Here is a 230,686-nt window from a genome sequence, read left to right as displayed (position 1 = left end):
ATCTGAATTATCAGCGCACCTGCCAGGTGTCGTTTGGGAGGTTATGTGCAGTTTTATATCATTTTAGTGGCACCAGCCAGGCCCGAGAACGTGGGGGCGTCGGCGCGAGCCATGAAAACGATGGGGTTTGGTCGTTTGCGGATTGTGGATAGTCGCGCGCATCTTGAACCCGCGGCGCGCTGGGTGGCGCATGGCTCCGGCGATATTCTGGATGGTGTTGATGTTTTTCCGACGCTTGCCGATGCGCTGGCGGATATTGATTTTACGGTGGCGACAACCGCCCGCAGTCGTGCTCGTTTTCATTACTACTGTGAACCGGCCCAACTACTGGGGGTGTTGCAGGAAAAGCAGCAATGGGTGGGCTCTGCCGCGCTGGTATTTGGCCGGGAAGACTCCGGGCTGACGAATGAAGAGCTGGCGCTGGCAGACATCCTGACCGGTGTACCGATGGCGGCAGATTATCCATCACTGAATTTGGGGCAGGCAGTAATGGTGTATTGCTATCAGTTAGCGTCGTTGATGCAGGTGGCAGTAGCGGAGCCGATGCCTGCGGAGTCAGGGCAGTTGGGAGCGCTGCGTGAGCGATTTTCGCGCTTGTTGGTTCGGGTTGGTGCGCAGCAGGATGAAAAGTTGCGTGACTGGCTCCAGCAGCGTCTTGGGTTATTGGAGCAGCGGGATAATGCCATGCTGCACAGACTGTTGCATGATGTAGAAAAAGCCTTGTCGGCAGAAGATAAGGGGAAATGAAGGTAATGCGGCGAAACATATCGGCAGGCTGTGTTTGTTGAATAATTGTCTGGTTTTTTTGTTCTTCTGCAGAGGCTTTCCCCATTGCGGTCATCGTGGGGCAAACAGCGAAATGAAGAAATCCGTTGACTTAGCAAGGCGATTGCCCTAACTAATAGGGCAGATAATTTTTTTTGAATCACGAGAACGCTACGCGATGCATTACACCAGCCAGGTTACCACCACCATTATTATTACCACCGGTACTACCAGTAACGGTGCGGGCTGACGCGTACAGATGAATCCAGAAAAAGCCCGCACTTCAGAGTGCGGGCTTTTTTTTTACAGTTATTGCGGGCTTGTTTCTGCCCGTCAAGGATACAAGGCTGTTGCAAGCGGTTTTCAAAGGCGCTTTGGCGTTTTTGGCCAGAAAAAATTCAGGAGAATAGACAAGATGCGAGTGTTGAAATTTGGCGGGACCTCGGTAGCCAACGCGGAGCGGTTTGCGCGTGTTGCCGATATCATCGAAAGTAATGCACGACAGGGACAGGTCGCGACGGTGCTGTCAGCACCGGCGAAAATCACCAACCATTTGGTCGCCATGATTGAAAAAACCGTGGCGAAACAGGACATCCAGCCAAATATCATCGAAGCAGAAGTCATTTTTGCCGATTTATTGCAGGGACTGGCCCAATCCCAGCCCGGTTTTGCTTATGACCGACTGAAAGCGCGGGTAGATGAAGAGTTCGCCCAGCTCAAACAAGTATTACACGGCATCGCGTTGCTGGGGCAGTGCCCGGATAGCGTCAACGCAGGTATTATCTGTCGGGGTGAAAAACTCTCCATCGCGATTATGGAAGCGGTATTTCAGGCGCGTGGCTATCAGGTGTCAGTCATCGATCCAGTTCGTAGTCTGTTGGCGCAGGGTCACTATCTGGAGTCTACGGTTGATATCGCTGAATCGACCCGCCGTATTAGTGACCTGGTGATCCCGGCGAACCATGTGATCCTGATGGCAGGCTTTACCGCCGGTAATGATAAAGGCGAGCTGGTGGTGCTGGGCCGCAATGGTTCTGACTACTCGGCGGCGGTGCTGGCAGCATGTCTGCGTGCCGATTGCTGTGAGATCTGGACGGATGTTGACGGCGTGTACACCTGTGACCCGCGTCAGGTGCCTGACGCGCGATTGTTGAAGTCGATGTCCTATCAGGAAGCGATGGAATTATCCTACTTCGGCGCCAAAGTTCTCCACCCCCGTACTATCGCTCCTATCGCCCAGTTCCAAATCCCCTGCCTTATCAAGAATACCGAAAACCCTCAGGCCCCGGGTACACTCATCGGGCTGGAAAGCGACGATATCCGCTATCCGGTCAAGGGCATCACCAACCTCAATAACATGGCGATGATCAACGTTTCCGGCCCCGGCATGAAAGGGATGGTCGGGATGGCTGCACGTGTGTTTGCCGTGATGTCGCGTGCCGGTATTTCGGTGGTACTGATTACCCAGTCCTCTTCTGAGTACAGCATCAGCTTCTGTGTATCTCAAAATGAGCTGTCGCGAGCGCGCAAAACGCTGGAAGACGAATTCTATCTGGAACTGAAAGAGGGTGTGCTGGAGCCGCTGGATGTGGTGCAGCGACTGGCGATTATTTCCGTGGTGGGTGACGGTATGCGTACGCTGCGCGGCTTGTCGGCGCGTTTGTTTACCGCGCTGGCGAGCGCCAATATCAACATCGTGGCAATCGCGCAGGGGTCGTCCGAACGCTCAATCTCGGTTGTCGTGAATAACGACGTGGCGACCACAGGTGTGCGGGTAGCGCACCAGATGCTGTTTAACACCAATCAGACGCTGGATGTCTTTGTGATTGGTGTGGGCGGTGTAGGCGGTGCGCTGCTGGAGCAAATCCAGCGCCAGCAGTCATGGCTCAAACAAAAACACATTGATGTGCGGGTGTGCGGCATCGCCAATTCCAAAGCAATGCTCACCAACGTGCACGGTATTCCGATGGACCGCTGGCGTGACGAACTGGCGCGTGCGCGTGAGCCATTCAGTCCGGCCGCGCTCAGCCGTCTGGTGAAAGAGTATCACCTGCTCAACCCGGTGATCATCGATTGTACGTCCAGTCAGGTTGTGGCCGATCAATATGCCGATTTTCTGGCAGACGGTTTCCATGTCGTTACGCCGAATAAGAAAGCCAACACCGGCTCACTGCGTTACTACCACCAGTTGCGGCAGGTTGCGGCGAAATCACGTCGCAAATTCCTGTATGACACCAACGTTGGCGCAGGTCTGCCGGTTATCGAAAACCTGCAAAATCTGCTGAATGCTGGTGATGAGCTCATCCGCTTCAACGGTATTTTGTCGGGTTCTTTATCCTTTATTTTCGGCAAGCTGGATGAAGGCATGCCGTTGTCCGCCGCAACGCTGCTGGCGAAAGAAAAAGGCTTTACCGAACCGGACCCGCGTGACGATCTGTCTGGTATGGATGTGGCGCGTAAGCTGTTGATCCTGGCGCGTGAGGCGGGGTATGAGCTGGAACTGGAAGATATCCAGGTTGATTCTGTGCTGCCCGCGGAATACACACAGGGCGATGTAGCCAGTTTTCTGGAACGTTTACCGCAGTTGGATGCCGAATTTGCCCACCGGGTTGAAGCCGCGCGTGCAGAAGGTAAAGTGTTACGCTACGTCGGTAAGATCGAAGACGGCAAATGTCAGGTGACGATCAGTGCCGTAGGCGGTAACGATCCGTTGTTCAAAGTGAAGGACGGTGAGAATGCGCTGGCGTTTTACAGCCGCTACTATCAGCCGCTGCCGCTGGTGTTGCGAGGATACGGGGCAGGTAATGATGTGACGGCGGCCGGGGTATTTGCAGACCTGCTGCGTACGCTGTCGTGGAAGGTGGGAGTGTGAGAATGGTGAAGATTTATGCCCCGGCATCCATTGGGAATGTGAGCGTGGGGTTTGATGTGCTGGGCGCGGCGGTATCACCGGTGGATGGTACCCTGTTGGGCGATTGCGTTAGCGTGCGCGAAGCGGATCTGTTCAGCCTGCACAATGAAGGGCGTTTTGTCAGTAAGCTGCCGGATAACCCGAAAGATAACATCGTTTATCAGTGCTGGGAGCGCTTCTGTCAGGAGATTGGCAAGACCGTGCCGGTTGCCATGACGCTGGAAAAAAACATGCCGATTGGATCGGGGTTAGGCTCCAGCGCCTGTTCGGTGGTCGCCGGATTGATGGCGATGAACGAGTTCTGTGGTAAGCCGTTGGATGATACCCGACTGCTGGCACTGATGGGTGAGCTGGAAGGCCGTATTTCCGGCAGCGTACATTACGACAATGTTGCGCCGTGCTTTCTGGGCGGCGTGCAACTGATGATAGAAGAGCAGGGCATCATCAGTCAGCCGGTACCGGGATTCGACGACTGGTTATGGGTGATGGCGTATCCGGGCATCAAGGTGTCCACGGCTGAAGCGCGGGCAATCTTACCCGCGCAGTATCGCCGTCAGGATTGTATTAGCCACGGTCGCTATCTGGCGGGCTTCATTCACGCCTGCCATACCGGTCAGGCGGAGCTTGCCGCCACACTGATGAAAGACGTGATCGCCGAGCCGTATCGCACGCGCCTGCTGCCGGGTTTCGCCGAGGCGCGTCAGGCTGCCAACGAATTAGGGGCGCTGGCCTGTGGCATTTCCGGTTCCGGGCCGACGCTGTTTTCCGTGTGCAACGATATGGACGTTGCACAGCGCCTGGCAAACTGGCTGCGGGAAAACTATCTGCAGAACGACGAAGGTTTTGTTCATATTTGCCGTCTGGATACCGCAGGCGCGCGACAACTGGGATAACGCATGAAACTGTACAATCTGAAAGATCACAATGAACAGGTGAATTTCGCCGAGGCGATCCGTAAAGGACTGGGAAGCAATCAGGGCCTGTTTTTCCCGTTGGAGCTGCCTGAATTCGACCGCACTACCGTTGATGAACTGCTGGAGCAGGATTTTGTCACCCGCAGTAGCCGTATCCTGTCGGCGTTCATTGGTGATGAAATGTCTGATGAAACCGTCTACCAGCGTGTGAAAGCGGCGTTCCGTTTCCCTGCGCCGGTCGTGCCGGTGAGTGAGGATATTGCCGCGCTGGAGCTGTTCCACGGCCCGACGCTGGCGTTCAAAGACTTCGGTGGCCGTCTGATGGCGCAGATGCTGGCGGAAGTGGCGGGCGATCAACCAATCACGATTCTGACCGCGACGTCTGGTGATACTGGGGCGGCGGTTGCTCACGCGTTCTACGGCCTGAAAAATGTGCGGGTGGTGATTCTGTACCCGAACGGCAAGATCAGTCCGTTGCAGGAAAAACTGTTCTGTACCCTGGGTGGCAACATCCACACCATCGCTGTCGACAGCGATTTCGACGCCTGTCAGGCGCTGGTGAAGCAGGCGTTTGATGATGAAGAACTCAAGCGTGCTATCGGGCTGAACTCTGCCAACTCTATCAACATCAGTCGTCTGCTGGCGCAGATCAGTTACTATTTTGAAGCCGTGGCGCAGTTGCCACAGGAAGCACGCAACCAACTGGTGGTATCAGTGCCAAGTGGTAACTTCGGTGACCTGACTGCCGGTTTGCTGGCGAAATCGCTGGGCCTGCCGGTGAAACGTTTTATCGCCGCGACCAATGCTAACGATACCGTGCCACGCTTTTTGCAAAGTGGTGCCTGGCAGCCAAACCCGACAGTGGCGACGCTTTCCAATGCGATGGATGTGAGCCAGCCGAACAACTGGCCGCGCGTGGAGGAGTTGTTCCGCCGTAAAAACTGGCAACTGAAGGATCTGGCATTCGGTGCGGTGAGTGACGAAACCACCAAAGCCACCATGCTGGAACTGGAAGCGCTGGGTTATACCTCGGAGCCGCACGCGGCGATCGCTTACCGCTTGTTGCGTGACCAACTGCAACCGGGTGAATACGGCCTGTTCCTGGGTACTGCCCATCCGGCGAAGTTTAAAGAGAGTGTGGAAGCGATTCTGGGTAAAACCTTGCCGTTACCGCAGGCGCTGGCCGATCGTGCCGATCTGGCATTGCTGTCGCACCACTTTGCCCCGGATTTTGCGCTGCTGCGTAAATTCCTGATGGAGCTGCCGTACTAATCTGCTCCGGATCGTGAGTCAGACTGGCCTCACGACGACCCTGCCAAACGACCGGAAAATAGGGAACCATCTTCCGGTCGTTTTTGTTGTCAGCGTTAAACCACCTCCTCGGGAGGTGGTGATTGTTTTAAGGCACGCTAAACGTTGTGCTCATGTTTTCAGGCATCGCGCTCGCGGCGTCGGAAGACGAGTTCGTCCGCCGAGGAGTCGGCAGGGTCGAAGTAATAGCCATCGCTGTTAAAATCTTTTAGCTGTTCCGGTTGTGTCAGACGGTTTTGAATGATGAAGCGACTCATCAGGCCGCGAGCCTTTTTGGCATAAAAACTGATCACCTTGAACTTGCCGTTCTTTTCATCCAAAAAGACGGGTTTGATAATCCGTGCCTTGAGTCTGGCGGGTTTAACGGATTTGAAGTACTCGTCTGAGGCCAGATTGATCAGGATATCGTCGTTTTGTTCGGCCAGTGCCTGATTAAGCGTTTCGGTAATGGTATCGCCCCAAAACTGATACAGGTCGTTGCCTGTGTCGTTTTTCAGCCGAATGCCCATTTCCAGACGATAAGGTCGCATCAGGTCCAACGGACGCAATACGCCATACAAGCCGGACAGTATGCGCAAATGCTGCTGCGCAAAATCAAAATCTGCCTCGTTGAAATCTTCCGCGGCCAGACCGGTATAGACATCACCTTTGAAGGCCAGCAGTGCCTGACGTGCGTTATCCAGTGAAAATTCCGGGCTCCATTCCTGAAAACGAGCGGCATTCAGGTCTGCCAGCTTGTCGCTGATGCCCATCAGCGAGGCGATATCCGCCGGGGTCAATTGCTTGCAATGCTGTATCAGTTGCTGGGAGTACGCCAGCAGCGCAGGCTGCGTATAGCGTTGAGTCGGCAGCGGGCTGGTGTAATCCAGCGTTTTAGCAGGTGAAAGGGTGATGAGCATAAGCATATCCCGTTGGTGTATTGGCTGGCCTTACTGTAGCAAAAGTCAGTAAAAAGGGGCGATAGCTGCGACAGGCATGATAAATCGGTGTTATGTGGCGTAGCGCGCGATTTTTGGTTAAAAACAGGAATAAATAAAAATGGATGTTGGTTATTTCTTTGATTTTTAATCTTAATTTTCCAATTTTTCTTTTGGTTGGTTTTTTGCTGGTCCGCTTGCGCGGTCTTTGGCGCGTGTTATTATCAGGCTCTGGCGACAGTTCCTGCCACCAGTTCATGCACAAACAATGAGAAAGGCCAACATGACGGATAAACTGACTTCCCTACGCCAATTCACCACCGTAGTGGCAGATACCGGCGATATCGCGGCAATGAAGCTTTACCAGCCGCAGGACGCCACTACCAACCCTTCCCTGATTTTAAATGCCGCACAGATTCCAGAATACCGTGCGCTGATTGATGACGCCGTGGTCTGGGCCCGCGCGCAGAGCAGCAAACGCGAGCAACAGCTTGTTGATGCGACGGATAAACTGGCCGTCAATATCGGTCTGGAAATTCTTAAGCTGATTCCGGGCCGCATCTCTACCGAAGTTGACGCCCGTCTTTCTTACGATACCGAAGCCAGCGTTGCCAAGGCAAAACGTCTGATCAAACTGTATAACGACGCTGGTATCAGCAACGACCGTATTCTGATCAAACTGGCTTCCACCTGGCAGGGTATCCGCGCTGCTGAGCAGTTGGAAAAAGAAGGCATCAATTGCAACCTGACCCTGCTGTTCTCGTTTGCCCAGGCTCGTGCCTGCGCAGAAGCCGGCGTATTCCTGATTTCTCCGTTCGTAGGCCGCATTCTGGACTGGTACAAAGCCAACAGCGACAAGAAAGAGTTTGCTGCGCACGAAGACCCAGGTGTTATCTCCGTGACCGATATCTATGAGTACTATAAGTCGCATGGTTATGAAACCGTGGTCATGGGTGCCAGCTTCCGTAATGCGGGTGAGATTCTGGAACTGGCGGGTTGTGATCGTCTGACGATTGCCCCGGCTCTGCTCAAAGAACTGTCGGAAAGCCAGGGTGAGGTGGTGCGTAAGCTGTCTTATCAGGGCGAAGTGAAAGCACGTCCGGCTAAGCTGACTGAGTCTGATTTTTACTGGCAGCACAATCAGGATCCGATGGCGGTGGATAAACTGGCCGACGGTATCCGTAAATTTGCGGTAGACCAGGAAAAACTGGAAAAAATGATCGCCGACCTGCTGTAAGACGTTATCTGTTATAACGGCTGTATCTGTTATAACGACTTGCTTGCAGTTAAGGTTTACACCGGTAGGGTTGAATACCGCGTGTCTGTCGAAAACGGTCAGCTGGCGCTGGCCGTTGTTGTTTCTGTCATGTCCTGTTGGGCCGATGCGGGCTGCGTGGCGATAGTACAGTTCCGTGAACGTTTGGCCTGATAGAGATTAACGTCGGCACGGCGGATAATTTCATCCAGCCTCTCATCAGGCAGTTCAGCGGCCACCAACCCAATGCTGACGGTAATCCACGGTGTTACCGAGGCGGCGTTGTACCCGAATTCATGGATCCCTTCTCTGACCCGTTCTGCCACACGCATGGCGTTTTCCAGTGTGATGCCGGGGAGTACGACGGCAAATTCATCCCCCCCCAGACGACAAATGATGTCACGGTTACGAAACGAGTGCCGAATAATGTCGGCAATGGTTTTGAGCGTTTTATCGCCAGCGGCATGCCCCCATGTGTCGTTCACCTGCTTGAAATGGTCGATATCAATCAGCATCGCGCAGAGCGGCTTATCCTCCTGATAGGCAACTTTTAATGCACGGTTGGCCAACTGGTAAAAGGCGTCCCGGCGCAAAACACCGGTCAGATCGTCGTAACGAGCGGTGGCAGGCAGTTCTATCAGGTACTTCTTCGCAAACAGCGACAGCAGGCTGCCCATAATGGCAATCAGCAGGCTGATACAAACCAGAGTGACGATTTCTGCAGAAGAGGTAAGAATGTTGATAAAGCCGGGCACATTATTCAAGGAGGTGATGCGCACGCGCACGCCGATAAGCTTGTCGGTGGGCGAGAGGATGGGCATCACGGTAATAAACTGATCTTTTTCCTGCGAATTACCCGATGAGGCCAGCATATTCTGGCAAACCCGGATAATCGCCATATCATTAAGCGGCAGGTTGAGTTCCGACAGGCGGTTGATACATTCGTGGCGGGTGTCGTGGGTGTTGAACGCCATAATGCGCACCCGGGAGAACATGGAATTGCCGACTTTGTAGAACTGATCACTTTCAGTGACGTCGCCACCTATGTTATTCGCGTCGTACAGGCGAATGATATTATCAAAACTGCGTTTTTCTTCCTGCCAGTCTTTTTGACGGGAATTCAGCAACAACAGGCTGGTCAGCGCAACGGAGAACAAGCCGAACAAGACAAAAGCGGAAAATGGATTGGCAAACAACCTTACCAGGTGACTTTTAATAACATTCATTCACTTTTCCTGAACTGCACGGTGGTACGCTATTGTCCGGCCCTGATGTTACTTGCAAAATCAGCCTCGTTGAGGCGCTACGTGGGTTCCCGGAGCCCGGAATTAGTGTAGCAGTTATTCACGTGATGATTTACGCGTACTCTCCCTGTGCAATCTGACTGCGATAATCATGAAAGCTGGGGTAGACTCTTAATTATTATTATGGTCAAAAATATTAATCGATAGTTGAGCATTAACACGTTGAATCGTTAGATATTTTGTATGGTCATGGCGCGGTTGTTGACGACATCGCGCGGATCTTAGGCATTGTCTCATTAGTGAGCTGATTTTTGAATGGGTTTAATGCATTGGATGATTAATCTGGCTGATAGAACTAATTTTTGGATAAACAAGAGGTGCTTATGAACAGTCTATGTGTTGGTTTGGTATCCATTTCTGATCGCGCGTCCAGCGGGGTTTATCAGGATGAAGGCATTCCGGCTCTGCAGGCATGGCTGAGCGAAGCACTGAGCACCCCTTTTGATGTGCAAACCCGTCTGGTGCCGGATGAACAACCACTAATCGAGCAAGCGCTGTGTGAGCTGGTGGACGAATGTGGTTGTCATCTGGTACTGACGACGGGCGGTACCGGGCCAGCACGTCGTGATGTCACGCCTGATGCCACGCTGGCGGTTGCCGATCGGGAAATGCCGGGGTTCGGCGAACAGATGCGCCAGATTAGCCTGCGTTTTGTGCCTACCGCGATTTTGTCACGTCAGGTTGGTGTCATTCGCAAGCAGGCATTGATTCTCAATTTACCGGGGCAACCGAAATCTATTCGTGAAACCTTGTCTGGCCTGAAGGATGCAACGGGGCAGGTTATCGTGCCGGGTATTTTTGCCAGTGTCCCCTACTGCATCCAACTGCTGGAGGGGCCTTATATCGAAACCAATCCTGACGTGGTAGTCGCTTTTCGTCCTAAGAGTGCGATACGCGATATAAAAAGCTGAAGTTGAGGTATTGAATCAATAATTACCGCCCGATGCTGGTGTGTCAAAATTTTGCCGCTATAGTAATTTTTTATTTACACGATAATATAAAATTATTTTCTTATCGTACTGGCATTGCGCGGTTATTTATGACTAGTGAGCAGCATCGTCGATTGAATCGACACGATTATCAAACCCTCTCGTTGGCGGCATTGGGCGGCGCGCTGGAGTTTTACGACTTCATCATCTTCGTCTTTTTCGCTGCGGTTATTGGTGATCTGTTTTTCCCGTCTGATATTCCCGAATGGTTACGGCAGGTACAGACCTTCGGTATCTTTGCTGCTGGCTATCTGGCGCGTCCGCTAGGCGGTATCGTGATGGCGCATTTTGGCGATCGTGTCGGTCGCAAGAAAATGTTCAGCCTGAGTATCCTGCTGATGGCATTGCCTACGCTGGGTATGGGGATGCTGCCAACATACGCCTCCATCGGTATCGTGGCCCCGCTACTGTTATTGTTGATGCGGGTGCTGCAAGGGGCGGCGATTGGCGGTGAAGTGCCGGGTGCGTGGGTGTTTGTGGCGGAGCATGTTCCCCGTTCCCGCATCGGTATTGCCTGCGGTACACTGACTGCTGGACTGACGCTCGGCATTCTGTTTGGTTCGATGGTCGCCACTGTGCTCAATACCTTACTACAGCCTGGGCAGATTGTTGCCGGTGGCTGGCGTATCCCGTTCTTTATCGGTGGTATTTTTGGGTTGATTGCCTTGTACCTGCGCCGCTGGTTACAGGAAACGCCGATTTTCCGCGAGATGCAGGCGCATAAGGCGCTGGCGGATGAACTGCCGCTCAAAACCGTCGTCTTTCGCCATAAGAAGGCGATAGTGGTCAGTATGTTGCTAACCTGGCTGTTATCAGCGGGCATTGTGGTGGTGATACTGATGGCACCGGTGTATTTGCAGAAATTGCACGGCATTCCGGCAGCGTTAACATTGCTGGCCAATAGTCTGGCTACCATCATGCTGATGGTGGGGTGCATTATTGCCGGGCTGGCATCGGACAGGATTGGCGTTGGCCGCACCTTTATTATCGGTAGCCTGCTGTTTGCGGTATGCAGTTGGTTCTTTTATTCCCACGCGGCCATGAGCCATGGTGTGTTGTTCATCAGCTATGCGCTGGCGGGATTGAGCGTGGGCGTCGTGGGCGCAGTGCCATACGTCATGGTGCGTGCATTCCCGGCTGCGGTACGCTTTTCCGGCATTTCTTTTTCCTACAACGTGGCGTACGCCATTTTTGGTGGCATGACACCTATTTTTGTCACGTTGTTGATGAAATGGACGCCGCTGGCACCGGCTTTTTATGTGCTGGCGTTGTGTGCTCTGGGGTTGATACTGGGGGTTTATCTCCAGAGCCAAACCCATCGTGAAGTGGAATCGAAAGCCGAGCAGATGACGTCGCCTGCTAGCGTATAATCGCAGTGGGTAAAAAAGTGAACGAAAAAAGAGAGGCGCAATATGCGCCTCTCTTTTTTACCTGATAGCGAGTGTTACACGGCTCTATCAGTGTGCGCCACGAGCACCAATCGGCAGTACGGTACGACCATACTGCTCGTTGAGCACTTCGGCCATTGCCAGGTAGATGGCGCTGGCACCACAGATAATGCCTTCGTAACCGGCGAAGGTCAGCAGTGCGTGGTTGCCGGTGATGTTACCCATCGCCAGCAAGGCGAACAGTACGGTCAGGCTGGCGAACACGAATTGCAGCGCGCGGTTGGCACCCAGTGTGCCGAAGAACATAAACAGGGTGAAGATGCCCCACAGTGCCAGGAATACGCCCAGGAACTGTGCATCGGCGGCTTCCGCCAGGCCCATTTTGGGCAGCATGATGATAGCAACCAGCGTCAACCAGAATGCGCCGTAGGAGGTAAAGGCAGTGACGCCAAAGGTGTTGCCTTTTTTATATTCCAGCAGGCCAGCCAGGATCTGGGCGATACCGCCGTAGAAGATGCCCATGCTCAGAATAATAGAAGTCAGTGGGAAAAAGCCTGCGTTGTGCAGGTTTAACAAAATGGTGGTCATCCCGAAGCCCATCAGTCCCAGTGGGCCCGGATTCGCCAACGTTTTCTCGTGCATACATCCTCAGCAATAACAAAATGGTCAATGTGGTGTTGTGTCTCAAAGTTTGCCCGGCGAGCACGCCTTCGAGATGAACGGCGTGCCGCCGTTACCCGCTGTCAGGCCGGGTTAATCCCTTTTCTGCGGCGAGCGCGGCATCATAGCGGGCGGCAATAGGCGATACAACCAGATAGGTTGCGAATAATTTGATCAAAAACGGGGAAGATGCAGTTTTTTTTGGTGACTCCCCCTTGATGCCGGAATTGTCGTCCCCATCTTAGAGTCATCGAAGCGGTTTGACTGAAAAGATAATGACGATTTTGGGGTGTTGAAAAGTAGTATTTCGCCCGCATAGTAGGTTAAACCACCACACCGAATATGACTTTTAAGTGGAGATGTTTAGATGGGTAAGATTATTGGTATCGACTTGGGTACAACCAACTCTTGTGTAGCGATTATGGACGGTACGCAGGTCAAAGTACTGGAAAACAGCGAAGGTGATCGCACCACGCCTTCCATTATTGCTTATACGCAAGATGGTGAAACTCTGGTTGGCCAACCGGCTAAACGTCAGGCGGTGACTAACCCGAAAAATACGCTGTTTGCTATCAAACGTTTGATTGGTCGTCGTTTCCAGGATGAAGAAGTTCAGCGCGACACCAACATCATGCCGTACAGAATTATTCCGGCTGACAACGGCGATGCGTGGGTAGAAGTTAAAGATCAGAAACTGGCTCCGCCGCAGATTTCCGCTGAAGTGCTGAAAAAAATGAAAAAGACGGCGGAAGATTATCTGGGTGAAACCATCACCGAAGCCGTCATTACCGTTCCGGCTTATTTTAACGATGCTCAGCGTCAGGCGACCAAAGACGCCGGCCGTATCGCGGGCCTCGAAGTAAAACGTATCATCAACGAACCGACCGCCGCTGCGCTGGCATACGGTCTGGACAAAGGTGTTGGCAACCGCACTATCGCCGTGTATGACCTGGGTGGTGGTACGTTTGATATCTCCATCATCGAAATCGATGACGTGGACGGCGAAAAAACCTTTGAAGTACTGGCGACCAACGGTGATACCCACCTGGGTGGCGAAGACTTCGATAGCCGTATGATCAACTATCTGGTTGACGAGTTCAAAAAAGAGCAGGGCTTTGACCTGCGTAACGACCCGCTGGCGATGCAGCGTCTGAAAGAAGCGGCAGAAAAAGCGAAGATTGAGCTGTCTTCTGCTCAGCAGACAGACGTTAACCTGCCGTACATCACGGCGGACGCAACCGGTCCGAAACACCTGAACATCAAGGTGACTCGCGCCAAACTGGAATCGCTGGTTGAAGACCTGGTAACCCGTTCACTGGAACCGCTGAAAGTGGCGCTGCAGGATGCTGGCCTGTCCGTATCCGAAATCCACGACGTGATCCTGGTCGGTGGTCAGACACGTATGCCGCTGGTACAGAAGAAAGTGGCCGATTTCTTCGGAAAAGAGCCGCGTAAAGACGTTAACCCGGATGAAGCTGTGGCGATCGGTGCTGCGGTGCAGGGTGGCGTGCTGGCCGGTGATGTAAAAGACGTACTGCTGCTGGACGTGACTCCGCTGTCTCTGGGTATCGAAACCATGGGCGGCGTGATGACCCCGCTGATTACCAAGAACACCACGATCCCGACCAAACACAGTCAGGTGTTCTCAACGGCGGAAGACAACCAGTCTGCGGTGACCATCCATGTACTGCAGGGTGAGCGTAAGCGCGCTCACGATAACAAGTCGCTGGGCCAGTTCAACCTGGACGGTATCCAGCCGGCACCGCGCGGTATGCCGCAGATTGAAGTGACGTTCGACATCGACGCCGACGGTATCCTGCATGTATCGGCTAAAGACAAGAACAGTGGCCGTGAGCAGAACATCACCATCAAAGCCTCTTCGGGCCTGAATGAAGATGAAATTCAGAAGATGGTACGTGACGCTGAAGCTAACGCCGAAGCGGACCGTAAGTTTGAAGAGCTGGTACAGGCGCGTAACCAGGGTGACCACCTGCTGCACAGCACCCGTAAGCAACTGGAAGAAACCGGTGACAAACTGGCTGCCGCTGACAAGACCGCTATTGAAGAAGCATTGAAAGCGCTGGAAACTGCGCTGAAAGGTGAAGATAAAGCGGATATCGACGCGAAAATCCAGAAACTGGCCGAAGCATCGACCAAACTGCTGGAAGCCGCTCAGCAGCAACAGGCTCAGGCCGGTGCGGCGGGCGCTGACAATGCCGCACGTCAGGATGACGATGTGGTTGACGCCGAGTTCGAAGAAGTCAAAGACAAGAAATAATCGCCCTTAAGCGGGCGCAGTAGCGGTAGCTCATACTGTTGCTGGCAACCAGCACGGGCGTCGGGGAAACTCTGCGCCCGTGCACGCATGTTGAGGGCAGGAAAAAAGAATGGCGAAGCAAGACTACTACGAAATTCTGGGTGTTGCGAAAGGCGCGGACGAACGCGACATCAAAAAGGCTTATAAACGGCTGGCGATGAAATATCATCCAGACCGCAATCCGGGCGATAAAGAAGCTGAAGCCAAGTTCAAGGAAGTCAAAGAAGCCTATGAGATTTTGACCGATGCTCAGAAACGCGCCGCCTACGATCAGTATGGACATGCCGCGTTTGAGCAAGGTGGCATGGGTGGTGGCGGTGCCGGTGGTTTCGGCGGCGCTGATTTCGGCGACATTTTTGGTGATGTCTTCGGCGATATCTTTGGCGGCGGACGTCGTCAGCGTGCAAGTCGCGGTTCTGACTTACGTTACACCATGGAGCTGACGCTGGAAGAAGCGGTACGCGGCGTCACAAAAGAGATCCGTATCCCGACGCTGCAAGAGTGTGACGTGTGCCATGGCAGCGGTGCTAAACCAGGCAGCAATGCAGTCACGTGCCCGACGTGCCACGGTAACGGACAGGTGCAAATGCGTCAGGGTTTCTTTACGGTGCAGCAGACGTGTCCGCACTGTCATGGGCGCGGGAAAATCATCAAAGACCCTTGCACGAAGTGCCACGGTCATGGCCGCGTTGAGAAGAGCAAAACGCTCTCGGTCAAGATCCCGGCAGGGGTCGATACTGGCGACCGCATCCGCCTGGCAGGTGAAGGGGAAGCGGGAGAGTTTGGCGCACCAGCAGGCGATTTGTATGTGCAGGTGCAAGTACGTGAACACCCGATCTTCCAGCGTGAAGACAATAACCTCTATTGCGAAGTCCCGATTAACTTTGCGATGGCGGCGCTGGGCGGGGAAATTGAAGTGCCGACACTTGATGGCCGGGTGATGCTGAAAGTCCCCGCGGAAACGCAAACCGGTAAACTGTTCCGTATGCGCGGTAAAGGCGTGAAATCGGTTCGTGGTGGCGTTCAGGGTGACCTGTTGTGCCGGGTGGTGGTAGAAACCCCGGTCAACTTGAGTGATCGTCAAAAACAACTGTTGCAGGAATTGCAGGAAAGTTTCGGTGGGCCGACTGGCGAAAGCAACAGCCCTCGTTCCAAAAGTTTCTTCGACGGTGTGAAAAAATTCTTTGATGATTTGACGCGTTAAGTCGATTCTCCGCCCGTCTTAATAAAAGCCAGCCAGGGTAACCCGGCTGGCTTTTTTACCGACATTGTCTGATTGCTCGATTTATTCGAGTAATAATCCAGTTTAAAACTGCTTTTAACGATGATTACTGTGGCTTAACCTTGCATCTCATTATCGGGCCGTGATGCCCGTCGATGGGGTAAGGGAGACAAAAATGATAAAGCTATTTCGCTATTTGACCGGCCTGGAAGCGGCTGCCGGTATGATTTTGATTATCGCCACGCTGCTGGCGTTACTGGTTGCCAATATCCCCGCCACATTATCGTGGTATCACGCCTTTCTGGAGATACCGGTTGTACTGGGGATTGGCGCACTGAATATCAACAAACCACTGCTGTTGTGGATCAATGACGGCTTGATGGCGCTGTTTTTCCTGCAGGTAGGGCTGGAGGTTAAGCGTGAATTGGTCGTCGGTGCGCTGGCGAGTCGGCATCAGGCCATACTGCCGGTGGTGGCGGCGTTTGGTGGGATGCTGGTGCCCGCGCTGTTTTTCCTGCTGTTCAACGCTACCGAAGTAGAAACCCGTTCCGGCTGGGCGATTCCGACGGCGACGGATATCGCTTTCGCGGTCGGTATCCTGGTGCTGTTGGGTAAACGAGTGCCAACCGGGTTAAAGGTGTTTCTGCTGGCGCTGGCGATCATTGATGACCTGGGGGCTATCGTCATCATTGCCTTGTTCTATACACAGCAGTTGCATTGGCTGGCGCTGTCAGGCGCACTGGCCGCGATCATGGTACTGGCGTACATGAATCACCAGCAGGTGATGAAAACCTCAGCGTATCTGTTGGTTGGTATCGTGCTGTGGGTGTGTATTCTGAAATCTGGCGTGCATGCTACGCTTGCTGGGGTGATTGTGGGGTTCTTTATTCCTCTGCGCGTTCCGACGGGTCATACTTCGCCTGCCAGTACGCTGGAGCACGGGCTGGCGAGTTGGATAGCCTTTTTGGTAATCCCGCTGTTTGCTTTCGCTAATGCTGGTATTTCGTTGCAGGGTGTTGAGTTCCGGCACTTGCTGTCGCCATTAACGTTAGGTATCGCCAGCGGATTACTGGTGGGCAAGCCGATTGGTGTGTCGTTGTTTAGCTGGCTGGTGATCCGCCTTGGGCTTGGCCGGTTACCGGCAGGCGTGGATTTTCGTCAGGTGATGGCGGTATCGGTGTTGTGCGGTATTGGGTTTACCATGTCTATCTTCATTACGCTGCTGGCGTTTGGCGATGTGTCGGCACAGGATATCCTGTATGCCAAGCTGGCCATTTTGCTGACATCACTGGCCACGGCGGTGTTGGGCTACCTGACGTTGCGTGCGGTATTGCCTGCGGCACGCTGAACGATGCATGAATGCGCTATGCATACACTCGCATAAACCATGCGGAACATGAATGAAGGGACGCGGGCCTATGTCGCATATTAACTTCAATCATCTCTACTATTTCTGGCAAGTGTGTAAGACCGGTTCGGTGGCTGCAGCCGCCGAACGGCTATTTTTGACGCCACAAACGATTACCGGGCAAATAAAACTGCTGGAAGAGCGGCTACAGGGAAAGTTGTTCAAACGTAAAGGTCGTGGGCTGGAGCCAACAGAGCTGGGGCAACTGGTGTTTCGCTATGCGGACAAGATGTTTGCCTTGAGTCAGGAGATGCTGGATATCGTGAATTACCGCAAGGAATCCAGCCTGCTGTTTGATGTCGGTGTGGCGGATGCCTTGTCTAAACGACTGGTAAGCCGGGTGTTGGAAACGGTGGTGAATGAACAAATGCCGATTCACCTGCGCTGCTTCGAATCCACCCATGAGCTGCTGATTGAACAATTAAGCCAGCACAAGCTGGATATGATTTTGTCTGATTGCCCGGTGGATTCCGGCCAGCAGGCCGGTCTATTTTCCCGCAAACTGGGTGAGTGCGGGGTGAGCTTTTACAGCCGCCGTCCGGGGCCGGAGGTGCCTTTCCCCGCCTGCCTGTCGCAAAGTAAGCTATTAATTCCTGCTCGTCGCACCATGCTGGGGCGCAAGCTGCTCAATTGGTTTAGTGAGCAGAATCTGTTAGTGGATATCATGGGTGAGTTCGATGATGCGGCATTGATGACCGCCTTCGGAATGAGTCACGATGCGATCTTTGTCGCACCATCGCTGCATGCCGATGAAATGGTGGCACAGGGTGAAATTGTAGAGGTTGGCCGCATCGATAATATTCAGGATGAGTATTACGTTATTTTTGCCGAGCGTATGATTCAACATCCGGCGGTGCAACGTGTCTGCAACGAAGACTTCTCTTCCTTGTTTTGTGAATAACGGTGTTTTTAGTGTTTAGCAGGCACAAAAAAACCGGCCTGAGCCGGTTTCTTTAGCGATTCATCACGTAAACGTGATTACTGCATCGCGTTGATCTGCGCAGTCAGATTGGATTTATGACGAGCAGCTTTGTTTTTGTGGATCAGACCTTTGCTGGCCTGACGGTCCACGATCGGTTGCATGTCATTAAATGCTTTCTGCGCAGCTTCTTTATCGCCAGTGGCGATGGCCGCATACACTTTCTTGATGAAAGTACGCATCATGGAGCGACGGCTTGCATTGTGCTTGCGGCGCTTCTCAGACTGTACGGCGCGTTTCTTAGCTGATTTGATATTAGCCAAGGTCCAACTCCCAAATATATTCTATCGAGGACAATTCAAAGGCCGAGGAATATGCCCTTTTAGCCTTCTTTTGTCAATGGATTTGTGCAAATAAGCGCCGTTTGTACGCCAGCGCTTGTTACGTTGTGATGGCGCGGGATTTTAGCAGCTTAAGCGTCGGGAATACAGCCTTTCGCGTCATAAATTCGCCCTTTACCGCCGTTGTCGCGTCAAGCGTTTGATTACGGGTTAAAAGCCGTGCGCCTGTCGATGCGCCAGCTAGCGGCCAGGTGAAAAATTCTCATTGAGGTGGGAAGGCGAAATACGCTGACATGGCAACAAAAGGCATGAATCGCGGGTTAACCTTGTTCGCTGTACAAGGTATAATCCGCCGATTTCCACTGTTTTGAGCCAGTTATGCAGCTAATACGCGGTATACACAATCTCCAGGCCTGCCACTACGGCTGTGTGCTAACTATTGGTAACTTTGACGGTGTCCACCGCGGGCATCAGGCATTGCTTGAGCGCCTGAAGCAGGAAGGTCAGGCCCGTGGGTTACCGGTCATGGTGATGATTTTTGAGCCTCAGCCGCTGGAACTGTTTGCCGCAGAGAAAGCACCAGCACGGTTGACCCGGCTGCGCGATAAGGTGAAGTATCTGGCGCAGGCCGGTGTGGATTATCTCTTGTGCGTGACCTTTGACGCCCACTTTGCCGCGAACCATGCCAGTACCTTTATTTCCAGCCTGTTGGTGGAAAAACTGGGGGTGAGATTTCTGGTGGTGGGGGATGACTTCCGCTTCGGGGCTGGCCGCGAAGGGGATTTCCTGTTATTACAGAAAGCGGGCGTCGAACAGAATTTCGACGTGATCAGCACGCAGACCTTTTGCAGCAGTGGCAAACGGGTGAGCAGCACAGCCGTACGCGAAGCGTTGGCGCAGGACAACCTGACGCTGGCGCAGGAACTGTTAGGGCACCCGTTCAGTATCTCTGGTCGGGTGGTGCACGGCAACGAGCTGGGGCGCACCATCGGCTTTCCAACGGCCAACCTGCCTTTGAAACGTCAGGTTTCTCCGGTAAGCGGTGTCTATGCCGTCCAGGTGTACGGACTGGGTGATGCGCCGTTGCCCGGTGTTGCCAATATCGGTACCCGTCCGACCATAACGGGCGATAAACGCCAGCAACTGGAAGTGCATTTGTTGGATGTCACACTGGATCTGTATGGGCGACATATAGATGTGGTGATGTGTAAAAAATTACGTAGTGAGCAGCGGTTTGCTTCGCTGGATGCGCTGAAGCAGCAAATCGCCAACGATGTGGTGGCCGCCCGTGAGTTCTTCGGGTTGAAGGCACCGGTTTAATTTTTCTCTAGCCGAAAACGAAATCGAGAAGCGAATGAGTGACTATAAAACTACCCTGAATTTGCCGGAAACAGGGTTCCCGATGCGTGGCGATTTAGCCAGGCGCGAACCTGACATGCTGAAACGTTGGTATGAGCAGGATTTGTACGGGATTATTCGTGGCACCAAGAAGGGTAAAAAAACCTTTATCCTTCATGATGGCCCGCCGTATGCGAACGGCAATATTCATATTGGTCACTCGGTTAACAAGATTCTCAAAGACATTATTATCAAGGCCAAAGGTTTATCCGGTTATGACTCGCCGTATGTGCCGGGCTGGGACTGCCACGGTCTGCCAATCGAACTGAAAGTAGAACAATTGGTGGGCAAACCGGGTGAGAAAGTCAGCGCCGCACAGTTCCGTGAAGAGTGCCGGAAATACGCAGCCGAGCAGGTAGCCGGGCAGAAAAAAGATTTCATCCGTCTGGGTGTGTTGGGTGACTGGGATCGCCCCTACCTGACCATGGATTTTAAAACCGAAGCCAATATTATTCGCGCACTGGGTCGTATCATCGAAAACGGCCATCTGCACAAAGGCGCCAAGCCGGTGCACTGGTGTGCCGACTGTGGTTCCGCGTTGGCGGAGGCGGAAGTGGAGTATTACGACAAAACTTCCCCGGCGATTGATGTCGCGTTCAACGCGGTTGACCGTGCTGCCGTACTGGCGAAGTTCGGGCTGGCGGCCGATGCGGTAAACGGTGAAGTCGCGCTGGTTATCTGGACCACGACACCCTGGACGTTGCCGGCTAACCGTGCGATTGCCCTGAATGCTGACTTTGACTATGTACTGGTTCAGGTTGCCGACAAGGCTATCATCGTGGCGCAAGGGCTGGCCGACGCGGTGACTAAACGCGTTGCTGGCAGTGATACCAGCAGCTGTTTGGGCCATGCGGTCAAGGGTAGCGAGCTGGAACTGCTGCGTTTCCGTCATCCCTTCCTGGATTTCGATGTCCCGGCTATTTTGGGCGATCACGTCACGCTGGATGCCGGTACCGGTGCGGTACACACCGCCGGTGGCCACGGCCCGGACGACTATGTCATCAGCCAGAAATACCAGTTGGAAATCGCTAACCCTGTCGGACCCAACGGCTGCTACCTGCCGGGTACCTTCCCGGGGCTGGATGGTCTGTTTGTGTTCAAAGCCAACGACAAGATCGTTGAATTGCTGCGTGAGCGCGGTGCGTTGTTGCACCATGAAAAGCTGCAACACAGCTACCCGTGCTGCTGGCGTCACAAGTCGCCGATTATATTCCGCGCCACGCCGCAGTGGTTTGTGAGTATGGATCAGAAAGGGCTGCGCGCTCAGTCGCTGTCCGAAATCAAAGGCGTGCAGTGGATCCCGGATTGGGGTCAGGCGCGCATTGAGTCGATGGTTGCAAACCGTCCTGACTGGTGTATTTCCCGCCAGCGTACCTGGGGCGTGCCGATGTCGTTGTTCGTGCATAAAGAAACGCAGGAACTGCATCCTCGTACCGCAGAGCTGATTGAAGCGGTAGCCAAACGTGTTGAACAGGATGGCATTCAGGCATGGTGGGATCTTAACCCGGCAGACCTGATGGGCGCGGAAGCGGCCGATTATGAAAAAGTACCGGATACGCTGGATGTGTGGTTCGACTCCGGGTCGACGCATGCTTCTGTGGTGGATGTTCGCCCGGAATTTGGCGGCCACGCAGCGGATATGTACCTGGAAGGTTCTGACCAGCATCGTGGCTGGTTCATGTCTTCACTGATGATTTCTACCGCGATTAAAGGCAAAGCGCCGTACCGTCAGGTGTTGACCCACGGTTTTACTGTGGACGGTCAGGGCCGCAAGATGTCGAAATCCATCGGCAACACCGTCAGCCCGCAGGATGTGATGGATAAATTGGGGGCGGATATTCTGCGTTTGTGGATCGGCTCTACCGACTACTCTGGCGAGATTGCGGTATCTGATGAAATCCTCAAACGTTCTGCCGATGCATACCGTCGTATCCGTAACACCGCACGTTTCCTGCTGGCTAACCTGAATGGTTTCGATCCGGCGCTGCACAGTGTGAAGCCGGAAGACATGGTGGTGCTGGATCGTTGGGCGGTAGGCTGTGCCAAAGTGGCGCAGGATGAGATTGTCGAGGCCTACGAGAGTTACGATTTCCACCGTGTGGTGCAGCGTCTGATGCAGTTCTGTTCTATTGAGATGGGGTCGTTCTATCTCGATATCATCAAGGACCGTCAGTACACCGCGAAACACGACAGCGTGGCGCGTCGTAGCTGCCAGACGGCACTGTTCCATATCGCTGAAGCGTTGGTTCGTTGGATGGCCCCGATTATGTCGTTTACCGCCGATGAAATCTGGGGGTATCTGCCGGGTAAACGTGCGCAGTTTGTCTTTACCGAAGAGTGGTATGACGGTTTATTCGGGCTGGCCGACAGCGAACCGATGAACGATGCGTTCTGGACTGACATGCTGAATGTGCGCAGTGAAGTCAACAAGGTGATCGAGCAGGCACGTAACGACAAACGCATTGGTGGCTCACTGGAAGCAGCCGTGACGTTGTATGCGGATGAGCGGTTGTTTGCACAGCTCAACAGCTTGCAAGGTGAGTTGCACTTTGCCTTGTTAACCTCCAAAGCGCGGTTGGAACGTGGTGAGAATGCACCGGCTGACGCACAACAAAGTGAATTACCGGGACTGAAAGTTGTCCTTACTAAAGCCGACGGGGAGAAATGCCCGCGTTGTTGGCACTATGAAACGGATATCGGCAGTGATGCCGCGCATCCTGATGTCTGCGGTCGCTGTGCGACCAATGTTGGCGGTAATGGCGAAGAGCGTAAGTTTGTCTGATGAGTAAATCTACTGGAGCAACGGGTCTGCGCTGGCTGTGGCTAGCTGCACTGGTACTGGTGGTCGATCTCGGCAGCAAGCAGTGGGTGATGACCCACTTCCAACTGGGTGAGTCGGTACCGCTGGTGCCGTTCTTCAATTTTACCTACGCCCATAACTATGGTGCGGCGTTTAGCTTTCTGGCAGACAAAGGCGGCTGGCAACGCTGGCTGTTTGCGGTGATAGCGCTGGTCATTATTGTGGCGTTGCTGGGGATGATGCATCGCTCCAGTGCCAGCCAGAAGCTGAACAACATCGCTTATTCGATGATCATTGGTGGCGCTATTGGCAATCTGGCCGATCGATTAGTGCATGGTTACGTGATCGATTTTCTGGATTTTTACGTCAATAACTGGCATTACCCGACGTTTAATCTGGCGGATAGCGCCATTGTCGTGGGAGCGTTGCTGATTGTGCTGGAGGGGTTTTTAGCTTCTCCGCAAAAAAAGCAGGTGGAAGGTAAATAACGCATGACGGAATTCGTGACAAACGGCAGCGAAGTGCTGGTGCATTTTACGCTGATGCTGGAAGACGGTTCCGTGGCGGAAGCCACCCGCGACGGCGGTAAACCGGCGATGTTTCGGCTGGGAGATGGTAGCCTGTCGGCGGCGCTGGAGGCTCAATTGCTGGGTTTGCAGGTCGGCGATAAGCGTACATTCAGCCTGCCGCCGGAGTCTGCTTTTGGTCCGTCGAATCCCGACTTGATCCAATTCTTCCTGCGCCGTGATTTTGTGCAGACCGGGGTGCCCGAAGTGGGCACCATCATGCTGTTTAGCGGTATGGCGGGCAATGACATGCCAGGCATCATCCGTGAGGTGGCAGAAGAGTCGGTGACGGTGGATTTCAACCACCCGTTGGCCGGGCATACCATCACGTTTGACGTAGAAGTACTGGAGATTCATCCCCCTTCTGACGGAGGCAATGCATGAAAATCCTGCTGGCTAATCCCCGTGGATTCTGTGCTGGTGTTGATCGCGCTATCAGTATTGTCGAGCGGGCGCTGGAAGTGTACGGCGCACCGATTTACGTCCGTCATGAAGTGGTACATAACCGCTATGTGGTGGAAGGATTACGCGATCGCGGCGCTGTCTTTATCGAACAAATCGAAGATGTACCGGATGGTGCGATTCTGATCTTCTCCGCGCACGGTGTATCGCAGGCGGTGAGAGCGGAAGCCAAAAGCCGTGAATTGACCGTTTTTGATGCGACCTGTCCGCTGGTAACAAAAGTGCATATGGAAGTGGCGCGTGCCAGCCGTAAGGGGACGGAAGCTATCCTGATAGGCCACGCCGGACACCCGGAAGTGGAAGGCACGATGGGCCAGTACAGCAACCCGGCTGGGGGCATGTACCTGGTAGAAGGGCCGGAGGACGTCTGGTCACTGCAGGTAAAGGATGAAACCAATCTCTGTTTCATGACCCAGACGACCTTGTCGGTGGATGATACCTCGGCGGTCATCGATGCGCTGCGGGCACGTTTCCCGCAGATTATCGGGCCGCGCAAAGATGATATCTGTTACGCCACCACCAACCGTCAGGAAGCGGTACGTAACCTGGCGGCGCAGGCCAATGTGGTGCTGGTGGTCGGTTCAAAAAACTCCTCTAATTCCAATCGTCTGGCCGAGTTGTCACAGCGTGTGGGCAAACCGTCTTACCTGATTGATTCTGCGGATGATATTCGGGAAGAGTGGCTAAAGGGTGTCGCTTGTGTGGGGGTGACCGCCGGGGCTTCTGCGCCGGACGTGCTGGTTCAGCAAGTCATTAAACGTCTGCAAAGCATGGGGGGGGAGGTGGCCATGGAGATGGAAGGTCGCGCAGAGAACATCGTGTTTGAAGTGCCGAAAGAATTGCGTATGGACGTTCGTGAAGTGGAGTAAGTCCTTCGCCTCATTGTTAAAAATGATGCCAGACGATGAAAATCGCCTGGCATTTTTTTGGGAGAACGCGCATGAACCGAATCCCCATTATTCTGGATACTGACCCAGGCATCGACGATGCTGTTGCCATCGCGGCGGCGTTGTTTGCCCCTGAACTGGATCTGAAGCTCATTACGACAGTGGCAGGCAATGTGGACGTGGAAAAAACCACGCGCAATGCGCTACAGCTCCTGCATTTTTGGGACGCAGTCGTGCCGGTGGCGCAAGGGGCGGCGACACCGTTGGTACGTCCGCTGCGTGACGCTGCCTATGTTCATGGTGAGTCTGGCATGGAAGGCTATGACTTTGTGGCGCATGAACGCACAGCGCTGGAAACGTCTGCCGTCCAGGCCATGTATGACTGCCTTAACCGTAGCACTGAGCCTGTCACGCTGGTGACCATCGGGCCGCTGACCAATGTCGCCTTACTGCTGACGCTTTACCCGCAGTGTAAAAAACAGATTAAACGTCTGGTGATGATGGGGGGATCGTCAGGGCGTGGTAATTTCACGCCGAATGCGGAATTTAATATGGCGATCGACCCGGAGGCGGCGGCGCGTGTCTTCGACAGCGGTATCGATATCGTGATGTGTGGGCTGGATGTGACCAATGAGGCGGTGCTGACGCCGGATTATCTGGCGACACTGCCAGGCCTTAACCGTACCGGCGCCATGTTGCATGCGCTGTTCAGCCATTATCGCAGCGGTAGTATGGCGACTGGTTTGCGTATGCACGATCTGTGCGCTATTGCTTATCTGGTGAAACCCAGCCTGTTTACCCTGCAACACTGTTTTGTCGCGGTGGAAACGCAGGGAGAATATACCGCGGGTACCACGGTGGTGGATCTCCAGCATCGGTTGCATCGCCCGGCTAATGCACAGGTGGCGCTAGCGTTGGATGTTACGAGGTTTCGCGCCTTGGTGGCGCAGGTGTTGGCTTTAGCGCCTTAATGTTTTGGTTAAGCCATGCCCGCCTGCTCAGGGGGTTATGGCCATAACCTGGCTCATAACGCGCGCTTGCTAAACAATAGCTTTTACTGATATCCCCGCGGGTTTGTCATAAATTTCTAATTACGGGGGTTTTCGGCTGGCAGCGCCCGGCTGGGCTGGTTAACCTGAGAGCCTTTTCTCACTTATCAACAAATAAAGAGTACGAATATGCGTGATGCACAAATCCGCGTCGCCATCGCAGGAGCGGGTGGCCGCATGGGGCGGCAGTTGATTCAGGCTGCGTTACAGATGGAAGGCGTTGTACTGGGTGCGGCGCTGGAACGTGAAGGTTCATCTTTGCTGGGGAGTGACGCGGGAGAGTTGGCCGGGGCAGGGAAAACGGATGTCACCGTACAGAGCAGTCTTGAGGCGGTGGTGAACGATTTCGACGTGTTTATCGATTTTACCCGTCCGGAAGGTACGCTCAGTCACCTCGCGTTTTGTCGCCAGCACGGCAAAGGGATGGTGATCGGTACCACCGGTTTTGACGACGCCGGTAAAGCGGCGATTCAGCAGGCTGCCGCCGACATTGGGATTGTGTTTGCCGCTAACTTTAGCGTTGGCGTGAATGTGTTGCTCAAGCTGCTGGAAAAAGCGGCCAAAGTCATGGGTGACTACACGGACATTGAGATCATTGAGGCGCACCACCGTCATAAAGTGGACGCGCCATCAGGCACGGCATTAGCGATGGGCGAAGCGATCGCCGGGGCATTGGGTCGTGACCTGAAAGCGTGTGCGGTTTATGCACGTGAAGGGTATACCGGTGAACGTGAGCCAAAAAGCATCGGTTTTGCCACCATTCGGGCTGGAGATATCGTGGGAGAGCACACGGCGATGTTTGCAGACATCGGCGAACGCATCGAGATAACACACAAGGCTTCCAGTCGTATGACATTCGCAAATGGCGCTGTCAGGTCTGCATTGTGGGTAAGCTCTCATAATCATGGTCTTTTTGATATGAAAGATGTGTTGGGGCTTGATGATTTGTAAGGTGTGGCTCTCTGGTTTTTTATTAATGTATTGATTTTAATGGCGCTAAAAATAGCGCCATTGTTTTATGTGATAAATGATGGTTTGGTTTGTATTTTGGTCTATGTTCGATATTTTTAATGGTTATCTATCTTTTCTTCCATTGTCTGTTGGCCGTTTATGATTCAGGTGGCCTATTTTGACGTGATTTTAATCATTCTTTCATTCATTGCTGCTGGCAACCGTTTACTTTTACCAGTTGATGTATGTTTTTACCGATATGGCGATGTATTACTTCCTGAAGCCATAAAATAGTGAAAAAAAATCCGGTTTGGCTAGACAACAGTCAGGGGCATCATTAAAATGCGCGCAATTTGCCAAAAATTTGCCTTACAGGTGGTTTTTGCATTGATTTAGTCCATTAAATCTGAATTAATATGCAAATAACATGATTTTTTATTCCTTGGAGGGTGTTTTGATTAAGTCAGCGCTATTGGTTCTGGAAGACGGAACCCAATTCCACGGTCGGGCCATTGGGGCAGAGGGAACGGCAGTGGGGGAAGTCGTTTTCAATACGTCAATGACCGGTTATCAAGAAATCCTCACTGATCCTTCCTATTCCCGCCAGATTGTCACTCTTACTTATCCCCATATCGGAAATGTCGGCACCAACAAAGCCGATGAAGAATCTCCCGCCGTTCATGCTCAGGGTTTGGTTATCCGTGATTTACCCCTGATTGCCAGCAACTACCGCAACGAAGAAAGCCTGTCTGATTACCTCAAACGCAACAATATTGTGGCGATCGCGGATATCGACACTCGCAAACTGACGCGGTTGCTGCGTGAAAAAGGCGCGCAGAATGGCTGTATCATCGCCGGTGACGCGCCGGATGCGGCGCTGGCGCTGGAAAAGGCTAAAGCGTTCCCCGGCCTGAAAGGGATGGATCTGGCGAAAGAAGTGACCACCCACTCCAGTTATAGCTGGTTGCAGGGTAGCTGGACGCTGGAAGGCGACTTGCCAGCAGCAAAAACCGAGAACGAACTGCCGTATCATGTGGTGGCGTATGACTACGGTGTGAAGCGTAATATCCTGCGTATGCTGGTGGATCGCGGCTGCCGCCTGACGGTCGTACCCGCGCAAACCCCGGCCGAGGATGTGCTGAAACTCAATCCGGACGGTATTTTCCTCTCCAACGGTCCTGGCGATCCGGAGCCGTGCGATTACGCCATCAAGGCGATTAAAGCCTTTCTGGAAACCGATATTCCAGTGTTCGGCATTTGTCTGGGCCACCAGTTGCTGGCGCTGGCCAGTGGCGCGAAAACCGTCAAGATGAAGTTTGGCCACCACGGCGGCAACCACCCGGTGAAAGATCTGGACGGTAATCGTGTGATGATCACCGCGCAAAACCACGGCTTTGCGGTAGACGAAACGTCGCTGCCCGCCACACTGCGTGCAACGCACAAATCGCTGTTTGATGGTTCGCTGCAGGGCATTCATCGTACTGATAAAGCGGCATTCAGTTTTCAGGGGCACCCTGAAGCCAGCCCCGGCCCACATGATGCCGCGCCGCTGTTTGATCACTTCATCGAGCTGATTGAGTCTTATCGTAACACCAAATAATCAGAATCCGTTTAGTCACGCTGCGATAAAAGAACAGGGCGAAAGTGCCAGCGCGGCGGTGAGTAAACGGGTTCGCAGGAGCGAAAAATGCCAAAACGTACAGACATAAAAAGTATCCTGATTCTCGGTGCCGGTCCGATCGTGATCGGTCAGGCGTGCGAGTTTGACTACTCCGGCGCTCAGGCGTGTAAGGCGCTGCGTGAAGAAGGCTACCGCGTGATTCTGGTGAACTCCAACCCGGCCACGATTATGACCGACCCGGAGATGGCCGACGCCACCTACATTGAACCGATTCACTGGGAAGTGGTGCGCAAAATCATCGAAAAAGAACGTCCGGATGCCGTATTGCCGACGATGGGCGGTCAGACGGCGCTGAACTGCGCGCTGGAACTGGAACGTCAGGGGGTGCTGGCAGAGTTCGGCGTTACCATGATTGGTGCGACCGCTGATGCCATCGATAAGGCGGAAGATCGTCGCCGTTTCGATATCGCGATGAAAAAAATCGGCCTTGAAACCGCACGTTCCGGCATTGCCCACAATATGGACGAAGCGCTGGCAGTCGCGGCGGATGTGGGGTATCCCTGCATCATTCGCCCGTCTTTCACCATGGGTGGCACGGGCGGTGGTATTGCTTATAACCGTGAAGAGTTCGAAGAAATTTGTACCCGTGGTCTGGATTTGTCACCGACCAAGGAACTGTTGATCGACGAATCGTTGATCGGCTGGAAAGAGTATGAAATGGAAGTGGTGCGGGATAAAAACGATAACTGCATCATCGTCTGCTCTATCGAAAACCTCGATGCGATGGGGATCCACACCGGTGACTCCATCACTGTCGCACCGGCACAAACCCTGACCGACAAGGAATACCAAATCATGCGTAACGCCTCGATGGCGGTACTGCGTGAAATCGGGGTAGAAACCGGCGGCTCCAACGTGCAGTTTGCGGTCAACCCGAAAACCGGGCGTCTGATCGTTATTGAAATGAACCCGCGTGTATCCCGCTCCTCGGCGCTGGCTTCTAAAGCGACCGGTTTCCCGATCGCCAAGATCGCCGCCAAACTGGCTGTGGGTTATACGCTCGATGAACTGATGAACGACATTACCGGCGGGCGTACCCCGGCATCGTTCGAACCGTCCATCGATTATGTGGTTACCAAGATCCCGCGCTTTAACTTCGAAAAGTTCGCTGGTGCTAACGATCGTCTGACGACGCAGATGAAATCGGTGGGTGAAGTGATGGCGATCGGCCGTACCCAGCAGGAGTCGCTGCAGAAAGCGCTGCGTGGTCTGGAAGTCGGGGCGACCGGTTTCGATCCTAAAGTGAGTCTGGACGATCCGGAGGCACTGACTAAAATCCGCCGCGAATTGAAAGACGCCGGTGCCGATCGTATCTGGTATCTGGCGGACGCATTCCGTGCAGGTATGTCGGTTGACGGCGTATTCAACCTGACCAACATTGACCGCTGGTTCCTGGTGCAAATCGAAGAACTGGTGCGTCTGGAAGAGCAGGTGGCAGAACAAGGCGCTAACGGCCTGACGAAAGAATTCCTGCGCTTGCTCAAACGCAAAGGCTTTGCCGATGCCCGTCTGGCAAAACTGGCCGGTGTATCAGAAGGTGAAATCCGCAAGCTGCGTTACAAATATGATCTGCACCCGGTCTACAAGCGTGTAGATACCTGTGCCGCTGAGTTCGCCACCGATACCGCCTACATGTACTCCACGTATGACGAGGAGTGCGAGGCCAACCCGAATCAGGATCGTGACAAGGTAATGGTACTGGGCGGTGGCCCGAACCGTATCGGTCAGGGGATTGAGTTCGACTATTGCTGTGTACATGCGGCGCTGGCGCTGCGTGAAGACGGCTATGAAACCATTATGGTCAACTGTAACCCGGAAACCGTCTCTACTGACTACGATACGTCCGATCGCCTCTACTTCGAGCCGGTAACGCTGGAAGACGTGCTGGAGATCGTGCGTATTGAGCAGCCTAAGGGCGTTATCGTGCAGTACGGCGGACAGACACCGTTGAAACTGGCGCGTCAGCTTGAGGCCGCGGGTGTGCCGGTGATCGGCACCAGCCCGGATGCCATCGACCGTGCGGAAGACCGTGAGCGCTTCCAACAGGCGGTCAACCGCCTTGGTCTGAAGCAACCGGCCAACGCCACGGTCAGCACCATCGACCAGGCGGTGGAAAAAGCCGTTAACATCGGCTATCCGCTGGTGGTTCGCCCGTCTTACGTGCTGGGCGGCCGGGCGATGGAAATCGTGTATGACGAAATCGACTTGCGTCGTTACTTCCAGACGGCGGTCAGTGTTTCCAACGATGCGCCGGTGCTGCTGGACCGTTTCCTGGATGACGCGGTGGAAGTGGATGTGGACGCTATCTGCGACGGTGAGCGCGTCTTGATTGGCGGCATCATGGAACATATCGAACAGGCGGGTGTGCACTCCGGTGACTCGGCCTGTTCGCTGCCAGCTTATACCCTGAGCAAAGAGATTCAGGATGTGATGCGCCAGCAGGTGGAAAAACTGGCGTTCGAGCTTGCGGTGCGTGGCCTGATGAATGTGCAGTTCGCGGTGAAAAACAACGAAGTGTACCTGATTGAGGTGAACCCGCGTGCGGCGCGTACCGTGCCGTTTGTTTCCAAAGCCACAGGGGTTCCGCTGGCGAAAGTGGCAGCGCGTGTGATGGTTGGGCAAACGCTGGCGCAGCAGGGCGTCACCAAAGAGGTGATCCCGCCGTACTATTCCGTTAAGGAAGTGGTGCTGCCGTTTAATAAATTCCCCGGTGTGGACCCGATCCTCGGGCCGGAAATGCGTTCTACCGGTGAAGTGATGGGGGTAGGGCGTACCTTTGCTGAAGCCTTTGCCAAGGCGATGCTGGGCAGTAACTCATCGATGAAGAAAACTGGCCGCGCGTTGCTGTCGGTACGTGAGGGTGACAAGGCCCGCGTGGTGGATTTGGCGGCCAAGCTGCTCAAGCACGGTTTTGAACTGGATGCGACTCACGGCACTGCGGTGGTGTTGGGTGAGGCCGGTATCAATCCGCGTCTGGTGAACAAGGTGCATGAAGGCCGTCCACATATTCAGGACCGCATCAAGAATGGCGAGTATACCTATATCGTCAATACCACGGCAGGTCGTCAGGCAATCGAAGATTCCAAACTGATTCGCCGCAGTGCGCTGCAGTATAAAGTGCATTACGACACCACCATGAATGGCGGTTTTGCTACAGCGATGTCGCTGAATGCTGACCCAACCGAGCAGGTCATTTCCGTTCAGGAAATGCATGCCCGTATTCAGGGATAATGGCTAAAAACGCGCCTGGGTTCAGGTGCGTTGTCGTGAAATCGTGAAAGGTCAATCATGAAAGGCCTATCATGAAAAATAAAACCGGCCTGGTGCGTGGCATCAGGCCGGTTTTTTTCGTCTGTTATCAGGGTGGCGGTTTAGCTTAACGCCACCTTGATTCCCAGTGTAATCAACACGCCGCCAAGCAGTTTGTCGATCAGTTTTTGCGCTTTGGTCAGGCCGCGACGTACCGGTTCGCTCTGAATCAGAATGACCAGCAGCGGCCACCAGATAAGCGTCAGTCCCAGGATTATCCCGGCGTACCACAACTTTTCCCCCAAGCTGGAGTTCAGCCCCAACACCTGGGTGAAGACCGCCAGAAAAAACAGTGTCGCTTTCGGGTTCAGCAGGTTGCAGAGATAGCCCTGGAGGAAGGCTTTCCACAATCCGACGCGCTGCGGCGTCAGGCCGGACAAATCCAGTTTACTGCCGCCGCGTGAGCACAGCGCCTGAATGCCCAGCCAGATCAGGTAAGCAGCACCGACGTATTTCAGCAAGCTGAATAGCCAGGGCGTGGTGGTGATGACGACCGCCAGACCCGCGACACAATACGTCATATGAGTGGCAACACCGGCAATCACACCGACAGTGGTCATCATGGCGGCCAGCCGTGGGTAACGTACCGCATTTTTGATCACCAGAAAAAAGTCCGGGCCGGGAGATATCATCCCCAGTGCAGCGATGGTCGCCACGAATAAAGAGGTTTCAAGCATGATGGATCACGTATGACAATCAAGGATTCGACGAAAAAAGATGGGCATAATACCGTCAGTGGCATTTTTTCGCACTATCAATCATCGATTTGAAATGTTAATAAACTTATAAAAACCACGCTTATAGTGGTTGTACTCAGGACAGGGGACGAAGCGCAAGATGGTAAATGAAACCACACAGCAGAGGGATATTACCCGATTGTGTATTCAGTGTGCACTGCTGCTATTGCAGCATGGTGCGGAAAGTATGTTGGTCGAGCAACTTTCGTCACGACTTGGCGTGGCATTAGGAATGGACGCGGTAGAAAGCTCGATTTCGGCTAACGCGATAGTGCTGACCACCATTATGCAAGGACATTGCCTGACATCCACCCGTAAAAATGTGGACAGAGGCATCAACATGCATGTGGTGACGGAAGTGCAGCGTGTGGTGATCATGGCAGAACATAAACTGCTGGATGTGGCGGGTGTGGCAAAGCGCTTTAGCCATATCAAACCGTTGCGTTACCCGCGTTGGCTGATGGTGACGATTGTAGCGTTGTCGTGCGGCTGTTTTAGCCGTTTAAACGGCGGCGGTTGGGACGCGTTTCTGGTGACGCTGATTGCCAGTGGTATGGCGATGTATGTTCGTCAGGTTCTGACCGTCCGGCACCTTAACCCATTGATCAATTTCTGTATTACCGCCTTTGTGGCGACATCGGCATCCGGGTTGTTGATGCGGGTGCCTGTTCTTGAGCACAGCTCCTCCGTGGCAATGGCGGCCAGCGTATTGTTGCTGGTACCCGGCTTTCCGCTGATTAATGCGGTCGCCGATATGTTTAAAGGCCATGTGAACACCGGGCTGGCACGCTGGACGATGGCCAGCCTGCTGACGCTGGCGACCTGTATTGGTGTGGTAACGGCAATGGTAGTATGGGGGCTGCAAGGATGGTGATTGAACTGGTTTGGGCGTTGCTTCAGGACATGGTGCTGGCCGCGGTGCCAGCGGTCGGTTTTGCCATGGTATTTAACGTACCAATGCGGGCGTTGCCGTATTGCGCATTACTTGGCGCATTGGGGCATAGTATGCGCTTTTTGATGATTCGCTTCGGTATCCCTATCGAGCTGGCGACTTTTGTGGCATCGATCATGGTGGGGATCATCGGTATTCGCTGGTCCCGCTGGTTCCTGGCTCACCCTAAAGTCTTTACCGTTGCAGCGGTGATCCCGATGTTCCCCGGTATTTCAGCTTATACGGCGATGATTTCGGTGGTGCAGCTTTCCCAGCATGGATATAGCGAAGCGTTGATACAAACGCTGATCACCAACTTCCTGAAAGCCAGTTTTATCGTTGGGGCACTGTCTATTGGGCTGTCGCTGCCGGGGGTCTGGATTTATCGTAAACGCCCAGGGGTGTAGCACTTCGTCTTTCTCTTGAAAGATTCGGTGCTCTTTTAAGGCATTCAGTGTTCTCTTAAATAGTGGGGGGCGACCCGGTAAGCATATCGACGCATGGGCAGGCTTTCCGTATAGTGGCACCAATTTTGTAGCCTGTAGGGTTTTACCATGGTGATTAGTTTGATTGCCGCACTGGCAGTGGATCGTGTGATCGGAATGGAGAACGCCATGCCGTGGCACCTGCCAGCTGATTTGGCGTGGTTTAAGCGCAATACACTCAACAAACCCGTGATTATGGGGCGTAATACGTTCCGCTCTATCGGGCGGCCGCTGCCGGGACGACTGAACATTGTGGTGAGCAGTCAACCAGGCGACGATGAACGGGTAACCTGGGTGACGTCACTGGATGCGGCGCTGGCGGCGGCTGGCGATGTGGAAGAAGTGATGGTGATCGGTGGAGGCAGCATTTATCAGCAGATGCTGCCGCAAGCCGGTCGCCTTTATCTGACCCATATTGACGCTGAGGTGGAAGGCGATACCCATTTCCCGGATTATGAACCGGATGAGTGGGTATCGACGTTCAGTGAATTCCATGATGCTGATGAGCAAAACTCTCACAGTTATTGCTTCGAAATCCTCGACCGTCGCTAAGTGCGCTTGTCTGCGATAACGCTCTGTCGGTCATACGATAGCCAGCCAGCTAAACCCGTCTTATGACGGGTTTTTTCGTTTTCTGTGCTTACAGCGAAAGGCTTTTCATGCCTCTCAACCCATAAGACACATTTTCGTCATCTGCCATCGTTAGTATAAAGATGAGTAACAGCTTTCGTTGTTAAATCAACGATGTCAGTGATCCGCTGTGTTTGATAAGCAGGAGACCGTACGCATGACGAATAGAAACAGCAATCTGAATACTGACCGTTTGAGCGATCCACGTCGCCGTGAATTGCCCTCAGGTGATCTGGAAGTCGTTGGTCTGGCCGGATTTCTTGGCGGCGGTATCTGGTCGATTCCCGCCAGGGCGTCAGCCGAGCCGTCGTCCCAAAAGGTTCCGTCTGGGACGACGTTTTCGTTGCTATGACATGATGAGCACGGCTTTGGATAATAGGGGCGCTGTTACTTATCCGTTCAGCGCGATATCGCCAGAAAACTCGGTATTGGATGAGAGTGACGGTTGCGTGAAATAGCGCTTATCATCCCAACGCAGACAAGTGAGTGAGCCACCCCAGCAGCAGCCGGTATCCAGCGCGTAGATACCTTCCGGCGTGCCTTTTCCTTCCAACGATGCCCAGTGACCAAACGCAATAGCGTATTCGGTTGGAACCGGGCCCGGTAGAGCAAACCAGGGCTTAAGCAGCGACGGTGCCTGTGAGGGCGCCTCTTTACACAGCATATCGAGCTGACCGCCTGAAAAGCAGTAGCGCATGCGGGTAAATACGTTGGTACTAAAGCGCAAACGCGCCAGCCCACTCAATTCCGGGCTCCAATGATTCGGCATATCGCCGTACATCGCATCCAGAAACAGCGGGTAGCTGTCGCTGCTGAGGATCGCTTCGACTTCCCGAGCGCACATTTTGGCGGTGTCCAGATCCCATTGCGGCGTGATACCGGCGTGGGTCATCACCAGCTTACGTTCTTCGTCTACCTGCAATAGTGGCTGGCGTCGCAGCCAGTTGATCAGATCGTCCGCGTCCGGTGCTGACAACAGTGGATCCAGGCGATCTTTGGGCTTATTGCGGCTGATACCCGCGTATACCGCCAGGAGATGGAGATCGTGGTTGCCGAGCACCATACGCACTGAATCGCCCAGTGAGCGCACATAGCGCAACACATCCAGCGAATCGGGGCCACGCGCGACCAGATCGCCGGTCAGCCATAGCGTGTCACTTTCGGGGTTAAACGCAACGTGCGCCAGCAACGATTTGAGCTCGACGGCACAGCCGTGAACATCGCCAATAAGATAGGTAGCCATAATCTTTCAATGTATCAATGAGGGAATGGCCAGGCGGAATACCGTAATGGGAACCTGAAATGTTTCACCCTGATGATCAATCATCTGGTAATGACCTTCCATGGTGCCCATCGGCGTTTCCAGAATGGCGCCGCTGGTATACTGGAATTCGCTGCCTGGCTGAATGACAGGCTGCAGGCCGACCACGCCCTCACCCTGTACTTCAGTTTGTTTGCCGTTGCCGTTGGTAATCATCCAGTAACGGTTAAGCAGTTTGACGTCATGACGACCGAGATTGCGGATAGTGATGGTATACGCGAAGACGAAACGACCTTCTTCTGGCTGAGATTGCGCTTCTACATAGAAGCTCTGAACCTGTATACACACTCGGGGCGCATTCATCATGACGACAACTCCAGCTTATTCCTGCGATGTGGGGTGCGCGGTCAGCCACTCGGCCAGACGGCAATATTGCGCAATAGTGACGTTTTCAGCCCGGGTGTTAGGGTCCACTTCCAGTGCAGTCAATTGCTCTGGCGTGAACAGGTTACCCAGACTGTTACGCAACGTTTTACGCCGCTGATTAAAGGCTTCCGTGGTAATCCGGCTCAGGATACGGGTATCCACAGCCGGATAAGGCGACGTCGTGTGCGGTACCAGCCGCACTACCGCAGAATCCACTTTAGGGGCCGGTTTGAAGGCGGTCGGCGGCACTTCAAGCACCGGAATTACCTGACAATAATACTGCGCCATCACACTCAGACGACCATAGGCCTTGCTGTTTGGCCCTGCCACCAGCCGGTTGACCACTTCTTTTTGCAACATGAAGTGCATGTCGTGAATAGCCTGAGTATAGCTGAACAGGTGGAACATCAGCGGTGTCGAAATATTATACGGCAGGTTACCAAAAACCCGCAGTGGTTGTCCCGCCTGTTGTGACAGGGCGGCAAAGTCCACGGTCATCGCGTCCTGCTGGATGATGGTCAGCTTATCCTTGAGCGTCGGATGCACCTCCAGCCGTGCGGCCAGATCGCGGTCCAGTTCGACGACGGTAAAGCGGTCGATACGTTCGCCGACAGGAATAGTTAACGCCCCCAGACCGGGGCCGATTTCTACCATGGCCTGACCCGGCTGCGGGTGGATGGCAGAAACAATACTGTCGATCACAAACTGATCGTTGAGAAAATTCTGGCCAAAACGCTTACGCGCGAAGTGACCTTGATGGACGCGATTATTCATTACGGTTAGCAATCATATGTAGAGCGAGATTCAATGCGGTGCCAAAGCTGCCCGGATCGGCCTGACCGCGACCGGCAAGTTCCAGCGCGGTGCCGTGATCGACGGACGTGCGGATAAACGGCAGCCCCAGCGTGATGTTGACGGCTCGACCAAAGCCCTGATATTTCAGTACCGGCAAACCCTGGTCGTGATACATCGCCAACACTGCGTCGGCGTGTTCGAGGTACTTGGGTTGGAATAAGGTGTCGGCAGGCAGCGGGCCAACCAGTTTAATACCAGACTGGCGCAGTTCATCCAGCGCGGGAATAATGACATCCAGTTCTTCACGCCCCATATGGCCGCCTTCGCCAGCATGTGGGTTTAAACCGCAGACGTAGATGACCGGTTGGGCGAGGCCAAATTTGCGCTGCAAATCCTGATGCAGAATAGTAATCACTTCGTGCAGGCTATCGCGGGTGATGGCATCCGATACGGCCTTTAATGGCAGATGCGTGGTCGCCAGCGCAACCCGTAACTCCTCAGTCGCCAGCATCATCACCACACGTGAACAGTGACTGCGTTCGGCAAAGAATTCTGTATGGCCGGAAAATGCAATGCCTGACTCGTTGATAATGCCTTTGTGTACCGGACCGGTGATCAGCGCGGCAAAATCGCCTTTCAGACAACCATCACAGGCGCGGGCCAGCGTATCGAGCACATAGCGGCTGTTCAACACGTTCAACTGCCCTGGCACCACCGTAGCATTGGTGGCAACCGGCAGCAGCGTCAGCGTACCTGCCGCTTGCGGTTGCGCCGCCAGGTGCGGTTGGTATTCACGCAAGGTTAGCGGGAGTTTCAGCGCCAGCGCACGGCTTAACAGCAGCTCGGCATCGGCACATACCACCAGTTCCACCGGCCAGCTTTGCTGGGCCAGTGCAACAACCACATCGGGACCAATCCCGGCGGGTTCGCCGGGGGTAATCACGACTCGCTGTACCTGCGTTTCAATGGACATCAGTTCTGACCATTCAGGATTTTCACGTATGCCGACGCGCGTTTTTCCTGCATCCAGGTTTGGGCTTCTTCGGCAAATTTACGGTTAAACAGCATGCGATAGGCACGATCCTTCTGGGCTACGTCGGTCTTGTCCACCTGACGGGTATCCAGCAGTTGGATCAGGTGCCAGCCAAAGGAGGAGTGCACAGGTGCGCTGATTTCGCCTTTTTTCAGGTCCATCAACGCATCGCGGAATGCCGGGTCATACATCTCGGGTGATGCCCATCCCAGGTCGCCACCCTGATTGGCCGAGCCCGGATCCTGAGATAACTGTTTGGCGGCGGTGGCAAAGCTCAGCTTGCCACTTCTGATTTGGCTTGCCACCTCTTCGAGTTTAGCTTTGGCTTGCGCGTCGTTCATGACGACCGAGGTTGTCAGCAGAATGTGACGGGCATGCACTTCGGTGACCGATACGGCCTGAGAGCCGCCACGGGTATCGTTAATACGTAGAATATGGAAGCCGACACCAGAACGGATTGGCCCAATGATCTGGCCTTTCTGCGGGTTAGCCAGACGCTCGGCAAACAACGATGGCAGTTCTTGCGGACGACCCCAACCCATCTGCCCGCCTTTCAGTGCTTGTGGGTCGGCAGAGTAGGTAATCGCCAGTTTGCCGAAGTCAGCACCCTGAGAGGCTTCTTTCACCAGACGATTGGCCAGATTTTCTGCTTTATCAACCTGATCTTGCGTCGGGTTTTCCGGCAGCGGGATCAAAATTTGGCTCAGGTTAACTTCGGGACCGTTTGCTCCCTGGCTGGCAAGCTGCTGAGCCAGCGAGTCCACTTCCTGCGGGAGCACGGTGACACGGCGGCGCACTTCGCTGTTACGCACATCCGCGATCATCATATCTTTGCGGATCTGGTTACGGTAAGTATCGAAACTTATGCCTTCGGCGGCCAGACGGCTGCGCAACTGGTCGAGGCTCATGTGGTTTTGCGCCGCAATATTGGCGATAGAGCGATCCAGTTGGTCATCAGTGACCTGAACCCCCATTTTTTGCGCCATCTGCAGGATGATGTTATCCATGATTAAACGCTCCAGAATCTGGTGACGGAGCGTGGCATCATCCGGCAACTGCTGACCGGCTTCTTGCGCGTTCAGTTTGACGGACTGTAGCAGGCTATTGATATCACTTTCCAGAACCACACTGTTGTCGACGACGGCGGCTATCTTGTTGACCTCTTGTGGGGCCGCAAACGCCATGTTGGCACTCAGTGCCAGTCCCAGGACAAGCGCTCTCCAGTTCTTCATACCTTTCCCGTTAATTTTATCCGCCAGAGCGGGTTACATGTTTAATCGCTACCGGTTATTAGACGTTTATTGTCGCCAGAGTTCCCGGCGTTACCTCATCAGAACGCGCGCTGGTAAGGCAATATACCGTTTCTCAGCATTTTGTCCGTACCCAAATTGTAATTGCTGCTCAGGCCACGCAATTCGAAGCTGAAGCCAATCTTGCTGTCGTAGACGCTTTGATTGGTCGGGCTATTCCATTTGGTTATCTTACGTTCATAGCCCACGTTGACCGCCCAACAGCAGGTATTGTACTGCAGACCGACTAACTGGTCGGCGGGTTGATTGGCCTTGGTGTCATAGTAATAAGCACCCACGATAGCCCAGCGATCGGACAACGGCCAACTGGCAGTGGCGCCGACTTGAGAAATACCCTGCTGGAAGCCGGGGTTGGTGATGTTTGGCAGCATTGCCTGAATATATTCCGAGCTGGCGAAACGGTAATTCAACTGGAACATACGTTCACCGCCGCCACGGTATTCGAGAATAGCGTCGCCAAGGGTGACGCTTTTAAGACGTTCATCGTACTGTGCGCCGCCACGCAGACCCCAGTTGTCGGCAAATTTCCAGTAGGCGTCACCCGCCCAGCTCAGGCTGCCACGGTCATCATTCTTGTCAATACTGGAACTGGTGCCGGTGCGAGGGTGACTAAAATAATAAATCTGCCCCAGTGATACGTTGAAACGCTCTTCCAGCGCACTGTCATACAACCGCGTTGTCACCCCACTCGATACCTGATTCGCGGAAGCGATGCGATCCAGACCACTGAAGGTACGGTCACGGAATAATCCGGCGTAGTCTGCCTGCAGCAGGGTGGAGTCATAGGCGCGGATATTAGACTGATTACGGTACGGTACATATAAATACTGTACTCGTGGTTCGAGCGTCTGGGTATAGCCTTTCGCCCAGTCCATATCACGCTCAAACACCATCTTGCCGTCGGTTTTGAACTGCGGCATTACACGGTTTACGCTACTTTTTAATGGCGAGTTTGGATTACTGGCGTTATAAGCATCCAGATTTTCCTGCTGATAGTGGGTAGCCATCAGCTTGGCTTCAGTATTCAGGCTGGCCCACTGATTGGAAATCGGCATGGAAATCGTCGGCTCGAAATGCAGACGAGTTGCATCAGGCAGGCTGGGGTTAACATTGGTAAATTTTACTGCCTGACCGTAAAGGTGCAGATCGAAGGGACCGATATCATTCTGATAGTAATTCATATCGAGCTGCGGCAGCGCTCGGTAGATATCACGGGAAGCCAGATTACTGAATATCTGGTATTGACGTGTTGAGACGGTAGCATCCCAGTTTTGGTTGGCGTAGCCCAGGCTGAATTTCTGGGTGGCGTAACCGTCGGTGGTATTACCGTAAACCGAATCCAGATCGGTAAAATAATTCGGATCGCTGACCTTGGTATAGTCAGCGCTAAAGCGCCATACCTGGTCCATCACGCCGAAATGCTGCCAGTGGAACAGCCAACGGGTGTAATTATCATCAGGCGCATAACCCGATTTACCAGACAGAACATCGTTTTTGTATTGTTTATCGTCCGGCAACCAGTCAAATTCGACCAGACCGAAACCTGCTCGCGACAGATAACGGAATTCGTTCTGCCACTGCATACCACGATTGGTCTGCACATGTGGCGTGATGGTGGCGTCGTAGTTGGGCGCGATATTCCAGTAATAAGGCGTCACCAGCTCAAACCCATTATTCCTGCCGTATTTCGCGTTAGGGATCAGGAAGCCGGAACGACGCTTATTGCCAATCGGGAGTTGCATGTAAGGGCTATAGAATACCGGGACACCCGCGATGCGAAAACGGGCGTTCCAGATTTCAGCAACTTCCTCCTGCCGGTCCTGAATCACTTCCGAACCGACGACGCTCCAGCTATCATCACCTGGCAGGCAGGATGTAAATGAACCATGATCTAAGATGGTATAGCGGTTGTTTTCGCGCTGCTTCATCTTGTCGGCATCGCCGCGACCCTGACGTCCGACCATCTGGTAGTCGCCGTCTTCGACATCGGTATCCTTGGTGTTAAGGTTGGACCAGGCGCGCGGGCCTTTCAGGATGACCTGATTATCATCGTAATGCACATTACCGATAGCCGTGACAGTGCGAACCGGGTCAGCCTGGCCCGCCTGTAGTTTCTGATGTAGCTGCACCTGGTCTGCGGTCAGTACGCGGTTACCCTGCTCGACGTTAACATTGCCGGTAAATAAGGCGCTGTCGGGGTAGTTGGCCTGTGACTGATCCGCTTTGATGTGAACCGGCAACTGACTGGTGTCCCCGGTTACCAGCGGGCGATTGTATACAGGAACGCCCGACATACACTGAGAGGCGAGATCGGCCAGCGCATGCTGGCTGTACAGCGCCGACCCAATTAACGAGGCCAGCAGGGTTGGAAAACTTTTTTTCATACGCGGTATCTGGTGTTCCGTCATCAAGGGCGTCATGCCGGCAAACGGTCAGAGACTATATTAGCCACCGGCGTAGCGCCAGTGCAAAATCCCCGCCATTTTCTATGCGTTGCCGTTAGGAGCAAAGATAAATGACGGGTATGATAAAGCAATTTTTGGCCGACGGCATGGGGATTTGAGGAGTATATGCGGTATTGGGGAAAGTTGCTGGGACTGGCGTTGGGGATTGTATCCAGCGCTGGTGTCGGCGGGTTGATAATTGGGCTGCTGTTGGGTCATTTGCTTGACAGAGCTCGGGCATCCCGTCGTCGCGACTTTTTTTCCGCGCAAGCCACCCGGCAGGCGCTGTTTTGTCTGACGACCTTTCAGGCAATGGGGCATCTGGCCAAATCAAAAGGGCGGGTGACGGAGTCTGATATCCGTATCGCTACCACCATGATGGACCGGCTGGAACTGCATGGCGAGGCGCGTAATGCCGCGCAACAGGCGTTCCGTGAAGGGAAAGCCAGTCAGTTTCCGGTGCGTAATAAGCTGCGTAAGTTACGCGACGCCTGCATTGGCCGTTTTGATTTAATCAGAATGTTTCTGGAGATTCAGTTACAGGCCGCGTTTGTAGACGGCGCATTACACCCGAATGAACGGCGGCTGCTGTACGTGTTTGCTGATGAGCTGGGTGTAACCCGTGAACAGTTTGAGCTGTTCATGCGCAATATGGAGCGTGGTGCCCATCAGTCGTCAAAACAGAGCAGCAGTGGTTACCAGTCACGACAAGGCAATACCTACCAGTCGCGGCAGGGGAGCACCCATCAGTCACGGCAGAATAGTCAGCAACAATCATCAAGACAGGGCAATAAGTCTTATCAGCGGCGTAATCAGTCTTATGGTGGGCAGTCCTATGGTCAGCGGCCACCGGTATACTCGCGCGGACCGACTATCGAAAGCGCCTGTCGGACATTAGGGGTGCGTAGCACGGATGATGCTGCGACGGTGAAACGCGCTTATCGCAAGCTGATGAGCGAACACCATCCGGATAAAATGATGGGCAAAGGCCTGTCGCCGCGCATGATTGAGATAGCCAAGCGTAAAGCGCAGGATATCCAGGCTGCCTATGAGTTTTTGAAAATCAACAAGTTTTCCCGCTAACTCTTCTTCTCTTTTTGCTTTTCCCATCGTCGCGCGCCTTTCCATGATTGCCTGCTTTCATACATACATAACGATCGTTTCTAAAGCAGCACGGTTTTCAGCACCAGGACTGGGGGCCTGAACACCACGACTTGAACACCACGACTAGAAGTCAGCTTCGCAACGAAAGTGCATTGGTGTCGTAAAAACCGGATGGGTAATGGCCAGTTCCTGTGCATGCAGTAGCAGGCGGGGTGCCAGTGCTTTCGCCTCTGGGTGGGCGTAAAACCCGTCGCCCAGAATGGGGTGACCCAATGCCAGCATGTGGACACGCAACTGATGTGAGCGACCGGTGATTGGCATCAGTTTTACGCGGGTGGTGCCATCGCTATCACGAGATAAGACGATGTAGTCGGTCTGGGCGGGCTTACCTTGCTCAAAGCAGACTTTTTGTTTCGGACGGTTAGGCCAGTCGCAAATGAGCGGCAGGTCGACCAGCCCTTCATCCTGCGCCAGATGGCCCCAGACGCGGGCAACGTAAGACTTCTTCGGTTCCCGCTCGCGGAACTGGCGTTTTAGCTCCCGCTCCGCCGCTTTGGTCAGGGCAACCACCATCACGCCGCTGGTGGCCATGTCCAGACGATGGACAGACTCGGCGGTGGGAAAATCAGCCTGAATACGGGTCATGATGCTGTCTTTATGTTCTTCGGCGCGACCGGGAACGGAGAGCAGTCCACCAGGCTTGTTCACCACCATGATGTGCTGATCCTGATACAGGATGTGTAGCCAGGGCTCGCGAGGGGGGTTATAGGGTTCCATGAAGACTCCGGCATCGCGGCAAGGCAGGCCTTGCCGCGAAGTAGGTAGATAACGGATGAGGTTTACTGGTGCGCCACCATCACCAGACGGATGGCATCCAGACGCCAGTTGGCCTGTTGCAGATTCAGCAACACCTGTTCACGCTGTTCTTCCAACGCCTCAAGCTCATCGTCACGGATGTTCGGGTTGACGGCTTTGAGCGCTTCCAGTCGCTCCTGCTCGCGGCGTAACTGCGTTTCGGCGTTACGCTGCGCCTCGGCGATCAGCGCCTGTGCCTGTGCTTCTACCAATGGCTGAGCCTTCTGTAACATATCGTGCACCTCGTCTTGCACCGCATTGACCAGCTTGCTGGAAGTGTGGCGATTGACGGCGCTCAGTTGACGGTTGAAGCTCTCGAACTCCACTTGTGCTGCCAGATTGGTGCCTTTGCGGTCGAGCAGGACGCGAATCGGCGTCGGTGGCAGGAAGCGGGTCAGTTGCAGTTTCTTCGGTGCCTGTGCTTCCACGACATAGACCAGCTCTGCCAGCAGGGTGCCGACCGGCAAGGCTTTGTTTTTCAGCAGAGAGACGGCGCAACTGCCGGTGTCGCCAGACAGGATCAGATCCAGACCATTGCGGATCAGCGGATGCTCCCAACTCACGAATTGCGCATCTTCGCGCGACAGCGCCTGATCGCGATCGAACGTGATGGTACAACCATCCTGCGGCAAGCCGGGGAAGTCCGGCACCAGCATGTGGTCAGACGGTGTCAGCACGATCAGGTTATCGCTACGGTCATCCTGATGAATACCGATGATGTCGAACAGGTTGAGCGCGAAATTGACCAGATTGACGTCGTTATCCTGCTCGGCAATGGCCTGGGCCAGTGACTGTGCCCGCTCGCCGCCGTTGGAATGCATCTCCAGCAGGCGGTCACGTCCTTGCTCCAGTTGCGCTTTCAATGTGTCATGTTGCTGACGGCAGGTATGGATAAATTCATCCAGTCCGGTTTGTTCAGACGGTTTCGCCAGCAGGTTGATCAGTTGCTCGTAGTGGCTGTCATAAATTGCGCGACCCGTCGGGCAGGTATGTTCGAACGCATCCAGCCCTTCGTGATACCAGCGTACCAGCAATGCCTGAGCGGTATTTTCCAGATAAGGCACCAGAATCTGAATATCGCGGCTCTGGCCGATACGATCCAGACGACCGATACGCTGTTCCAGCAGATCTGGATTAAACGGCAGATCAAACATGATCAGATGGCTGGCAAACTGGAAGTTGCGGCCTTCGGATCCGATCTCCGAACAGATCAATACCTGAGCGCCTTCTTCTTCCGAGGCGAAATACGCGGCAGCACGGTCACGTTCGAGTATAGAGAGCCCTTCGTGGAAGACGGCGGCGCGGATAGCTTCACGGGTACGCAGCACTTGTTCGAGTTGCAACGCGGTGGCGGCCTTGGCGCAGATCACCAGTACTTTTTCATCGCGATGGCTGGTCAGAAACTCCAGCATCCATTCGACGCGCGGATCGAAGCTCCACCAGGTGGCGTTATCGTCTTCGAACTGCTGATAAATTTGCTCCGGGTAGAGCATGTCACGTGCGCAGTCTTCGGCGGATTTACGGGCATTCATAATGCCGGATACGCGAATCGCCGTCTGATACTGCGCGGGTAACGGCAGCCTGATTTGGTGCAGCTCGCGTTTCGGGAACCCTTTCACGCCCTGGCGGGTATTGCGGAACAGCACACGGCTGGTGCCGTGGCGGTCCATCAACATAGTGATCAGTTCCTGACGTGCGGCGGCGCTGTCTTCACTGTCGCTGGCGATGGATTTCAGCAGCGGTTCGATATCCTGTTCACCCAGCATCTCGCTCAGGGCGTTGCGTTCGCTATCGCTGATATTGTTGCCGCTCAGCAGCAGGGTGACCGCATCGGCGACCGGACGGTATTGTTGCTGTTCGGCGATAAATTCGTGGTAGTCGTGGAAGCGGTTCGGGTCGAGCAGGCGCAGGCGGGCGAAGTGGCTTTCCTGACCTAATTGCTCTGGCGTTGCTGTCAGCAGCAGGACGGCCGGGATAGCGCGTGCCAGTCGCTCAATCGCTTTATAGCCAGCGCTCGGCGCAGCTTCGCTCCAGGCCAGATGATGGGCTTCGTCCACCACCAGCAGATCCCAGTCGGCATCCAGCAACTGTTCGAAACGGGAAGGGTTACGACGTACAAAATCCAGCGAACAGATGATCAGTTGTTCGGTTTCAAACGGGTTGTCGCTGTCAAGACGCGCTTCGGCGTAGCGCTCGTCGTCAAACAACGAAAACAGCAGGTTGAAGCGACGCAACATTTCCACCAGCCATTGATGCTGCAGGGTTTCCGGCACCACGATCAGTACGCGCTCGGCACGGCCTGCCAGCAATTGCTGGTGGATAATCATGCCCGCTTCGATGGTTTTACCCAAACCGACTTCATCGGCCAGCAACACGCGTGGCGCATGGCGTTGGCCTACTTCGCGGGCGATGTGCAACTGGTGTGGGATCAGGCTGGCGCGCATACCGCGCAATCCACCCCAGGGTTGCAGTGCCTGCTCATGCTGGTGCAGACGGGCACGGTAACGCAGGGCGAAGCGATCCATCCGGTCAATCTGCCCGGCGAACAACCGGTCTTGCGGTTTATTGAAGGTCAGTTTGCTGTCGAGGAAGACTTCCCGCAGTTCGGCGGGCTCGTCGGTATCCAGACGCTGACCTATGTAGGTGCGCAGGCCGTTCTCATCGCGAACGTCTTCCACCTCTAGCTGCCAGCCTTCGTGACTGGTGACGGTATCGCCAGGATTGAACATGACACGGGTGATGGGCGCGTCATTTCTGGAATAGAGGCGATTTTCGCCGCTAGCCGGAAATAGCACAGTAATCATGCGGGCATCCATCGCCACTACCGTACCCAATCCTAAATCGCTTTCTGTATCGCTGATCCAGCGTTGACCAAGTGTAAAAGGCATAAATTCTAAGCTCGATACTCGTCGTTGTCGGAGAATGTCTGAACAGGAGGCTGCCGACCCCTGCGTACGGCAATACCTTACCCGCCCTGCGCGACAGTGATGCTATCGCGCACAGCCTGTGATGCGGGTATGGGGGATGCGCCCCGGATGTTATTGACCGTTGTCTAAACTGACAGACGTGGACCCACGCCTGATATTTTTGAAAGGGCGCTATGGTACTGGATGGCGGCCTGTTCGTCACCTGTCAGGCACCATCGGATTGTTAAAATAACCCCATCTGTCCGGTAATCAGTGTAGCAAAATCATCGTGAATGAAAGGCAGAATGGCATCGGCCACCGGTTGCAGTTGCTTTTCCACATAGTGATTGTAATCCAGCAGCGAGCGGCGATTCTCCAGCGGTTCCGGGCCATTGACCGTGATAACGTAGCTTATCCAGCCGCCGCTTTGGTACTGCAAAGGACGGTCATGCTGACGGTTGTACTCGTCGGCCATTCTGGCAGCGCGCACTTGCGGCGGCACATTGCGTTGATAGTCGCTCAGTTTATGGCGCAGTCGTTTGCGGTAGACCAGCAGGTCGTCATGTTCGCCTTCCAGCGTTTTAGCCACGTATTCTCGCACCCATTCCTGATACGGCTCACGGTGGAAAATACGCTGGTAAAGCTGTTGCTGGAATTGCTGTGCCAGGGGTGTCCAGTCCGAACGTACTGTTTCCAGGCCTTTGAACACCATCTGCTCACCCTGTGGCGTCATGGTCATACCGGCGTAGCGTTTTTTGCTGCCCAGTTCGGCACCACGGATAGTGGGCATCAAAAAACGGTGAAAGTGGGTCTCGTATTCCATCTCCAGCGCGCTGTTCAGCCCATGTTGCTGATGCAGGTGTTGTTGCCACCAGTCGTTGATATAAGCGACCAGCTCACGGCCGATGGCGTCTGCTTCGTCTGCGCGATGGGCGCGCTTAAGCCACACGAAGGTCGAATCCGTATCGCCATAAATCACCTGATAACCTTTGGCTTCAATCAGCGAACGGGTCTGGCGCATGATCTCATGGCCGCGCAGGGTGATCGACGACGCCAGCCGCGGATCGAAAAAGCGGCAACCGCTCGACCCCAGTACGCCATAAAATGCATTCATGATGATCTTCAGCGCCTGCGATAGCGGTTTATTGTTCTCCTGCTTGGCAAGATCACGCCCGTGCCACACCTCTTCCACGATAGCGGGCAGGCAGTGCTGGTGGCGGGAAAACCAGGCACCGCGAAAACCTTCGACGGCGTGCTGTTCATCAGGCTGCTGCAAGCCGGTGATAAGCCCGACCGGGTCAATCAGGAAGGTGCGAATGATGGAGGGATAAAGGCTTTTATAGTCCAGTACCAGCACTGAATCGTACAGACCGGGGCGGGAGTCCATCACGTAGCCGCCGGGGCTGGCTTCCGGCGGGATCTCACCCAAATTGGGGGCGACAAACCCGGCCCGATGCATACGTGGCAGGTAGAGGTGAGTAAATGCCGCCACCGAGCCGCCGCTGCGGTCTGCCGCCAGCCCGGTGACGCTCGCCCGCTCCAGTAAAAAGGCGATTAAATGGGTTTTCTCGAAGATGCGCGTCACCAGCTCGCAGTCTTTCAGGTTGTAGCGCGCCAGTGCCGGTTTGTCTTGCTGAAAACGCTGCTCGATCTCTTCCAGCCGCTGATAAGGATTGTCGCTGGCTTTCCCTTCGCCAAGCAGCGACTGGGCGACAAATTCCAGGCTGAACGAGGCAAAATTCCAGGTGGCGGATTTCAGTGCTTCGATACCATCGACGATCAATCGGCCCGGCGCGCTGGCGAAAAAATGCCCCTGTCGATAGCCATGCTCGCGCCACTCCAGCTCCTGACCGTCGCGTCCGAATCGTAGTGGAATGCGGTAACGCTCGGCGTGCTGTTGCAGCACCCGCAGGTCAAACTGCACCAGATTCCAGCCGATAATCACATCCGGATCGTAGGTGTGCAGCCACTGATTGAGTTTTTCCAGCAGCTGTGGACGGCTGGTGACGTATTCCAGCGTCAGGTCGCCAGCATCCTCTCTGTTGCCATTTTCTGGCCCCAGCATAAATACCTGACGCTGGCCGCACCCTTCCAGACCGATGCAGTAAAGCTCGCCGTGGCGGCTGGTTTCGATATCCAGCGACACGGTTTTGAGTGACGGGCGGTAGTCAGGGGCCGGTTTGAGTTTGACGTTATCAATCAGCCCGTCAGCGTTTTCTTCGCCGCTAAACCAGACTGGCGCGGTGATAAAACGCTCCATCAGAAACCGCTCCGGCGGGCGGATATCCGCTTCGTACACCGGAATTCCCGCTTCCTGTAGCTTCTTTTCCAGTCGCAACAGCTGACGATATTGCAGGCAGTAGAGCCCTAGTTGTGGCTCGTGGTGGAAGTTTTTCAGCGCCAGTGGCCGCAGTTGCCAGTGTTTTTCCCCGCTTAATAACTGGCTGATACGTGCCTGATGACGCATCGGGACAAACGCTACCGCCTGTTGCGGTGACAACCTGACCCGACAGGGGCCAGTGTCCGTCGCCAGCCAGCATTCAACCCTGATCCCGGCCGGGGTGTCTTGCCAGTGGCGGGTCAGTACAAATCCCTGACGTGGTGGGGAAAGGGTCATGGCGTATTGTCAGAGGGTCAGTGGAGTAATGGCATAAATTATGTATATGCATACAGGTTTTGTCCAGTTGCCGTACCCACACGTTGGAGCGGTCTACTTGTCGGTTAAGCATTAAATTATTATAGTGACCTCGCTACTTTTTCATATCATTCATAATATGGAATTAAAGGGAATTTAATGGCCAATATCATTTATCTGAAAATAGAAGGTAAGAATCAGGGGCTGATTTCTTCTGGGTGTGGATCGTATGATTCAATGGGAAATAAATGGCAACAAGGTCATGAAAATGAAATTTTTGTTTATGAGTTGAATAATTCAGCTGAACGTATTGATAATGTGGCATATCAGCCGGTTGAAATTAGAAAGCCCATTGATAAATCAACGCCATTATTACTCAGCGCATTAAATGAGAATGAATATTTGACCTGCACTTTCATTTTCTATCGAACCTCTGAGAATGGTGGGATGGAGCAATATTTCTCAATCAAACTGTCTGATGCAAAAGTAAAAAATATCAGAATGCACTACCCGAGTTCGATAACACATAACGAGTATCAGCCGGAAGAATTTATCTCTTTCACTTACAAGAATATGTTATGTGAGCATGTTAAGGCGGGAACCAGTGCATACTGCATTTGGGAAAGCCAGCTGTTTTAACTGGCAGTCATGTTGTTAGCCTGTCAGGCACCTAATTTTAATTCAGGTGCCTGATAATTGAATGACGTTAATCGGGTATGGAACTCTGGTTTTCTTTGAGGTATTTTCTGATTGCAGTAATGCTCTTTATTTCATCGGTGTTTTGCAGAGTCTCTACGATATTGCTTTTATCCGTAATGGTTCTTTTATCCTTGTCCAGTTCTAATAGAAAATAATTTTTTTCTGTTCTGTCATCAGGTAAACCGACAGAGTAAACAAAACCAATGAATGTTTTTCCTGCAGACTCTATCTTTCCTACTGCATCAAGGTTTTCGCATTGTGAAAATTCAAAGTCGCCATTTCCCATTGACAATACAATGTTGGAAATGGTCTTCTTGTCTGTAGACCAACTAATAAAACAAACTGGATAGTAATTTTTATAAAATCCTTTCCCAGGTATTATTGTTCCTATGTTGTTATTTTTTTCATTAACATCAAACGCTTGCTCTTCTTGTATTTTTATATCAACAATTCCTCTTTTGTTTGCATCTTCAATGGTTGTTTTCATTAATGACGCATCGTTGTTTTTCACCAGGCTAATTGCGGCGTGAGATTGCCACGAGATTGTGATGATAAATACGATTGGAATCACTCTCATTCTTTCTTCTCCTTGGCATTTTCAAGGTGTTTTCTTAATGAGGCGATGCTCTTTTTTTCACCGTTATTCTGTAGTTCGTCAACAATCGCACTCTTATCTGTTATCGTTTTTTTATCTTTATCAACCTCAATTAAAAAATAATTTTTTGCTCGTCTATCTCTTAACCCAACAGTATAAACAAAACCTATAAATGTTTTATCTCTAACATCAATTTTCCCTACTGCATCGAGGCTTAGGCAAGTTGAGTTTTCAAAGTCTCCCTGACCAATAGATGGTACAATGTTACTAATTTCTTTTTTGTCTGTTGACCAGCCAATAAAGCATAGTGGGTTGTATTTTTTGTAATATCCTTCAGCAGGGATTAGTGAACCTATATATTTACCATTTTCAATAATATCAAAAGATTGACTTTCATGTATTTTAATCTGTTCTACATCCAGTGATTGAGTTTTTACCGATAGTGATAGCAGTAGATGGCGGCTATCAGTCGGTATTAACGTAATCGATGCATGTACTTGCAGTGACATCGACAATGCTATTATCGCCAGTGTTTTCTTCATTGCGATTTCTCATCGATTTTCTTTATGTCTTTTTTTAGATCAGCTATGCTCTTTTTTTCTGAGTCATTTTGAAATTTTTCAATGAGTTGACTTTTATCTTCTATTGTTTTTTTCTCTTTGTCTAACTCAATGAGAAAGTAATTTTGAGAGTATCTGTCCCTCAATCCTACCGTGTATACAAAACCAATAAATGTTCTTCCTGCTTCATCTATTTTACCTACAGCGTCAAGTTTTGAACAAAGAGAGAGTTCAAAATATCCTTGACCTATTGATGAGACAATGTTAGATACTGTTTTTTTATCAGTGGACCAACCAATAAAGCACAGTGGGTAATAGTTTTTATAAAATCCTCTGGCGGGTATGATTGTTCCTATATATTCACCATTATCAATCAAGTCAAATTTTTGTTCATTTTGAACGCTTATATCAATAATTCCTTTTTTATTTCCTACCTTCACTATTTCATTTGATAAGTTTTTATCATTATTCTTGATTAAGTTGACTGATGCATAAAGTGGCATTGAGGCTAATAATGTTATTAGTAATAATGATATTGTTTTTTTCATTTTATATTACCTGTTAGTTAGTCTTCGATAATTATTGGCTATTTTAATATCGTAGTGCCTTTCAGTATAGGACTCACCATTATAAAGTCGTGCAAATTTTGCCCACTCTTTATGCCTTAAGGCAGAGAGTAAAGGTGGCGTGTTTTTCACATGATTAATGAAAGCGAATACCTGACCATCGATACTTTTCATTGCAGAAACGAAACTTTCAATATCATCAAATCCTGCGGTTCTGTAGTTTTCTCCCATGATCTGAAACGCTCCCCATGAGGCTGACATTAATGCCGCTCTCCGATCCAGAGTTATTGCCGTTTCAAGACGTTCATACTGCTGGCTTTCTAAACCGTAGGATGGATAACGAGAACCCGATATATGCGGATGCGATCGGTCATACCTACCTTGAGTGAGCCGTCGGAAGTAGTGCCGCTCATAGAGTATCTTGGGTTTTCCTGGGCTAAGGAACGCGCTATTTAGCGCCGTTTCCGTCATCACCACCGCTTTGATTGCCGCCACTTCGCAGTTTAATTCTCTGGCGGCATTCAGATAGAGTTCTTCGGAAACGCTGTCACCAGAATCGCTGGAAAACGAGGGTTGAGAGGTTGCCGGGCGTCGGATATGAAGATGATTTAATTTCCTCAGTGTGGGGCCATTCGGGGAAACGATGCCGTCAGGCGAATGCATTCCGACTATCTGGCGTTGAAAGTGGGTGATGGCGGTTTGTGTTCTGATACCGACAATACCATCAACGCTCAGCGTTCCATTTGAGCGGCTATTCAGTAACTGTTGAACGGTTTTGACATCTTCAACCCTGTTGACTTGCCCTTTGCCAACAGGAAAAGCAATCCTGGCTTCTTCCATCGGTAAATCCATTCACGACTTTAAAGTGTTGCTTTTATAACAACAAAATAGTGCCGCTTCAAGGAAGCGAGGTGTCGGTGGTGGTGAGTACCGTGCCAGAGGCACTTTTACTCCTTCCTGCCATACGCCAGCGGTTTCCTGCTATCATCCCGTTATCTTTGTTTATAAAAAAGCAGAAATGTAGAGAATTATGGAAGCCTGGCTGGAGCATCTGATCACTCAATCGTTGGCGTATTCGCTGACGGCGGTACTGCTGGTGGCGTTTCTGGAGTCACTGGCGTTGGTGGGGCTGCTGTTACCCGGCACAATCATGATGGCGTCACTGGGCACCTTGATTGGCAGCGGTAATATGGGGCTGTATCCCGCCTGGGGGATGGGGATCATTGGCTGTCTGCTGGGGGACTGGATTTCCTATTTCATCGGCTGGCACTTTAAAGAGAAGTTACATAACTGGTCATTCCTGCAAAAGCACCGGGCATACCTGTATCGCACCGAAAAAATGCTGCACCAGCACAGTATGGCGACCATTCTGATTGGCCGGTTTTTTGGCCCGACCCGGCCGCTGATCCCGATGGTAGCGGGGATGTTGCAGCTATCGCCCCGGCGTTTTGCACTGCCGAATATCATCGGTTGTCTTACCTGGCCTCCGGTGTATCTCCTGCCCGGTATTCTGGCCGGTGTGGCGATTGATATTCCCAAACAGGCGGACAGCGGTAGCTTTAAGTGGCTGCTGCTGGTGACGGCTGTCCTGCTGTGGTGCGCGGGCTGGTTGGTATGGCGGTGGTGGCGTGCTCCCCGTGGGAATACGGCGGAACCAACCGGTTGGCTGACACTGGCGCGCCTGCGCTGGCTGGCACCATTGACGGCAGTTATCGCGGTCATCAGTCTGTGGCAGTTGTGGCAGCACCCGTTGATGCCGGTTTACCGACACCTGTTGTGGCAAATTCTCAATGGGTAAGTTTTTAAACCGCTAAATGAGTGGAGGCGATACCCGACAGAGCGGTATCGCCTTCTGAGGGCTAGCGGTAAAACTCCGCTACCTGATCAAAGATTTTCATCTCTTCGCCGTGGCGGGTCACCTGTAATACGTCTTCGAGTTTTTCTACCTGGCTTATCATCTGCGCTAAGCGGTGATCATCTTTCACCAATAGCCAGATACGGCTTTGTTCATTGCCGGGTAGCGGCATACACATGATGCCTTCCACGTTGAACGCGCGGCGGGCGAACAGCCCGCACACATGGGACATCACGCCAGGGTGGTTGCGTACTGAGAGTTCCAGTGTGACCTGTGCAGTCGTCGATGAAGTCTGCATAATTTAATCTCCAATCATCTCAATATTGGCGGCACCCGGCGGTACCATCGGGAACACTTTTTCGTTGATATCAATCGCGGCGTGAATCAATGTCGGGCCGGGGCGTTGCAGTGCGTCGCGCAAGGCGGCTTGCGGGTCTTCCGCCGCGTTCAGATCGCAGGTGGCGAAACCGAATCCAGCGGCGATCGCCAGAAAGTTGGTTTGGTAACGGTAGTCTGATGCGACGAAGTTCTGCTTATAGAACAGCTCCTGCTGTTGGTGCACCAACCCCAGTGACTGGTTGTTCATCAGGACGATTTTGACGTTCAGGTTCTCTTCCGCCGCAGTAGCCATTTCCTGAATGTTCATCATCAGGCTGCCATCACCGGAAAAGCACACCACCGTACGTTGTGGTTCTGCCAGCGCCGCACCGATAGCCGCCGGTACGCCAAAGCCCATGGTGCCGAAACCGCCGGAGGTGAGCCATTGGCGTGAACGTCGCAGTGGATACGCCTGCGCGACCCACATCTGATGCTGGCCTACGTCCGTGGTGATGATGGCCTGGTCGTCCAGTTGCGCCGCCACCGCGCGGATCAACCCATAATGGCTGAGCGGGTCGTCGGCATTTGGCATATTGAACGGAAAATCACGTTGCAGGGCACGCACCTGTTCGAGCCACTCGGTACGAGGCTGGTGTTCGACCAATGGCAGTAACTGCTCCAGTGCTTGCGCGACATCGGCGTGAAGTGCAACGTGCGGCTGGCGGATCTTACCGAGTTCAGCGGGATCGATATCGATATGGATAACACGGGCATCCGGGCAGAATTCTTCCGCTTTACCGATAGCGCGATCGTCAAAACGGGCACCCAGTACGATCAGCAGGTCAGACTGTTGCAGGATCATGTTGGTATAGCGGGCGGCATGCATCCCGAGCATCCCGAGCGACAGCGGGTGATCCACCGGCATCGCGCCCAGCGCCATCAGCGTCATGGTGGTGGGTAACCCGGCACGCTCAGCCAGTTCGATGGCGTGTTGATGCGCATCTGCACTAATGATCCCACCACCCAGATACAGGATCGGTCGTTTGGCCTGATTGATCATTGCGGCAGCCGCGTTTAGGGCATGGGTATCGACAGCCGGAGCCGGGGACAGCCTGGCCGGTGCAGGCAGTTCCGTCAGTTCGATGGTCGCGGTTTGCACGTCTTTAGGGATGTCCACCCAGACCGGGCCGGGACGGCCGGATTGTGCCAGCCGAAAGGCGTCGTTAATCACCTGCGGCAGTTCGCTGATATCGCGCACCAGATAGTTGTGCTTGGTCACCGGGATCGAGATGCCATAGGTGTCGACTTCCTGAAACGCGTCGGTACCGATCATGCTGGAAGGCACCTGACCGGTGATGCACACCAGTGGAATAGAATCGAGCTTGGCATCGGCGATGGCCGTCAGCAGGTTGGTGGCACCGGGCCCGCTGGAGGCTATACACACCGCCGCTTTACCACTGGCGCGAGCCATCCCCTGAGCGATGAATCCGGCACCCTGTTCATGGCGGGCGAGTACATGGCGAATAGTGCGGCTTTTTCCCAACGCATCGTACAACGGCAGCGCCGCGCCGCCCGGAATACCGCTTACTGTGGTGATGCCTTGCTGCTCCAGCAGACGGATAATCAGCTCAGCTCCTGTATAACGCATAGTCATATCCTTTATCAGAGCCGGTCAGGAGGAGCGGGGAGGGTGGACATAAAGAAACCCCGCTCGGCTTGCGCCGGCGGGGTTTGGGAATCTAGGTTTGATTCGGAACCCGTTACGGCGCGCTGCCGACCACGACCACCACGCGCACGACGACGACCGCGTCAAGCAGCGCGGCGTTGTTTAGTAGTGCGAAAGTAGAGGTGGTGTGTTTCACGGGTAACCTTAATGTTCGTTTTGGTTAATTTGCGCTCCCATATAACCATGAGCGCGGAAAAATAGACAAGGCTTCAACACAGCAAAACCACAAAAATGTGCTTAATGTCACATTTTAAATGGGGTGTTTGTCATCCCAGCCCCAGTATTTTCGCGGCCTGTGCATGCTGCGCCAGCTCGCGGGTTGGGCCATCGTGATAGATTCGGCCGTCTACCACCAGCACGCTGCGTGGCGCAATGCGTATGGCGTCTTCCAACTGGTGTGACACCATTAAGAGTGTCAGGTGCCGTTCGCGGCAAATCTCATCCACCAGTGACAGCATTTCCTGACGTAGCGCCGGATCGAGTGCGGAAAACGGCTCATCCAGCAGCAGGATCGGTTGCTGGCGAATCAGGCAGCGCGCCAGTGCCGCCCGCTGGCGTTGCCCGCCAGACACCTGCGACGGCAGGCGTTCCAGCAGTGGCGAAAGCCCCATGCGGCCCGCGATATCACGTAGTGTTTGCTGCTGATCCGCACTTAATTTCAGGCCGGGATGCAGACCAAGGGCGATATTTTGCGCCAGCGTCAGATGGGGGAACAGGTTGTTTTCCTGAAACAGGATCGACACCGGGCGTTTTGCCGGTGGCGTGGCAGCATGATCCTGCCCGTTAAGCTGTAACTGGCCGCTATCGGCTGACAGAAAGCCCGCTATCAGGCTCAGCAGGGTACTTTTCCCCGCGCCACTCGGGCCCAGAATGGCAAGGCGCTCACCGGGTTGCACCTGTAAATCGAAGCGCATCGGCAGGTGTTGGTAGAGGTAGGTCAACTTATGGAGCGCTATCATGTAAGCCTGCCAGTTTCTCAATCAGGGTAAACAGCGTGAAGCACAATACCAACAGTAGCAGCGCTGTGACCGCGCCATCGGCACTGCGATACGCGCCGATTTGTTGATAAAGGTAAAACGGCAGGGTGCGAAACTGCTCGTTGCCAAATAGCGCGATGATGCCGAAATCACCCACCGATAATACGCAAGCAAAGGCCAGTGCCTGTGCAATAGGCGCACGTAGCGCCTTCATTTCCACCACCCTGAGTCGATTCCAGCCACGAATATCCAGTGACTGACACAACAAGCTGTAACGTGCGGCGGCGTCCGTCATCGGGTTTTCCAGCACTTTCATCGCATAGGGAATAGCCAACAGCGCATTGGTCAACACCACCAGTCCGTAAGGGGAGGAGGGTAGCCCGATGGTTCGATTGAATAGCAGGAAAAACCCTGACGCCAGCACAATGCCCGGCATCGCCAGAATCAGCATACCACTCAGGTCCAGCCACTGGGCGGCTAACCGTTGCTGACGCAGTCTCAGTTCACGGCTACTCCACAATAACATCAGGGTTAACGCGACGCTGAGCACACCGGCCGCCAGCGCGATACGCAACGAGGTCCAGAGCGTTTGCCACAATGCTGGCTGGCGCAATACGTCTGGCAACGAGCGATTTAGCCCATCGGCGAAGACGGCCAGGAGCGGTGGCAACAACAATAACAGCGCTGCTGTAATCAGTAGCGTATCGGTGACCCGGCTAAACAGGCTGTCCTGTGGGTCGCGCCAGCGCTGGCGGTTGCTGACACCGACCGCCAGTAACCGACTCAGCCGTTGGCTGAGTAACACCAGCCCCAGACAACAGACCATCTGCAACAGCGCCAGCAGCGCGGCCCGCGCAGGGTCATAATCAAAGTTTAGCGCCTGATAGATAGCCAGTTCGATGGTCGTCGCCTGCGGGCCACCACCCAGCGCCAGCACGGTAGCAAAGCTGGCAAAGCACAGCATGAAAATCAGTGCCCCGGCAGGTAAGAGCTGGCGGCGTAGCCACGGCCACTCCACCAGACGGAAGAAGTACCAGCCGCGCAGGCCGAGCTGGGCTGCCAACTGGCGTTGTTCGGTCGCAATGCCTTCCAGCGCCTGCAAGAACAGTCGCGTTGCCAGCGGCAGATTAAAAAAGACATGAGCCAGCAGGATGCCCTGCAAGCCATAAGGCGAAAACCGGTATTCGATGCCCACCTGCATCAGCAAACGTGCCAGCCAGCCTTCCCGACCATAGACGCTGAGTATACCGAACACGGCCACCAGCACCGGCAGTACCAGCGTCATCGCGCACAACCGCAGCAGCAGGCGATGGCCGGGAAAACGGCGTCGATACAACGCCCGAGCCAGAAATAGCGCGGGCAAAGTGGAAAGCAGTGCCGATAACAACGCCTGCCAAAAGCTAAAGCGAATGACATGCCACAGGTAACTGTCATTCCATAGTGACAACCAGGGGGTAGGGGGGGCGTCCAGCCACAGTGCGCCGAACGCCAGTGCCGCAGTAGCAATCAACAGAACCGCGGCCAGCAGCCCTGGCCACAGCCAGCCTGGGATCAGCGGCTGACGGCGCGCTGCCATGCCTGAACCCAATTAGCCCGCTGTTCTGCGACTTGCTGTGGGGAGAACTCCAGTGCGCTGGCTGGCAGCGTCAGGGTGTTGTAGCCCGCAGGCAGCTCGGTTTTGACAACCGGGTACATCCAGTTGGTGGTCGGAATGAGCTGTTGAACGGTAGGGCTTATCATAAATTGCAGGAAGCGTGCCGCCAGTTGCGGGTTTTTACTGCCAGCCAGTGAGGCGGCGACTTCGACCTGCATATAGTGGCCTTCGCTGAAGTTGGCGGCGGCATAGCTGTCTTTTTTTTCAGCGATGAGATGGTAGGCCGGTGAGGTGGTGTAGCTCAGTACCAAATCGGCTTCACCTTTCAGGAACAGGCCGTAGGCTTCACTCCAGCCTTTGGTGACGGTGACGGTTTTCGCCGCCAGTTTCTGCCAGGCAAGTGGTGCTTTATCGCCATACACTTTTTGCATCCACAACAGTAACCCCAGCCCCGGAGTGCTGGTGCGCGGATCTTCGTAGATCACCTTCCACGGCTGGCCGCTTTCCACCAGTTCATGCAGGCTTTTGGGCGGGTTTTTCAGTTTATCTTTGTTATAGACGAAGGCGAAATAACCGTAGTCGAACGGCAGGAAGGTCTCGTTGTGCCAGCCACCGGGCACTGTCAGCGTGCTGGTGTTCACGCCATGCGGGGCGAACAGGCCGGTCTGTGCTGCGGCCTGTACCAGATTGTTATCCAGCCCCAGCACCACATCCGCCGACGTATTTTTACCTTCCATTCGCAGGCGGTTGAGCAGGGCGACGCCATCTTCCAGCGCCACGAATTTCAGCTCACAGTCGCACTCTTTTTCAAACGCGGTTTTGACCGCCGGGCCGGGGCCCCACTCGGAGGCGAACGAGTCGTAGGTGTAGACCGTCAGAATGGGTTTGGCAAACACGGGGGCGGACAGCAATAACAGGCAGGACAATAATTTCTTTAACACTTTGCGCTCCAAATTGTTGAAGGCGGCAAAGGTCTTTGAGCAAGCAGAATGCAGTCTCAAATCCCTTCGCCGGTATTAACCGGATCAGGTTCGACGGGTATTTTCTCAGCGGCGCAAACGTACATGGTTGTTCGTGCATGACTCTTCGTACATGACAACGGGTACATGAATGTTGGGGCCGCACCCCGTTGAGAACGGCAACATTGTAAAGTGTTTGTCACATCAGGAAAAGCGCCATGACGGGGAGCAAAGGGTCAGGTGGTGGGGGCAGGCGGTGCGAACCAGGCCGACTTGAAATCGAACCAACCCAGCGTGTTCATGTGTAGCCCTCGCATGTTGGCCTGCCCTTGCAAGCGCAACCAGTGATGGAATAGCGGGTGAAGTTGCTGGTTACTGACCAGCGACTGGCTCCACTCTGCCAGCGACAGGTCACCCTGACGCCACCGACGCGCGGTGTTATCCAGCTCGTCTTCCCCTAAACAGTGGCGCAGCAACGGCAGTTCATACAGCATAGCGAACAGAGAGAACTCCAGCGGCAGATAAACATTGGCACTACCGAGCCAGATATCGCCGACATCGGTGCCCTGGCACCAGGCGTCGAATTCCAGGCTGCGTAGTGTCAGTGTGACGCCGTGTGATGCCAGCAAGCGGCTCATGATGTCGCTTATCACCGCGTACTCAGGGTGGTCACGGTAGTAAGTGAGCGTGAGGTGGGTCAGCCCGGCCGGTTTTTCCCGTACCGCGCGCGGTGGGCTGTGATGCCAACGCGGGAGCAAGCCATAGGCAGGGGACCAGTCACTCTGGTATGGGCTGTCCGCCAGAGCAAGCATGGCTACCGGGCTTAATACCTGACATAGCCAGTGGCGGATCTCCGGGTCTGTCATTGACGCAGAACGGCGGTCAAACAGCAGGAAATAACAGCCTTCTTCGAGCCGATTCTCCAATTCATTGTCGATGGTGTCATCGCCTTGCAACGTGACGGTACAGGCGGGGATAGTCGGTGCGTCTGGTAGTACCCAGATACTGACCTCATCAATCAGTGCCCGGTAGCCGAAGTAATCGTCAAACGCGGCGATTTTTAACTGATTGGGGGAATTGCGCACCACCTTATAGGGCCCGGTGCCTACGGGTTGACGCATAAAGTCCGGCAGCGTTGGCCATTCTTGCGGCAGGATCATCGCCGGTACGCTGCCGAGCAACCACGGTAGCCAGTCGTCCGGCATGCTGAGTCGGATATCCAGCACGAACGGCGTCGGTGACGAGATGTCAGCTAAATGGGAAAACAGCGGCAGCGACGTTAACCGGGATAACGAGGCGATCACGTCTTCCATAGTCAGTTCCCGGCCGTGGTGGAAGCGAATCGCCGGGCGCAAGTAGAAACGCCAGTGCAAGGGTGACAACGCCTGCCAGTGGTGGGCGATATCCGGCAACAGTTCCCCATTTTCCTCATTTAGGCTGGTTAGCCCGCTGAAAATCTGGCGGGCGATGTGGGTTTCCGAGCGGCGTAACGCACTGCCGGGCAGCAGATTATGCATCGGTCGATAGTAGAGGATTCTCAGCAGGTGGCGACCCTGGCGCACGCTGCGGCCAAGGTGTGACATCAGCATCTGGCGTACGGTTTCCTTGTCACCCACCAGTTGTACCAACTGGTCGATGCGGTCCTGCTCCAGCAAGTCTTCGGCCCGCTGCTGTTGTAAGGTTAATCCCGTGTAGAGAAAGCTGAGACGCGAGCGTTTACCACGCCCGGCTTCTGCCTGCCAGGTGAGCCAGCCTTGTTGTTGCATGGCGTTGAGTAGCGATCGGACATGGCGACGGGAGCAACTGAGCAACCCGGCCAGTTCCTGCAGCGTAGTGTCAGTGTCCTGACCTTGCAGGCATTGCCATAACCGAACGAATTGTTGTTGCAGGCGTGGGGAGGACATAAAAGGGGAACTCCACGACTCAAGGTCATCAATATATTTTTCCCTATATTACGCAGATACTGAATAGCAGTGAATGGTTCTGTACGCGAACCGTCGTGAAGGAGAGGCTCTATGTGCCGGTTATTCTGCTTTTATCGTCGCTGGCTTTGCCGAGGCTGTCGTCGGGGATGGGGTGTACTCACCGCTCCACAGCGAATGGCATTGCTGTTACAGGTTACGCAGTGGCAGATCCAGGATATGGACGAGGAAGACTATCGCCGCTGGCTGTAATGCTGGTGGTCATCGAATGAGAGTGAGAACGACGGCGGGAAACCGCCTCAGTGTTCTGAGTAATGGTGCTGTTCACCAGCCAGCGGAGTGCTCCGCTGGCTTTTTTTATGGCAGGTTTGATGGTGGCGCGTTATTCCACCGGTTTCAGCCGGGCGACAAAGTGGCGCAATACCGGCGGCTCATAGGTGAACGTCAGGCCTTTGATGCTGCTGGCCCTTTCTTTCAGTGCAATCAGCGAGTCGGCGATATAGTCCATGTGATCGTTGGTGTACACCCGACGCGGAATGGTCAGACGCAGCAGTTCCAGCGGCGACGGTTTCTGTTCGCCGGTATCCGGGTCACGCCCCAGCAGCAATGAACCGATTTCTACACTGCGGATACCCGCTTCCAGATACAGCTCATTATTCAGCGCTTGTGCCGGGAACTGCTCCGCCGGGATATGCGGCAGCAGCTTTTTCGCATCGACAAACACCGCATGCCCACCTACCGGGTATTGAATCGGAATCCCACCGGCACGCAGGCGCTCGCCGAGGTAGGTCACCTGGCCGATACGATAGGTCAGGTAGTCTTCGTTCATACCTTCTTCCAGACCGATAGCCAGCGCTTCCATATCACGCCCGGCCAGCCCACCGTAGGTCACAAACCCTTCCATTGGTACACAGCGGATGCGTACCTCGTTGAACAGATCTTCGTCGCTGCGAAAACAGCACAGTCCGCCGATGTTCACCATCGGATCCTTCTTCGCGGACATGGTGAGCATGTCACCGTACTGGTACATCTCATGGACGATCGCTTTGATCGAGCGGTTCTCATAACCGGCTTCACGTTGTTTGATAAACCAGGCGTTTTCGCAAAACCGGGCCGAGTCGATCACGACCGGGATCCCGTGCTGCTGCGCGATGCGATACACCTCACGCATATTGCCCATTGAAATCGGCTGGCCGCCGGAGCTGTTGCAGGTGACGGTGGTGATAATCGCCACGACGTTGTCCGCACCGTGTTGCTCGATGGTGGTCTGTAACAGGTCAAGGTCGAAGTCGCCTTTCCAGTCGTAATAGGTGGTGGTGTCGAAGGCTTTGGGGGTCACCACATTGATGGCGCGTGCACCGTTTAGCTCCACATGGGCCGCGGTGGTGTCAAAATGGAAGTTGGAAATGAACACCGGTTTTTTGCCGCCGCCAGCGCGTTGCTTCTTGGCAATCAGACACGGGAACAGAATCTGTTCCGCGCCACGGCCCTGATGGGTCGGAATCGTGAACGGATAACCCAGTAGCGCTTTCACCTGATCGCACAGATGGTAGTAGTTGCGCGACCCGGCATAGGCTTCGTCGCCCATCATCAGCCCGGCCCACTGGCGGTCGCTCATGGCACCGGTACCGGAGTCGGTCAACAGGTCGATGTAGACATCCTCACTGCGTAACAAAAACGGGTTATAGCCTGCTTCCTGCAAGGCGCGTTCCCGTTCGTCGCGGGTGGTCATACGGATGTTTTCTACCATTTTAATACGAAAAGGCTCAGGGATGCGTTTCATGCACTTTCTCCATAACGCCAGTCAGCAGGCCGGTTTGCCGCTGTATGACGTCAAAAAACAATAAATTGAAATAAAAGGAAAAAATCAGCGAGATGCTGAATCAGGCATGAAGCGAGCGTGGGAAATCGTCGGTAAGGCGGTGGTCGATGTTGAACCAGGGGCGACAGTCGCCGGAGAGGCTCAGGCGATAACACCGGATGATGCGTGTCATGAGGTCTCCTTATCTCGTGAATAACGAACAATCAGAATAGGGCAAAAGTACCGGATAAAACCGTGATCACGCGGGCAATCCCGCACTGACAGCGCTGGTCTTATATGAGAATTAAAATTGATTCAATAATGGTTCTCATTAGCATTTTTTAATGTTAAAACAGTCGACGTTTGGCATCGGAACCAGTTGCTGGGGCGTGTTGCCGTGGAGTCACTAACAAAGAGGTAAAGACAGGTTATGGCTGGGGTAAAGGAATATAAAGTGTTTGATGTGACGTTGGCCCATAAGACATTGCTTACCCCCTCGCTAATGCGCTGTGTCTTTCGTGGTGAGTCGGTGAAAAAGATGAAAATCTGCGCGCCGGATCAACGCATTAAAGTGCTGTTGCCTGCTGAAGACGGCACGCCGCCACGCCTGCCGGATGTGGGTGAGTGGTATAAGCTGGTGCAGGCTATGCCGAAGCCACAGCGCCCCATCCCGCGTACTTATACGTTGCGCAGTCTGGATACCGAAACCGGCGAAATGGTGGTGGAGTTTGTGGTGCATGGCACGGAAGGTCCAGCGTCAGCGTGGGTGCTGAGTGCGCAACCGGGTGCGACATTGCAGGTAGTGGCACCACGTGGTGACTTCGCCGGCGATAACGGCGGTTATGAGTGGGTGCTGTCAGCCAACACCCGTCAGGTGCTGTTGATGGGCGATGAAACCGCGTTGCCAGCCATCAAAGGCATTCTGGAACAGTTGGCGCAGCAGGATAACCCGCCGCAGGTGCAGGCATTTATCGAAGTACCGTTACAGGCCGATTGCACTGACGATTATCGCAATTTGCCGTTCGCCGAGGTGGTCTGGTTGCCGCGTGAAGGCACGGGCGCGACCTGTGGTGAGCGTTTGCTGGAAGCGGCGCGTCATTGGTCATGCCCGGCAGCGCAGGTAGCAGCACAGCCAGTGATGGTGGCAGATATCGCAGAGGGCGAGAAGGTGTGGGAACCGGCCAGCACGCAGCAGGGGCAGTTCTTCGGGTGGGTGGCCACGGAATCCTCAGCGGTGAAGGCGCTGCGCCGGTATCTGCTGGCAGAAAAAGGCCTGGCGCAGGAGTCCGTCACCTTTATGGCCTACTGGAGCCGGGGTCCGCGTTCCCACTGAGGTTGTTGACAACAAAGCCCACAGAAGTGGGCTTTGTTCGTGCAATAAAACAGCAAGGCCAAACTAGCGCAGAAACGCCGGTTGTTGCTGCTCGTAGCGAGCGATGGAGGCGTCGTGCTGCAGCGTCAGGCCGATACTGTCCAGGCCGTTTATCATGCAGTGACGGCGGAAGCTGTCTATTTCAAACGAATAGGTCTTCTCGCCTGCTTTAACCTGCTGTGCTTCCAGATCCACGGTGAAGGTAATCCCTTCATGGCTGGCTACCAGTTTGAACAGGTCGTCGATATCGGCATCGCTCAGTTTGACGGGCAGCAGCTGGTTGTTAAACGAGTTACCGTAGAAAATATCGGCGAAGCTCGGGGCGATAACGACCTTAAAACCGTAGTCGGTCAACGCCCACGGCGCGTGCTCGCGGGAAGAGCCACAGCCGAAGTTTTCGCGTGCCAGCAGAATGCTCGCACCTTTATAGCGCGGCTGATTCAGCACGAAATCCGGGTTAGGCTGCTGACCGGCATCGTCCAGAAAACGCCAGTCGTGAAACAGATGCTGACCGAAACCGGTACGGGTCACCTTTTGCAGAAACTGCTTCGGGATAATCGCATCGGTATCGACGTTGGCGGCATCCAGCGGCACCACCAAACCAGTGTGTTGGGTAAATTTAGCCATGGTTGCCTCTCTTAATTCAGTTCACGGATGTCTGCAAAACGACCGGTAATCGCTGCCGCCGCCGCCATCGCGGGGCTGACCAGATGGGTGCGGCCACCACGGCCCTGACGCCCTTCAAAGTTACGGTTACTGGTCGAGGCGCAACGCTCGCCCGGATTCAGACGGTCGTTATTCATTGCCAGACACATAGAGCAACCGGGCAGACGCCATTCGAAACCGGCATCCAGGAATATTTTGTCCAGACCTTCGGCTTCCGCCTGCGCTTTGACCGGGCCGGAACCGGGGACAACATAGGCTTGTACACCATCTGCCACTTTGCGCCCTTTGGCGATGGCAGCGGCAGCGCGCAAGTCTTCAATACGGGAGTTGGTGCAGGAACCGATAAACACTTTGTCGATTGCCACCTCCGTCAATTTCACGCCCGGTTGCAAACCCATATACGCCAGCGCTTTTTCTGCCGAAGCGCGCTCTACCGGATCATGGAAGGATTCCGGCGTCGGGATGATTTGATCAACCGCGATCACCTGACCGGGGTTGGTGCCCCAGGTCACTTGCGGCGCGATGTCGGCGGCATTCAGTGTGACGATGGTGTCGTAGTGCGCATCAGCGTCGGAACGCAGGGTGTTCCAGTACTCCACGGCGGCATCCCAATCGCTACCGGTCGGCGCGAACTGACGGCCTTTCAGGTAAGCAAAGGTGGTGTCGTCCGGCGCGACCAGACCGGCTTTGGCACCCATTTCGATTGCCATGTTGCACAAGGTCATGCGGCCTTCCATGCTCAACGCTTCGATAGCGCTGCCGGTAAATTCCACAACATGGCCGGTACCGCCAGCACTGCCGGTTTTACCGATGATAGCCAGCACGATGTCTTTGGCGGTGATACCCGGGGCCGCGTCGCCTACGACCTCGATCTTCATGGTTTTGGCGCGGCCTTGTTTCAGCGTCTGCGTCGCCAGTACATGTTCTACCTCAGAGGTGCCGATACCGAATGCCAGTGCGCCGAACGCGCCGTGGGTGGCGGTGTGGGAGTCACCACAAACGATGGTCATCCCCGGCAGCGTCATCCCTTGTTCTGGCCCGATAACGTGTACGATGCCCTGAAACGGGTGGTTCAGGTCATACAGTTGCACGCCAAACTCGGCACAGTTTTTGATCAACTCCTGCATCTGGATGCGGGCCATTTCGCCGCTGGCGTTGATGTCACGTGTCTGAGTCGAGACGTTGTGGTCCATGGTGGCGAAGGTTTTGCCCGGCTGGCGGACTTTACGGCCCATAGCGCGCAAACCGTCGAAAGCCTGCGGTGAGGTCACTTCGTGCACCAGGTGTCTGTCGATATACAGCAGTGGGGTTTCATTCGGTGCTTCGTGTACCACATGCGCATCGAACAATTTCTGATATAAGGTCTTACCCATGATTACGCCCCTTCTGCTACAAATCGGGCAATCGCATCGCCCATTTCATCGGTGGTGACGGCGTTGCCGCCGCTGGCCAGATCGCCGGTGCGGTAACCTTCCGCCAGCGCCTGGTTGACCGCCTGCTCAATGGCGGTGGCAGCATCATCTGCACCCAGGCTGTAGCGCAGCAACAGTGCAGCGGACAGGATTTGGGCGATCGGGTTGGCAATGTTTTTGCCTGCGATATCCGGTGCGGAACCGCCCGCTGGCTCGTACAGACCAAAGCCCTGTTCGTTGAGGCTGGCTGACGGCAACATCCCCATTGAGCCGGTGATCATCGCGCATTCGTCGGACAAGATGTCGCCGAACAGGTTAGAACACAGCAGCACGTCAAACTGGGACGGATCTTTAATCAGCTGCATGGTCGCGTTGTCGATATACAGATGATTCAGGCGAACATCCGGGTAATCGCGGGCGATTTCGTTGACGATTTCGCGCCATAAAATGGAGCTTTGCAACACGTTGGCTTTATCGATAGAGGTGACGATGCTACGGCGCTTGCGTGCGGATTCAAAGGCGATACGGGCAATGCGCTCGATTTCGAAACGGTGATACATCTCGGTATCGAAGGCACGTTCGTACATGCCGCTGCCTTCACGGCCTTTTGGCTGGCCGAAGTAGATACCACCGGTCAGTTCACGCACGCACAGAATGTCGAAACCGTTGGCGGCGATGTCGCTACGCAGCGGGCAGAAGGCTTCCAGCCCCTGATACAGGCGCGCCGGGCGCAGGTTGCTGAACAGGCGGAAGTGTTTGCGCAGGGGTAACAGCGCGCCACGTTCTGGTTGCTCTGCCGGTGGCAGATGTTCCCATTTCGGGCCGCCAACCGAGCCGAACAGAATAGCGTCGGCCTGTTCACAGCCTTCGATCGTCCCCTGTGGCAGCGGTGTACCCTGCCGGTCGATGGCGATGCCGCCGACGTCGTATTCGCTGGTGGTGATGCGCAAACCAAAACGCTGGCGAACCGCATCCAATACTTTATACGCCTGAGCCATCACTTCCGGGCCGATGCCGTCACCGGGTAAGACGGCAATATGGTAACTCTTGCTCATCACACTGTTTCCTGACTGTTGTGTTTGTTGTGTTGCTGCAAACGCTGCACTTCTTTTTCAACCAGTTGCGCACGTTTGATGTTGTTTAATACGTTAACCATCGCATTGGCGGAGGATTCGACGATATCCGTCGCCAGACCGACGCCGTGGAAACGACGGCCTTGATATTCCACCACAATGTCCACCTGGCCGAGTGCTTCCTTACCTTGTCCTTTGGCGGACAACTGGTATTTGACCAGATTGATCGGGTAACCGGTAATGCGGTTAATGGCCTGATACACAGCGTCAACCGGGCCGTTACCGGTAGCGGCTTCGGACAGTGTCTCGTCGCCACATGACAATTTGACGGACGCTGTAGCCATAACACTAGAACCAGATTGCACGCTGAAGTAGTCCAGACGATAGAATTCGGAGCTTTCCTGCTGGTTGTTGATAAATGCCAGCGCTTCCAGGTCATAGTCGAATACCTGACCTTTCTTGTCGGCCAGTTTGAGGAAATCGGCGTACAGTGTATCCAGATTGTAGTCGCCTTCTTTATAGCCCATTTCTTCCATGCGGTGTTTAACGGCAGCACGACCAGAGCGGGAGGTCAGGTTCAACTGCACTTCTTTCAGGCCGATGGATTCGGGCGTCATGATTTCGTAGTTTTCGCGGTTTTTCAGCACGCCGTCCTGATGGATACCGGAAGAGTGGGCAAACGCATTGGCGCCGACTACCGCCTTGTTGGCCGGGATCGGCATGTTGCAGATCTGGCTGACTATCTGGCTGGTACGGTAGATTTCCTGATGGTTGATGCTGGTGTGCAGGTTCATCAACTGGCTGCGTACTTTGATGGCCATGATCACTTCTTCCAGTGAACAGTTGCCAGCGCGTTCGCCGATGCCGTTGAGTGTGCCTTCAACCTGACGGGCACCCGCGTGCACCGCTGCCATGGCATTACCCACCGCCAGACCGAGGTCGTCATGGGTATGCACGGAAATGATCGCTTTATCGATGTTCGGCACACGCTGATACAACGAAGCGATGATGTTGCCGAATTCGTGGGGCAGGGTATAACCCACGGTATCCGGGATATTGATAGTACGGGCACCAGCGTTAATGGCGGCTTCCACCACCCGGCTCAGGTCTTCGATTGGGGTACGGCCAGCGTCTTCACAGGAGAATTCCACATCGTCGGTGTAGTTGCGGGCGCGTTTAATCATATACGTGGCCCGCTCAATGACTTCATCCAGCGTGCTGCGCAGTTTGGTCGCGATATGCATCGGCGAGGTGGCGATAAACGTATGGATACGGAACGCCTCGGCAACGCGCAAGGATTCGGCCGCCACATCAATGTCTTTTTCAACGCAACGTGCCAGGGCACAAACACGGCTGTTTTTGATGTTACGGGCGATCGTTTGTACCGATTCGAAATCGCCGGGAGAGGAGACGGGAAAACCGACTTCCATCACATTGACGCCCATCCTTTCCAGCGCCAGTGCAATCTGGAGCTTTTCTTTCACACTCAGGCTGGCCTGCAACGCTTGCTCACCGTCACGCAACGTCGTATCGAAAATAATCACTTGTTGGTTCATCGGTCTGGTTCCTTTGTTCTGTTTGCCTGGGCGCCCGGCGAGTAAAAAAAAACCCGCGCAACGGCGCGGGTTTTTTTATGGGGGGACCTGAAATCAGCTCTGAATTTCGCCCACCGGCATACCGCGCAAATAATATGCGTTTAGTAGTAGGCCTGGTAGCTGAGCGACGTTAAACATGCTGTTTCAGTATCCAAAATGAGTTGAAAACGAAGTTCTGCTTTTATTGGTACTTGATTCCCGCAGTGATGTCAACATCGGGATCATCGCCGGTGGTGATATTCGGGGTGTTTTGCCCGTCACATTACTGGTGGAAAAGCGGCGTAAAGGGCTTTGACGCTACTGATGGGCGCGGTAGACTGCCTGCCCGGTTTTTACGCCTATTTTTGAGATTGTCAGACTTTTACGCGCATGAAGACGAATTTACTCCCACAATACCATCTGGTTCACCGCATTCAGCAACAAATAGCCCAACGTCCTGACGCGCTGGCGTTTCGTGAATGGGAACCCGATCAGGAACAGCAACTTGACTGGCATCAGGTGGGCGAGCGTATTCGCCGCATCGCCTGCGGCCTGCTGGGAGTGGGCGTTGATGTTCAGGAGCGGGTGGCCATCTTCTCTGATAATTCGATCAACTGGTCGCTGGCAGACCTGGCATTGTTGCACTTGCGCGCGATTACCGTGCCGCTTTATGCCACCAGTGCGGCGCAACAGGCGGCCTTTATTCTCAATGAGGCGGATATCCGAACCGTTTTTGTGGGCGGTCAGGCACAGTTTGATTTGCTGATGTCGCTGCGCAGTACCTGCCCACAACTGCGCACCATTATTTTGCTTGATGAGCAGACACGTCGCCGGGGTTGCGATATTGCCGTCTCACTGCAGGAGTTTGAAGCGCAGGCCGAGTTATCCGTGTGGGAGTCTGTCCTGCGCCAGCGTGTGGCAGAGCGGGATCTGCACGATCTGTTCACGCTCATCTATACCTCCGGTACTACCGGTGAGCCGAAAGGCGTCATGCTGGATTACGCCAACATGGCAACCCAACTGATGTTGCATGATGAGCGGTTGCAGATAAGCGAACAGGACGTGTCGCTATGCTTTTTGCCGTTATCGCACGTATTCGAACGTGCCTGGAGCTTCCTTATCATGCACCGCGGCGCACAGAATGTGTATCTGCGTGATACCAATCAGGTACGTGCGGCGATGACAGCGGTGAGCCCGACGGTGATGTGTGCCGTACCGCGTTTTTACGAGAAGGTGTTTAGCGCAATCCATGAAAAAGTGGCGCAGGCACCGTGGCATCGACGTGCGCTGTTTCATTGGGGAATCGCCCAAGGCACGAAGCGGTTTTTACGCCAACAAGCCGGAAAACGCGCTGGTGTGTGGAATGCGCTGACCTGCCAGCTTGCTGATCGACTGGTATTGTCACGTCTGCGTCAGTTGCTGGGAGGAAAGGTGCGTTTTCTGCCAGCGGCGGGTGCGCGTCTGGATGACAATATCATCGCTTTCTTTCAGGCGATGGGGGTGCGTATCGTTTATGGTTACGGCCTGACGGAAACCTGCGCCACGGTGTCCTGCTGGGAAGCGAATCAGTACCTGCTCGGATCGGTGGGGACGCCATTGCCGGGTATTGAGGTGCGTATCGGCGAGCAAAATGAAATCCAGGTACGTGGTGCGACTGTGATGCGCGGCTACTACCAGCGTCCACAAGACACTGAGGCCGCGTTCACACCAGACGGCTGGTTTAAAACCGGTGATGTGGGTGACGTAGACGGGAACGGTAACCTGTTCATCACCGAACGCCTCAAAGATCTGATGAAAACCTCAGGCGGCAAATACATTGCGCCACAGCATTTGGAAGGGGCACTGGGGCAGGATCGTTTCATTGAGCAGGTCGCGGTGATAGCGGATGCCCGCAAATATGTCTCTGCGTTGATTGTGCCGTGTTTTGAAGCACTGGAAGAGTATGCCCATTCGATTAACCTGCGTTATCAGGACCGGCTGGAGCTGTTGCGCCATAGCCATATTGTGTCGCTGTTTGAACAGCGGCTGCGTGAGGTACAAAAAGAGTTTGCCCGCTTTGAGCAGGTGAAGAAATTCACCTTGTTGCCGACGCCGTTTAGTCAGGAGGAAGGCGAACTGACTCCAACATTAAAACTCCGTCGTAAGGTCATTCATCAGCGTTATCAGCTGGAAATTGAGGCAATGTACACCGAGTAGCAGACATTTCGACGGCGATGACGCACGTTGAGTCGCATTTTTATCGTCAATATTTCACTCTGTAATGCCTGACCACGGCGGGATATTTTTTAATGCCGTGGTCACTCCCCAGCGTTTTATCTGTTTCGTTCCTCTTTTAACAGTTGATTTACCATTATCTCACCGTTGCCAGCCCGGCAGCAGCGTTTGCCTGCGTCATAATCTGGCGTTATGTTAATAAGTTATATGTAAAAACCCGGGCGATATACTGTGAAAGCGCAGGCGTGTGGCGCAAGCTCGCACGCTGTTGTTTCATTCACCGTGTATCGTCTAATGAGCGCGGGGGGTTCCCCTGTCAATGCAGAAGCAACTCGCTATCTGAACAATAAGAGGCAAACCCATGGAGATGTTGTCAGGCGCCGAGATGGTGATTCGATCGTTGATCGATCAGGGCGTAAAACATGTGTTCGGCTATCCGGGCGGTGCGGTGCTGGATATTTACGATGCGCTGCACACCGTTGGCGGTATAGAACACATTCTGGTGCGCCACGAGCAGGGCGCAGTACATATGGCAGACGGCTACGCCAGAGCGACGGGTGAAGTCGGCGTCGTGCTCGTGACCTCGGGGCCGGGCGCAACCAATGCCATTACCGGTATTGCCACCGCGTACATGGATTCCATTCCGCTGGTGGTGATTTCCGGCCAGGTGGCGACGTCACTTATCGGGTATGACGCCTTTCAGGAATGCGACATGGTGGGGATTTCCCGCCCGGTGGTGAAGCACAGTTATCTGGTTAAGCAGACCGAAGACATTCCCACCGTGCTGAAAAAAGCCTTCTATCTGGCGTCGACGGGGCGTCCAGGACCGGTGGTGGTGGATTTGCCAAAAGATATTCTTAATCCGGCGAAAAAGCTGCCGTATGCCTATCCTGATCAGGTCAGTCTGCGCTCTTATAACCCGACGGTGCAGGGGCACAAAGGCCAAATCAAACGCGCGCTGCAAACATTGCTGGCCGCCGAGCGCCCGGTCATTTACAGCGGTGGCGGCGTTGTCAACGCCAATTGCCATCAGGAACTGCGCGAACTGGCGGAAAAACTCAACCTGCCAGTGGCAAGCTCGTTGATGGGGCTGGGCGGTTTCCCGGGCACCCATCGTCAGAGTCTCGGTATGCTTGGCATGCACGGTACCTACGAAGCCAACATGGCGATGCATAACGCTGATGTTATCTTCGCTGTTGGGGTTCGTTTTGACGACAGAACCACCAATAATCTTGCGAAGTACTGCCCGAACGCCACCATTTTGCACATCGATATCGACCCGGCGTCCATCTCTAAAACGGTGGCGGCGGATATTCCGATCGTCGGCGATGCACGTCAGGTGTTAAGCCTGATGCTGGAGCTGCTGACGCAAGGTGGTGAGGTTCAGCAGAAATTTGACGCGATGCGTGACTGGTGGCTGCGTATCGAGCAGTGGCGTTCCCGTCAGTGCCTGAAATACAACACCGATGGTGACGCCATCAAACCACAGGCGGTTATCGAAACGCTGCATCGCCTGACACAAGGCAAGGCTTACGTGGCATCCGATGTGGGGCAGCATCAAATGTTCGCTGCGCTGTATTATCCGTTTGACCAGCCGCGTCGTTGGGTCAATTCCGGCGGCCTGGGGACAATGGGCTTCGGTTTGCCTGCCGCGCTGGGTATCAAGCTGGCATTGCCAGAAGAAACGGTTATCTGCGTGACCGGTGACGGCAGTATCCAGATGAATATTCAGGAGCTGTCTACCGCACTGCAATATGACCTGCCGATTGTGGTGGTGAGCCTGAATAACCGCTTCCTCGGTATGGTGAAACAGTGGCAGGACATGATCTACTCCGGCCGTCACTCCAGTTCTTACATGGAATCCCTGCCAGACTTCGTCAAGCTGGCGGAAGCCTACGGCCATGTCGGCATCACCATCGATACCCCGGATGAGCTGGAGCCGAAGTTGAAAGCGGCGCTGGAACAGAAAAATCGGCTGGTGTTTGTGGATGTGCGGGTAGACAGCAGCGAGCATGTCTATCCGATGCAGATCCGCGGTGGCGGGATGGATGAGATGTGGCTAAGCAAAACGGAGAGGACCTGATCATGCGTCGTATTTTGTCGGTATTGCTGGAGAACGAATCGGGTGCTCTGTCGCGCGTGATTGGCCTGTTTTCTCAACGCGGTTACAACATTGAAAGCCTGACCGTCGCCCCGACGGACGACCCTACCTTGTCGCGGATGACCATCCAGACCGTGGGTGACGAGAAAGTGCTGGAGCAGATTGAAAAGCAACTGCATAAACTGGTGGACGTGCTGCGGGTTAGCGAACTGGGTCAGGGCGCGTACGTTGAGCGTGAACTGATGCTGGTGAAATTGCAGGCCACCGGTTATGGCCGCGAAGAGGTCAAACGCAGTGCGGAAATCTTCCGCGGGCAGATTGTCGATGTCACGGCATCGCTGTATACCGTGCAACTGGCGGGGACCAGCGAGAAGCTGGATGCGTTTCTTAACAGCGTGCGCGAAGTGGCTGAAATTGTTGAAGTGGCGCGTTCTGGCGTTGTAGGCGTATCGCGCGGAGATCGCGTTATGCGCTGACGCAGTGCTGAAATGTCGTCGATTGTTTGACGATTTGCTGATTTTCATACGGCAATACCTGCTTTTCTGGTGGTATTATTGAGCCCGGCCATGAAGCCGGGCTTTTTTGATCCTGATTGCTGTAAATAATAAAAGCGGTTGCCCGTCAGTGTTTTCTGCGTTTAGATCGGTATCATATCCACGGTTAATGCATGGTTATCTTTCCATTCTTTGTTTTTTGTCCGGCTTATTAAGGGGTTGCCAGTGAAACTGGATGAAATCGCGCGTCTTGCTGGGGTTTCGCGTACAACGGCCAGTTATGTGATTAACGGTAAAGCGAAACAATATCGTGTCAGCGATAAGACCGTTGAGAAAGTGATGGCGGTGGTCAGGGAGCATAACTACCATCCGAACGCCGTCGCAGCTGGTTTGCGTGCCGGGCGTACCCGTTCTATCGGGCTGGTCATTCCTGATCTGGAAAACACCAGTTACACCCGTATCGCCAATTATCTGGAGCGTCAGGCCCGGCAGCGTGGTTATCAGTTGCTGATCGCCTGTTCCGAGGATCAACCCGATAATGAGATGCGTTGCATTGAACATCTGTTGCAACGTCAGGTGGATGCCATCATCGTGTCGACGGCGCTGCCGCCGGAGCACCCGTTTTATCAGCGCTGGGCCAACGATCCTCTGCCGGTCATCGCCCTCGATCGCGCGCTGGATCGTGAGCATTTTACCAGTGTGGTCGGCGCAGACATGGAAGATGCTGAGATGCTGGCGCAAGAGCTGCGTAAGGTGCCTGCTGAATCGGTTATGTACCTGGGTGCACTGCCGGAACTGTCGGTGAGTTTTTTGCGTGAGCAAGGATTCAGACGTGCCTTCGCAGAGGATCCGCGCCAGGTGAATTATATCTATGCCAACAGCTATGAGCGTAGTGCAGCGGCGGCAGTGTTTGAAGAATACCTGAAGACCCACCCCATGCCGCAGGCGCTGTTTACCACCTCGTTTCCGTTGTTGCAGGGCGTGATGGACATAACGCTCAGGCAGAGTGGCCGTTTGCCGAACAATCTGGCTATCGCCACATTCGGTGATAATGAATTGCTGGATTTCCTTGAGTGCCAGGTGCTGGCGGTGGCGCAGCGTCATCGTGAAGTGGCTGAGCGCGTACTGGAACTGGTACTGGCCAGTCTGGATGAGCCGCGTAAGCCGAAGCCGGGTTTATACCGTATTCGCCGGAATCTCTATCGTCGTGGTTTTTTGAGCCGTCATTGATCGACATCATGCGGAGCGGGAGTCATTTTTCACTCCGCGCCGCATGAGATAATTCTTATTTTTATCTTTGTGCCCAAAATAATTCGAGCATTCAGGAATGCCGCCAACATACCTGTAACGTGAAGTATGACAGGTATATTGATATGGCTGTTAATTGTTCAGAATTAATGGCCAGCAATTTGCGCACGAGAAGAAACATCAACCCGAAACAGACGACGACAATATTCCAGAAAATAACCGTACGCCACCCCCATCACCATCGAGATTACCGCATTGCTGGCGACAGCTTTCAGAATTTGTGATGGTTCTGCACCAATCGTTAACAGAATAGCGACATAAACTGGCGACTGAAAACTGACGTAGGCAAACAGGTCCGCCATATTTTTCCCCCAGCGCGAATTGGCGTTCAGACGTTGCGCCAGTGCAACAATCCAGTCCCGATAAAGCCCATAAGGCCAGGCAATCACGATATTGACCGGAATCGACAGTAATCGGGAGGAGAGTGACTGCTCGAAGGTCATTCCTGACAATACGATTTCGATTGCCATACCAGTCAGGAAGCAATACACCACCATGGCCACCGTATCGGCGATGATGCCACGCATGCGGGAAATGAAGAAAAACATATCGTAGGGCTCCTTGGTGAAGGATAATAACGTTGCTTGTGGCGTGTTTTATTGGTGTTTCATTTTGCTTTATTGGTTTTTTTGTAGTTTATATAACTATTTATTATTTTTTAACTAGCTTAAAAAACTTATTTTCGGTCGTTTTTTGTTCAGGGGCGCAACTTTATGGTTGCAAATCGTCTTTTTCATTCGTTTATCGTGATTGATATGATTAATTTAATATAAAACAAATAGTTATAAATATTGGTGGCGGTGGGGGAAGCAAGGAGTCGAAAGAGAGAAAGATTGCAACGGAAACGTTGCTGAACAGTAAAGTGCAAGTGAATGTGAATGGTACTGGAAATAAAGCCAGTTATTCTGTCTGGTAAAGGTAAGACAGCAGGTTAATGTTTCAGGCATGAATAGATAACCTGAGTTGAAGTGGCCATCAGTGTGTTTCAGGTCAAAAAAATGCGATCCCAGAGGTGATAGTTCCATTTTTTTAGCCATGATTTTTGCTGGCAGGAATAATTATTTCCAAAAATGCTTAAAAATCAGCCTGTAAAAATATTTCGACATCGTTAGAATATTTAAGAAATAGCTATCGAACGGTAATAGTCAAAATAATATTGCACCGAAAGAAAAATCCTATATCTTTAGCCCCCTCGCTGAAAGCCATTAATTTTCCTTAAATAATCACAGCGTTAATCCGCATTATTTTTTCGTGGTGGTTTTTGAACTGTTTTTTCACACTCTGACCTGGCAGGAAATAATGCCTGGGCGCATCCGTGCTGGCTTGACAAGGTTTTCATCCCCTCCGTAAACTCTCAATAGTGGGGATTTGTGGGGCAAAGTGGTAAAAAGGGTCATGAAGGACTAAATACTGTCATGTTTCGTGGGGCGACGCTGGTCAATCTCGACAGTAAAGGGCGGCTTGCCGTTCCTACCCGTTACCGGGACTTACTGAACGAGGAAGCTCAAGGTCAGATGGTATGCACCATCGACCTGCATCAGCCCTGCCTGCTGCTTTACCTGCTACCTGAATGGGAAATTATCGAACAGAAACTTTCTCGCCTGTCGAGTATGAACCCCGCTGAGCGTCGTGTTCAGCGCCTGCTACTCGGGCATGCCAGCGAATGCCAGATGGACAATGCCGGAAGGATATTGATTGCCTCGACGCTACGTCAGCATGCGGGTCTTACGAAAGAAGTGATGCTGGTTGGGCAGTTCAACAAGTTTGAACTGTGGGATGAACAGACCTGGTATCGACAAGTCAAGGAAGATATTGACGCAGAGCAGTCAACTCAGGAGCCCTTGTCTGAGCGGCTGCGGGACTTATCACTATAGTCATGGCAGAAACGTTTAAGCACACCACCGTGTTGCTGGATGAGGCCGTCAACGGCCTGAACATTCGCAGCAACGGTATCTACATCGACGGTACGTTTGGCCGGGGTGGCCATTCCCGTCTTATTCTGTCCCAGCTTGGGCCGGAAGGTCGTTTGTTAGCTATCGATCGCGATCCTCAGGCGGTTGCTGTTGCTAATACCATTGATGACGCTCGCTTTTCTATTATCCACGGACCTTTTTCCGAACTGGCTGATTACGTCGATGAACGTGGGCTGACCGGCAAAATCGACGGTATTTTGCTGGATTTGGGGGTGTCTTCCCCTCAGCTTGATGACCCGGAGCGAGGATTCTCGTTTATGCGTGATGGGCCGCTGGATATGCGTATGGACCCCACGCGAGGCCAGTCCGCCGCCGAATGGCTGATGAAGGCGGAGGCGGATGACATCGCCTGGGTACTGAAAACGTTCGGCGAAGAGCGTTTTGCCAAGCGTATCGCCCGCGCGATTGTGGAGCGTAACCGCATCGACCCATTGACCCGAACCAAAGCGTTGGCGGAGTTGATTGCCGCTGCCAGTCCGATTCGGGAAAAGCACAAACATCCGGCGACCCGGTCATTTCAGGCTATTCGCATTTATATCAACAGTGAGCTGGAAGAGATCGAGCGGGCGTTGGACGGGGCATTGAAAGTACTGGCTCCCGAAGGGCGTTTGTCGGTGATCAGCTTCCATTCGCTGGAAGACCGTATTGTGAAACGTTTTATCCGTCAGCATAGCCGGGGGCCGCAGGTGCCAGCCGGTTTGCCGTTGACGGAAGAACAACTGCGTAGTCAAGGCGGCCAGACGCTCAAGTCAATCGGCAAAATGATGCCGCCTGATGACGAAGTGGCAGAAAATCCGCGTGCGCGCAGCTCGGTATTGCGCTTTGCCGAGAGGCTGCCGTCGTGATCGGGAATGAGCGCCATTCGCTGGGCGGCGTTATCGGTGATGACCTGTTGCGTCATGGCAAGTTGCCGCTGTTGTTGCTGATAGCGGTCTTGGTGTCCGCCATCATGGTGGTCACCACCGCACATCGTACACGTCTGTTGACGGCAGAGCGTGAGCGGTTGTTGCTGGAGCGCGATGCGCTGGATATCGAGTGGCGCAACCTGATTTTGGAAGAGAATGCCCTGGGCGATCACAGCCGTGTCGAGCAGATCGCTACTGAGAAACTGCATATGGTGCACGTTGATCCTTCACAGGAAAATATTGTGGTTAAACAACAATGAATTAGCAGGTATCGCCTAAATTATGAGAGCAGCGCGACCAGGAAAAGTGAAACGTCAGGAAGAACATGCCAGCTTTGTCAGCTGGCGTTTTGCGTTGCTTTGCGGCGGTATTTTGTTGTGCATGTTGGGGTTGATGTTGCGCGCGGCATACTTGCAGGTGATCGCGCCTGATAAGTTGGTGCGTGAAGGGGATATGCGTTCCCTGCGCGTACAAGAGATTCCCACCGCTCGCGGTATGATCAGCGATCGTGCAGGCCGTCCGCTGGCGGTGAGCGTACCGGTCAATGCGGTCTGGGCCGATCCGAAAGACGTGAATGATCATGGCGGTATCTCGCTGGATACGCGCTGGAAGGCGCTGGCGGATGCGCTGGAAATCCCGCTCGATCAGATAGCCACGAAAGTGAACGCCAACCCGAACGGCCGTTTTGTCTATCTTGCCCGTCAGGTAAACCCGGCGATCGGCGAGTATATCCACAAGCTAAAATTGCCAGGCATCAACCTGCGTCAGGAGTCTCGCCGTTATTACCCTTCCGGACAGGTGACGTCGCACCTGATCGGTTTTACCAATATTGATGGTCAGGGTATTGAAGGGATTGAGAAAAGTTTTGATCGCTGGCTGACCGGCCTCCCCGGTGAGCGGACTGTGCGCAAAGACCGCTTTGGGCGGGTCATTGAAGATATTTCTTCGGTGGAGAGTCAGGCGGCACACAACCTGATGCTCAGTATCGATGAGCGCCTGCAGGCACTGGTATACCGCGAACTGAATAACGCCGTGGCGTTCAATAAAGCTGAGTCAGGCACTGCCGTACTGGTGGATGTGAACACCGGTGAAGTACTGGCTATGGCCAACAGCCCTTCTTACAACCCGAACAACCTGAGCGGCACGCCAACCGACGTCATTCGTAACCGTGCCATCACCGACATTTTTGAACCTGGCTCCACCGTAAAACCTATGGTGGTGATGACGGCGCTACAGCGTAATGTGGTCAAGGAAAACGCGGTACTCAACACGATGCCGTATTACATCAACGGCCATGAAATCAAGGACGTGGCGCGTTACAGCGAACTGACGCTGACTGGGGTATTGCAGAAATCCAGTAACGTTGGCGTCTCACACCTTGCATTGGCGATGCCAGCTTCTGCGTTAGTGGATACTTACTCTCGCTTTGGATTGGGTAAAGCCACCAACCTGGGGTTGGTGGGCGAAAGTCTGGGGCTGTACCCGAATCGTCAGCGCTGGTCGGATATTGAACGCGCCACTTTCTCGTTTGGCTATGGCCTGATGGTCACGCCGCTGCAACTGGCGCGTGTCTACGCGACCATCGGTAGTTTCGGTATCTACCGCCCGCTTTCGATTACCAGGGTCGACCCGCCGGTACCCGGAGAGCGTGTGTTCTCTGAACAGATTGTCCGTACTGTGGTGCACATGATGGAAAGTGTCGCGCTGCCCGGTGGCGGTGGTACCAAGGCCGCAGTAAAAGGCTACCGCATCGCGATTAAAACCGGTACGGCGAAAAAGGTCGGCCCGGATGGCAAGTACATCAACAAATACATCGCTTATACCGCTGGGGTGGCACCAGCCAGTAATCCGCGCTTTGCGCTGGTGGTGGTGATTAACGACCCTCAGGCGGGGAAATACTACGGTGGTGCGGTGTCGGCACCGGTATTTGGCGCGATCATGGGCGGCGTGCTGCGCACCATGAATATCGAGCCGGATGCGTTGGCGACCGGTGAGAAAAGTGAGTTTGTAATCAACAGAAAAGAGGGTTCAGGTGACAGATCGTAACTTGCGCGATGTCCTGACTCCGTGGGTGAAAGACGCCCCGGAGCGCGCGCTGCGGGAAATGACATTAGACAGCCGCGTGGCGGCTGCCGGGGATCTGTTTGTGGCAGTGGTCGGTCACAAGACGGATGGGCGGCACTATATTCCGCAGGCCATTGCGCAGGGTGTCGCGGCGGTTGTCGCGCAGGCGGATGACGCTACGCCCGATGGTACCCTGACTGAAATGCACGGCGTACCGGTGATTTATCTGGCGCACCTCAACCCGCGGTTGTCGGCGCTGGCGGGGCGCTTCTACCGCCAGCCATCGACCGCGTTGCAACTGATTGGCGTCACCGGGACTAACGGTAAAACGACGACGACCCAGTTGCTGGCGCAATGGAGCCAGGCATTGGGCAAAACCAGTGCGGTCATGGGCACGGTAGGGAATGGGTTGCTGGGGCATGTAGTGCCATCAGAAAACACCACCGGTTCGGCGGTGGATGTACAGCAGATTCTGAGCCAACTGGTGGATCAAGGGGCGGATTTTGCTGCCATGGAAGTGTCTTCGCATGGGCTGGTGCAGCATCGGGTTGAAGCCTTGTCGTTTGCGGCCGCTGTCTTTACCAACCTGAGCCGCGACCACCTCGATTACCACGGCGACATGGCGAATTATGAGGCCGCCAAGTGGCGGTTGTTCGCCGAGCATCAGGTCGGTCAGAAAATCATTAACGCTGACGATGAGGTCGGGCGTCGTTGGTTAAGCCGCCTGCCAGACGCCGTGGCGGTGAGTGTCGCGGGCAGTGTCGATAGCGCCCGTGCACATTGGCTGAAAGCCACCCACATCGATTATCACGACAGCGGTTTTACGGTGCAGTTTGATTCCAGTTGGGGCGCAGGTTCCATCAATAGCCGTCTGATGGGAGAGTTCAACGTCAGTAACCTGTTGCTGGCCCTGGCGACGCTGCTGTCGTTAGGGTATCCGCTGGAGCAACTGGTGGAGGCCGGTTCTGCGTTGCAGCCTGTTTGCGGTAGAATGGAAGTTTTTCTTGCCAGTGGACGTCCGACGGTTGTGGTGGATTATGCCCATACCCCGGATGCGTTGGAGAAAGCACTGGCAGCGGCGCGTTTGCACTGCCGGGGAACGTTATGGTGCGTCTTCGGATGTGGCGGCGATCGTGATAGAGGTAAGCGCCCACTAATGGGGGCGATTGCAGAACAACTGGCAGATCGGGTGATTGTGACTGATGACAACCCGCGTAGCGAAGACCCGCAGGCGATCGTGACGGATATTTTGAGTGGGCTGCTGGATGCAGGTCGGGTGCAGGTGATTGCCGGGCGAGCGGAAGCTGTTACCAGTGCGGTGATGCAGGCGGCGGCCGATGATGTGGTACTGGTCGCCGGTAAAGGGCATGAAGATTACCAACTGGTAGGAAATGAGCGATTGGATTATTCGGATCGCATTACGGTCGCACGTTTGCTGGGGGTTATCGTATGATCAGCGTTTCATTGCAACAGCTGGCTGATGTACTGGGTGCCCGTCTGGTGGGTGAAAACCTGACTATTAGCGACGTGTCCACCGATACCCGCAAACTTAGCGCCGGGTGTTTATTCATCGCGTTACGTGGCGAAAAATTTGATGCTCATGATTACGCGGCGGATGCCGTTAATAATGGGGCAGCAGCATTATTGGTGAGTAAGCACTTACCAATCAATGTGCCGCAATTGGTGGTAGAAGATACGCGTTTGGCGTTGGGCGTCATGGCCAGTTGGGTGCGCCAGCAAAGTCGTGCGCGCGTCGTGGCGCTGACAGGGTCATCGGGAAAAACGTCTGTTAAGGAAATGGCCGCATCGATTCTGCGCCAGTGCGGCAATGTGCTCTACACCGCCGGTAACTTCAACAATGACATCGGTGTGCCGTTGACGCTGTTTCGCCTGACGCCAGAGCATGACTACGCGGTGATCGAATTGGGTGCCAACCATATCGGTGAAATCGCCTACACCACGGCGATGGTACGACCGGAGGCGGCATTGGTGAATAACCTGGCTGCTGCGCATCTGGAAGGCTTTGGTTCGCTGGAAGGGGTGGCTCAGGCCAAAGGTGAAATTTTTGGCGGTTTGCCTTCGCAGGGCGTGGCGATCGTCAATGCGGACAGTCACGACGAAGCTCGCTGGCAGAATGTGCTGACAGGGAAAACACTGTGGCGCTTTTCCCCACAGGGATGCGCTGGGGTTGATTTTTACGCCAGTGATATCCGTGTCAGCGAACGGGGTACGGATGTCGTATTGCACACGCCGATGGGCGATATCGCTGTGACGCTACCGTTACCGGGGCGCCACAATATCGCCAACGCGCTGGCTGCAACGGCGCTGGCGTTGGCGGTCGGGGCATCGCTTGCGGCGGTGAAAGCGGGTCTGGAGCAGTTACAGGCGGTGTCTGGGCGCTTGTTCCCCATTGCGCTGGCCCCCGGGAAGTTGCTGCTGGACGACAGCTACAACGCCAATGTCGGTTCAATGACGGCCGCCGCGCAGGTGCTGGCGGAGATGCCCGGCTATCGGGTGCTGGTGGTCGGCGATATGGCGGAGTTGGGTCAGGACGCCCAGGCATGTCATCGCCAGGTAGGTGAAGCGGCCCGCAACGCGAATATTGATAAGGTGCTGAGTGTGGGAACGCTGAGTGCGTTGATTGGTGAAGCGAGCGGCACTGGCGAGCATTTTGATAATAAAACGGCGTTGATTGAGCGTTTGCGTGCGCTGGTAACACAACATAATACCATTACCGTCTTAATTAAAGGTTCACGCAGTGCTGCGATGGAACAGGTAGTACACGCATTACAGGAGAATGCTACATGTTAGTTTGGCTGGCCGAATATCTGGTCAAGTTTTATTCCGGCTTCAACGTCTTTTCGTATCTGACGTTTCGGGCCATTGTCAGCCTGCTGACGGCATTAATTATTTCCCTGTGGATGGGGCCGCACCTGATTGCCTGGCTGCAACGCCTGCAAATCGGTCAGGTAGTGCGTAACGAAGGGCCGGAATCTCATTTTAGCAAGCGGGGTACCCCGACCATGGGCGGCGTGATGATCCTCGCATCGATCATTATTTCGGTGTTGTTGTGGGTCAATTTGGCTAACCCCTATGTCTGGTGCGTACTGCTGGTGCTGGTGGGATACGGCATCGTCGGGTTTGTAGATGACTATCGCAAAGTGGTGCGTAAAGACACCCGTGGGCTGATTGCCCGCTGGAAGTATTTCTGGCAATCGGTGCTGGCGTTGGTCGTCGCGTTTTCCATGTATGCGATTGGTAAAGATACCCCGGCAACACAACTGGTGGTGCCGTTCTTCAAAGACGTAATGCCACAGTTGGGCCTGATGTATATCGTGCTGGCCTATTTCGTGATTGTCGGCACCAGCAACGCGGTTAACCTCACTGACGGTCTGGATGGGCTGGCTATCATGCCGACGGTGTTTGTGGCGGTGGGTTTTGCGTTGGTGGCCTGGGCGACCGGTAACATGAATTTCGCCAGCTATCTGCACATTCCGTATATCCGGTATGCCAGTGAACTGGTGGTGGTATGTACCGCGATTGTCGGCGCGGGTCTCGGGTTTTTGTGGTTTAACACTTACCCTGCGCAAGTCTTCATGGGTGATGTTGGTTCACTGGCGTTGGGCGGCGCATTGGGCACTATCGCTGTGCTGCTGCGTCAGGAGTTTTTGCTGGTGATTATGGGCGGGGTTTTCGTGGTGGAAACGCTGTCCGTTATTTTGCAGGTCGGTTCTTTCAAACTGCGCGGCCAGCGGATTTTCCGCATGGCACCTATCCACCATCACTATGAACTGAAAGGGTGGCCGGAGCCGCGAGTCATCGTGCGGTTCTGGATTATTTCGCTGATGTTGATGCTCATCGGACTGGTAACGCTCAAGGTACGGTAAAAATGGACTATCAGGGTAGAAAGGTTGTCATTATCGGGTTAGGGCTGACAGGGCTCTCCTGTGTTGATTTTTTCCTTGCACGCGGGGTTGTGCCGCGCGTGATGGATACCCGTACCAGTCCGCCGGGGTTGGATAAACTGCCCGCTTCCGTCGAGCGTCATCTTGGCGGCCTTAATGATGAATGGTTGCTGTCTGCTGACTTGATTGTCGCCAGCCCTGGTATCGCGTTGGCGACGCCGGTGCTGTGCGATGCGGCGACGGCCGGTATTGAGATTATCGGCGATATCGAATTGTTCTGCCGTGAGGCTCAGGCGCCGATTGTCGCGATTACTGGCTCTAACGGCAAAAGCACTGTCACCACACTGGTGGGCCAAATGGCGCAGGCGGCCGGTTGGGCTGTCGGTGTGGGCGGTAACATCGGTGTTCCGGCACTGGAGTTGCTCAAGCAAGAAAGCCAGCTGTATGTGCTGGAGTTGTCGAGCTTTCAACTGGAAACCACCCACAGCCTGCATGCGGCTGCCGCGACGATCCTCAACGTTACCGAGGATCACACCAACCGTTACCCGCTTGGGTTGCAGCAATACCGTGCCGCCAAGTTGCGCATTTATGAGAATGCCAAAGTCTGCATCGTGAATGCCGATGACGCTCTGACGATGCCGGTACGCGGCGCTGATGCGCGTTGTCTGAGCTTCGGGGTGGATGTAGGCGATTATCATCTGAACCGGCAACAGGGTGAAACCTGGCTGCGGGTGAAGGGTGAGCGGGTGTTGAATACCCGAGAAATCAAACTGGTCGGGCAGCATAACTACACCAATGCGCTGGCTGCGCTGGCGCTGGCGGATGCGGTGGGTATCCCGCGCTCGTCGGCATTGACCGCGCTGACCACCTTTACCGGCCTGCCGCACCGTTTCCAGTTGTCGCTGGAGCGTAACGGTGTGCGTTGGGTGAATGATTCTAAAGCCACCAATGTTGGTAGCACCGAAGCGGCATTGAGTGGGCTGCATGTCGACGGAACGTTGCATTTGCTGCTGGGCGGAGATGGAAAATCGGCTGATTTCTCTCCGCTGCTGCGTTACCTGCAAGGTGATCGTATTCGGCTGTACTGCTTTGGACGTGATGGCGGACAACTGGCGGCGTTACGCCCGGAGATTGCCCAGCAGACTGACACCATGGAGCAGGCGATGCGCCTGATAGCCAGCGTCGCCCAACCTGGGGATATGGTGTTGCTGTCACCGGCCTGCGCCAGTCTCGATCAGTTCCGTAGCTTTGAACAGCGTGGCGATGAGTTCGCTCGTCTGGCGGAGGAACTGGGATAATGCGCCTTATCGGGGCCGGCATGTTCGAGCGTCTCAAGAGCTGGGTGATGGGGACGCGTGAAAGCGACAACCTCAGCACGGTGCTGTATGACCGGACGTTGCTGTGGTTGACCCTGGGGCTGGCGGTTATTGGTTTTGTGATGGTGACGTCGGCGTCGATGCCCGTCGGACAACGTCTGGCCAGTGATCCTTTTCTGTTCGCCAAACGCGATGCGCTGTATCTCGGGTTGGCGTTCGGTTTATCGCTGGTCACCATGCGGGTACCGATGGAGGTCTGGCAGCGTTACAGCGTGGTATTGCTGCTGGTATCGATGGTGATGTTGTTGATCGTGCTGGTGGTCGGTAGCTCGGTGAACGGGGCGTCCCGCTGGATTTCTCTGGGGCCGTTGCGTATCCAGCCTGCGGAATTATCGAAGTTGTCGTTGTTTTGCTACCTCTCCAGTTACATGGTGCGCAAAGTCGATGAGGTGCGTAACAACTTCTGGGGGTTTTGTAAGCCGATGGGCGTGATGGTGGTGCTGGCAGTGCTGCTGCTGGCCCAGCCGGACCTCGGTACGGTGGTGGTGCTGTTTATTACGACACTGGCGATGTTGTTTCTTGCAGGGGCGAAGCTGTGGCAGTTCCTGGCAATCATCGGCTGTGGCATCTTCGCCGTCGCACTGTTGATTATCGCTGAGCCGTATCGTGTGCGCCGTGTCACCTCGTTCTGGAACCCGTGGGACGACCCGTTCGGTAGCGGCTACCAGTTAACACAGTCGCTGATGGCGTTTGGGCGCGGTGAATTGTGGGGGCAGGGGCTCGGTAATTCGATACAGAAGTTGGAGTATCTGCCGGAGGCGCACACTGACTTTATTTTCTCCATTCTGGGGGAAGAGCTGGGCTATATCGGTGTGGTTTTGGCGTTGTTAATGATATTCTTCGTCGCTTTTCGAGCGATGTCGATAGGACGTCGCGCACTGGAAATCGACCAGCGTTTTTCGGGTTTTCTGGCGTGCTCCATCGGTATCTGGTTCAGCTTTCAGACGCTGGTGAACGTTGGTGCCGCCGCCGGTATGTTGCCGACCAAGGGGCTGACATTACCGCTTATCAGCTACGGTGGGTCCAGTTTGCTGATTATGTCGACAGCCATTGTGTTGTTGTTGCGAATTGATTATGAAACGCGCCTGACCAAAGCGCAGGCGTTTACGAGAGGTGCCCGATGAGTGGCGAAGGCAAGCGTTTGATGGTGATGGCTGGCGGGACGGGGGGACATGTGTTTCCCGGTTTGGCCGTAGCGCATCACTTGATGGCGCAAGGCTGGCAGGTCCGCTGGCTGGGCACAGCTGACCGGATGGAAGCGGACCTGGTGCCGAAGCACGGTATCGACATCGATTTTATCCGCATTTCCGGTCTGCGTGGCAAGGGGCTGAAAGCCTTGTTGCTGGCACCGGTGCGTATTTTCCGGGCGGTGAGGCAAGCGCAGGCGATTATGCGTCGCTATCAGCCGGATGTGGTGTTGGGTATGGGCGGTTATGTCTCGGGGCCTGGCGGTCTGGCAGCCTGGCTGTGTGGTATCCCGGTAGTGCTGCATGAGCAAAACGGCATTGCCGGATTGACTAACCGCTGGCTGTCCCGCATCGCCAAAAAAGTCTTACAGGCGTTTCCGGGGGCATTTCCGAATGCGGATGTCGTCGGGAATCCGGTGCGTACTGACGTACTGGCGCTACCATCCCCGACAGAACGGTTAGCTGAGCGCAGTGGCCCGGTGCGCGTCCTGGTCGTTGGCGGAAGTCAGGGGGCCAGGGTATTGAATCAAACCCTGCCCGGCGTGGCGGCGCGATTACATGATGCAGTTACCATCTGGCATCAAACCGGCAAAGGGGCACAGGCGGAAGTACAGGCAGCCTATGCAAAAGCGGGTGAGTCTCAACACCGGATTACCGAGTTTATCGACGACATGGCGGCGGCGTATGCGTGGGCAGATGTCGTCGTGTGCCGTTCTGGCGCCCTGACGGTTAGCGAGATTGCCGCCGCCGGGTTGCCAGCGTTGTTTGTGCCGTTCCAGCATAAGGATCGGCAGCAGTACTGGAATGCATTGCCGCTGGAGCAAGCGGGGGCGGCAAAGATTATCGAGCAGGCTCAACTGAGCGTGGATGCGATAAGCGACGTGTTGTCCTCCTGGGATCGTACCACCTTGCGTGATATGGCGCAGAAAGCCAGAACCGTTGCGATCCCTGATGCGACGGAGCGGGTAGCGGCTGAAGTGGCGGCAGCGGCGATGCAGCGGACAGCTCAGGCTGTCCGGAATTAATTGATGATGGCCGACAGTCGTCGGCGTTGATGTAGGTTGCGATAAAAGATAGTGAATACTCAAGAACTGGCGAAACTGCGTTCAATCGTGCCCGAGATGCACCGTGTCCGGCACATCCATTTTGTCGGCATCGGCGGTGCTGGCATGGGCGGTATCGCCGAAGTACTGGCTAATGAAGGGTATGAGATCAGCGGTTCCGATCTGGCACCTAATGCGGTAACGCAACAACTGACCGATTTGGGCGCCCGGATCTATTTCCACCATCGTCCGGAAAACGTGAACGAGGCGAGCGTTGTGGTCGTGTCCAGCGCGATTTCGGCTGATAACCCGGAGATTATCGCGGCACATGAGGCCCGTATTCCGGTGATTCGTCGGGCAGAGATGCTGGCAGAATTGATGCGCTTTCGCCACGGCATCGCCATTGCCGGGACGCACGGCAAGACAACCACTACCGCGATGGTCACCAGTATCTACGCGGAAGCCGGTCTGGACCCAACGTTCGTGAATGGTGGTTTGGTTAAAGCGGCGGGAACGCACGCCCGTTTGGGGTCGAGCCGTTACCTGATTGCGGAAGCCGATGAAAGTGATGCGTCGTTCCTGCATTTGCAGCCGATGGTCGCGATTGTGACGAACATCGAAGCCGACCACATGGACACCTATCAGGGAGATTTTGAGAACCTCAAGCAGACGTTCATCAACTTCCTGCACAACCTGCCGTTTTACGGCCATGCGGTGATGTGTCTTGATGATGCGGTGATCCGTGAATTGTTGCCAAAAGTGGGGCGTCACATCACCACCTACGGCTTTAGCGAAGACGCGGATGTGCGGGTCGCTGATTACCGGCAGGTAGGGGCTCAGGGGCTGTTTACCCTGGCGCGTCAGGGCAAACCGTTGCTCAACGTGACCTTGAACGCACCGGGTCGTCACAATGCGTTGAACGCGGCGGCGGCAGTAGCGGTGGCGACAGAAGAAGGGATTGATGACGAGGCTATCCTGCGGGCATTGGTGCGTTTTCAGGGAACGGGCCGCCGGTTCGATTTCCTGGGCGAGTTTCCGCTACAGCCGGTCAACGGCAAAAGCGGCAGTGCCATGCTGGTGGATGATTACGGGCATCACCCGACGGAAGTGGACGCCACGATTAAAGCGGCGCGAGCAGGCTGGCCGGATAAGCGTCTGGTGATGATTTTCCAGCCGCATCGATATACCCGTACGCGCGATCTGTACGATGACTTTGCACATGTGTTATCGCAAGTGGATGTGCTGCTGATGCTGGATGTGTACCCGGCAGGTGAAGCACCGATTCCGGGAGCGGATAGCCGATCGCTGTGCCGCACGATCCGTGGTCGCGGTAAAATTGACCCGATCATGGTGCCTGATGTCGAGACGCTGCCTGAGTTGTTAGCGCAAGCGTTGCAAGGCGATGATCTGGTGCTGGTTCAGGGTGCCGGCAATATTGGCAAACTGGCGCGTCGGCTGGCGGAAAACCGCCTGCAGGCGAAGTCTACAGACTGAGAACAGGATGACTGAGCTTGTGATGGTAGTGATGAAACACGCCAACGCTGACTACGAGGAAACCCGCCAACGGCAGGGTGAGGTGTGTTGCATCGAGATGTCGCGCCCAGTCATGACAAACAACGGTTACCGCCGCGTACCTGTTGTGGAGTTAGCGGATTAGTATGTCGCAGGCGGCGCTGAATACACGCGGACGTGAGCAGGAAAAAGGCGCACGGCGTAGCAATGGTGGTCAACTGGCAGGAATTATTTTTCTGTTGATGGTGGCCGGTACCATCCTGTGGGGAAGCTGGATGGTGTTGGGCTGGATGAAGGATGCCAGCCGTTTGCCACTATCCAGACTGGTGGTGACAGGTGAGCGGCACTACACCACCAATGACGATATTCGTCAGGCGATTTTGTCGCTGGGGCCGCCCGGCACATTCATGACCCAGGACGTGAATGTCATTCAGCAGCAGATAGAACGTCTGCCCTGGATTAAGCAGGCCAGTGTGCGCAAGCAGTGGCCGGACGAATTAAAGATTCATCTGGTTGAATTCGTTCCGTTTGCGCGGTGGAATGACCAGCTTATGGTTGACAGCGAAGGTAATGCCTTCAGCGTGCCAGCAGAACGTATCGGTAATAAAAAAATGCCGATGCTGTATGGCCCTGAAGGTGGAGAGGAGGATGTGCTGGAGGGATACCGCGAGATAAGCCAGACACTCGCGGCAGGCAAATTTACGGTAAAGATGGTGGCGATGACCGCGCGTCATTCATGGCAGGTTGGGCTGGACGATGATATTCGCCTTGAACTGGGACGTGATGACCGAAGCCGCCGTCTGGCGCGTTTTCTGGAGCTTTATCCGTTGCTGCAGCGGCAGGCTCAAAATGAAAACAAGCGGATTGGTTATGTGGATTTACGGTATGACACCGGCGCTGCAGTAGGTTGGAGCCCGGCATTTATTGATCAGCAAAAAGACATTGATCAGCAAAAGAACGGTAATCAGCAACAGAATCAGGCACAGGCTAAACAGCAATGATCAAGTCGACGGACAGAAAACTGGTAGTTGGGCTGGAAATCGGTACAGCAAAAGTCGCTGCACTGGTCGGTGAAGTTCTGCCTGATGGCATGATCAATATCATCGGTGTGGGAAGCTGCCCGTCACGGGGCATGGATAAAGGCGGCGTCAACGATCTGGAGTCGGTGGTCAAATGCGTGCAGCGTGCCATCGATCAGGCGGAGCTGATGGCCGATTGTCAGATCTCTTCAGTGTATCTGGCGTTGTCTGGCAAGCATATCAGCTGCCAGAACGAGATTGGCATGGTGCCTATCTCTGAAGAAGAAGTCACGCAGGATGATGTAGAAAGCGTGGTGCATACGGCCAAGTCTGTCCGGGTACGTGATGAACACCGAATTCTGCATGTTATCCCGCAGGAATACGCTATTGATTATCAGGAAGGGATTAAAAACCCGGTCGGTCTGTCTGGTGTGCGGATGCAGGCCAAAGTGCATCTGATCACCTGTCATAACGACATGGCGAAGAACATTGTGAAAGCGGTGGAACGCTGCGGTCTTAAAGTTGACCAGCTGATTTTCGCCGGTCTGGCATCGAGTTATGCCGTATTGACGGAAGACGAACGCGAGCTGGGTGTGTGTGTGGTGGATATCGGTGGTGGCACCATGGATATGGCGGTGTATACCGGCGGCGCGCTGCGTCACACAAAAGTGATTCCTTATGCTGGTAACGTAGTCACCAGCGATATAGCCTATGCGTTTGGTACGCCGCCGACAGATGCAGAAGCAATTAAAGTGCGCTACGGTTGCGCGCTCGGTTCCATCGTCAGTAAGGATGAAACCGTGGAAGTACCGAGTGTTGGCGGGCGTCCACCGCGTAGTCTGCAGCGGCAGACGCTGGCGGAGGTGATTGAGCCTCGCTATACCGAGTTATTGAATCTGGTGAATGACGAGCTGTTGCAGTTGCAAGAACAACTGCGTCAGCAAGGTGTGAAGCATCATCTGGCTGCGGGTATCGTGCTGACCGGCGGTGCGGCGCAAATTGATGGTCTGGCGGCCTGCGCACAGCGAGTGTTCCATACACAGGTGCGTATTGGTCAGCCGCTGAACATCACTGGATTGACGGACTATGCGCAGGAGCCCTATTACTCGACAGCAGTGGGGCTGCTGCATTACGGCAAAGAGTCTCATCTGAGTGGTGAACACGAAGTTGAGAAACGGACTTCGGTCAGCAACTGGTTTAAACGCCTGAATAGCTGGCTGAGAAAAGAATTTTGACGGTTATCAAAAGAGATCATTAGCACGACTTTTTTGATCTTGAAGCAATACAGGCACAAGACGGAGAGAAACTATGTTTGAACCAATGGAGTTAACCAACGACGCGGTGATTAAAGTCATCGGCGTCGGTGGTGGCGGCGGTAACGCTGTCGAACACATGGTGCGTGAACGCATCGAAGGTGTTGAATTCTTTGCGGTTAACACCGATGCTCAGGCGCTGCGTAAAACAGCTGTCGGCCAAACCATCCAGATCGGTAGCGGTATTACCAAAGGTCTGGGGGCGGGTGCTAACCCGGAAGTTGGCCGTAATTCTGCCGAAGAAGATCGCGAAGCGCTGCGTTCTGCTCTGGAAGGGGCGGACATGGTGTTTATCGCCGCAGGTATGGGGGGCGGCACCGGTACTGGCGCTGCACCTGTCGTGGCTGAAGTCGCTAAGGATCTGGGTATCCTGACCGTGGCAGTTGTGACCAAGCCATTTAATTTTGAAGGCAAAAAACGCATGGCGTTTGCCGAGCAGGGGATCGCGGAGCTGTCTAAGCACGTTGACTCACTGATTACCATCCCCAATGACAAGCTGTTGAAAGTGTTGGGTCGTGGTATTTCTCTGCTGGATGCGTTTGGCGCGGCTAACGACGTGCTCAAAGGCGCAGTACAGGGTATCGCTGAGCTTATCACTCGTCCGGGTCTGATGAACGTCGACTTCGCTGACGTGCGTACCGTCATGTCCGAAATGGGTTATGCCATGATGGGTTCTGGTGTGGCTCGCGGCGAAGATCGTGCCGAGGAAGCGGCTGAAATGGCGATTTCCAGTCCATTGCTGGAGGATATCGACCTGTCTGGTGCGCGTGGCGTGCTGGTCAACATTACTGCCGGTTTCGATCTGCGTCTGGATGAATTTGAGACTGTTGGTAATACCATTCGCGCGTTTGCATCCGATAATGCAACCGTCGTAATTGGTACATCGCTCGATCCGGATATGAACGATGAACTGCGGGTGACTGTGGTGGCGACCGGTATCGGCATGGACAAACGTCCTGAAATTACGCTGGTTACTAACAAACAGAGCAGCCAGCCGGTTATGGATCACCGCTATCAGCAGCATGGCATGGCGCCGCTGACGCAGGAAAAACCTGCGGCCAAGGTGGTGAATGACCAGAGCGTACAGACCAATAAAGAGCCGGATTATCTCGATATTCCTGCCTTCCTGCGTAAGCAGGCAGACTAAGGTTTGGTTGGAATCTCCGCTCTTTGTGCTAAACTGTGCCGCCGGCCTTAGTGTAAGCTAAGGCTGTAGGTTCAGATGAATGCGAGATAATACGATGATCAAACAACGTACATTAAAACGTATCGTACAGGCGACAGGGGTCGGTCTTCATACCGGCAAGAAAGTCACCCTGACTATGCGTCCTGCACCGGCTAATACCGGGGTCATCTATCGTCGTACTGACTTGAATCCACCGGTTGATTTTCCGGCTGATGCCAAATCCGTGCGTGATACCATGCTCTGTACTTGCCTGGTTAATGAGCATGACGTGCGTATTTCAACGGTAGAGCATCTGAATGCGGCTCTGGCGGGATTGGGCATCGACAATATCGTTGTTGAAGTGGATGCGCCTGAAATTCCGATCATGGATGGTAGCGCTAGTCCATTTGTCTACCTGCTGCTGGATGCTGGTATCGAAGAACTGAACTGTGCCAAGAAGTTTGTTCGAATCAAACAGCCTGTACGCGTAGAAGACGGTGACAAATGGGCAGAACTGAAGCCTTTCAACGGGTTCAGTCTGGATTTCACTATCGATTTCAATCACCCGGTGATTGATTCTGGTTCACAACGCTTCAAGCTGGATTTCTCCGCTGATGCATTCGTGCGCCAAATCAGCCGCGCGCGTACCTTTGGTTTTATGCGTGATATCGAGTATCTGCAGTCCCGTGGTTTGTGCCTGGGTGGCAGTTTCGATTGTGCGATCGTAGTGGATGACTATCGTGTGCTGAACGAAGATGGTTTGCGCTTTGATGATGAATTTGTTCGCCACAAGATGCTGGACGCGATTGGCGACCTGTTCATGTGTGGTCACAACATCATTGGTGCGTTCACGGCATTCAAATCTGGTCATGCGCTCAACAACAAGCTGTTGCAGGCGGTGTTGGCCAAACAGGAAGCATGGGAATACGTGACCTTTGAAGACGAAGCGGAAATGCCGCTGGCTTTCAAAGCGCCGTCTACCGTTCTGGCCTGAGTCTGTTCTGATATGACATTATGACGACTGGTTTTTGCTGGTATTCTCTCCGGCCAGCGAAGCCAGTCGTTTTAATATTTTCTGTAGCCGTTCCGGGCTTTGCTCCGCTAATCCTTTCAATATCTCCGCACTCTGTGCGCTGAGTATTCTTGTGGTCGTCGTGGTTGTGATATCTGTTGACGTAACGGCAGGTGTTTTCTCGTTTTCATGTATTTTTGCGGCCAGTACTGGATTAATCCTGATGTCGATCGCCGCCAATGATGGTAGTATTTGTGCGCGCAGAGCGGAAAGTAGGGCGGGTTGTTCATAACGTAACCGCATCAGCCAGTTGGCGCTGGCGGTTTCCAGTATCAGCAGTCCGTGACGATAGTTAGCTACCCGACAATACGGACGCAGCGCGGTCGGCAGCAGCGCATGCACAGCCCGATTGAGCTTTAACAGTGCGAGCGCGCGTTGCTGAATGTCATGCAATGGGCCTGACCCGGTTTGCGATGCGCCATCGAAAAATGACTCCAGTGATTGTGGACGGTTATCACGCATAACGCAGGCTCCGACGGAAAGAAACTTGTGATTGGTATTTTAAATCGTTGGCGACAATTTGGCAGACGTTATTTCTGGCCTCACCTGCTGTTGGGGATGGTCGCGGCGACGCTTGGTCTGCCTGCTAACTTCGCCGAGTCTCGTGAGACTGCTACCGAGCTCAATTCCGCTTCGGCGTTTAGTCGTCCCAATGTATCTTATTTCAATCTCACGCATCTGGCGGCATTAAAAGACTCGCGTCGTCGCTCGCCATTCAGTAATGATTTCTGGCATCAGCATGCCATTCGCACGGTAATCCGTCACCTGTCATTTGCGTTTACGCCACCCGCTACCATTATTGAAGCGGCTGAGGCTTCCCGGTTACACCATCACCGGGTGCTATTGGAAACGCTGAATGCGTTGCTGACTCGCGAAGCCGCACCACAACGTACTGCCAGTAAAGAACTGGCACCGACGTATTTTTCTCCTTCCCATCACACCGGTCTATGGCTGGCGCAGGTTCAGGGTATTCGCGCCGGGCCGATGTTCTCCTGATTGTCATCGTATTCTGTTTGTATCAGGCCTGTGGCCGTAGACTCTTTTTTGATGTCGTGCCAGCATCGATAAACTGGCATTGTTGAGATTAAAATTACTATGTTAATCAAATTTTTGACGAAAGTTTTCGGTAGCCGTAATGACCGTGCGTTGCGCCGTATGCGCAAAATTGTGGAAGTGATCAATCGCCTCGAACCAGACATGGAGAAGCTCTCCGATGAAGAGCTGAAGGCACAAACCCAGGTATTTCGTGACCGTATCAAGAAAGGTGAAGCTCTGGAGTCGCTGCTGCCAGAAGCGTTTGCCGTGGTGCGTGAAGCCAGTAAACGTGTGTTTGGTATGCGTCACTTCGATGTGCAGCTGATTGGCGGTATGGTGCTGAATGAGCGTTGCATCGCGGAAATGCGTACCGGTGAAGGTAAAACGCTGACTGCGACCTTGCCTGCCTACCTTAATGCGCTGACGGGGCGTGGTGTGCACGTAGTGACCGTCAACGACTATCTGGCACAGCGTGACGCCGAGAACAACCGCCCGTTGTTTGAATTCTTAGGTCTGACGGTTGGCATCAACCTGCCGGGGATGCCGGCACCGGCCAAACGTGCTGCGTATGCTGCCGATATCACTTACGGCACTAACAACGAATACGGTTTCGATTACCTGCGCGACAACATGGCGTTCAGCCCGGAAGAGCGTGTACAGCGTGAACTGTATTATGCACTGGTGGACGAAGTGGACTCCATCCTGATTGACGAGGCGCGTACCCCGTTGATTATCTCGGGTCCGGCGGAGGACAGCTCTGAGTTGTATATGCGGGTGAACAAAATCATCCCGCATTTGATCCGTCAGGAGAAGGAAGACTCGGATACTTTCCACGGTGAAGGTCACTTCTCGGTGGATGAGAAAGCCCGTCAGGTTAACCTGACTGAACGCGGTCTGGTTAAAATTGAAGAGTTGCTGGTGCAAGGCGGCATTATGGAAGAGGGCGAATCGCTGTATTCGCCTGCCAACATTATGCTGATGCATCATGTGACGGCGGCGCTGCGTGCGCACGTGCTGTTTACCCGTGATGTCGACTACATCGTGAAAGATGACGAAGTCATCATCGTTGATGAACATACCGGCCGTACTATGCAAGGTCGCCGTTGGTCTGATGGCTTACACCAGGCGGTGGAAGCCAAAGAAAACGTCAAGATCAACAACGAAAACCAGACACTGGCGTCGATCACCTTCCAGAACTACTTCCGTATTTACGAAAAACTGGCCGGGATGACCGGTACGGCAGATACCGAAGCATTTGAGTTCAGCTCGATTTATAAGCTGGATACCATTGTGGTGCCGACTAACCGCCCCATGATCCGTAAAGACCTGCCAGATCTGGTGTACATGACCGAGCAGGAAAAAATCAATGCGATCATTGAAGATATCAAAGAGCGTGCGACTAAAGGGCAACCGGTGTTGGTGGGGACCATTTCCATTGAAAAATCCGAAGTGGTGTCGCATGCGTTGACCAAAGCGGGTATCAAGCACAACGTGCTGAACGCCAAATTCCATGCGATGGAAGCGGATATCGTGGCTCAGGCCGGTCGTTCAGGCGCAGTGACTATTGCGACCAACATGGCCGGTCGTGGTACGGATATCGTATTGGGCGGTAGCTGGCAGGCTGAAGTGGCAGAACTGGAAAGTGCGGATGACGCGCAAATTGCCGCTATCAAGGCAGAATGGCAAAAACGTCATGACGACGTCCTGGCGGCGGGTGGTTTGCACATTATTGGTACCGAGCGCCATGAGTCTCGCCGTATCGATAACCAGTTGCGTGGTCGTTCCGGTCGTCAGGGGGACCCAGGTTCTTCCCGTTTCTACCTGTCGATGGAAGATGCGCTGATGCGTATTTTCGCGTCGGATCGTGTTTCCAACATGATGCGTAAACTGGGTATGAAAGAAGGCGAAGCGATTGAACACCCTTGGGTTACCAAGGCTATCGCCAATGCGCAGCGCAAGGTAGAAAACCGCAACTTCGATATTCGTAAGCAACTGCTGGAATACGATGATGTGGCTAACGATCAACGTCGTGCTATCTACACCCAGCGTAATGAACTGCTGAATGCCTCTGACATCAGCGAAACCATCAATAGCATTCGTGAAGACGTGTTCAAGGCTACCCTTGATGCGCACATCCCGCCCCAGTCTCTGGAAGAAATGTGGGATATTCCGGGGCTGGAACAGCGCCTGAAGAGTGACTTTGATCTTGAATTGCCGATCGCAGAATGGCTGGACAAAGAGCCGGAACTGCATGAGGAAACGCTGCGTGAGCGTATCTATGAGCAGGCTGTAGACGTGTATCGTCGCAAGGAAGAAGTCGTCGGCAGTGATGTCATGCGCAACTTCGAGAAAGGTGTGATGCTGCAAACGCTGGACTCGTTGTGGAAAGAGCATCTGGCTGCGATGGACTACCTGCGCCAGGGGATCCATTTACGCGGTTATGCGCAAAAAGATCCGAAACAGGAATACAAGCGTGAGTCGTTTGCGATGTTTGCCGCGATGCTGGAAGGCCTCAAATATGAAGTCATCAGTACTCTGAGTAAGGTGCAGGTGCGTATGCCGGAAGAGGTTGAAGCGATGGAGCAGCAGCGTCGTGAAGAAGCCGAGCGTCTGGCTCGTCAACAACAGTTGAGCCATCAGGATGAAGCGGCTGGCAGTTCGCCGTATGCTGATCGTAAAATCGGTCGTAACGATCCTTGCCCGTGTGGTTCGGGCAAAAAGTACAAGCAGTGCCACGGCCGCCTTCAAAAGTAAGGCGGATAACGTAGTGACATCTCCCAAAGGCGGTCGTTGACCGCCTTTTTACTGGTTGAAAAGAGAATGACGCAAAAAACTTTATCTGTGGCGGTGGGGATTATCCGCAATCCGCAGCGTAAGTTCTTCATCGCCTGCCGTCCAGCAGGTGTACACATGGCTGGAAAATGGGAATTCCCCGGTGGCAAGGTGGAAGTGGGTGAGACGCCAGAGCAGGCGCTGGCGCGTGAGCTGCATGAAGAAGCCGGGATTGAGGTGATCAATCCAAGCCCGCTGGGCAGCAAAACGTTTTCTGCCGGAGAACGTCTGATTACGTTGCATTTCTTTTTAGTTGAGCAGTGGCGTGGCGAGCCGTATGGCCGCGAAGGCCAGCCGTCGCGTTGGTTAACGGCTGAAGAACTGGACGAGCACGAGTTTCCACCGGCCAATGCTGAGATGATTCAACAACTGAAAGCCGGTCGCGTATAAACGTGAGCCAGGCATGTTGTCTGGGTCGTGGCTGCATTCTTTGCAGCGATTCATGCCCGCAGGCATGAATCGTGAAGGGCGATAAAAGGGCGATGGATAAATAGCATGTCGCTATCGTTGGGGGGGAAGGGGTCAGTGCTGGGTTTCGCCCCAAACGTCGCTGTCTGAAACATCTTCCGCGCTGGGTATCCGTTTTTCTTCGTCTGCCCATTCGCCTAAATCAATCAACTGACAGCGCTTGCTACAGAAGGGTCGATAAGGGCTATTCTCGCTCCACTCTACCGGTTTGGTGCAGATGGGGCATTTTACAACGGTCATTTCGTTATCCACGTTTCATTCTTCTCCAGAAACTTGCTGTCGCCAGCAAGTCCACTCTATCTAGCAACATGCCAACTCGAATTCCAACCGTGCAGGGGTCTGCCCGTCGCTGTCTAATGGCAGAAAGCGAATGGCATAGCGGGTTTTATGCCCCGATATTTGCGGATAAAGCTGATGAGTGAGATCAATCCGCAGGCGCAGCAGATCAGCATCGGTTGCGTTATCCTGATAAAAGCCGTTAAGGCTGGTTTGCTCTTTGAAGGCTCCCGCATGACGAATCAACTCCAGTATGCTGTCGAGTGAACGTTTAAGCGGCAATACGCTCTCCAGCCAAATGTTGATGTGTCGTTGTTTTTGCTCAGGCAACTGATGCAGCCAGATATGCAAAGTCGGCAGGTCAAAGCTGCAACATCCACCCGGCAGGCTCAGACGTTGGCGTACCATAGCGATTAATTTGTCTTCACGCAGCCCTTGTCCCATGCGCGGCGCAGCAATCAGTTCGCTGGACAGGTTGCGTAATTTTTGACGTAACGTGTTAATACGCAAAATATCCGCTTCTGGTAGTTCACCCCATTGCGCCAGTTTCTGTTGCTGGCGTTCCAGTTCTTTTAGCAGGTCTGGGCGGGCATCTCCCCGTTCGAGAATATCCAATAATTCGGAGACGGCACGGAAAAACGTCAGGGCAACGCCGATGTCTTTCAGGTCGTGGTTGTCGAACATCTGTTGCAGTAAAAATTCCAGGCGTAACCAGGTACGCATTTTTTCATTCAGCGGATATTCAAAAAGAACTGTTGAGGAAACGTCACTCATTATGGGTCGTCCTGTCGGTTGCGGATGCGGCCAGCTCAAGATAATGCTGATGTAGAGCGGCAATCCGCGGAGCCAGTAAGCTCGGATTGCTGTTGTTATCGATAATATCATCAGCGCAGGCCAGTCGTTGTTCGCGGCTAGCTTGCGATGCCAAAATATTTTCCGCCTGAGCGCGGGAAACACCATCCCTGCTCATGGTTCGTTGTAATTGTGTTTCCAAGGGGACATCCACCACCAAAATACGGTGTGCTTTCCCTTGTAGTTGATTCTCCACCAGCAACGGCACCACCCATAACGCATAAGGGGTGGTAGCGGCAGCGAGCTGGCGTCGGGTTTCTTTCTGAATCAGCGGATGCAGCAAGGCATTGAGCCAGCGCTTATCTTCCGGGTTAGAAAAAATGCGCTCACGCAGGGCACTTCGGTTTAATGCACCGTCTGGTTGTAATATTTCCGGGCCAAAGTATTCCACAATAGTTGCCAGAGCGGGTTTCCCGGGGGACACGACCTCACGGGCTATGACATCCGCATCAACGATAGTGGCTCCCAGCGCTGTAAACCCCTGAGCAACTGTGCTTTTCCCGCTTCCTATGCCGCCTGTGAGCGCGACGATATATGCCATGATAATCAACTAGAAATGGCCAGGTAAATTTATCGGATTTTAGCCCAAATTGAGAAAAAATCGCAGTCTTGTCGCAGGATTATTCGAGCGTATGATCACAATGAATTGGCGCATTATCGCCTCTTCTTCCCTGAATCATTCTCCTCACTTCATCAGGTCGTACATCATGCGTATTGAAGAAGATATTAAACTGGGTTTCAAAGATGTGCTTATTCGTCCTAAACGCTCCACGTTGAAAAGCCGTGCGGACGTTGAACTGACACGTGAATTCAGCTTTTTGCATGCAGGTTGCGGCTGGTCGGGTGTCCCCGTCATTGCAGCCAATATGGATACAGTGGGGACGTTTCAGATGGCGCGTGTCCTGGCGTCATTTGAGTTGCTGACTGCGGTGCATAAGCACTATTCCGTGGCTGAATGGCAACAGTTTATCCAGAGTACGCCGGCTGCGGTCTTACGCCATGTCATGGTGTCGAGTGGCACATCGGACAGTGATTTTGAGAAGATGACACAGATTCTGGCGTTATCCCCAGATTTGAAATTTATCTGCATTGATGTTGCTAACGGATATTCGGAACATTTCGTCAATTTTGTGCAGAAAGCACGCGACGTTTTCCCTGATAAGGTCATCTGTGCCGGTAACGTGGTAACTGGTGAGATGGTGGAAGAACTGCTGTTATCAGGGGCGGACATCGTCAAGGTGGGGATTGGCCCCGGTTCTGTTTGTACGACGCGGGTTAAAACCGGCGTCGGCTACCCGCAATTGTCAGCGGTTATCGAATGTGCTGATGCCGCCCATGGGCTGGGTGGACAGATTGTCAGTGACGGTGGTTGTACTGTACCGGGTGATGTGGCGAAAGCCTTTGGTGGCGGTGCTGATTTCGTGATGTTAGGGGGTCTGCTGGCCGCGCATGACGAGTGTGGCGGCGATATCGTTGAGGAAGATGGTCGTAAGATGATGCTGTTTTACGGCATGAGCTCCGCCTCTGCAATGGAGCGGCATGTCGGTGGCGTTGCTGAATACCGCGCGGCGGAAGGTAAGACCGTAAGTCTGCCGCTGCGTGGCCCGGTCGAGCATACCGTACGGGATGTTCTTGGTGGGCTGCGCTCTGCCTGCACCTATGTGGGGGCGGCACGCCTGAAAGAACTGACCAAGCGTACCACCTTCATTCGCGTTGCCGAGCAGGAAAACCCGGTGTTTAACGGCTAAGCCCCGTTGTTATGTGCTGGCGGGGTCAGGCACCTGCCAGTACATTCCCCAACTGGAAAATCGGCAGATACATGGCGATGACCAGTGTTCCCACCAGACCACCAACGATGACCAGCAGCAGCGGTTCCAGTGTCTGTGTTAGCGTGTCCGCGAATTGTCGGGTGTGATTCTCATACCAACCTGCCAGTCGGGCAAATAACTGATCCAGCGCTCCGGTTTCCTCGCCGACGCTAATCAACTGGTGGCAGGGGGCAGGGTAGAGCAAGGGATAGCCATGAATGGCTTGCCCGAGCGGAATGCCCTGCTCAAGCTGGCGCTGTATCTCTGCAAGTGATTGTCGGTACACCGGGTTGTTCAACGTGGCAGCCGCATTGAGGCCTGATAAGAGAGTTAATCCCGCCTGTTGCGTCATGGCCAGAGTGTGAAAAATTTGTCCCAGGCAATGACTTTGTATCAGTGTGGATAGCAGCGGTAGTTTCAGCAATAGTCGTTGTTCTCGTTGTTGCCACTGTGCGTTTTGTCTGCGTAACCGCCGATAACCCAGCCATATTCCAGCAGACAGAAGAAAGAAGAACATGCCGTGACGGCGGACCCCATCCGATAACGCCAGCATCATGCGTGTCAGCCAGGGAAGCGGAGCGCCAAAAGAGGCGTACAGCTCTGCGAATTCCGGTAATACCAGCGTGAGCATCAGTAGTGTGACCATGACTCCTACCGCCACCACAAACAAGGGGTAGCGTAAGGCCCTCATCACTTTTCCCGTCAACTGACGTTGCGTTTCCTGATAATCCGCCAGCCGGGCACAGCATTCGTCCAGTTTTCCTGTCAGCTCACCCACCGCAACCAGCGAACTGCACATAACCGGGAAGATGGTTGGATACTCTGAGAGTACCTCTGACAGTGGTCGTCCCTGGCTGACCTGCAGGCGTATGTCCTGTAACAGACAGCGCCAGCCTGCTTTTTCGTGCTGACGTCCTAGTAGCTCCAATGCATCCAGCAAGGGTAGTCCTGCCTGCAACAAGGTCGACAGTTGTCGGACGATGATGGATAGCTGTGGGCCTTGCCAGTAACGTGGTGTCAGATACGCACCGGTTTTCAGTCGTAAAGGTTGATAGCCGAGCTCCAGCAGGTACTGATAAATTTCACCCCGTTCAAAACCGATACGTTCACCGGCGCAAGGTTCGCCATCCTGACGTAGTGCCTGCCAGTAGTAGAGTTTTTGTACTGCCATGCGCGACCTCTATTCAATGTGATCGCCTATCACGCGATAGACTTCCTCCAAAGACGTGACGCCTTCGTGAACCAGTGCCAGTCCTGCGGATAGCAAGCGGGTTTCCCGTTGCAATGGGAGTGTCAGGTTGTGGTCAGCTAATGATGTTGTACCGGACAATGCCTGCTGGAGTGCCGGTGTGACCGGCAGTAGATCATAAATCGCGGCCCGGCCGTAGTAGCCAGAAAAACAGTGTTCACACCCGGTTGCCTGCCATTGCCGTAACGGGCCTTGCCATAGCGAGTTGGGTAAGGTTGTCGTGTCTTCTCTCTGTTGGCTGCAGTGCGGACATAACCGTCTCACCAGCCTTTGGGCAATCACCAGTTTGAGCGCCGCGGCGACCAGATAACCGGGGATGCCTAAATGTCCCAGTCGGATCAGTGTATCCAGCGCCGAATTAGTATGCAGGGTGGACAGCACCAGATGACCGGTTTGTGCGGCTTTGACGGCAATCTCCGCTGTTTCAGCATCACGGATTTCACCAATCATGACAACATCGGGATCCTGGCGTAATAGCGCACGTAATACCCGGGCGAAGTCCAACTGACTTTGTGCGTGGATAGCGGTTTGATTGATACCGGGCAAGGGTATTTCCACGGGATCTTCTACGCTGCAAATGTTGCGGCTGGTGTCATTTAACCAGCGGATAGCGCTGTACAGCGTGAACGTCTTGCCACTACCGGTTGGCCCGGTAACCAAAATCAGGCCTTGTGGCAGACTGAGAGTGTGCTTGAATTGTTGCAGCGCGTAGTCGGGCAGGCCTAACGCACTCAGTTCCAGAGCGTGTTGCTGTGTTTGTAATACTCTCAATACGACTTTCTCACCGCCCTGAACGGGTAACGTGGCGATGCGTAGCGAATAGGTGTGCTGTTCCAGACGGAGGCTGAATTGCCCGTCTTGTGGCAAACGGCGTTCAGCAATATTCAGTTTCCCCATGATCTTAAGGCGGGCAACCATACGGTTTGCGGGTAAATCCGGGTTGGTCGGTATTTCATGTAATACTCCGTCGATACGCAGCCTGACGCGATAACCTGCTGATAAGGGTTCCAGATGGATATCAGAGGCCCGGCGCTGGATAGCCAATTTCAGGGTTTGGTTAATGAACTGGACTACTGGCGCATCATCGGGTTCTTCGGGGGATGCGGCATCAGCCTGATAAGAGGCGTTAGCCTCTTGAGCTTGCGGTGACGTGAGTTGTTGCTCCAGCCGTGCGGCAGGCCACTGTTCCACCAAAACGCGTCTGTGACTGGCGAAACGCAGCGCGGCGATCAGATCTTCTGCTACCGATCCTGCTACGGCAACAGAGATCGTCTGTTCGTCTATATCCAATAGCAGGGCGTGATAACGACGACAAAGCAATTGTAATTCATGGTGTTGTGTCTGATGTGTCATGGCTGTCACCCTGCTACCGAGTCAAAACGAAAGACGTCTTCGCATGCCTGACGCAGACTGTCGGCTCCGGCGCTGGTGCGGCAAGCTCTTGTCCAGCGGGATGCACCGTTTTGCGCATCCAGTGTGGGTGTCATCACCACACTTAGCCCTTGCAAGGTCGACTGCCCAGTCAGGGTAATGACACCCTGATTGATCGTGACGGCACTGACATACCGTGATGCCGAAGGCGTCGGGATCCCCTGGCTACCGGCGTTACATCCTTCCAGCCCGGTATTGCTAAGGCTGCAAAGATCGACTGCGGTTTTATAGGCGCTCATGGTTTGCAGCATGTCAGTCATGGCGGCTTTTTGCAGATACCCTTGATACGCTGGGATCCCGAGCGCGCTCAGAATAGCGATGATGACAATAACCACCATCAATTCAATCAGTGAAAATCCTTGTTGTGTCATGTTATTGGTTCCCTGGTGTGGCTGGTGATGGCAGGGTAAAGACAGAGAGTGATGCTGGCTATCCCGATGTTTTTAATCAGGAACCTGTTGTGCAAACTGGGGAGGATTACAGCAGGGGGTTACAAAAAACAGGCGAGCGGGTTCGCAAAACGGGGAGGTAAACCGAAGGAAAGGTTGGCGAGAGAGCCAATAGTGCTACAACATCACCATCAACCCGGCGCACCGGGCTGATGGAGGAGCACCGCAATGCAACGACAGGCGTTAACGAAAACGCATCGACAGGTCGAGCGCCCGTACATGTTTGGTCAGCGCGCCAACCGAGATATAGTCGACACCGGTGGCAGCGTAATCCGGCAATGTCTGCAGCGTCACGTTGCCGGAAACCTCCAGCAACGCGCGGCCATTGGTCAGTGTGACGGCTTCGCGGATAGCATCCAGCGTGAAGTTGTCCAGCATAATAATGTCTGCCCCGGCACTCAGTGCTTGTTGCAGTTCATCGAGGGTTTCTACCTCGACTTCTACCGGCACATCACGACGCAATTGGAAGGCTTTTTCAACCGCCTGCCTGATGGAGCCCGCGGCAATAATGTGGTTTTCTTTGATCAGGAATGCATCGGCCAGACCGAGGCGATGATTGCTCCCACCACCGCACAGTACCGCGTATTTCAGCGCGGTGCGCAAGCCGGGCAGCGTTTTTCGCGTGTCCAGCAACTGGGTATGCGTGCCGGCCAGTTGTGCAACATAACGACTCACTTCAGTTGCCACACCACAGAGCGTTTGCAGGAAATTCAGCGCGGTGCGTTCACCGGTAAGCAGTATGCGGGAAGACCCCTGCAACTGGCACAGCGGTTGATTTTCTATCAGTACGTCACCGTCGTGAACCAGCCAGTCGATGGTAATGACGTTGCCCAACTGACGGAACACCTCGTCTACCCAGCGCTGACCGCAGAATACACCGGCTTCGCGGGTAATGATGACCGCGCTGGCGATGGTGTCATTGGGTAACAACTGTGCAGTGAGGTCATGCTCAGGGTTGGCTTCTCCCCCGAGGTCTTCGCGTAATGCCTGCTGTACGCTGGCGGGGATATCTTGCTCAATACGGCTGAGCAGTTCCGCCTGGCGCTGCTCCTGACTATAACGGCGTGTTGTCATGATGCTACTCCGATGGAATCCGGAATGTATGCTATCCCGTTAATGGGTGGTTTTAAAAATTATTTTAATTCAAGGTGTTATTCGTTTTTTTGCGCAACTCGCCAGGCCTGACATGGTGAGTAACAACCTATCCAGGCGGGGTTTTCGTATCCCGGCCATGGCCGGGATACATCATAGCAAAGATCAGAAGTTGTAACCGGCTACCAGATAATAGCCCCACCCTGTAGAGCGGACGTTGAACGGGCCACGACCGAAATCCAGTTCGGTGCCATCAGCCCACTGGCCACCGTTATGGAAGTAACGGGCAACGACGGAGTAGTGCCAATGGTCATAGTTCAGCGCCAGAATATGGCTGGAGGCAATGGCGTTACTGGTGCGAGACGGGCCAGCGGCGTCAGCCAGGTCGGATCCGAAGTCGAAGTTGGTAAAGCCGATATAGGTCAGCTTGCCTCCCCACAACGATGTGATCGGATAAAAGTATTTGATTTTAAACCGGTAGCCGTCCCAGCGATCTTCATTCGGTGCGCTGTAGTTCTGTCCCTGGTATTTGGCGTAGATATTGGCGGACAACGACAGATCCGTACCGGTATTGATATCGGTGCCCAGACCGACATACCAGGTGCTCTGGCGCGAATCATTATTACGACCCTGATCGTAGATAATGTTGTTGGCGACATACCACTCTTTGAACGGGCCGAACCCCAACTGTGTGTTGGTCAGTTTATCAATGGAGAAACGAGGTTCGATTTCCATGAACAGCGGAGAGCCTTTATCCCAGATACCACGGTCTGGCGTATTACCCGCACCGAAGGTTTTTGGCACATCAACATAGCCGTAGAAATCAAACCAGTCTTTACGAGCGAACGCTTCATATTCCAGATACACGTCATTGTTTAACTGGGGTCCGAAGCGGGTGTGATAGCTGCCAACCACATTGATACTCTGGTGCCACCAGTCCGAGAGGTATTGCGGGGCGTTAGTGTCCGCAACGGTGGGTAAACTGTACGACAATGTGCTGATTGCACAGGCGGCAAGGATTTTTTTCATGACGATTCTCTGTGTTACCCGATAGCGCGTCAGCGGCCTGGTTGGCCGGGGCGGCGCAGAGTGATTCGGGCGGTAATAACAAAATAACTGCTGAAAAACCTCCCGGTGATGGGCAGAAGACGAAAACGTTTGCTTATTATGGCGTACGTGTCGACTGCTTGCCGGAAAGAGGGGGCGCAGCATACCAGAAGAAGGGAAGAACATCATGGTTTGTGTGCAGGCGTTGAAAGAACAATTGCGAATAAACCGGAATGGTTTTTTAACAGGTCAGGAACATGGCAGATGCGGTAAGATGTTTGCATGATGAGTGCGATCAGTCGGTTAACGCTTGTGGTGCGATACCCTGATGGTTACCGGGCAATATGTGTTCCGGTGATGATCGTGTTTTGACGGCTAGAAAGAATAAAAGGAGCGGTGATGAGAGTGGAGCATGGCTGGTTGACAGAGGCCAGACGCGTTTTGTCGCCACATCAGGATGAACGTCCGCAAGGCGAGTTGCCTTCTTTACTGGTGATTCACAACATCAGTTTGCCTCCGGGCGAATTCGGCGGGTCGTACATCGACCAGCTCTTTACCGGTACGCTGGATGGAACGGCGCATCCCTATTTTGCGTCCATATGCCATCTGAGGGTGTCAGCGCATTGTCTGATTCGCCGCAACGGTGACATCGTGCAGTATGTGGCATTTGATCAACGGGCCTGGCATGCCGGTGTGTCGCAGTTTGATGGGCGAGAGCGTTGTAATGACTTTTCGATTGGTATCGAGCTGGAAGGTACTGATACGCTGCCATTTACCACAGAACAATACGCCCGGCTGGCAGATGTCACCCGCCTGCTGAGTGAAACTTATGGCATTACGCCTGAACGTATTACCGGACATAGTGATATTGCACCGGGACGTAAGACTGATCCCGGCCCGGCGTTCGACTGGGCGCGATATCAACGGTTATGGCAGACACCACCAGAACAAGGGGAGTAATCACAGATGACGTTGTTTAGCCTATTGTTGGTCCTGGGATGGGAGCGGTTGTTTAAACGTGGCGACCATTGGCAACTGGATCACCATGTAGAACGGGTGTTTCGTCATCTTTCCGCCCCATCGCTGGTGCAAACATTGCTGTTATCTATTATGGGCATGGCGGTTGTGTTGGCGGCGCAGTGGGTGCTCAGCGGGTGGCTATTTGGCTTGCCGCTGCTGCTGTTGTGGATTGCCGTCGGCTTGATGTGCATCGGTGCGGGCGAAATACGCCAGCATTACCACCGCTATATTCAGAGCGCTCAGCGTGGTGAGGCGGATGCCTGCCGGGAAATGGCTGAGGAGCTGGCGCTGATTCATGGCCTGCCGCTCGATGGCAGCGAACGTGAACGTTTAAAGGAATTACAAAACGCGTTGCTGTGGCTGAATTTCCGCTTTTATCTGGCACCATTGTTCTGGTTTGTCGCGGCGGGGCCTTATGGTCCGGTGGCATTAGTGGGGTACACCGTGTTGCGCGCCCGGCAGTGCTGCCTGGCCCGTCATCATACTCCTCTGGAACGAGCGAACTCGGGTGTTGATACCTTACTGCATTGGCTGGACTGGATTCCGGTACGGTTGGCCGGTGCTGCTTATGCATTGCTGGGACACGGTGAGAAGGCATTGCCCGCGTGGTTTGCCGCGATGATGGACGCACACTCTTCTCAGTACTGGGTACTAACAAAACTGGCGCAGTTTTCACTGGAACGTGAGCCGCATGGCGACCCGATTTCTACACCGAGAGCGGCCGTGTCGCTGGCGAAAAAAGTGACGCTGGTGTTGGTTGTCGTCGTGGCGTTACTTACCATCTACGGTACGCTGGTCTAACGTATCGTGAGAGTCACGTTAATCGTAAAGACGGAAACATCATGAAAGCAGGAACATCATGAAAACAGTATGGCCGCTGTGGCGGCCATACTGAGAAAGGATGGTGTTATTCTAAGAAAGGAAAGTGTTATTGGCGCTTTTTGAAACGGTAGCCGATACCTAATACGATCAACCAGATAGGAATCAACAAGACCGAAATCTGGATACCGGGCGTCAGTGACATGATGACCAGAATACCCGCCATAAATGCCAGACACAGGTAGTTGCCGAACGGGAACCACAACGCTTTAAATCGGGTCTGCACGCCTTCACGGTCTTTGGTCGCACGGAATTTCAGATGTGCCAGACTGATCATCGCCCAGTTGATCACCAGCGCAGACACCACCAACGCCATCAACAGCTCAAACGCTTTACCCGGCAATACATAGTTGATCAGTACGCACAAGGCGGTAGCCAGCGCGGATACGCCGATAGCGACCACTGGCACACCGCGACGGTCTACTTTCAGCAGCGATTGTGGGCCATTTCCCTGCTTAGCCAGGCCGTACAGCATACGGCTGTTACAGTAAACGCAACTGTTGTATACCGACAGCGCTGCAGTCAGCACCACAATATTCAGGATATTAGCGACCAGCTCACTGTTCAGTGCGTGGAAAATCATGACGAACGGACTGCCGCCTTCGACCACTTTGCCCCACGGATAGAGCGACAGCAGCACCGTCAATGAACCGACGTAGAAAATCAGGATACGGTAGATGACCTGATTGGTCGCACGTGGAATGCTCTCTTCCGGTTTGTCTGCTTCCGCTGCTGTAATGCCCACCAGTTCCAGACCACCGAAAGAAAACATGATAACCGCCATCGCCATCACCAGACCGCTGATGCCGTTGGGGAAGAAACCACCTTGCGCCCAGAGATTGGTAATAGACGCGTCCGGCCCGCCGTGGCCACTGAGCAGCAGCCAACCGCCGAACACGATCATGCCGACAATCGCCACCACCTTGATAATCGCAAACCAGAATTCCAGCTCGCCGTACATCTTCACGTTGGCCAGGTTAATGGCGTTGATCACGACAAAGAACACCGCAGCGGACACCCAGGTAGGAATATCTGGCCACCAGTATTGTACATAGATACCAACGGCACTTAGCTCTGCCATCGCCACCAGCACATACAGCACCCAGTAGTTCCAGCCGGAAGCGAAACCGGCGAAGTTGCCCCAGTATTTATAGGCAAAGTGGCTAAATGAACCAGCAACCGGCTCTTCCACCACCATTTCGCCTAACTGGCGCATGATGAAAAACGCAATCAGACCGCCGATTGCATAGCCCAGCAGAACGGATGGCCCGGCCATCTTGATCGTTTGTGCGATACCGAGGAACAATCCGGTTCCAACCGCGCCCCCCAGAGCAATCAACTGTATGTGACGGTTTTTCAGTCCGCGTTGTAGCGTACCGTCTTGTTGATCTTGCATGCTTTTACCCTCTGCCGATGAAAAGACAAACCGTTCACCGACGGTGTGGCGCGGGCTGGCACGTTTGTCTTTTTACATGTGTGTAATTTTATATTTACGACGCTGACAAACTTAAATCGCCGCCAGTGCTATCGCGCGTCAGAGAATAGTGATATGCGCAGAGAATTGCACTGATTTCTTGCGAGGCATGACATAAAAGTGTGATGTCATGATCACCGTCATCTGTACGGTACGGCTTTGCCCTTTTACCGTGGTTTACAGGGGGGGAAACGTCGTTGCCTTTTCCATGTCATACACGCGCGATATGTTCGGGAGGGCCAAAATAAGGTCATGAGCTGTGAATTGGGCTTGTTAGTTTTTTTATTCATTTATTGTGATTTTAAATTCATTAAATGGCAGGTTGAACGGTTCAGCTTTGCCTGATTTGAGTTTCAAAAAAGTTAAAACTGGCGAGCTTTACCAAATGGTAATACCACTGAACGATTCGTGCTTTTGCTACAAGATTCTGGGCATTTGTTAAAAACTAAGGTGATTGGTAATTTCGCTCATCGTCTGTATGGACAGAAGGTGAATACTTTGTTACTTTGTGCGTCATGTTTTTAAAATTGGTATTACCAATTGACTCCGCGCTTTTTCGCCGGGAAGAATTCACATGGCCTACAGCAAGATCCGTCAACCTAAACTGTCAGATGTGATTGAACAGCAACTGGAGTTTCTGATCCTTGAGGGAACCTTGCGCCCTGGAGAGAAGCTGCCACCGGAACGCGAACTGGCAAAACAGTTCGATGTTTCCCGCCCCTCGCTACGCGAGGCTATCCAACGGTTGGAAGCCAAAGGGTTACTGTTGCGCCGTCAGGGTGGCGGTACCTTTGTTCAGAATAACCTGTGGCAGAGCGTTAGCGACCCACTGGCGGAGCTGTTAATTAACCATCCGGAATCCCAGTTCGACCTCCTCGAAACTCGTCATGCCCTTGAAGGGATTGCCGCTTACTATGCCGCCTTGCGTGGCACGGAAGAGGATTTGCAGCGTATCCGTGATTGTCATGCTCTGATTGAAACGGCGCGCGAAGCCGGTGATCTGGAAGGGGAGTCTGAAGCCGTCATGCATTATCAGGTCGCAGTGACGGAAGCCGCGCATAACGTGGTGTTGTTGCACCTGTTACGTTGTATGGGACCGATGCTTGAGCAAAACGTCAGGCAGAATTTTGAATTGCTTTATCTGAGTCGTGAAGTTCTGACGCAGGTGAGTAGCCATCGTGCCAGGATTTTTGAAGCGATTGTCGCTCGTGAGCCGGAAAAAGCCCGCGAGGCATCACATCGCCATCTGGCCTTTATTGAGGAAGTATTGCTGGAACTTAACCGGGAACATAGTCGGCGGGAACGCTCGTTGCGTCGGCTCCAGCAGCGCAAGGATTAGGCCGTCGACTGACGGTCGTTTGCGGCAACAAGACGAAGGGCCTGTCTTCCTGTGCTTTCTCCAACAGGAACAGAGTACAAGAAGACAGGCTCCAGACAAATCAACTGATTAGAAACAGATAAGGAATACACCATGTCAGAACGTTTGAACAATGACGTGGATCCGATCGAAACGCGTGACTGGCTGCAGGCGATCGAATCGGTTATCCGTGAAGAAGGTGTTGAGCGCGCTCAGTTCCTGATTGATCAGGTATTGACTGAAGCACGTAAAGGTGGGGTGAAAGTGGCTGCGGGCAGTGCTGGCAGTAACTACATCAACACCATCGCGGCAGAAGATGAACCCGCGTATCCGGGGAACCTTGATCTGGAGCGTCGTATCCGTTCCGCAATTCGCTGGAATGCGGTGATGACGGTACTGCGCGCATCTAAGAAAGATCTGGAGCTGGGCGGTCATATGGCGTCTTTCCAGTCCTCCGCTACCTTCTATGAAGTGTGCTTCAACCACTTCTTCCGTGCTCGTAACGCACAGGACGGCGGTGACCTGGTATTCTTCCAGGGGCATATCTCCCCAGGGGTTTATGCGCGCGCCTTCCTGGAAGGTCGTTTGACTGAAGATCAGATGAACAACTTCCGTCAGGAAGTTCACGGTAATGGCCTGTCTTCCTACCCGCATCCGAAACTGATGCCGGAATTCTGGCAGTTCCCGACCGTGTCAATGGGCCTGGGCCCGATTAACGCTATCTATCAGGCCAAGTTCCTGAAGTATCTTAACAATCGTGGTCTGAAAGACACCACGAAGCAGACCGTATACGCCTTCCTGGGCGACGGTGAAATGGATGAGCCGGAATCTAAAGGTGCGATTACTATCGCGACCCGTGAGAAGCTGGACAACCTGGTGTTTGTCATCAACTGTAACCTGCAGCGTCTGGACGGCCCGGTCACCGGTAACGGCAAGATCATCAATGAGCTGGAAGGCATCTTCGGTGGTGCTGGCTGGGAAGTGATCAAGGTTATCTGGGGCGGTCGTTGGGACGAACTGCTGCGTAACGACACCAGCGGTAAGCTGATTCAACTGATGAACGAAACCGTTGACGGCGATTACCAGACCTTCAAATCCAAAAACGGTGCCTACGTGCGTGAGCACTTCTTCGGTAAATACCCGGAAACCGCTGCACTGGTCAAAGACTGGAGCGATGACGATATCTGGGCACTTAACCGTGGTGGTCACGATCCGAAGAAAGTTTACGCTGCACTGAAAAAAGCACAGGAAACCAAAGGCAAGCCGGTGGTTATTCTGGCTCATACCATCAAAGGTTATGGTATGGGTGATGCGGCTGAAGGCAAGAACATTGCTCACCAGGTCAAGAAAATCAACATGGACGGCGTGCGTTATTTCCGCGACCGTTTCAATGTGCCGGTTGCTGACGCTGATGTTGAAAAACTGCCGTTCATTACCTTCGACAAAAACTCCGAAGAGTACAAATACCTGCACGAACGCCGTCAGGCGCTGGAAGGCTACCTGCCGTCCCGTCAGCCGAGATTTGATGAGAAGCTGGACCTGCCGACGCTGGAAGACTTCAGCTCTCTGTTGGAAGAGCAGACCAAAGAAATCTCCACCACCATCGCCTTTGTGCGTGCACTGAACGTGATGCTGAAGAACAAGTCTATCAAAGACAGACTGGTTCCGATCATCGCCGACGAAGCGCGTACCTTCGGTATGGAAGGTCTGTTCCGTCAGATCGGTATCTACAGCCCGAATGGTCAGCAGTACATCCCGCAGGACCGCGAACTGGTCGCTTACTATAAAGAAGACCAGAAAGGTCAGATCCTGCAGGAAGGGATCAACGAACTGGGTGCAGGCTCCTCCTGGCTGGCGGCGGCAACGTCTTACAGCACCAATAACCTGCCGATGATCCCGTTCTATATTTACTACTCCATGTTCGGGTTCCAGCGTATCGGCGACCTGTGCTGGGCGGCTGGTGACCAACAGGCACGTGGCTTCCTGATCGGCGGTACATCCGGTCGTACCACACTGAACGGCGAAGGTTTGCAGCATGAAGATGGCCACAGCCACATTCAGGCACTGACCATTCCGAACTGTATTTCCTACGACCCGGCGTTCGCGTACGAAGTGGCGGTCATCATGCATGACGGTCTGGTTCGTATGTATGGCGACGCACAGGAAAACATTTACTACTACATCACCACACTGAACGAAAACTACCACATGCCGGCGATGCCGCAGGGCGCCGAAGAAGGCATCCGCAAAGGTATCTACAAGCTGGAAACCGTGGCGGGCAGCAAAGGCAAAGTTCAGTTGCTGGGTTCCGGTTCTATCCTGCGTCATGTGCGCGAAGCCGCACAGATTCTGGCCAACGATTACGGCATCGGTTCTGATGTGTACAGCGTTACCTCCTTCACCGAACTGGCCCGTGACGGTCAGGACTGCGAACGCTGGAACATGCTGCACCCGACCGAAGCGCCACGCGTACCGTACATCGCTCAGGTGATGAACGATGCACCGGCAGTCGCGTCTACCGACTACATGAAACTGTTTGCCGAGCAGGTACGTACCTACGTTCCGGCCAGCGATTATCGCGTACTGGGCACCGATGGTTTCGGCCGTTCCGACAGCCGTGAAAACCTGCGTCACCACTTTGAAGTGGATGCGTCCTACGTGGTCGTTGCTGCACTGGGCGAACTGGCTAAACGCGGTGAAGTTGAAAAATCTGTCGTGGCTGAAGCCATCAAGAAATTCGACATCAACCCTGAAAAAGTTAACCCGCGCGTAGCATAAGAGGGAAAGAGTAATGGCTATCGAAATCAAGGTACCGGATATCGGTGCAGATGAAGTTGAAGTCACCGAAGTGCTGGTCAAAGTGGGTGACAAAGTGGAAGCCGAGCAGTCGCTGATCACCGTTGAAGGTGACAAGGCTTCGATGGAAGTCCCCTCCCCGCAGGCGGGTGTGGTTAAAGAGATTAAAGTGGCGGTAGGCGACAAAGTCGAGACCGGCAAACTGATCATGGTCTTCGAAGCAGAAGGTGCGGCGGCTGCCGCACCGGCTCCGGCGGCGGCTGCGCCAGCACCGGCTGCGGCACCTGCCGCTGCCAGCGCGCTGAAAGAAGTTGAAGTGCCGGATATCGGCGGCGACGAAGTCGAAGTGACCGAAGTGATGGTTAACGTCGGCGACACCGTAGCGGCAGAGCAGTCGCTGATTACGGTGGAAGGCGACAAAGCCTCTATGGAAGTGCCGGCACCGTTCGCGGGTACGGTAAAAGAAATTCGCATCAAGACCGGTGACAAGGTGAAAACTGGCTCACTGATCATGGTGTTTGAGGTTGTGGGTGCCGCGCCTGCTGCTGCTCCGGCTCCCGCCGCGAGTGCACCTGCTGCCGCGCCAGCGGTGAGCGGTGGTGCTAAAGACGTCAACGTGCCGGATATCGGTGGTGATGAAGTCGAAGTGACGGAAGTATTGGTCAAAGTCGGTGATAAAGTAGCGGCAGAACAGTCGCTGATCACCGTGGAAGGCGACAAAGCGTCAATGGAAGTTCCGGCACCGTTCGCCGGTACCGTGAAGGAAATCAAGGTTAGCACCGGCAGCAAGGTGAAAACCGGGTCACTTATCATGGTATTCGAAGTGGAAGGTGCCGCACCGGCTGCGGCTCCTGTAGCGGCAGCACCGGCTCCTGCCGCAAGTGCACCAGCACCGGCGGCAGTGGCACCAGCTGCAGCGAAAGCTGATAGCAAAGGTGAGTTTGCTGAAAACGACGCCTACATCCATGCCACACCGGTCATTCGTCGTCTGGCGCGTGAGTTCGGCGTCAACCTGGCGAAAGTAAAAGGTACTGGCCGTAAAGGTCGTATCCTGCGCGAAGACGTACAGGCTTACGTGAAAGAAGCCGTGAAACGCGCTGAGTCTGCTCCGGCAGCGGGTGCGACTGGCGGTTCTCTGCCGGGTCTGTTGCCGTGGCCGAAAGTGGATTTCAGCAAGTTTGGTGAAATTGAAGAAGTGGAACTGGGTCGTATCCAGAAAATCTCTGGTGCTAACCTGAGCCGTAACTGGGTGATGATCCCGCATGTTACGCACTTCGATAAAACCGATATCACCGATCTGGAAGCGTTCCGCAAACAGCAGAACGTGGAAGCTGAGAAGCGTAAACTGGATGTGAAGATCACGCCGGTCGTGTTCATCATGAAAGCGGTTGCCGCTGCGCTTGAGCAGATGCCTCGCTTCAACAGTTCGCTGTCTGAAGACGCTCAACGCCTGACGCTGAAGAAATACATCAACATCGGTGTTGCGGTAGATACGCCGAATGGTCTGGTCGTTCCGGTGTTCAAAGATGTGAATAAGAAAGGCATCATTGAGCTGTCTCGTGAACTGATGACCATCTCTAAGAAAGCCCGTGACGGTAAGCTGACCGCAGGCGAAATGCAGGGTGGGTGCTTTACCATCTCCAGCATCGGTGGTCTCGGTACGACGCATTTCGCGCCGATCGTCAACGCGCCGGAAGTGGCTATTCTGGGTGTGTCTAAGTCCGCCATGGAACCGGTCTGGAATGGTAAAGAGTTTGTTCCGCGTCTGATGATGCCGATCTCTCTGTCCTTCGACCACCGTGTCATTGACGGTGCTGATGGTGCACGCTTCATTACCATCATCAACAACACCTTGTCCGACATTCGCCGTCTGGTGATGTAATCAAAAAAGCCGGCCTGACGGCCGGCTTTTTTCTGATAAGCTGTTATTGGTTACAGCTATCAGTGATTAAGGACAAATCGTTAGTCGCTCGTTGTTTCAAAATTGTTAATGATTTTGTAAACTAGCGCGGCAAAGACACGTCCCGGTGGAAGAGGGCGTTAAGACTCAACAATAATGACGTCACAGACCCGCCGGAAATTCATTAAGAGGTCATGATGAGTACTGAAATTAAAGCTCAGGTGGTGGTACTTGGCGCGGGCCCTGCTGGTTATTCCGCAGCGTTCCGTTGTGCAGATTTGGGTCTGGACACCGTGCTGGTCGAGCGCTATTCCACGCTGGGCGGCGTATGTCTGAATGTAGGCTGTATCCCTTCCAAAGCACTGCTGCATGTAGCGAAAGTTATCGAAGAAGCCAAAGCGCTGGCTGAGCACGGTATCGTGTTTGGCGAACCGCAGACGGATATCAATAAAATTCGCACCTGGAAAGAAAAGGTTATCACCCAACTGACTGGCGGTCTGGCTGGTATGGCGAAAGGCCGTAAAGTCAAAGTCGTCAACGGTTTTGGTAAATTTACCGGCCCGAACACCCTGGTGGTTGAAGGTGAAAACGGCAGCACCACGGTAAATTTCGACAACGCGATTATCGCGGCCGGTTCCCGTCCGATTCAGTTGCCATTTATTCCGCATGAAGACCCGCGTGTATGGGACTCTACCGATGCGCTGGAACTGAAAACCGTTCCCGGCCGTCTGCTGGTCATGGGCGGCGGTATCATCGGTCTGGAAATGGGTACCGTGTACCACGCGCTGGGTTCACAGATCGACGTCGTGGAAATGTTCGATCAGGTGATCCCTGCTGCGGACAAAGACGTCGTTAAAGTCTTCACCAAACGTATCAGTAAGAAATTCAACCTGATGCTGGAAACCAAGGTGACGGCGGTAGAAGCCAAAGAAGACGGTATCTACGTGTCGATGGAAGGCAAGAACGGCCCGGCAGAACCGCAGCGTTATGATGCGGTGCTGGTGGCTATCGGTCGTGTACCGAACGGCAAACTGCTGGATGCTGGTCAGGCTGGTGTTGAAGTTGACGACCGTGGTTTCATCCGCGTTGACAAACAAATGCGTACCAACGTACCGCACATCTACGCTATCGGCGATATCGTCGGTCAGCCGATGCTGGCGCACAAAGGCGTGCATGAAGGTCACGTTGCGGCTGAAGTCATCTCTGGTAAGAAACACTACTTCGATCCGAAAGTGATCCCGTCTATCGCCTACACTGAGCCGGAAGTGGCATGGGTTGGCCTGACTGAGAAAGAAGCGAAAGAAAAAGGCATCAGCTACGAAACCGCCGTGTTCCCGTGGGCTGCATCGGGTCGTGCGATTGCCTCCGACTGCGCTGACGGTATGACCAAACTGATTTTCGACAAAGAAACACACCGTGTGATCGGTGGTGCGATTGTCGGTACCAACGGTGGTGAACTGCTGGGTGAAATCGGTCTGGCTATCGAGATGGGATGTGATGCAGAAGATATCGCACTGACTATCCACGCTCACCCGACGCTGCATGAATCCGTAGGTCTGGCGGCTGAAGTCTTTGAAGGCAGCATCACTGACCTGCCGAACCCGAAAGCCAAGAAGAAATAATTCGTTTCCCCGCAACCGTGGTTGTGGGGAACAAACGTCTTGTCTGTTCAATGTGAATCCGGCACCTGTTGCCGGATTTTTTTTTACCTTCCTCCCAGAATTCTGATCTGCTCCTGTCAGTGGTATCTGCTTCATTTACAATCAACTCCACCGAAAAGAAACGATGTTTTATTTTTGGAGGATAACAATGAAAATAGGCAGATTACGGCGTACCCTCGGTATTTTGATGTGCTGTCTGGCGAGTGCCCCGCTTATGGCAAACGATCATTCCTATACAACGACGTCGGTAACGGATGACGCCTTGCCCACGTTCTACCCGCAGCTCAAGCAACAACTGACCTACCCGGATTCCTGGCTGGCCGGGCATGAGGCGAATTTCAATCAATGGCGAGAGCATGCCCGGCAGCTGGTACGATCACTGCTGCTCACGCCTGATTCCCACCGCGCTTTCGAGCCACAGGTGGTGGACCGTCAGGACCGCGATACCTATGTGGCCGAGAAAGTGGCGTTTAATCTCACCGATGAAAGCCGGGTGGCGGGATTGTTACTGACGCCAAAAACTCCGGGGCCACATCCGGCGGTGCTGCTGCTGCATGATCACGGTGCAAAATTCGATATTGGTAAGGAGAAAATGATCCGCCCGTGGGGGGATGACGCACGTATCACTTCTGCAAAGGCGTGGGCTGATCGTTACTTTACCGGCCGCTTTGTCGGTGACGAGCTGGCAAAACGGGGTTACGTGGTGCTGGCGGTAGATGCGCTGGGGTGGGGGGATCGTGGGCCGCTGAAATACGAACAACAGCAGGCGCTGGCCAGTAATTTTTTTAATCTGGGGCGATCGCTGGCAGGGGATATGGCCTACGAAGATACCCGGTCGCTGGATTTTCTGGCGTCGTTACGCTCGGTTGACCCAAAACGCGTGGGTGTCGTCGGGTTTTCCATGGGGGCTTACCGTGCCTGGCAACTGGCCGCCTTGTCAGATAAAGCGGCGGCGACAGCGGCTGTTGCCTGGATGGGAACGTATGACGGTTTAATGGTGCCGGGCAACAATGTGCTGCGCGGCCAGTCTTCTTTCTATATGTTGCATCCGGGGTTACCTGCTCATCTTGATTTCCCTGATGTTGCCAGTATCGCAGCACCGCGTCCGATGCTGTTTTTCAACGGCGGCAAAGATAGCTTGTTCCCACAACAGGCGGTGCAAGCGGCGTATGAGCGCATGCATCAGGTGTGGCAGTCGCAACACGCTGATGACCGGCTGGAAACCCGCATCTGGCCTGAGTTAGGGCACGTGTTTTATCAGGAACAACAGGAGGCGGTGTTCCAATGGCTGGACCGCTGGCTGGCACCTGCGCCGGAGCGGCGTTAAGTACCGTGAACCAGCCCGGCGGAATGTCAGGTCAACACAGCGGGAAAGTATCCCGCTGTCGGTTATGACAGGAGGCGAACCAGCTCAGCCAGTGCGTCGGGGGTGCGTAACTGGCTGTGGCTGAGTACCTCGTCAGCCGTCAGCCACGGCAGCAGGGTGAGTGTCTGGCGCAGCTTGGCGGTGACATCCGTTTTTACCGCAGCGGTTTGCTGCCAGGTGACTCTGGCATGAAAACATGACCCATCGTTCATCAGCATACTGACGTCATGGAAGCGGGCATCGGGGTTCTGTTCATCCGGCGGTGCGCTCAGGTCTGCCTGACGTGATACTTTGCTTGCCAGTGCAGCAATGCGCGGGTCGACCGGGCCTTCGGTAAAACGTTCCAGTCGCAACTGGCCTTCCAGCAGTGCGGCGGCAATCACGTACTCAAGGCTAAAGCGGCCTTCGACGCCGGTGGTGGCCTGCCGGATAAACGGTGCCGCGTCGCCACCCGGTGGGAACCGTACCGTAATGCGTTGAATTGCGTCGGGCAGGTCGTCGGGGGCGTGGCCATCTTGCGTGACCCACTGTTCCCGCAGGATAAATGCCGCTTCTGCCGCACTGTGGGTACCGCCACAGGTGGGGTAACGCTTAAAGGTCAGCCCGGGTGACACCAGTCGCCAGGGGGTTCCCCAGTGAGCGGTCAACGCTTCATCGTGGTGCTGGCCGTCGCCGTGGGCTGCAAGAAACGCCTCCAGCACGGTATCAGGGTTGCCGTGGAATCCCGACAGTGCCAGTTGCATAGCACTTAACCCGGCACGCGCGGCCAGCCCGGCATGCAGCGGCTTCATAGCGGAGCCGAACTGCGCACGCAGCCCGGCGGCTTGTGATGCTGCCAGTCCCAGCGCATTAGCGGTTTGATCCGGTGTCGCACCCATCAGTCGGCAGCTTGCCGCCACCGCCGCAATGGCACCCAGCGTCGCCGTATTATGGTAACCCTGGCTGTAGTGGCGTGGCCCTGCCGCCAGCCCCAACCGCCCGGCTGTTTCCACGCCGATAGCGTAGGCGGTAAGGAAATGCGTCTGCGTGAATGTCGGGTGTTCACCTGCCAGAGCCAGCAAGGCAGGCAGAATAACTGTGCTGGGATGACCACGAAACCCGGAGTGAAAATCGTCAAAATCCAGCGCATGACCGGCATAGCCCAGCAGCAGGCTGCGGCTCTGGCTATCGTCGCCGCGGTAGACCGATTTTAACGGCGCAAGCCCGCTGTCTGCTACCGCACCCTGCCAAACCGGCAGTGCGCAGGCGAGAAAATCCATGACGCCTTCGCGGGCGAGATCGATAACGGTAGTATCCGGTTGAGTGGTGACGATCAGGTGCGCCAACCGGGCGGTAATACGGGAATGGGCTGACATGGCGATATCTGTGCTGTGACGTAAATGTGAAGAAAGACAATGCCGCGAATGACGTGAGAAGCATAGCAATTTTTTCTGCTTTTAATGGCGATTATCCGTTATATCGGGGCGGTAACAGTGGGTTTGGTATTCGGCGGCAGTGGCGAATATTCTTTTTATTATCCTTATCGTTTCTATGGGCTAAGCGGTGGTTGATTTTGCCGCCAACTGCTATGCTGGCCTCAAGGGAGGAGGCTTGGCTTATGTCGTTTAACGCCCCCATCCTTGAGAAAGTAGTACAGGTATAAAAAGCAGTACAGGTGTAAATGTTGCCTTAATGTAAACGAATTAACAAACGGTTCAAACTCTGATATGTTGAACGGGCTGGACCGGGCACTCTGACCTTACCTATCCATACGCTGACAATCAGCCTAAAGCTGGAACTGAGCGCCAGGCATAATTAGACAATGAGAGCGAGGAGAACGTCGTGCTAGAAGATTATCGCAAGCACGTAGCCGAGCGGGCTGCACAAGGGATCGTCCCCAAGCCGCTAGAGGCTTCGCAAATGGCGGCACTGGTGGAATTGCTGAAAACCCCCCCCGCCGGAGAAGAAGAGTTTTTAGTCGACCTGTTAGTCAATCGTGTTCCGCCGGGTGTTGATGAGGCGGCCTACGTCAAAGCCGGTTTCCTGGCTGCCATCACCAAAGGTGAGACGGTTTCTCCCTTGGTCACCCCGGAAAAAGCGACTGAGCTGCTGGGTACCATGCAAGGCGGCTACAATATTCATCCGTTGATCGATGCGCTGGATAACCCCGCCCTGGCTCCGGTTGCCGCCAAAGCCTTATCCCACACCCTGCTGATGTTCGATAATTTTTACGACGTGGAAGAAAAAGCCAAAGCTGGCAATGCCCACGCGCAGCGGGTTGTCAAATCCTGGGCTGAAGCCGAGTGGTTCCTGTCCCGTCCGCAACTGGCGGAAAAAATTACCGTGACGGTATTCAAAGTCACTGGTGAAACCAATACCGATGATTTGTCTCCGGCGCAAGACGCCTGGTCACGCCCGGATATCCCGCTGCATGCGCTGGCCATGTTGAAAAACGCCCGTGATGGCATCGAGCCGGATCAGCCGGGTGTGGTCGGCCCCATCAAGCAGATCGACGCACTGAACAAAAAAGGTTTCCCGTTGGCTTATGTCGGCGACGTCGTCGGTACCGGTTCTTCCCGTAAGTCTGCCACCAACTCGGTGTTGTGGTTCATGGGGGACGATATCCCGAACGTGCCGAACAAGCGTAGCGGTGGCGTGGTGCTGGGTGGCAAGATTGCACCGATTTTCTTCAACACCATGGAAGACGCGGGTGCGCTGCCGATTGAGGTCGACGTCACCAAGCTGAACATGGGTGATGTGATTGATGTTTATCCGTACAAGGGTGAAATCCGTCATCACGATAGCAATGAGCTGCTGGCCAGCTTTGAACTGAAAACGGATGTGCTGCTGGACGAAGTTCGTGCGGGCGGTCGTATTCCGCTGATCATTGGTCGCGGTCTGACCAGCAAGGCGCGTGAATCGCTTGGTTTGCCGCACAGCGACGTATTCCGTCATGCTAAAGATGTGGCGGCGAGCAGCCGTGGCTTCTCGCTGGCGCAGAAGATGGTTGGCCGTGCCTGCGGTGTAGCCGGTATTCGTCCTGGCGCTTACTGCGAACCGAAGATGACCTCGGTGGGCTCTCAGGATACGACCGGGCCGATGACCCGTGACGAGCTGAAAGACCTGGCTTGTCTGGGCTTCTCGGCTGATCTGGTGATGCAGTCTTTCTGTCATACGGCGGCCTATCCGAAGCCGGTTGACGTGAATACTCACCACACCCTGCCGGACTTCATCATGAACCGTGGCGGCGTGTCGCTGCGCCCGGGTGATGGCGTTATCCACTCCTGGTTAAACCGCATGCTGTTGCCGGATACCGTCGGTACCGGCGGTGACTCTCACACCCGTTTCCCGATTGGTATCTCCTTCCCGGCAGGCTCTGGTCTGGTGGCGTTTGCTGCTGCGACCGGTGTGATGCCGCTGGATATGCCGGAATCAGTGCTGGTGCGTTTCAAAGGTCAGATGCAGCCGGGGATTACCCTGCGTGATCTGGTCCATGCGATCCCGTATTACGCTATCCAGCAGGGTCTGCTGACCGTTGAGAAGAAAGGTAAGAAAAACATCTTCTCCGGCCGCATTCTGGAAATCGAAGGGTTGCCGGATCTGAAAGTCGAGCAGGCATTCGAACTGACTGATGCCTCGGCAGAACGCTCGGCAGCGGGCTGTACCATTAAGCTCAACAAAGAGCCGATCATCGAGTACCTGAACTCCAACATCGTTCTGCTCAAGTGGATGATTGCCGAAGGTTATGGTGATCGCCGCACGCTGGAGCGTCGTATTCAGGGTATGGAAAAATGGCTGGCGGATCCGCAGTTGCTGGAAGGCGATGCCGATGCAGAATATGCCGCGGTTATCGACATCGATCTGAACGAGATCAAAGAGCCGATCCTGTGTGCGCCGAACGATCCGGATGATGCGCGTCTGCTGTCCACCGTGCAGGGTGACAAAATTGATGAAGTGTTCATCGGTTCTTGTATGACCAACATCGGCCACTTCCGTGCTGCCGGGAAACTGTTGGATCAAAATAAAGGGGCATTGCCGACCCGTCTGTGGGTGGCACCGCCGACCCGTATGGACGCCGCACAGTTGACCGAGGAAGGCTATTACAGCGTCTTTGGTAAGAGTGGCGCACGTGTCGAAATCCCGGGCTGTTCACTGTGCATGGGTAACCAGGCGCGTGTGGCAGACGGTTCGACGGTGGTGTCGACCTCTACCCGTAACTTCCCGAACCGTCTGGGCACGGGGGCCAATGTCTATCTGGCCTCCGCAGAGCTGGCGGCGATAGCGGCGCTGCTGGGGCGTATTCCGACGCCGGATGAGTACCAGCAGTATATGGCGCAGGTGGACAAAACCGCAGACGACACTTACCGTTATCTGAATTTTGACCAGTTGCAGCAGTACACCAACAAAGCGGATAAGGTGATCTTCCAGACCGCTGTATAAACCGCTATAGTTTATTGTAATAACAGGAAGGGAGGCCGAAAGGTCTCCCTTTTTTACTGTTGTGGCACGCGATAGCGAATCAGGCAGAGGAGAACGATCATGGATTATGAGTTTTTGCGTGATGTCACCGGGCAGGTGGTGGTCCGGATGTCGATGGGCCATGAAGCAGTCGGGCACTGGCTAAATGAAGAGGTTAAAGGTCAGCAGGCCGTGTTGGATGAAGTGGAGGCGGCGGTGCGTGAACTGTCCGGCAGCGAACGCCAGTGGGAACGTGCCGGTCATGAATACACGCTGCTGCTGGACAGCGAAGAGGTGATGGTGCGCGCTAACCAACTGGCGTTTGAAACCGACGAGCTGGAAGAAGGCATGAGTTATTACGACGAAGAAAGCCTGTCGCTCTGCGGTCTGGAGGACTTTCTGGAACTGCTGGAAAAATACCGGGCGTTCGTCGATAAAAGATGATGTAGATAAGGGATGATGCAGACAACATGATGCCGCGACAACGGATAACGGATGGCGTATTGTGCGCCATACCAAACGTATCCGAGGGCAGGCGGTGGTATCTCTCCTAACCTGAAAATATGACGGATATATAGCAATTGTCTCCAATTGTATTAATAGCGTGAGTCTATGCTTTTCCCTATCGATTATGATGCCAGTTTGACTTAGTATGAAGTACAAATATGGCAGTCACTAAAACTGACAGTAAAAACTTATCCAGACAGGCTATTTTATTTGCCATTTTGGCATTGGGCAGCATTCGGCATCCGCACGACTTGGTGTGTGTGGGTTTCGTTTACGCTACTTGGGTTGAAATGATGAAATGAGCTACGTCGATAATATTTATTGGCATAGATTTTATACCCAAGTACATCAAGTTGCAGCCAACACACCTGCAACCTGACGAGTGAAGGGTATATATAGTTAAGTTGGCATCGGGGGATACATGAAAAATACCATGACAGTAAAACGACAAATTGTAGTTGGTTTTATTATTCCTATATTAGTCAGTGTGGTATTAGGTATTTCAGGTTTGATAACCATTCGCCACATCAGCAATATATTAACCGAAGTGAATGATGAAAACAGTGTTAAGCAATTCTATGCAGTGAACTTACGCGGCAGTGTTCATGACCGCTCAATTGCTGTTCGGGATTTATTAATTGCGGACAAGCAAGAGCTTTCTGTGATTATCAATAATATCAACAAACTGGCAGAGGTTTATCAACAGTCAGATGTGAAGCTCGACGCGATGATGAGCCAGCTGTCGATATCCGGTCAGGAAAAAACGTTATACCAAAATATACAAAATTCGAATAATAAAACCAGCGCAATCATCGCCCGATTAATTGCATTGCAAAATGAAGGAAACGGTGATGCAGCCCGTACTCTCTTATTGAGTGAAGGTCGTGGGGCATTTGTACAGTGGCTGGCGGATGTGAATGCGTTTATTAATTATGAGGCTGAACAGAATAATCAGTTGACGCATGCTGCAAGAGAAACTGCAAGGTATTTTAGCGTGGCAATGCCGATTGTTTTAATCGTCGCTATACTACTCGGTACATTGGCGATGTTTGCGACCCGCCGCCGAATTTTTCAGGCGCTGGGTGCCGAACCGGCTGTATTACTGACGATGACCCGTGCGATCGCCTCCGGTAATTTAACCGAGAAAACCATCATTACTGATAAGCAGCAACACAGTGTCATGGCAGCGATTGAAACCATGCGCCAGTCATTAATTAATATTGTCGCTAATGTGTCAACGCATGCGGAAGGGGTGACGGTTGCCAGCGAAAATATCAGCAAAAGCAGCGTGGCACTGTCGCAGCGTACCGATATGCAGGTGTCGGCGTTGCAGCAAACTTCGGCAGCGATGGGGCAGGTGTCCGAGTCGGTGAAAGACAATGCCGCCAGCGCCAGACAGGCCAGTCAGTTATCTGAAAATGCGGCCAGCGAAACGCATCAGGGTAATCAGCTGGTGAGTAAAATCGTGGATACGATGGAGAATATCAAGCAGCATTCGGACAGCATTTCGTCTATCACCAAAGTGATCGAGGATATCGCCTTCCAGACCAATATTCTGGCGATTAATGCGGCGGTAGAAGCGGCGCGGGCGGGGGAAGTAGGGCGCGGTTTCTCGGTGGTGGCGGCTGAAATTCGTACCCTGTCGCAGAAAACGACGGCATCGGCGCATCAGATAAAACACCTGATCGATGCGTCATCCGAGAAAATCGGCGAGGGCTACAGTGAAATCAGTCAGGCGTCTGAAGTGATGCAGAAAATTAATCAGGCGGTTGATTTGTCGAGCGAGTTTATCAGGAAGATTGCGGATACCTCGGCGGAGCAGTCCATCGCGACACAGGAAATCGCCCAGTCACTGGCTGAGATGGAGCGCACAACGCAGCAGAATGCCGCGATGGTCGAACAAACCGCAACGGATACCACCTACCTGGAAACGCATTCGCAGGAATTGAAGCAGTCTGTTAGTCGCTTTACGATTGCTGATATGATGACCACAGGCTCGATGACTACAGGCTCGATGACTACAGGATCGATGAACATCGGTTCGATGATGGTCAGCAGTACTCAGCGACTGGCGTTGAGCGCTGCCAGCCGCTGAGTGTCTGAATTAATGCAGGATGATGCATGCGACCCGGCCACACAGCGTAGCGCTTGTGGCCGGGTTACCATGGGGCATTAGCCGCACAGCTACAACGAGGCTCCGCCGCATATAACCAGTTGTTGTCCGGTGATGGCGGCAGCGGAAGGGGACAACAGGTACGCGACCAGATCGGCCACTTCCTGCGGTTGAATAAACCGGCCAATGGGCGGCAGTTTCGGCGGTGAACTTTGTCTTCCCGGCTGGTTGAGCATCGGTGTTTCGGTCGCTCCCGGTGCCACAATATTCACCGTGATACCGCGTGGGGCCAGTTCGGCCGCCCAGCTTCGCACCATACCAATCATCGCCGATTTGGTGGCGACGTACTGGCTACGTCCGGCTGCACCACTGGAGGTCCGGCTACCCAGCAGGACGATGCGCCCGCCTTGCGGCAGTTTGTTCACCAGTCTGTCGGCTAGCACTTCCGCTACCTGAATGTGCAGCTTCCACAACTGCTCGCTGTCGGCGTAGGACAAGGTGCCCAGTGTCGCCGCTTTCATCACCCCGGCGGCGTGGATCACTGCGTCGACGGCGGGCAGGCTGTCCAGCAAGGCACAGAGCGCAGGCGTATCAGTGATATCCAGCGGACAATGCCTGAAATTGGGGTGCTGATGCGCGCCCGGTTGACGTGACAGCCCGATGACCTTCCAGCCCGACGCCAGCAGAGTGGCGGTAATGGCGGCACCGATGCCGGAGCTGCTGCCGGTGAGCACCGCCTGTTTCTGTGCTGACATACGCGTTACCCCTGAGTGTGTAGTTGCTCAACCGGTATCTTAAACACCGCTTTTTTCACCGGGGCTGGCTGGTCGTTGATGGCGCACAGCGCCTGATGGGGTTCACCCGGATAGAAGGTGACGAAATCCCCGGCGGCCAGTCGAATGGCGTGCGGTACCTGCGACTGTTCCAGAATAAACAGGTCCGGTTTGCGTTCGGTGGCGGCGCGATCACTGGCGTCGTTCAGGTCGTAGCCGATGATCTCTTCCCCTGCCAGAATCAGCTGGATATCGAGAAAACGGCGGTGGAATTCGGTATGACGTTCGGCTTTCGGTGCGGTGGATACCGTGCCAATAGAATAGAACCAGTCCACGTTATCCGGCTGGTATTTCCCTGCTGGCAGCGCGTTTAGCTGCGCAAGCGTGAAGCCGGAAAGAATGCGCCACAGCGGTTCGGGCAAGGTGGCCAGTGACAGATGATTCAGATTACCTGCGATCATAAGTGGTTCCTTAGCAAGTAGACGGGAAGCGGCGAAAGCCCCTCCCTGCAAGAGGGAGGGGAGACCGGGTTAACCTTTGACCCACTCTTCGCTGACGCAGACGTATTTAATCGCCTGACGGAAGTAGGTAAACGCGATGTGCAGTTTGCCGTCCGGCCCCTGTTTGATGCTGGGGTAGGAGAATTCGCGGTTACGCTTCTCGGTTGAGTTGTTGGTCATGCAGTAACCGTCACCCACTTCCAGATTGCGCTGCCACGGCCAGGTTTTCCCACCGTCTTCAGAAATTGCCAGCGTCATCGGCGCACGTGGCGCGCCCCAGAAGGCGCTACGTCCGGTGGCGATTTCCGGCATTTTGGCATCGCTCTCTTCTTCGTCTTCGATTTCGTCATACAACGACAGGCGGCGTTCGGTCGCGCCGTCGGCATTCATGGCGTTAAACACCAGTGCCAGATGGCCGTTATCCAGTGTGGTCACCTGAATCGACGAGTTGTTGTTCGGAAGACGTGTCGCCTCTGGTTCAGACCAGGTTTCCCCGCCGTCGGTCGAGTGACTGCGGTAGATGAAATCGGCCCAGCGGCTGCGGAACAGCGCCAGCAGAGTGCCGTCTTTGAGCAGGGTGATGTTCATGTGTACGCAACCCGTGCTGTTTGGCACCACCGACTCACGCCAGGTTTGGCCGCGATCGCTTGAAATCTTCACCGCGCTGATGTCATCGTTGCCGACCCATTTCTCACCCGGCTGGACGCGGCAGTAGAACACCGGCAGCAGCCAGTCGCCGTTGGGCAGCACGGTAATCGGCTGGCGGATAAAGGTGCCGGGTTGTTCCAGCAGTGTACCGATTTCGCCCCAGGTGTAGCCCTGATCCTGTGACTGGCGGTAACGCACGATGGCGGTATCCTGATTGCCAGATTTCTGCGCGGTGTACAGTAACCACAGTACGCCGTCTGGTGCCAGAAACAGCACCGGGTTCTGTTCTGAACGGGTCGGGTCGTCGGAGAGTTTGACAGCCGGCGTCCATTGCCCGCTCCCGTTCACCAGCCGCGACAGATAAATTGAGATGTCCGACACCCCTTCCTGGGTGCCGCCGAACCAGACGCACAGCACATCGCCATTGGGCAGATGCAGCAGGTTAGACGCATGGTTCTGCGGGCATTCTGACGGAATGTACGCGTCAAGACGTTGGTTGTCTGCGTCAGCCGGGCGGACCAGGCCGTCGCGTTCGATGGTAATGGTTTCGGTCGTCATGACTACTTAGGCTCCAGAATGAGGTACGGATGGTTCAGCTTTCTGTCCGGCTTTGGCGGCTTTGTTGGGGATCAGGCGGTCAAGCGCCATCACCACGGCCGGTGTTGCCAGTGCAATGTACATGTTGTCGATGCCAAATGGGTTACCCATGATGTACCAGACGGAGGTGACGACACAGGACAGAATCAGACCGGCGTTGACGCCACGTGAACTGCTAAAGAACGGCAGGTAGAAGGCGACCATCGCCACCACGGAAATCGACAGACGAATGGCACGGGTAAAGAACGACAGTTTCAGCACTTCTGGCACCAGCAGTACGAACACCAGCGGCAGGAAGCCGATGATCAGCGAGAACACGCGGGTCATCTTGAATTCTTTTTCCGGCGTGGGTTTGCAGTACGGCACGTAGAAATCTTTCACGATCAGCGAGGCAATCGCCAGTGCAACCGTACTCACGCTGATAAAGATGGAGGCGACCAGCGAGGTGGTGACAAGACCTGCCAGCCACGGATTCATGTCCTGCAGGAAGATAGGCAACGCGTACAGGCTCTTGATTTCCGGGTGTACGAATTTGGCGGCGACACCGATGATGGCAATCGCAATGGCGATCGGCATACAGAACAGGAACGCAATCCAGGTCGCCCGTTTGGCAGATTTCTCATCTTTGGTGGAGGCGATAGCCTGAATCACAAACTGGGTACAGAAAATGGAGCCGATGGTACCGATAAGCCATGCACCGATGGTGCTGGCACCGATACTGCCGTCCCAGGTCCAGTAGAATTCCGGCATCTTCTCGACCATCGGTGTGATGCCGCCGGTCATTTTCAGCGCCACGTACAAAATGATCATCACCCCAACGTATTTCAGACCGCTGTGGATCAAGGTGACGTAGGCTACGCCTTTGATGCCGCCGAAGTAGAAATAGAAGGTACTGACGATAGCGGTAATGAGTGCCGCCACCGGCAGACTGACTTTCAGCACGGTGGAGATGGCCGCAGCGCCGCTGACGTAGTTACCCACGTTAACCAGCAACAGTGCGTAGATCATGATGATGGAGATGATGTTCTTGGTGGTGTTGCCATAACGCTCGGCAATAGCTCCGGAAATGGTGATTTTCCCGGTGTTATAGATCTTCTTCACCAGAATCATACCAAACAGCAGGAAACCGATAGCTGCGCCAATCACCGACCAGGAGGCCGCGATACCACTCTCAAAGGCGGCCTGTGACGTACCGACGGTTGATTTGGCACCGATAAATTCGGTCATCAGCAGGATACCGACGATAAAGGCTGGCAGTGCGCGTGAACCTTCCATGAACTCCGAGTTGGAGTTACTGCGCAGGCGCAGGGTCAGCCAGGAGGTCAGCGCGATGTAGACGACAATTATCCCAACGATGATAAGTGTGTCTGTCAGATCAAAATGGTTCATGGTTTTCGATCCTGTAGGAGTAAGGGTAGGTTCTCATTCACTGTGAGAACGGTTTAATAATGGTGCGAATGGTCTCTTCGTCTTGTGCTGAGAACGCAATCGGGTAGCGGCTCACCCCGACGTCCTGCCCCATCAGTACCAGCGCCTTTTTCACCACAGCAGGAGAGAAGGCTACCGCGTACAGCGTCTTACGCAGTTCACTCACCTGCTCCTGCGCCTGACGGGAACCGTCAATATCGCCAGCATGGAAGCGGTGCCAGATTTCGCTGATGGCCTGTGGCGCAACGTTGGCCAGGCCAGAAATACAGGCGGAACAACCGTCGACAAACCCCTGATGAATCAGCGAATCCGGGCCATTGAGCACGTCGCAGTTCGGCATGTCTTTCACGGCTTGCAGGAAACCGCTCAGGCTTTCGTAGCTACCGGCGCTGTCCTTGATGCCAATAATGTTCGGGTGCTCAGCCAGCACGCGCACCGTTTCCGGTTGCAGCGTATTGCCGGTACGGGCCGGAATGTTGTACATGAACACCGGTACCGGCAGCGCGTCCGCCACAGCACGGTAGTGGTCTATCAGTTCACTTTGTTTGAGCGGCACGAAATACGGCGTGATAACGGAAACGGCATCCACGCCCAGCGCGGCGATGCGTTTACCGAGCTTGATGGTTTCACGGGTAGAGATTTCACCGATGTGTGCCACCACCGGCACTTTCCCGGCGGCTTCGTCCACGCAGGTTTCGGTGACGGCCACTTTCTCATCGGTGTGCAGCACAAAGAACTCACCGTTGGTGCCGTTACAGAAAATGCCGTTGCCATAGCGCATCTGGCGTTGAACCTGCTGGCGCATGGCGGTGGGGTTGAATTCCCCCTGATGGTCAAAAGGCGTGACGATCGCCGTCAGTACGCCTGTAATCGCTTTAGTCATCGTTATTGTTCCTCGGTCTTTTTCATTATCCAGAGCGACGTTTTTAGAACGGATGTTGTTAAATACGGATGTGGTTAAAACAGCGTTGAATAAATGGCGTGGACATCCTGCGCCGTCACGGTAGTCGGGACATTTTTCATCAGTCGCTGTACCTGCAAGGCGGATTCCACCAGATACGGCAGGTGATCCGGGCTAATGCCCAACTGTTGCAGCGACGACGGCAGATTCAGTCGTTTCACCAGCGCGGTGAAGTAATCCACCAGTGCGGCGGCTTTCTGTTCAGTGGAAAGCGACAGGTCGGCATCCGGCAGCAGGTCATAGGCCTGCGCGAATTTTTCCGCCGCCGCGTGCTGAACGAAGCGCATGCACGGTGCCAGCAGAATGGCGTTCGCTACCCCATGAGGAATGTGGTACTTGCCGCCCAGCGGGTAAGACATGGCGTGGACCAGATGGGTACCGGAGTGGGCGATAGATGCGCCGCCGTAATAGGAAGCCCACAGCATGTTCAGGCGTGCTTCCAGATTGGAAGGTTCGTTCACCGCGGTTTCGATGTTGGCGAACAGTTTCTTCATGCCGATTAAGGCATAGTTGTCGGCCACCGGGTTGGCGATGGTGGCGGTAAAGCATTCGATCAGGTGACAGAGCGCATCAATGCCGGTTGAAGCAGCGATGTGCGCTGGCATGCTGGTGGTCAATTCAGGTATCAGCGCCACATAATCCGGCAGCATTACCGGGGTGATAATCCCGACTTTGGTTTCTTTTTCCGGAATAGCCAGAATGGCGTTTGGCGTGGCTTCAGAACCGGTGCCCGCGGTTGTTGGGATCAGCAACGAGGTGGTGCGCCGCGTTGGTTTGCGACCTTCCAGCAGGCTATCGAGCGTGATGCCTTCTTCACCGGCGCACAGCAGCGACAGCAGTTTGGCGACGTCCAGTACGCTACCGCCCCCGACGCCAATCACCAAGTCAGGTTGGGTGGTGGGCAACTGTTGCAATACCGCAGCCACATCGTGCTGGCTGGGTTCGGCTGGCACGTTATCAATCAGGGAAAGGTGCGGCACGCTGTCCTTTAGTTGTGTGATCAGCGCCTGAACCCCGGCCAGTCCCACGATGTTCTTGTCCGTCACCAACAGTACGTGCTGCCTGCCGCGCAGGAGGTAGCCCAGATCCTGGAGTGCCTGATAACCGCTGATGAGGGTGCTGTTGATATTCATACTGGTACCTTGTCTTTTTGCTGTGACTTCAGCTGGATAGGTCTGATTTTTTTCAATCACATTTCTGTGCTGTGATGGAAAAAAATCGTTTTGCTCGCATTGTGTGGGGTAATTTATAGGTGAAATTGGTTTTGAATAATTTGATGTTGCTCACATATAATCAATCATGATTCAATATAATCATTTTCAGGTAATCGGACTGATGGAGAATGGGTATGCCGGACGGGCGTGAACTCACCCCAATCATGGTGGTGGCAGATGACTTCACGGGTGCGAACGATGCGGGCGTCGGTCTGGCGCTGCAGGGGGCGCGGGTGAATGTGATGTTTGACGTCACGGCTATCCATACCGGACAGACGGATGATGCACTCGTGGTGAACACCGACAGCCGTGCTGTCACGGCTTCCGTAGCGGCGGAGCGTACCGCACAGGCGGTGGCGTTGTGGCGTAAAACTGGCGCGCGCGGTTGGATCGTTAAAAAGGTGGATTCGACCTTGCGTGGTAACCCCGGTGCAGAAATAGAAGCGGCACTGAATGCGGCGGATCTGTCGCTGGCATTGATTGCGCCTGCTGCGCCAACGCTGGGGCGCATGACCCGTGACGGGCAGGTGTGGGTGCATGGCGTGTTGCTCACAGATACCGAATTCGCCAGCGACCCGAAAACGCCGGTACGTTCAGCATCCATCGGTAAACGACTGGCGGAGCAAACCCAGCTGGCTCAGGCAGCGTTGCCGCTGGGCGACGTGCGTAGCGGCAATCTGGCGGCTCGACTGCAACAGCTCAGTGATAGCGGTGTGCGGCTGGTGGTGCTGGATGCCGAGAGTCAACAGGATCTCGACCATATTGTTGCGGCGGCCGCCCAATTAGCCGAAAAACCGCTGCTGGTCGGGTCTGCCGGATTGAGTGAAGCGCTGGCGCAGCATCTGTCGTTTCCGGCACCGTGCCGGTCGTTGCTGGCGGTGATTGGTTCGATGAGTGAAATTGCTCAATTGCAGATTAATGTCGCCGGTCAACGCCCCGACGTGCAGTTAATCGATGTCGATATCGCCGGGTTACTGACGGCGGATGACGGTCTGCTGGTGCAGATCAGTCAGCAGGCGGCAGCGGTGTTAGCCACCGGGCAGCACTGCGTGCTGCGCACCTGCCGTGACGATAATCAGCGTTTTGAGGTGGACAGTCTGTGCCAGCGCTACGGCATGAGCCGTCAGCAACTGGGGGAGACCATCAGTCGCCAGCTGGGTGAACTGACGCGGCGTATCGTGCAGCGTCAGCGACCGGGCGGGCTCTATTTATCCGGCGGGGATATCGCCATTGCGGCCGCGACTGCGTTACAGGCCAGCGGATTTCATATCAAAGGACAGATTGCTTCCTGCGTCCCCTGGGGACGTTTGCTCGATAGCCTGGTAGGCGATATTCCCGTCATGACGAAAGCGGGCGGGTTTGGCGATGAGGCCACCCTGCTGAATGTATTGCGTTTTATTGAGGAGAGCGTGTGTGAGTAAAATTATTGCGGTAACTATGGGTGACCCGGCGGGCATCGGCCCGGAAATCATCATCAAGTCGTTGGCCGAAGGCGAACTGTCCGGCGCACCGGCGGTGGTGGTGGGCTGCGTACAGACGCTGCGCCGTATTCTGGCGTTAGGCGTTGTGCCGCAGGTCGAGCTCAACGAAATCGAACGGCCTGCCGACGCACGTTTCGCTCCTGGCGTTATCAACGTGATCAACGAGCCGCTGGCTGACCCACAGGGCCTCAAGCAAGGCGTGGTGCAGGCGCAGGCGGGCGATCTGGCCTACCGTTGCGTGAAACGCGCCACCGAGCTGGCGATGGCGGGCGAAGTCCATGCGATTGCTACTGCGCCGCTCAACAAAGAGGCGCTGCACTCCGCCGGTCACCTCTATCCGGGGCACACCGAGTTGCTGGCGAAGCTGACCCACAGCCGTGACTACGCGATGGTGCTGTATACCGATAAACTGAAAGTGATTCATGTCACAACCCATATTGCCTTGCGCAAATTCCTGGATACGCTTAACCGTGATCGGGTCGAAACCGTGATTGCGATGGCGGATACCTTCCTCAAACGTGTGGGCTATCAGGCTCCGCGCATTGCGGTTGCCGGGGTGAACCCACATGCGGGTGAAAACGGCTTGTTTGGTGATGAAGAAATTACTATTGTCGGCCCGTCCATCGAGGCGATGAAAGCCAAAGGTATCGACGCCTATGGCCCATGCCCGCCGGATACGGTGTACCTGCAGGCATACGAAGGGCAATATGACATGGTGGTGGCGATGTACCACGATCAGGGGCATATTCCACTTAAGCTGCTGGGCTTTTATGATGGTGTGAATATCACCGCCGGATTACCGTTTATCCGCACCTCGGCGGACCACGGTACCGCGTTTGATATCGCCTGGACAGGTAAAGCGAAGTCTGACAGCATGGCGATCTCCATCAAACTGGCGATGCAACTGGCCTGATATAATCGCGGATATGGAGCCTGTTGAAGATGTCGTGGGGTGCAACATTGACTGATACGTTACGCGTAAATGGAGAACGAGTGAGAGGACAAAGCCGTCTTGATCAGATTCTGGATTATCTGAAAAGCCATAATCTGGTGACGGTGGATGAACTTGTGACGGTCATTGATGCGTCCCCGGCGACCATTCGCCGCGATTTGATCAAGCTCGACGAGCAGGGCGTCATCAGCCGTAGTCACGGCGGGGTGACGCTCAACCGTTTCATCCCTTCTCAGCCGACCACCAATGAAAAGCTGCAGCGCAGCCTGGCGGAAAAGCAGGCCATCGCCCGACGGGCGGCGACACTGGTGCAGCCGGGAAATGCGGTGGTGTTGGATGCCGGTACCACCATGCTGGAACTGGCACGTAACCTGACGCATCTGCCGCTGCGGGTGATCACCGCTGATTTGCAGATAGCGCTGTTTCTCTCTGAGTTCAAGCAGATAGAAGTGACGATCATCGGTGGGCGTATCGACGATAGCAGCCAGTCCTGCATCGGCGAGCACGGTCGCCGTTTGTTACGCAGCGTCTATCCGGATATTGCCTTTATCAGCTGTAACTCGTGGAGCCTGGAGAAAGGCATTACCACCCCCACGGAAGAAAAAGCGGGCATCAAACAGGATCTGGGCATGAACGCCAGCCGTCGGGTGTTGCTGGCCGACAGCAGCAAATACGGCGCTTACTCGCTGTTTTGCGTATCTGCGTTGAATGAACTGACCGATATCATCACGGACAGCGGCCTGTCGCCAGACGTGGAGCGTCAGTTACGAGGTCAACCCTTTATGCTGCAACTGGTGAGTGTAGAAAGCCGCTGAACGGCGGCTTGTACATCAGTGATGATCAGGGCTGAGGGCTGAGTGAAGAATGACGGCGTTGAGATATCCGTACCCGTCACCCTTGCCTGTGTTTATCCGCCTGGGTTATTGATCCCATTTGGCTTTAGGCGGCTGATAAGACAGCGCTTTATCCCACACCGCTTCGGGGCTGTCTGAGACGATCAGCATGTCGAGGTAGGCCTGCTTCATGAAGCCATCGCGCACGGTGCGGGCGACAAAGTCGATAAAGCCGTCATAGTAGCCGTTGACGTTGAACAGGATGCAGGCTTTGTGATGCAGGCCCAACTGTGCCCAGGTCCATTGTTCGATGATCTCTTCCAGCGTACCTGCACCGCCCGGCAACGCGATGAAAACATCCGCCAGTTCCGCCATTTTCGCTTTACGCTCATGCATGTCTTCGGTGATAACCAGTTCAGTGAGCGTCGGGTGCGCCAGCTCCTTGTTCACCAGATGCTTAGGGATAACCCCGGTTACCTGACCACCACAGGCCAGTGCCGTATCCGCCACCAGTCCCATCAGGCCTACTTTGCCACCGCCGTAGACAATGCCAGCGTTTTGGCTGACCAGATAGCGGATGAGGGATTGCGTCTGTTGCTGATAAATCGCGTTGTTACCGGGAGCGGAACCGCAAAATACGCCGAACTTCAACATAGTATTCCTTCTGTGACCTGAGTTGATCGATGCTGTCTGTCAGATGACGGCGGGAGCGAGTGTGGTATGCCTTCGCACGATGAACCGGAGCGTTATCGCGCTATCAGCATAATCGAAACTGGTATGAGGGGCTATCGGACGATAAGCAGATTGGATAATAAGCAGATAGTGAGTGAGGCGCTAGCGTGGTGCGGTGACAAGAGGCGGGTTACGGGTTGCCCGGCGAGACCGGGCAACCTGATGACGACTTACTCGCTTACTTCATGCCAGCCGCGATGGTATCGACATTGTGTTTGAACGCTGCCGTGTAGGTGGCGGCGGGGCCGTTGCTGTCGGTCAGCGCTTCCGGGTAAAGCTCGCCGCCCGGCTGTGCGCCGCTGGCATCGGCGATTTGTTTCACCAGACGTGGGTCGGTCTGGTTCTCGATAAAGTACAGTTTCACGTGCTCTTTCTTGATCTGATTGATCAGTTTAGCCACGGTTTTACTGCTGGCTTCCGACTCGGTGGAGTAGCCCACCGGCGACAGGAAACGCACCCCGTAGGCGGCAGCGAAATAGCCAAACGCATCATGGCTGGTCAGTACTTTACGTTTCTCTTTCGGGATGGCGGCAAACGTCTGGGTGGCGTAATTATCCAGTTGCTGCAACTGCTGGATGTAGCTGTCGCCCTGTTTACGATAATCGTCGGCGTGATCCGGGTCTGCTTTGACCAGCGCATTGACAATGTTATGGGCATAGACGATGCCGTTTTTCATGCTGTTCCAGGCGTGCGGATCGGTGATGGTTTTCCCATCTTCTTCCATTTTCAGTGTTTTGATGCCGTTCGACGCGGTAATCACTTCACCTTTGTAGCCCGAGGCTTTCACCAGACGGTCCAGCCAGCCTTCCAGCCCCAGCCCGCTGACAAAGACGACGTCCGCCTGTGACAGGGTTTTGCTGTCTTTCGGCGACGGTTCGAATTCATGCGGGTCACCATTCGGTTGCACCAGATCGGTGACGTGGACGTATTGGCCGCCAATCTGGCTGACCATATCGCCCAGCACCGAGAAACTTGCCACCACATTCAACTCTTTTGCCATCGCCAGTGGACTCAGTAACAGGCTGGACAGTGTCATAACCAAAATGGAACGTTTCATCTTTTCCCCTTCATCTCGTTGCCATGCAAAACCATGATGTGTCAGCGACGTGTGCGTAACATGCCGCCATTAGAGCCAAACAGTACCGAAAAGCAGAAAAATAGCGTGGTGGTGAGAATGACCGCCGGGCCTGCCGGCAAATCAGCGTAATAAGACCAGGTCAGCCCCACCAGACTGGCGCAGGCACCGATACCCACTGCTGTTAGCAGCATGATGGGCAGACGTTGACTCCAGAAACGGGCGCAGGCGGCCGGTAGCATCATCATGCCGACGGCCATCAGCGTGCCGAGTAACTGGAAGCCTGCCACCAGATTGAGCACTACCAGCGACAAAAACAGGCCGTGGATTAATGCCCGCGAGCGGCGCGACAGAATTTTCAGAAAGGTGACGTCAAACGACTCGATCACCAGCGCCCGGTAGATCAACGCCAGTACCAGCACCGAACAGGAACTGATGGTGCCGATGGTGATCAGTGCGCTGGCGTCGATAGCCAGAATAGAACCGAACAGCACGTGCAACAGGTCGACACTGGAGCCGCGCAGCGATACCAGCGTGACGCCCAGCGCCAGCGAGCCGAGGTAAAACCCGGCGAAACTGGCATCTTCTTTCAGTTCGGTATGGCGGCTAACCACGCCAGACAACATGGCCACCGCCAGCCCGGCGATGAAACCACCGACCCCCATCGCGACCAGCGACATGCCCGATATCAGGTAGCCGATTGCCACTCCCGGTAACACCGCGTGGGACAGCGCATCACCGATCAGGCTCATCCGGCGCAGCAGTAAGAAACAGCCGAGTGGCGCGGCGCTCAGGGTCAGTGCCAGACAACCCACCAGCGCCCGACGCATAAAACCGAAATCGCCAAATGGCTCGGTCAACAGATGCAGTAACGTCATGGCACCAGCCTCAGTTGTGGCGGCGTGGCTACGGCCGTGGGGGTAGGTAATACATCGGGACTCTCACCCCAACGATGGCCTTCTGCACTGAGCATCAGTACGCGGGGAAAGTGGGCTTCCACCTGTTCCAGGTCATGCAGCACCGCCAGAATAGTATGTCCTTCCTGATGCAACTGCCGGATAACGGCCAGCAGGGTGCGGGTAGTCTGAGCATCGATACCGGTAAAGGGTTCATCCAGCAGAATAACCGGCGACTGCATCACCAGCAGTCGGGCAAACAGTACGCGTTGTAACTGGCCGCCGGAAAGCGTGCCGATGTGCGCCGGTGCGAATTCCGTCATGCCGACGGTATCCAGCGCTTCGGTGGCTTTTTTTCGCCACGCACCGGAAATACGGCCGAACATCCCGCAATGCGGGACGCACCCCATCAACACCAGGTCGTTAACGCTCAGTGGAAACTGGCGATCAAATTCGGTCAGTTGGGGCAGGTAACCTAACTGGCGTCGTGCCTGGGGTGCCATACAGAAATGACCGCCCAGTGGTGGCAACAGACCGGCCAGCGTTTTAAGCAAGGTGGATTTGCCTGCGCCGTTCGCGCCGATAATGGCGGTCAGCGAACCGCTGTCAAAGCATCCGTCCAGCGTACCCAGCGGGGGCTGGCCCGAATAACCAAATGTCAGTGAATGTAATGCGATCATGCCAGTGCCACCGCCCAGGAAATCAAACCCCATAACAGCACCAGCAACACACCGGCGATACCCAGCCGGGCCACAGCGGAAAAAGCGTAAAGACTGGTCACAGTATCCTCCATCAGAATCGTTATAATATAACATAACGATTTTATGCCAGTCGATGAGAGGTAAGAAAATGTGTCAGGGCCTCTGCGGCGCTGGGGGATGAGGCGAGCAGGCTGGCAGAGGGCGTCAGGTTAGCGTTTGGGGGGATAAATGTTGCCGCTCACCCCTCTGGGGCTTGTCGCGACAAGGTGGGTGAGTGACTCTGCGGGATTACATATTTTGTCGCATTTTATTTTTTCACTTTGCCACATTCAGGAGGATTATCGTTGTGCATTTTTTTATATAGCGAGTGGGGGTGTGAGCAAGCGGATAACATACCCGTGTGTCTGATATTGGGGTGTTGGACAAACCAGCGTCAGGCGCGAGATATACCGGTGTAACCGGTGGCATAGTATTGCCCGAACAGTAGTGCCCGAACTGGCGTCAGGCATCACGAACGCATCAGGTATAGAGCGCGTAACCGTGCAGCGCAATCAGCCGTGCGCCGTCCAGTGCATCGCCGTCAGGTGGCGACAGCCGTTGCTGCCAGCTTTCTGTCAGCCAGGGGCGAATATGCAACCCGATGCTCCCCATCAGCGACAGGCGTGGCAGGTCATGGGCCGCTACGGCGGCCAGCAACCCTTCCACCTCGCGGGCGGTCTGTTGCAGCAGGCTGATTGACAGCGCATCGCCCTGACGGGCGCAGTCAAACACCGGCCGGGCAAAACGAGCGTAGTCGCCCGGCCTGGCTTGATTCAGCCAGGTCGCGGCGTCCGCGTCGTTATCAAACGGCAGCGTCTGTTGCTGACTTAACGCCGATGGCGTCGCCCACCCTTGTCTGACACCCCACAGGTGTTGCAGGGCCGCCAGCCCGAGACGCGCGCCGCTACCCTGATCGGAAATCGGAAATTCATGGCCGCCGTAGGCGGTGATGGTGCGTTGATGCCAGGCCAAACCACAAGAGCCGGTGCCAGCGATCACGACCCCGGCGTCGTTCCCCCGGTTCACCGCCAGACAGGCACCCAGCGCATCGGTATTGAGCACCTGTGCGGCATCAGGAGAAGGCAGTGCCAGAAATGCCTGATAAGCGCGGCGATGTTCGGCACCGGCCAGCGCCAGGCCGACGTGTAAACGCGCGCGATCCTGCGACGGTAGCCCGCTGTGCTCCAGTGCCTGCAACAACGCCTCATCCACCGCGTGACGTACCGTTTCCACGCCCAGTAACAGATTGGCGCGACCACCCACACCCTGTCCGAGCGGCGTGCCGTCAGCCCGATAAATGCGCGCCCGACAACCGGTGCCGCCGCCGTCAACACCGGCATAAAGTGCTTCCCCGGTATAAGGTGTGGCGGTCATGAACGGGCCTCCTGAGTCAGGTAAGGCAGACACGCCGAGGCCAGCGCACCGCTAAAGCAGACTTGCTCTGGCGCGTGTTCTGCGATGTCTGGCAAGCGTAACAGCAGCGCCAGTTCGTGGGCGCAGCGTTGTAATAGCGCTACGGCCAGCGGGTCAGCAGGGTGGGCGAGGATATCGGCCGCCAGCGTGGCGTAGTCACTGGCCTGGGCCTGCTTTGACCACTCGACGACTTGATCAATCTGGTGATTGAAACGGGCAAACAAGGTACTGACCAGCGGGGTGAGCGGTGTCATGCCCTCGACGGCTTGCAGCATGGCTTGAACGCCCCACAGCCCAAGCCGCGCCTGACTGGCCGGGTCGCCCACGGGAAACAGGTTGCCGCCATAGTGTTGCAACCGACCCTGCCGCCAGCATAGCAGCCGGGTAAAGGTGCCGGTGACAACCAGAAAGCGGTCTTCATCCGGCCACCGTTGCTGGCAGAACGTGTATTCCGTCTGCCAGTCAAACGGGACGTCACCATTGAGCGGCAACGGAACCAGTGGATGTGTCATACGTTACTGTGCTTTCTGTTGCTGCCGGTTGGCGGCAATCGTCTGGTTAAGCCGTTTCACGTCGTTTTCCGTCAGGCGCAGATACTCGTCGTAGGAAACCTGATTGTTCAGGTACTGCGTAAAGCGGGTCAGGATAATCGGGTACAGTTCATTGCCGCCCAGACTCTCCATTTTTTCCCAGTCGAAGACATACGCCGGGATTTTGGCGATTTCGGCACGTGCGGTATTCAAGCCGTCGATCACGTGCTGATCCTTGGTCTGATAGTGCAAGTCGGGAATATCGGCACCGACGATAATATTAAAGCGCTCGGCGATTTCACGCTGAATGGCATCGCTACCCAGCCACTCCATGAATTCCGCCACTTCTTTCGGATGCTTGCTGGTTTTGAACGGCATAATAAAGGTGGCACCGCCCATTGAAATGCATTTTTCCTTGCAGGGGGCAGGGAGCATTTTCCAGTCGAAGCCGTTGCCGATTTGCTTACTGAACTGGTTTAACTGCCAGTTGCCGGAGAAATAGGTGACGATGTTGCCGTTCACAAAGTCGTCCGCCATGCTCTTGTATTGTCCACCGCCTGCCGCTCCCCACATTTCACGCGGGAAAATCCCTTCGTCTGACCATCGTTTCAGGTCTTTGATCCACGCCTGTGCGGCCGCGTCGGGGAAGTTAATCAGGCCATCTTTGTCGTAACGGGTACCGTAGGAATACGCCGGGCCGGAGAAACGAAAACCACTGCGGTCAATGGTAAAAGGAATGGTGACACCGGTTTTGGCGGCGACCTGTTTTGAGGCCTGCATCAGTTGTTCCATGGTGTAACCCGGTTGCGGCAGTGGCACACCGGCTTGCTGGAACAGCGTCACGTTAACGAACGGTAAGTCGGCCGTCCAGGAGGCGACAAAACCCGGCAGGGCGTTGTCTTTGTGCACCCCTTTGATACGCATGATTTTTTCAATACCAGCACCGTAGCGTTTTTCAAATCCGGCCGGGTCAGCCAGATAAGGGCGCAGGTCGAGGGTGTAGGAGAGCAGGCCCATCTGGGTGGTTTTGGCGATATCCGGCCCCAGACCGGCGGCCAGTTGCATCGGCAACTGGGTTTGCAGCGCGTTGTAGCCGGTGCTGACAAAATTCACGTCAATATGATCGTTATGTTGTGAAAACGTCTTCACCTTCTGCTCCATGAAATGGACCAGTTCCGGGTCGTCGTCGCTGTATAAAAAAGTAATCTGTGTTTTTTCAGCGAAGGCATGGCTGCTGGCAATGGCACCCAGCGTCATGAAGGAAAATAACAGTGCGTGCTGATAGCGATTCATCATTCTCTCCCACCCATTATAAATAGCTGACCCGTCATGGGTCAGGTTGCAGGTGCATTGGCATTATTGACCGATGATTCCAGGTATATTTCGACGACCCTAAAGTGTGAATGCAAATTTGCATGAATAAGCCATTCAGCGGCTTATCATGAACAAAAATGGTGTTCTTTTCTGTGAGGCATATTAAATATATTTCGATAGTACGCTGAGTCAACGTCTTTTTGTGATAAGAATCGCATATTGTTCACGCGATAATTTACTCTATAATGCAAAAATACGATGTTAAGTGCAAATTGCCTAATTATGCAAATTTGCATTAATTGCGTGCTTATACTGAGCCGGGTAGTGAAAAAGCGTCGTAAACTGGCAGTGGAAAATAGCACTGCGCCAAATAACGGCAGAGGGGCGCACAGTAATAGTGCAAATAACCACAACAGTGCAAATAAATACCTTCAGGTATTTCTGGGTTATTAGTTTTTTCTTATTGAGTAATACAGTTTTGCTATTTCATTTATACCTTTGTGCGGTAACAAGGAATCGCCATGAATATCGGTTGGGTGTTAAAGAAAAATAGTGTGATTAACCGGTTTATGATTACCGAGCTGGAGGAAAATGATTATCCTGCAGAACCGGATACGTTACCGGATAATGTTAACTATCGTTTTATTAATGGCTTTGTCGATGTCGGCGTATTGCCTTGTCGGGTGCGTTTTCTGCGGGAAACGGCACCCCGTGCGATTAGCCTGCCGGAATCATTGCGTTTTCACACGCTGTGGAGCGGTGGCGATGACAGTCAGTCTGTCAATTTCAGCGACTTCTGGCCGTGCCCCGCCCATGTGCAACGCTTCGCCCGTTGCTATGTGCATAGCGACAGTCTGCAAGCGGCCCCTTTCCTGCTGTCTACCTGCGGTGGCGTGACCGTATGGCTCAATGGCGAGCAGATTTGCCGTTTCACGCCGTTTAGTCGTAATACCGAGCAGCAATGCGAACTGACACTGCCCTTGCAACTGGGGCTGAATACGCTGGTGGTGCATGCTGAAGAACTGTGTGAGCGCGATACCGATTACCTGTTCAGCCTGCGCTATGTCGGTGAAAGGCCGTTGCGCTGGCAGGTTGCGCCGGATGCGGCCTGTAGTGAACGCATGTGGGCGTTGGATCGCTGGCTCAACAGTGTGTCGCTGGTCGATAACCTGACCGACGGTAATGTGCTGACCCTGCGTGCTGAGACACCGCTGCCGGACACGGTGGAACTGCACCACCATCTGCTGTGCAACGTCAACGAATCGGTGCCTCCCTGGCAGCAGCAGTCAACATTGGCGGCGGGGAATACCGGCTGGCAGGTGACACTGCCGGATGGGCTGGTGGGGTATTACGATGTGGTATGCCGTGTCGTGTGCCACGGTATCACCCTGACGCGCAGCCTGAGCTTCGGTCGTTTGCCGACGCAAACGATGTCGATGCACACCACGCCCGCGCTGTCGACGCTGGCGGCCAGACGCGATTACCTGTTACGCCACATCGCTTTACACGGTTTCGAGCGCATCGGTCGGGTGCTGGCCGCTTTTGCCACCGGCGAAGGAACAGACCGCATCATGCCTGCGCTCAATCAGGCGCTGCATAAAATCAGTCGCCGGGAAGACTGCGCCGATTTTCAACTGGTGCCACTTATCTGGCTGTGGCAACGCTATCAGGGTCAGCGACTGGCGGCCCATGACTGGCGGCGCGTGCGCAGCGCGATTCTGGGCTTTCGCTACTGGATAGACGAACCGGGCAGCGACACCATGTGGTTTTGGAGCGAAAACCACTGTCTCTGTTTCCATGTCGCGCAATATCTGGCCGGGCAAAACTTTCCTGATGAGGTGTTCGTGTGCAGCGGCCGTTGGGGGCGCGAACAGCAGGCTATCGCCCGTCAGCGCCTGGACAAATGGTTTGACGCCATTCTGGAACACGGGCTGGTGGAGTGGAACTCCGCGGCGTATTACCCCATTGATCTGATTGGGCTGGTGGCGTTAGCCGAACTGGCCAGCGATGACAGCCTGCGCACCCGCGCCCGCACGGTGATTGACCGTATTATGCTGATGACCGCCTGGGTGCACCAAAACGGTGTGGCGGTTGGCACCATGGGGCGAGCTTACGATAAAGAGCTGCGCTCCGGCATGTTGACCGAGTTGTCCGGGTTGTGTGCGCTGGTCTGGGGCGAAGGGTGGTTGATTCCGCATTGTGCCGCGCTGCCGCTGTTGTGCCTGAGCCAGTACCAACCGCCCGATGAAACGTACGCCATCGCCCAGTGGCAGTCACCGCAGGGCGCGCAGGCGCGCTGGGTGCAGGGGCTGAACCGCAGTGCCCGTGTCATCGCCTGGAAACAGCCAGATGTCGCGTTTTCTTCCGTGTTTGATCACCACCCTGGCCAGCCGGGGCATCAGCAGCATGTGCTGGATATTCGTCTGGGGCGTCATTACGCCGCCCGACTGTGGGTTAACCATCCCGGTGAAGATCGCCCCGATGGGGTACACCGCCCGTCGTACTGGGCAGGGAATGGCCGCCTGCCGCACGTGATGCAGCATCGCAATCGCGCCTGGATGATTTTCGACTTACAGCAGGATCTCCGCCGCTGGACCCACCTTTACCTGCCGCGCACCGCACTGGACGACGTGGTGGTGGAGTCGCACTGGTGCTTTGTGCGTGGTGGTAACGGCTACGCGGCGCTGCATAACCCGGCGGGGCTACAGACCCATACGCCGGACGGCGGGCAGCCGGATAGTGAATTGCGCGCTGTGGGGGAGCGCAACGTCTGGTACATCGCGGTGGACAGCGGCCAGGGTGCGGCGGATTTTCAGGCGTTTATCGCGTGTTTCCGCCATCGTCAGGCGCAGTGGGCGGATGACGGCGGCGTCGCGTTTGACGACCCGGAATACGGCCTGATGCACTGGCATCCCGCACAGGGTTTTACGGTTAATCATCATCCTTTCATCTTTCCCGACACGGTGTCGGTAATGCCTGAGCGTACCGAGGAGGATCGGTAACATGACAACACAATCAATAAACAGATCCGCTGACAGTCAGCCGATCGATGCGCTGCTGGACAAGGTCGCACTGGCGTTTTGTCGCCTGAAAGCTATCAACAGCGTGACCGATGGCGCACCTACCCACGCGACGCTGACCATCCAGTTTGAAGAATGGGACTGGGAGGTGGGCGTCGGGCTGTATGGCTTTTGGAAACTGGCGCGCCAGCGGCAGGATAGCGCCATGCTGGCGGCGCTTGAGCAATGGTATGAGCAAAAATTACAGGCCGGGTTGCCACCACGGCAAATCAACTCTACGGCACCGATGTTGGTGTTGGCGTTGTTGTGTCGTGATAACCCCAAACCGCACTGGCTGGCAGCGGTGGAAGAGTGGGCCGACTGGCTGCTGCATTCCTTGCCGAAAACCGAAGACGGTGGTTTCCAGCATACGGTGAAAGAACGCCCCAACACCGGACAACTGTGGGACGACACGTTATTCATGGCCGGGCTGTTTCTGGTGGTCAGCGCCGGGGTGCTCAAACGTCGTGAACTGCTGGAAGAAGCGGAATACCAACTGCTGACCCACGCCCGCTATCTGGCCGATGCCACCACCGGGTTGTGGTACCACGGCTGGACGTTTTTGGGCCGCCATCATTACGCCGGGGCATTCTGGGGGCGTGGCAACGCCTGGGTCACGCTGGTGCTGCCGGAGATGTGCTGGCTGACGGATTCGCCCTTGTCGGCACCAGTGCGCCGCACGCTGGAGGCGATCCTCACCCAGCAGACCCGTGCGCTGGCGCTCTGTCAGCACGAGTCCGGGTTGTGGCACACGCTGCTCAACGATCCGGACTCACCGCTGGAAACCTCTGCCAGCGCCGGTTTTATCGCCGGGATCCTGACGGCGCGTCAGCTTGGCATGCTGACGGACTTCCCGCAGGAGGTGCTGGATAAAGGGCTGGCGGCGGTGATGGCGCAAATCGATGAACAGGGTGTGGTGCAAGGGGTGTCAGACGGCACCGCGATGGGCCACGACCTGCAGTTTTATCGTGATATCCCCAATGTCGCGGTGCCTTACGGGCAGGCGCTGGTCATGCTGATGCTGCTGGCGCAGCGACATTCTGTTTGAAAAACAGAGCTGGGTTTGAAAACAGAAACAGGTTGAGGAAACGGTGATGGCGAGTCTGGAACTGAAGAACGTCCATAAAAGCTATGGATCAATACAGATTATCAAAGGCGTGGATCTGACGATCCGCGACGGGGAATTCATGGTATTCGTCGGGCCGTCCGGTTGCGGTAAATCCACGCTATTACGGATGATCGCCGGTCTGGAGCCCATCACCGACGGCGATCTGTGGATTGGCGATCGCAGGGTTAACGATCTCAGCCCGGCGGAGCGGAAAATCGCGATGGTATTCCAGTCTTACGCGCTGTATCCGCATCTGTCGGTGCGCAAGAACCTGGCGTTCGGGCTGGAAAACCTGCATTTCCCGAAAGATGAAATCGAGCGGCGCATTGAAGAGGCTGCCCGGATGCTTGGGCTGGAGCCGTATCTGGACCGCAAACCACGGGCGCTGTCCGGCGGGCAACAGCAGCGTGTCGCTATCGGCCGCGCCATCGTGCGCGACCCGGACCTGTTCCTGTTTGACGAACCCTTGTCCAACCTTGACGCCAAACTGCGGGTGCAAACTCGTGGCGAACTGACCCGACTGCACCAGAAGCTGCGCACCACCATGATTTATGTCACCCATGATCAGGTTGAGGCGATGACCATGGCGCAGCGCATCGTGGTGCTTAATGGCGGGCGTATCGAACAGGTGGGGACGCCGCTGGAGCTGTTCAATCGCCCGAGAAACAAGTTTGTGGCGGGTTTTATCGGTTCGCCGCGCATGAATATGTTCCGCGCCACTATCAGCAGCGCCTCGGATGACGGCGTGGAGGTTCGCTGTCCCTCCGGCACGCTGTTGCGCCTGCCGTTTCGTGGCGAAGAGGGAAAAACGGTGGATCTGGGCATTCGGCCATCCCATTGTCAACTGGTGAGCGAGCATGACGACGGAGTGTCGTTGTGCATCGACCGCTGTGAAATGATGGGGCATGAAACCTTCATCTATGGCCGCTGCGCCGGTATTGAAGATGAGATCATCGTGCACCTGCCGGGGCATCACGAATTCCGTACTGCGGAACTGGTGTTTGTCCGCTTCCCGGAGGCCTATTGCCATCTGTTTGACGCCGAGAGCGGCCAGACACTGCCGCGTCTGACTGAACAACTCGCCTGATTGCAGGAGACAACCATGAACCGAAAATCGCTGATTCAGCCCGGCTCATCGCTGGTGGATACCCTGGTCACACCGGTGGAAAAGTCCGTCAACCTGCTGCAAAAATTCGGTGGCCGCCGGGTGATGCCGTGGTTTTTCATCGCACCGAACATGCTGCTGTTTGCCGTGTTCGTGTTTATTCCGATCCTGCTGGCGGTGTGCTACGCCTTCACCGGGGGGACTAATATCCTGCTGTGGGACCGGCCCTACGTCGGGTTGCAGAACTTTTCCACCCTGTTGAGCTGTGAGCAATATACGGTGCCGTCGACCTGCGAGCAGGATCTGTTCTGGACCGGCATTTACAACACGGTGTCGTTCACCTTTTTTAACGTGACCTGCACGCTCGGTGTGGCGCTGGTCACCGCGCTTATCCTCAATCGCAAAATCATCGCCCGTGGCTTTTTCCGTGCCATCTTCTTCTATCCGGTGTTGTTGTCACCGGTGGTGGTGGGGCTGGTGTGGCAGTGGTTTTTGAACCGTAACGGGTTGCTGAATCTGGTGTTGTCGTCGCTGGGTGGCCAGCCGGTCACCTTTTTGCTGGAGCCGTCGCTGGCGCGGTTTTGGGTGGTGTTCGTGTCGGTGTGGTTTCACGTTGGCTTTTATACCCTGATTCTGCTGGCCGGGTTGCAGGCGATCCCCCGGGATATCTATGAGGCGGCGGCGGTGGACGGCACCTCACGCTGGCGCGGTTTCTATATTCTGACGTTACCGTTGCTGGCACCCAACATTCTGGTGGTGGTGATCCTGCTGACCATCAACAGTGTGCAGATTTTCGATGAGGCCTGGGTGCTGACCAACGGCGGCGGGCCAGGGACTGCCAACAACTTTATTGTGCAGTACATCTATCAGACCGCGTTTTCGTCTAATGCGTCACTGTATGGGCTGGCATCGGCGGCTTCGGTGTTGATGGGGCTGGTGCTGATGATCCTGACGGCGTTGCAGTTTCTGCTCACCCGCCGTCTGGAAGGCAAAAAATAACCGGGAGTCAGCGGCATGAAGATCATCACGTTTCTTACCCGTACCCGTTATCCGGGGCGGATTCACATCACCGACATCATGAGCTGGGTGTGGTTGGTGGTCGGTACCTTGTTGGTGTTGATTCCGGTGATGTGGGCGGCGATGTCATCGCTGAAAACACCGGCGGAAATCAACCGCTTCCCGCCCAGTTTTCTGCCGGAGGCCGCCAGTACCGTTACGCTGCCAGACTACCCGAAACCACTGGAGCTGTGGCAGGCGAAGCAGGACGACGGCAGCAGCAAAACGCTGGCGATGGTGCGGCGTATCGGTTTGCTGGCACAAATGGTGGACCCGAAAGCGCCGCAAGAGGTGGTGCGGGTACCGGTGCAGAACCTGACACCGCAGAAAACCCTGCATCTGGAAACCGATAACTACACCACGCCGTTGTCGAAATTCCACTTCGCCACCTACCTGAAAAACACCGTGTTCGTGACGGTGATGGCGACGCTGCTGACGCTGCTGCTCAGTTCAATGGCGGCCTTTGCGCTGGCGAAATACGAATTCCGTGGGCGCGGCACGGTATTAACGCTCTTTTTGTCCACCATGATGATCCCGCTGTCGGTGGTGATGGTGCCGACCTTTCTGGTGGTGATCGGCCTGCGGATGGGCGATAACCTGTGGGGGGTGATCATCCCGACGATCGCGACACCCACTGGGGTGTTCCTGCTGCGCCAGTACATGCTGACTATCCCGGATGAGCTGATCGAAGCGGCGCGTATCGATGCCGCCAGTGAATTTCGCATCTACTGGAAGATCATTTTGCCGCTGACCGCACCGGCGCTGGCGGTGCTGGCGATCTTCTCGGTGATCTGGCGCTGGAACGACTTCCTGTGGCCGCTGATTGTGCTGTCCAGCCAGGACAATTTTACGCTGCAAATCGGTTTGAATGCGTTTCAGGGGCAGTTCTCGGTGCAGTGGCACTATATTCTGGCGATGACGATGCTCTCGCTGTTGCCGGTGACGGCTGTGTTTGTGTTCCTGCAGAAATACATCACCACCGGTATTGCTAACACAGGAATGAAATAAATGACGACGCTCAAGGATATTGCCGAGCGCGCGGGTGTGTCGATCAGTACGGTGTCACGGGTGCTGAACGGGACCGCGCCCATTAGCGCCAGCGTGCGCCAGCAGATTATGGCGATTGCCACCGAACAAGGGTATCCGCTGCATAAGACGGGCAAAACGCTCGAAGCTCCAGACCCGCTACGCCATATTATGCTGGCCACACCGCGTAATCTGATGCTGGAAAGTGATATCAATCTGGTGTCGCTGACGTTGATCAACCGGCTAAAAACCCTGTGCCAGCAGCGCAACATCCAACTGAGTCCGTTTGTCGGCGAACCGGACAGCATCAACGAGCAACAACTGTTACAGGCGCTGCGGGCCGGCAAGGCTAACGCTATCCTGATCGTCAATGACGACCACCCCACCTTGCTGAACGCGGTGGCGGAAAGCGGCGTACCGGCGGTACTGATCAACGGTGAAGACCCGACCATGCGGCTTAACACCGTGATGCCCGCGAACTACTATGCGGCGACGCAGGCGGTGCGCTATCTGATAGCTCAAGGACATCGCCGCATCCTGCACCTGACCTGGCCTTCGCGCCAGACTATCCGCGAGCGCGAGCGTGGTTATCGCAGTGCGCTGGCGCAGGCTGACATTGCGCTGGATGAGCGCCTGATTCTGTCGCTGCCGGATTTTCAACCACTGACCGCCCGTGACGCGCTGCTCGACTGGCTGGAGCGCCACCCAGACAGACTGGGCGTGACCGCTATCTTCTGCGCTGCCGACAATCAGGCCATCGGGGTGACCGACGCGCTCAGCCAGCACGGCCTGCGGGTACCGCAGGATATCTCGGTGATGGGGATGGACGACATCCTGCCGCTCGACATGCTGCCGCTGTCGCTTACCACGGTACACCTGCCATTTGAAGAGATGGCGCGTGCGGCGCTGCACCTGCTGACCCAACAACTTCTGCCCACACAAGACCTTGGTATCGCCCAGCGCATCGAACTGGCCGGTCACCTGGTTATCAGGGAATCGGTGCGGGGGCTGACGTCGTAGGCCTATCGTTATGCCGGTGTGGCCGTTTCTCTTTGGCGCGGGGGCGGCTGGCATCACGGATTTCGATCCCGCCGGTTTTTCCGCACGCGTTGCAGCATGGCGATGGCGACCACCACGGCGGCGAACAGCAGCAGGATCACGGTTTGGTATTGCTGCCAGTATGGATCCGCGACCAGCGCCAACATCAGCGTTGCGGCAAACAGCACCACAAACCCCGCAAACCACAGTGATTCGGTCACCCTGCGCACCGGGAACAGCCACAGGCTGACGAGCCCGGTGATGACAATTCCCCAAAAGGTGATCAGCAGAATCAGGCGCAGTACCCAACGGTTAGGGCAGATGACGTCGATAACGGCATTGGCGACGGCCGCTATCTGCGCCAGCGGCGCGGGCAGGATCGTGCTGGGGTAATAGGTGTGGCTGATAAGCTGTTGGCTGGTGTCGTTAAGCGGCAGCGGCCAGTAAGCCGCACTGAGGAAGTTCCAGCTACTGTAATGCACCAGTTCGGTCAGCTCCGTCGTTTGCTGGCGGTTGGCGTCACTAATCAGGATAGGCACCATCTTGCGGTACAGGTCGGCAATACCGTCCTGTGGCTGCTGGCTTAATGCGTAGCGCAGGTCGTTCAGTTGGTCGCGTGCCCGGCGCGGTTCGCCAACCCCCTCGGGTGGATCCGATTGCAGGATAAACCTGTCAACATACGGCAGCAGTTCGCGCAGGTTATCCAGAGTATAAAATCCCTGTCGCTTCAACAGCAATTCCACCGGCACGATCAGGTTGATGGCGTAGTGGGGCGGTGGGTTGAAGCGGTGTCCGGTGGGGGTCAGCGCGTTGCGCAGCGCCTGTACAAAGCGAATAAAAGCCTGTTGACCGGCGCGGGTGGTCAGCCGGGTCAGGTCGATGTCCAGCGTGACGCCATCCGCCATGGTGTCAATGCTACCCAGACCCAGCGTCAGCCAAGGTTTCGCTCCATTAATCCAGTCCTCCAGCGGCGTTTGCACACTGGCGCTCAGGCGGGCAATCACCGAGGGGGTGAACAGACTGACCAGCGTTGCCGATGGCAGTTTTCGTGGCGTGGAGACCACCAGGTCAACATTCGTGCGATAACGATGCGCCAGTCGGATAAAGTTGGAATAGGGTTTGTTTTTCCGCCAGTTGGGCGGCCACACCAGTTGTGGTTCGCGTCCACCCGGCAGGAGGGCGGCAGAGAAATACCCGATGCGGTCCAACTGGCGGAAATTCAGGCTTTGCCCTTCCGCCAGCGGTTGCCAGTAAGGATAAAAGCCGTAGAAGGTGGCGTCATCGCCGTTAATGTTCGGGGCGCTGTCTTCACATCCGCAATCGTCCGATGCCCGCCACACCATCGGCGGCAGGGTGGCTGACGGCGCGCCGTCTTTGCGGGCTATCTCAATAATGCGCTGCCAGCTCTGGCGATTGAGGCGGCCAAGCCCAGCCAGCTTCAGCGCGACCGTCAGTTGGTAACGGTCGGCAAACGGTATGTTTTTCAGTGTAGCCAGTTGCGTCAGCGCATCCTTATCGACCGATACCAGATTGAGATCGAGATAAACCAGCTCCAGTGCATTCTGGTTGAGCGAGTAGGCCATCACCGTGTTGGCATCGCTGGGTTGTGGCGTATCTGACGGGAGATCTGGCGGGGTATCCGCGCTGTCGTCGCTGGCCTGAGGGGCATGACGCGCACCGCTATTGACCGGTACGGCGTCGACAATTTGCCGCAAAATCTGCTCTTCATCACCGTGTAACTGACGGATTAACGGGCGTACCGCGTTGTTCAATTCTACCGGGCTGGTGAACTGGTGGCCTGTCAGTGCGTCCAGTTGGCTCTGAATGGCGTTGCGTTCCGCCAGTTTGCTCAGGTCGTCCTCTGTCAGCGCGTAGTACTCCACGGGAGCGACCTCCGTAGACGGTGTGCTCATTGCTTCCACTTGCGCGCTAAGAAACTCGATGGTTTTCTGCGTCGGCCACTGCAACAGCTCTGGTGCGCTCATCCGGCTGCGCCAGTAAGGAAACAGTTGATCCAACTCGGACACTTTAGCCAGTGACACCAGCAACGCCTCGACGAAGGTGTTGCGATTAGGTGCAGGCGTGATGTCGAATTCGCCACAAAACGTCGCCAGCCATTTACGGGTTTTGGGGCCGAACACCCCATCGGCAAGGTAGTCCCCCGGCTGGTGATAATCACGCTGATAGTCGTCATTATCGTGGTAGATAATCGCCAGTTTATCCTGCGTGATGTGGGTAAACCGTCGGCTGTCCATCCGTTCCAGCACCTGAAGGCATTGTGCATAGGTGGGCGTGGCAGTGGGCGTGTCCGCTGGCAGAGAAGACACTGCTTCCGGCTGTGCAGCAGAGGCCATCGGCGTGAGCGGTAATGCCAGTAAAAACAGGCAGGCCACTAACCCCAGCAAGACACACTGTGGTACGGGTATGGCTCGATGCACAATAAAACGGTGAATCCTCATGACGGTGGTTTACTCCCTTAACAGGTGTCGATAGCAGATGCCGACAAGACGGGGCGGCTCAACGCCAGACCACGTGCAGCGGCCTGTCCATCCAGGGGTATTTGATGGTCGAATATCCCCACGGCAGTCGGTCGAGCAGCATGTCGAACGGGCCGGGGTCCACTTCCAGTTTCCAGCTATCTGCCTGTCGCCACAGGGTGCCTTCGCGTTGCAAAAAGGTCTGACGCAGGCCCTCTACCGAGGTGTGACCTAACGCGTTCCAGTGTTGCAGGATGGCAGCCAATAGCGTGTCCAGCGTGTCGCAGGTGGCGGTGTCCGGTGTCATCGCCCGTGGTAGCGGCGCGTTGAGCGGCACCCCGCACAGTAACTTGTTCAGCGCTAACTGGTATTCGGCATAGTCGAGCTGCGGGCTGACCAGATATTGCAGGCAGTAAATGGCCTGATAGCGGGCATCCGGTGCGGTAAATTCCCCGTTTTGCACCCACCCCAGCCGTGCCAGCAAGCGAGGTAAGTAGGGGGAGGCCAGCACCAGCCCGGCGTTGGCGACAGACAGTGGGTCGTCGGTGCGCAGTGCGTCATCACCTTGCCAGTCGCTGATAACCGGCGTGCGTGCGGGCGGTGCCAGTGCAGGCAGCGGTGTATCTTCTGCATCGGAGGGGGCAGAGCAAGGCTCCTCTGCGCTGTGGTGTTCCTCGCGGTACCCGGTATCGCTGCCATCGGCGATATCGGCGATATCGGCAGGTGCGGCGGGTGGGGTGTCCTGATGCAGCCCGGCGGTAGTGATGAGCTGTTGCAGCCGCTCGACCAGTAGGCGGGTTGCCGGTAAGCACTCGGCCTGTGCCTGTTCCAGTAGAAAACGGTAGAACGTCGCCGGTGATGCCTGATGGCTGCGTGTTTGCCAGTCAGCCGCCAACTGGTCAAGGCAATAGCGGATAAACGCGGCGATAGCCATCGGTGAGTCGGTGGCGAACAACGCGTGGTACAGCGCCCGCCTGAACAGGTTTTCCAGTACCGACGATGCCCTGTCGTTCGCTGGATCATAGTTGTCCTGATCATAGTACGCCTGATGGCGATAGCAGAGGTTGGTCACCAACCGGCCATATGGGTACAGCGCCAGGAAGTCGTGACGGCGCAACAGCAGCAGTAATGCGGTGTGCAGTGTGTCAGGGAGCCTGTCAGCCAGTTGTTCGCCAAGAGCCGATGAGCGCAGCGCCGGTAGCAGTAAACGGCGAATGGCCTCGGGCTGTGTGGGCAGCAGGCGCGCCAGTGCTGCCGGGAGTGCGCTCAGGTCGCTTTCGGTAACGGCGTCCGGGCCGTGATCCGCTATCCGTTGTAATAACGCCAGTGCGCTGGCTTCATCGATAGTGCGTGGCGTCTGGGCGACGGTGGGGGGAGCCGGTGGCGGTGTCGTCACGCTGGTGGCTGGGTCAGCCTGGCTGACTGCATCACGGATTGCCATCCAGTCCGGTGTGCGGTTGGCCGCCAGCGTGTCGATCATCTGCCCGTAGAAGGCCTGCCGTTGGGCAAGGCTCAGGCGGCGGGTGGCGGTGTCGAGTGTCGCCGACAGGTGGCGCAGATTGGCAGATGGCTGGCGCAGCATGACTAACAGCGCCAGTAACCGGGCAGCGTGTGACGGGCGCAGTGCGGCGCACAGCCGTAACCAACTGGCGGGATGGTGTGTGGAAACCGCCAGCCAGCGTTGGATCAATAACGGGTGGTGGCGTTGTAACTGTTGCAGGCAGTACAGCAGGTCGGCACCGGCAGGGGATGAGGTTGCATAACGGGTATCCGGTACCGCTTGCGTCGGTGTAAAACGACGCACCGGTGAGCCGTCGATCAACACATCGTACAGGTATTGGTAACAGGCCGCATCGAGCAGCGGGTCGGCCGGGGGCGGAAAATCAGCCTCGATCGGGAATGTCTGCCCGGCGGATGGCTGAGGCTGTTTTGACGATGACGATGACGGCGGCAGTGACGGTGCGCCCGGCTCGCTGTCTTGCCAGCGGCTGAGCAGGGCCAGCAGTGACCGGCGTACCTCGCTGTCAGCGGTGGTATGGCGCAGGTGCTGCAACAATGCCTCAACCAGCGTCTGGCGTGACAGGTTATGGTGTGCCGCCAGTTGCCGCAGCAACGCCTCCAGATAGCTGTGGCGGTTGAACTCGCTGCCGCGCTCGACCAGCAGATAGCTGAAGGTGAGGTTCCACAGGCTGTGTGTCAGCAGTGGTTCACCCGGCGCGTGGGCGGCGTGGGCGTTGATAGCCGACTGGCTGGCGCTGACCTCGGCCATCAGGTCACGAATAAAAGGGGCCTCAGTCGGTTCCAGCAACGTTAGCAGGCGATAGCGCGCGGTAGCGGAAAAACGCACCGCCCAGCGCTGGCGCACCCGACTTTGCTGACCGCAGTGGATCAACAGTGGGCGTAACATCAGCAGCACAGCCGGTGCGCTGTGTCGCCATAGCCGATGGAACGCTGCTTCATCGGCCTGTTGCAGGGCATCCAGCCAGTGCTGTCGCCATTCGGGGGAGAAGGTCTCTGCGGTGGTCGGCTTTTGTGGGCCGCGCTCGTGGGTTGTCGCACGGTACTGTACCGGCTGAACGCCTGACAGGGGGATGGACAACAGTGGCAGTGACCGGGCGGGGGCGGCCATTTCTTCCCAGAGAGTGGTCAGTAACGACAACAGCGGCTGCTTCAGCGCCCGGTCGCCCGGCCAGGCGGCCAGATGCAGGTACAGTGATTGCAGTACTTCGGTGCGCTCCCTATTGTGGTGCGCCGCCAGACGGCCAATCAACCCGGCCATGTAGCGCTGTTTATTGAACTGACCGCCGCGCTGTACCAGCAGGTAATGCAGGGTGAACTCCCGTAACAGCTGGGGTGGTTCCGCCGGGGAGATGACGTCGTCAGGCTGGCGGAGCCACACCGGGTGGTTCAGTACCTGCTGGATGAACGGCTGTGCCTGCGGTGCCAGCAGGATCAGCAGGTCGTTGAAGGTGGTGTCATCCAATGTCTGTGCCATTGCGCGCACCACATCAGCGTGTTGCCCGCAGGCATACAGCGCCAGCAAAAAGCGGGGGCGCTGCTCGCCGAGCAATATTGACCAGATGGGGAGTAATTCCTGGCGCAGACGGTGCTGCTGCAACGCCTGATGGATGCGTTGGTGCCAGTGGCGATGCAGCCGTCCCCGCAACGCGGCGGGCATGTCCCGCTGCGGCGGCCGTTCTGCCAGACAGCGCAGCGCCATGTCCTGATGGGCCGGGGAGAGCTGTTCCAGCCAGCCATTGAGCGCGCTTAGCGGCAGTTGCGAAACCAGCCGGGCGATCAGGCTTGCCGGGTGAGGGCTGGCGTTCAGTAACTGGTTGAGCTGTGTAGCGTGCAGACGCACCGCCTCGGTCAGCCAGTGACGGCGGTGGTTATCCACCCGCCACCAGCCTTGTCGGCTGGGGTAATGCCAGGGCATCACGCCGTGTTGCAGGTAAAACGCCAACTGACGCCATTGGGCGGCGGGGCCATCCAGTACTTCTTGTTGTACTTCTTGTTGTACTTCTTGTTGTACATCTTCTTGTCGTACATCTTCTTGCCGTACTGCTTGTGGCACGGCTTGTCTGGCCGCAGCCTCTGCCTCGTGTCCGTCATCAGGTATGTTCACGTCCCGTCGTTGCGCGCGCAGCGCTTGTGTGAGTTGTTGTGTGAGTTGTTGTTGCAGTGCGCCCAGCAATGCAGTTGCCAGATCCGATGCTGGCAGTGCACCCAAATCACAGTTCAGGTGGTCGATAACCCACAGTTGATGCGGCGGCGAATACTGCTCAAACAGCGTGTCAATCAATGGCAACAGCTGGTGCTGCACCAGATGTGGGGCCTCGCGCTCAAACCGCTCCGCTTCGGACGGATGGCAAAAGTCGAGCGTCAGGCTGGCGGTGTGGATCCGGTGTGGCTGCGTCATGCGTCCTGTCCTTCTGGTTGAGAAAACGGGGATGGGGTGTGCCAGTCGTGTAACAGCGCCGTCAGTCGGGCGCTGGCCTCGTCGCACAAGGGCTGACCGCGGGCGTGGCGTCGTGCATCAAGCCAGGTGAGCCAGGCGGTTTCGAAGCTGTGCATGGCATCGAGATCGAGCCAGTGGCAGAGCGGCAGCAGGTGTGCCGGGCACTGGCGGGCTATTAACGCTTCGGCCTGCCCTCGAAACAGCGGGTTGCCGCCCCGGGCGGTGTAGCCGGGCAGGATCAGGCTGAGCTGGCCGCGAAACAGGTCGGGGCGGTCATCTGTACAGCGGTGTGGCGGTGCCGGTTGCAGCAGCAGGTGCTCTAGCACATACACCCCTTCGCACTGTTGATTGAGTTGAATCAAACGACGGCGTAGTTGATTAACGAGGTGCACCAGTTGCGCCGGTCGGCTGCTGTCACCCAGATAGAGCCACAGTGCGCTGTATGGCGGTGTGGTTGCTGGCGGTAACCGGAACAGCGCCTGATAACGGCTACCGCTGCGTGGCGGCAAAATACGGTAATGCGCCAGCGTGACACCGTGCTGCAACAGCGTGATCGGCAAGGGATGGTCGCAGAGTGCCTGTATGTCGCGCGCTGTCGCGGCTTCCTCCGCGCTCCCCGGCTCTGGCGCTTCCCGTAGCGGCACATCCAGCAAACTGTCGAGCGAGCGTTGATCCAACCATTGCAGGCGTGACTGCTCCTGCGCACAGTGCAGCAGGGCGTCGTTGGTGATGAACCGCCATCCCTGCCGGACCAGTGTCTGGCTATAGGGCCAGTCGTCGGCGTCGTCCATGCCGAGCAGTAGCGCCACACGGTGCGCGAATCCTCCCCGGTTTTCCCGGTGGGTCATCGGCTGGCACAGGTTGAAACCCGCGCCCCGATCGCGTGTCAGGCGGTCGATGGCCTGAATAAACCGGCGTGGGTATTCCAGTGATAAGGGGATTGGCACGTTGTCATCCAGCGCTTCGCCCGGCTGACGCCATAAACGGGTATCCAGTGTTTCGCCGTATAACGCCAACAGATAGTCGAATAGCCGACCTTTGCGTTCCGGGTAGTGATCGATACCGGCCAGCAGGTGCTGAAAGCGGGTCGCGGCGTCGTCAGGATAGAGGTCATCCACCCCACGAAACTGGCTGCCATTGAGCAAGCCAAAGGCGTAACTGCGCCCGGTGTCGATAGACGGGGAAAACAGGTCGCGCAGGTTAGCCAGATTGGCGCAGAAGTTAGCCATCAGTTGTTCAAACAGCAGCAGATAGCCGCGAAATTGTTGTACCTGCCGGTGCGCCTGCGGGTTCATCGCGGCTGGAAAACGCGGGGCGTCCAGTTGGTAGACGCGGGGGAACAGCGACTGGAGAGAATGATACTCCGACAGCGCGCGCCAGGTGCCGTGTGGCACCGGGATCAGGGTGTCGGTCTGGCGGCGGATTTGCTCGCCCAGCGAGCCAGCTTGCGCCTGCCGTCGCACCAACCGGATACTCATGGCGCTGAAATCAATCGGCACGGGATAACCCTGATGGGTAAACCTGAGGTGAATGTCATCGTGCTTTTTCGGCAGCAGGATCCAGTCGCCGGGGCTGAAGTGATCGGGGCTGACGTGATCCGAACGGCGATGATCAGAGCGAGCGTTGGGGACACCCTCCCGTTCAGGCGGCGGGATCAGGCGCAATTGTTGGATATGGCTAATCCCATCGAGGCTGATGAGCCGGGTATAGAGTGACGAGAGGGCGCGGGTTGGGGCTATGGGGTCATTATCGGGTATCTCGTCGGCGCGGGTGTCGTCGCCGCGCAGCCACTGTTCGGCCTGAAAGTAAATGTCCGCCGCCAGCGCGTCGGCATTATCGTGACGTTGCAGCTCAATATCGGCGTACAGTCGCAGCCCGCGGCTGTCGATGATGCGTACCCCGGCGAGGTCTTCACACAGGTTGCGGTTGCGGTGGTAAACCTCGGTAACCGCCGTGATGATGGCATCGCGCAGCGCCGGATGGTGTTCACAGCGCTGACGTGCCGACTCGGTGAGCAGCAGGTCGAGGTGATAGTACTGCGGGCATTGGGCGTCCAGTGTTACCCAGACGCGCTCGACGTCATCGACGTTGTCTTGTATCGCATGCTGATAATCTTCTCGGGTGCAGGGGCGTGCCGGGAAAATCTGCTCCGGCAGCATCAGCCCCTGTGCGGCGTAATCCAGCTGGCCGTCAGGCGTTGTCAGATAATCGGCAACGTCGAAATCGGTGCGATAGATAAGGTCCGTCAGCGCGAAACACAACAGTTCTAACAGGGTGACGCCGGGGTCGTGCAGGTTGTAGTCGGTCCAGCGGTTGCCGCTGAGTGTCTGCACGAGCTCCAGCCCGTCGCGCAGCAGGCTGGCAACGTTATCCGGGTCATCCGTTTGCCTTGGGATAAACGACGACGGTGCCATGCTCACGCCTCCTGTGCCGGTAACAGGCAGTCGTGCATGTAGACGTCATGCCACAGTTGGGTGAGGTGGTAGCGAATGACGATGCCGTCGCCGTAACTGGTGTGGGTGCGAATCTGCAACCGGTAAGGGCGGATACCGTCATGACCGTGCGTGGGGGTATCGTCGCGCAGCCAGCGCAATGTCAGCTTGTCAGCCCGTGAATGGTAATAAGCATGGTGCGCGTTGATGCGGTTTTTGTGGCCGAAAAAGTTGAACAGAAAACCGCTGGGCGCACAGGTATTCAGGGCAATAGCGTGGAGCAACGCGTAACGCCCTGAATGGCGGATACCCACACCGGCCATGACTTCAAACGCCTGGCACCCTTCCAGTTTGGGGGTGATATCGTGCCACTGACCATCAGCCGGTAGTGTCTCTGCCCATTGCGCCCCGGCGCGACCTTGCGCGCCGATCACCCCGTTGACCTCAAGCGCATGGCGCGGCGCGGTGGTATTCACGCCCATTCGCCCTTCCGGGGTGAGTGTCAACAAGGGGGCTGTGTCGTCCATCACCTCCTGCCCGTCGCTGAGGTGGCGGTCTATCTGTAAGCGATCGCTGTCCGGTTGCAGGCCAACTGACCACAACTCCCGGCTGGGGTCACTGTCGCGGTAAAACGTCATCAGTCTGGCGTGGGCATCCAGTGCGGCGAGCTTCAGCCCGTGTTCCGGTGTTTTATCAAACCCTTCCTCGATTTTGTTGACTGACGAGTCGATCAAATCGGAAAAGTGCTCGGCGGACGGCATAGCGCCCTGACGGAAATAGTTTTTCAACGTGCCGCGATTTCGTTTTGCCACTGACCTACTCCTTTTGTCGCTTCTCCCGCGTGGCCGTGCCGTTATCGCGGGTTAGCGGACGGTGATAAAACTGTCGCCGATGACCAGATCGCCAATACCGATTTTTTCCGGCGCAAGCGGGCGCGGATCGGTACTGAGCCGCAACGCGTGTTGTTCAACCGGCAGGATAATATTCCAGGGATAGCGCGGACTTAGCCCGGTCAGATTCGGGGTGTTTACGGCGGGATCGCGGGTGTTATCGTGCGACGGCGCAGCACTGTCAGATAACCACCAGCCCGTCGTCGGGTCATCACACTCATCGCGGGTGTCCTGACGCAGGATGACCAGTGAAAACGCGGTCACGAAACGCACGTAATCGAGGTGGGCGATGAATGACTCGATTTGGTGTAGCGCCACGTGGGAACCGAAGCCCTGGCTGACGCTGTCTTCGCGCCACGGGCAAAGGTAGGCACAGATATCCCGGTTCAACGTCCGCAATGCCTGCCCCGGGTGTTGTCCCGGCTGAAACGCGACGCTACAGCGTACCTGAACCCTGTCGTACACCGGTGAACGCACCGCGATGTTGGCCCCCGGCGGCGCGACGGTTTGCAACCAGCTTTGTATCCGGTGCAGCAGCGCGGCGCTGGTGTGCCGCGCGTCACAGGGCTGATGCTGACAGGCAGGGTGGCGCTGACGCACCAAAAGCAGGACATGCCCCGGATGATGACCCGGCACGCCGAAACGGGTATGTGGAAAACAACGCACCTGTTCAATATCCGCAAACTGTTGCAGCACCAGCCGTTCATAATCCCAGCCGGTCAATGCCCGTCCTTTGTGACGCAACTGTTCGCTGACGCGCTGGTGGAACTGGCGCAGGGACTCGTGCGGCGCGTCACCCTGCACTGGCAGCATCAGGCTGACGCCGCCAAGCCCCGGCGGTGGCGACAATACCTGCCAGCCAGAGCCAGAACCGGCAGTGGGCGGCTGCGGGGCGTTATGGTCTTCCTGTTCGGGCGTCCATTGTCGACGAGCCTGCACCACGTGGGTGGCGACATGCAGGCAGTTGGCGTACTCGCCGATGCCCTGGCGGGTGCTGACCTGCAACCAGTAGAGCTTATCCGGCATAACGGTGTGCCGATCGTTAATCTCTGTTGGGATCTCCAGCGTGATGATACCGGAGGTGATAAAGCCGCAGGTGGTATCGGCAATGACCTGATGCGGCGGCAGAATGCGCCAGTCGTTATCCACCAGATAACGCCACTGAAACGCCTGTCGATGGCGAATGGCGGTGGGGGCGGCCTGATCGTCGAGATGGAAAAACAGGTTCAGCATGCCACCCGGTGATGAGGCCTGTAAGCCGATGAACAGGTTGCCGTCATCCTCGTAGCGGGGGAAAAAGGTGGCGCTACGGGTGGCCTCGTCGGTGGTACGCATCGGGGACCGCACTTTATCGTCGGACAATTCTTTATCGTCGGACAATACTTCATAGCCGGACAGGACTTCATAGCCGAAAGGATGTAAATGCAGCAGATGGCTGTCTGGCATCGGCGTGTGACCGGGGGCACCGGGGGTGAGCCGGGAGCAGGCGCGGTAGCCGAGCGTCAGCCGGTTGACAGCCGGGGTATACGGCGGGTTGGGCAGCGGTAGCGGCTTACGGTGTTTGGCATTGTGTATTAGCGTCTGGCTCAGCAGTGACGCGTATTGCTGGTGGCCAAACGCGTGCTCCGGTTCGCACAACGACAGGCGAATCAGACCGTTGCGGCTGGTGCTATCGAAGCGAAAGGTATCCACGTCGACGGCGCGGCGACTGGGTTGAAATGCCTGCTTCAGCGAGGCATGAATCTGCCTGTTGGGGCGCAACCGATCGCTGCCTGCTTCGCAGTCAAACAGCGCGATATCATGACTGACGACTTTCCATTCACCCTCTCGCAGTACGGATAGCTGCGCGTTAAAACGCGTCGTGGCGTAATCGCCGGGGTAAGCCTGATAGTGCTGGCGAAAGCCGTCGCTGCCGCCCGGCAGATTGGCCCAGTCGATGGTCAGCGTGATGTCCTGTACCTGCTTTTGGGCGAGTTCATAACTGGCGATCGTCAGTGAGGACTGGCTGACGGGTTGTGCGCCAAAAGGGTAAAACACCTTGCTGGCGTCGGCTTGTCCTTCCGGCGTGTAGACCTGAATCGCCTGAACGCCGGAGACCTCTGTGTTGAGGATTAACGGGCCGAGCACGAAATGGAGAAACGCCGAATAAGGGAAAAAAGGGGTTTCCGGCTTCATGGTCACCTGCAACGCCGGGGCGTGGTAACACCACCTCTCACCGTGGATAGCTGGGTCACAAGGGATGACTGCCTCAAACCCCGGCGGCAGGGTAAAGGTCAGCCGAAAACCGTAGGGACCATCATCGTCAGCACGCAGTGGATGGATACGGTACGTGGCGATGGGTTGCCAGCCACTGTCTGTACTGATACGTAGCGAGAATAACTCGCTGCACAGGCGGTAGAAGGTGGCTTGCCGGTTGCCGTTGAGCAATTCTGCCAGCGACAACTGGCTGTCCGTGGGCAGTAACTGGCGACTGCGGGCCACAATCCATTGCCGGTCATCGTCATTCAGCCAGTCGGTCAGGCTCAGGTACTGGCGGCTGAACAGATGCCCCAGTGCACGACGATAGCAGGCCGGGTCGTCGGTCTGGCGCAATACGCCCAGTAACAGGTATTGGTACAGGCGGCTGATAATGTGGTCGTCGCTGCCTTGTTGCAGTGCCTGTAGCTGGCGGGAAGATAACGCCTCTACCAGCGAGTGGATCGTAGCGGGGGCGCTGTCGTCAGGCAGCAGCGGTGTCATCGCACGTGCCAGCGAGAGCAATAGCGTGGTCAGCCGATTTCGCAACAAGGCCGGATAAGGGGTATCGCGCAGCAGGTAAAGTTGCTGCGCCAGTAGCGAATGTTGCGCTTCGTGAAGCGTGATGGTGAGGCTGACCCGCCGCCGCCCTTCAGGCAGGTAGAGTACCGGGTCGATAATGGCGATGCCCGACGCACAGGGAGACGGGTGGCGTTGTAACGCCGGTGTTTCGCCAAATAGCGTCAACAGCGTGCGGGAGCGCGGCTGGTCATCGTGCCACGGCCACAGGCTGTCGCTGTGGATAGCGGTCACGAAATCCAGCTCCCGTTCTGGTGACATCAAGGGGTCGCGCCTTAGCAGCAGCGAGTGAACCTGTTTGACTTCCGCGTCGGTCACCAACACCGGGTGTTCGCTGTGGTAGAGCAGGTCACGCAGTCGGTCATCCTGCCCGTGGCTAAAGGCGGTGCCGCGCGCCAGTGAGACGGCAGGCGTCGCGGGATGTTCCAGCGTCAGTTTTAAAAAGACGGCGTCAGCGTTGAGCGGTTGTGGCTGCTGGCGGAGCACCTGTCGGTAGTAAAAATCGAGGTGTCGGGCGGTGAACCGGTTAAGTCGGGCCTGCGCTCTGGCGAATAAGCGCAGAAACGTCAGATACAGGGCGACTTCCGGGGCGTGATCGGCATGAGACAACGCCTGTTGCAGATGGCGGCGGCACTCGGCCTGTAACTTGCTGACGGCATTGATGGCGGCGGAAAAACACAACTGCAACTGTTCTTCCAGGATCGCAATGCCCGGTAATTGCTGCTGGAGCAACGGGTGCTGCTCGCTGGCGACAAACTGGCCGTTGTCGTAGCTAATCCCCCACAACGGGTCGAGTGCGGTCAGGCTGTCGTTTGCCAGCAGCGACTGGCGGTAGTCCTCCAGTGCCTGTGCCAGGATCACCACGTACTGAAAGGGGCGCACCACCTGTGTTTTCAGCACCGTTTGGATCGTCAGCTTGATGTGATCGGCACTGAGGGTCTGGACGGGAATAAAAGCCCGGTACCAGCGATCCAGATTGCCGTAGAGGGCGATCAAATACGCCAGTGTCTGATCCAGACCGCGTGACTGTGCCTGACGAAAGCGGTTCTGCTCCAGCGTGGTGTCGAACGACAGCATGATAGCCATACCGGTGACTTCGCTTTTGGCAAACAGCGCCTGCCAGTTACCCGGCGGCGAGCCTTCACCGGCATCGAACGACAGCTGGGCGGCGATATCACTGGCCAGTACCAGCAAGGTTTCAAACGACATCTCATCTGCCAGAAACGCGCCGTCCTCCAGTGCTGGCGGCAGGCGCTGGTGTTGTGAGGTGCCAGCGGGCGGCAATGGGGGGCTCCAGTGTGTAGTCATGATTCAGCGACCTTGGTTAATGGGTGTCCGTCAGGGGCAGAGGTGAGCGGCGGCCGGGGCCGGTTAGGGGGTTGCGGTCAACGTGCCTTCCCGTAAATAGAACGGATACACCATGTTGCTGCGGGTATTGGTGGCAATCAGCGTGTAGTCGAGGTTAATCAGCAAGGTGCCGTCAGGCGCATGGCTACTGTCGATTGTGATCGTCTGTAGCTGAATCCGTGGCTCAAAAAACAAGATGGCCTGCTCAATACGGGTTTTCATGTCGGTCAGGGTGGAGAGCGTGAGGTCTTCAAACACCATGCCCTGAATATCGCAACCGTACCGGGGAGCCATAATGCGCTCGCCGGGGCGGGTGGAGAGCAACAGCGCCAGGCTTTGCCGGATATCTTCATCGCCGCTGACCATGCCAATACTGTGGGTTGCGGTATCAAACTGCGGCGGAAACCCCCAGCCGGTACCGAGAAACGCGTTGTCGTTATTCACGGTTATCCTCCTATCAACACAGTAAAATCGCCCAGCGCGATATTGCCGCCGTGGGCGGTGGTATCACCGAGGCGCGCCGCCGGTTTCCCGCCGATCAACACCGTGGCGGAGCCTTTTACGATGGCGTCCGGTGGCCCGACGCAGACGCAGTTATCCCCCAACACCGCCGCTGGCAGTTTGCCAATCAGCACCGTCGGTACGCCGGGGCCGATAACCGGCCCGCCGACATGGGGAATCGGCGGCAACCCCGGCGTCACCATCGGGCAAGCGTGTAAGTCAGTCAGGCGAGCAGCAGGCGGCATAAATCTCCTTTAATTTTTTGTTGATAACCAACAACGTTGTCTCGTTGTGTGCTGTACCCGTCTGGCGTTAAAACGGTGCTGAGGTGTGCGCCACCGCCCTCAGTCAGTCAACGTTAATTGATCATCACGATGCCGCCTTTCACGGTGGTTTGGCCGGAGGCCGACAGTTCGGCGGTGGCGTTGCCTTTGGCGGTGAGGCCGGTTTTGGCCGACAGGTTGACGTTCATCCCCTCGGCGGTGACGTCGGCTTTGGCGCTGATATCCACGGTGCGCCCGGCGCTGAGTTCGATTTTCCCTTTGGCGCTGAGGGTGATGTTCTTCGGGCTGTCGAGCGTGATGCCAGACGCATCCAGCGTGACGCTGTTGCCGTTCTGGTCCTGTAACGTCACCGTTTTGCCTTTGTCGCTCAACATCACCTGATTGCCGTCGGGGGTCGTCAGGGTGATGGACTTGTCCTCTTCGTTGAACTGCAACGTTAACTGGCTGCGGGTCATCAGCGTTTTGAGGGTGTTTTTGGCTTCGGGTGTGACCGGTGGTGGGTTCTTGCTGCTATACAGGCTGCCGAGGATCACCGGGTCGGACGGGTTATTGTTGAAGTAACCCAGTATCACCTCGTCGCCCACCTCCGGCATAAACTGCGCCCCGATGCCGGATGAGGCGTAATAACTGGCCAGCCGCGCCCACAGGCCGTCGTTTTCCGCCTGCGTCACCGGTAGCGACACCTGAACGCGATGCTGCTGTTGTGGGTCGCCGTCGAGCTTTTTGACGATACCTATCTGCAAGCCATCCACGCCCGGCAGCAGACCCGCGGCAGGCGGCGGCGTGAGGTCCCGGTGTTCGGCTGACCAGACCGGCGGCATACCGAAATCGATGTGGGTCAGCCACTGCCCATCCTGAATATGGTGGCGAACGCCGCTGACATAGAGGTGGCCGTTAAAACGCGCGCCGACACCAGCCAGCTCAATCAGCGTGTTGATGCGTGCGCGGGCGCAGCCCTGACAGGTCAGGGTGCCGCGCAGGCGGGAGAGGGCGGATTTTACCTGCTGGCCGCTCGCCCAGTCCCGCAGGGCGCTGGCTGGCAGCGGCGTGGCGCTTTGCAGCCGGAATGCGGGCAGCCCCAGTACGCGGGCCAGCTCATCGGCGCTGAGGTTGCCTTGCTGGCTGACGGACTGCGCGGCGGCGTTTTCCTGTATCGGTTGCTGGTTTTTGATATCCCAGCCAACGCCGGTGACCGAGGTGAACTGATAACGGGCGTCGATGTCGGCGGTCAGCGACATCAGGTCGTCACCGTAGGTGAGGGTCAACACCGGTGACGCGCTCAGACAGGGCGCGGTGACCGCTACCGTATTGTCGTCGTTGCAGACCACCAGCCCGTTGGCTTCCGCTCGGGTCAGCAAAAAATCCCAGTCGGTGCAGTTGAACTGCACCAGCTCGTCGTGCTGGGTGGTTGTGGTGTCGACACGGGCGGTAAGCCCGGCGCAGCCGCCGATCAACTGGCGTAAGATGTCGCTGTCTTTCTTCTTGAGATAGTTGTTGTTGCGGCGCGCGACCGTCATGCCGATAGCGCTGTCCCGGCATTCGATGATCAGCCGTGAATGACCCGCACCACCGAGGCGGATGCCGTGGCGAATGATGATCCCCTCGAACAACACCTGTTCCTGACTGGCGTAACCGGCGGCGATAGTCAGCGCGTTGCCCGGTTTGAACAGCGAGCCGCTACTGAGCGGAAAACGGTTTTGCGGCATGTCGCCATCCTCAATCACCAGCTCGGCGCGGGCGACATGATTCACCCGTTTACAGACATGGAGGGATAACACCTGGATAGCGTTACCGATCTCGGTGCCGTTGCTCTTGATGGTGTAGGTCACCACGCCGTCATGGTGTGTTGCCGGGGAGTCCGCCATATCGTGATTCCGTCAGGCCAGTGGGGGAAAATACAGACGTGTGCCCGGTGCAATGTGCATCACGCTATTCAGGTTGTTGTAACGGGCGACTGCCACGCAATAGGCACTGTCCTGATAAATGTCATGGCAGAGTTGCGCCAGGGTATCGCCTTGTTTCACCACCACACTGTGGGTGAGGTCCGGTGAGGAGCGATTGGCCCGCAACGCCTGCTCGCTGCTGTCCAGATAGTTGTCGAAACGTAACCCGAGGGTGGCGCGCAGTGGCGCACCGGCGGCGTCGAATAACGAGTAGCGAATATCAAGACGGGTAAGGCGTCCTTTGAACGACAGGGTGCCCCAGGTCAGTACCACCACGCTGGGTTCGTGCTTCTCGCCGACATAGCGATACACCACGTTTTTCAACTGAGTGACCTGACTGGCGACATCGGGCTTTTGCGGCTGCTCGACCACGCCGGTGCCGTCAATCATCAACTCGAAACTGAGGCTCTCGCTTTGGTAGCTGGCAAAATCAAGCCGCGGTGCCAGGCTGCCGAGTGTCCGGTTGCCCGCCACCGCCCGGTTGGTGTAGTTAATGCCGTGCTCGTGACGGAGGCTGGCAGGGTTGAGCATCACGTCAAACTGCTGCTTTTTATCGAGGGTGCGGATAGTCAGCTTCTGCATGATAGCGCCTCCGGTTAGCGTTCCCGCGGCCCGCTGTTCAGGTGATGCAGTACCTGCGTGCCTGCGGGTGCGCTGTGTGAGGCATCCTGCCCACGGTTGTCCGTCGTGCTGTCTGTGTCGCTGTCGAGGCTGCCCGTGTCCTGCCGCGCAGCATCCGGGTCATTCGGCTGGATAACCCGTGAGTAAATCGTCAGTTGTCGCACTTCTATTGCCATGATGGTGTCTCCTTCTGCGGTTACTGCTTGCGTGTCGAACGACTAAAACACAGCACAATCTCTTCAATCGCCACCTCATTACCGGTGGCGTGGAAACGATCGACCCGCCAACTGATGGGGTAGACGTTATAAAACAGCCACACCCGCAACGGGTCGCCCTGTTCGTTCAGCAGGCTGACGCTGACCTCTTTGGTTTCCAGCGGGCCATTCAATTGCCCTTCAAAGCAACGCTTACACCAGCGCACCAGCGGCGAACTGGCCGAACCGAGGCCCCGGCGCAGCGTGAGCGGCCCGTGTTTCACCGCCACCGGCAGGTGATACAGGTTGTTATTGCCGCCCTCGCGGAAGGGTTCGGTTTCAATACGTGTCTCAATACCGGACACTTCCTGAAAGGCCTGATCGTCGCCGCTGTTTTCGATGTTCACGCTGAAATAAAACGCGGGTAGCGGCCATTCACTGCTGGATGATGGTTTTTGCATCAGCATTACCGGGTCTGGTTAGTGGCTACGCCAGATGAGCCTGATGACCGGGTCAATGCAGCGCTAATCCGCTGCATTGACCGTTCTCACGCCGTGAACCGGCGATTACACCGCGACTTCCAGCCCTTCGTGCGCCAGTTCGATGGTTTCAACCGCCACTTCATTGCCGTCTGATTTCAAATCCGTCCCGCTGATTTTGGTCGGCCAGGCGTTTTTGAGCTTCCACGTCATGGCCGGGCTGCCGCTTTCATCGAGCAGATTGATGGTGACGGCGGTGCGGGCAATGGTGTTCATCTTGATTTTCGAGAACCAGTCGTAAAAGTTGTTATCTTTGACGAAAATGCCTTTTTTCAGCGTCACATTGCCGGACTTGATAATTCCGGGCATTTTGATGGTGGAAAATACCGGGCTGTTGCCCGCGCGGTATTCAATAATCTGGGCTTCGATATCCAGGCCGGTAATTTCCTGAAACGACGCCACCATGCTGGCGCCCGCGCCGCCGTCCCACTTCACTTCAAAGTGAAATTTGGGCATCGGCCATACGGTGCTTGACTGAGCGGAACCGTCATCTGCCATGGGTGTTCTCCTTGAAGAGGGTGATAAAACCTGTGGTCGTCAAAAACCTGTGGTCGTCAAAAACCTGTGGTCGTCAAAAACCTACAGTCGCTAAAACGTCATACCGTCAGCGTCAGGATTTCTGCATCTGCTGCTGGAAGGTGATTTCGATAAACTCAGCCGGACGGCTGATGGCTACCAGCACGGTGATACGCAGGATCCCTTCCAAAATGTCCTGCGGCGTCATGGTCTTGCCAAGACCGACATCCACGCTGTAGGCGTCTTCCGGTGAGGCTCCCGCCAGCCCGCCGCGCTTCCAGATGCCGAACAGAAAGTTTTCAATCATGCTTTCCATCGAAACCCAGGTATTGGCGGTGTTAGGTTCGAACACGTAGGCTTTGGCTGCCTGTTTGATAGACTCCTCCAGCATGATCATGGTCCGGCGCACATTGACGTAGCGCCAGTCGAGGCTGTTGCCGTCCAGCGTGCGCGCGCCCCACACCAGCGTGCCTTCGCCGGTGAAGGTACGCAGCGCGTTGATCGATTTCCCTTGGGTGGTGACGTTCAGGTCTTCCTGCTCGTCGGCGCTGATATTCACGCTGGGTGACACCACCGCGTTCAGGCTGACGTTGGCCGGGGCTTTCCACACGCCACGGGCGTTATCCACCATGGTGTAGATCCCCGCCATTGACGCAGCGGGTGGCAGCAGGTTTTGCTGACGCCGGATGTTTTCCAGCACACTTTTGTAAATGGGGCTGATAGAGAACAGGATTTTGTGCAGCAAGGTTTTTTCTGCCTCGCTTTGTTCCACCGTCAGTTTGGCGACTTCGTCCAGCATCTGTTGCTTTTTGGCCGCTTTGAGCTTGTTGCCGCCGCTGTTTAACTGCTCAGCGCTCAGTGCGTCCAGTTCTTTGAATGCGGAGGCGATTTCCGCGTTCAACACGGTAATCAGAATGTCCGGGTTGTTGACGTTGGCGAAACTGATGTCGCTGTCCTGAATGATTGAGGTGTTCAGCCACGGGTAGTACGCGGTGGCGTAATCCAGGTAGTTGATGCCCAGTTTGGAGCGGAAGTTGGCGATACAGTCGCCGCTCGGGTCCTGTCGGTCTTTATGCCCTTCCCAGACATCAAGAATGGCGATGCGGTTTTTCATGGTACCGCCGCAGTGGGCCAGCACGGTCTGCTGCACGTTGATGCAGTCGTCTTCTTTCAGGCATACCGCTTCCGGGGTCAGCACCATGGTGGGTTCCGGCTCTTTGAGCAGCGGTGTGATGCCGTTTTTCAGTGCATCAGCATCAATGGCGTCTTGATAGCTCCCCACCGAGATGATGTAGCAGGGGCCACCGCCATTCTGGAAAAAGAACAGCATGCTGTAGTACAGCAGGTAGCGGGTATTCGCCAGGGTCAGGGTATAGGCCTTACCGGCCTGACTGAAAGCGGCATCGCCCGGTACTTGATCGGTTTTTTCGACGATATCGAATTTATGCAGCGGCGCGCCGCCAAAATAATGGCGAAAATCCGACATCGAGGTAATTCGCCACGCTTTATTACGCAGAGATACGCCGCCATTTTCCGCCTTTTCGGTATAACCAATAAAGGCCGGTACCGCCGTCGCGACTTCAACAACGGAATTGGGGAAAGCGTTCTTTTCAACAATATAAACGCCTGGGGTTTTCATCACGCCCATAGTGTGATTCCTTCTGATTGAGAGAGATAACCACCCCGCGCCCTTTCGATGCCGAGAATAAAAGGTACCTGCGCCGGTATGGCGGTATCGCTATTTTTTATTGCGTTATTTTTTTATTGCCCTGTCTTTATCGTTATGTCAGTTAACAATGATTTCCGAGACAACATCGAATGACTTATCCGTTTGAAATCGACATTGATGCTGTGGCATGGCGACCGGTAATCGTTCAATCAATACGGTGTTGTCCTGATAAAGCTGAAAATAATAGTCTGACTTTTTTTGTATTTTTAATGGCTCACGGGAAATAAACGCCTGTGCCCGTTGACCATTAGCCAGTATTTCTTCCCCCAGATAATCAAACTGATTATTCTGGCGCTTATCCCGAATACGCGTATTCGTATTAACATACGGCGCGGTGAACAGATATTTCCAGCACCGCCGTTGGCAGCGAAACGGCATAATAAAGACCGGTGCTGTTCGCCGGTGGAGAAATGCCGTTATCGCCGTTGCATTGATCTCAATATCAACCTGCCAGATTCGCCCTTTGGCTGAGGGCAAACTGTTCGATGCCTCTGATGGCGTGTCGCTGCGCATTTCCAGACGCACCTCGCCGGGTTCTGCGCCGTTCAGTGTGTAACCAAAGTACGGCGTCTTCGATTCCAGCAGCCCGCTGGTGTCGGTCGCACTGATGTCCGTATAGCTGAAAGAATTCGGCTCCCGGCTGCCAAACCACCACCGCAGCGTGACGTGTTCCACCGCCTGAAGGGCGGGATGGGTTCTATCCGCCAACACCAGTACCCCGTCAGCCTGCGGTTTGGTCAACAGCCCGATGCTTGTCGCTGCCTGTTGGCTACCCGGCAGCCATTCGCCATAAAACGGCAGGCTGGTACAGCCGGTAAAAAATTCATGTTCGATACGCAATTGAAATAACGCGTCGTAATCGCTCATGACGTTGTGCCCTTAGTCACGGTGGCAGGCAATTGTCTGACACTTTCGGTCTGCGACTGAATCGCCTGGCTATCGGCAATTTTCACCCGCACACGGTATACCGCAGACGGTAAATAACGGCTGCCTAACATCGTCCACATCGTGCTAAGTTCGTGATGCGGCAGGCTGTCCATTTCCAGTAATAGTTGCTCAATTGCCTCGTCCATATCTGGGGCGTTATAACGGTTAAGCAGGGAATTTTTATGAAAGAACGCCATCGCATGGGCGATCATTTGTAATCCTTCCGCGTATTGTGCACCGCTAAAATTTGCCGCCACCACCAGCGAAATTCGTACAAATAACGGCGGCGTACTCACAGCAAAACGATTCCCAGGATTAGCGGCATTATTCCGATACGTCATGGTTTCTTTTTCAATATTCGATAAAAACACCACCAGTTTATTTCTCGTGAGTGGAAACATCTTACCGTCGTCATCAGCCGGGTTCGCAATAACCACAACGTCATCATGCAGGTTCAGGCTATTTTTTAGATATTGATTTAATTGCCGGGTCAGGTAATGGATAGAGGCGTGGATCATGGGGGTTCCTTTATTAATTATCCGCCTTATTTTTTAGCGATTGCGATTGGATAAACTATGTTGAATAGTGATCTGTAATTGCGTACGTCAGGCAATCAGAAAAAGTTCCCGTTGGCGTCGATATCCCCATCACGTTTTCCCCATAAAGAGTACCTAAAAATCGGGAGTAAACGTGGTCAGTACTACGGAATACTCAGGTAAAGTGATGCGAGTACAATGAAGTCCTTCGCTGCTGTGCCATAACGGAAAATGGACACAGCTAAACAGGGAGATATGCATGAAACTACTACTTGTCGGCGCAACCGGGTTGGTCGGCCATCAGGTGCTATTAAAGGCACTGGCAGAGTCGCGTATTACGCAGGTGACGGCACCGGTACGGCGTGAATTACCCGCTCACGACAAACTGCTGGCACCGCAGGTGAGCTTTGAACACTTGCCGCAAGATGCCGACTGGTGGCAGGCCGATGCCGTGATCTGCACGCTGGGCACCACCATTAAAACGGCAGGGAGCCAGGCGGCGTTCTACCGGGTTGATCATGACTACCCACTGGCGGTTGCACGTCTGGCTAAGCACCACGGCACGCCAACCTACGTGCTGAATTCAGCCAGAGGGGCGAGCGTTACGTCGCGGTTTTTCTACAACCGGGTGAAAGGTGACGTGGAGCGCGATCTGGCCGGGGTGGGTTTTACCTCACTGACGCTGGTGCGCCCAGGGCTGATTGGTGGCGAGCGACACGCACGGCGGCCCGGTGAATGGGCGGCACAACAGGTATTGCGTGTATTGCATCCGGTGCTGCCACGGGCTTTGCACATTAACCCTGCACAGCGGATTGCCGATGCGTTACTGGAAGCCGCGTTGAACCCCGTTGCGGGTGTGCGAACCGTGAGCTCTGAACATTTGGTGTAAGTGTCAGGACACTATGTATGTCAGGACACTATATATAACGCAGGAGTTAAACATGAATAGCGCAATTTCACCGGTTGAGCTGGCAAAAGCCTATCGGCTGGTTAACCACGGGCCGACGGTGTTGGTGTCGGCCTGCCATAACGGGGTTGAGGATGTGATGGCGGCGGCCTGGTGCTGTGGGCTGGATTTTGCACCACCTAAGCTGACTGTCGTGCTGGATAAAGCGACCAAAACACGCGAGCTGCTGGAAAACAGCGGCTATTTCGCTATTCAGGTGCCGACAGTGGCACAACTGCAATTAACCAACCAGGTCGGGAATATCAGCCTGCGGGATAACCCGGACAAACTGGCGCACTGCCAGGTGGAACTGTTTCGCACCAGCGAATCAGATGTACCTTTGGTGGCCGGTTGTGCTGCGTGGCTACTGTGCAAGCTGATCCCTGAAGCTCACAATCAGCAAACCTACGACCTTTTTATCGGTGAGGTTATCGCTGCCTGGGCGGATTCACGGGTCTTTAGTGACGGTCACTGGCATTTTGAGAAGGCTGACCCGACATGGCGTAGCCTGCATCACGTGGCAGGTGGGCATTATTACGCTATCGGCGATGCGCTGAATGCAGGGGAATAGCGATATAAGCGAACGCCCTGCAAAGGCAGGGCGTTCGTGTCATGATCACGATTATCTTATTTATTGTGGTTTACTGTTTTCTATTGATGGGAACGGGGATGAAGGCTTAAGGGATTCTATACCCCATTGCCAGATCTGTAATTTTCTTTCTGGTGTAGTTAAGAGCCCCACCATACCATAGATAAAAATAAATAAGAGAGCGCTGGCGATAATTCCAGAAAAACCACTCCATATCCATGATAATACACGTAATGCAATGGGTGTTTTTTGCTTTTCTTTTCTTGATGCAGCACGAAAAAACTCTTTGATAGCCTCTTCTTTCGCATGCTCAATAGCCTGATGTTTTATTATATCGCTCTCAGTTATTATTTTTTACTTTTTCTATCTATACCCGTCATACTTCAAGTTGCAGGTGTGTTGGCTGCGCTCGTTCACCCGAATCACTTACCTGAGTAAGCTCATCGGGATTCATTCGCTTGCCGCCTTCCTGCAACTCGAATTATTTTGGGTATATTTCTATTCTGAGGTTTTCTATTTCTGCGTTTTTATTTTCGATAATGTCGATCTGCTGTTGATAATCCTTCCTGATTTCTTCTTCCCAGTCTCCCAAAAGGCGAGAAAACATTGTTCTGGCGTTATCACGATAAGCATCTAAACGCAGTTGAGTATGTACAACCTGTTCATGAAATTGCTTTACGGCAAGATCAATTTCCTGCGTGGTTTTTCCTGTGGCGCGTAATTTTTCGGCGTATTGGTTTTTTTCAAGTTTATAAAACGAGTAGGCTATTAAGCCAATACTGTCTTCTTGATTTTTTACCAGTAATTGAAAAACCCATGATTTTTCATTCGGTATAACCAACGAATTATCGTTTTCCATCGTTCTAAAATAACATCCCTTGTTAACCTGAACGTTTTTCTGTCAGTAAGCTAATTTTGCTTTTATCGCTCATTCTCACGGGAGCGTAACACCTGATTCATCGCTTGATTAATCAGTGAATTCAGATCTGATTGGGAGAGTGTTCTGACGGTTGCTGCTGCCATACCTGCTGCACCAACACGGCTTGATGCCCGCTCAACAGATTGCAACATTGCCTGACGATGAGCTTCGGAAATTCTTTGTAATTCAAATGAACGTGACATAGGCAGTATCCTCATCCTTTTCCTGACTTATGTGGTAACTGGGCTCATCCTTGAACCTGTACATCATACCGGAACCTGTGTTGGCCCCGGCATTGATGATGCCAATCAGAACGGAATGTCGTCGTCAAAATCCATCGGCGGTTCGTTGCCCGGCATTGGTGCGCTTTGCTGCGGACGGGATTGACCGCCACCGCTGAACTGGTTGGCTTGCTGCGGCTGTTGCGGTTGACCCCAACCACCTTGTGGCGCGTTACCACCACCCATATTGCCGCCCATGTTGCCACCAGCAGCCGGTGCGCCGCCGCCGGTGCGACCGCCCAGCATTTGCATGCTGCCAGAGATATCGACCACCACTTCAGTGGTGTAGCGATCCTGGCCGCTCTGATCCTGCCATTTGCGGGTACGCAACTGACCTTCGATATACACCTGAGAGCCTTTGCGCAGGTACTCACCGGCGATTTCCGCCAGCTTGCCGTAGAGGGCGACGCGGTGCCACTCTGTACGCTCTTTCTGCTCGCCGGTCTGCTTGTCGCGCCAGCTGTCCGACGTGGCCAGAGTCAGGTTAGCGACTGCGCCGCCATTCGGCATGTAACGGACTTCCGGATCCTGACCCAGATTCCCGATAAGAATCACTTTGTTAACGCCTCTGCTGGCCATGTTGGTGTCTCCTGAACAATCACATCTATAAATTTTAAACGAAAAACTATATCACGCCATTGAGTCAGATAATACCCGCGAGGCGAACCGCATTCTTTTTTCCGCCGTTGCAGAAATTGCCATTAGATACTGGATATCCATTCAGTTTTGTTTGTGCCATAATCGGCCGTTTCTACTGGTTTCCTTTCTTAGCTAAAGGATAAAAAGAACAGCGTCTACAGCGGGAAAAGTGTGCATGGATAAGATCGAGATTCGTGGTGCCCGTACCCATAACCTGAAGAACATCAACCTGATTATTCCGCGTGATAAGCTTATCGTCGTGACGGGGTTATCCGGTTCGGGCAAATCCTCGCTGGCGTTCGATACGCTGTATGCCGAAGGGCAACGTCGTTATGTGGAGTCGCTATCGGCTTACGCGCGCCAGTTCCTGTCGTTGATGGAAAAGCCGGATGTGGACCACATCGAAGGGCTGTCGCCCGCCATTTCCATCGAACAGAAATCTACATCCCATAACCCGCGTTCTACCGTCGGCACCATCACTGAAATCCACGATTACCTGCGTTTGTTGTTCGCCCGCGTTGGTGAGCCTCGCTGCCCGGAACACGATATTCCGCTGGATGCCCAGACCGTAAGCCAGATGGTGGACAATGTCTTGTCCCAGCCGGAAGGCAAGCGGTTGATGCTGCTGGCACCTATCGTGAAAGAACGTAAAGGCGAGCACACCAAGACGCTGGAGAACCTGGCGACGCAGGGCTACATCCGCGCGCGTATCGACGGTGAAGTGTGCGACCTGTCAGACCCGCCGAAACTGGAACTCCAGAAAAAGCACACCATTGAAGTGGTGGTAGACCGCTTTAAAGTACGCAGCGATTTGGCTCAGCGTTTGGCGGAGTCGTTCGAAACCGCGCTGGAGTTGTCCGGTGGCACCGCTGTGGTGGCGGATATGGACGATCCGAACGCGCCAGAGCTGCTCTTTTCCGCTAACTTTGCCTGCCCGGTGTGTGGTTACAGCATGCATGAGCTGGAGCCACGGCTGTTTTCGTTCAATAACCCGGCGGGTGCCTGCCCAACGTGTGACGGGCTGGGCGTACAGCAGTTTTTTGACCCGGCGCGCGTGGTGCAAAACGGCGAATTATCGCTGGCAGGCGGCGCGATCCGCGGTTGGGATCGCCGTAATTTCTACTATTTCCAGATGCTGCGCTCACTGGCGGAGCACTATGAGTTCGATGTGGAAGCGCCGTTCGATAGCCTCAGCCCGGCGATTCACAAGGTGATTCTGTACGGTTCCGGTAAAGAGAATATCGAGTTCAAATATATCAACGATCGTGGCGATACCTCGGTGCGCCGTCATCCGTTCGAAGGGGTGCTCAACAATATGGAGCGCCGCTACAAAGAGACGGAATCGACCGCGGTGCGCGAAGAACTGGCGAAATTCATCAGTAACCGGCCGTGCGCCAGCTGTAATGGCACCCGCTTGCGTGAAGAAGCGCGCCACGTTTACGTGGAGCAGACCACGCTGCCACAGATTGCTGACATGAGCATCGGCCATGCGATGGAGTTTTTCCATAACATCAAGCTGAGCGGCCAACGGGCGAAGATCGCCGAAAAAGTGCTGAAAGAAATCGGCGATCGGCTGCGTTTTCTGGTTAACGTGGGTCTGAATTACCTGTCGCTGTCGCGCTCGGCGGAAACCTTGTCGGGCGGCGAAGCGCAGCGTATTCGTCTGGCAAGCCAAATCGGTGCCGGTCTGGTCGGCGTGATGTATGTGCTGGACGAACCGTCTATCGGCCTGCATCAGCGTGATAACGAGCGCCTGCTGGAAACATTGATCCACCTGCGTAACCTCGGTAACACGGTGATTGTGGTGGAACATGATGAAGACGCCATCCGTGCCGCTGACCACATTATCGATATCGGCCCCGGTGCTGGCGTACACGGCGGTCAGGTGATTGCCGAAGGCACGGCTACGCAGATCATGGCGGTGCCGGAATCATTGACCGGCCAATACTTGAGTGGGGCGCGCAAAATCGAGATCCCGGCGCAGCGCGTGCAGGCGGATCCGTCTAAAGTGCTTAAGCTGATTGGTGCGCGCGGCAACAACCTCAAAGACGTGACCCTGACGCTGCCAGTCGGGCTGTTCACCTGCATTACCGGGGTGTCCGGTTCCGGTAAATCGACGCTGATCAACGATACGCTGTTCCCGATTGCCCAGCGCCAGCTTAACGGTGGTGAACTGAACGAACCGGCACCGTACCGCGAGATTCAGGGGCTGGAGCAGTTCGATAAGGTGATCGACATCGATCAAAGCCCGATCGGTCGTACCCCTCGCTCGAACCCAGCCACCTACACCGGCGTGTTTACGCCGATCCGCGAATTATTCGCTGGTGTACCGGAAGCGCGCAGCCGCGGCTATAACCCCGGTCGGTTTAGTTTTAACGTGCGTGGCGGGCGTTGCGAAGCCTGTCAGGGCGACGGTGTTATCAAGGTGGAAATGCACTTCCTGCCGGATATTTATGTGCCCTGTGACCAGTGCAAAGGCAAACGCTATAACCGCGAAACGCTGGAGATTAAATACAAGGGCAAGAGCATCCACGAAGTGCTGGAAATGACCATCGAAGACGCCCGAGAGTTCTTTGATGCCATTCCGGCGCTGGCGCGTAAGCTGCAAACCCTGATCGATGTCGGTTTGTCTTACATCCGTTTGGGGCAGTCGGCCACCACGTTGTCCGGCGGTGAGGCGCAGCGCGTGAAGCTGGCGCGTGAGCTGTCGAAGCGCGGCACCGGGCAGACGCTGTATATTCTGGACGAGCCGACGACCGGCCTGCATTTTGCTGATATTCAGCAGTTGCTGGCGGTCTTGCACCAGTTGCGCGATCAGGGCAACACCATTGTGGTGATCGAGCACAATCTGGATGTGATCAAAACCGCCGACTGGATAGTCGATCTGGGCCCGGAAGGGGGCAGTGGCGGCGGCGAGATTCTGGTGTCCGGCACGCCGGAAACGGTAGCCCAGTGCGAGCAATCCCACACCGCCCGGTTCCTGAAACCGATTCTGGATCGGGGTTGATCCTGCCAACAAGGTGAGGTTTGTTAAGCGCGGCATGCCGCGCTTTTTTATGGCATCCTCTGGCGATGGTTACCACCACAGGAGAGATGAAATGTGGAAACAATACGATATTCGGCTTAAACCCCGGTCCCGTGGTTTTCATTTGATCACCGATGAAGTGCTGGGGCAGGTGACGGATTTACGTCAGGTGAAGGTCGGGTTGCTGCATGTATTTATCTGCCACACGTCCGCGTCACTGACGGTCAATGAAAATGCCGACCCCACCGTGCGCCAGGACTTCGAGAACTTCTTTAACCAGTTGGTGCCGGAAGACGAACCCTATTACCGCCATACCTATGAAGGCAGCGACGACATGCCTGCGCACCTGAAGGGCAGCCTGTTGGGCAGTAGCCTGATGCTACCGGTACGCAACGGTCGGCTGCATGTTGGCACCTGGCAGGGGATTTACCTGTGTGAACACCGTAACCACGGCGGCAGCCGCTCGCTGGTGGTGACGTTGCAGGGGGAATAACCGGTAACGGTGTGTTGCTGGTTACCGGCCCGATAGGGCGGGCCGCTTAGTGTTGCACCAGTGAAATGTCGTCGGAGAGGTATTCCACTACCACCTGATTACGCCCGCCGTTTTTCGCTTTGTACAGTGCGTTATCTGCCGTTTTAATGGCGATATCCAGCGCGGATTTCTGCGGGTTAAAGGTGGTCACGCCGATGGAAATAGTAACCTGATGGTGGTGCGCACCTGGCACGTAGACCGTGTTGGCGACATTATTGCGTAACCGCTCAGCGATTACCGTTGCGACATGGATATCAGCGCCGGGCAGCAAGATAAGAAACTCTTCGCCACCAATTCGGCAGATCAGGTCAGTTTTGCGGAAGTTCTTACGGATTTGCTGGCTCAGTTTACGAATAACCGTATCCCCTACGTCATGCCCAAAAGAGTCGTTGATCGATTTGAAGTGATCGATATCGATGGCGATGACCGAGATTTTCTTATATTCACCCCGGATCTCTTCCATGCTTTCCAGCATACCTCGCCGATTTAACATGCCGGAAAGCGGGTCGGTGTGCGCTTCTGAGCTGAGGCGACCAATACGCTTGTGCAACAGTACTGTCCCCATCAGTAGCACCCGTTTGAGTTGCTCTATTTCCACATACCAGGCTTTGACTGCCCGGATTTTAGCAATCACACCGAGCTGTTCCATGCTACTGGCTGACTTGGCTAACTGACGTAGCGGCTTGGTGATGTAATAGGCCAGAATGCTGAGCATCAGCAGGGTGACGATACCCAGCGGTGTGCCTTGTCTTAGTACATTCAGCATCACATCGTTCAGCGCTTCTTCAATAGAGTGAAATGATTGCTGGGTAATAATAATCCAGCCCGATTTTTGTGTTCTGATAAAGGCAGCGGGTGAGGGAATGCCCTGCTCATCTGGCATCATAAAACTGCCTTTATCCTGCTCCTTAATCGACGACAAGAGGGTGGGATTAGTAAATTTAGTGCCGACTTGCGCAATATTGTGGTGGTAAATGATGGTGCCTTCATTATCAATGACGTAAGTATTAAAGCTGTCATTGCTAAATTGTGTATTCATGAATTCATTCAGAATACGTCGGTTATTAAGATAAAGCGAACCACCGACATAACCGAGGTAATGTCCTGCATCATCCAAAATAGGTTGGGAAATAAAAATAATATAATTGCCACTCAGAGAGGTATAGGGTTGGCTGATAAAAAAGCGTTTCACTTTATTCGCGGTAAAATGCTGGCGTGAAGTGACGGTGAGGCCGGTCAAATTCAGTGACGTTGGCGATGAGGCGATAATTTGCCCACCTTCCGTCACCACCACCATCGAGTTAAAAGCATGGCTTAACCGATGAATGCGTTGCAATTCGGTTTGCAGAGCCTGTAAATTGCCGGACTGGGCGTGTGTGACGAGCAGCCTGGCACTATACGACAATTGCTCCTCTGAAATAGAGAAGAAGTTGTCTACGGTGATGGCTAATTTGTGTGAATAGCTTGAGTTGACTTTAGTTGCTTGTTCAATAAGTAATTTTTTCTGCACATGATAAAAAGTGAAATAGCTGTTCAGTAGTGTAATAAACATACTGGCAATAGAAATGAATAGCATTAAATGCAAAAGGTTTATTCGAAGCAGATTTTTTGTTCGCATTTAGTTATCGTTACCACATTTATTACCATTTCTGGTGGCACAAGATGTGCGATTCATTTGTTTTTTCGTTAAGGGAAGGCACACATTTCACCTTAATAATTAAGTAGTAGTCAAAGATTAAAATAGTGTCAACTGGCGTGGTGGCGAAATTTTTGGCTAAAATTAAAAATAAAAAGGAAACTGTGTTTTAATTAACATAATGGATATAAATACTAATAAGAGTATGCCGTAAGATCCTACCACCACAGGTAGGCATTTAATTAACTTGCTATTAATTAATGTAGTTAATATCAGTCTGGTTTGCAGTGGTTATCAGCAACAACTCTGGTCGTAATGACAGCATCAGCATGATTTATTTACCGTGATTGATGCATCCGGCCATTGCAGACAATCGGTTATTTTTACAGAGGAAGGCCTCTCTTCCCCTCTTTTTCTGACTGGATGCTCACCGCTGCGCACACTACTTCTCCGACACGCTTCTTCCGTTTTATCCTTAACATTTTTGTTACTTTTTTGTTGCTATTTCCGATCAATAAATAAAAATCAATAGGAAGTGTCTATTTATAGTCATTGTTTGAATGTTTTTATCGATCAACTTGTAAAGGTTGATAGAATGAAAAGACCGATAACGGGTCAGGGTGCAGACCAGAGCGTACTCAATGGCGACAGGTAGTGATGATCTCGAATCCGTGTTCCTGGAATACTTTTAAATCTCTTTTTTTAATGTTCGTGTTTTACTCACTGTGGAAAAGAAATGCTTTTTATCGCCGGAAAGGGGATGAGAAATATTTCATCGTGATGACTGGCTGAGATATTTGCCTGGTTGTTGCTTTTCTCTTATCACGATTAATGACAGTAACGGACGAGATACCTGTTTTAGCCGCAGTTCTGTGTTTGCCTCTGAAAAAGTCATGGTTATGACATTGTGTTCTTAATAAAGGAATGAGGAGCGGAATATGCGTTTATCTGATTGGCGAATCGGGTATCGGCTCGGAGCCGGTTTTGCCGTCCTGGCGGTCATGCTGGTGTTTGTGGGCATGTTATCAATGGCGAAGCTGTCAACGTTTCATGATGATGCACGTAACATTGTACAAGAGATTTATCCCCAAACCGTTGATGCCAACGCCCTGATCGAAAATGTGAATGAAGGGGTGCGAATTTTCCAGCAATTACTGCTGGTTTCGGGTGATGACCGTATCAAAGCGGTATCCGATCAAATTGCACCGGTTTCAAAAGAAATTACCCGGTTGATGAATGCGTTGGAAAAAGAAGCCAGTGAATCCAATAACGCGAAAATTCAGCAACTGATTGGTGATATCCGGCGTATCCGGGCACAGTTTCTGGAGTCGGGACAAAAAATGGTGGCACTGGTGAAAGCCAATAACCGCGAAGAAGCGCTGGATGAATTTAACCAGCACCTGAATCCGGCACAGCGGGAATACCGTAATACGGTACGCCAACTGGTGGATTATCAGGACAACGCCATGATGAGCACCGTGGATGCCATGTCTGCCACGTACCACGATATTCGGCTGGTATTGCTGACGATTCTGGCGGCGGGCGTGCTGCTGAGCATCTGGGTGGCGATGGCGATAACCCGCAGCGTGACCCAGCCGATTCAGCAGGCACTGTTGATGGCAGACCGTGTCTCGCAAGGCGACCTCACCGCACAGATTTCTTCCAGCCGTAAAGATGAAACCGGGTTACTGTTGCAGGCACTGGATCACATGAATGCCAGCCTGCGCCAGATTGTCGGCCAGGTGCGTGACGGTGCGGAAGCTATCTCCACCGCCGCCTCGCAAATCGCCGCCGGTAATCAGGATCTCTCTTCGCGCACCGAAGAGCAGGCCAGTTCGCTGGAACAAACGGCGGCGTCAATGGAAGAGCTGGTCTCCACCATCAAAAACACCGCCGATAACACACACCAGGCCACCTCGATAGCCAATCTGGCATCCTCCGCCGCGCACCGTAGTGGCGAAGTGATGCTGTCCGTCACCCATAAAATGCGCGGGATTCGTGAATCCTCAATGCGCATGGCGGAGATCATCGGCGTTATCGACGGTATTGCCTTTCAGACCAACATTCTGGCGTTGAATGCGGCGGTGGAAGCCGCACGTGCTGGCGAACAAGGGCGTGGGTTTGCTGTGGTCGCGGGTGAAGTGCGTTCTCTGGCGCAACGCAGTGCTACCGCCGCCAAAGAGATCAAGGAGCTGATTGATGATTCGGTCGACAAAGTGCAGGAAGGGATGGAGCTGGTGGATAACGCCGAATCCACCCTGACTGACCTGACCAGCCACGTCAATGATGTGAACAGCATCATCAACGAGATCTCGCAGGCGAGCCATGAGCAGAGCGACGGCATGAGCCAAATCAACATCGCCGTCGGGCAGATTGACACGACCACCCAGCAGAATGCCGCGTTGGTGGAAGAGTCGGCCTCTGCCGCGCTGTCGTTGCAGTCTCAGGCCTCCTTGCTGGCTGAAGCCGTCAGCGCGTTTCGCCTGACGACGCAGGGCAACAGCGGCACAACGCCACCAGCCCGTCAGCCAGCGGTGCTATCTCCGGCGTTGCCGGAAAAGCGGGCCACGGCGGCGGCAGGTAGCAGCAATAGTGATTGGGCGTCGTTTTGACAGGTTGCCCTTTCCCGGGCGTTAGATAGTGAGGATTATCGGTAGAGTGAGGGTTTCGTGCGTTATTAACCGCATCACGCCGACACCGAAGGCACCGCGTCAGCGGCGTAGTTTAGCCATTAAGCCAGAGGTCAAGGAGAGGTGGCGCTTGCACCTCTCCTTGTCGTGCGTGCGATGATGTGGCAAAGAAGCGACACGGTCTATCCCGCACGAAACCACCCACCGCCCCCACATACATTCAACAAACACATTCGCCAGCAGCACCTCGGCTGTTGCCAATAGCCCATCCCCGGCGGGCATAGCCGTTTCCTGCACAGGAATAAAAAAATCCCCCAACCGTTACCAGCTGGGGGAAAGGGCGTAAAAAAGTGAAAGGAATAACTTACTGTACGGCGGCGAAGGCAGCAGCGACGCGCTGTACGTTGTGATGGTTTAACCCGGCGATGCAGACACGGCCGCTGGCGATGAGATACACGCCGAACTCTTCGCGCAGGCGGTCTACCTGTACGGCGCTAAAGCCGGTGTAGCTGAACATGCCGCGTTGGGTCAGCAGGTAGTCAAAGTTACGCTCCGGTAGCGCTTTTTTCAGTTCGTCCACCAGCGTCTGGCGCATTTCCTGAATACGCAGGCGCATCGCTTCCACTTCTGCGTGCCAGCTGGCGTTGAGGGTGCTGTCGTTCAGTACGCGTGATACCACCTGTGCGCCGAAGTTCGGCGGGCTGGAGTAGTTGCGGCGTACGGTAGCTTTCAACTGCCCCAGTACGCGGCTGGCGGCGTCCTGGTCTTCACACACGACGGACAAGCCGCCGACACGCTCGCCATACAGCGAGAATATTTTAGAAAACGAGTTGCTGACCAGTGCTGGCAGGCCCGCACTGGCGATGGCGCGAATGGCGTAGGCATCGTCGTCCATGCCGCCACCAAAGCCCTGATAAGCGATATCCAGAAACGGCACCAGCTCGCCTTTGATCAGCACTTCGATGACGCGGTCCCACTCAGCGTGGGTCAGGTCTGAGCCGGTCGGGTTGTGGCAGCAGGGGTGCAGTAGCACGATGCTGCGCGGCGGCAGCTGTTTCAGCGCGCTAATCATCCCTTCTACGTTGACGCCCAGCGTGTCGGCATCAAAGTACGGGTAGGTATGCACCTGAAAACCGGCACCGGAGAAAATCGCGATGTGGTTTTCCCAGGTCGGGTCGCTGACCCAGACTTCGGAGTCCGGGAAATAGCGTTTGAGGAAATCGGCCCCCACTTTCAGCGCGCCAGAGCCGCCCAGAGTCTGGATGGTGGCGACACGCTGGGCGGTCAGCGCCGGGTGGTGCTCGCCGAACAGCAGCGTTTGTACCGCGCTGCGGTAAGCGGCCAGACCTTCCATTGGCAGGTAAACCGACGCGTGTTGCGGCTCTGCCTGCAACTGGGTTTCTGCGGCGTTGACCGCCTGCAACTGAGGAATGACGCCTTGACCGTCGTAATACAACCCGATACTGAGGTTGACTTTATCAGTACGGGGATCCTGCTTGAATTTTTCCATCAGGGACAGGATAGGGTCGCCAGCATAGGCGTCGACATTCTGGAACACGTTGGTCACTCTCCTCAGGTATAAAAAGTCAGGCTGTTCGCTAGGCGATATAACGGCCGGGGCGATGATTCATGGCAATAATCAGATTCAGCGCCGCCGCCCCTACTACCGATGCGATCAGCATGGGTATGCTTACCACGAACAGGGAAGCCAGCACAATGGTCACGTCTACCGCCATCTGGAATTTTCCGGCGCGGATTCCACTTTTATCCTGTAAATAGAGCGCCAGAATATTCACTCCACCCAGACTGGCACGGTGGCGAAACAGCACGATAAACCCCAGCCCCATGATCAGGTTGCCAAACAGCGTGGCGTAAACCGGTTGCAGGTGGTCAAAATGGATGAAGAGCGGGTGCAGGTCGGAAAACAGCGAGACCATCGCCACCGCGCAGAAGGTTTTAACGGTAAATGCCCAGCCCATGCGCCGAATAGCGAGGTAATAAAACGGCAGGTTCAGCAGGAAGAACGCGGTGCCAAACGAGATATGGGTCGCGTAGTGCAAAAGAAAAGCCATGCCAGCCGTGCCGCCGGTGAGTGCGCCCGCCTGACGCAGCAGAATCACCCCGAAAGACACCATCAGGGTGCCGATAAGTAGCGCCAGAACGTCTTCCAGCAGCGAGTGTGAAACGGGTTGTGGTGTAATGACGTTATCCATGGAAACGTGCCTGATAAAAGAAGGAACACCTGTCTTTTCAAGCAAAAAGCACACCAGATGGCATGGAGCACGCCGCCCACGGTTGTTTTTTTACGCCGTAATCACGTTAACGTATTGAAAGCATTAAACGAAAATTTTTACACGTATCGTGCGTGATGGGTGTTATTTGTGTGGATATCGTGCAATTTACGGTGAGATGATGCAGGGGTATGCCGTCCTGCACCATAATGAAGCACGGTGTGCACTGAATCAGAGCGCTGAGACGGCCGGAGCCATTAATCCATTCTCTTTCAGGCGGTTGAGCACCACGGAGGTTTTCAGGTGCGCCACGCTTTTATTGCGCGCCAGAATTTCGCTGATGAGCGCACTCAGGCCGTGCAAATCCGCTACCGCCACTTTGAGCATGTAATCGGCGTCACCGGTGGTTTTGTAGGCATCGATAATGGCGTCTACTTCGCCGAGCATCTGGTGGAAGCTCTCGACACATTCCTGCGTGTGATTGATAAGCCGCACTTCAATCAGGCTCATGACTTCCAGCCCAACCGCATCGGGAGCCAGCCGGGCGTGATAGCCGAGAATCAGTTGCGCCTGTTCGAGGGCGATACGACGACGGGAGCACTGTGAGGCCGATAACCCAACCAGATCGCTGAGCTCCTGATTAGTCAGGCGTCCGTTTGCCTGCAGCAATGTGAGGATCTTCAAATCAAAATCATCAATGTTGTACATAGCCCTGCCTTGCCAGAAGCATAAAACCTACAGACTATCAGCTTTTTTCACTTCAGGAAGTTCGTTGTTTGACATCTTATGCCGCCAGCACGTTTTTCTGGCTAAGTGTTTGCACCATTCCGGTTCGTTGTTGTGTATGAATGCCCGGTATTTTGTCGGTTGCATGCGAGTTTTGCCAGTTTCTTGCGCTGAATAAACGCAGTGACCGTTTTGTTGCGAGAAGTGTGAATGGATGATTTTTTCTAAATTGATTCAGTTTGTTAAGTACCTTAAACACGCCTTGCGGGTAAACGGTGTGGGGGTTGGCCTGATAATTGCTCCTTGTGTGACGACAGTGATAACAATTAACCCACTTTCTGGGAGACAGGGTGATGAACACACAACAAGACAGCCAACTGAAACGCGGGCTGAAGAACCGTCATATCCAGCTGATTGCGCTGGGTGGGGCGGTCGGGACCGGCTTGTTTCTTGGCATTGCACAGACGATTCGTATGGCGGGGCCGTCGGTGCTGCTGGGGTACGCCATTGCGGGCGTGATTGCTTTTTTTATTATGCGTCAGTTGGGGGAAATGGTGGTGGAAGAGCCGGTAGCCGGTTCGTTTAGCCATTTCGCTAACCACTACTGGGGGCATTTTGCCGGGTTTATGTCCGGCTGGAATTACTGGGTGCTGTATGTGCTGGTAAGCATGGCGGAACTGAGCGCCGTGGGTATCTATATTCAGTATTGGTGGCCGGGTGTGCCGACCTGGGTTTCGGCGGCGGTGTTTTTTGTCGCGATTAATGCCATCAACCTGAGCACGGTGAAGGTCTACGGCGAGCTGGAGTTTTGGTTTTCCATCATCAAAGTGGCGGCGATTATCGGCATGATCGTGTTTGGTGGCTATCTGCTGTTGAGTGGTACGGGCGGGCCGGATGCCAGTGTCGCCAACCTGTGGCAGCACGGTGGCTTCTTCCCGAACGGTGTCAGCGGCATGGTGATGGCGATGGCGGTGATCATGTTTTCCTTCGGCGGGCTGGAGCTGGTGGGAATAACCGCTGCCGAAGCGGACGACCCGCAACGCAGTATTCCACGTGCCACCAATCAGGTGATTTACCGCATCCTGCTGTTTTATGTGGGGGCGCTGGCGGTACTGCTGTCGCTGTATCCGTGGCAGAAAGTGTTGGAAGGCGGCAGCCCGTTCGTGCTGATTTTCCACGCGCTGGATAGCAATCTGGTGGCGAATGTGCTGAATCTGGTGGTGCTCTCCGCCGCGCTGTCGGTGTACAACAGCTGTGTGTACTGCAATAGCCGCATGCTGTTCGGGCTGGCGCAGCAGGGCAACGCGCCGCGTGTGTTGCTTTCGGTCAACCGCCGTGGTATTCCGCTGGTGTCATTGGGGGTATCGGCGCTGGCGACCGCGTTGTGTGTGCTGCTCAACTACCTGATGCCGGGCAAAGCGTTTGAACTGCTGATGGCGCTGGTGGTGTCTGCACTGGTGATCAACTGGGCGATGATCAGCATTACCCATTTGAAATTCCGCCAGGCGAAACAGCGTGCGCATCAGGAAACCCGCTTCAAAAGCCTGGGCTACCCGCTGACCAACGTTCTGTGCCTGCTGTTTCTGGCCGGGATTCTGGTGATCATGGCGATGACGCCGGGCATTCAGATTTCCGTGTGGCTGATTCCGTTCTGGCTGCTGGCGCTGGGGGCAGGTTATGCCATCAAACAGCGTAAAAAGGCGGTAGCGGTGTTGACGGTGGAGTAGCGTGTTAGGGGCTGTTGGTAAATAGCCGGGGTGCTGCTGGCGAATGTGTTTGTCGAATGTATGCGGGAGTGGTGGGTGGTTTCGTGCGGGATAGACCGTGTCGCCTCTTTGCCACATCATCGCACGCACGACAAGGAGAGGTGCAAGCGCCACCTCTCCTTGACCTCTGGCTTGATGGCTAAACTACGCCGCTAACGCGGTGCCTTCGCTGTTCGGACCGCCCATTACGCGGTTACTCGCCCCATCCCTGGGGCTCGCCCTGCGGGCCAGCGTAAACGCTGTTCAAAAACGCTCCCGGCGTTTTTGTCTCACGCGGAATGGGCTTGCACGGCATCCATGCCGTGCATCCGGCGAAGTCGCCCACCTCAGCGTAGCTTTAACGCCAGTAACCCCACCAACCGCTGCCTGTACGGCAGTTCACAATAAGTATGTCGCTGGGTTGCAGGATGTTCATTTCTAAGCTGCCTACACGGCAGTTCACTGGCACCGTTTGAGTACGAAGTGAATGTACAATTTCTAAGCTGCCTATGCGGCAGTTCACCTTACTGTAAATCCCCTCTTCGGAACTATGAATTTCTAAGCTGCCTATACGGCAGTTCACTGTAGCAATTTATCGCTTATGGCTTGATGTTGAAAGGGAAAGTCGTGTTTTGGGGCGTGGAACCCTTTTTTAAAACCCACCTTTGTCATCATTGAAAATCAACGAGTTATAACGGGGCGAAAAAAGGGTCAACGTCGATATTGGTGAATATGGCGTGCTACAGTGACGTTTTGCCAGACAGGCGTGACGTGCAGGGAAATTTCATGAAAAAACGGTTCTCATTGATGTTGTTATTGGGGCTGGCCGGTAGTGCCAGCGCGGCTTCTCATCTTGATCAGGTTCAGGAACGTGGGGTGCTGAAGGTCTGTACCACCGGGGACTATAAGCCGTATACCTCGCTGCGGGCGGATGGCGGTTACGAAGGTATCGATATTGCGATGGCGCAGTCGCTGGCGAAAAGCCTGGGCGTGAAGGTGGAGTGGGTGAAAACCAGCTGGAAAACCCTGATGCCAGATTTTCAGTCCGACCAGTGTGATATCGCTATGGGCGGGATTTCTGTCACGCTGGAGCGCCAGAAGAAGGCCTTTTTCTCGAATACGCTGGATGTGGATGGCAAAATCCCGCTGGTGCGCTGTGACGACAAGGACAAATACCAGACGGTAGCGCAGATTAATCAGCCCTCGGTGCGGGTTATCGAACCGGCGGGTGGCACCAACGAGGCGTTTGTACATGCCCATTTGCCGAATGCCCATCTGGCACTGCACGACAATGTGACCATCTTCCAGCAACTGGTGGACAAGCAGGCGGATGTGATGATTACCGATGCGTCCGAAGCGTTGTACCAGCAAAAGCGTTATCCGCAACTCTGTGCGGTTAATCCCGCTTCACCGATGCAGTATGGCGAGAAAGCCTACATGCTGCCGCGTGACGACATGAGCTGGAAGTTATACGTGGATCAATGGCTGCACTTGTCTAAATCAACGGGTGAATATCGGAATATCATTTCTGAATGGTTGGGTAAGGCAGAATAAAAGTTTGCGTATTCTGTGTAATGTAACGTAAAGCTATATTGTTTATCATATTTTTTGGGATAATAATCCGCTATTGCGCACCAAAAGATCGTTTTTGCTTATCTTTTGGTGCCTTTTTTATTCAATTTCTTTGATTGATATCGGCAAATTAACCCGGTTTTAACAGACTGCTAACGACGCTATCCTGCTTCACATCGAAGGCGAACAAGCCTTCCCGACCCGAATAATGTGAAGAGGCTTATCATGAAATCAATCAAAACTGTTGTTGCAGCTGCTGTTCTGGCGACTATCTCTTTCGGTTCTATGGCAGCGACTGAAGTTCAGTCAGCGCAGAGCCGTGACATCGGGACCGTGTCTGTTACCGGTCGTACCCTGGATGATGTACAGCATCAACTGTCAGTAAAAGCAGATGCCGCCGGTGCCAAATCTTTCCGCATCATCTCTGCGACTGGTGATGACCAGATGCGTGCGGTTGCCGAACTGTATAACTAATCACTCGCTTGTGCGTGGTTGATGTTCAACGGCTGACGCGCCATGAGTAAACGGTTCAGTATGATGTGAGAAAGCCCGAACCCAGGTTCATCCAGGGTTCGGGCTTTTTGCATAGCTGCGGATTAGTGCTGATCGAATAGTACTGATCAAATAGTACTGATCGAGGATAGTGCTGATCAGGAAAGGCGGTGAGCCGATGTACTAACCGATGTACTCCAGTTGAGTACGGGCGGTCAGACGGGTGATCAGCTCATAGGCGCTGATGCCGTTGTAGGCCGCGACCTGTTCTACCGCCAGCGGGCCGCCCCATAAAATCACTTCATCACCCACCTTGTCTTTCGCGTCCGGCCCCAGGTCGACGGTGAGCATATCCATCGAAACCCGACCAGAGAGCGGGACTTCACGGCCATTTACCCACACCGGTGTACCGTTTTTGGCATCACGCGGATAGCCGTCGCCGTAGCCGATGGCGACCACCCCAAGGCGGGTGTCACGTGGGCTGACCCAGTTGCTGCCGTATCCCACCGGTTCACCGGCGTGGTGTTCGCGTACCGCAATCAGCTGTGAGGTCAATGTCATCGCGGGTTTAAGCTGCCACTGGCTGGCATCGCCTTGCGCCAGCGGTGAAATACCGTACTGGATAATGCCGGGACGGATTTGATCCCGGTGCGCCTGTGGCCACAGCAGGATACCGCCGGAGGCGGCGATGGACTGACGGCCCGGCTTGCCTTGTACAAAGGCATCAAAGCAGTCGAGCTGGCGTTGGGTGGTATCGATCTCGGGTTCATCGGCGCGGCAAAAGTGACTCATGATGTTCACCGGTTGCACCACGCTGGTGCAGGCGCACAGTCGGGTATAAAACGCGTCGGCGTGTTCCGGTAATACGCCAAGACGGTGCATGCCAGTGTCGAGCTTCATCCAGACCGTCAGCGGGTGCGGCAAGCGCGCCTGTTCCAACGCTGCTAACTGCTCTTCACTGTGTACTGCGGTTTCCAACTGGTGTTCGGCCAGCAACGGTAACTCGTCAGCGTCAAAGAAGCCTTCCAGTAGCAGGATAGGTTTGGTGATACCGGCGGCGCGCAGTACCAGCGCTTCGCTAAGGCGGGAGACGCCGTAACCGTCAGCGTCGGAAAAGGCGCGGGCGGCTTCCAGTGCGCCGTGCCCGTAAGCGTTGGCTTTGACGATGGCGATCAATCGACTTTGTGGTGCCATCTGTCGGATACGTTGCAGATTGTGGCGCAAAGCCTGACGATCAATGACGGCCGTTGCCGTTTTCATGCTAAGTCCTTAGTGCGTTTATTCGTCATCATATTTATTCATCATCGTATTGTGGTCCGGCGTAATTGTCGAAACGTGACCACTGCCCGTTAAAGGTCAGGCGAACGGTGCCGATCGGCCCGTTACGCTGCTTACCTATAATAATTTCCGCGATGCCTTTCAAATCGCTGTTTTCGTGATAGACCTCGTCACGATAGATAAACATGATCAGGTCAGCGTCCTGCTCGATAGAGCCGGATTCACGCAAGTCGGAGTTAACCGGGCGTTTATCTGCCCGCTGCTCCAGACTACGGTTGAGCTGCGACAGCGCGATGACCGGTACTTGCAATTCTTTTGCCAACGCTTTGAGTGAACGGGAAATTTCGGCAATCTCCAGCGTTCGGTTGTCCGACAAGGAAGGAACCCGCATCAATTGCAGGTAGTCGATCATGATAAGGCTCAGGCCGTCGTGCTCGCGGAATACCCGGCGGGCGCGGGAGCGTACTTCGGTAGGGGTCAGGCCGGATGAATCATCGATGTACATGTTGCGTTTTTCCAGCAGCAACCCCATGGTGCTGGAAATGCGCGCCCAGTCCTCGTCGTCGAGCTGACCGGTACGAATGCGGGTTTGGTCGACGCGTGACAGCGAGGCCAGCATACGCATCATGATTTGTTCGCCGGGCATCTCCAGACTGAAGATCAGCACCGGCTTTTCCTGTGTCATGGCGGCGTTTTCGCACAGGTTCATGGCGAAAGTGGTTTTCCCCATGGAAGGACGTGCTGCCACGATAATCAGGTCTGATTTCTGCAACCCGGCGGTTTTCTTGTCCAGGTCCTGATAGCCGCTGGAAACACCGGTAACGCCGTCGTGCGGGCGCTGATAAAGCTGCTCGATGCGCGACACGGTATCTTCCAGAATGCGGTCGATACTTTTGGGGCCTTCATCTTTGCTGGCGCGGTTTTCCGCGATTTGAAACACGCGTGATTCGGCCAGATCCAGCAGTTCTTCACTGCTGCGGCCTTGCGGATCATAACCTGCGTCGGCGATTTCATTGGCGACAGCGATCATCTCTCGCACCACCGCACGCTCACGCACGATGTCGGCATAAGCGCCGATATTCGCCGCGCTGGGGGTGTTTTTCGCCATTTCCGCCAGGTAGGCGAACCCGCCTGCGGATTCCAGCTCGCCTTTTTGCTCCAGTGACTCTGACAGGGTGATCAGGTCAATGGGCTTGCTCATCTCCAGCAGGCGCTGCATCTCGTTGAAGATGAGCCGATGGGCGCGGTTGAAAAAGTCGTTGGTACTGACGCGCTCGGCAACGTTGTCCCAACGCTCGTTATCGAGCATCAACCCCCCTAGCACCGACTGTTCCGCTTCGATGGAATGGGGCGGAAGTTTTAGCCCTTCTACCTGACGGTCGCGGGATTCTGCCGGTTTAGTTGGTTTTTTTTCTGCCATGAAACGCGTTCTTTACGGGTTGATTTAGCTTAAGGTGTGGGAGCATTGTATATCCTAAATACAGAATGACATATCGTCCGATGATATCTGCGGGCACTCACGAGTAGAGCGAGGAGATTCACCATGGCTAAACGTATTCAGTTCAGCGACCACGGCGGGCCGGGGGTGCTGGAGTATGTGGATTACACACCGCGCGAGCCGGGTCTTAACGAGGTTCAGGTGCAAAACCACGCCATTGGCATCAACTTCATTGATACCTACTTTCGTGCCGGGTTGTACTCACCGCCGTCGTTCCCCTCGGGATTGGGAACCGAAGCGGCTGGCGTGGTGGTGAAAGCCGGGGCGAACGTCACACACCTGAAGGTGGGCGATCGTGTGGTGTATGCCCAGTCGGCATTGGGGGCGTATAGCGAGCGGCATAACGTCCCGGCGGACAAAGTCGCGCTGTTGCCGGATAACATCAGCTTCGAGCAGGCGGCGGCGTCATTCCTGAAAGGATTGACCGTGCATTACCTGCTGCGTCAGACCTATGACGTGAAACCGGGTGAGGTGTTTTTATTCCACGCGGCAGCGGGCGGCGTTGGGCTTATCGCCTGTCAGTGGGCGAAAGCCCTGGGCGCGAAATTAATCGGTACCGTCGGCTCTGACGAGAAGGCGGAACTGGCAAAACAGGCTGGGGCCTGGGCCACCATCAATTATCGCCGGGAAGATATCGTCCAGCGGGTGCTGGAATTAACGCACGAAGAGAAAGTGTCGGTGGTGTATGACTCGGTCGGTAAGGACACCTGGGAGGCTTCGCTGAACTGTCTGAAACGGCGCGGGTTAATGGTGAGCTTCGGCAACGCGTCCGGCCCGGTGACCGGGGTTAATCTCGGTATCCTCAACCAGAAAGGGTCGCTGTATGTCACCCGTCCGTCGCTGTTTAGCTATATCACCAACCGCGAGGAGCTGGAGCTCGCCAGCCGTGAGCTGTTTGGGCTGATTGCCAGTGGTGCCATCAATGTGACGGTGCCGGAGAGCCAGAAATTCGCGCTGGAAGATGCGCAGTCCGCACACCGTGCGCTGGAAAGTCGCACGACGCAAGGCTCATGCCTGTTGATTCCGGGTTACAGCGCGTAATCAGCGTGCTGTGGCAGGTCGCGGTACTTCCCCTGGCGTGTGAGGGCATAGACGCTTGAGCGTGTCAGGGGGGATTGCGATTCAGGCAGGACAAACACCGGCCCGGTAAGAGCCGGTGTTTGTGCACAGACAGTAAACGCCATAAGGCTAATTTCATCAGCTGTATGTAGGGTACAGCGCGGTGATCGTCACGAAAGTGCCACTGAGCGGCTATTATTTTCCTGACGACGATGAAATCGTGTCGCTGGCTTTTCCCTGCGTTATCAGGAAGACGCAGACAATACTCAGTATGCTAGCAGTTGCGGTGGGGAAAAAATATTTGCTGGCGCACAGTTTTGTATTCCCTGCGTTTTTATCTGCAAAACGTCTATTCTGATGTCTCTTTCTGTGTGTCGTTACCAGTCACCGCCGCCTCTGCGATAGCGCGAGTCGTATTTTTTCCGATAGCGGTCATAGGGCGTACTGGCAGTATCTGACCCTTGATATCGACGCCACAGCCATACCACCACGATGGCCAGCAGCAGCCACGGCAGGACTTTTATCGCCATCGTAAACAGCCCGGCAATCAGCATGACAATGGCAGCGGCAATCAGCGCCACCATGACGCCCAGTAGTGACACGCCGGTGACCACCAGCATGATAAAAAAACCCATAACGAAGAAAATCTCTAACATGGTGTGCTCCTTGGCCATTGAATCACGTCGTGCGCAGGAACCGCCGCATTCTGCGTGTGATGACGTATACAGGCAAAGTATTACAAGAAGCATGCCAGAATGAATGCCTGGTAACGCATTGATTTATAATGAGGTGGTAAGAAGAGGGAAATAGACTGTTGGTCAAAAAGACCAACAGTTGGTTTTTTTTAGGCGATATTGACCAGTGATAACGCGTGTTCCACTACCGATGCATCCGCACCCGGTTTATGGGCATTTTCACTCAGATAACGCCGCCACTGGCGTGCGCCGGGTATGCCCTGAAACAGACCGAGCATGTGCCGGGTGATATGGCCCAGTGCCGCACCGCCAGAAAGTTCGCGTTCGATATACGGGTACATCGCCTGCACCACAGCCGCCTGATTCGGCACCGCACTGGTGGCGTCAAACAGATCGCGGTCAACCTGCGCCAGCATACCGGGGTTTTGGTAGGCTTCCCGGCCCACCATCACGCCATCCACGTGTTCCAGGTGCTGTTTTGCCTCTGCCAGCGTTTTGATGCCGCCGTTAATCGTCAGCGTCAGCGAGGGGAAATCGCGTTTAAGTTGGTAGACGCGGGGGTAATCCAGCGGCGGGATTTCGCGGTTTTCCTTCGGGCTTAAGCCAGAAAGCCAGGCTTTACGCGCATGCACGATAAAGGTGTCGCAGCCACCCTGCTCGGACACGGTGCGGATGAAATCGCATAAAAATTCGTAGCTGTCCTGATCGTCGATACCGATACGGGTTTTCACCGTGACCGGAATGCTGACGCGCTCGCGCATTGCTTTAACGCAGTCCGCCACGAGCTGTGCTTCCGCCATCAGGCAGGCACCGAAACGGCCATTTTGCACGCGGTCGGACGGGCAGCCGACATTGAGGTTGATTTCGTCATAGCCGCGCTGTTCCGCCAGTACCGCGCACTGTGCCAGCGCTGTCGGGTCGCTGCCGCCGAGCTGCAACGCCAACGGATGTTCTTCGTCGCTATAGGCCAGATAATCGCCCTTGCCGTGCAAAATCGCACCGGTGGTCACCATCTCGGTGTACAGCAACGCGTTATGGCTCAGTAACCGGTGAAAGTAGCGGCAATGGCGGTCAGTCCAGTCGAGCATCGGGGCGACGCTAAAACGGCCACGCCAGACAGTCTGGGACACGCCAGAAACGGGAGCGGTTGGGGCTGGACTACTCATGACGATACAAACTCACTGCCTGACAGAAAACGAAGGGGCGTCATAGTAGCGTGATTTTCCGACTTTGGGGAGGGCGGTGGAGCAAGGCGCGCGAATTTATGCCCGTGTTCGTGTTACTGATGCTGCCACTGCCACCTGTCAGTTCAACCCCGAGCACCCACCAGCGTCGCAGGTACTGTCTACCTTGCAGGAGGTGCCGTTTCATTATGACTCACGCCTCCACATCAATATACAGCGCGTCGTAACGCCAGTACTCGCAGTCACAGTCGATAATGCGGTCATGCTGATCCCGGTTGATCCGGGTGATAAACAGCGACGGGCTGCCGGGGGCGAGCTTTAATACTGGTGCTGCCACCGGTGGTAGCGGCGAGGGCAGCATGATGAAGCGCACCCGACCGTAGCGAATATCGTACTGTGACTGGTAAAGCTGGGTGAGCGAACGCCTCAGGTCGCTATTGAGAAGACCCGGAAACCAGACCGGATTCAGGTAGTGTTCCACGTACAACACCGCACGGCCATCAAGGCGACGCAAACGGCGTATGCGGTAGATCTCCGCGCCTTCCTCCAACTCCAGATGACGGGCGATAGTCGCATTCGCTGCGACAACCTCGGCATCCAGCACGTCGGTCGCGGCTTTACGCCCCTGTTTTTCCGCCATTTCATGAAAGTGACTTCTGTGCAGCGGATTATAGCTAAGCCGCGGCGGTGAGATGAACCAGCCGCGCCGCAGTTCCCGGTAAATGATGCCTTGCGATTCCAGCAGCGTGAGGGCTTCGCGCAGGGTGATGCGGGTAGTGGAGAATTGCTCGCTGAGCGCCCGTTCGGATGGCAGTCGGCCACTGGTGAACTCGCCACGGTGCAGGCGTTCTCGTAGCGCATCAGCAATCTGGATAACGGCGGTCGGTTGTATTTTCGTCATCGTAAAAAGCCTTGATATTGTGCAGCCTGCACCATAGCAGGGATTGTTGACTATCAGGTTGCATGGCTGTCGGGGTGATGCAAATTGCACACCGACAGGCACCCGATGCCGTCCACACGCCTTTACAGGCCAGTGTTGCAACCTTCTCGTCATCTTGCCGACATGAAAGCGTCATCACCGTGTGCTGAATTGGCGTACTTATTGCTGGACTAGACCAGCAGAGTGTCAGACCAACAGCGTATCACTCCCCTTGCTATGGAGCATCATGATGAAAAAATTGTTGTCTTCTGTGTTAATCAGCAGCGCGTTGTTTTCGAGTGCCGTTATGGCACAAGATTTGGCGGCGCTGGAGAAAGCCGCTCGTGCTGAAGGCGAAGTTAACAGCGTCGGCATGCCGGACAGCTGGGCCAACTGGAAAGATACCTGGAACGATTTAAGCACCAAATACGGCCTGAAACACAGTGATACCGATATGTCCTCCGCGCAGGAGATTGCCAAATTCGCCGCAGAGAAAGAGAACGCCAGTGCGGATATCGGTGATGTGGGTGTGGCCTTCGGCCCGGTCGCGGTGCAAAAAGGCGTGAGTCAGCCGTACAAGCCGACCACCTGGGACCAGGTGCCAGCCTGGGCGAAAGACAAGGACGGACACTGGGCGATGGCCTACACCGGTACCATTGCGTTTATCGTCGATAAGCAGCAGGTGAAAGACATTCCGCATAGCTGGGCTGATCTGCAAAAAGGTAAGTATGTGGTGACCATCGGTGACGTTGGTACCGCGTCTCAGGCGTCAAGCGGGGTGCTGGCGGCCAGCTTCGCGTTGGGCGGCAACGAGAAAAACCTGAAACCGGCGCTGGATTTCTTTGCCAAACTGGCCAAAGAAGGCCGCCTCGGCCTGACTAACCCGGCTATCGCCAATATCGAGAAAGGCGAAGTGCAGGTGGGCGTGGTGTGGGATTTCAACGGCCTGAACTACCGCGACACCATCGACAAAAGCCGTTTCGAGGTGCTGATCCCGTCTGACGGTTCGGTGATCTCCGGCTATACCACCATCATCAACAAATACGCCAAACACCCGAACGCCGCCAAACTGGCGCGTGAATACATCTTCTCTGATGCCGGTCAGATCAATCTGGCACGTGGCTACGCCCGCCCGATCCGTGCGCAATACATTACCCTGCCGGATGACGTAAAGGCCAAACTGTTGCCGCAGGAGCAGTATAAAAATGCACATCCGATCGCGGATGCTGACGCCTGGGACAAGAGCGTGAAAGCGCTGCCGCGTCTGTGGCAGGAAAACGTCATCATCAACATGAAGCAGTAAGCACGCTTTCGGGAGTTCGGGATGAAAACGATTCTGGTGATACTGGACGGGCTGAGCTTTCAGGTGGGTCGTGAGGCCATGGGCTACCTGCAGGCGGAGTGTGCCGCCGGGCGCGGTTGCCTCTATCAGCTGGAGTGCGAATTGCCCTCGCTGTCGCGCCCCTTGTATGAGTGCATTCTCACGGGGGTGACGCCGGTGAGAAGCGGCGTTATCCACAACGGTGTCGACCGGCTAAGCCGCGAGCGCAGTATTTTCCACTACGCTCGCGAGGCCGGCTTAACGACAGCGGCTGCCGCGTATCACTGGGTCAGCGAGTTGTATAACCGCACGCCGTTTGAGGCAGCGCGCGACCGTCATACCGTCGAGCCGTCGTTGCCGATTCAGTACGGCCATTTCTACCATGATGACGGTTATCCCGACTCCCATCTGTTTGAAGACGCGGAAAGTCTGCGCCTGCGTTACCAGCCGGACTTTCTGCTGATTCACCCGATGAATATTGACGACGCCGGGCATCGCCACGGTTTATCCACCCCACAGTACCGTAACCGGGCGCGTATGGCGGACGGTTACCTGTCTCACTGGATGCCGCGCTGGCTGGACGAAGGTTACCAGGTGCTGGTAACTGCCGATCACGGCATGAATAACGACCGTAGCCACGGCGGCATCTTGCCGGAAGAACGTCAGGTGCCGTTGTACGTGTTCGGCGACGCATTCTCGTTGCGACCGGATGCCGCACCACAACAAACCGAGTTATGCGGCACGGTGTGCCAGTTACTGGGTGTGGCACATGACAAGCCGGTGAGTCGCGATGTGCTGGTGAAATGCGGTGTGGGGGAGCGAGTGTGAAGAAGCGATGGCTGGCAGCGCTGGTATTGCTGCCGTTTTTGGTGGTGTTTACCGCCTTTCAGATAGCCCCACTGGTATGGATGGCCGTCAACAGCTTCTACAGTGATACGGAAAGCGCCTGGGGGCTGGCTAACTATCAGGATTTACTGACCTCGCCGTTTTATTTGCAGGCGATGCGTTTTTCACTGGATATTTCATTCTGGTCAAGCCTGTACGGGCTGATTATCGCACTGGTTGGCGGTTATTCGCTGCAACAGCTGGGAGAAGGGCGGTTGCGGCGTTTTGTGATGTCGTTTGCCAACATGACCAGTAATTTCGCTGGTGTACCGCTGGCGTTCGCTTTCGTGATCATGCTGGGGCTGAACGGTTTTATTACCCTGTTGCTGCGGCAAAACGGGTTGCTTGGTGACTTTACGCTGTATTCCCGCGACGGATTGATCCTGATTTATACCTATTTTCAGATACCGCTTGGCATTTTGCTGCTCTATCCGGCGTTTGACGGGTTGCGCAGCGAATGGCAAGAGTCGGCCGCGCTGTTGGGTGCCAGCCGCTGGCGTTACTGGTTGCATATCGGCATTCCGGTGCTGACGCCGGCATTGCTCGGTACCTTTGTCATCCTGCTGGCTAACGCGCTGGGGGCCTACGCCACCTTGTACGCGCTCACCACCGGCAATTTCAACGTGGTGCCGGTGCGCATTGCGGCGCTGGTGTCCGGGGATATCTCGCTGGACCCTAATCTGGGCAGTGCGCTTTCCATGTTGCTGGTCGTGTTGATGGCGCTGATTACCGCGATTCACCAATGGCTGCTACGCCGGAGTTACCTCCATGCTGCTCGCTAATTCTGTCACCGGAGGCTGCCATGTCCCAGGCTGAACGCCGTTACCACCTGCTGGTGGTATGGCTGATATTACTGGTTTTGATGTTACCGCTGCTCGCCACGCTGGGTTACGCGCTGGCGACCGAGTGGGGGGCGACCATTTTACCCAACGGGTTGACCCTGAAATGGTTTATCGAATTGTGGCGCGATGGCCGCTTTCTGGTTGCGTTGGGCCATTCACTGCTTATCTGTTTTGGCGCGTTGTTGTTTTCACTGCTGTTGGTGCTGCCTGCCATGTTTGTCATCGCCTGGGCCTTTCCGAAGCTCGACGGGCTGATGAACGTGCTGATTCTGCTGCCGTTTGCGGTGCCACCGGTGGTGTCGTCAGTCGGGTTACTACAGCTCTATTCCGCACCGCCGCTGGCGCTGACCGGCACACCGTGGATCCTGATCGGCTGTTATTTCACGATTGCCCTGCCGTTTATTTACCGCGCCATCGCCAACAATATACAGGCCATAAATTTGCAGGAGCTGCTGGATGCGGCGCATTTGCTGGGGGCCAGCACCTGGCAGGCGGCGCTGTGGGTGGTGCTGCCTAACCTGCGCAAAGGGGTGATGATTGCGGTACTGCTGTCGTTTTCATTCCTGATTGGCGAGTTTGTGTTCGCCAATTTACTGGCAGGCACCAACTACGAAACCTTGCAGGTCTACCTCTATAACAAGCGCAACGACAGCGGGCATTTCACCAGCGCATTGGTGATCTCCTATTTTCTGGTGGTGCTGTTGGTGACCTGGCTGGCGAATGCGCTCAATCGCCATTCATGAATGACGCACATTCAATGTTGCAAATTCAATTTCGCACATTCAATTTCGCAATGAGTAAAACGGGACACGCTGAACATGGCCTACCTTGATGTCATCAATCTGAATAAACACTACGGGCCGACCAGAGTGTTTCAGGATATCCATTTTTCGGCCGATGAGGGCGAGTTCGTCACCTTGCTGGGGCCAAGTGGTTGCGGTAAATCGACGTTATTACGTTGTCTGGCCGGATTGACCTCGGTGGATAACGGCCAGATTCTGCTACAGGGCCGTGATATCGTGCCGCTGTCGCCACAACAGCGTGATATCGGCATGGTATTCCAGAACTATGCGCTGTTTCCCAATATGACGGTTGAAGGCAATGTGGCCTTCGGCCTGAAGATGCAGAAGCTGCCTGCTGCTGAGATTCACAGCCGGGTCGAGGAGGTGTTGGCGCTGGTGGAACTGGGCGATTACGCCCGTCGCTACCCGCATCAGTTGTCTGGCGGGCAGTGCCAGCGTGTGGCGCTGGCGCGTTCACTGGTGACCCGTCCCCGTCTGCTATTGCTGGACGAGCCGTTATCCGCACTGGATGCGCGCATTCGTCGCCACCTGCGTGAGCAGATCCGACGCATCCAGCAGGAACTGACGCTGACGACGATTTTCGTCACCCACGATCAGGAAGAGGCGCTGACCTTGTCTGACCGAATCGTGCTGATGAATAAAGGTGAAATCGTACAAAACGGCGACGCGGAGTCGCTCTATACCCAGCCTGCCAGTCTGTTTGCCGCCGGGTTTATCGGCAGCTATAACCTGCTGAGCGCCGACGAGGCAACGCGCCTGACCGGTGGGCAGTTTGCCGGTCAGGTGGCGCTGCGCCCGGAGTCGGTGCGCTTGTGCGCGCCGGAACACGGGCTGGCCGGGGAGATTATCGGGCACAGCCTGTTGGGTAACGTGGTGCGTTATCGGATACGCGTCAGCGAGGTGGAACTCTCGGTAGATGTGCTCAATCGCTCGGTCGAGGATTTGCACGCCACCGGCAGCCGCGTCGGGGTGTTGATTGACCTGGGCGCGCTGCGTGAGGTGGCGTAACGGGGATGGCGTTTAGAGCGGGTTAGCCGCCAGCACGCGCTGTAACCGGGCGGGGAAGCGCTCGGCAAAGGCGAGCAACTGCTCGGTGAATTGTGCCACCAGCGTCGACGCCGGGCGGTGCAGTGGGCGAATCAGGCTGACGGTAAACGGCACATCGATGCTGAAGCGGCGCACCACGACCGCCCCGCTGCTGGCGTAATCTACGGCGGTAAGCGGATTGACTATCGATAATCCTACCCCGGCGCGCACCATCGCGCATACCGAGGCGGCGCTGTGGGTATCCAACACCAGCCGCCGTGTGACGTTTGCCTGCTCAAACTGCTGGTCCAGCAATTGCCGATAACTGTCGGTGCTGGACAGGCTGACGAACGGCTGATCGCGGAAATCCTCTGGTGTCAGTACCGCCTTGTGTGCCAGTGGGTGACCACTGGGCAGCACACAGACTTCGTTCAACTCCATCAGGGTGTGCCGCTCGGTGCCTGCGGGTGTATTCAGGTTCTCCGTTAGCCCCAGGTCGTGGCGCTGTGCGGAGAGCCACTCTTCCAGCAACGGTGATTCCTGTGGGATGACATGCAGGTTGAGTTCAGGGTAACGCGCCAGCAACGGCTGGCACACCTCGGGCAGTAATGATTGAGAGAACACCGGTAAACAGGCAACCGAGAGTGGGGCCTGACGAAACTGGCGGATATCCTGCGCCGCGTTGATGATGCGATCCAAGCCATAATAGGAGTGCTGCACTTCCTCGAATAACTGCAACCCTTGCGCGGTAGGGTGTAACCGCCCGCGAATGCGCTCGAACAGTGGCATCTGCACCAGGTGCTCAAAGCGCGCCAGCTCGCGGCTCACGGTGGGCTGTGAGGTGTTGAGCAGCGCGGCCGCTTCCGTCAGGTTACCGGCGGTCATGACCGCGTGAAAAATCTCAATATGGCGCAGGGATATCTCAGCCATGTGTCCCTCTTTTGTTTTGTTTAACCATATCAAAAATGAATAGAGTCTTTGAAAAAGGATATTGGAATTATAGCTTGTGGACCAGCACAATTCCGACATCTGATAACGTTTCGGTACTCTATTCATGCCACACGATCTGAATGACCTGTCTTATGCGTTGAACGCGCAGAGCCTGCGTGCGCTGCCTGCCCAATTTGGTTGCCCGTTGTGGGCCTATGATGCCGCTACCATCGTTGAGCGCATTGGTCAGTTGCGCCAGTTCGATACCATCCGTTTTGCGCAGAAAGCCTGTTCCAACCTGCATATTTTGGCGTTGATGCGCCAGCAGGGCGTGAAGGTGGATTCGGTTTCGTTGGGTGAAATCGAACGGGCATTGGCCGCCGGTTTTGAGCCGGGTACTGATGCGCATGAGATTGTGTTTACCGCCGATGTGCTCGATGACGCCACACTGCAACGGGTGCATGAGCTGGCTATTCCGGTGAACGCCGGTTCCATCGACATGCTGCATCAACTGGGCGAGCGTTCGCCGGGTCACCCGGTGTGGCTGCGTATTAACCCCGGCTTTGGGCATGGTCACAGCCAGAAGACCAACACCGGCGGTGAAAACAGTAAACACGGCATCTGGTATGCCGATTTACCGCAGGCGCTGGAAGCCTTGAGCCGTTATCGCCTGAAACTGGTCGGCATCCATATGCATATCGGTTCCGGCGTGGATTACCGGCATCTGGAGCAGGTCTGCGAGGCGATGGTGCAGCAGGTGCTGGCGGTGGGGCAGGATCTGGAGGCGATTTCTGCGGGTGGCGGGTTGTCTATTCCGTATCATCACGGTGGCGAGCGCATTGATACCCAGCACTATTATGGCCTGTGGAATCGGGCGCGGGAGCGGATTGCCGCACACCTGGGGCATCCGGTGACGTTGGAAATCGAACCGGGGCGTTTTCTGGTGGCAGAGTCCGGCGTACTGGTGGCGCAGGTGCGCGCAGTGAAGGACATGGGCCGCCGTCATTTTGTGCTGGTGGATGCTGGATTCAGCGACCTGATGCGTCCGGCGATGTACGGCAGTTACCACCATATTACCCTGTTGCCGGGCGACGGGCGTGACCTGAGCCAGTCACCGCGGCGTGATACCGTGGTGGCAGGCCCGCTGTGTGAATCTGGCGATGTGTTTACCCAGCAGGCCGGCGGCGGCGTGGAGACGATGGCGTTGCCATCCGCGCAGGTGGGCGACTATCTGGTGTTCCATGATACCGGTGCGTACGGTGCGTCGATGTCTTCCAACTACAACAGCCGCCCGCTGATAGCGGAAGTGCTGTTCGAACAAGGGCAGCCGCGACTGATTCGCCGCCGTCAGACGCTGGACGAATTGCTGGCGCTGGAACGGGTGTAATCGTTTGCGCAGACTCAGTGCGCGTAGGGGCCTTTGACGACCGACGCGCGCAGTTTCAACTCGCCGGTAAACGGCGCGATGGGGGTGACGGGGTCGCCCTCGCACAATTTTAACGCCTGTGAGATAGCGGCGCTAATCATCTCTTCAATCGGTAAATAGACGGTAGATAACGCGGGCGTCAGATAAGGGGCACTGGGGATATCGTCAAAACCGAACAGCGACACGTCCTGTGGCAGGCGTTTACCGGCCTCGAGCAGCGCTTTCATCGCACCGATGCACATATCGTCGTTACTGGCGAACAGGGCGGAAAAACCGGCGTCATGCGCCAGTAATTCGCGTGCGGCCTGATAACCGCCGGGGACCAGGCTATCACCGTTGACTACCCGCAGCGGGTCGTAAGCAATGTGATGATGCTCCAGCGCCTGCCGGTAACCGGCCAGACGGGCGCGTGCGGTCGGCGTGTTGATGGGGCCGGTGATGCAGGCAATGTCGCGGTGCCCTTGCTGTACCAGATAATCGACCAGTTGGAACACGGCCTGTTGTTGTTCAAACCAGACGCAGTACTCAGGTGCCATCGGCAGATGACGATTGATGACCACGATAGGCACCCGGGAGTGATCCAGCAATGCCATCAGGGCAGTGTCAGACATGTGGCGGGTATAGAGTACGATGGCATCACAGCGGCGATCGATCAGGAGCTGTACCGCCTGTTGCTCGTCTTCCGGCGTATCGTGACCGTCGGTCACGATCAGGTGCTTGCCGTTGGTTTCGGTGCGCTCGGCGGCACGGCGCAGCAGGCGACCAAAATAGGGGCCGTCGAAGTTGGAGACCACCAACCCGAGGCTGTTTGAACTGCGTTGTGCCAGCGAGCGCGCCAGAAAATTAGGGCGATAGCCCAGCTCTTCCATCGCCTTGAAGACGGCGTCACGCGTACTTTGTTTTACCTGACCTGTACCGTTTAACACCCGTGATACCGTTGCTTTGGATACACCGGCGTGCTTTGCCACGTCAAGCATGGTCATCATCGTTTGCACCTTCCCTGTTTTATCGAAGTCAGTCACAGCGTTGTTATCAATATTAGTTACATACTAGCACACTGGAACGACGTCAGTGGGTGAAGTGCGCCAGGCTGCGCGGTCGGTGCCATCAGGCGTGGGGACCACCAAACAGTTCTTTGCGCAGTTGTACCATTTCGTCGGCCAGATCCCGGCAGAGCATAGCGGTCATCAGGTGATCCTGAGCGTGCACCATGATCAGATTAACCGGCACTTTGCCTTCGCCTTCATCCAGCCCGATCAACCGAGTCTGGATCTGGTGGGCTGCTTTTGCCGCCTCTTGAGAGGCCAGCAGTTGCGCGTCGGCTTCCACCCAGTCCTTCGCTCGGGCGGCCTGAATCGCCATCATGGCGCAGGAACGCGCTTCGCCCGCGTTGATCAGCAATTCCATTACGGTCTGTTCCATATCGAATTCCATCACGGTGTCCTCTTGGTATGCCAAATTAGCTATTAAACATGTTATTGGAATTCCAATATTGACTTGTGAGAACAGTGTCACAGAAAAATTATTCGTTTGTTTTATTTTTTGGTATGCCAAACGCGAGAGCGCTGAACCTGCCGTCCATTCTCTTCCGCGCGTAACGGCCACTACGGGGGCGAGAGCCTCTGATAACAACAACCCCTGAAAATACAGGTAAATCAAAGAGGTGGAGTTATGTCATTCAAGGATAAGGCTATCGATTCATTAGGATCGTTCGCCAACCAGTTCAACAGCCTGAGATACATCATGGCGATCAAAGCCTCGTTCATTACGTTGATGCCGGTGATCATCGTCGGGGCGTTCTCTGTGCTGATCTCCAACATGGTGCTGGATCCGAAGAACGGGCTGGCGAGTTTCGCTCTGTTTTCATTTCTGGCACCGTTAAAACCCATCATGAGCGGCATTAACTACGCCACGCTCAATTTCCTCACCATCGGCGCGGTGTTCCTGATAGGCATCGAGCTTGGGAAAATCAACGGCTCTCGTAGCCTGTTTCCCGGTTTGCTGGCGGTGATCTGCTTTATTTCCATTACCCCGACCACCATCGATATGGTGATCAACGGTCAGACATTACCGGTGAAAGATGTGCTGGCGCGGCAATTCTCCGACACCAAAAGCCTGTTCCTCGGCATGTTTATCGCCATCGCTTCGGTGGAAATCTATTCGAAGCTGGAGTCGGTAGAAGGGTTGCGCATCAAGATGCCAGACAGCGTGCCGCCGAATGTGTCCGCGTCGTTTTCGGCGTTGATCCCGGCGATCATCACCGTCACGCTGGTCGCGACCTTCGGGTTTACCTTCCAGAAAGTGACCGGCATGTACCTGTACGACGCTATCTACAAGGTGGTGCAACAGCCGCTGGAGTCGGTCGTGCAGAGCCTGCCGGGGCTGTTGATTCTGATGTTCGTGGCACAGCTGTTCTGGGTTATCGGTATTCACGGCAACCAGATGATCAAACCTATTCGCGAACCGCTGTTGCTGGGGGCGATTGCGGTGAACATGACCGCGTTTGAGCAGGGGCATGAGGTGCCAAACATCATCACCATGCCATTCTGGGACGTGTACATGAGCATCGGTGGGTCTGGGTTAACCATCGGGTTGCTGCTGGCGGTGATGATCGCCTCTAAGCGCCGTGAAATGAAAGAGATCGCCAAGATTTCCTTCGGTCCTTGCATCTTCAACATCAATGAACCGGTGATTTTCGGCATGCCCATCATGCTCAACCCGATTCTGGCTATCCCGTTCATCATCACACCGCTGGTGACCGGCACCATCGGTTACTTCGCCACCAGCATGGGGTTCGCCGGGAAAGCGGTGGTGATGGTGCCCTGGACCACGCCGCCGTTGATTAACGCCTGGCTGTCTACCGCCGGTTCGATGGGGGCGGTCGCGACACAGGTGGTGTGCATCATCGTCGCCACCCTGATTTACCTGCCGTTCGTCAAAGTGGCGTCTCGTCGTGCTGAGCAGGCACAGCGTGAGGCGGAGTCAGAGGCCACAGCACAGGCCAATGCATTGAAATAATGAATGTATTGCAATACTGAATCTAAGGGAGACCGGTAATGAGCAAGGTATCAATGACCCTGCCTGAAGGCTTTATTCTGGGGGCGGCGGCGTCCGCCTGGCAGACCGAGGGGTGGTCAGGTAAGAAAAGCGGGCAGGACTCGTATCTGGACCTGTGGTACAAGCGGGATCGTCAGGTATGGCACAACGGCTATGGCCCGGCGATCGCCACCGATTTCTATAACCGCTACCGCGAAGACGTGGCACTGATGAAGCAGACCGGGCTGACGCACTTTCGTACCTCGATTAACTGGTCGCGCTTCATGCTGGATTATGAAAACGGCGTGGTGGATGAAGAGTACGCCGCTTACATCGATAACCTGATCGACGAAATGCAGCGTGAAGGCATCGAACCGATGCTGTGCTTAGAGCACTATGAGCTCCCGGCGGTGCTGTTCGAGAAATATCAGGGCTGGTCGTCGAAGCAGGTGGTGGAGTGGTTCGTGCAGTACGCCGACGCGGTATTTGCCCGCTACGCCGGTAAGGTCAAACGCTGGTTTACCTTTAATGAGCCGATTGTGGTGCAGACCCGCGTGTATCTGGACGCGGTGCGCTACCCTTATCAGCAGGATACCGGCATCTGGATGCAGTGGAACCACCATAAAAACCTGGCAACCGCCAAAGTAGTGCAACTGTTTCGTGACAAAGGTTACCACCTGCAAGGGGGCAGCATCGGGGTGATCCTGAACCCGGAAGTCACCTACCCGCGTTCCAGTGCGGCGCATGATGTTGAGGCGGCGCGCCTGTATGACCTGTTCTATAACCGGGTATTTCTCGACCCGGCGCTGAAAGGCGAATACCCGGCGGAATTACTGGCGCTATTGGAAAAACATCAGGTGAAGTGGGATTACACCGAGGAAGAGCTGGCTATCATCCGCGCCAACACCGTGGATGAAGTGGGCATTAATCTCTACTACCCCCATCGGGTCAAAGCCCCCAGCCGGGCCTGGAACAGCAACACGCCGTTCCACCCAGCCTGGTACTACGAGCATTTCGAATTGCCTGGCCGCCGGATGAATAAATCGCGCGGTTGGGAAATCAACCCCCGCATTATTTACGACATGGCGATGCGACTGAAAGAGGAGTACGGCAACGTGCCCTGGTTTGTGTCGGAAAACGGTATGGGGATTGAAAATGAAGGCCAGTTCAAAGACAGCCACGGCGTGATACAGGACGACTACCGTATTGCGTTTATCGCCGAGCATCTTTACTGGACGCTAAAAGCACGCGAAGACGGTGCCAACTGCCAGGGGTATATGCTGTGGGCGTTTACCGACAATGTGTCGCCGATGAACGCCTTTAAAAACCGTTATGGCCTGATTGAGATAGACCTGGAACACGATCGGCAGCGCAGAGCGAAGAAATCAGCCGGCTGGTTCCGACAGGTTCGGGACAGCGGTGTGCTGACGTTCGAACTGGACGATGAAGAGAAATAGGGGGAAAGATGAAACGGATCGTACTGGCCTGCTCGGCAGGCATGTCTACCTCGCTGGTGGTGACCAAAATGGAAAAAGAAGCCGCGGCGCGGGGCATGGAATATCAGATTTACGCTATCCCGGAACAGAACCTGCGTGATGAGTTGCAGACTTACGGTAATGACATTATCGCGGTCCTGCTGGGGCCGCAGGTGCGGTTTAAGCTGGCGGAAAACAAAAAACTGACCGATGAGTATCACATTCCTATCGCCGTTATCGACTCGGTGGCTTACGGCACCCTGAACGGTGCAAAGGTACTCGATCAGGCGCTGAGTTTGGTAAACTGAGTCTGATTGCTGTAAACGCGGACCGGTGCAGGAGGACGCACCGGTTCGTGTTTAGGCTGTGGACCTGACGAACGCGGTGTGAAGCCGCCGTGACGATGACGAAAGGAAGCAGCCTGGTATCCGGCCCCGTGTCGGGGCGGCAGCGGTGTTCAATTCTCGGCCGTTCAGGGTGGCATTGTGACGAAGGTTGTGGTTCTACAAGACAGAAAGCAATACCAGGAAATAGGGGGTGACCTGCGGGAGAAAATCCAGCAGGGGGAGTACCCGGTCGGGGCGCGTCTTCCGCCAGAGCGGAATATTGCGGAGACTTATGGCGTAAGCCGTACCATCGTACGTGAAGCCTTGCTGATGCTGGAACTGGAAGGAACGGTGGATATCCGCCAGGGGTCTGGGGTGTACGTGTTACGTGTGCCGTCGGCGGAAGAACCGTCTCCGAACGCGCAAAACCGTATCGGGGCGTTTGAAATGTTGCAGGCGCGCCAGTTGCTGGAAAGCAACATTGCCGCGTTTGCCGCCCGCATGGCGACCCGTAATGATATTGATATCCTGCGGCGCACGCTGGAGCAGGAACAGGCAGCTATCGCCGCCAACGATTACCGCAGCGATTTCGATAAAATCTTTCACTTGCAGGTAGCTGGGGCGACCCAAAACCAGATGCTGTTGGAAACCGTCAGCAATATCTGGTCTTGCCGGGACGAAAGCCCTATCTGGCAACAGCTTTACAGCCATGTGGGCAACCACGGTTACCGGCTGAAATGGCTGGCGGATCACCAGACGATACTGGCGGCGCTGCGTCGTCGCGACGTCAGCGGGTCGTATCAGGCGATGTGGCAGCATCTGGAAAACGTCAAAACTACACTGATGGAAATCTCTGACGCCGAAGCGCCGGAGTTTGACGGCTACCTGTTCGATTCGGTGCCGATTTTTCAGGGAAAACTGGTCTGACGTATGACGATGATGGAAATTAAGCCAACCATTGGCTATCTGGCGGATTATCCGCATTATGAGACGCAGGTGGTCGATTGGCTGTGGCAGGCGTTTGGCGACGGGCTGAGTCGGGATTTTTTTGCCAGCGTGGTGCACCACAGCATGGATAAGCGCGCGTTGCCGCTGACGTTCGTAGCGCTGGCGGGCGACCAACTGGTCGGTACGGTCGGGCTGTGGCGTTGTGATTTGATAAGCCGTCAGGATTTAACCCCGTGGCTGGCGGCGCTGTATGTGGACGAACGCTACCGCGATCGCGGTCTGGGGGCCGACCTTCAGCGTTTTGTCATCGAATGCAGCCGCGAACGCGGTTTTGACTCTCTCTACCTGTACGCCAGTTTCAGCGGTTACTACGAGCGCCACGGCTGGCGTTACATCGGCGACGCACCCGAGTACCCCGATAAACAGGTCCGGCTGTACCACCATTCCCTCGGTTGATTTGTGCTGTCGATAAACCCCATCGATTGAAGCTCAGTGGCAGGGTTTCCCGGCGTCAAAAAACGTGCTGAGGCAGGCGGCTTCGCCGGATGCGCGGCAGGGAAGCCGCGCAAGCCCGTGCCGTGTCGGACAAAAACGTTGGGAACGTTTTTGAACAGCGTTTACGCTGGCCCGCAGGGCGAGTCCCAGGGATGGGGCGAGTAACCACGTCACTGGCGGTCCGAACAGCGAAGACGAATGCCGAAGGAACCGCGTTAGCGGCACGGTTTAGCCGCTAGCCAGTGGTCAAGGAGAGGTGGCGCTTGCACCTCTCCTTGTCGTGCGTGCGATGAAATAGCAAAGAAACGACACGGTTTATCCCGCACGAAACCATTCACCGACCAGACATAAATCCATTATTAGTGAAACAACGCGGCTGTTTGTTAACAGCCTTAACGCATCAAGGCTGTCCACTGTTCAAACTGGCAACGGAATGGCGGCGAATCAGCGTCGGGTGGAACAGGTTGATGGCGTTGGGTAGCGGTGTGTTGTTTGCCAGCGCCAGCGCAATTTGTGCCGCCTGTGTCGCCATCGCGGTGATTGGATAGCGGATAGTGGTCAGGCGCGGTCGCAGGTAACGCGACAGCAGCACATCGTCGAAGCCGATAAGCGACATGTCTCGCGGCACGTCGATGCCGTTATCACTCAACACCGCCAACGCACCAGCGGCCATCGGGTCGTTGTAGCAGGTCAGCGCCGTCACCGGGCGGCCGCGCTCCAGCAGCGTAGTCATCGCGGCTTCGCCGCCGCTTTCATCCGGTTCGCCGTAGGCGATCAACTGCTCATCCAGTGCAATATCGTGTTCGGCCAGCGCGTCCCGGTAGCCCGCCAGGCGGTCGTCGGCATCGGAAATCGCATGATTGGAACACAAAATACCAATCTGGCGATGCCCTTGCAGAATCAGATGTCGGGTAGCCAGCCAGGCACCATAACGGTTATCCAGCGCCACGCAGCGCACCTCGTACCCCGGCAGAATACGGTTGATCAACACCATGCCTGGGATCTGTTCCATCAGTTGCGCCAGCTCTTCATCCGGCAACATTTTGGCATGCACCACCAGTGCTGCGCAGCGATGACGAATCAACTGTTCAATGGCTTGCCGCTCTTTGTGCGCGATGTGGTAACCGTTGCCGATCAGCAGAAAATTACCAGTACGATAGGCTTCCTGCTCCACGGCTTTGACCATGGTGCCGAAAAACGGGTCGGACACGTCAGAGACCACCAGCCCCAGCGTTTCGGTAGACTGCTGGGCCAGCGCACGGGCGTTGGCGTTCGGATGGTACTGCAACTGTTGCATGGCCTGCAGAACGGCGCTGCGTGCGTGCTCACTGGCTTTGGGCGAATCGTTGATCACACGTGATACGGTGGCGACCGACACACCAGCCAGCCTGGCGACATCCTTTATGGTGGCCATGAAGGTTTCCTATTGCTCTTAGAGCCTATTCCATTAGGGCTATTTCGCTGGCCATTTTGGCCCGGGGCAGTGCTCGAACGCCTCACGTACTCCGTGTACGCTGCGGGTTCTCTGCGGCTTCCTGAGTCCAAACTGGCTGCGCCAATAACGCCTGATGGGATAGGCTCTTAATGTAAAAATGAGTCGTCGAATCAAGTAACTGTCTGAGTGTCACGGAATTAGGCCGTGGCTGCAAGAGGCGGGGATCGCAACTTTCACCGCTTTCATCTGCTACGTTCATCGCTTTTACCGCTTGTTTGCCATCGACGATTTCCTTTCGGCAGCAATATTCGTGAAGCGTAAGCGGATTGTTTGGCATATGTTGTGCCGATGTTTTTTCAACGTGCTATCTCTTGCGCTGGGTATGGTACTCAGTCATGGGGATAACCCTCTGTCTCAGGGAAGGAATTCTCAGTATGAAATATATTATTCTGCTGGTGTTTATTCTGGCGGTGGCCTACGTCCATTTCCGTGGTCGTGTGCGATATCAATTTTGGCGACAATTGTCGGATCATTCGACCTTTACCGCACCGCTCAACGTCTTTATGTACCTGTTTTCCCGTGTCCCAGTGACACCGTATCTCAAACCTGAACATTTTCCCGAACTGGCGGCGCTACAGCAGAACTGGCAGACGATCCGTGAGGAAGGCGAAAAGCTACTGGCAATGCAGGAGATTAAAGCCTCGGATCGGTATAACGATGCCGGGTTCAACTCGTTTTTCAAGACCGGCTGGAAGCGCTTCTACCTGAAATGGTATGAGGAATCTCACCCTTCAGCGGATGCGTTGTGCCCCAATACCACCGCGCTGCTGCGCTCGGTGCCGTCGATAAAGGCCGCCATGTTCGCCACCTTGCCGGACGGTAGCCGACTGCCGCGCCACCGTGACCCGTATGCCGGTTCGCTGCGCTACCACCTGGGGCTGTCGACACCTAACGATGACCGTTGTTTTATCGAGGTCGATGGCGAGCGTTATAGCTGGCGTGATGGTGAAGGTGTGCTGTTTGACGAAACCTATATCCATTATGCGGAAAACAGCAGCGGGCAGAACCGCTTGATCCTGTTTTGCGACATTGAGCGACCAATGCGTTATCGCTGGGCGCAAGCGGTGAATTACTGGCTGGGGCGTCATTTGATGAGTGCGGCGGCCGCGCCGAATAGCGATGGAGATCGTACTGGCGGCATCAATCGAATTTTCAAATATCTCTATGCGGTACGCAAAGTGGGAAAACGGCTGAAAAGCTGGAATAAGCCGGTTTACTATCTGGTGAAATGGGTGCTGTTCGGCGGGATCGCCGCAGGGATTTGGTGGGCGTTGTAAGTCTGGATCCGGGCGTGTCAGTGGCGATGTCGCTGCGTTTTCACGCCTTTATTACAGCTCACCTGAGAATTTTACAGTTAGTTGCACTTCGAACGGTTATCTTTCGATTCTGCGCTAGTGATTCGGGGTGACTGTCTTTAGAGTAACAAGTCCCAGAGGTATTGATGGGTGACAATCGATGTGTTCTCCACATTGAACCATTCAAATTTCACCAACCTACGCGGATGCGTAGGTTTTTTTTTGCCTGCGATCCGGCGGGCGGGAAAATAATACCCTTGTCACAAATAAAAAAGAAATCCCTCGCGCTGTTAGTGACACGATTGACGCCAAAAATACTGGGTGATAATTTTTGCTCATTGCATAAGACTTGTTACCGTTCGGCGGGCAAAACATAAGTGCAGCAACAGTATGAAGTCGCCTGACTTCGTTGTTGGCTGTATTTAGGTTTTGCCCGTTTCTGTTTTCAGGAGAATGCGATGAGGATAACTCAAGTCCTGAATAATAATGTAGTCAGCGTGATCGACAATCAGGGGCAGGAGCTTATCTTGACCGGCTGCGGATTGGGTTTTCATTCCCGAACCGGGCAGGATGTGAAAATGTCGAAGGTGGAGAAAATATTCCGTTTGCAGGATAACGCTATTTCCGCTCGTTTTAAGGATCTGGCGCAGGAAATCCCGTTGGAAATATTGCAGCTCACCAGTGATATTGTCGAAACGGTGAAAAAACAGCTTCAGCAGAAATTGAGTGAAGGCATTTACGTTACGCTAGCGGATCACCTGGCATTCGCCTTACAGTGCCAGCGCAACGGCACGCTGATTCAGAACCCACTGCACTGGGAAGTTCGGCATTTCTACAAGCAAGAGTACGCGGTGGCGGAGCAGGCGCTGGTGTTGATACAGGAAACGTTGGGCGTCACACTACCAGAAGATGAAGCTTGCAGCATTGCGTTGCATATCGTCAATGCTGAGCTTGGCGATAATATCGGCAATATGAAGCAGATTACGCAACTGATTTATCAGGTGCAGAATATCGTCAAATATTATTTTCAGGTGCCGCTGGATGAAAATAATAGCAATTACTACCGTTTTATTACCCACCTGAAGTTTTTTTCTCAGCGTGTGGTGGAAGGTGCTTCGCTGGATAATGACGACGGCGATTTATTTACCATGGTTCAGCAACGTTATCAAAAAACGCTGGGCTGTGTAGAGGTCATCAATACCTTTATCAAAAAAAACTACCAACACACCATGACCAATTCGGAGAAACTCTACTTAACCATTCATATCGATAATATGATTCATTGTCTTACCCCCAATAATTCGAGTTGAGGGCAACCCACACACCTGCAACGTGAAGTATGAAGGGTATAAATTATTCCGAATAGGCTTGTTACTGGCAGCAGTGATATCCGCTGACGCAGGCAAACCCCAGAGGAACAAGGCGCCACGGTAAATACCGTGCGGTTGTTGTAGAAATCGTAAGATTTCTTTCTGGAAAGAGGAATTGTTATGTCAGTAAATTATCAGGAGACAGCAAAGAATATTGTGGCGCTTGTCGGGGGGGAAGGAAATATCCGACAGGTTTTTCATTGCATTACCCGATTGCGTTTTTATTTGCATGAAGCGCAGCGTATCGACCGCGCCCAGTTGGAAGCATTAGACGGGGTAATGGGTATTAACATCGCTGGTGAACAGTTTCAGGTGATCATCGGCAACGAGGTGGCAGATGTTTATCGGGCATTGACACGGCAGTATCCGCAACTGTCGAGCCAGACCGCCGGTGCCTCGCAAACCGGGGTACCACGCCACCCTGTTTCGGCGCTGCTGGAAGCGTTTTCCAGCATCTTCTCGCCGATTATCCCTGCCATTGCCGGTGCTGGTATCCTTAAAGGGATCCTATCGCTGCTGGTAGCGTTGCACTGGGTATCCAATACCAACCAAACCTACTTGATTCTGTCTGCCATCAGTGACGGCATTTTTTACTTCATGCCACTGGTGCTGGCGTTCAGCGCTGCCCACAAGTTTGGCTGTAATCCGTATGTGGCGGTAGCGCTGGCGGCCACGTTGCTGCATCCCACATTGACCAAGCTGTTTGCGGGCGGTGGTGAGATTACCTTTCTTGGGCTGCCGGTATCGCCAGTATCTTATGCTTCGTCGGTGATCCCGATACTGCTGGCGGTATGGCTGATGTCCTGGGTGGAGCGCCGTGTGGACCGCTTCATGCCAGGTGCGCTGAAAACCATGTTCGTGCCACTACTGACATTGCTGATTGTCGCACCAGTGATGCTGATCGTCATCGGTCCGATCGGCATTATCGTTGGCAACCAGCTTTCCACCGGCATTGTCTGGCTGGTGGATAACATGGGCATTCTGGCCGGGCTGATTCTGGGCGGAACGCTGTCGATGATCATCATCACCGGTATGCACTATGTGTTGATCCCTATCATGATCAATAACATCAGCAAGATGGGGTTCGATCCGTTCAAGATAATCTTCTATATCGCCAACATGGGGCAGGCGGGGGCGGCGTTCGGCGTGTTCTTGCGCGCCCATGACAAGAAAACCAAGTCGCTGGCGTTATCCACCAGCCTGACTGCCACTATGGGTATTACCGAACCGGCGATGTACGGCGTCAATATTCGTTTTAAACGCCCGTTCGCCGCTGCGTTGATTGGCGGTGCCTGCGGCGGTTCATTTGCCATGTTTTTCGGGGTCAAAACCTATGCCTTTGCTTTAAGCGGACTGCCGGGGTTACCTGCGCTGGTGGGGCCGACCTTCCTGTACGCGCTGGCCAGCATGGCGATTTCGTTTGTCACGGCCACAGTAGTGACCTGCGTGCTTGGATTTGAGGAGAACGTGGGGAAAGCCGCTACATCGCAAGAAGGGCAGGTAGTCATGCCTGCCGCGCCGGTGGTGCTGAGTGAGTCTGGTAATCAATTGTTTAATAAAGAAAAGTCTTTCCACAACGAAAAGCTGTTTGCGCCGGTGGCCGGGCGAGTGGTGGCGTTAGAGAGTCTTAGCGATCCGGTGTTTGCCGGGGAAGTATTTGGCAAAGGGATCGCCATCTACCCGGAAAGCGGCGAGCTGTTGTCGCCGGTCAATGGACGTGTCGAGTCGATATTCGACACCCACCACGCGCTGACGCTTAAGAGCGATACCGGTGCCGAGGTACTGATCCACATTGGCATCGATACCGTCAAACTTGGCGGTCGTCACTTTATCCGTCACGCCCAACCAGGGCAGATAGTGGAAGTCGGCGAGCCATTGGTGAGCTTCGACCTGTCGGCGCTGCTGGCAGAAGGGATTGACCCCAGCGTGATCATGATTGTCACCAATACCGAATGTTATGGCGACGTGAGCCCGTTGCTCAATGGCGACGTCCACTCGCGCGACGCTTTGATGAAACTGACCGCGGCTGCGGCTTAAGGGAGAGAATACATGAGCGTATCAAACGTATTTCCAGCAGATTTTCTGTGGGGCGGCGCGACAGCCGCTAATCAACTGGAAGGTGCCTGGAATGTGGGCGGTAAAGGGCTGTCGGTGTCGGATGTGTATACCTTTGACAGCCGCACGCCCAAAGAGCGCTGGCTGGATCAGTGGCTGTTTATGACGCATCGGCAGGTGGCGGACGCACAAGACCCGCAAAGTAAAAAGTACTATCCAAAACGTAAGGGCAACGGCTTTTATTACCACTATAAGGAAGATATCGCGTTGTTCGCCGAGATGGGTTTCAAGTGCTTTCGTATGTCGATCGCCTGGACGCGTATTTTCCCGCGTGGCGACGAAACCGAACCGAATGAGGAGGGGCTGGCGTTTTACGACCGGGTGCTTGATACCCTATTGGAGCACAACATTCAGCCGATTGTGTCATTGTCCCACTATGAGATGCCATTGTGTCTGGTCACCGAATACGGCGGCTGGCCCAACCGCAAGCTGGTCGATTTCTACGTGCGTTTCGCCACCACGGTATTTGAGCGCTATCGGCACAAGGTCAAATACTGGATGACTTTCAACGAGATCAACTGCGTTAAACATCACCCCTACGTCAGCGTCGGAGTGATTGAGGAGGACAATCTGCATCTGGAGCAGGATAAGTATCAGGGCGTGCACCACCAGTTTATCGCCAGTGCGCTGGCGACCAAGGCCTGCCACCAGATCATTCCCGGCTCACAGGTCGGCTGTATGATCAGCTACCAGATCCTCTATCCCCACACCTGCCATCCGGACGATCTACAAGCCTGCGAGGACGCGCAGCGGGTGTCGCTGTTCTTCAGCGACGTACAGGCGCGCGGTTACTACCCGGCCTATACCGACCGTATGCTGGCGGAAAAAGGCGTGGTGCTGAACAAGGAACTGGGGGACGACGAGATCCTGCGTCAGTACCCGGTGGATTACGTGTCGTTCAGCTACTACATGTCCAGCACCGTCAGCGCCCACCCGGAAAAACTGGACGGCGTGAGCGGAAATTTGATCACCGGCGGTATCCGCAATCCCTATCTGCCCACCAGCGAATGGGGCTGGCAGATTGACCCGAAAGGGCTGCGGCTGGCGCTCAACCAACTGTACGACCGCTATCAGAAACCGTTGTTCATCGCCGAAAACGGGCTGGGCGCGGTGGATAGCGTCAACCCGGACGGTTCAATTGAGGATGACTACCGCATCGACTACCTGCGCCAGCATGTGGAGCAAATGAAGGAAGCGCTGGCGGACGGCGTCAAACTGTTCGGCTACACCTGGTGGGGGCCGATCGACGTGGTCAGCGCCGGCACCTCGCAAATCTCCAAGCGCTACGGCTTTATCTACGTCGATCAGGACGACGACGGCCACGGCACCCAGCAGCGCTCGCGCAAAAAAAGCTTCTACTGGTATCGCAAGCTTATCGTCTCCAACGGCGCAGACCTCGACTGATTCAAACGCCGATAGCGTGAGTTGTCGGCTTTACCGGATAGTAAGGAGTGATCATGGCTCGTTTCCCGCAAGGGTTTTTATGGGGCGGCGCGATTGCCGCCAATCAGGCGGAAGGTGCCTGGAATGAGGACGGTAAAGGGCCGTCGATTGCCGATGTGGTACGCGGTGGTATCGTGGCAGGCAAACCGGATGCGGCGGTCGACCCTGCACGTTACTACCCCAGCCACGAGGCGATCGATTTCTATCACCGTTACCGGGACGACATCGCCCTGTTTGCTGAAATGGGATTCAAATGCTTTCGTACCTCGATCGCCTGGTCGCGCATTTTCCCGCAGGGAGATGAGGCGCAGCCCAACGAAGCAGGGCTGCGTTTCTACGACCAGCTGTTTGATGAACTGTTGAAGTACGGCATCCAGCCGGTGATTACGCTATCGCATTATGAAACGCCACTGGCGCTGTATCAGCGCTATGGCGGTTGGCAGGATCGTCGGCTGGTCGATTTCTTCACCCGCTACTGCGAGACGGTCTTTTATCGCTATCGGGATAAGGTGAAATATTGGATGACGTTCAATGAACTCAATAATATGCACCGTATTCCGTTTGCCACCGGCGCGATACAGCCTGAGCCGGAACAGCGGTTACAGGCGATTTATCAGGCCAGCCATCACATGTTTGTCGCCAACGCGCTGGCAAACCAGTTATGCCACCGGATTATTCCGCAGGCCAAAATCGGCTGTATGCTGTCGCTCAGTACCTTATATCCCCACACCTGTCATCCGGACGATGTGTTCGCCACCATGCAGATCCGCCGCCGATCACTGTTTTACTCGGATGTGATGATGCGTGGTCACTACCCGGCGTATAGCCAGCGGATATGGAATGAGCAGGGTATTGAACTGGCGATGGAAGAGGGCGATTTAGCCTTGTTGGCGGCGCACCCATCGGACTATCTCGGTTTCAGTTACTACCGCAGTGCTACCTATCAGGCTGATATGCCGGTGCTGGCGGACACCGGTGGTGTGGTGGGGGTAGATAATCCCTACCTGAAAAGCAGCGCCTGGGGGTGGACCATTGACCCGAAAGGGCTGCGACAGGTTTGTAACGAGCTGGCGGATCGCTATGAGAAACCACTGTTTATCGTCGAGAACGGTTTTGGCGCGGTGGATACGCCAGACGCGGGTGGTGCCATCAACGACGACGAGCGCATCAGCTATGGTCGCCAGCACTTGCAGGAGATGGCGGAAGCCATTGCTGACGGTTGCGATATCATGGGGTACACCTGGTGGGGGCCGATAGACATCGTTAGCGCTGGCACCGGCGAGATGAAAAAGCGCTACGGTTTTATCTACGTGGATAAAGACAATGACGGCCACGGCACGCTGGCGCGCCGCAAGAAAAAGAGCTTTGACTGGTACAAAAAGGTGATCGCCAGTAACGGTGAGCAGTTATAACCCTTCCCCTGGGCGGGACGCCACCCGCCCTATCTTTCTACTCTGCAGTTTGATGATTTTCTGCTGTTTTTTACTCCCCCTCGCCGCTGACTCGGCGGTGTTTTCATCGCTAATCTTGCTACGGTTTATGGTATGGTGAACCCTTTGGCTGGCCGCCATGAACAATCCGTGGCATGTGGGGTCCAAACCGGGCAGCGTGACGGTTTACCTCAAGGTGACTATCACGTCAGAGTTACTGTTTAGACATAGGGAGGTGGGATGATTTATACCTTTTTACGCTGGGCGCTCAAGCACCTGTATCGCATTCAGATCTCGGGTGATGAAAGCGGTTTCCGGCAATCGAAGATATTGATTACCCCCAATCACGTTTCCTTTCTCGATGGCGTGCTGATGGCGCTGTTCTTACCGGTACAAACCAAACCGGTATTTGCCGTCTATTCCCGCATTGCTGATAGCTGGTTTATGCGCTGGCTGAAGCCCTATATCGATTTTCTGCCGTTGGACCCTACCAAGCCGTTGGCTATTAAGCAGTTAATCCGTTTGGTGGAGCAGGGGCGTCCGGTGGTGGTGTTCCCCGAAGGGCGCATTACCGTGACTGGCTCACTGATGAAAATCTACAGCGGTGCGGCGTTTGTGGCGGCTCGCTCAGGCGCGGCGGTGGTGCCTGTTCGCATTGAAGGGGCGGAGTTTACGCACTTCGGCCGTTTGGGCGGGGTGTTGCGTCGTCGTCTGCTTCCACAGATTTCACTGCATTTCCTGCCTCCAACCACGCTGCCGATGCCCGTCGCCCCTTCGGCGCGTGAACGCCGCGAACTGGCGGGCGAAGCGCTGCATCGCATCATGATGGAGGCGCGTATGGCGGTACGTCCGCGTCATACGCTGTATCAGGCGTTTCTGGCCGCCTGCGATCGGTACGGTTACCACTCTGGCTGTATCGAAGACGTTAATCTGAAGGAAGACAGCTATCACGGCCTGCTGAAGAAATCACTCGGGGTGGCGCGCATTCTGCAACGTTTTACCAGCGAGCGTGAGCATGTCGGGTTGTTGTTACCCAACGCGACGGTGACGGCGGCGGCGGTGCTTGGCGCGTCGCTCAGCAGCCGGGTACCGGCGATGCTGAACTATACCGCTGGGGCGAAAGGCATTCAGAGCGCGATGAGCGCCGCGCGCATCAAAACCATCGTCACGTCGCGACAGTTTCTGGAAAAAGGCAAGCTGACGCATCTGCCGCAGCAAGTGAAAGAAGCCAATTGGGTCTATCTGGAAGACCTGAAGGACACGGTGACATGGTCGGATAAGCTGTGGATCCTGTGCCATCTGCTGTTCCCGATGCGCGCGATGTGCCCGCAGCAACCGGATGACGCAGCGGTCATTCTGTTTACGTCCGGCTCGGAAGGCAACCCGAAAGGGGTGGTGCATTCTCATAATAGCCTGATGGCTAACGTAGAGCAGATCCGCACCGTGGCCGATTTCACCCCGCGTGATCGTTTTATGTCGGCCTTGCCGCTGTTCCACGCATTTGGGTTGACGGTCGGGTTGTTGACGCCGTTGATGACCGGTGCGCGCGTCTTCCTCTATCCCAGCCCGCTGCATTACCGCATCGTACCGGAACTGGTGTATGACCGTAACTGCACTGTATTGTTCGGCACCTCGACCTTCCTCGGGCATTATGCCCGCTTTGCCCACCCCTATGACTTCGCCCGCCTGCGTTATGTGGTGGCCGGGGCGGAAAAACTCTCCGAACGGGTGCGGACGCAGTGGCAGGACAAATTCGGCATTCGTATTCTGGAAGGCTACGGTGTGACGGAATGCGCACCGGTGGTGGCTATCAACGTACCGATGGCCTGCAAACTGCATTCCGTTGGTCGCTTGTTGCCGGGGATGGAATCGAGGTTGATCCCGGTTGCGGGTATCCATCATGGCGGTCGTCTGCAACTGCGTGGGCCAAATGTGATGAAGGGTTACCTGCGGGTGGAAAACCCTGGCGAGCTGGAATCGCCAGCAGCGGAAAATGAGCACGGGCAGAGAGAAGCGAACTGGTACGATACCGGCGATATCGTTGACTTAGATGAACTGGGCTTTTGTACCATCGTGGGGCGTGTAAAACGTTTTGCCAAGCTGGCCGGAGAAATGGTGTCGCTGGAGAGCGTGGAGCAACTGGCCAATCAGGTGTCGCCCCACGCCCAACATGCTGCCAGCGCCCGCAGCGACAGCAGTAAAGGGGAAGCGCTGGTGCTGTTTACCACCGATGCCATGCTGACCCGCGATAGCCTGCTGACACAAGCTCGGGCGAGTGGCGTGCCGGAACTGGCGGTGCCGCGCGATATTCGTTACCTGAAAGAGTTGCCGCTATTGGGCAGCGGCAAACCGGATTTCGTTACGCTGCGCCAATGGGCGGAACAACCCGCCGTGGCCGCGCAAGAGGCCACGCCTATCCCCTCGGAGCATGATGCATGAGCCACACGCCTTCCCCTACGTCGTCACTGTTTTCCCGCGGTATGAATGCGGTGATGGTGGCGCAGTTTTTCTCTGCTTTCGGCGATAACGCGCTGCTGTTCGCTACGTTGGCACTGGTAAAATCGCTGGCGTATCCCGACTGGAGCCAGCCCTTCCTGCAAATGGGGTTCGTCGCCGCCTATATCGTGCTGGCACCGTTTGTGGGGCAGTTTGCTGACAGCTTCGCCAAAGGGCGGGTGATGATGTTTGCCAACGCCCTGAAACTGGCTGGCGCGTTATGGATTTGTCTGGGTGGGAACCCGTTTCTGGGGTATACGCTGGTGGGGCTGGGAGCGGCGGCCTATTCCCCGGCCAAATACGGCATTCTGGGGGAAATCACCCGTGGCGATCAGTTAGTGAAAGCCAACGGATTGATGGAAGCTTCCACCATCGCCGCTATTCTTACTGGATCGGTGGTCGGCGGCGTGCTGGCAGACTGGCACATCTACGGTGCGCTGGCGGTGTGTGCGCTGGCTTACGGTATCGCACTGGCCGCTAACCTGTTGATCCCGAAACTCGCTGCCGCGCGTCCTGGCGCATCCTGGCGTCCGGCGCGCATGACGCGCTCGTTTTTCGAGGCCTGTCAGATACTGTGGCGCAACGGCGAAACCCGCTTTTCACTGGTGGGCACCGGCATGTTCTGGGGCGCTGGCGTGACGCTACGTTTCCTGCTGGTACTGTGGGTACCGCTGGCATTGAGCATTAATGACAATTCAACGCCGACGTTACTCAACGCCATGGTGGCGGTGGGGATTGTGGTCGGTGCGGCGGCGGCCGGTAAGCTGGTGACGTTGAAAACCGTGCGACGCTGCCTGCCCGCTGGGGTATTGATCGGCGTGATGGTGGTGGTGTTTACCCTGCAACATAGCCTGACGAATGCTTATGCCTGCCTGTTGGTGCTGGGGGCGTTGGGCGGCTTTTTTATCGTGCCGCTCAATGCGCTGTTGCAAGAACGTGGCCGGGAAAGCGTTGGGGCAGGTAATGCCATTGCTGTGCAGAATCTGGGTGAAAACGGCGCGATGTTGCTGATGCTGGCGCTGTACTCGCTGGCGGTGAAGGTCGGCGTACCGGTACTGGCGATCGGTATCGGTTTCGGCACGCTGTTTGCGCTGGCGATTGCCGGGTTATGGTGCTGGGTACAGGTAACCCAGTGGCGGCGTCGGTCAACGCCTGCGGCCGCACCAACGTCTGATGAGCAGGAATAACGGGAGAGGCAATGAGTCTGATTTGGCATGACTGGGTGGTGAAAGACCTGAACCCGTATGCGTTGTATGACATTTTGCGCCTGCGTAGCCAGGTTTTTGTGGTGGAACAGCAATGCGCTTATCAGGACCTGGACGGTCTGGATCTGGTCGATGGTAACCGGCATGTCACCGCCTGGCAAAACGGCAGGTTGATCGCCTGCGCGCGCTTACTGGCACCGCATGACCGGCAAGAGGTGGTCACGATTGGCCGGGTCGTGGTCGCCCCCGAAGCGCGAGGCCAACGGCTGGGGCATCAGTTGCTGATGCATGCTCAGGCCGTTTGTGCCCGTCACTGGCCGGGGCGAGCGCAATACCTCTCTGCTCAGGCGCATTTGCAGCATTTTTATCAGCAATTTGGCTTTGTGGTTTGCGGTGAAGGCTACGATGAGGACGGTATTCCCCATGTGCCGATGCGAACCGCAGGGTAAGAGCCTATCCCATTAGGGCTATTTCACTTGCCATTTTGGCCCTGGGCAGTGCTCGAAATCCTCACGTACTACGCGTACGCTCCGGGTTACTCGCTGCGCTCGCCCGTTGGGCCGGACAAAGTGCTCTGTCCGTTCAACATGCAACGCATGTTGTCTGCGCGGCTTCCCGTGTCCAAACTGGCTACGCCAATAACGCCTACTGGGATAGGCTCTAAGTGTGGCGCTAAGGCGTAACAGCGCCGCCCTGCACTCGGGCAGGGCGCTGGTGTGGTTTGACGCCGGGTTAACTGGCGGAATGGGAAATGGTACTGCCGAGCTTCTGAACGTCCTGACCAAATCCGCGAGCGGTGTTGCATCCGCTCAATGTGGTCGCCATAAATAGGGTTGCGACCAGTAAGATAAGGGTTTTCATGGTAGTTGACCTTTTATCGAGGGGAAAATCCGTCTCACTTTGTCATACTCCAGGACTGGAATTCAACGCGTTGCCAGCCAGTAGCCGGTTCAGACAGATTGCTGTCTCCTGGCTCAGTTTCTTTACTCCTTATTCTTCTGCCAAAAAGAGCTCCAGCAACGAATTAAGAAACAGCTTACCGTGCTCGGTGACCTGCCAGTGCTGTTCGGTTTCCGTGAGGTAGCCTTGCCTCAGTGCGGCGTCCAGTTGTTCCCTGATTACGCTTTCCGGCAGGCCGGTATACGCGGTGAAATCAGCGCGGGGTGCCGGTTCCAGCAACCGAAAGCGGTTCATAAAAAACTCGAATGGACGGTCAGCCAGTGCGACTTCGCTGCGTTGTTGCAGGTAATTCCCCTGCATATAGCCGCGTGGGTGGCGGGTTTTCACCGTGCGCACGATCTCGCCATCGGTGAAGGTGATTTTGCCGTGTGCGCCGCAGCCGATACCGAGATAATCACCAAAGCGCCAATAGTTGAGGTTGTGCTGACACTGGTAACCCGGTTTGGCGTAGGCCGAGGTTTCATACTGCTGGTAACCGGCGTCGCTCAGCAAACGGTGCCCTTGCTCAAAAATATCCCACAGCGCATCGTCGTCTGGCAGCACCGGCGGGCGTGAACCAAACAGAGTATTGGGTTCGATGGTCAACTGATACCAGGACAGGTGCGGCGGGTTAAGCGCTATCGCCTGACGTAAATCATCCAGCGCCTCATCCAGCGACTGCTCTGGCAGGCCGTGCATCAAATCCAGATTGAAACTGCGCAGCCCCAGACCGGCGGCGAGAACCGCGGCGCGTTTGGCCTCTTGCGGGCCGTGGATGCGGCCCAGGCGCGTCAGTTTATCCGGGCTAAAGCTCTGCACGCCGATGGAAATACGGTTAACCCCTGCGCGCTGGTAACCGCTGAACCTGTCGGCTTCTACGGTTCCGGGGTTGGCTTCCATGGTGATTTCCGCGTCCGGCACCAGTGACAACCTGGCCCGCACGCCATCGAGCAACTGTTGCATCGCCTCGGCGCTGAGCAGGCTCGGTGTGCCGCCGCCGATAAAAATGCTGTGCAGAGGGCGAGTGCTCACCATCGGCAGGTCGGCATCCAGATCGGCCAGCAGGTGCGCCACATAATCGTCGTGCGGTACTTCGCCTTTGAGCGCGTGGGAGTTGAAGTCGCAATAAGGGCACTTCTGCACGCACCAGGGGATGTGGATATACAGGCTTAGCGGCGGCAAATTAAGCATGTCGCAGCGCATCCAGTAATTGACGCAGCGCCTGTCCACGGTGGGAGTGGGCGTTTTTCTCTTCGCGGCTGAGTTCGGCAGCGGTTTTGCCGAGTTGCGGCACGAAGAAGATGGGATCGTAGCCAAAACCGCCCGCACCGACAGGCGCGCGGGTGATGACTCCCTGCCAACTGCCGTGGCACACCAGTGGCGTCGGGTCATCCGCGTGGCGCAAATACACCAGCACACAGTGGAAACTGGCCTGACGCTGTTCGTCCGGCACGTTGTCGAGTATCGCCAGCAGTTTGTCCAGATTCTGCTGGTCGCTGGCGTCTTCTCCGGCGTAGCGGGCGGAATAAATGCCCGGCGCGCCGCCCAGCGCGTTGACTGCCAGTCCCGAATCATCGGCAATGGCGGGCAGGCCGGTCGCGCGCGCGGCGTGGCGCGCTTTCAGAATGGCGTTTTCGATAAAGGTCAAACCGGTTTCTTCGGCGGAATCGACGCCCAGCGTGGTTTGTGCCACCACGTCGAGACCAAAAGCCGCCAGCAGACCGGCGAGTTCACGCACTTTACCGGCGTTGCCGGTGGCTAAAACCACGTTTTGCATCTGTTGTTCCTGCAATCTGTCTGGGATGTTTTATTCAGGGAATCGGCTCAGGAAATGAGGCCCGCGACATCGGCCGGGATGGTTTGCGGGTTGACGATCCTAATCTGTTTGTGACGTCCAAGCTCCCCTTTTTCGATGGTGACCATACCTTTGGCGACCCGGAATTGCCTGGCGAGAAATTTGATCAGGTGGGCATTGGCCTGACCGTCTACCGGTGGTGCGGTGATGGCGACTTTAAGCTCGTCGCCATGCAGCCCGACAATTTGATCCCGGCTGGCTTTCGGCTGAATATACAGCCGAATCACCAGCCCGTCTTCACAACGACTGACGGCACTCACAGCAAGAACCACAGCCCTGGGAAGAAATCCATGCCGAGGTAATTCAACACGTACAGCACCAGAATCACGATCATCGGCGAGAAATCCAGACCACCTGCCGAGGGCAGAATACGGCGTATCGGGCCCATCAACGGTTCAGTCAGTTGGTGCAGCATGTAATCCACCGGGCTGCGGCCCTGGCTAATCCAGCTCATCAGCGAGCGAATGATCACAATCCAGAACACCAGATAACCAGCGGATTTGATCAGTGCCAGCAGCCCCACCAGCAAGTTGATCGGGCTTAGCGAGAGCGAGCCGACCTGAATCAGCAACAGCAACGGGTACTTCAGCGTGGTGAGCAGAAACGCCAACAGCAACGAGGCGCTGTCGATGGGCCCCAGCGACGGGATAATGCGACGCAACGGGCCGATGATCGGCTGAGTGATTTTCACCACGAACTGCGCCAGCGGGTTATAAAAATCACTGCGAGCCCATTGCATCCAGATACGCAGCAGCAACACCATCACGTACAGGTCAATCAGGGTTTTGACCAGAAAAGTCAGGGTCAGCATCAGAGGGTCATTCCTTCATTCAAAGTCATCTTTCAGGTGGTAATCAGAACAGCGATTCCATTTCCTTTGCCCGGTGCACAGCGGCCTGCATAGCATCAGCGACCGTCTGGCTCAACTGGCGCTCGTTAAATACGCGTAGCGCCTCGGCGGTGGTGCCGCCCTTGGAGGTTACATTTTCCCGCAGGGTCGATAACGGGGTCTGCGGGCTGGCTTCCACCAGTGCTGCTGCACCGCTAGCCGCCTGCTGTACCAGCAATCGGGCGGTGTCGGCGTCGAACCCCTGACGCATGGCCTCCTGCTGCATCGCTTCCATAAACAGGAAGAAGTAGGCAGGTGCGCTACCGGCAGCGGCAATCACGCCGTTAATGTGCGACTCGTCGGCGACCCAGCACAGTTTACCAACGCTTTGCATCAGGTCACCGGCAAAGGCGCGATCGGCCTCGTTAACCCCGGCCGGTGCGTATAATCCGCTCATGCCCTGACCTACCAGCGAGGGGGTATTTGGCATGATACGCACCATGTTGATCGATGCGCCCAATAACTGGCGGAAGCGGGCGACGTTAACACCGGCGGCGATCGATAATACCAGCTTGCCGTTGAAATCCACCTGTTTTGCCAGTTCCCCGCAAACGTCGGCCATCAGTTGCGGTTTAACCGCCAGCACCACCACATCGGCGTCACGCGCACAGGCGGCATTGTCGCTCAGGCTGGCAATGCCATAGCGGGCGGCCAGTTGATCCCGGTGGGTGGCGGACGGTGCGCTAACGCTGACCTGGTGGGCCGGATAACCGCCTGCCATCAAACCGGCGACGATCGCCTGTGCCATATTGCCCGCGCCGATAAAGGCTATTTTACGGTGTTCCATCAGATTCTCGCTGTTTTCGTCTGTCCGTTAGGTTAACTGGTCGGCGAACTATAATCACGTGCGCCAAAAATTGCGGTACCGATGCGTACCATCGTGCTGCCAGCTTCAATGGCGGCAGCCATGTCGTCGGTCATCCCCATCGACAAGGTATCCAAGGTGCCATAATCCACTTTCAGTTGCAGAAAAAGTTCAGTCATGTGGCGAAATACCGCCAGCTGCTGGGCGTGATCCGTTTGCGGCGCGGGGATCGCCATCAGTCCGCGCAGTCGCAGATTCGGTAGTGTCGCCACGCTGGCGGCCAGTGCGGGTAGTTCGCTGACCAGAATGCCGGATTTGCTCGCTTCCTGACTGATGTTGACCTGCAACAGTACATTGAGCGGTGGCAGGTGCGCCGGGCGTTGCTCGCTCAGGCGCTGGGCGATACGCAGCCTATCAATGGTGTGGCACCAGTCGAAATGTTCTGCCACCAGACGACTTTTATTCGACTGCAACGGCCCGATAAAGTGCCATTCCAGCGCGATATCAGGCAGGGCGGTCTGAAAATGACGAACCTTATCCACCCCTTCCTGTACATAGTTTTCACCAAATGCCCGCTGCCCAGCCGCGATGGCTTCTTCGAGCGCGCTCACAGGTTTGGTTTTGCTGACGGCAAGCAGCGTAATCTCTTCTGGCGCACGCCCGCAGCGTTGTGCTGCCGCTGAGATTTTCTGCCGGACGTCCTGTAGGTTGTGCTGAACTGTCGATATCGGTGTCATCGTCATAGTGATTCAGGAGGCCAATAAATGGATGTGAGTGAATGGGTGAACGCTAGTGTAAAACAGAATGTATCCGATCTGCACCTGTGCAGCGGTCATCCCCCGGTGTGGCGTATCGACGGCCAACTGGTGGCGGATGCGACCCAACCGCCGTTACATCACACCGAACTGGAACAATGGTGTCAGAGCTGGCTGGACCCGGAGTGCGAGCAGCAGTTGCGCCGGTGCGGGCAGACCGACTGTGCGTTGACGCTGGCGGGAGGGCAGCGGTTGCGGGCCAATCTGTTCATGCAACGCCACGGTTTATCGGCAGCGCTACGCTTGATCCCACACGGCCAGCCGGATTTGCAGGCACTGCGGGCACCTGCGGTGGTCGCGGCATTGGCTGAACGCACGGATGGACTGATTCTGGTGACCGGGGCGACCGGCAGCGGGAAATCGACCACCCTGGCAGCGATGATCGCCGCACTGAATCAATGCTGTGCCCGCCATATTATTACGCTGGAAGACCCGATTGAATTCCTGCATACCAGTCAACGTAGCCTGATCCAGCAGCGGGAAATCGGCCGACACAGTGAGGGGTTCGCCAGCGCTTTGCGGGCTGCGTTGCGTGAAGACCCGGATGTGTTGTTATTGGGAGAGTTGCGTGACAGCGAGACCATCCGGCTGGCGCTGACGGCGGCGGAGACCGGCCATCTGGTACTGGCGACGTTGCATACCCGGCGGGCGGTGCAGGCGGTGGAGCGATTGGTGGACGTGTTCCCGGCCGAAGAGAAAGCCTTTGTGCGCACACAACTGGCGGCGAGTTTGCAGGCGGTCGTGGCACAGAAGCTCTTGCCGGGCGTGCAGGGTGGGCGTGTGGCGCTATTTGAGGTACTGCTTGCCACACCGGCGGTGAGTAACCTGATTCGCGAAGGCAAAACCCACCAGTTGCCGAGTTTGTTGCAAACCGGCAGCCAGGTGGGGATGCAGACCTTTGAGCAGAGCTACCAACAGCGCTGTCAGGACGGCCTGTTAGCGGACGGCTGCGCAGACGATAGCTGGCTTTGACATATCGCGCGGCTGTGAATGGCTATCACCGTGAGTAGCTACCATCGTGAGTAGCTACCATCGTGAATAGCTACCGTCGTGAAGAATCATGCGTCATGCACAGCTATCGTCAGCATTGCCTTCGGTTTACGCTGGTTTTGTTTCAGTCGTATCGGTGGCGGCTTGCAGCAGCATCGTCAACTCTGTGGCTGGAACGGGGCGTGAGAACAAAAAGCCCTGCGCATAGTCGCACCCGAGTCGGGTAAGAATGTCGCGCTGGTGCTGCGTTTCAACCCCTTCAGCTACCACACTGAGGCCCAGGCTGTGAGACATCGCGATAATCGCCACGCACAGTTCAAGCCCGACGCCATCGAGATCCTCGACGAAGGAACGATCTATCTTCAGGCAATCGATATTGAATTTTCTGAGGTAGGCCAGTGATGAATACCCGGTACCGAAATCATCAATGGCGATTTGTATTCCGGCATCACGCAGCAGATGCAGATTGTTATTCACCCGCAGTTCGGCATTCAGCAGCAGCCCTTCGGTGATTTCGATGATCACGGCGCTGCCGTCCAACCCGTGTCGCGCCAGTTCCTGCACCCAGCTCATTTCAGTGAAATCTTTGCTGCGTAGCTGAATCGGAGACTGGTTGATGGCTATCTGAAAGTGCGGGTCAAGGGTGTTACGCCATTGCGCCAACTGAATGATGGCCTGCTGTGCGACCCAATCGCCGAGTGGAACAATCAGGCCGGTATCTTCCGCAAGTGGAATGAATTCCGCCGGGCTGACCATACCGCGTACGGGATGATGCCAGCGCACCAGCGCCTCAGCCTTGGTTATCCTGTTAGTAGCCAGTTCGATGATCGGCTGGTAGTAAACCTCGAATTGAGCGCACTCAAGCGCCTGGCGCAGATCGTTGGTCAGGCGTAAGCGGGCGTGTGCAGCCTGTTGCAAGGCAGGCGTGAAATAATGAAAGCCGTTGCGCCCCGCGTTCTTGGCTGCATACATCGCCTGATCGGCATGTTTGAACAGTTCTTCCAGCGTGTCGCTGTCATTGGGAAATAACGCGATACCGATACTGGCGGAAACCAGCATGCTTTCGCCATCGATATTGAACGGTTGAGCCAATCGTTGCAGCAAGGTGTTAGCCAGATGCTCACAGTCATCGGTTCGCTGCAAGTCAGACAGGATAATGGCAAATTCATCGCCGCCGATACGCGCAATGGTATCGGCACCCTGAATACAGTCGGTAATGCGGGTCGATACCGCAAACAGCAGCGCATCGCCAGCGCGGTGCCCCAGGCTGTCGTTAACCGATTTGAAGTGATCCAGGTCTATCAGCATTAACGCCATGGTGTGGCCGGTTTGCCTGGCGTGTTCAACTGCGCGTTCGAGTTTATCCTGAAATCTGTGTCGGTTTGGCAGCGCGGTAACGGCATCGTAGTTGGCTTGTTGCCAGATTAACGCCTCTTGTTGCTTGCGCTGGGTAATGTCGGAAAACACACCGACATAGTTGATGGGGGTGCCTGTGGCGTCTTTGACCACATTGATGGTCAGTTCGCGGAGATAGTCGCTGCCGTCTTTTTTACGATCCCACATTTCACCAATCCACAGCCCATCCTCATTCACTTTGCGCCAG

General features: G+C 55.1%; 197 protein-coding genes, 1 riboswitch and 1 other annotated feature (1 of these 199 running past the window's edge). Of the genes, 101 read left to right on the top strand and 96 right to left on the bottom strand.

What is annotated here, in order from left to right:
• Nucleotides 1-45 precede the first annotated feature (45 nt).
• From FAZ14_RS06705 to thrC, 4 genes are all read left to right on the top strand, one after another.
• The gene (locus tag FAZ14_RS06705; protein WP_016940663.1) at nucleotides 46-747 is read left to right on the top strand and encodes a tRNA/rRNA methyltransferase; all 702 of its coding nucleotides are present in this window, start codon (nucleotides 46-48) and stop codon (nucleotides 745-747) included.
• A gap of 206 nt (nucleotides 748-953) precedes the next feature.
• Nucleotides 954-1,070 (top strand) — a sequence feature (Thr leader region).
• 110 nt (nucleotides 1,071-1,180) lie between these two features.
• A complete protein-coding gene (gene thrA, locus FAZ14_RS06700; protein WP_016940662.1) occupies nucleotides 1,181-3,637 on the top strand; it encodes a bifunctional aspartate kinase/homoserine dehydrogenase I in 2,457 nt (818 codons plus the stop codon).
• Nucleotides 3,638-3,639: 2 nt separating this feature from the next.
• Nucleotides 3,640-4,569: a homoserine kinase gene (thrB, locus tag FAZ14_RS06695; protein ID WP_016940661.1), complete on the top strand. Its 930-nt coding sequence runs from the start codon at nucleotides 3,640-3,642 to the stop codon at nucleotides 4,567-4,569.
• 3 nt (nucleotides 4,570-4,572) lie between these two features.
• The gene (gene thrC / locus FAZ14_RS06690; RefSeq protein ID WP_016940660.1) at nucleotides 4,573-5,862 is read left to right on the top strand and encodes a threonine synthase; all 1,290 of its coding nucleotides are present in this window, start codon (nucleotides 4,573-4,575) and stop codon (nucleotides 5,860-5,862) included.
• Nucleotides 5,863-6,020: 158 nt separating this feature from the next.
• Here the strand turns inward: thrC and yaaA are convergent, their stop codons facing one another.
• Entirely contained in the window at nucleotides 6,021-6,800 is a 780-nt protein-coding gene (yaaA, locus tag FAZ14_RS06685) for a peroxide stress protein YaaA (protein ID WP_016940659.1), read from the bottom strand.
• Nucleotides 6,775-7,077 (bottom strand): hypothetical protein, encoded by a 303-nt coding sequence (locus tag FAZ14_RS06680; RefSeq protein ID WP_153508266.1) that lies wholly within the window; start codon nucleotides 7,075-7,077, stop codon nucleotides 6,775-6,777. Before FAZ14_RS06680 ends, yaaA begins: the two co-directional genes overlap by 26 nt.
• Nucleotides 7,078-7,101: 24 nt before the next feature.
• Between FAZ14_RS06680 and tal the strand changes: the two genes are divergently transcribed.
• Nucleotides 7,102-8,055 (top strand): transaldolase, encoded by a 954-nt coding sequence (tal, locus tag FAZ14_RS06675; RefSeq protein ID WP_016940657.1) that lies wholly within the window; start codon nucleotides 7,102-7,104, stop codon nucleotides 8,053-8,055.
• Nucleotides 8,056-8,153: 98 nt separating this feature from the next.
• Here the strand turns inward: tal and FAZ14_RS06670 are convergent, their stop codons facing one another.
• Nucleotides 8,154-9,299 carry a GGDEF domain-containing protein gene (locus FAZ14_RS06670; protein WP_016940656.1) on the bottom strand — a complete coding sequence of 382 codons (1,146 nt, stop codon included), beginning with the start codon at nucleotides 9,297-9,299 and terminating at the stop codon, nucleotides 8,154-8,156.
• Nucleotides 9,300-9,700: 401 nt separating this feature from the next.
• Here FAZ14_RS06670 and mog point away from each other — a divergent pair, with 401 nt between their 5' ends.
• Together mog and FAZ14_RS06660 are read left to right on the top strand one after the other, a co-directional pair.
• Nucleotides 9,701-10,288, top strand: a complete 588-nt coding sequence (gene mog / locus FAZ14_RS06665) for a molybdopterin adenylyltransferase (RefSeq protein WP_038926598.1) — start codon at nucleotides 9,701-9,703, stop codon at nucleotides 10,286-10,288.
• Between the two features lie 128 nt (nucleotides 10,289-10,416).
• The gene (locus FAZ14_RS06660) at nucleotides 10,417-11,736 is read left to right on the top strand and encodes an MFS transporter (RefSeq protein ID WP_153508265.1); all 1,320 of its coding nucleotides are present in this window, start codon (nucleotides 10,417-10,419) and stop codon (nucleotides 11,734-11,736) included.
• A gap of 87 nt (nucleotides 11,737-11,823) precedes the next feature.
• Here FAZ14_RS06660 and satP read toward each other — a convergent pair whose 3' ends face one another.
• On the bottom strand, nucleotides 11,824-12,396 hold the full coding sequence (gene satP, locus FAZ14_RS06655; RefSeq protein ID WP_016940653.1) for an acetate uptake transporter: 573 nt from the start codon (nucleotides 12,394-12,396) through the stop codon (nucleotides 11,824-11,826).
• A gap of 385 nt (nucleotides 12,397-12,781) precedes the next feature.
• Here satP and dnaK point away from each other — a divergent pair, with 385 nt between their 5' ends.
• From dnaK to nhaR, 4 genes are all read left to right on the top strand, one after another.
• The gene (dnaK, locus tag FAZ14_RS06650; RefSeq protein WP_012886223.1) at nucleotides 12,782-14,692 is read left to right on the top strand and encodes a molecular chaperone DnaK; all 1,911 of its coding nucleotides are present in this window, start codon (nucleotides 12,782-12,784) and stop codon (nucleotides 14,690-14,692) included.
• A gap of 109 nt (nucleotides 14,693-14,801) precedes the next feature.
• On the top strand, nucleotides 14,802-15,935 hold the full coding sequence (gene dnaJ, locus FAZ14_RS06645; RefSeq protein ID WP_016940651.1) for a molecular chaperone DnaJ: 1,134 nt from the start codon (nucleotides 14,802-14,804) through the stop codon (nucleotides 15,933-15,935).
• A gap of 193 nt (nucleotides 15,936-16,128) precedes the next feature.
• Nucleotides 16,129-17,301 (top strand): Na+/H+ antiporter NhaA, encoded by a 1,173-nt coding sequence (gene nhaA / locus FAZ14_RS06640; RefSeq protein WP_153508264.1) that lies wholly within the window; start codon nucleotides 16,129-16,131, stop codon nucleotides 17,299-17,301.
• A 70-nt stretch (nucleotides 17,302-17,371) separates the two neighbouring features.
• Nucleotides 17,372-18,262, top strand: a complete 891-nt coding sequence (nhaR, locus tag FAZ14_RS06635) for a transcriptional activator NhaR (RefSeq protein ID WP_153508263.1) — start codon at nucleotides 17,372-17,374, stop codon at nucleotides 18,260-18,262.
• Nucleotides 18,263-18,339: 77 nt separating this feature from the next.
• Here the strand turns inward: nhaR and rpsT are convergent, their stop codons facing one another.
• Nucleotides 18,340-18,603, bottom strand: coding sequence for a 30S ribosomal protein S20 (rpsT, locus tag FAZ14_RS06630; protein WP_012768310.1), 264 nt, complete (start codon nucleotides 18,601-18,603; stop codon nucleotides 18,340-18,342).
• Between the two features lie 396 nt (nucleotides 18,604-18,999).
• Here rpsT and ribF point away from each other — a divergent pair, with 396 nt between their 5' ends.
• The 9 genes from ribF to carB all read left to right on the top strand — a co-directional run bounded on the left by ribF (nucleotide 19,000) and on the right by carB (nucleotide 31,646).
• A complete protein-coding gene (ribF, locus tag FAZ14_RS06625) occupies nucleotides 19,000-19,941 on the top strand; it encodes a bifunctional riboflavin kinase/FAD synthetase (RefSeq protein ID WP_038926602.1) in 942 nt (313 codons plus the stop codon).
• Between the two features lie 34 nt (nucleotides 19,942-19,975).
• Nucleotides 19,976-22,801 carry an isoleucine--tRNA ligase gene (ileS, locus tag FAZ14_RS06620; protein WP_153508262.1) on the top strand — a complete coding sequence of 942 codons (2,826 nt, stop codon included), beginning with the start codon at nucleotides 19,976-19,978 and terminating at the stop codon, nucleotides 22,799-22,801.
• Complete coding sequence (gene lspA / locus FAZ14_RS06615) at nucleotides 22,801-23,307, top strand: signal peptidase II (RefSeq protein ID WP_016940646.1); 507 nt, start codon at nucleotides 22,801-22,803, stop codon at nucleotides 23,305-23,307. Before ileS ends, lspA begins: the two co-directional genes overlap by 1 nt.
• A 3-nt stretch (nucleotides 23,308-23,310) precedes the next feature.
• Complete coding sequence (gene fkpB, locus FAZ14_RS06610; RefSeq protein WP_153508261.1) at nucleotides 23,311-23,769, top strand: FKBP-type peptidyl-prolyl cis-trans isomerase; 459 nt, start codon at nucleotides 23,311-23,313, stop codon at nucleotides 23,767-23,769.
• The gene (ispH, locus tag FAZ14_RS06605) at nucleotides 23,766-24,716 is read left to right on the top strand and encodes a 4-hydroxy-3-methylbut-2-enyl diphosphate reductase (protein WP_016940645.1); all 951 of its coding nucleotides are present in this window, start codon (nucleotides 23,766-23,768) and stop codon (nucleotides 24,714-24,716) included. The genes fkpB and ispH overlap by 4 nt, the downstream gene beginning before the upstream one ends.
• A 71-nt stretch (nucleotides 24,717-24,787) precedes the next feature.
• Nucleotides 24,788-25,705: a ribonucleoside hydrolase RihC gene (gene rihC, locus FAZ14_RS06600; RefSeq protein ID WP_153508260.1), complete on the top strand. Its 918-nt coding sequence runs from the start codon at nucleotides 24,788-24,790 to the stop codon at nucleotides 25,703-25,705.
• Nucleotides 25,706-25,912: 207 nt separating this feature from the next.
• The gene (gene dapB, locus FAZ14_RS06595) at nucleotides 25,913-26,734 is read left to right on the top strand and encodes a 4-hydroxy-tetrahydrodipicolinate reductase (RefSeq protein WP_016940643.1); all 822 of its coding nucleotides are present in this window, start codon (nucleotides 25,913-25,915) and stop codon (nucleotides 26,732-26,734) included.
• A 454-nt stretch (nucleotides 26,735-27,188) separates the two neighbouring features.
• A complete protein-coding gene (gene carA, locus FAZ14_RS06590) occupies nucleotides 27,189-28,334 on the top strand; it encodes a glutamine-hydrolyzing carbamoyl-phosphate synthase small subunit (RefSeq protein WP_029456246.1) in 1,146 nt (381 codons plus the stop codon).
• Between the two features lie 87 nt (nucleotides 28,335-28,421).
• Nucleotides 28,422-31,646 (top strand): carbamoyl-phosphate synthase large subunit, encoded by a 3,225-nt coding sequence (gene carB, locus FAZ14_RS06585; RefSeq protein WP_016940641.1) that lies wholly within the window; start codon nucleotides 28,422-28,424, stop codon nucleotides 31,644-31,646.
• Between the two features lie 140 nt (nucleotides 31,647-31,786).
• Here the strand turns inward: carB and FAZ14_RS06580 are convergent, their stop codons facing one another.
• A complete protein-coding gene (locus tag FAZ14_RS06580) occupies nucleotides 31,787-32,401 on the bottom strand; it encodes a LysE family translocator (RefSeq protein ID WP_153508259.1) in 615 nt (204 codons plus the stop codon).
• Between the two features lie 160 nt (nucleotides 32,402-32,561).
• Between FAZ14_RS06580 and FAZ14_RS06575 the strand changes: the two genes are divergently transcribed.
• The 4 genes from FAZ14_RS06575 (at nucleotide 32,562) to FAZ14_RS06560 (ending at nucleotide 34,859) form a co-directional block, all read left to right on the top strand.
• Nucleotides 32,562-33,335: a threonine/serine exporter family protein gene (locus FAZ14_RS06575; RefSeq protein ID WP_029456242.1), complete on the top strand. Its 774-nt coding sequence runs from the start codon at nucleotides 32,562-32,564 to the stop codon at nucleotides 33,333-33,335.
• Nucleotides 33,329-33,799 (top strand): threonine/serine exporter, encoded by a 471-nt coding sequence (locus FAZ14_RS06570; RefSeq protein ID WP_016940639.1) that lies wholly within the window; start codon nucleotides 33,329-33,331, stop codon nucleotides 33,797-33,799. The genes FAZ14_RS06575 and FAZ14_RS06570 overlap by 7 nt, the downstream gene beginning before the upstream one ends.
• 147 nt (nucleotides 33,800-33,946) lie before the next feature.
• Complete coding sequence (gene folA, locus FAZ14_RS06565) at nucleotides 33,947-34,429, top strand: type 3 dihydrofolate reductase (RefSeq protein WP_016940638.1); 483 nt, start codon at nucleotides 33,947-33,949, stop codon at nucleotides 34,427-34,429.
• 235 nt (nucleotides 34,430-34,664) lie between these two features.
• Nucleotides 34,665-34,859: a hypothetical protein gene (locus FAZ14_RS06560; RefSeq protein WP_016940637.1), complete on the top strand. Its 195-nt coding sequence runs from the start codon at nucleotides 34,665-34,667 to the stop codon at nucleotides 34,857-34,859.
• A 39-nt stretch (nucleotides 34,860-34,898) separates the two neighbouring features.
• Here FAZ14_RS06560 and apaH read toward each other — a convergent pair whose 3' ends face one another.
• From apaH to lptD, 6 genes are all read right to left on the bottom strand, one after another.
• Complete coding sequence (apaH, locus tag FAZ14_RS06555) at nucleotides 34,899-35,750, bottom strand: bis(5'-nucleosyl)-tetraphosphatase (symmetrical) ApaH (RefSeq protein ID WP_016940636.1); 852 nt, start codon at nucleotides 35,748-35,750, stop codon at nucleotides 34,899-34,901.
• Between the two features lie 6 nt (nucleotides 35,751-35,756).
• Nucleotides 35,757-36,134 (bottom strand): Co2+/Mg2+ efflux protein ApaG, encoded by a 378-nt coding sequence (apaG, locus tag FAZ14_RS06550; protein ID WP_016940635.1) that lies wholly within the window; start codon nucleotides 36,132-36,134, stop codon nucleotides 35,757-35,759.
• A 15-nt stretch (nucleotides 36,135-36,149) separates the two neighbouring features.
• Nucleotides 36,150-36,968 (bottom strand): 16S rRNA (adenine(1518)-N(6)/adenine(1519)-N(6))-dimethyltransferase RsmA, encoded by an 819-nt coding sequence (gene rsmA, locus FAZ14_RS06545; protein WP_153508258.1) that lies wholly within the window; start codon nucleotides 36,966-36,968, stop codon nucleotides 36,150-36,152.
• On the bottom strand, nucleotides 36,961-37,962 hold the full coding sequence (gene pdxA / locus FAZ14_RS06540) for a 4-hydroxythreonine-4-phosphate dehydrogenase PdxA (RefSeq protein ID WP_016940633.1): 1,002 nt from the start codon (nucleotides 37,960-37,962) through the stop codon (nucleotides 36,961-36,963). Before pdxA ends, rsmA begins: the two co-directional genes overlap by 8 nt.
• Nucleotides 37,962-39,254 (bottom strand): peptidylprolyl isomerase SurA, encoded by a 1,293-nt coding sequence (gene surA / locus FAZ14_RS06535; RefSeq protein WP_016940632.1) that lies wholly within the window; start codon nucleotides 39,252-39,254, stop codon nucleotides 37,962-37,964. The genes pdxA and surA overlap by 1 nt, the downstream gene beginning before the upstream one ends.
• Before the next feature lie 98 nt (nucleotides 39,255-39,352).
• Complete coding sequence (lptD, locus tag FAZ14_RS06530) at nucleotides 39,353-41,752, bottom strand: LPS assembly protein LptD (protein ID WP_153508257.1); 2,400 nt, start codon at nucleotides 41,750-41,752, stop codon at nucleotides 39,353-39,355.
• A gap of 150 nt (nucleotides 41,753-41,902) precedes the next feature.
• Here lptD and djlA point away from each other — a divergent pair, with 150 nt between their 5' ends.
• Nucleotides 41,903-42,859, top strand: a complete 957-nt coding sequence (gene djlA / locus FAZ14_RS06525; RefSeq protein WP_016940630.1) for a co-chaperone DjlA — start codon at nucleotides 41,903-41,905, stop codon at nucleotides 42,857-42,859.
• Between the two features lie 144 nt (nucleotides 42,860-43,003).
• On the opposite strand, the gene rluA is transcribed toward djlA, so the two are convergent.
• The 3 genes from rluA to FAZ14_RS06510 form a co-directional block, all read right to left on the bottom strand.
• Nucleotides 43,004-43,657 carry a bifunctional tRNA pseudouridine(32) synthase/23S rRNA pseudouridine(746) synthase RluA gene (gene rluA, locus FAZ14_RS06520; protein WP_029456240.1) on the bottom strand — a complete coding sequence of 218 codons (654 nt, stop codon included), beginning with the start codon at nucleotides 43,655-43,657 and terminating at the stop codon, nucleotides 43,004-43,006.
• A gap of 62 nt (nucleotides 43,658-43,719) precedes the next feature.
• On the bottom strand, nucleotides 43,720-46,623 hold the full coding sequence (rapA, locus tag FAZ14_RS06515) for an RNA polymerase-associated protein RapA (protein ID WP_153508256.1): 2,904 nt from the start codon (nucleotides 46,621-46,623) through the stop codon (nucleotides 43,720-43,722).
• Nucleotides 46,624-46,885: 262 nt separating this feature from the next.
• The gene (locus FAZ14_RS06510) at nucleotides 46,886-49,258 is read right to left on the bottom strand and encodes a DNA polymerase II (RefSeq protein WP_153508255.1); all 2,373 of its coding nucleotides are present in this window, start codon (nucleotides 49,256-49,258) and stop codon (nucleotides 46,886-46,888) included.
• A 177-nt stretch (nucleotides 49,259-49,435) separates the two neighbouring features.
• Here FAZ14_RS06510 and FAZ14_RS06505 point away from each other — a divergent pair, with 177 nt between their 5' ends.
• Entirely contained in the window at nucleotides 49,436-49,915 is a 480-nt protein-coding gene (locus FAZ14_RS06505) for an Hcp family type VI secretion system effector (protein ID WP_019843365.1), read from the top strand.
• A 67-nt stretch (nucleotides 49,916-49,982) separates the two neighbouring features.
• Here the strand turns inward: FAZ14_RS06505 and FAZ14_RS06500 are convergent, their stop codons facing one another.
• Genes FAZ14_RS06500 through FAZ14_RS06485 form a run of 4 tightly spaced genes read right to left on the bottom strand, consistent with a single transcriptional unit; the run spans nucleotide 49,983 to nucleotide 52,536 of the window.
• Nucleotides 49,983-50,552, bottom strand: coding sequence for a hypothetical protein (locus FAZ14_RS06500; protein ID WP_153508254.1), 570 nt, complete (start codon nucleotides 50,550-50,552; stop codon nucleotides 49,983-49,985).
• Complete coding sequence (locus FAZ14_RS06495; protein WP_153508253.1) at nucleotides 50,549-51,112, bottom strand: hypothetical protein; 564 nt, start codon at nucleotides 51,110-51,112, stop codon at nucleotides 50,549-50,551. Before FAZ14_RS06495 ends, FAZ14_RS06500 begins: the two co-directional genes overlap by 4 nt.
• Complete coding sequence (locus tag FAZ14_RS06490; protein ID WP_016940623.1) at nucleotides 51,109-51,678, bottom strand: hypothetical protein; 570 nt, start codon at nucleotides 51,676-51,678, stop codon at nucleotides 51,109-51,111. Before FAZ14_RS06490 ends, FAZ14_RS06495 begins: the two co-directional genes overlap by 4 nt.
• 6 nt (nucleotides 51,679-51,684) lie before the next feature.
• On the bottom strand, nucleotides 51,685-52,536 hold the full coding sequence (locus FAZ14_RS06485; RefSeq protein ID WP_016940622.1) for an N-acetylmuramidase domain-containing protein: 852 nt from the start codon (nucleotides 52,534-52,536) through the stop codon (nucleotides 51,685-51,687).
• Nucleotides 52,537-52,726: 190 nt separating this feature from the next.
• Between FAZ14_RS06485 and FAZ14_RS06480 the strand changes: the two genes are divergently transcribed.
• Nucleotides 52,727-53,494, top strand: a complete 768-nt coding sequence (locus FAZ14_RS06480; RefSeq protein ID WP_016940621.1) for a DedA family protein — start codon at nucleotides 52,727-52,729, stop codon at nucleotides 53,492-53,494.
• A gap of 61 nt (nucleotides 53,495-53,555) precedes the next feature.
• Here the strand turns inward: FAZ14_RS06480 and ilvN (FAZ14_RS06475) are convergent, their stop codons facing one another.
• The 7 genes from ilvN (FAZ14_RS06475) to sgrR all read right to left on the bottom strand — a co-directional run bounded on the left by ilvN (FAZ14_RS06475) (nucleotide 53,556) and on the right by sgrR (nucleotide 61,029).
• Nucleotides 53,556-53,849 carry an acetolactate synthase small subunit gene (ilvN, locus tag FAZ14_RS06475; RefSeq protein WP_016940620.1) on the bottom strand — a complete coding sequence of 98 codons (294 nt, stop codon included), beginning with the start codon at nucleotides 53,847-53,849 and terminating at the stop codon, nucleotides 53,556-53,558.
• A 3-nt stretch (nucleotides 53,850-53,852) separates the two neighbouring features.
• Nucleotides 53,853-55,517 (bottom strand): acetolactate synthase large subunit, encoded by a 1,665-nt coding sequence (ilvB, locus tag FAZ14_RS06470; protein WP_016940619.1) that lies wholly within the window; start codon nucleotides 55,515-55,517, stop codon nucleotides 53,853-53,855.
• A 112-nt stretch (nucleotides 55,518-55,629) separates the two neighbouring features.
• A complete protein-coding gene (locus tag FAZ14_RS06465) occupies nucleotides 55,630-55,731 on the bottom strand; it encodes an ilvB operon leader peptide IvbL (protein WP_100224696.1) in 102 nt (33 codons plus the stop codon).
• A gap of 130 nt (nucleotides 55,732-55,861) precedes the next feature.
• On the bottom strand, nucleotides 55,862-56,554 hold the full coding sequence (gene thiQ / locus FAZ14_RS06460) for a thiamine ABC transporter ATP-binding protein ThiQ (RefSeq protein WP_016940618.1): 693 nt from the start codon (nucleotides 56,552-56,554) through the stop codon (nucleotides 55,862-55,864).
• Nucleotides 56,538-58,148, bottom strand: a complete 1,611-nt coding sequence (gene thiP / locus FAZ14_RS06455; protein ID WP_038926617.1) for a thiamine/thiamine pyrophosphate ABC transporter permease ThiP — start codon at nucleotides 58,146-58,148, stop codon at nucleotides 56,538-56,540. The genes thiQ and thiP overlap by 17 nt, the downstream gene beginning before the upstream one ends.
• The gene (gene thiB / locus FAZ14_RS06450) at nucleotides 58,124-59,107 is read right to left on the bottom strand and encodes a thiamine ABC transporter substrate binding subunit (protein ID WP_153508252.1); all 984 of its coding nucleotides are present in this window, start codon (nucleotides 59,105-59,107) and stop codon (nucleotides 58,124-58,126) included. The genes thiP and thiB overlap by 25 nt, the downstream gene beginning before the upstream one ends.
• Nucleotides 59,108-59,150: 43 nt before the next feature.
• Nucleotides 59,151-59,305: riboswitch (TPP riboswitch) on the bottom strand.
• 56 nt (nucleotides 59,306-59,361) lie between these two features.
• Entirely contained in the window at nucleotides 59,362-61,029 is a 1,668-nt protein-coding gene (gene sgrR, locus FAZ14_RS06445) for an HTH-type transcriptional regulator SgrR (RefSeq protein WP_153508251.1), read from the bottom strand.
• 111 nt (nucleotides 61,030-61,140) lie between these two features.
• Between sgrR and sgrT the strand changes: the two genes are divergently transcribed.
• Nucleotides 61,141-61,299: a glucose uptake inhibitor SgrT gene (sgrT, locus tag FAZ14_RS06440; protein ID WP_153508250.1), complete on the top strand. Its 159-nt coding sequence runs from the start codon at nucleotides 61,141-61,143 to the stop codon at nucleotides 61,297-61,299.
• Nucleotides 61,300-61,429: 130 nt separating this feature from the next.
• Here the strand turns inward: sgrT and tnaA are convergent, their stop codons facing one another.
• Nucleotides 61,430-62,830 (bottom strand): tryptophanase, encoded by a 1,401-nt coding sequence (tnaA, locus tag FAZ14_RS06435; RefSeq protein ID WP_012886183.1) that lies wholly within the window; start codon nucleotides 62,828-62,830, stop codon nucleotides 61,430-61,432.
• 100 nt (nucleotides 62,831-62,930) lie between these two features.
• Complete coding sequence (gene tnaC / locus FAZ14_RS06430) at nucleotides 62,931-63,041, bottom strand: tryptophanase leader peptide (protein WP_012768352.1); 111 nt, start codon at nucleotides 63,039-63,041, stop codon at nucleotides 62,931-62,933.
• Nucleotides 63,042-63,278: 237 nt separating this feature from the next.
• Between tnaC and FAZ14_RS06425 the strand changes: the two genes are divergently transcribed.
• Nucleotides 63,279-64,181: a siderophore-interacting protein gene (locus FAZ14_RS06425; RefSeq protein WP_153508249.1), complete on the top strand. Its 903-nt coding sequence runs from the start codon at nucleotides 63,279-63,281 to the stop codon at nucleotides 64,179-64,181.
• 63 nt (nucleotides 64,182-64,244) lie between these two features.
• Here the strand turns inward: FAZ14_RS06425 and leuD are convergent, their stop codons facing one another.
• The 4 genes from leuD to leuA are packed head-to-tail and all read right to left on the bottom strand — an operon-like array spanning nucleotide 64,245 to nucleotide 68,927.
• A complete protein-coding gene (gene leuD, locus FAZ14_RS06420) occupies nucleotides 64,245-64,847 on the bottom strand; it encodes a 3-isopropylmalate dehydratase small subunit (protein WP_012768354.1) in 603 nt (200 codons plus the stop codon).
• A gap of 11 nt (nucleotides 64,848-64,858) precedes the next feature.
• On the bottom strand, nucleotides 64,859-66,259 hold the full coding sequence (gene leuC, locus FAZ14_RS06415; RefSeq protein ID WP_016940612.1) for a 3-isopropylmalate dehydratase large subunit: 1,401 nt from the start codon (nucleotides 66,257-66,259) through the stop codon (nucleotides 64,859-64,861).
• A 2-nt stretch (nucleotides 66,260-66,261) separates the two neighbouring features.
• Nucleotides 66,262-67,353 (bottom strand): 3-isopropylmalate dehydrogenase, encoded by a 1,092-nt coding sequence (gene leuB, locus FAZ14_RS06410; protein ID WP_153508248.1) that lies wholly within the window; start codon nucleotides 67,351-67,353, stop codon nucleotides 66,262-66,264.
• The gene (gene leuA / locus FAZ14_RS06405) at nucleotides 67,353-68,927 is read right to left on the bottom strand and encodes a 2-isopropylmalate synthase (protein WP_016940610.1); all 1,575 of its coding nucleotides are present in this window, start codon (nucleotides 68,925-68,927) and stop codon (nucleotides 67,353-67,355) included. Before leuA ends, leuB begins: the two co-directional genes overlap by 1 nt.
• 408 nt (nucleotides 68,928-69,335) lie before the next feature.
• On the opposite strand from leuA, the gene FAZ14_RS06395 reads away from it, so the two are divergent.
• The 4 genes from FAZ14_RS06395 to cra all read left to right on the top strand — a co-directional run bounded on the left by FAZ14_RS06395 (nucleotide 69,336) and on the right by cra (nucleotide 74,984).
• Nucleotides 69,336-71,141, top strand: coding sequence for an AMP-dependent synthetase/ligase (locus tag FAZ14_RS06395; protein WP_038926621.1), 1,806 nt, complete (start codon nucleotides 69,336-69,338; stop codon nucleotides 71,139-71,141).
• A 379-nt stretch (nucleotides 71,142-71,520) separates the two neighbouring features.
• Complete coding sequence (ilvI, locus tag FAZ14_RS06390) at nucleotides 71,521-73,242, top strand: acetolactate synthase 3 large subunit (protein ID WP_016940608.1); 1,722 nt, start codon at nucleotides 71,521-71,523, stop codon at nucleotides 73,240-73,242.
• Nucleotides 73,243-73,244: 2 nt separating this feature from the next.
• Nucleotides 73,245-73,736, top strand: a complete 492-nt coding sequence (ilvN, locus tag FAZ14_RS06385; protein WP_016940607.1) for an acetolactate synthase small subunit — start codon at nucleotides 73,245-73,247, stop codon at nucleotides 73,734-73,736.
• A gap of 243 nt (nucleotides 73,737-73,979) precedes the next feature.
• Nucleotides 73,980-74,984, top strand: a complete 1,005-nt coding sequence (cra, locus tag FAZ14_RS06380) for a catabolite repressor/activator (protein ID WP_016940606.1) — start codon at nucleotides 73,980-73,982, stop codon at nucleotides 74,982-74,984.
• A 164-nt stretch (nucleotides 74,985-75,148) separates the two neighbouring features.
• On the opposite strand, the gene FAZ14_RS06375 is transcribed toward cra, so the two are convergent.
• Entirely contained in the window at nucleotides 75,149-75,610 is a 462-nt protein-coding gene (locus FAZ14_RS06375; protein ID WP_153508247.1) for an L-alanine exporter AlaE, read from the bottom strand.
• An 867-nt stretch (nucleotides 75,611-76,477) separates the two neighbouring features.
• Here FAZ14_RS06375 and mraZ point away from each other — a divergent pair.
• The 16 genes from mraZ to lpxC all read left to right on the top strand — a co-directional run bounded on the left by mraZ (nucleotide 76,478) and on the right by lpxC (nucleotide 93,518).
• The gene (mraZ, locus tag FAZ14_RS06370; RefSeq protein ID WP_012886172.1) at nucleotides 76,478-76,936 is read left to right on the top strand and encodes a division/cell wall cluster transcriptional repressor MraZ; all 459 of its coding nucleotides are present in this window, start codon (nucleotides 76,478-76,480) and stop codon (nucleotides 76,934-76,936) included.
• Nucleotides 76,937-76,938: 2 nt separating this feature from the next.
• On the top strand, nucleotides 76,939-77,880 hold the full coding sequence (gene rsmH, locus FAZ14_RS06365) for a 16S rRNA (cytosine(1402)-N(4))-methyltransferase RsmH (RefSeq protein WP_019843383.1): 942 nt from the start codon (nucleotides 76,939-76,941) through the stop codon (nucleotides 77,878-77,880).
• The gene (ftsL, locus tag FAZ14_RS06360; protein WP_012886170.1) at nucleotides 77,877-78,200 is read left to right on the top strand and encodes a cell division protein FtsL; all 324 of its coding nucleotides are present in this window, start codon (nucleotides 77,877-77,879) and stop codon (nucleotides 78,198-78,200) included. Before rsmH ends, ftsL begins: the two co-directional genes overlap by 4 nt.
• A gap of 22 nt (nucleotides 78,201-78,222) precedes the next feature.
• Entirely contained in the window at nucleotides 78,223-79,986 is a 1,764-nt protein-coding gene (locus FAZ14_RS06355) for a peptidoglycan glycosyltransferase FtsI (RefSeq protein ID WP_016940603.1), read from the top strand.
• Nucleotides 79,973-81,457: a UDP-N-acetylmuramoyl-L-alanyl-D-glutamate--2,6-diaminopimelate ligase gene (gene murE / locus FAZ14_RS06350; RefSeq protein ID WP_016940602.1), complete on the top strand. Its 1,485-nt coding sequence runs from the start codon at nucleotides 79,973-79,975 to the stop codon at nucleotides 81,455-81,457. The genes FAZ14_RS06355 and murE overlap by 14 nt, the downstream gene beginning before the upstream one ends.
• Nucleotides 81,454-82,815 carry a UDP-N-acetylmuramoyl-tripeptide--D-alanyl-D-alanine ligase gene (gene murF / locus FAZ14_RS06345; protein WP_153508246.1) on the top strand — a complete coding sequence of 454 codons (1,362 nt, stop codon included), beginning with the start codon at nucleotides 81,454-81,456 and terminating at the stop codon, nucleotides 82,813-82,815. Before murE ends, murF begins: the two co-directional genes overlap by 4 nt.
• Nucleotides 82,809-83,891 carry a phospho-N-acetylmuramoyl-pentapeptide-transferase gene (mraY, locus tag FAZ14_RS06340; protein WP_016940600.1) on the top strand — a complete coding sequence of 361 codons (1,083 nt, stop codon included), beginning with the start codon at nucleotides 82,809-82,811 and terminating at the stop codon, nucleotides 83,889-83,891. The genes murF and mraY overlap by 7 nt, the downstream gene beginning before the upstream one ends.
• Before the next feature lie 2 nt (nucleotides 83,892-83,893).
• Nucleotides 83,894-85,207 carry a UDP-N-acetylmuramoyl-L-alanine--D-glutamate ligase gene (gene murD, locus FAZ14_RS06335; protein ID WP_038926626.1) on the top strand — a complete coding sequence of 438 codons (1,314 nt, stop codon included), beginning with the start codon at nucleotides 83,894-83,896 and terminating at the stop codon, nucleotides 85,205-85,207.
• Nucleotides 85,207-86,409, top strand: a complete 1,203-nt coding sequence (ftsW, locus tag FAZ14_RS06330) for a cell division protein FtsW (protein WP_016940598.1) — start codon at nucleotides 85,207-85,209, stop codon at nucleotides 86,407-86,409. Before murD ends, ftsW begins: the two co-directional genes overlap by 1 nt.
• Nucleotides 86,406-87,497, top strand: a complete 1,092-nt coding sequence (gene murG / locus FAZ14_RS06325) for an undecaprenyldiphospho-muramoylpentapeptide beta-N-acetylglucosaminyltransferase (RefSeq protein WP_016940597.1) — start codon at nucleotides 86,406-86,408, stop codon at nucleotides 87,495-87,497. Before ftsW ends, murG begins: the two co-directional genes overlap by 4 nt.
• A 51-nt stretch (nucleotides 87,498-87,548) precedes the next feature.
• Nucleotides 87,549-89,009 (top strand): UDP-N-acetylmuramate--L-alanine ligase, encoded by a 1,461-nt coding sequence (gene murC, locus FAZ14_RS06320; RefSeq protein WP_016940596.1) that lies wholly within the window; start codon nucleotides 87,549-87,551, stop codon nucleotides 89,007-89,009.
• A 7-nt stretch (nucleotides 89,010-89,016) separates the two neighbouring features.
• A complete protein-coding gene (locus FAZ14_RS20190; RefSeq protein ID WP_194287064.1) occupies nucleotides 89,017-89,172 on the top strand; it encodes a hypothetical protein in 156 nt (51 codons plus the stop codon).
• Nucleotide 89,173: 1 nt separating this feature from the next.
• Nucleotides 89,174-90,028: a cell division protein FtsQ gene (gene ftsQ, locus FAZ14_RS06315; RefSeq protein WP_016940594.1), complete on the top strand. Its 855-nt coding sequence runs from the start codon at nucleotides 89,174-89,176 to the stop codon at nucleotides 90,026-90,028.
• A complete protein-coding gene (gene ftsA, locus FAZ14_RS06310) occupies nucleotides 90,025-91,281 on the top strand; it encodes a cell division protein FtsA (RefSeq protein WP_012768377.1) in 1,257 nt (418 codons plus the stop codon). Before ftsQ ends, ftsA begins: the two co-directional genes overlap by 4 nt.
• Before the next feature lie 73 nt (nucleotides 91,282-91,354).
• Entirely contained in the window at nucleotides 91,355-92,506 is a 1,152-nt protein-coding gene (gene ftsZ / locus FAZ14_RS06305) for a cell division protein FtsZ (protein ID WP_012886159.1), read from the top strand.
• A 94-nt stretch (nucleotides 92,507-92,600) separates the two neighbouring features.
• Nucleotides 92,601-93,518 carry a UDP-3-O-acyl-N-acetylglucosamine deacetylase gene (gene lpxC, locus FAZ14_RS06300; protein WP_012886158.1) on the top strand — a complete coding sequence of 306 codons (918 nt, stop codon included), beginning with the start codon at nucleotides 92,601-92,603 and terminating at the stop codon, nucleotides 93,516-93,518.
• 18 nt (nucleotides 93,519-93,536) lie between these two features.
• Here the strand turns inward: lpxC and FAZ14_RS06295 are convergent, their stop codons facing one another.
• The gene (locus FAZ14_RS06295; RefSeq protein ID WP_038926629.1) at nucleotides 93,537-94,058 is read right to left on the bottom strand and encodes a DUF721 domain-containing protein; all 522 of its coding nucleotides are present in this window, start codon (nucleotides 94,056-94,058) and stop codon (nucleotides 93,537-93,539) included.
• Nucleotides 94,059-94,085: 27 nt separating this feature from the next.
• On the opposite strand from FAZ14_RS06295, the gene secM reads away from it, so the two are divergent.
• The 3 genes from secM (at nucleotide 94,086) to mutT (ending at nucleotide 97,853) form a co-directional block, all read left to right on the top strand.
• The gene (gene secM, locus FAZ14_RS06290; protein WP_153508245.1) at nucleotides 94,086-94,592 is read left to right on the top strand and encodes a secA translation cis-regulator SecM; all 507 of its coding nucleotides are present in this window, start codon (nucleotides 94,086-94,088) and stop codon (nucleotides 94,590-94,592) included.
• A 99-nt stretch (nucleotides 94,593-94,691) separates the two neighbouring features.
• Nucleotides 94,692-97,385 carry a preprotein translocase subunit SecA gene (secA, locus tag FAZ14_RS06285; protein WP_038926632.1) on the top strand — a complete coding sequence of 898 codons (2,694 nt, stop codon included), beginning with the start codon at nucleotides 94,692-94,694 and terminating at the stop codon, nucleotides 97,383-97,385.
• A 66-nt stretch (nucleotides 97,386-97,451) separates the two neighbouring features.
• Nucleotides 97,452-97,853: an 8-oxo-dGTP diphosphatase MutT gene (gene mutT / locus FAZ14_RS06280; protein WP_153508244.1), complete on the top strand. Its 402-nt coding sequence runs from the start codon at nucleotides 97,452-97,454 to the stop codon at nucleotides 97,851-97,853.
• A gap of 132 nt (nucleotides 97,854-97,985) precedes the next feature.
• Here mutT and yacG read toward each other — a convergent pair whose 3' ends face one another.
• From yacG to coaE, 3 genes are read right to left on the bottom strand one after another with little or no spacing between them, the layout of a single operon-like run.
• Complete coding sequence (gene yacG / locus FAZ14_RS06275) at nucleotides 97,986-98,171, bottom strand: DNA gyrase inhibitor YacG (protein ID WP_071526185.1); 186 nt, start codon at nucleotides 98,169-98,171, stop codon at nucleotides 97,986-97,988.
• 60 nt (nucleotides 98,172-98,231) lie between these two features.
• The gene (gene zapD, locus FAZ14_RS06270) at nucleotides 98,232-98,981 is read right to left on the bottom strand and encodes a cell division protein ZapD (protein ID WP_016940588.1); all 750 of its coding nucleotides are present in this window, start codon (nucleotides 98,979-98,981) and stop codon (nucleotides 98,232-98,234) included.
• Nucleotides 98,974-99,600 (bottom strand): dephospho-CoA kinase, encoded by a 627-nt coding sequence (gene coaE / locus FAZ14_RS06265; protein WP_016940587.1) that lies wholly within the window; start codon nucleotides 99,598-99,600, stop codon nucleotides 98,974-98,976. Before coaE ends, zapD begins: the two co-directional genes overlap by 8 nt.
• A 166-nt stretch (nucleotides 99,601-99,766) precedes the next feature.
• On the opposite strand from coaE, the gene FAZ14_RS06260 reads away from it, so the two are divergent.
• The gene (locus tag FAZ14_RS06260) at nucleotides 99,767-100,807 is read left to right on the top strand and encodes a GMP reductase (protein WP_016940586.1); all 1,041 of its coding nucleotides are present in this window, start codon (nucleotides 99,767-99,769) and stop codon (nucleotides 100,805-100,807) included.
• Nucleotides 100,808-100,832: 25 nt separating this feature from the next.
• Here the strand turns inward: FAZ14_RS06260 and hofC are convergent, their stop codons facing one another.
• The 5 genes from hofC to FAZ14_RS06235 all read right to left on the bottom strand — a co-directional run bounded on the left by hofC (nucleotide 100,833) and on the right by FAZ14_RS06235 (nucleotide 106,117).
• Nucleotides 100,833-102,038, bottom strand: a complete 1,206-nt coding sequence (gene hofC, locus FAZ14_RS06255) for a protein transport protein HofC (RefSeq protein WP_153508243.1) — start codon at nucleotides 102,036-102,038, stop codon at nucleotides 100,833-100,835.
• Between the two features lie 9 nt (nucleotides 102,039-102,047).
• Nucleotides 102,048-103,469 (bottom strand): type II secretion system protein GspE, encoded by a 1,422-nt coding sequence (gspE, locus tag FAZ14_RS06250; protein ID WP_080646421.1) that lies wholly within the window; start codon nucleotides 103,467-103,469, stop codon nucleotides 102,048-102,050.
• A 5-nt stretch (nucleotides 103,470-103,474) separates the two neighbouring features.
• On the bottom strand, nucleotides 103,475-103,918 hold the full coding sequence (gene ppdD / locus FAZ14_RS06245) for a prepilin peptidase-dependent pilin (RefSeq protein WP_153508242.1): 444 nt from the start codon (nucleotides 103,916-103,918) through the stop codon (nucleotides 103,475-103,477).
• A gap of 261 nt (nucleotides 103,919-104,179) precedes the next feature.
• The gene (gene nadC / locus FAZ14_RS06240) at nucleotides 104,180-105,070 is read right to left on the bottom strand and encodes a carboxylating nicotinate-nucleotide diphosphorylase (RefSeq protein ID WP_016940582.1); all 891 of its coding nucleotides are present in this window, start codon (nucleotides 105,068-105,070) and stop codon (nucleotides 104,180-104,182) included.
• A 183-nt stretch (nucleotides 105,071-105,253) separates the two neighbouring features.
• Nucleotides 105,254-106,117 (bottom strand): nucleoside-specific channel-forming protein Tsx, encoded by an 864-nt coding sequence (locus FAZ14_RS06235; RefSeq protein ID WP_038926637.1) that lies wholly within the window; start codon nucleotides 106,115-106,117, stop codon nucleotides 105,254-105,256.
• 417 nt (nucleotides 106,118-106,534) lie between these two features.
• On the opposite strand from FAZ14_RS06235, the gene ampD reads away from it, so the two are divergent.
• On the top strand, nucleotides 106,535-107,095 hold the full coding sequence (ampD, locus tag FAZ14_RS06230) for a 1,6-anhydro-N-acetylmuramyl-L-alanine amidase AmpD (protein ID WP_153508241.1): 561 nt from the start codon (nucleotides 106,535-106,537) through the stop codon (nucleotides 107,093-107,095).
• 6 nt (nucleotides 107,096-107,101) lie between these two features.
• Complete coding sequence (gene ampE, locus FAZ14_RS06225) at nucleotides 107,102-107,956, top strand: beta-lactamase regulator AmpE (protein ID WP_016940579.1); 855 nt, start codon at nucleotides 107,102-107,104, stop codon at nucleotides 107,954-107,956.
• A gap of 127 nt (nucleotides 107,957-108,083) precedes the next feature.
• Here ampE and FAZ14_RS06220 read toward each other — a convergent pair whose 3' ends face one another.
• Nucleotides 108,084-109,430, bottom strand: coding sequence for an amino acid permease (locus FAZ14_RS06220; protein ID WP_016940578.1), 1,347 nt, complete (start codon nucleotides 109,428-109,430; stop codon nucleotides 108,084-108,086).
• Between the two features lie 652 nt (nucleotides 109,431-110,082).
• Here FAZ14_RS06220 and pdhR point away from each other — a divergent pair.
• From pdhR to FAZ14_RS06195, 5 genes are all read left to right on the top strand, one after another.
• The gene (gene pdhR / locus FAZ14_RS06215; protein ID WP_012886141.1) at nucleotides 110,083-110,847 is read left to right on the top strand and encodes a pyruvate dehydrogenase complex transcriptional repressor PdhR; all 765 of its coding nucleotides are present in this window, start codon (nucleotides 110,083-110,085) and stop codon (nucleotides 110,845-110,847) included.
• Between the two features lie 132 nt (nucleotides 110,848-110,979).
• The gene (gene aceE / locus FAZ14_RS06210) at nucleotides 110,980-113,643 is read left to right on the top strand and encodes a pyruvate dehydrogenase (acetyl-transferring), homodimeric type (RefSeq protein WP_016940576.1); all 2,664 of its coding nucleotides are present in this window, start codon (nucleotides 110,980-110,982) and stop codon (nucleotides 113,641-113,643) included.
• 13 nt (nucleotides 113,644-113,656) lie between these two features.
• The gene (aceF, locus tag FAZ14_RS06205) at nucleotides 113,657-115,543 is read left to right on the top strand and encodes a pyruvate dehydrogenase complex dihydrolipoyllysine-residue acetyltransferase (protein WP_016940575.1); all 1,887 of its coding nucleotides are present in this window, start codon (nucleotides 113,657-113,659) and stop codon (nucleotides 115,541-115,543) included.
• Nucleotides 115,544-115,758: 215 nt separating this feature from the next.
• Nucleotides 115,759-117,183: a dihydrolipoyl dehydrogenase gene (gene lpdA, locus FAZ14_RS06200; RefSeq protein ID WP_012886138.1), complete on the top strand. Its 1,425-nt coding sequence runs from the start codon at nucleotides 115,759-115,761 to the stop codon at nucleotides 117,181-117,183.
• Nucleotides 117,184-117,370: 187 nt separating this feature from the next.
• On the top strand, nucleotides 117,371-118,549 hold the full coding sequence (locus FAZ14_RS06195; protein WP_153508240.1) for a dienelactone hydrolase family protein: 1,179 nt from the start codon (nucleotides 117,371-117,373) through the stop codon (nucleotides 118,547-118,549).
• Between the two features lie 62 nt (nucleotides 118,550-118,611).
• Here FAZ14_RS06195 and FAZ14_RS06190 read toward each other — a convergent pair whose 3' ends face one another.
• Entirely contained in the window at nucleotides 118,612-119,943 is a 1,332-nt protein-coding gene (locus FAZ14_RS06190) for an MmgE/PrpD family protein (protein WP_153508239.1), read from the bottom strand.
• Nucleotides 119,944-120,409: 466 nt separating this feature from the next.
• Here FAZ14_RS06190 and acnB point away from each other — a divergent pair, with 466 nt between their 5' ends.
• The 3 genes from acnB (at nucleotide 120,410) to FAZ14_RS06175 (ending at nucleotide 125,627) form a co-directional block, all read left to right on the top strand.
• Nucleotides 120,410-123,007 (top strand): bifunctional aconitate hydratase 2/2-methylisocitrate dehydratase, encoded by a 2,598-nt coding sequence (gene acnB, locus FAZ14_RS06185; protein WP_153508238.1) that lies wholly within the window; start codon nucleotides 120,410-120,412, stop codon nucleotides 123,005-123,007.
• Between the two features lie 99 nt (nucleotides 123,008-123,106).
• On the top strand, nucleotides 123,107-123,469 hold the full coding sequence (gene yacL / locus FAZ14_RS06180; protein ID WP_016940571.1) for a protein YacL: 363 nt from the start codon (nucleotides 123,107-123,109) through the stop codon (nucleotides 123,467-123,469).
• Nucleotides 123,470-123,953: 484 nt separating this feature from the next.
• Nucleotides 123,954-125,627 carry a methyl-accepting chemotaxis protein gene (locus FAZ14_RS06175; protein ID WP_153508237.1) on the top strand — a complete coding sequence of 558 codons (1,674 nt, stop codon included), beginning with the start codon at nucleotides 123,954-123,956 and terminating at the stop codon, nucleotides 125,625-125,627.
• A gap of 89 nt (nucleotides 125,628-125,716) precedes the next feature.
• On the opposite strand, the gene FAZ14_RS06170 is transcribed toward FAZ14_RS06175, so the two are convergent.
• From FAZ14_RS06170 to FAZ14_RS06145, 6 genes are all read right to left on the bottom strand, one after another.
• Entirely contained in the window at nucleotides 125,717-126,400 is a 684-nt protein-coding gene (locus FAZ14_RS06170; protein WP_153508236.1) for an SDR family NAD(P)-dependent oxidoreductase, read from the bottom strand.
• A gap of 5 nt (nucleotides 126,401-126,405) precedes the next feature.
• Nucleotides 126,406-126,879: a NanQ anomerase/TabA/YiaL family protein gene (locus FAZ14_RS06165; RefSeq protein ID WP_153508235.1), complete on the bottom strand. Its 474-nt coding sequence runs from the start codon at nucleotides 126,877-126,879 to the stop codon at nucleotides 126,406-126,408.
• 69 nt (nucleotides 126,880-126,948) lie between these two features.
• Nucleotides 126,949-128,124: a sialidase family protein gene (locus FAZ14_RS06160; protein ID WP_153508234.1), complete on the bottom strand. Its 1,176-nt coding sequence runs from the start codon at nucleotides 128,122-128,124 to the stop codon at nucleotides 126,949-126,951.
• A gap of 6 nt (nucleotides 128,125-128,130) precedes the next feature.
• Entirely contained in the window at nucleotides 128,131-129,552 is a 1,422-nt protein-coding gene (locus FAZ14_RS06155) for a sodium:solute symporter family protein (RefSeq protein ID WP_016940565.1), read from the bottom strand.
• A gap of 37 nt (nucleotides 129,553-129,589) precedes the next feature.
• On the bottom strand, nucleotides 129,590-130,474 hold the full coding sequence (locus FAZ14_RS06150) for a dihydrodipicolinate synthase family protein (protein WP_038926646.1): 885 nt from the start codon (nucleotides 130,472-130,474) through the stop codon (nucleotides 129,590-129,592).
• 74 nt (nucleotides 130,475-130,548) lie between these two features.
• On the bottom strand, nucleotides 130,549-131,685 hold the full coding sequence (locus FAZ14_RS06145) for an iron-containing alcohol dehydrogenase (protein WP_029456216.1): 1,137 nt from the start codon (nucleotides 131,683-131,685) through the stop codon (nucleotides 130,549-130,551).
• Between the two features lie 215 nt (nucleotides 131,686-131,900).
• Here FAZ14_RS06145 and dtnK point away from each other — a divergent pair, with 215 nt between their 5' ends.
• The 3 genes from dtnK to FAZ14_RS06130 are packed head-to-tail and all read left to right on the top strand — an operon-like array spanning nucleotide 131,901 to nucleotide 135,014.
• Complete coding sequence (gene dtnK / locus FAZ14_RS06140; protein ID WP_153508233.1) at nucleotides 131,901-133,187, top strand: D-threonate kinase; 1,287 nt, start codon at nucleotides 131,901-131,903, stop codon at nucleotides 133,185-133,187.
• On the top strand, nucleotides 133,180-134,160 hold the full coding sequence (locus FAZ14_RS06135; protein WP_029456213.1) for a D-threonate 4-phosphate dehydrogenase: 981 nt from the start codon (nucleotides 133,180-133,182) through the stop codon (nucleotides 134,158-134,160). Before dtnK ends, FAZ14_RS06135 begins: the two co-directional genes overlap by 8 nt.
• A 29-nt stretch (nucleotides 134,161-134,189) precedes the next feature.
• A complete protein-coding gene (locus tag FAZ14_RS06130) occupies nucleotides 134,190-135,014 on the top strand; it encodes a DeoR/GlpR family DNA-binding transcription regulator (RefSeq protein ID WP_016940560.1) in 825 nt (274 codons plus the stop codon).
• A 105-nt stretch (nucleotides 135,015-135,119) separates the two neighbouring features.
• Here FAZ14_RS06130 and FAZ14_RS06125 read toward each other — a convergent pair whose 3' ends face one another.
• The 7 genes from FAZ14_RS06125 to FAZ14_RS06095 all read right to left on the bottom strand — a co-directional run bounded on the left by FAZ14_RS06125 (nucleotide 135,120) and on the right by FAZ14_RS06095 (nucleotide 141,711).
• Nucleotides 135,120-135,686, bottom strand: a complete 567-nt coding sequence (locus FAZ14_RS06125; RefSeq protein ID WP_016940559.1) for an LOG family protein — start codon at nucleotides 135,684-135,686, stop codon at nucleotides 135,120-135,122.
• Between the two features lie 256 nt (nucleotides 135,687-135,942).
• Nucleotides 135,943-136,821, bottom strand: a complete 879-nt coding sequence (locus FAZ14_RS06120; RefSeq protein ID WP_153508232.1) for a metal ABC transporter substrate-binding protein — start codon at nucleotides 136,819-136,821, stop codon at nucleotides 135,943-135,945.
• Nucleotides 136,822-136,862: 41 nt separating this feature from the next.
• The gene (locus tag FAZ14_RS06115) at nucleotides 136,863-137,717 is read right to left on the bottom strand and encodes a metal ABC transporter permease (RefSeq protein ID WP_016940557.1); all 855 of its coding nucleotides are present in this window, start codon (nucleotides 137,715-137,717) and stop codon (nucleotides 136,863-136,865) included.
• Entirely contained in the window at nucleotides 137,714-138,415 is a 702-nt protein-coding gene (locus tag FAZ14_RS06110) for an ABC transporter ATP-binding protein (RefSeq protein WP_235914474.1), read from the bottom strand. The genes FAZ14_RS06115 and FAZ14_RS06110 overlap by 4 nt, the downstream gene beginning before the upstream one ends.
• A 540-nt stretch (nucleotides 138,416-138,955) precedes the next feature.
• A complete protein-coding gene (locus FAZ14_RS06105; protein ID WP_029456209.1) occupies nucleotides 138,956-139,849 on the bottom strand; it encodes a glucosamine kinase nucleotide-binding domain-containing protein in 894 nt (297 codons plus the stop codon).
• Nucleotides 139,846-140,400, bottom strand: a complete 555-nt coding sequence (locus FAZ14_RS06100; protein ID WP_016940554.1) for a glucosamine kinase — start codon at nucleotides 140,398-140,400, stop codon at nucleotides 139,846-139,848. Before FAZ14_RS06100 ends, FAZ14_RS06105 begins: the two co-directional genes overlap by 4 nt.
• Nucleotides 140,401-140,403: 3 nt before the next feature.
• The gene (locus tag FAZ14_RS06095; protein ID WP_023640724.1) at nucleotides 140,404-141,711 is read right to left on the bottom strand and encodes an ABC transporter substrate-binding protein; all 1,308 of its coding nucleotides are present in this window, start codon (nucleotides 141,709-141,711) and stop codon (nucleotides 140,404-140,406) included.
• Between the two features lie 542 nt (nucleotides 141,712-142,253).
• Between FAZ14_RS06095 and FAZ14_RS06090 the strand changes: the two genes are divergently transcribed.
• The 6 genes from FAZ14_RS06090 to FAZ14_RS06065 are packed head-to-tail and all read left to right on the top strand — an operon-like array spanning nucleotide 142,254 to nucleotide 150,106.
• Nucleotides 142,254-144,734 carry a hypothetical protein gene (locus FAZ14_RS06090; protein ID WP_153508230.1) on the top strand — a complete coding sequence of 827 codons (2,481 nt, stop codon included), beginning with the start codon at nucleotides 142,254-142,256 and terminating at the stop codon, nucleotides 144,732-144,734.
• A 1-nt stretch (nucleotide 144,735) separates the two neighbouring features.
• Complete coding sequence (gene bglB, locus FAZ14_RS06085; RefSeq protein ID WP_153508229.1) at nucleotides 144,736-145,839, top strand: beta-galactosidase BglB; 1,104 nt, start codon at nucleotides 144,736-144,738, stop codon at nucleotides 145,837-145,839.
• 46 nt (nucleotides 145,840-145,885) lie between these two features.
• Entirely contained in the window at nucleotides 145,886-146,986 is a 1,101-nt protein-coding gene (locus FAZ14_RS06080; protein WP_153508228.1) for an ABC transporter ATP-binding protein, read from the top strand.
• A gap of 15 nt (nucleotides 146,987-147,001) precedes the next feature.
• Nucleotides 147,002-148,003, top strand: coding sequence for a carbohydrate ABC transporter permease (locus FAZ14_RS06075; RefSeq protein WP_012886108.1), 1,002 nt, complete (start codon nucleotides 147,002-147,004; stop codon nucleotides 148,001-148,003).
• 15 nt (nucleotides 148,004-148,018) lie between these two features.
• Nucleotides 148,019-149,068 carry a carbohydrate ABC transporter permease gene (locus FAZ14_RS06070; RefSeq protein ID WP_016940550.1) on the top strand — a complete coding sequence of 350 codons (1,050 nt, stop codon included), beginning with the start codon at nucleotides 148,019-148,021 and terminating at the stop codon, nucleotides 149,066-149,068.
• Entirely contained in the window at nucleotides 149,069-150,106 is a 1,038-nt protein-coding gene (locus FAZ14_RS06065) for a LacI family DNA-binding transcriptional regulator (RefSeq protein WP_153508227.1), read from the top strand.
• A 53-nt stretch (nucleotides 150,107-150,159) separates the two neighbouring features.
• Here the strand turns inward: FAZ14_RS06065 and FAZ14_RS06060 are convergent, their stop codons facing one another.
• The 15 genes from FAZ14_RS06060 to FAZ14_RS05990 all read right to left on the bottom strand — a co-directional run bounded on the left by FAZ14_RS06060 (nucleotide 150,160) and on the right by FAZ14_RS05990 (nucleotide 171,814).
• Nucleotides 150,160-152,583, bottom strand: coding sequence for a hypothetical protein (locus FAZ14_RS06060; RefSeq protein ID WP_153508226.1), 2,424 nt, complete (start codon nucleotides 152,581-152,583; stop codon nucleotides 150,160-150,162).
• Between the two features lie 58 nt (nucleotides 152,584-152,641).
• The gene (locus FAZ14_RS06055; RefSeq protein WP_153508225.1) at nucleotides 152,642-156,520 is read right to left on the bottom strand and encodes a contractile injection system tape measure protein; all 3,879 of its coding nucleotides are present in this window, start codon (nucleotides 156,518-156,520) and stop codon (nucleotides 152,642-152,644) included.
• Nucleotides 156,517-158,973, bottom strand: a complete 2,457-nt coding sequence (locus FAZ14_RS06050) for a hypothetical protein (RefSeq protein WP_153508224.1) — start codon at nucleotides 158,971-158,973, stop codon at nucleotides 156,517-156,519. The genes FAZ14_RS06055 and FAZ14_RS06050 overlap by 4 nt, the downstream gene beginning before the upstream one ends.
• Nucleotides 158,974-158,975: 2 nt before the next feature.
• Complete coding sequence (locus tag FAZ14_RS06045) at nucleotides 158,976-159,803, bottom strand: hypothetical protein (protein ID WP_153508223.1); 828 nt, start codon at nucleotides 159,801-159,803, stop codon at nucleotides 158,976-158,978.
• 51 nt (nucleotides 159,804-159,854) lie between these two features.
• Nucleotides 159,855-164,003, bottom strand: a complete 4,149-nt coding sequence (locus FAZ14_RS06040; protein WP_153508222.1) for a baseplate J/gp47 family protein — start codon at nucleotides 164,001-164,003, stop codon at nucleotides 159,855-159,857.
• 63 nt (nucleotides 164,004-164,066) lie between these two features.
• Entirely contained in the window at nucleotides 164,067-164,486 is a 420-nt protein-coding gene (locus FAZ14_RS06035) for a GPW/gp25 family protein (RefSeq protein ID WP_016940543.1), read from the bottom strand.
• A 2-nt stretch (nucleotides 164,487-164,488) separates the two neighbouring features.
• Entirely contained in the window at nucleotides 164,489-164,788 is a 300-nt protein-coding gene (locus tag FAZ14_RS06030; protein ID WP_016940542.1) for a PAAR domain-containing protein, read from the bottom strand.
• Between the two features lie 113 nt (nucleotides 164,789-164,901).
• Nucleotides 164,902-166,692 carry a type VI secretion system tip protein VgrG gene (gene vgrG, locus FAZ14_RS06025; RefSeq protein ID WP_153508221.1) on the bottom strand — a complete coding sequence of 597 codons (1,791 nt, stop codon included), beginning with the start codon at nucleotides 166,690-166,692 and terminating at the stop codon, nucleotides 164,902-164,904.
• 12 nt (nucleotides 166,693-166,704) lie between these two features.
• Nucleotides 166,705-167,352, bottom strand: a complete 648-nt coding sequence (locus FAZ14_RS06020; RefSeq protein ID WP_016940540.1) for a CIS tube protein — start codon at nucleotides 167,350-167,352, stop codon at nucleotides 166,705-166,707.
• Between the two features lie 14 nt (nucleotides 167,353-167,366).
• Nucleotides 167,367-167,567, bottom strand: coding sequence for a hypothetical protein (locus tag FAZ14_RS06015; RefSeq protein WP_153508220.1), 201 nt, complete (start codon nucleotides 167,565-167,567; stop codon nucleotides 167,367-167,369).
• 20 nt (nucleotides 167,568-167,587) lie between these two features.
• Entirely contained in the window at nucleotides 167,588-168,046 is a 459-nt protein-coding gene (locus tag FAZ14_RS06010) for a phage tail protein (protein WP_235914472.1), read from the bottom strand.
• Between the two features lie 105 nt (nucleotides 168,047-168,151).
• On the bottom strand, nucleotides 168,152-168,622 hold the full coding sequence (locus FAZ14_RS06005; protein WP_016940537.1) for a phage tail protein: 471 nt from the start codon (nucleotides 168,620-168,622) through the stop codon (nucleotides 168,152-168,154).
• Nucleotides 168,623-168,734: 112 nt separating this feature from the next.
• Nucleotides 168,735-170,288, bottom strand: a complete 1,554-nt coding sequence (locus FAZ14_RS06000; RefSeq protein WP_153508218.1) for a phage tail sheath family protein — start codon at nucleotides 170,286-170,288, stop codon at nucleotides 168,735-168,737.
• Between the two features lie 138 nt (nucleotides 170,289-170,426).
• Nucleotides 170,427-171,236: a hypothetical protein gene (locus FAZ14_RS05995; RefSeq protein ID WP_153508217.1), complete on the bottom strand. Its 810-nt coding sequence runs from the start codon at nucleotides 171,234-171,236 to the stop codon at nucleotides 170,427-170,429.
• Complete coding sequence (locus FAZ14_RS05990) at nucleotides 171,233-171,814, bottom strand: Pvc16 family protein (RefSeq protein ID WP_153508216.1); 582 nt, start codon at nucleotides 171,812-171,814, stop codon at nucleotides 171,233-171,235. Before FAZ14_RS05990 ends, FAZ14_RS05995 begins: the two co-directional genes overlap by 4 nt.
• 277 nt (nucleotides 171,815-172,091) lie before the next feature.
• On the opposite strand from FAZ14_RS05990, the gene FAZ14_RS05985 reads away from it, so the two are divergent.
• Together FAZ14_RS05985 and FAZ14_RS05980 are read left to right on the top strand one after the other, a co-directional pair.
• Entirely contained in the window at nucleotides 172,092-172,721 is a 630-nt protein-coding gene (locus FAZ14_RS05985; RefSeq protein ID WP_016940533.1) for a Rossmann-fold NAD(P)-binding domain-containing protein, read from the top strand.
• Nucleotides 172,722-172,773: 52 nt separating this feature from the next.
• Nucleotides 172,774-173,349 carry a flavin reductase family protein gene (locus FAZ14_RS05980; RefSeq protein WP_038926662.1) on the top strand — a complete coding sequence of 192 codons (576 nt, stop codon included), beginning with the start codon at nucleotides 172,774-172,776 and terminating at the stop codon, nucleotides 173,347-173,349.
• A 499-nt stretch (nucleotides 173,350-173,848) separates the two neighbouring features.
• Here the strand turns inward: FAZ14_RS05980 and FAZ14_RS05975 are convergent, their stop codons facing one another.
• From FAZ14_RS05975 to FAZ14_RS05965, 3 genes are all read right to left on the bottom strand, one after another.
• Nucleotides 173,849-174,226, bottom strand: a complete 378-nt coding sequence (locus FAZ14_RS05975; protein WP_153508215.1) for a hypothetical protein — start codon at nucleotides 174,224-174,226, stop codon at nucleotides 173,849-173,851.
• A 62-nt stretch (nucleotides 174,227-174,288) separates the two neighbouring features.
• Entirely contained in the window at nucleotides 174,289-174,489 is a 201-nt protein-coding gene (locus tag FAZ14_RS05970; RefSeq protein WP_235914471.1) for a hypothetical protein, read from the bottom strand.
• A 105-nt stretch (nucleotides 174,490-174,594) separates the two neighbouring features.
• On the bottom strand, nucleotides 174,595-175,146 hold the full coding sequence (locus FAZ14_RS05965) for a single-stranded DNA-binding protein (protein WP_153508214.1): 552 nt from the start codon (nucleotides 175,144-175,146) through the stop codon (nucleotides 174,595-174,597).
• Between the two features lie 235 nt (nucleotides 175,147-175,381).
• Between FAZ14_RS05965 and uvrA the strand changes: the two genes are divergently transcribed.
• Together uvrA and FAZ14_RS05955 are read left to right on the top strand one after the other, a co-directional pair.
• Nucleotides 175,382-178,213 carry an excinuclease ABC subunit UvrA gene (gene uvrA, locus FAZ14_RS05960; protein WP_016940530.1) on the top strand — a complete coding sequence of 944 codons (2,832 nt, stop codon included), beginning with the start codon at nucleotides 175,382-175,384 and terminating at the stop codon, nucleotides 178,211-178,213.
• A 91-nt stretch (nucleotides 178,214-178,304) separates the two neighbouring features.
• Complete coding sequence (locus tag FAZ14_RS05955; protein ID WP_016940529.1) at nucleotides 178,305-178,724, top strand: secondary thiamine-phosphate synthase enzyme YjbQ; 420 nt, start codon at nucleotides 178,305-178,307, stop codon at nucleotides 178,722-178,724.
• A 46-nt stretch (nucleotides 178,725-178,770) separates the two neighbouring features.
• Here the strand turns inward: FAZ14_RS05955 and FAZ14_RS05950 are convergent, their stop codons facing one another.
• Nucleotides 178,771-180,339, bottom strand: coding sequence for a sensor domain-containing diguanylate cyclase (locus FAZ14_RS05950; protein ID WP_016940528.1), 1,569 nt, complete (start codon nucleotides 180,337-180,339; stop codon nucleotides 178,771-178,773).
• Between the two features lie 998 nt (nucleotides 180,340-181,337).
• On the opposite strand from FAZ14_RS05950, the gene FAZ14_RS05945 reads away from it, so the two are divergent.
• Nucleotides 181,338-183,011 (top strand): methyl-accepting chemotaxis protein, encoded by a 1,674-nt coding sequence (locus tag FAZ14_RS05945; protein WP_153508213.1) that lies wholly within the window; start codon nucleotides 181,338-181,340, stop codon nucleotides 183,009-183,011.
• Between the two features lie 382 nt (nucleotides 183,012-183,393).
• On the opposite strand, the gene FAZ14_RS05940 is transcribed toward FAZ14_RS05945, so the two are convergent.
• From FAZ14_RS05940 to FAZ14_RS05930, 3 genes are all read right to left on the bottom strand, one after another.
• The gene (locus tag FAZ14_RS05940; protein ID WP_029456193.1) at nucleotides 183,394-184,587 is read right to left on the bottom strand and encodes an amino acid aminotransferase; all 1,194 of its coding nucleotides are present in this window, start codon (nucleotides 184,585-184,587) and stop codon (nucleotides 183,394-183,396) included.
• 40 nt (nucleotides 184,588-184,627) lie between these two features.
• Nucleotides 184,628-185,242 (bottom strand): YitT family protein, encoded by a 615-nt coding sequence (locus tag FAZ14_RS05935; RefSeq protein ID WP_038926666.1) that lies wholly within the window; start codon nucleotides 185,240-185,242, stop codon nucleotides 184,628-184,630.
• Nucleotides 185,243-185,491: 249 nt separating this feature from the next.
• The gene (locus FAZ14_RS05930; protein ID WP_016940523.1) at nucleotides 185,492-185,968 is read right to left on the bottom strand and encodes an Lrp/AsnC family transcriptional regulator; all 477 of its coding nucleotides are present in this window, start codon (nucleotides 185,966-185,968) and stop codon (nucleotides 185,492-185,494) included.
• Between the two features lie 371 nt (nucleotides 185,969-186,339).
• Between FAZ14_RS05930 and FAZ14_RS05925 the strand changes: the two genes are divergently transcribed.
• The 3 genes from FAZ14_RS05925 (at nucleotide 186,340) to bhsA (ending at nucleotide 189,777) form a co-directional block, all read left to right on the top strand.
• A complete protein-coding gene (locus FAZ14_RS05925) occupies nucleotides 186,340-187,713 on the top strand; it encodes an amino acid permease (RefSeq protein ID WP_153508212.1) in 1,374 nt (457 codons plus the stop codon).
• A gap of 804 nt (nucleotides 187,714-188,517) precedes the next feature.
• Nucleotides 188,518-189,285, top strand: coding sequence for a transporter substrate-binding domain-containing protein (locus FAZ14_RS05920; RefSeq protein ID WP_029456189.1), 768 nt, complete (start codon nucleotides 188,518-188,520; stop codon nucleotides 189,283-189,285).
• A gap of 243 nt (nucleotides 189,286-189,528) precedes the next feature.
• Nucleotides 189,529-189,777, top strand: coding sequence for a multiple stress resistance protein BhsA (gene bhsA, locus FAZ14_RS05915; protein ID WP_016940522.1), 249 nt, complete (start codon nucleotides 189,529-189,531; stop codon nucleotides 189,775-189,777).
• Between the two features lie 201 nt (nucleotides 189,778-189,978).
• On the opposite strand, the gene alr is transcribed toward bhsA, so the two are convergent.
• Nucleotides 189,979-191,055 (bottom strand): alanine racemase, encoded by a 1,077-nt coding sequence (alr, locus tag FAZ14_RS05910; RefSeq protein ID WP_153508211.1) that lies wholly within the window; start codon nucleotides 191,053-191,055, stop codon nucleotides 189,979-189,981.
• A gap of 34 nt (nucleotides 191,056-191,089) precedes the next feature.
• The gene (gene dnaB / locus FAZ14_RS05905; RefSeq protein ID WP_016940519.1) at nucleotides 191,090-192,493 is read right to left on the bottom strand and encodes a replicative DNA helicase; all 1,404 of its coding nucleotides are present in this window, start codon (nucleotides 192,491-192,493) and stop codon (nucleotides 191,090-191,092) included.
• 123 nt (nucleotides 192,494-192,616) lie between these two features.
• On the opposite strand from dnaB, the gene FAZ14_RS05900 reads away from it, so the two are divergent.
• Nucleotides 192,617-193,612 (top strand): quinone oxidoreductase, encoded by a 996-nt coding sequence (locus FAZ14_RS05900; RefSeq protein ID WP_016940518.1) that lies wholly within the window; start codon nucleotides 192,617-192,619, stop codon nucleotides 193,610-193,612.
• 395 nt (nucleotides 193,613-194,007) lie between these two features.
• Here FAZ14_RS05900 and pspG read toward each other — a convergent pair whose 3' ends face one another.
• The 3 genes from pspG to FAZ14_RS05885 all read right to left on the bottom strand — a co-directional run bounded on the left by pspG (nucleotide 194,008) and on the right by FAZ14_RS05885 (nucleotide 196,410).
• The gene (gene pspG, locus FAZ14_RS05895; protein WP_016940517.1) at nucleotides 194,008-194,286 is read right to left on the bottom strand and encodes an envelope stress response protein PspG; all 279 of its coding nucleotides are present in this window, start codon (nucleotides 194,284-194,286) and stop codon (nucleotides 194,008-194,010) included.
• 188 nt (nucleotides 194,287-194,474) lie between these two features.
• Nucleotides 194,475-195,491: a tRNA dihydrouridine(20/20a) synthase DusA gene (gene dusA / locus FAZ14_RS05890; RefSeq protein WP_153508210.1), complete on the bottom strand. Its 1,017-nt coding sequence runs from the start codon at nucleotides 195,489-195,491 to the stop codon at nucleotides 194,475-194,477.
• A gap of 211 nt (nucleotides 195,492-195,702) precedes the next feature.
• Entirely contained in the window at nucleotides 195,703-196,410 is a 708-nt protein-coding gene (locus tag FAZ14_RS05885) for a UTRA domain-containing protein (protein WP_153508209.1), read from the bottom strand.
• 268 nt (nucleotides 196,411-196,678) lie between these two features.
• Between FAZ14_RS05885 and FAZ14_RS05880 the strand changes: the two genes are divergently transcribed.
• From FAZ14_RS05880 to FAZ14_RS05860, 5 genes are all read left to right on the top strand, one after another.
• Nucleotides 196,679-197,731 carry an ABC transporter substrate-binding protein gene (locus tag FAZ14_RS05880; protein ID WP_026357756.1) on the top strand — a complete coding sequence of 351 codons (1,053 nt, stop codon included), beginning with the start codon at nucleotides 196,679-196,681 and terminating at the stop codon, nucleotides 197,729-197,731.
• Nucleotides 197,732-197,752: 21 nt separating this feature from the next.
• Nucleotides 197,753-198,577 (top strand): alkaline phosphatase family protein, encoded by an 825-nt coding sequence (locus FAZ14_RS05875; protein ID WP_153508208.1) that lies wholly within the window; start codon nucleotides 197,753-197,755, stop codon nucleotides 198,575-198,577.
• The gene (locus FAZ14_RS05870) at nucleotides 198,574-199,416 is read left to right on the top strand and encodes an ABC transporter permease (RefSeq protein WP_153508207.1); all 843 of its coding nucleotides are present in this window, start codon (nucleotides 198,574-198,576) and stop codon (nucleotides 199,414-199,416) included. Before FAZ14_RS05875 ends, FAZ14_RS05870 begins: the two co-directional genes overlap by 4 nt.
• Before the next feature lie 20 nt (nucleotides 199,417-199,436).
• Nucleotides 199,437-200,219 (top strand): ABC transporter permease, encoded by a 783-nt coding sequence (locus FAZ14_RS05865; RefSeq protein WP_029456181.1) that lies wholly within the window; start codon nucleotides 199,437-199,439, stop codon nucleotides 200,217-200,219.
• Nucleotides 200,220-200,294: 75 nt separating this feature from the next.
• Nucleotides 200,295-201,287 (top strand): ABC transporter ATP-binding protein, encoded by a 993-nt coding sequence (locus tag FAZ14_RS05860; protein WP_038926727.1) that lies wholly within the window; start codon nucleotides 200,295-200,297, stop codon nucleotides 201,285-201,287.
• Between the two features lie 12 nt (nucleotides 201,288-201,299).
• Here FAZ14_RS05860 and FAZ14_RS05855 read toward each other — a convergent pair whose 3' ends face one another.
• Nucleotides 201,300-202,235 (bottom strand): LysR family transcriptional regulator, encoded by a 936-nt coding sequence (locus FAZ14_RS05855; protein ID WP_153508206.1) that lies wholly within the window; start codon nucleotides 202,233-202,235, stop codon nucleotides 201,300-201,302.
• 124 nt (nucleotides 202,236-202,359) lie between these two features.
• Between FAZ14_RS05855 and lysA the strand changes: the two genes are divergently transcribed.
• A complete protein-coding gene (gene lysA, locus FAZ14_RS05850) occupies nucleotides 202,360-203,622 on the top strand; it encodes a diaminopimelate decarboxylase (RefSeq protein ID WP_016940502.1) in 1,263 nt (420 codons plus the stop codon).
• Between the two features lie 14 nt (nucleotides 203,623-203,636).
• Here the strand turns inward: lysA and FAZ14_RS05845 are convergent, their stop codons facing one another.
• Both FAZ14_RS05845 and FAZ14_RS05840 read right to left on the bottom strand, forming a co-directional pair.
• Nucleotides 203,637-204,647 carry a LacI family DNA-binding transcriptional regulator gene (locus tag FAZ14_RS05845; RefSeq protein ID WP_029456179.1) on the bottom strand — a complete coding sequence of 337 codons (1,011 nt, stop codon included), beginning with the start codon at nucleotides 204,645-204,647 and terminating at the stop codon, nucleotides 203,637-203,639.
• A gap of 121 nt (nucleotides 204,648-204,768) precedes the next feature.
• Nucleotides 204,769-205,095, bottom strand: a complete 327-nt coding sequence (locus FAZ14_RS05840; protein ID WP_038905539.1) for a PTS lactose/cellobiose transporter subunit IIA — start codon at nucleotides 205,093-205,095, stop codon at nucleotides 204,769-204,771.
• A gap of 237 nt (nucleotides 205,096-205,332) precedes the next feature.
• Here FAZ14_RS05840 and FAZ14_RS05835 point away from each other — a divergent pair, with 237 nt between their 5' ends.
• The 5 genes from FAZ14_RS05835 (at nucleotide 205,333) to FAZ14_RS05815 (ending at nucleotide 209,902) form a co-directional block, all read left to right on the top strand.
• Nucleotides 205,333-206,679, top strand: coding sequence for a PTS sugar transporter subunit IIC (locus tag FAZ14_RS05835; protein ID WP_153508205.1), 1,347 nt, complete (start codon nucleotides 205,333-205,335; stop codon nucleotides 206,677-206,679).
• A 38-nt stretch (nucleotides 206,680-206,717) separates the two neighbouring features.
• Entirely contained in the window at nucleotides 206,718-208,154 is a 1,437-nt protein-coding gene (locus FAZ14_RS05830) for a glycoside hydrolase family 1 protein (protein ID WP_153508204.1), read from the top strand.
• A gap of 8 nt (nucleotides 208,155-208,162) precedes the next feature.
• Nucleotides 208,163-208,480 (top strand): PTS sugar transporter subunit IIB, encoded by a 318-nt coding sequence (locus tag FAZ14_RS05825; protein ID WP_012886041.1) that lies wholly within the window; start codon nucleotides 208,163-208,165, stop codon nucleotides 208,478-208,480.
• A gap of 177 nt (nucleotides 208,481-208,657) precedes the next feature.
• A complete protein-coding gene (locus FAZ14_RS05820; protein WP_016940497.1) occupies nucleotides 208,658-209,425 on the top strand; it encodes an FCD domain-containing protein in 768 nt (255 codons plus the stop codon).
• 3 nt (nucleotides 209,426-209,428) lie between these two features.
• Nucleotides 209,429-209,902: a GNAT family N-acetyltransferase gene (locus FAZ14_RS05815; RefSeq protein WP_016940496.1), complete on the top strand. Its 474-nt coding sequence runs from the start codon at nucleotides 209,429-209,431 to the stop codon at nucleotides 209,900-209,902.
• Between the two features lie 439 nt (nucleotides 209,903-210,341).
• Here FAZ14_RS05815 and galR read toward each other — a convergent pair whose 3' ends face one another.
• A complete protein-coding gene (gene galR / locus FAZ14_RS05810) occupies nucleotides 210,342-211,355 on the bottom strand; it encodes an HTH-type transcriptional regulator GalR (protein ID WP_016940495.1) in 1,014 nt (337 codons plus the stop codon).
• Nucleotides 211,356-211,810: 455 nt separating this feature from the next.
• Here galR and lpxO point away from each other — a divergent pair, with 455 nt between their 5' ends.
• From lpxO to FAZ14_RS05770, 8 genes are all read left to right on the top strand, one after another.
• The gene (gene lpxO / locus FAZ14_RS05805) at nucleotides 211,811-212,713 is read left to right on the top strand and encodes a lipid A hydroxylase LpxO (RefSeq protein ID WP_016940494.1); all 903 of its coding nucleotides are present in this window, start codon (nucleotides 211,811-211,813) and stop codon (nucleotides 212,711-212,713) included.
• Nucleotides 212,714-213,189: 476 nt separating this feature from the next.
• Nucleotides 213,190-214,041, top strand: a complete 852-nt coding sequence (gene licT, locus FAZ14_RS05800; protein WP_153508203.1) for a BglG family transcription antiterminator LicT — start codon at nucleotides 213,190-213,192, stop codon at nucleotides 214,039-214,041.
• A 180-nt stretch (nucleotides 214,042-214,221) separates the two neighbouring features.
• Complete coding sequence (locus FAZ14_RS05795; RefSeq protein ID WP_153508202.1) at nucleotides 214,222-216,138, top strand: beta-glucoside-specific PTS transporter subunit IIABC; 1,917 nt, start codon at nucleotides 214,222-214,224, stop codon at nucleotides 216,136-216,138.
• Nucleotides 216,139-216,150: 12 nt separating this feature from the next.
• A complete protein-coding gene (locus FAZ14_RS05790) occupies nucleotides 216,151-217,620 on the top strand; it encodes a glycoside hydrolase family 1 protein (RefSeq protein WP_016940491.1) in 1,470 nt (489 codons plus the stop codon).
• 53 nt (nucleotides 217,621-217,673) lie between these two features.
• A complete protein-coding gene (locus tag FAZ14_RS05785) occupies nucleotides 217,674-219,071 on the top strand; it encodes a glycoside hydrolase family 1 protein (RefSeq protein WP_153508201.1) in 1,398 nt (465 codons plus the stop codon).
• Nucleotides 219,072-219,329: 258 nt separating this feature from the next.
• Nucleotides 219,330-221,528 (top strand): bifunctional acyl-ACP--phospholipid O-acyltransferase/long-chain-fatty-acid--ACP ligase, encoded by a 2,199-nt coding sequence (gene aas, locus FAZ14_RS05780; RefSeq protein ID WP_153508200.1) that lies wholly within the window; start codon nucleotides 219,330-219,332, stop codon nucleotides 221,526-221,528.
• Nucleotides 221,525-222,772, top strand: a complete 1,248-nt coding sequence (gene lplT / locus FAZ14_RS05775) for a lysophospholipid transporter LplT (RefSeq protein WP_153508199.1) — start codon at nucleotides 221,525-221,527, stop codon at nucleotides 222,770-222,772. Before aas ends, lplT begins: the two co-directional genes overlap by 4 nt.
• Before the next feature lie 11 nt (nucleotides 222,773-222,783).
• A complete protein-coding gene (locus tag FAZ14_RS05770; RefSeq protein WP_153508198.1) occupies nucleotides 222,784-223,239 on the top strand; it encodes a GNAT family N-acetyltransferase in 456 nt (151 codons plus the stop codon).
• Nucleotides 223,240-223,522: 283 nt separating this feature from the next.
• Here FAZ14_RS05770 and FAZ14_RS05765 read toward each other — a convergent pair whose 3' ends face one another.
• The 7 genes from FAZ14_RS05765 to FAZ14_RS05735 all read right to left on the bottom strand — a co-directional run bounded on the left by FAZ14_RS05765 (nucleotide 223,523) and on the right by FAZ14_RS05735 (nucleotide 228,021).
• Complete coding sequence (locus FAZ14_RS05765) at nucleotides 223,523-223,651, bottom strand: entericidin A/B family lipoprotein (RefSeq protein WP_016940485.1); 129 nt, start codon at nucleotides 223,649-223,651, stop codon at nucleotides 223,523-223,525.
• A gap of 129 nt (nucleotides 223,652-223,780) precedes the next feature.
• The gene (gene hemW / locus FAZ14_RS05760; protein WP_016940484.1) at nucleotides 223,781-224,920 is read right to left on the bottom strand and encodes a radical SAM family heme chaperone HemW; all 1,140 of its coding nucleotides are present in this window, start codon (nucleotides 224,918-224,920) and stop codon (nucleotides 223,781-223,783) included.
• Nucleotides 224,913-225,506 (bottom strand): XTP/dITP diphosphatase, encoded by a 594-nt coding sequence (locus FAZ14_RS05755; RefSeq protein WP_153508197.1) that lies wholly within the window; start codon nucleotides 225,504-225,506, stop codon nucleotides 224,913-224,915. The genes hemW and FAZ14_RS05755 overlap by 8 nt, the downstream gene beginning before the upstream one ends.
• A 47-nt stretch (nucleotides 225,507-225,553) precedes the next feature.
• A complete protein-coding gene (gene yggU / locus FAZ14_RS05750) occupies nucleotides 225,554-225,844 on the bottom strand; it encodes a DUF167 family protein YggU (RefSeq protein WP_029456174.1) in 291 nt (96 codons plus the stop codon).
• Nucleotides 225,841-226,395, bottom strand: coding sequence for a YggT family protein (locus FAZ14_RS05745; protein ID WP_016940481.1), 555 nt, complete (start codon nucleotides 226,393-226,395; stop codon nucleotides 225,841-225,843). The genes yggU and FAZ14_RS05745 overlap by 4 nt, the downstream gene beginning before the upstream one ends.
• A 43-nt stretch (nucleotides 226,396-226,438) precedes the next feature.
• On the bottom strand, nucleotides 226,439-227,260 hold the full coding sequence (gene proC / locus FAZ14_RS05740; RefSeq protein ID WP_153508196.1) for a pyrroline-5-carboxylate reductase: 822 nt from the start codon (nucleotides 227,258-227,260) through the stop codon (nucleotides 226,439-226,441).
• A gap of 32 nt (nucleotides 227,261-227,292) precedes the next feature.
• Complete coding sequence (locus FAZ14_RS05735; RefSeq protein ID WP_276529259.1) at nucleotides 227,293-228,021, bottom strand: YggS family pyridoxal phosphate-dependent enzyme; 729 nt, start codon at nucleotides 228,019-228,021, stop codon at nucleotides 227,293-227,295.
• Nucleotides 228,022-228,042: 21 nt separating this feature from the next.
• On the opposite strand from FAZ14_RS05735, the gene FAZ14_RS05730 reads away from it, so the two are divergent.
• Nucleotides 228,043-229,065, top strand: coding sequence for a type IV pilus twitching motility protein PilT (locus tag FAZ14_RS05730; protein WP_153508195.1), 1,023 nt, complete (start codon nucleotides 228,043-228,045; stop codon nucleotides 229,063-229,065).
• Between the two features lie 126 nt (nucleotides 229,066-229,191).
• On the opposite strand, the gene FAZ14_RS05725 is transcribed toward FAZ14_RS05730, so the two are convergent.
• Nucleotides 229,192-230,686 carry the 3' portion of a sensor domain-containing protein gene (locus FAZ14_RS05725; RefSeq protein ID WP_235914470.1) on the bottom strand. 578 nt of this gene lie beyond the right edge of the window, so 1,495 of the gene's 2,073 nt are visible here — the last part of the coding sequence; its start codon lies off the right edge, out of view — the gene reads right to left on this strand; it ends in the stop codon at nucleotides 229,192-229,194.

Source organism: Dickeya oryzae (assembly GCF_009372235.1).
GTDB classification, from domain to species: Bacteria; Pseudomonadota; Gammaproteobacteria; order Enterobacterales; family Enterobacteriaceae; genus Dickeya; species Dickeya oryzae.
The sequence above is the reverse complement of the archived record's forward strand: the minus strand, read 5'-3'. Positions and strand labels throughout refer to the sequence as shown.

Coding starts and splice junctions, on each gene's coding strand:
- thrA (WP_016940662.1), top strand. CDS start 1,181: ATGCGAGTGTTGAAATTTGGCGGGACCTCGGTAGCCAACGCGGAGCGG.
- thrB (WP_016940661.1), top strand. CDS start 3,640: ATGGTGAAGATTTATGCCCCGGCATCCATTGGGAATGTGAGCGTGGGG.
- thrC (WP_016940660.1), top strand. CDS start 4,573: ATGAAACTGTACAATCTGAAAGATCACAATGAACAGGTGAATTTCGCC.
- yaaA (WP_016940659.1), bottom strand. CDS start 6,800: ATGCTCATCACCCTTTCACCTGCTAAAACGCTGGATTACACCAGCCCG.
- FAZ14_RS06680 (WP_153508266.1), bottom strand. CDS start 7,077: ATGAACTGGTGGCAGGAACTGTCGCCAGAGCCTGATAATAACACGCGC.
- tal (WP_016940657.1), top strand. CDS start 7,102: ATGACGGATAAACTGACTTCCCTACGCCAATTCACCACCGTAGTGGCA.
- FAZ14_RS06670 (WP_016940656.1), bottom strand. CDS start 9,299: ATGAATGTTATTAAAAGTCACCTGGTAAGGTTGTTTGCCAATCCATTT.
- mog (WP_038926598.1), top strand. CDS start 9,701: ATGAACAGTCTATGTGTTGGTTTGGTATCCATTTCTGATCGCGCGTCC.
- FAZ14_RS06660 (WP_153508265.1), top strand. CDS start 10,417: ATGACTAGTGAGCAGCATCGTCGATTGAATCGACACGATTATCAAACC.
- satP (WP_016940653.1), bottom strand. CDS start 12,396: ATGCACGAGAAAACGTTGGCGAATCCGGGCCCACTGGGACTGATGGGC.
- dnaK (WP_012886223.1), top strand. CDS start 12,782: ATGGGTAAGATTATTGGTATCGACTTGGGTACAACCAACTCTTGTGTA.
- dnaJ (WP_016940651.1), top strand. CDS start 14,802: ATGGCGAAGCAAGACTACTACGAAATTCTGGGTGTTGCGAAAGGCGCG.
- nhaA (WP_153508264.1), top strand. CDS start 16,129: ATGATAAAGCTATTTCGCTATTTGACCGGCCTGGAAGCGGCTGCCGGT.
- nhaR (WP_153508263.1), top strand. CDS start 17,372: ATGTCGCATATTAACTTCAATCATCTCTACTATTTCTGGCAAGTGTGT.
- ribF (WP_038926602.1), top strand. CDS start 19,000: ATGCAGCTAATACGCGGTATACACAATCTCCAGGCCTGCCACTACGGC.
- ileS (WP_153508262.1), top strand. CDS start 19,976: ATGAGTGACTATAAAACTACCCTGAATTTGCCGGAAACAGGGTTCCCG.
- lspA (WP_016940646.1), top strand. CDS start 22,801: ATGAGTAAATCTACTGGAGCAACGGGTCTGCGCTGGCTGTGGCTAGCT.
- fkpB (WP_153508261.1), top strand. CDS start 23,311: ATGACGGAATTCGTGACAAACGGCAGCGAAGTGCTGGTGCATTTTACG.
- ispH (WP_016940645.1), top strand. CDS start 23,766: ATGAAAATCCTGCTGGCTAATCCCCGTGGATTCTGTGCTGGTGTTGAT.
- rihC (WP_153508260.1), top strand. CDS start 24,788: ATGAACCGAATCCCCATTATTCTGGATACTGACCCAGGCATCGACGAT.
- dapB (WP_016940643.1), top strand. CDS start 25,913: ATGCGTGATGCACAAATCCGCGTCGCCATCGCAGGAGCGGGTGGCCGC.
- carB (WP_016940641.1), top strand. CDS start 28,422: ATGCCAAAACGTACAGACATAAAAAGTATCCTGATTCTCGGTGCCGGT.
- FAZ14_RS06580 (WP_153508259.1), bottom strand. CDS start 32,401: ATGCTTGAAACCTCTTTATTCGTGGCGACCATCGCTGCACTGGGGATG.
- FAZ14_RS06575 (WP_029456242.1), top strand. CDS start 32,562: ATGGTAAATGAAACCACACAGCAGAGGGATATTACCCGATTGTGTATT.
- FAZ14_RS06570 (WP_016940639.1), top strand. CDS start 33,329: ATGGTGATTGAACTGGTTTGGGCGTTGCTTCAGGACATGGTGCTGGCC.
- folA (WP_016940638.1), top strand. CDS start 33,947: ATGGTGATTAGTTTGATTGCCGCACTGGCAGTGGATCGTGTGATCGGA.
- FAZ14_RS06560 (WP_016940637.1), top strand. CDS start 34,665: ATGACGAATAGAAACAGCAATCTGAATACTGACCGTTTGAGCGATCCA.
- apaH (WP_016940636.1), bottom strand. CDS start 35,750: ATGGCTACCTATCTTATTGGCGATGTTCACGGCTGTGCCGTCGAGCTC.
- apaG (WP_016940635.1), bottom strand. CDS start 36,134: ATGATGAATGCGCCCCGAGTGTGTATACAGGTTCAGAGCTTCTATGTA.
- rsmA (WP_153508258.1), bottom strand. CDS start 36,968: ATGAATAATCGCGTCCATCAAGGTCACTTCGCGCGTAAGCGTTTTGGC.
- pdxA (WP_016940633.1), bottom strand. CDS start 37,962: ATGTCCATTGAAACGCAGGTACAGCGAGTCGTGATTACCCCCGGCGAA.
- surA (WP_016940632.1), bottom strand. CDS start 39,254: ATGAAGAACTGGAGAGCGCTTGTCCTGGGACTGGCACTGAGTGCCAAC.
- lptD (WP_153508257.1), bottom strand. CDS start 41,752: ATGACGCCCTTGATGACGGAACACCAGATACCGCGTATGAAAAAAAGT.
- djlA (WP_016940630.1), top strand. CDS start 41,903: ATGCGGTATTGGGGAAAGTTGCTGGGACTGGCGTTGGGGATTGTATCC.
- rluA (WP_029456240.1), bottom strand. CDS start 43,657: ATGGAACCCTATAACCCCCCTCGCGAGCCCTGGCTACACATCCTGTAT.
- rapA (WP_153508256.1), bottom strand. CDS start 46,623: ATGCCTTTTACACTTGGTCAACGCTGGATCAGCGATACAGAAAGCGAT.
- FAZ14_RS06510 (WP_153508255.1), bottom strand. CDS start 49,258: ATGACCCTTTCCCCACCACGTCAGGGATTTGTACTGACCCGCCACTGG.
- FAZ14_RS06505 (WP_019843365.1), top strand. CDS start 49,436: ATGGCCAATATCATTTATCTGAAAATAGAAGGTAAGAATCAGGGGCTG.
- FAZ14_RS06500 (WP_153508254.1), bottom strand. CDS start 50,552: ATGAGAGTGATTCCAATCGTATTTATCATCACAATCTCGTGGCAATCT.
- FAZ14_RS06495 (WP_153508253.1), bottom strand. CDS start 51,112: ATGAAGAAAACACTGGCGATAATAGCATTGTCGATGTCACTGCAAGTA.
- FAZ14_RS06490 (WP_016940623.1), bottom strand. CDS start 51,678: ATGAAAAAAACAATATCATTATTACTAATAACATTATTAGCCTCAATG.
- FAZ14_RS06485 (WP_016940622.1), bottom strand. CDS start 52,536: ATGGAAGAAGCCAGGATTGCTTTTCCTGTTGGCAAAGGGCAAGTCAAC.
- FAZ14_RS06480 (WP_016940621.1), top strand. CDS start 52,727: ATGGAAGCCTGGCTGGAGCATCTGATCACTCAATCGTTGGCGTATTCG.
- ilvN (WP_016940620.1), bottom strand. CDS start 53,849: ATGCAGACTTCATCGACGACTGCACAGGTCACACTGGAACTCTCAGTA.
- ilvB (WP_016940619.1), bottom strand. CDS start 55,517: ATGCGTTATACAGGAGCTGAGCTGATTATCCGTCTGCTGGAGCAGCAA.
- thiQ (WP_016940618.1), bottom strand. CDS start 56,554: ATGATAGCGCTCCATAAGTTGACCTACCTCTACCAACACCTGCCGATG.
- thiP (WP_038926617.1), bottom strand. CDS start 58,148: ATGGCAGCGCGCCGTCAGCCGCTGATCCCAGGCTGGCTGTGGCCAGGG.
- sgrR (WP_153508251.1), bottom strand. CDS start 61,029: ATGTCCTCCCCACGCCTGCAACAACAATTCGTTCGGTTATGGCAATGC.
- sgrT (WP_153508250.1), top strand. CDS start 61,141: ATGTGCCGGTTATTCTGCTTTTATCGTCGCTGGCTTTGCCGAGGCTGT.
- tnaA (WP_012886183.1), bottom strand. CDS start 62,830: ATGAAACGCATCCCTGAGCCTTTTCGTATTAAAATGGTAGAAAACATC.
- tnaC (WP_012768352.1), bottom strand. CDS start 63,041: ATGACACGCATCATCCGGTGTTATCGCCTGAGCCTCTCCGGCGACTGT.
- FAZ14_RS06425 (WP_153508249.1), top strand. CDS start 63,279: ATGGCTGGGGTAAAGGAATATAAAGTGTTTGATGTGACGTTGGCCCAT.
- leuD (WP_012768354.1), bottom strand. CDS start 64,847: ATGGCTAAATTTACCCAACACACTGGTTTGGTGGTGCCGCTGGATGCC.
- leuC (WP_016940612.1), bottom strand. CDS start 66,259: ATGGGTAAGACCTTATATCAGAAATTGTTCGATGCGCATGTGGTACAC.
- leuB (WP_153508248.1), bottom strand. CDS start 67,353: ATGAGCAAGAGTTACCATATTGCCGTCTTACCCGGTGACGGCATCGGC.
- leuA (WP_016940610.1), bottom strand. CDS start 68,927: ATGAACCAACAAGTGATTATTTTCGATACGACGTTGCGTGACGGTGAG.
- FAZ14_RS06395 (WP_038926621.1), top strand. CDS start 69,336: ATGAAGACGAATTTACTCCCACAATACCATCTGGTTCACCGCATTCAG.
- ilvI (WP_016940608.1), top strand. CDS start 71,521: ATGGAGATGTTGTCAGGCGCCGAGATGGTGATTCGATCGTTGATCGAT.
- ilvN (WP_016940607.1), top strand. CDS start 73,245: ATGCGTCGTATTTTGTCGGTATTGCTGGAGAACGAATCGGGTGCTCTG.
- FAZ14_RS06375 (WP_153508247.1), bottom strand. CDS start 75,610: ATGTTTTTCTTCATTTCCCGCATGCGTGGCATCATCGCCGATACGGTG.
- mraZ (WP_012886172.1), top strand. CDS start 76,478: ATGTTTCGTGGGGCGACGCTGGTCAATCTCGACAGTAAAGGGCGGCTT.
- rsmH (WP_019843383.1), top strand. CDS start 76,939: ATGGCAGAAACGTTTAAGCACACCACCGTGTTGCTGGATGAGGCCGTC.
- FAZ14_RS06355 (WP_016940603.1), top strand. CDS start 78,223: ATGAGAGCAGCGCGACCAGGAAAAGTGAAACGTCAGGAAGAACATGCC.
- murF (WP_153508246.1), top strand. CDS start 81,454: ATGATCAGCGTTTCATTGCAACAGCTGGCTGATGTACTGGGTGCCCGT.
- mraY (WP_016940600.1), top strand. CDS start 82,809: ATGTTAGTTTGGCTGGCCGAATATCTGGTCAAGTTTTATTCCGGCTTC.
- murD (WP_038926626.1), top strand. CDS start 83,894: ATGGACTATCAGGGTAGAAAGGTTGTCATTATCGGGTTAGGGCTGACA.
- ftsW (WP_016940598.1), top strand. CDS start 85,207: ATGCGCCTTATCGGGGCCGGCATGTTCGAGCGTCTCAAGAGCTGGGTG.
- murG (WP_016940597.1), top strand. CDS start 86,406: ATGAGTGGCGAAGGCAAGCGTTTGATGGTGATGGCTGGCGGGACGGGG.
- FAZ14_RS20190 (WP_194287064.1), top strand. CDS start 89,017: ATGACTGAGCTTGTGATGGTAGTGATGAAACACGCCAACGCTGACTAC.
- ftsQ (WP_016940594.1), top strand. CDS start 89,174: ATGTCGCAGGCGGCGCTGAATACACGCGGACGTGAGCAGGAAAAAGGC.
- ftsA (WP_012768377.1), top strand. CDS start 90,025: ATGATCAAGTCGACGGACAGAAAACTGGTAGTTGGGCTGGAAATCGGT.
- ftsZ (WP_012886159.1), top strand. CDS start 91,355: ATGTTTGAACCAATGGAGTTAACCAACGACGCGGTGATTAAAGTCATC.
- lpxC (WP_012886158.1), top strand. CDS start 92,601: ATGATCAAACAACGTACATTAAAACGTATCGTACAGGCGACAGGGGTC.
- FAZ14_RS06295 (WP_038926629.1), bottom strand. CDS start 94,058: ATGCGTGATAACCGTCCACAATCACTGGAGTCATTTTTCGATGGCGCA.
- secA (WP_038926632.1), top strand. CDS start 94,692: ATGTTAATCAAATTTTTGACGAAAGTTTTCGGTAGCCGTAATGACCGT.
- mutT (WP_153508244.1), top strand. CDS start 97,452: ATGACGCAAAAAACTTTATCTGTGGCGGTGGGGATTATCCGCAATCCG.
- yacG (WP_071526185.1), bottom strand. CDS start 98,171: ATGACCGTTGTAAAATGCCCCATCTGCACCAAACCGGTAGAGTGGAGC.
- zapD (WP_016940588.1), bottom strand. CDS start 98,981: ATGAGTGACGTTTCCTCAACAGTTCTTTTTGAATATCCGCTGAATGAA.
- coaE (WP_016940587.1), bottom strand. CDS start 99,600: ATGGCATATATCGTCGCGCTCACAGGCGGCATAGGAAGCGGGAAAAGC.
- FAZ14_RS06260 (WP_016940586.1), top strand. CDS start 99,767: ATGCGTATTGAAGAAGATATTAAACTGGGTTTCAAAGATGTGCTTATT.
- hofC (WP_153508243.1), bottom strand. CDS start 102,038: ATGGCAGTACAAAAACTCTACTACTGGCAGGCACTACGTCAGGATGGC.
- gspE (WP_080646421.1), bottom strand. CDS start 103,469: ATGACACATCAGACACAACACCATGAATTACAATTGCTTTGTCGTCGT.
- ppdD (WP_153508242.1), bottom strand. CDS start 103,918: ATGACACAACAAGGATTTTCACTGATTGAATTGATGGTGGTTATTGTC.
- nadC (WP_016940582.1), bottom strand. CDS start 105,070: ATGACAACACGCCGTTATAGTCAGGAGCAGCGCCAGGCGGAACTGCTC.
- FAZ14_RS06235 (WP_038926637.1), bottom strand. CDS start 106,117: ATGAAAAAAATCCTTGCCGCCTGTGCAATCAGCACATTGTCGTACAGT.
- ampD (WP_153508241.1), top strand. CDS start 106,535: ATGAGAGTGGAGCATGGCTGGTTGACAGAGGCCAGACGCGTTTTGTCG.
- ampE (WP_016940579.1), top strand. CDS start 107,102: ATGACGTTGTTTAGCCTATTGTTGGTCCTGGGATGGGAGCGGTTGTTT.
- FAZ14_RS06220 (WP_016940578.1), bottom strand. CDS start 109,430: ATGCAAGATCAACAAGACGGTACGCTACAACGCGGACTGAAAAACCGT.
- pdhR (WP_012886141.1), top strand. CDS start 110,083: ATGGCCTACAGCAAGATCCGTCAACCTAAACTGTCAGATGTGATTGAA.
- aceE (WP_016940576.1), top strand. CDS start 110,980: ATGTCAGAACGTTTGAACAATGACGTGGATCCGATCGAAACGCGTGAC.
- aceF (WP_016940575.1), top strand. CDS start 113,657: ATGGCTATCGAAATCAAGGTACCGGATATCGGTGCAGATGAAGTTGAA.
- lpdA (WP_012886138.1), top strand. CDS start 115,759: ATGAGTACTGAAATTAAAGCTCAGGTGGTGGTACTTGGCGCGGGCCCT.
- FAZ14_RS06195 (WP_153508240.1), top strand. CDS start 117,371: ATGAAAATAGGCAGATTACGGCGTACCCTCGGTATTTTGATGTGCTGT.
- FAZ14_RS06190 (WP_153508239.1), bottom strand. CDS start 119,943: ATGTCAGCCCATTCCCGTATTACCGCCCGGTTGGCGCACCTGATCGTC.
- yacL (WP_016940571.1), top strand. CDS start 123,107: ATGGATTATGAGTTTTTGCGTGATGTCACCGGGCAGGTGGTGGTCCGG.
- FAZ14_RS06175 (WP_153508237.1), top strand. CDS start 123,954: ATGAAAAATACCATGACAGTAAAACGACAAATTGTAGTTGGTTTTATT.
- FAZ14_RS06170 (WP_153508236.1), bottom strand. CDS start 126,400: ATGTCAGCACAGAAACAGGCGGTGCTCACCGGCAGCAGCTCCGGCATC.
- FAZ14_RS06165 (WP_153508235.1), bottom strand. CDS start 126,879: ATGATCGCAGGTAATCTGAATCATCTGTCACTGGCCACCTTGCCCGAA.
- FAZ14_RS06160 (WP_153508234.1), bottom strand. CDS start 128,124: ATGACGACCGAAACCATTACCATCGAACGCGACGGCCTGGTCCGCCCG.
- FAZ14_RS06155 (WP_016940565.1), bottom strand. CDS start 129,552: ATGAACCATTTTGATCTGACAGACACACTTATCATCGTTGGGATAATT.
- FAZ14_RS06150 (WP_038926646.1), bottom strand. CDS start 130,474: ATGACTAAAGCGATTACAGGCGTACTGACGGCGATCGTCACGCCTTTT.
- FAZ14_RS06145 (WP_029456216.1), bottom strand. CDS start 131,685: ATGAATATCAACAGCACCCTCATCAGCGGTTATCAGGCACTCCAGGAT.
- dtnK (WP_153508233.1), top strand. CDS start 131,901: ATGCCGGACGGGCGTGAACTCACCCCAATCATGGTGGTGGCAGATGAC.
- FAZ14_RS06130 (WP_016940560.1), top strand. CDS start 134,190: ATGTCGTGGGGTGCAACATTGACTGATACGTTACGCGTAAATGGAGAA.
- FAZ14_RS06125 (WP_016940559.1), bottom strand. CDS start 135,686: ATGTTGAAGTTCGGCGTATTTTGCGGTTCCGCTCCCGGTAACAACGCG.
- FAZ14_RS06120 (WP_153508232.1), bottom strand. CDS start 136,821: ATGAAACGTTCCATTTTGGTTATGACACTGTCCAGCCTGTTACTGAGT.
- FAZ14_RS06115 (WP_016940557.1), bottom strand. CDS start 137,717: ATGACGTTACTGCATCTGTTGACCGAGCCATTTGGCGATTTCGGTTTT.
- FAZ14_RS06110 (WP_235914474.1), bottom strand. CDS start 138,415: ATGATCGCATTACATTCACTGACATTTGGTTATTCGGGCCAGCCCCCG.
- FAZ14_RS06105 (WP_029456209.1), bottom strand. CDS start 139,849: ATGACCGCCACACCTTATACCGGGGAAGCACTTTATGCCGGTGTTGAC.
- FAZ14_RS06100 (WP_016940554.1), bottom strand. CDS start 140,400: ATGACACATCCACTGGTTCCGTTGCCGCTCAATGGTGACGTCCCGTTT.
- FAZ14_RS06095 (WP_023640724.1), bottom strand. CDS start 141,711: ATGAATCGCTATCAGCACGCACTGTTATTTTCCTTCATGACGCTGGGT.
- FAZ14_RS06090 (WP_153508230.1), top strand. CDS start 142,254: ATGAATATCGGTTGGGTGTTAAAGAAAAATAGTGTGATTAACCGGTTT.
- bglB (WP_153508229.1), top strand. CDS start 144,736: ATGACAACACAATCAATAAACAGATCCGCTGACAGTCAGCCGATCGAT.
- FAZ14_RS06080 (WP_153508228.1), top strand. CDS start 145,886: ATGGCGAGTCTGGAACTGAAGAACGTCCATAAAAGCTATGGATCAATA.
- FAZ14_RS06075 (WP_012886108.1), top strand. CDS start 147,002: ATGAACCGAAAATCGCTGATTCAGCCCGGCTCATCGCTGGTGGATACC.
- FAZ14_RS06070 (WP_016940550.1), top strand. CDS start 148,019: ATGAAGATCATCACGTTTCTTACCCGTACCCGTTATCCGGGGCGGATT.
- FAZ14_RS06065 (WP_153508227.1), top strand. CDS start 149,069: ATGACGACGCTCAAGGATATTGCCGAGCGCGCGGGTGTGTCGATCAGT.
- FAZ14_RS06060 (WP_153508226.1), bottom strand. CDS start 152,583: ATGAGGATTCACCGTTTTATTGTGCATCGAGCCATACCCGTACCACAG.
- FAZ14_RS06055 (WP_153508225.1), bottom strand. CDS start 156,520: ATGACGCAGCCACACCGGATCCACACCGCCAGCCTGACGCTCGACTTT.
- FAZ14_RS06050 (WP_153508224.1), bottom strand. CDS start 158,973: ATGGCACCGTCGTCGTTTATCCCAAGGCAAACGGATGACCCGGATAAC.
- FAZ14_RS06040 (WP_153508222.1), bottom strand. CDS start 164,003: ATGACTACACACTGGAGCCCCCCATTGCCGCCCGCTGGCACCTCACAA.
- FAZ14_RS06030 (WP_016940542.1), bottom strand. CDS start 164,788: ATGCCGCCTGCTGCTCGCCTGACTGACTTACACGCTTGCCCGATGGTG.
- vgrG (WP_153508221.1), bottom strand. CDS start 166,692: ATGGCGGACTCCCCGGCAACACACCATGACGGCGTGGTGACCTACACC.
- FAZ14_RS06020 (WP_016940540.1), bottom strand. CDS start 167,352: ATGCAGAAGCTGACTATCCGCACCCTCGATAAAAAGCAGCAGTTTGAC.
- FAZ14_RS06015 (WP_153508220.1), bottom strand. CDS start 167,567: ATGGCAATAGAAGTGCGACAACTGACGATTTACTCACGGGTTATCCAG.
- FAZ14_RS06010 (WP_235914472.1), bottom strand. CDS start 168,046: ATGCAAAAACCATCATCCAGCAGTGAATGGCCGCTACCCGCGTTTTAT.
- FAZ14_RS06005 (WP_016940537.1), bottom strand. CDS start 168,622: ATGGCAGATGACGGTTCCGCTCAGTCAAGCACCGTATGGCCGATGCCC.
- FAZ14_RS06000 (WP_153508218.1), bottom strand. CDS start 170,288: ATGGGCGTGATGAAAACCCCAGGCGTTTATATTGTTGAAAAGAACGCT.
- FAZ14_RS05995 (WP_153508217.1), bottom strand. CDS start 171,236: ATGAGCGATTACGACGCGTTATTTCAATTGCGTATCGAACATGAATTT.
- FAZ14_RS05990 (WP_153508216.1), bottom strand. CDS start 171,814: ATGATCCACGCCTCTATCCATTACCTGACCCGGCAATTAAATCAATAT.
- FAZ14_RS05985 (WP_016940533.1), top strand. CDS start 172,092: ATGAAACTACTACTTGTCGGCGCAACCGGGTTGGTCGGCCATCAGGTG.
- FAZ14_RS05980 (WP_038926662.1), top strand. CDS start 172,774: ATGAATAGCGCAATTTCACCGGTTGAGCTGGCAAAAGCCTATCGGCTG.
- FAZ14_RS05975 (WP_153508215.1), bottom strand. CDS start 174,226: ATGGAAAACGATAATTCGTTGGTTATACCGAATGAAAAATCATGGGTT.
- FAZ14_RS05970 (WP_235914471.1), bottom strand. CDS start 174,489: ATGTCACGTTCATTTGAATTACAAAGAATTTCCGAAGCTCATCGTCAG.
- FAZ14_RS05965 (WP_153508214.1), bottom strand. CDS start 175,146: ATGGCCAGCAGAGGCGTTAACAAAGTGATTCTTATCGGGAATCTGGGT.
- uvrA (WP_016940530.1), top strand. CDS start 175,382: ATGGATAAGATCGAGATTCGTGGTGCCCGTACCCATAACCTGAAGAAC.
- FAZ14_RS05955 (WP_016940529.1), top strand. CDS start 178,305: ATGTGGAAACAATACGATATTCGGCTTAAACCCCGGTCCCGTGGTTTT.
- FAZ14_RS05950 (WP_016940528.1), bottom strand. CDS start 180,339: ATGCTATTCATTTCTATTGCCAGTATGTTTATTACACTACTGAACAGC.
- FAZ14_RS05945 (WP_153508213.1), top strand. CDS start 181,338: ATGCGTTTATCTGATTGGCGAATCGGGTATCGGCTCGGAGCCGGTTTT.
- FAZ14_RS05935 (WP_038926666.1), bottom strand. CDS start 185,242: ATGGATAACGTCATTACACCACAACCCGTTTCACACTCGCTGCTGGAA.
- FAZ14_RS05930 (WP_016940523.1), bottom strand. CDS start 185,968: ATGTACAACATTGATGATTTTGATTTGAAGATCCTCACATTGCTGCAG.
- FAZ14_RS05925 (WP_153508212.1), top strand. CDS start 186,340: ATGAACACACAACAAGACAGCCAACTGAAACGCGGGCTGAAGAACCGT.
- FAZ14_RS05920 (WP_029456189.1), top strand. CDS start 188,518: ATGAAAAAACGGTTCTCATTGATGTTGTTATTGGGGCTGGCCGGTAGT.
- bhsA (WP_016940522.1), top strand. CDS start 189,529: ATGAAATCAATCAAAACTGTTGTTGCAGCTGCTGTTCTGGCGACTATC.
- alr (WP_153508211.1), bottom strand. CDS start 191,055: ATGAAAACGGCAACGGCCGTCATTGATCGTCAGGCTTTGCGCCACAAT.
- dnaB (WP_016940519.1), bottom strand. CDS start 192,493: ATGGCAGAAAAAAAACCAACTAAACCGGCAGAATCCCGCGACCGTCAG.
- FAZ14_RS05900 (WP_016940518.1), top strand. CDS start 192,617: ATGGCTAAACGTATTCAGTTCAGCGACCACGGCGGGCCGGGGGTGCTG.
- pspG (WP_016940517.1), bottom strand. CDS start 194,286: ATGTTAGAGATTTTCTTCGTTATGGGTTTTTTTATCATGCTGGTGGTC.
- dusA (WP_153508210.1), bottom strand. CDS start 195,491: ATGAGTAGTCCAGCCCCAACCGCTCCCGTTTCTGGCGTGTCCCAGACT.
- FAZ14_RS05885 (WP_153508209.1), bottom strand. CDS start 196,410: ATGACGAAAATACAACCGACCGCCGTTATCCAGATTGCTGATGCGCTA.
- FAZ14_RS05880 (WP_026357756.1), top strand. CDS start 196,679: ATGAAAAAATTGTTGTCTTCTGTGTTAATCAGCAGCGCGTTGTTTTCG.
- FAZ14_RS05875 (WP_153508208.1), top strand. CDS start 197,753: ATGAAAACGATTCTGGTGATACTGGACGGGCTGAGCTTTCAGGTGGGT.
- FAZ14_RS05865 (WP_029456181.1), top strand. CDS start 199,437: ATGTCCCAGGCTGAACGCCGTTACCACCTGCTGGTGGTATGGCTGATA.
- FAZ14_RS05860 (WP_038926727.1), top strand. CDS start 200,295: ATGGCCTACCTTGATGTCATCAATCTGAATAAACACTACGGGCCGACC.
- FAZ14_RS05855 (WP_153508206.1), bottom strand. CDS start 202,235: ATGGCTGAGATATCCCTGCGCCATATTGAGATTTTTCACGCGGTCATG.
- lysA (WP_016940502.1), top strand. CDS start 202,360: ATGCCACACGATCTGAATGACCTGTCTTATGCGTTGAACGCGCAGAGC.
- FAZ14_RS05845 (WP_029456179.1), bottom strand. CDS start 204,647: ATGATGACCATGCTTGACGTGGCAAAGCACGCCGGTGTATCCAAAGCA.
- FAZ14_RS05840 (WP_038905539.1), bottom strand. CDS start 205,095: ATGGAATTCGATATGGAACAGACCGTAATGGAATTGCTGATCAACGCG.
- FAZ14_RS05835 (WP_153508205.1), top strand. CDS start 205,333: ATGTCATTCAAGGATAAGGCTATCGATTCATTAGGATCGTTCGCCAAC.
- FAZ14_RS05830 (WP_153508204.1), top strand. CDS start 206,718: ATGAGCAAGGTATCAATGACCCTGCCTGAAGGCTTTATTCTGGGGGCG.
- FAZ14_RS05825 (WP_012886041.1), top strand. CDS start 208,163: ATGAAACGGATCGTACTGGCCTGCTCGGCAGGCATGTCTACCTCGCTG.
- FAZ14_RS05815 (WP_016940496.1), top strand. CDS start 209,429: ATGACGATGATGGAAATTAAGCCAACCATTGGCTATCTGGCGGATTAT.
- galR (WP_016940495.1), bottom strand. CDS start 211,355: ATGGCCACCATAAAGGATGTCGCCAGGCTGGCTGGTGTGTCGGTCGCC.
- lpxO (WP_016940494.1), top strand. CDS start 211,811: ATGAAATATATTATTCTGCTGGTGTTTATTCTGGCGGTGGCCTACGTC.
- licT (WP_153508203.1), top strand. CDS start 213,190: ATGAGGATAACTCAAGTCCTGAATAATAATGTAGTCAGCGTGATCGAC.
- FAZ14_RS05795 (WP_153508202.1), top strand. CDS start 214,222: ATGTCAGTAAATTATCAGGAGACAGCAAAGAATATTGTGGCGCTTGTC.
- FAZ14_RS05790 (WP_016940491.1), top strand. CDS start 216,151: ATGAGCGTATCAAACGTATTTCCAGCAGATTTTCTGTGGGGCGGCGCG.
- FAZ14_RS05785 (WP_153508201.1), top strand. CDS start 217,674: ATGGCTCGTTTCCCGCAAGGGTTTTTATGGGGCGGCGCGATTGCCGCC.
- aas (WP_153508200.1), top strand. CDS start 219,330: ATGATTTATACCTTTTTACGCTGGGCGCTCAAGCACCTGTATCGCATT.
- lplT (WP_153508199.1), top strand. CDS start 221,525: ATGAGCCACACGCCTTCCCCTACGTCGTCACTGTTTTCCCGCGGTATG.
- FAZ14_RS05770 (WP_153508198.1), top strand. CDS start 222,784: ATGAGTCTGATTTGGCATGACTGGGTGGTGAAAGACCTGAACCCGTAT.
- FAZ14_RS05765 (WP_016940485.1), bottom strand. CDS start 223,651: ATGAAAACCCTTATCTTACTGGTCGCAACCCTATTTATGGCGACCACA.
- hemW (WP_016940484.1), bottom strand. CDS start 224,920: ATGCTTAATTTGCCGCCGCTAAGCCTGTATATCCACATCCCCTGGTGC.
- FAZ14_RS05755 (WP_153508197.1), bottom strand. CDS start 225,506: ATGCAAAACGTGGTTTTAGCCACCGGCAACGCCGGTAAAGTGCGTGAA.
- FAZ14_RS05745 (WP_016940481.1), bottom strand. CDS start 226,395: ATGCTGACCCTGACTTTTCTGGTCAAAACCCTGATTGACCTGTACGTG.
- proC (WP_153508196.1), bottom strand. CDS start 227,260: ATGGAACACCGTAAAATAGCCTTTATCGGCGCGGGCAATATGGCACAG.
- FAZ14_RS05735 (WP_276529259.1), bottom strand. CDS start 228,021: ATGACGATGACACCGATATCGACAGTTCAGCACAACCTACAGGACGTC.
- FAZ14_RS05730 (WP_153508195.1), top strand. CDS start 228,043: ATGGATGTGAGTGAATGGGTGAACGCTAGTGTAAAACAGAATGTATCC.